Origin of the sequence: uncultured Algoriphagus sp. (assembly GCF_963974365.1) — a bacterium.
GTDB lineage: Bacteria > Bacteroidota > Bacteroidia > Cytophagales > Cyclobacteriaceae > Algoriphagus.
The window spans coordinates 115,343-346,028 of record NZ_CAXBBX010000004.1 but is presented as its reverse complement, the minus strand read 5'-3'; the positions used below and the strand labels follow the sequence as shown (position 1 = coordinate 346,028).

At 40.6% G+C, this 230,686-nt stretch carries 202 protein-coding genes, 2 tRNA genes, 2 pseudogenes and 1 riboswitch (2 of these 207 cut by a window edge); of the genes and pseudogenes, 93 read left to right on the top strand and 113 right to left on the bottom strand.

What is annotated here, in order from left to right; translation table 11 throughout:
- From AACZ87_RS07775 to AACZ87_RS07710, 14 genes are all read right to left on the bottom strand, one after another.
- Positions 1–602 carry the 5' portion of a dienelactone hydrolase family protein gene (locus AACZ87_RS07775; protein WP_339866170.1) on the bottom strand. The gene continues 7 nt to the left of window position 1, outside the view, so 602 of the gene's 609 nt are visible here — the first part of the coding sequence; the start codon lies at positions 600–602; the stop codon falls past the left edge of the window.
- Positions 595–1,545 (bottom strand): ring-cleaving dioxygenase, encoded by a 951-nt coding sequence (locus AACZ87_RS07770; RefSeq protein WP_339866168.1) that lies wholly within the window; start codon positions 1,543–1,545, stop codon positions 595–597. Before AACZ87_RS07770 ends, AACZ87_RS07775 begins: the two co-directional genes overlap by 8 nt.
- Before the next feature lie 53 nt (positions 1,546–1,598).
- Positions 1,599–2,150: a YceI family protein gene (locus AACZ87_RS07765; RefSeq protein WP_283414003.1), complete on the bottom strand. Its 552-nt coding sequence runs from the start codon at positions 2,148–2,150 to the stop codon at positions 1,599–1,601.
- Positions 2,151–2,222: 72 nt separating this feature from the next.
- Positions 2,223–2,675, bottom strand: coding sequence for a MarR family transcriptional regulator (locus AACZ87_RS07760; protein WP_339866164.1), 453 nt, complete (start codon positions 2,673–2,675; stop codon positions 2,223–2,225).
- A 158-nt stretch (positions 2,676–2,833) separates the two neighbouring features.
- Positions 2,834–3,634, bottom strand: a complete 801-nt coding sequence (locus tag AACZ87_RS07755) for an alpha/beta hydrolase (protein WP_339866162.1) — start codon at positions 3,632–3,634, stop codon at positions 2,834–2,836.
- A gap of 71 nt (positions 3,635–3,705) precedes the next feature.
- Entirely contained in the window at positions 3,706–5,295 is a 1,590-nt protein-coding gene (locus tag AACZ87_RS07750; RefSeq protein ID WP_339866161.1) for an amidohydrolase family protein, read from the bottom strand.
- A 131-nt stretch (positions 5,296–5,426) separates the two neighbouring features.
- The gene (locus AACZ87_RS07745; protein ID WP_339866159.1) at positions 5,427–6,242 is read right to left on the bottom strand and encodes an SDR family oxidoreductase; all 816 of its coding nucleotides are present in this window, start codon (positions 6,240–6,242) and stop codon (positions 5,427–5,429) included.
- A gap of 86 nt (positions 6,243–6,328) precedes the next feature.
- Entirely contained in the window at positions 6,329–7,981 is a 1,653-nt protein-coding gene (recN, locus tag AACZ87_RS07740) for a DNA repair protein RecN (protein WP_339866157.1), read from the bottom strand.
- Between the two features lie 39 nt (positions 7,982–8,020).
- Positions 8,021–8,923 carry a DUF4835 family protein gene (locus AACZ87_RS07735; RefSeq protein ID WP_339866156.1) on the bottom strand — a complete coding sequence of 301 codons (903 nt, stop codon included), beginning with the start codon at positions 8,921–8,923 and terminating at the stop codon, positions 8,021–8,023.
- Between the two features lie 28 nt (positions 8,924–8,951).
- Complete coding sequence (gene coaBC, locus AACZ87_RS07730) at positions 8,952–10,160, bottom strand: bifunctional phosphopantothenoylcysteine decarboxylase/phosphopantothenate--cysteine ligase CoaBC (protein ID WP_339866154.1); 1,209 nt, start codon at positions 10,158–10,160, stop codon at positions 8,952–8,954.
- 4 nt (positions 10,161–10,164) lie between these two features.
- On the bottom strand, positions 10,165–10,479 hold the full coding sequence (locus AACZ87_RS07725) for a DNA-directed RNA polymerase subunit omega (protein ID WP_339866152.1): 315 nt from the start codon (positions 10,477–10,479) through the stop codon (positions 10,165–10,167).
- Positions 10,480–10,499: 20 nt separating this feature from the next.
- Complete coding sequence (gene bamD / locus AACZ87_RS07720; RefSeq protein ID WP_339866151.1) at positions 10,500–11,408, bottom strand: outer membrane protein assembly factor BamD; 909 nt, start codon at positions 11,406–11,408, stop codon at positions 10,500–10,502.
- A 67-nt stretch (positions 11,409–11,475) separates the two neighbouring features.
- Positions 11,476–12,192 (bottom strand): T9SS type A sorting domain-containing protein, encoded by a 717-nt coding sequence (locus AACZ87_RS07715; protein WP_339866150.1) that lies wholly within the window; start codon positions 12,190–12,192, stop codon positions 11,476–11,478.
- Positions 12,193–12,361: 169 nt separating this feature from the next.
- Positions 12,362–14,002 (bottom strand): OstA-like protein, encoded by a 1,641-nt coding sequence (locus tag AACZ87_RS07710; protein WP_339866148.1) that lies wholly within the window; start codon positions 14,000–14,002, stop codon positions 12,362–12,364.
- 48 nt (positions 14,003–14,050) lie between these two features.
- Here AACZ87_RS07710 and tilS point away from each other — a divergent pair, with 48 nt between their 5' ends.
- From tilS to AACZ87_RS07685, 5 genes are all read left to right on the top strand, one after another.
- On the top strand, positions 14,051–15,370 hold the full coding sequence (tilS, locus tag AACZ87_RS07705) for a tRNA lysidine(34) synthetase TilS (RefSeq protein ID WP_339866147.1): 1,320 nt from the start codon (positions 14,051–14,053) through the stop codon (positions 15,368–15,370).
- Between the two features lie 3 nt (positions 15,371–15,373).
- Complete coding sequence (locus AACZ87_RS07700; RefSeq protein WP_339866146.1) at positions 15,374–15,889, top strand: cyclic nucleotide-binding domain-containing protein; 516 nt, start codon at positions 15,374–15,376, stop codon at positions 15,887–15,889.
- Between the two features lie 145 nt (positions 15,890–16,034).
- On the top strand, positions 16,035–16,970 hold the full coding sequence (gene mdh, locus AACZ87_RS07695; RefSeq protein WP_339866145.1) for a malate dehydrogenase: 936 nt from the start codon (positions 16,035–16,037) through the stop codon (positions 16,968–16,970).
- Positions 16,971–17,071: 101 nt separating this feature from the next.
- Positions 17,072–19,777, top strand: a complete 2,706-nt coding sequence (locus tag AACZ87_RS07690; protein WP_339866143.1) for a hypothetical protein — start codon at positions 17,072–17,074, stop codon at positions 19,775–19,777.
- A gap of 68 nt (positions 19,778–19,845) precedes the next feature.
- The gene (locus AACZ87_RS07685) at positions 19,846–21,501 is read left to right on the top strand and encodes a mechanosensitive ion channel family protein (RefSeq protein ID WP_339866142.1); all 1,656 of its coding nucleotides are present in this window, start codon (positions 19,846–19,848) and stop codon (positions 21,499–21,501) included.
- Between the two features lie 12 nt (positions 21,502–21,513).
- Here AACZ87_RS07685 and AACZ87_RS07680 read toward each other — a convergent pair whose 3' ends face one another.
- The 5 genes from AACZ87_RS07680 to AACZ87_RS07660 all read right to left on the bottom strand — a co-directional run bounded on the left by AACZ87_RS07680 (position 21,514) and on the right by AACZ87_RS07660 (position 29,030).
- Positions 21,514–23,121: a hypothetical protein gene (locus AACZ87_RS07680; RefSeq protein ID WP_339866141.1), complete on the bottom strand. Its 1,608-nt coding sequence runs from the start codon at positions 23,119–23,121 to the stop codon at positions 21,514–21,516.
- Between the two features lie 10 nt (positions 23,122–23,131).
- Positions 23,132–24,286 (bottom strand): DUF4249 domain-containing protein, encoded by a 1,155-nt coding sequence (locus tag AACZ87_RS07675; RefSeq protein WP_339866140.1) that lies wholly within the window; start codon positions 24,284–24,286, stop codon positions 23,132–23,134.
- A 135-nt stretch (positions 24,287–24,421) separates the two neighbouring features.
- The gene (locus AACZ87_RS07670) at positions 24,422–25,576 is read right to left on the bottom strand and encodes a DUF4249 domain-containing protein (RefSeq protein WP_339866138.1); all 1,155 of its coding nucleotides are present in this window, start codon (positions 25,574–25,576) and stop codon (positions 24,422–24,424) included.
- A complete protein-coding gene (locus AACZ87_RS07665) occupies positions 25,576–28,311 on the bottom strand; it encodes a carboxypeptidase-like regulatory domain-containing protein (protein WP_339866136.1) in 2,736 nt (911 codons plus the stop codon). The genes AACZ87_RS07670 and AACZ87_RS07665 overlap by 1 nt, the downstream gene beginning before the upstream one ends.
- Positions 28,308–29,030: a hypothetical protein gene (locus tag AACZ87_RS07660; RefSeq protein WP_339866134.1), complete on the bottom strand. Its 723-nt coding sequence runs from the start codon at positions 29,028–29,030 to the stop codon at positions 28,308–28,310. Before AACZ87_RS07660 ends, AACZ87_RS07665 begins: the two co-directional genes overlap by 4 nt.
- A gap of 111 nt (positions 29,031–29,141) precedes the next feature.
- Here AACZ87_RS07660 and AACZ87_RS07655 point away from each other — a divergent pair, with 111 nt between their 5' ends.
- Positions 29,142–30,047, top strand: coding sequence for a sugar phosphate isomerase/epimerase (locus tag AACZ87_RS07655; protein ID WP_339866132.1), 906 nt, complete (start codon positions 29,142–29,144; stop codon positions 30,045–30,047).
- A 61-nt stretch (positions 30,048–30,108) separates the two neighbouring features.
- Here AACZ87_RS07655 and AACZ87_RS07650 read toward each other — a convergent pair whose 3' ends face one another.
- The 7 genes from AACZ87_RS07650 to AACZ87_RS07620 form a co-directional block, all read right to left on the bottom strand.
- Positions 30,109–31,134, bottom strand: a complete 1,026-nt coding sequence (locus AACZ87_RS07650; RefSeq protein WP_339866131.1) for a proline iminopeptidase-family hydrolase — start codon at positions 31,132–31,134, stop codon at positions 30,109–30,111.
- Positions 31,135–31,390: 256 nt separating this feature from the next.
- Positions 31,391–31,711, bottom strand: a complete 321-nt coding sequence (locus tag AACZ87_RS07645; protein WP_339866130.1) for a hypothetical protein — start codon at positions 31,709–31,711, stop codon at positions 31,391–31,393.
- A 188-nt stretch (positions 31,712–31,899) separates the two neighbouring features.
- On the bottom strand, positions 31,900–32,535 hold the full coding sequence (locus AACZ87_RS07640) for a hypothetical protein (RefSeq protein ID WP_339866128.1): 636 nt from the start codon (positions 32,533–32,535) through the stop codon (positions 31,900–31,902).
- Between the two features lie 193 nt (positions 32,536–32,728).
- The gene (locus tag AACZ87_RS07635) at positions 32,729–33,895 is read right to left on the bottom strand and encodes a Gfo/Idh/MocA family oxidoreductase (protein ID WP_339866127.1); all 1,167 of its coding nucleotides are present in this window, start codon (positions 33,893–33,895) and stop codon (positions 32,729–32,731) included.
- Between the two features lie 121 nt (positions 33,896–34,016).
- A complete protein-coding gene (locus AACZ87_RS07630) occupies positions 34,017–35,045 on the bottom strand; it encodes a TIM barrel protein (RefSeq protein ID WP_339866125.1) in 1,029 nt (342 codons plus the stop codon).
- Between the two features lie 188 nt (positions 35,046–35,233).
- Entirely contained in the window at positions 35,234–36,445 is a 1,212-nt protein-coding gene (locus AACZ87_RS07625) for a hypothetical protein (RefSeq protein ID WP_339866124.1), read from the bottom strand.
- Positions 36,446–36,552: 107 nt separating this feature from the next.
- Entirely contained in the window at positions 36,553–37,611 is a 1,059-nt protein-coding gene (locus AACZ87_RS07620) for an aldose 1-epimerase family protein (protein ID WP_339866122.1), read from the bottom strand.
- Between the two features lie 298 nt (positions 37,612–37,909).
- Between AACZ87_RS07620 and AACZ87_RS07615 the strand changes: the two genes are divergently transcribed.
- A complete protein-coding gene (locus AACZ87_RS07615; protein ID WP_339866121.1) occupies positions 37,910–38,464 on the top strand; it encodes a transposase in 555 nt (184 codons plus the stop codon).
- 308 nt (positions 38,465–38,772) lie between these two features.
- On the opposite strand, the gene AACZ87_RS07610 is transcribed toward AACZ87_RS07615, so the two are convergent.
- From AACZ87_RS07610 to AACZ87_RS07590, 5 genes are all read right to left on the bottom strand, one after another.
- A complete protein-coding gene (locus tag AACZ87_RS07610; protein WP_339866119.1) occupies positions 38,773–39,450 on the bottom strand; it encodes a hypothetical protein in 678 nt (225 codons plus the stop codon).
- Between the two features lie 485 nt (positions 39,451–39,935).
- A complete protein-coding gene (locus AACZ87_RS07605; protein ID WP_339866118.1) occupies positions 39,936–40,739 on the bottom strand; it encodes a DUF1080 domain-containing protein in 804 nt (267 codons plus the stop codon).
- Positions 40,736–43,432 carry a c-type cytochrome gene (locus AACZ87_RS07600; protein WP_339866116.1) on the bottom strand — a complete coding sequence of 899 codons (2,697 nt, stop codon included), beginning with the start codon at positions 43,430–43,432 and terminating at the stop codon, positions 40,736–40,738. The genes AACZ87_RS07605 and AACZ87_RS07600 overlap by 4 nt, the downstream gene beginning before the upstream one ends.
- A gap of 192 nt (positions 43,433–43,624) precedes the next feature.
- Entirely contained in the window at positions 43,625–45,133 is a 1,509-nt protein-coding gene (locus AACZ87_RS07595; RefSeq protein ID WP_339866114.1) for a RagB/SusD family nutrient uptake outer membrane protein, read from the bottom strand.
- 46 nt (positions 45,134–45,179) lie between these two features.
- On the bottom strand, positions 45,180–48,281 hold the full coding sequence (locus AACZ87_RS07590) for a TonB-dependent receptor (RefSeq protein WP_339866113.1): 3,102 nt from the start codon (positions 48,279–48,281) through the stop codon (positions 45,180–45,182).
- A gap of 324 nt (positions 48,282–48,605) precedes the next feature.
- Here AACZ87_RS07590 and AACZ87_RS07585 point away from each other — a divergent pair, with 324 nt between their 5' ends.
- Together AACZ87_RS07585 and AACZ87_RS07580 are read left to right on the top strand one after the other, a co-directional pair.
- Positions 48,606–51,755: a PVC-type heme-binding CxxCH protein gene (locus tag AACZ87_RS07585; protein WP_339866111.1), complete on the top strand. Its 3,150-nt coding sequence runs from the start codon at positions 48,606–48,608 to the stop codon at positions 51,753–51,755.
- 84 nt (positions 51,756–51,839) lie between these two features.
- Positions 51,840–52,175, top strand: coding sequence for a HopJ type III effector protein (locus AACZ87_RS07580; RefSeq protein WP_339866110.1), 336 nt, complete (start codon positions 51,840–51,842; stop codon positions 52,173–52,175).
- Between the two features lie 72 nt (positions 52,176–52,247).
- Here the strand turns inward: AACZ87_RS07580 and AACZ87_RS07575 are convergent, their stop codons facing one another.
- Positions 52,248–53,642 carry a sulfatase gene (locus AACZ87_RS07575; RefSeq protein WP_339866108.1) on the bottom strand — a complete coding sequence of 465 codons (1,395 nt, stop codon included), beginning with the start codon at positions 53,640–53,642 and terminating at the stop codon, positions 52,248–52,250.
- Positions 53,643–53,796: 154 nt separating this feature from the next.
- On the opposite strand from AACZ87_RS07575, the gene AACZ87_RS07570 reads away from it, so the two are divergent.
- From AACZ87_RS07570 to AACZ87_RS07555, 4 genes are all read left to right on the top strand, one after another.
- Positions 53,797–54,492 carry an SGNH/GDSL hydrolase family protein gene (locus AACZ87_RS07570; RefSeq protein ID WP_339866107.1) on the top strand — a complete coding sequence of 232 codons (696 nt, stop codon included), beginning with the start codon at positions 53,797–53,799 and terminating at the stop codon, positions 54,490–54,492.
- 25 nt (positions 54,493–54,517) lie between these two features.
- Positions 54,518–55,348, top strand: a complete 831-nt coding sequence (locus AACZ87_RS07565; RefSeq protein WP_339866105.1) for a sialate O-acetylesterase — start codon at positions 54,518–54,520, stop codon at positions 55,346–55,348.
- A gap of 23 nt (positions 55,349–55,371) precedes the next feature.
- Complete coding sequence (locus tag AACZ87_RS07560) at positions 55,372–56,076, top strand: SGNH/GDSL hydrolase family protein (RefSeq protein ID WP_339866103.1); 705 nt, start codon at positions 55,372–55,374, stop codon at positions 56,074–56,076.
- Between the two features lie 90 nt (positions 56,077–56,166).
- Complete coding sequence (locus AACZ87_RS07555; protein ID WP_339866101.1) at positions 56,167–57,453, top strand: acetylxylan esterase; 1,287 nt, start codon at positions 56,167–56,169, stop codon at positions 57,451–57,453.
- Positions 57,454–57,478: 25 nt separating this feature from the next.
- Here AACZ87_RS07555 and AACZ87_RS07550 read toward each other — a convergent pair whose 3' ends face one another.
- The 8 genes from AACZ87_RS07550 to AACZ87_RS07515 all read right to left on the bottom strand — a co-directional run bounded on the left by AACZ87_RS07550 (position 57,479) and on the right by AACZ87_RS07515 (position 62,419).
- Complete coding sequence (locus tag AACZ87_RS07550; protein ID WP_339866099.1) at positions 57,479–58,063, bottom strand: YdeI family protein; 585 nt, start codon at positions 58,061–58,063, stop codon at positions 57,479–57,481.
- 25 nt (positions 58,064–58,088) lie between these two features.
- Positions 58,089–58,505 carry a DUF1801 domain-containing protein gene (locus tag AACZ87_RS07545; RefSeq protein WP_339866098.1) on the bottom strand — a complete coding sequence of 139 codons (417 nt, stop codon included), beginning with the start codon at positions 58,503–58,505 and terminating at the stop codon, positions 58,089–58,091.
- Between the two features lie 111 nt (positions 58,506–58,616).
- On the bottom strand, positions 58,617–59,015 hold the full coding sequence (locus AACZ87_RS07540; protein WP_339866097.1) for a heme-binding protein: 399 nt from the start codon (positions 59,013–59,015) through the stop codon (positions 58,617–58,619).
- A gap of 194 nt (positions 59,016–59,209) precedes the next feature.
- Positions 59,210–59,641, bottom strand: a complete 432-nt coding sequence (locus AACZ87_RS07535) for a DoxX family membrane protein (RefSeq protein WP_339866096.1) — start codon at positions 59,639–59,641, stop codon at positions 59,210–59,212.
- An 11-nt stretch (positions 59,642–59,652) separates the two neighbouring features.
- A complete protein-coding gene (locus AACZ87_RS07530) occupies positions 59,653–60,627 on the bottom strand; it encodes an MBL fold metallo-hydrolase (protein WP_339866095.1) in 975 nt (324 codons plus the stop codon).
- Positions 60,628–60,720: 93 nt separating this feature from the next.
- Positions 60,721–61,170, bottom strand: a complete 450-nt coding sequence (locus AACZ87_RS07525; protein ID WP_339866094.1) for a GNAT family N-acetyltransferase — start codon at positions 61,168–61,170, stop codon at positions 60,721–60,723.
- Positions 61,151–61,597, bottom strand: a complete 447-nt coding sequence (locus AACZ87_RS07520) for a GNAT family N-acetyltransferase (RefSeq protein ID WP_339866093.1) — start codon at positions 61,595–61,597, stop codon at positions 61,151–61,153. Before AACZ87_RS07520 ends, AACZ87_RS07525 begins: the two co-directional genes overlap by 20 nt.
- A gap of 36 nt (positions 61,598–61,633) precedes the next feature.
- On the bottom strand, positions 61,634–62,419 hold the full coding sequence (locus tag AACZ87_RS07515) for a DUF3050 domain-containing protein (RefSeq protein WP_339866091.1): 786 nt from the start codon (positions 62,417–62,419) through the stop codon (positions 61,634–61,636).
- A 242-nt stretch (positions 62,420–62,661) separates the two neighbouring features.
- Between AACZ87_RS07515 and AACZ87_RS07510 the strand changes: the two genes are divergently transcribed.
- Positions 62,662–63,579 (top strand): hypothetical protein, encoded by a 918-nt coding sequence (locus AACZ87_RS07510; RefSeq protein ID WP_339866090.1) that lies wholly within the window; start codon positions 62,662–62,664, stop codon positions 63,577–63,579.
- Between the two features lie 21 nt (positions 63,580–63,600).
- On the opposite strand, the gene AACZ87_RS07505 is transcribed toward AACZ87_RS07510, so the two are convergent.
- From AACZ87_RS07505 to AACZ87_RS07495, 3 genes are all read right to left on the bottom strand, one after another.
- Positions 63,601–64,446: a metallophosphoesterase gene (locus tag AACZ87_RS07505; protein WP_339866088.1), complete on the bottom strand. Its 846-nt coding sequence runs from the start codon at positions 64,444–64,446 to the stop codon at positions 63,601–63,603.
- A 34-nt stretch (positions 64,447–64,480) separates the two neighbouring features.
- Entirely contained in the window at positions 64,481–65,398 is a 918-nt protein-coding gene (locus AACZ87_RS07500) for a helix-turn-helix transcriptional regulator (RefSeq protein ID WP_339866087.1), read from the bottom strand.
- 91 nt (positions 65,399–65,489) lie between these two features.
- Positions 65,490–66,251 carry an SDR family oxidoreductase gene (locus AACZ87_RS07495; protein ID WP_339866086.1) on the bottom strand — a complete coding sequence of 254 codons (762 nt, stop codon included), beginning with the start codon at positions 66,249–66,251 and terminating at the stop codon, positions 65,490–65,492.
- Positions 66,252–66,618: 367 nt separating this feature from the next.
- Here AACZ87_RS07495 and AACZ87_RS07490 point away from each other — a divergent pair, with 367 nt between their 5' ends.
- The 4 genes from AACZ87_RS07490 to AACZ87_RS07475 all read left to right on the top strand — a co-directional run bounded on the left by AACZ87_RS07490 (position 66,619) and on the right by AACZ87_RS07475 (position 74,522).
- Positions 66,619–67,623 carry a hypothetical protein gene (locus tag AACZ87_RS07490; protein WP_339866084.1) on the top strand — a complete coding sequence of 335 codons (1,005 nt, stop codon included), beginning with the start codon at positions 66,619–66,621 and terminating at the stop codon, positions 67,621–67,623.
- Positions 67,580–69,352 carry a 6-bladed beta-propeller gene (locus AACZ87_RS07485; protein ID WP_339866082.1) on the top strand — a complete coding sequence of 591 codons (1,773 nt, stop codon included), beginning with the start codon at positions 67,580–67,582 and terminating at the stop codon, positions 69,350–69,352. Before AACZ87_RS07490 ends, AACZ87_RS07485 begins: the two co-directional genes overlap by 44 nt.
- A gap of 515 nt (positions 69,353–69,867) precedes the next feature.
- Positions 69,868–73,014, top strand: a complete 3,147-nt coding sequence (locus AACZ87_RS07480; RefSeq protein ID WP_339866081.1) for a SusC/RagA family TonB-linked outer membrane protein — start codon at positions 69,868–69,870, stop codon at positions 73,012–73,014.
- A gap of 32 nt (positions 73,015–73,046) precedes the next feature.
- The gene (locus AACZ87_RS07475) at positions 73,047–74,522 is read left to right on the top strand and encodes a SusD/RagB family nutrient-binding outer membrane lipoprotein (protein WP_339866080.1); all 1,476 of its coding nucleotides are present in this window, start codon (positions 73,047–73,049) and stop codon (positions 74,520–74,522) included.
- A gap of 277 nt (positions 74,523–74,799) precedes the next feature.
- Here the strand turns inward: AACZ87_RS07475 and AACZ87_RS07470 are convergent, their stop codons facing one another.
- Entirely contained in the window at positions 74,800–77,169 is a 2,370-nt protein-coding gene (locus AACZ87_RS07470; RefSeq protein ID WP_339866078.1) for a TonB-dependent receptor, read from the bottom strand.
- A gap of 183 nt (positions 77,170–77,352) precedes the next feature.
- Here AACZ87_RS07470 and AACZ87_RS07465 point away from each other — a divergent pair, with 183 nt between their 5' ends.
- The 3 genes from AACZ87_RS07465 (at position 77,353) to AACZ87_RS07455 (ending at position 79,483) form a co-directional block, all read left to right on the top strand.
- On the top strand, positions 77,353–78,378 hold the full coding sequence (locus AACZ87_RS07465) for a histidine kinase (RefSeq protein ID WP_339866077.1): 1,026 nt from the start codon (positions 77,353–77,355) through the stop codon (positions 78,376–78,378).
- Positions 78,375–79,052, top strand: a complete 678-nt coding sequence (locus AACZ87_RS07460) for a LytTR family DNA-binding domain-containing protein (RefSeq protein ID WP_339866076.1) — start codon at positions 78,375–78,377, stop codon at positions 79,050–79,052. Before AACZ87_RS07465 ends, AACZ87_RS07460 begins: the two co-directional genes overlap by 4 nt.
- 86 nt (positions 79,053–79,138) lie before the next feature.
- Positions 79,139–79,483 (top strand): hypothetical protein, encoded by a 345-nt coding sequence (locus AACZ87_RS07455; protein ID WP_339866074.1) that lies wholly within the window; start codon positions 79,139–79,141, stop codon positions 79,481–79,483.
- A gap of 285 nt (positions 79,484–79,768) precedes the next feature.
- On the opposite strand, the gene AACZ87_RS07450 is transcribed toward AACZ87_RS07455, so the two are convergent.
- From AACZ87_RS07450 to AACZ87_RS07430, 5 genes are all read right to left on the bottom strand, one after another.
- On the bottom strand, positions 79,769–80,929 hold the full coding sequence (locus AACZ87_RS07450) for an efflux RND transporter periplasmic adaptor subunit (protein ID WP_339866072.1): 1,161 nt from the start codon (positions 80,927–80,929) through the stop codon (positions 79,769–79,771).
- Positions 80,929–85,248 carry a CusA/CzcA family heavy metal efflux RND transporter gene (locus tag AACZ87_RS07445; RefSeq protein WP_339866070.1) on the bottom strand — a complete coding sequence of 1,440 codons (4,320 nt, stop codon included), beginning with the start codon at positions 85,246–85,248 and terminating at the stop codon, positions 80,929–80,931. The genes AACZ87_RS07450 and AACZ87_RS07445 overlap by 1 nt, the downstream gene beginning before the upstream one ends.
- A gap of 74 nt (positions 85,249–85,322) precedes the next feature.
- Positions 85,323–86,702 (bottom strand): HAMP domain-containing sensor histidine kinase, encoded by a 1,380-nt coding sequence (locus AACZ87_RS07440; RefSeq protein ID WP_339866069.1) that lies wholly within the window; start codon positions 86,700–86,702, stop codon positions 85,323–85,325.
- Positions 86,699–87,367 carry a response regulator transcription factor gene (locus AACZ87_RS07435; protein ID WP_339866068.1) on the bottom strand — a complete coding sequence of 223 codons (669 nt, stop codon included), beginning with the start codon at positions 87,365–87,367 and terminating at the stop codon, positions 86,699–86,701. The genes AACZ87_RS07440 and AACZ87_RS07435 overlap by 4 nt, the downstream gene beginning before the upstream one ends.
- A gap of 521 nt (positions 87,368–87,888) precedes the next feature.
- Complete coding sequence (locus AACZ87_RS07430) at positions 87,889–89,166, bottom strand: PepSY-associated TM helix domain-containing protein (protein WP_339866067.1); 1,278 nt, start codon at positions 89,164–89,166, stop codon at positions 87,889–87,891.
- Positions 89,167–89,567: 401 nt separating this feature from the next.
- On the opposite strand from AACZ87_RS07430, the gene AACZ87_RS07425 reads away from it, so the two are divergent.
- From AACZ87_RS07425 to AACZ87_RS07390, 8 genes are all read left to right on the top strand, one after another.
- Complete coding sequence (locus tag AACZ87_RS07425) at positions 89,568–90,188, top strand: RNA polymerase sigma-70 factor (protein WP_339866066.1); 621 nt, start codon at positions 89,568–89,570, stop codon at positions 90,186–90,188.
- A 197-nt stretch (positions 90,189–90,385) separates the two neighbouring features.
- Positions 90,386–91,312, top strand: a complete 927-nt coding sequence (locus tag AACZ87_RS07420; RefSeq protein ID WP_339866064.1) for a FecR domain-containing protein — start codon at positions 90,386–90,388, stop codon at positions 91,310–91,312.
- Positions 91,313–91,511: 199 nt separating this feature from the next.
- The gene (locus AACZ87_RS07415; RefSeq protein ID WP_339866063.1) at positions 91,512–94,985 is read left to right on the top strand and encodes a SusC/RagA family TonB-linked outer membrane protein; all 3,474 of its coding nucleotides are present in this window, start codon (positions 91,512–91,514) and stop codon (positions 94,983–94,985) included.
- Positions 94,986–95,105: 120 nt separating this feature from the next.
- Positions 95,106–96,566: a SusD/RagB family nutrient-binding outer membrane lipoprotein gene (locus AACZ87_RS07410; RefSeq protein WP_339866061.1), complete on the top strand. Its 1,461-nt coding sequence runs from the start codon at positions 95,106–95,108 to the stop codon at positions 96,564–96,566.
- Between the two features lie 36 nt (positions 96,567–96,602).
- Complete coding sequence (locus AACZ87_RS07405; protein ID WP_339866059.1) at positions 96,603–97,046, top strand: hypothetical protein; 444 nt, start codon at positions 96,603–96,605, stop codon at positions 97,044–97,046.
- A gap of 69 nt (positions 97,047–97,115) precedes the next feature.
- Positions 97,116–98,285 carry an aminotransferase class I/II-fold pyridoxal phosphate-dependent enzyme gene (locus tag AACZ87_RS07400; protein WP_339866058.1) on the top strand — a complete coding sequence of 390 codons (1,170 nt, stop codon included), beginning with the start codon at positions 97,116–97,118 and terminating at the stop codon, positions 98,283–98,285.
- Between the two features lie 14 nt (positions 98,286–98,299).
- The gene (locus tag AACZ87_RS07395) at positions 98,300–99,436 is read left to right on the top strand and encodes a permease (RefSeq protein ID WP_339866056.1); all 1,137 of its coding nucleotides are present in this window, start codon (positions 98,300–98,302) and stop codon (positions 99,434–99,436) included.
- A gap of 198 nt (positions 99,437–99,634) precedes the next feature.
- Positions 99,635–100,405, top strand: coding sequence for a DUF6503 family protein (locus AACZ87_RS07390; protein WP_339866055.1), 771 nt, complete (start codon positions 99,635–99,637; stop codon positions 100,403–100,405).
- A 15-nt stretch (positions 100,406–100,420) separates the two neighbouring features.
- Here AACZ87_RS07390 and AACZ87_RS07385 read toward each other — a convergent pair whose 3' ends face one another.
- Entirely contained in the window at positions 100,421–101,407 is a 987-nt protein-coding gene (locus AACZ87_RS07385; RefSeq protein ID WP_339866054.1) for an alpha-E domain-containing protein, read from the bottom strand.
- A 15-nt stretch (positions 101,408–101,422) separates the two neighbouring features.
- Entirely contained in the window at positions 101,423–102,847 is a 1,425-nt protein-coding gene (locus AACZ87_RS07380; protein ID WP_339866053.1) for a circularly permuted type 2 ATP-grasp protein, read from the bottom strand.
- A 262-nt stretch (positions 102,848–103,109) separates the two neighbouring features.
- Here AACZ87_RS07380 and AACZ87_RS07375 point away from each other — a divergent pair, with 262 nt between their 5' ends.
- Positions 103,110–104,015 (top strand): YitT family protein, encoded by a 906-nt coding sequence (locus AACZ87_RS07375; RefSeq protein ID WP_339866052.1) that lies wholly within the window; start codon positions 103,110–103,112, stop codon positions 104,013–104,015.
- A 145-nt stretch (positions 104,016–104,160) separates the two neighbouring features.
- On the opposite strand, the gene AACZ87_RS07370 is transcribed toward AACZ87_RS07375, so the two are convergent.
- The 5 genes and pseudogenes from AACZ87_RS07370 to AACZ87_RS07350 form a co-directional block, all read right to left on the bottom strand.
- A complete protein-coding gene (locus tag AACZ87_RS07370) occupies positions 104,161–104,466 on the bottom strand; it encodes a nucleotidyltransferase domain-containing protein (RefSeq protein WP_339866051.1) in 306 nt (101 codons plus the stop codon).
- A gap of 9 nt (positions 104,467–104,475) precedes the next feature.
- Positions 104,476–104,733: pseudogene (locus tag AACZ87_RS07365) on the bottom strand (HI0074 family nucleotidyltransferase substrate-binding subunit); the annotation flags it as partial.
- Positions 104,734–104,745: 12 nt separating this feature from the next.
- Complete coding sequence (locus AACZ87_RS07360) at positions 104,746–104,874, bottom strand: hypothetical protein (protein WP_339866049.1); 129 nt, start codon at positions 104,872–104,874, stop codon at positions 104,746–104,748.
- Positions 104,875–105,010: 136 nt separating this feature from the next.
- The gene (metG, locus tag AACZ87_RS07355) at positions 105,011–107,071 is read right to left on the bottom strand and encodes a methionine--tRNA ligase (protein ID WP_339866047.1); all 2,061 of its coding nucleotides are present in this window, start codon (positions 107,069–107,071) and stop codon (positions 105,011–105,013) included.
- Between the two features lie 97 nt (positions 107,072–107,168).
- Positions 107,169–107,801 carry a TetR/AcrR family transcriptional regulator gene (locus AACZ87_RS07350; protein WP_339866045.1) on the bottom strand — a complete coding sequence of 211 codons (633 nt, stop codon included), beginning with the start codon at positions 107,799–107,801 and terminating at the stop codon, positions 107,169–107,171.
- A 179-nt stretch (positions 107,802–107,980) separates the two neighbouring features.
- On the opposite strand from AACZ87_RS07350, the pseudogene AACZ87_RS07345 reads away from it, so the two are divergent.
- The 8 genes and pseudogenes from AACZ87_RS07345 (at position 107,981) to AACZ87_RS07310 (ending at position 116,505) form a co-directional block, all read left to right on the top strand.
- Positions 107,981–108,309: pseudogene (locus AACZ87_RS07345) on the top strand (type II toxin-antitoxin system RelE/ParE family toxin).
- Between the two features lie 4 nt (positions 108,310–108,313).
- Entirely contained in the window at positions 108,314–108,613 is a 300-nt protein-coding gene (locus AACZ87_RS07340) for a helix-turn-helix transcriptional regulator (protein ID WP_339866043.1), read from the top strand.
- A 288-nt stretch (positions 108,614–108,901) separates the two neighbouring features.
- The gene (gene ligA / locus AACZ87_RS07335; protein ID WP_339866042.1) at positions 108,902–111,352 is read left to right on the top strand and encodes an NAD-dependent DNA ligase LigA; all 2,451 of its coding nucleotides are present in this window, start codon (positions 108,902–108,904) and stop codon (positions 111,350–111,352) included.
- 148 nt (positions 111,353–111,500) lie between these two features.
- Entirely contained in the window at positions 111,501–112,364 is an 864-nt protein-coding gene (dapA, locus tag AACZ87_RS07330; RefSeq protein ID WP_339866041.1) for a 4-hydroxy-tetrahydrodipicolinate synthase, read from the top strand.
- Positions 112,365–112,366: 2 nt separating this feature from the next.
- Positions 112,367–113,677, top strand: a complete 1,311-nt coding sequence (xseA, locus tag AACZ87_RS07325) for an exodeoxyribonuclease VII large subunit (RefSeq protein WP_339866040.1) — start codon at positions 112,367–112,369, stop codon at positions 113,675–113,677.
- Complete coding sequence (gene xseB, locus AACZ87_RS07320; protein ID WP_339866039.1) at positions 113,674–113,862, top strand: exodeoxyribonuclease VII small subunit; 189 nt, start codon at positions 113,674–113,676, stop codon at positions 113,860–113,862. The genes xseA and xseB overlap by 4 nt, the downstream gene beginning before the upstream one ends.
- A 137-nt stretch (positions 113,863–113,999) precedes the next feature.
- Entirely contained in the window at positions 114,000–114,704 is a 705-nt protein-coding gene (locus AACZ87_RS07315) for a hypothetical protein (RefSeq protein ID WP_339866038.1), read from the top strand.
- 127 nt (positions 114,705–114,831) lie between these two features.
- Positions 114,832–116,505, top strand: coding sequence for a toll/interleukin-1 receptor domain-containing protein (locus AACZ87_RS07310; RefSeq protein WP_339866037.1), 1,674 nt, complete (start codon positions 114,832–114,834; stop codon positions 116,503–116,505).
- Here the strand turns inward: AACZ87_RS07310 and AACZ87_RS07305 are convergent.
- The 5 genes from AACZ87_RS07305 to AACZ87_RS07285 form a co-directional block, all read right to left on the bottom strand.
- Positions 116,502–117,005: a UpxY family transcription antiterminator gene (locus AACZ87_RS07305; protein WP_339866036.1), complete on the bottom strand. Its 504-nt coding sequence runs from the start codon at positions 117,003–117,005 to the stop codon at positions 116,502–116,504. The genes AACZ87_RS07310 and AACZ87_RS07305 overlap by 4 nt on opposite strands.
- A 139-nt stretch (positions 117,006–117,144) precedes the next feature.
- Positions 117,145–120,549: an efflux RND transporter permease subunit gene (locus AACZ87_RS07300; protein WP_339866035.1), complete on the bottom strand. Its 3,405-nt coding sequence runs from the start codon at positions 120,547–120,549 to the stop codon at positions 117,145–117,147.
- A 4-nt stretch (positions 120,550–120,553) separates the two neighbouring features.
- Positions 120,554–121,687, bottom strand: a complete 1,134-nt coding sequence (locus AACZ87_RS07295; RefSeq protein WP_339866034.1) for an efflux RND transporter periplasmic adaptor subunit — start codon at positions 121,685–121,687, stop codon at positions 120,554–120,556.
- A gap of 54 nt (positions 121,688–121,741) precedes the next feature.
- Positions 121,742–123,124, bottom strand: a complete 1,383-nt coding sequence (locus AACZ87_RS07290) for a TolC family protein (protein WP_339866033.1) — start codon at positions 123,122–123,124, stop codon at positions 121,742–121,744.
- Positions 123,125–123,194: 70 nt separating this feature from the next.
- Positions 123,195–123,794, bottom strand: coding sequence for a TetR/AcrR family transcriptional regulator (locus AACZ87_RS07285; protein WP_339866032.1), 600 nt, complete (start codon positions 123,792–123,794; stop codon positions 123,195–123,197).
- A gap of 584 nt (positions 123,795–124,378) precedes the next feature.
- On the opposite strand from AACZ87_RS07285, the gene purL reads away from it, so the two are divergent.
- From purL to AACZ87_RS07250, 7 genes are all read left to right on the top strand, one after another.
- Complete coding sequence (purL, locus tag AACZ87_RS07280) at positions 124,379–128,062, top strand: phosphoribosylformylglycinamidine synthase (RefSeq protein WP_339866031.1); 3,684 nt, start codon at positions 124,379–124,381, stop codon at positions 128,060–128,062.
- A 387-nt stretch (positions 128,063–128,449) separates the two neighbouring features.
- Positions 128,450–128,878, top strand: a complete 429-nt coding sequence (locus AACZ87_RS07275) for a hypothetical protein (RefSeq protein ID WP_339866030.1) — start codon at positions 128,450–128,452, stop codon at positions 128,876–128,878.
- Between the two features lie 533 nt (positions 128,879–129,411).
- Entirely contained in the window at positions 129,412–129,744 is a 333-nt protein-coding gene (locus tag AACZ87_RS07270) for a hypothetical protein (RefSeq protein ID WP_339866029.1), read from the top strand.
- 219 nt (positions 129,745–129,963) lie between these two features.
- On the top strand, positions 129,964–130,818 hold the full coding sequence (locus AACZ87_RS07265) for an HAEPLYID family protein (RefSeq protein ID WP_339866028.1): 855 nt from the start codon (positions 129,964–129,966) through the stop codon (positions 130,816–130,818).
- Between the two features lie 612 nt (positions 130,819–131,430).
- Positions 131,431–132,222 carry a sugar phosphate isomerase/epimerase gene (locus AACZ87_RS07260; RefSeq protein WP_339866226.1) on the top strand — a complete coding sequence of 264 codons (792 nt, stop codon included), beginning with the start codon at positions 131,431–131,433 and terminating at the stop codon, positions 132,220–132,222.
- A 289-nt stretch (positions 132,223–132,511) separates the two neighbouring features.
- Positions 132,512–132,838, top strand: coding sequence for a metalloregulator ArsR/SmtB family transcription factor (locus AACZ87_RS07255; protein WP_339866027.1), 327 nt, complete (start codon positions 132,512–132,514; stop codon positions 132,836–132,838).
- The gene (locus tag AACZ87_RS07250; RefSeq protein ID WP_339866026.1) at positions 132,835–133,803 is read left to right on the top strand and encodes an SRPBCC domain-containing protein; all 969 of its coding nucleotides are present in this window, start codon (positions 132,835–132,837) and stop codon (positions 133,801–133,803) included. The genes AACZ87_RS07255 and AACZ87_RS07250 overlap by 4 nt, the downstream gene beginning before the upstream one ends.
- An 80-nt stretch (positions 133,804–133,883) precedes the next feature.
- Here AACZ87_RS07250 and AACZ87_RS07245 read toward each other — a convergent pair whose 3' ends face one another.
- Together AACZ87_RS07245 and AACZ87_RS07240 are read right to left on the bottom strand one after the other, a co-directional pair.
- The gene (locus AACZ87_RS07245) at positions 133,884–134,621 is read right to left on the bottom strand and encodes a phytanoyl-CoA dioxygenase family protein (protein ID WP_339866025.1); all 738 of its coding nucleotides are present in this window, start codon (positions 134,619–134,621) and stop codon (positions 133,884–133,886) included.
- A 327-nt stretch (positions 134,622–134,948) separates the two neighbouring features.
- The gene (locus AACZ87_RS07240) at positions 134,949–135,407 is read right to left on the bottom strand and encodes a small multi-drug export protein (RefSeq protein WP_339866024.1); all 459 of its coding nucleotides are present in this window, start codon (positions 135,405–135,407) and stop codon (positions 134,949–134,951) included.
- A gap of 469 nt (positions 135,408–135,876) precedes the next feature.
- Between AACZ87_RS07240 and AACZ87_RS07235 the strand changes: the two genes are divergently transcribed.
- The 5 genes from AACZ87_RS07235 to AACZ87_RS07215 all read left to right on the top strand — a co-directional run bounded on the left by AACZ87_RS07235 (position 135,877) and on the right by AACZ87_RS07215 (position 141,507).
- Positions 135,877–136,116 carry a hypothetical protein gene (locus AACZ87_RS07235; protein WP_339866023.1) on the top strand — a complete coding sequence of 80 codons (240 nt, stop codon included), beginning with the start codon at positions 135,877–135,879 and terminating at the stop codon, positions 136,114–136,116.
- A 106-nt stretch (positions 136,117–136,222) separates the two neighbouring features.
- Positions 136,223–137,827 carry a SulP family inorganic anion transporter gene (locus AACZ87_RS07230; protein WP_339866022.1) on the top strand — a complete coding sequence of 535 codons (1,605 nt, stop codon included), beginning with the start codon at positions 136,223–136,225 and terminating at the stop codon, positions 137,825–137,827.
- 28 nt (positions 137,828–137,855) lie between these two features.
- Positions 137,856–138,506, top strand: a complete 651-nt coding sequence (locus AACZ87_RS07225) for a carbonic anhydrase family protein (protein ID WP_339866021.1) — start codon at positions 137,856–137,858, stop codon at positions 138,504–138,506.
- Positions 138,507–138,788: 282 nt separating this feature from the next.
- Entirely contained in the window at positions 138,789–140,060 is a 1,272-nt protein-coding gene (locus AACZ87_RS07220; protein WP_339866020.1) for a DUF445 domain-containing protein, read from the top strand.
- 208 nt (positions 140,061–140,268) lie between these two features.
- Positions 140,269–141,507 (top strand): hypothetical protein, encoded by a 1,239-nt coding sequence (locus AACZ87_RS07215; RefSeq protein WP_339866019.1) that lies wholly within the window; start codon positions 140,269–140,271, stop codon positions 141,505–141,507.
- A gap of 190 nt (positions 141,508–141,697) precedes the next feature.
- Here the strand turns inward: AACZ87_RS07215 and AACZ87_RS07210 are convergent, their stop codons facing one another.
- Positions 141,698–142,144 (bottom strand): KTSC domain-containing protein, encoded by a 447-nt coding sequence (locus AACZ87_RS07210; RefSeq protein ID WP_339866018.1) that lies wholly within the window; start codon positions 142,142–142,144, stop codon positions 141,698–141,700.
- A gap of 215 nt (positions 142,145–142,359) precedes the next feature.
- On the opposite strand from AACZ87_RS07210, the gene AACZ87_RS07205 reads away from it, so the two are divergent.
- From AACZ87_RS07205 to AACZ87_RS07195, 3 genes are all read left to right on the top strand, one after another.
- Positions 142,360–143,055, top strand: coding sequence for an SDR family oxidoreductase (locus tag AACZ87_RS07205; RefSeq protein WP_339866017.1), 696 nt, complete (start codon positions 142,360–142,362; stop codon positions 143,053–143,055).
- 13 nt (positions 143,056–143,068) lie between these two features.
- Complete coding sequence (locus tag AACZ87_RS07200) at positions 143,069–143,239, top strand: Lacal_2735 family protein (RefSeq protein ID WP_339866016.1); 171 nt, start codon at positions 143,069–143,071, stop codon at positions 143,237–143,239.
- A gap of 77 nt (positions 143,240–143,316) precedes the next feature.
- Positions 143,317–143,622 (top strand): hypothetical protein, encoded by a 306-nt coding sequence (locus tag AACZ87_RS07195; RefSeq protein ID WP_339866015.1) that lies wholly within the window; start codon positions 143,317–143,319, stop codon positions 143,620–143,622.
- 77 nt (positions 143,623–143,699) lie between these two features.
- On the opposite strand, the gene AACZ87_RS07190 is transcribed toward AACZ87_RS07195, so the two are convergent.
- Positions 143,700–143,930, bottom strand: a complete 231-nt coding sequence (locus AACZ87_RS07190; RefSeq protein ID WP_339866014.1) for a hypothetical protein — start codon at positions 143,928–143,930, stop codon at positions 143,700–143,702.
- A 68-nt stretch (positions 143,931–143,998) separates the two neighbouring features.
- Positions 143,999–144,346: a hypothetical protein gene (locus AACZ87_RS07185; RefSeq protein ID WP_339866013.1), complete on the bottom strand. Its 348-nt coding sequence runs from the start codon at positions 144,344–144,346 to the stop codon at positions 143,999–144,001.
- An 81-nt stretch (positions 144,347–144,427) separates the two neighbouring features.
- Between AACZ87_RS07185 and AACZ87_RS07180 the strand changes: the two genes are divergently transcribed.
- The gene (locus tag AACZ87_RS07180; RefSeq protein WP_339866012.1) at positions 144,428–144,622 is read left to right on the top strand and encodes a hypothetical protein; all 195 of its coding nucleotides are present in this window, start codon (positions 144,428–144,430) and stop codon (positions 144,620–144,622) included.
- Between the two features lie 161 nt (positions 144,623–144,783).
- On the opposite strand, the gene AACZ87_RS07175 is transcribed toward AACZ87_RS07180, so the two are convergent.
- The gene (locus AACZ87_RS07175; RefSeq protein WP_339866011.1) at positions 144,784–145,971 is read right to left on the bottom strand and encodes a dicarboxylate/amino acid:cation symporter; all 1,188 of its coding nucleotides are present in this window, start codon (positions 145,969–145,971) and stop codon (positions 144,784–144,786) included.
- A gap of 221 nt (positions 145,972–146,192) precedes the next feature.
- Positions 146,193–147,839, bottom strand: coding sequence for a glucose-6-phosphate isomerase (pgi, locus tag AACZ87_RS07170; protein ID WP_339866010.1), 1,647 nt, complete (start codon positions 147,837–147,839; stop codon positions 146,193–146,195).
- Positions 147,840–147,991: 152 nt separating this feature from the next.
- Between pgi and AACZ87_RS07165 the strand changes: the two genes are divergently transcribed.
- Entirely contained in the window at positions 147,992–148,759 is a 768-nt protein-coding gene (locus AACZ87_RS07165; RefSeq protein ID WP_339866009.1) for an energy transducer TonB, read from the top strand.
- Positions 148,760–149,052: 293 nt separating this feature from the next.
- On the opposite strand, the gene acnA is transcribed toward AACZ87_RS07165, so the two are convergent.
- Positions 149,053–151,830 carry an aconitate hydratase AcnA gene (gene acnA / locus AACZ87_RS07160; RefSeq protein WP_339866008.1) on the bottom strand — a complete coding sequence of 926 codons (2,778 nt, stop codon included), beginning with the start codon at positions 151,828–151,830 and terminating at the stop codon, positions 149,053–149,055.
- A gap of 150 nt (positions 151,831–151,980) precedes the next feature.
- Here acnA and AACZ87_RS07155 point away from each other — a divergent pair, with 150 nt between their 5' ends.
- Positions 151,981–153,045, top strand: coding sequence for an endonuclease/exonuclease/phosphatase family protein (locus AACZ87_RS07155; protein ID WP_339866007.1), 1,065 nt, complete (start codon positions 151,981–151,983; stop codon positions 153,043–153,045).
- 6 nt (positions 153,046–153,051) lie between these two features.
- Here AACZ87_RS07155 and AACZ87_RS07150 read toward each other — a convergent pair whose 3' ends face one another.
- The 5 genes from AACZ87_RS07150 to AACZ87_RS07130 form a co-directional block, all read right to left on the bottom strand.
- Positions 153,052–154,029 carry an MlaD family protein gene (locus tag AACZ87_RS07150; RefSeq protein ID WP_339866006.1) on the bottom strand — a complete coding sequence of 326 codons (978 nt, stop codon included), beginning with the start codon at positions 154,027–154,029 and terminating at the stop codon, positions 153,052–153,054.
- Positions 154,026–154,778 carry an ATP-binding cassette domain-containing protein gene (locus tag AACZ87_RS07145; RefSeq protein ID WP_339866005.1) on the bottom strand — a complete coding sequence of 251 codons (753 nt, stop codon included), beginning with the start codon at positions 154,776–154,778 and terminating at the stop codon, positions 154,026–154,028. Before AACZ87_RS07145 ends, AACZ87_RS07150 begins: the two co-directional genes overlap by 4 nt.
- A gap of 2 nt (positions 154,779–154,780) precedes the next feature.
- Positions 154,781–155,578: an ABC transporter permease gene (locus AACZ87_RS07140; protein WP_339866004.1), complete on the bottom strand. Its 798-nt coding sequence runs from the start codon at positions 155,576–155,578 to the stop codon at positions 154,781–154,783.
- Between the two features lie 60 nt (positions 155,579–155,638).
- A complete protein-coding gene (locus tag AACZ87_RS07135) occupies positions 155,639–156,010 on the bottom strand; it encodes a response regulator (protein ID WP_339866003.1) in 372 nt (123 codons plus the stop codon).
- 1,097 nt (positions 156,011–157,107) lie between these two features.
- The gene (locus AACZ87_RS07130; protein WP_339866002.1) at positions 157,108–157,815 is read right to left on the bottom strand and encodes a hypothetical protein; all 708 of its coding nucleotides are present in this window, start codon (positions 157,813–157,815) and stop codon (positions 157,108–157,110) included.
- 173 nt (positions 157,816–157,988) lie between these two features.
- Here AACZ87_RS07130 and AACZ87_RS07125 point away from each other — a divergent pair, with 173 nt between their 5' ends.
- The gene (locus AACZ87_RS07125) at positions 157,989–158,444 is read left to right on the top strand and encodes a YciI family protein (RefSeq protein ID WP_339866001.1); all 456 of its coding nucleotides are present in this window, start codon (positions 157,989–157,991) and stop codon (positions 158,442–158,444) included.
- Here the strand turns inward: AACZ87_RS07125 and AACZ87_RS07120 are convergent.
- Positions 158,441–159,355 carry a glutaminase gene (locus AACZ87_RS07120; RefSeq protein ID WP_339866000.1) on the bottom strand — a complete coding sequence of 305 codons (915 nt, stop codon included), beginning with the start codon at positions 159,353–159,355 and terminating at the stop codon, positions 158,441–158,443. The two genes, AACZ87_RS07125 and AACZ87_RS07120, sit on opposite strands and share 4 nt — an antisense overlap.
- Positions 159,356–159,604: 249 nt before the next feature.
- Here AACZ87_RS07120 and AACZ87_RS07115 point away from each other — a divergent pair, with 249 nt between their 5' ends.
- The 7 genes from AACZ87_RS07115 (at position 159,605) to typA (ending at position 165,257) form a co-directional block, all read left to right on the top strand.
- A complete protein-coding gene (locus AACZ87_RS07115) occupies positions 159,605–159,952 on the top strand; it encodes a helix-turn-helix transcriptional regulator (protein ID WP_091694647.1) in 348 nt (115 codons plus the stop codon).
- 19 nt (positions 159,953–159,971) lie between these two features.
- Positions 159,972–160,652, top strand: a complete 681-nt coding sequence (locus AACZ87_RS07110) for a hypothetical protein (protein ID WP_339865999.1) — start codon at positions 159,972–159,974, stop codon at positions 160,650–160,652.
- Positions 160,649–161,332 (top strand): hypothetical protein, encoded by a 684-nt coding sequence (locus tag AACZ87_RS07105; RefSeq protein WP_339865998.1) that lies wholly within the window; start codon positions 160,649–160,651, stop codon positions 161,330–161,332. Before AACZ87_RS07110 ends, AACZ87_RS07105 begins: the two co-directional genes overlap by 4 nt.
- Positions 161,329–161,991 (top strand): hypothetical protein, encoded by a 663-nt coding sequence (locus AACZ87_RS07100; RefSeq protein ID WP_339865997.1) that lies wholly within the window; start codon positions 161,329–161,331, stop codon positions 161,989–161,991. The genes AACZ87_RS07105 and AACZ87_RS07100 overlap by 4 nt, the downstream gene beginning before the upstream one ends.
- Positions 161,992–162,107: 116 nt before the next feature.
- Entirely contained in the window at positions 162,108–162,605 is a 498-nt protein-coding gene (locus AACZ87_RS07095) for a hypothetical protein (RefSeq protein WP_339865996.1), read from the top strand.
- On the top strand, positions 162,602–163,300 hold the full coding sequence (locus AACZ87_RS07090) for a hypothetical protein (protein WP_339865995.1): 699 nt from the start codon (positions 162,602–162,604) through the stop codon (positions 163,298–163,300). The genes AACZ87_RS07095 and AACZ87_RS07090 overlap by 4 nt, the downstream gene beginning before the upstream one ends.
- 151 nt (positions 163,301–163,451) lie before the next feature.
- Complete coding sequence (typA, locus tag AACZ87_RS07085; protein ID WP_339865994.1) at positions 163,452–165,257, top strand: translational GTPase TypA; 1,806 nt, start codon at positions 163,452–163,454, stop codon at positions 165,255–165,257.
- A gap of 173 nt (positions 165,258–165,430) precedes the next feature.
- Here the strand turns inward: typA and AACZ87_RS07080 are convergent, their stop codons facing one another.
- Both AACZ87_RS07080 and AACZ87_RS07075 read right to left on the bottom strand, forming a co-directional pair.
- Positions 165,431–166,138 carry an SIMPL domain-containing protein gene (locus AACZ87_RS07080; protein WP_339865993.1) on the bottom strand — a complete coding sequence of 236 codons (708 nt, stop codon included), beginning with the start codon at positions 166,136–166,138 and terminating at the stop codon, positions 165,431–165,433.
- Between the two features lie 20 nt (positions 166,139–166,158).
- Complete coding sequence (locus AACZ87_RS07075; RefSeq protein WP_339865992.1) at positions 166,159–167,145, bottom strand: aldo/keto reductase; 987 nt, start codon at positions 167,143–167,145, stop codon at positions 166,159–166,161.
- Between the two features lie 165 nt (positions 167,146–167,310).
- On the opposite strand from AACZ87_RS07075, the gene AACZ87_RS07070 reads away from it, so the two are divergent.
- On the top strand, positions 167,311–167,703 hold the full coding sequence (locus AACZ87_RS07070) for a Dabb family protein (protein WP_339865991.1): 393 nt from the start codon (positions 167,311–167,313) through the stop codon (positions 167,701–167,703).
- 60 nt (positions 167,704–167,763) lie between these two features.
- Positions 167,764–169,083 (top strand): S41 family peptidase, encoded by a 1,320-nt coding sequence (locus tag AACZ87_RS07065; RefSeq protein WP_339865990.1) that lies wholly within the window; start codon positions 167,764–167,766, stop codon positions 169,081–169,083.
- Here the strand turns inward: AACZ87_RS07065 and AACZ87_RS07060 are convergent.
- From AACZ87_RS07060 to AACZ87_RS07025, 8 genes are all read right to left on the bottom strand, one after another.
- Positions 169,080–169,946, bottom strand: a complete 867-nt coding sequence (locus AACZ87_RS07060) for a universal stress protein (RefSeq protein WP_339865989.1) — start codon at positions 169,944–169,946, stop codon at positions 169,080–169,082. The two genes, AACZ87_RS07065 and AACZ87_RS07060, sit on opposite strands and share 4 nt — an antisense overlap.
- Positions 169,947–170,113: 167 nt before the next feature.
- On the bottom strand, positions 170,114–171,715 hold the full coding sequence (locus AACZ87_RS07055; protein WP_339865988.1) for a BCCT family transporter: 1,602 nt from the start codon (positions 171,713–171,715) through the stop codon (positions 170,114–170,116).
- A 175-nt stretch (positions 171,716–171,890) separates the two neighbouring features.
- A complete protein-coding gene (gene hisIE / locus AACZ87_RS07050; RefSeq protein ID WP_339865987.1) occupies positions 171,891–172,490 on the bottom strand; it encodes a bifunctional phosphoribosyl-AMP cyclohydrolase/phosphoribosyl-ATP diphosphatase HisIE in 600 nt (199 codons plus the stop codon).
- 107 nt (positions 172,491–172,597) lie between these two features.
- Positions 172,598–173,353: an imidazole glycerol phosphate synthase subunit HisF gene (gene hisF / locus AACZ87_RS07045; protein ID WP_339865986.1), complete on the bottom strand. Its 756-nt coding sequence runs from the start codon at positions 173,351–173,353 to the stop codon at positions 172,598–172,600.
- A gap of 213 nt (positions 173,354–173,566) precedes the next feature.
- The gene (hisA, locus tag AACZ87_RS07040; RefSeq protein ID WP_339865985.1) at positions 173,567–174,283 is read right to left on the bottom strand and encodes a 1-(5-phosphoribosyl)-5-[(5-phosphoribosylamino)methylideneamino]imidazole-4-carboxamide isomerase; all 717 of its coding nucleotides are present in this window, start codon (positions 174,281–174,283) and stop codon (positions 173,567–173,569) included.
- Between the two features lie 117 nt (positions 174,284–174,400).
- On the bottom strand, positions 174,401–174,997 hold the full coding sequence (hisH, locus tag AACZ87_RS07035) for an imidazole glycerol phosphate synthase subunit HisH (RefSeq protein WP_339865984.1): 597 nt from the start codon (positions 174,995–174,997) through the stop codon (positions 174,401–174,403).
- Positions 174,998–175,069: 72 nt separating this feature from the next.
- Positions 175,070–175,855, bottom strand: coding sequence for a phenylalanine 4-monooxygenase (locus tag AACZ87_RS07030; RefSeq protein ID WP_339865983.1), 786 nt, complete (start codon positions 175,853–175,855; stop codon positions 175,070–175,072).
- Positions 175,856–175,883: 28 nt separating this feature from the next.
- Entirely contained in the window at positions 175,884–176,537 is a 654-nt protein-coding gene (locus AACZ87_RS07025; protein WP_339865982.1) for an alpha/beta hydrolase, read from the bottom strand.
- Between the two features lie 379 nt (positions 176,538–176,916).
- On the opposite strand from AACZ87_RS07025, the gene AACZ87_RS07020 reads away from it, so the two are divergent.
- Positions 176,917–177,645 (top strand): lysophospholipid acyltransferase family protein, encoded by a 729-nt coding sequence (locus tag AACZ87_RS07020; RefSeq protein ID WP_339865981.1) that lies wholly within the window; start codon positions 176,917–176,919, stop codon positions 177,643–177,645.
- Here AACZ87_RS07020 and AACZ87_RS07015 read toward each other — a convergent pair.
- Positions 177,632–178,288, bottom strand: a complete 657-nt coding sequence (locus AACZ87_RS07015) for a hypothetical protein (protein ID WP_339865980.1) — start codon at positions 178,286–178,288, stop codon at positions 177,632–177,634. The genes AACZ87_RS07020 and AACZ87_RS07015 overlap by 14 nt on opposite strands.
- 165 nt (positions 178,289–178,453) lie before the next feature.
- A complete protein-coding gene (locus AACZ87_RS07010) occupies positions 178,454–179,821 on the bottom strand; it encodes a pyridoxal-phosphate dependent enzyme (RefSeq protein ID WP_339865979.1) in 1,368 nt (455 codons plus the stop codon).
- A gap of 258 nt (positions 179,822–180,079) precedes the next feature.
- Between AACZ87_RS07010 and AACZ87_RS07005 the strand changes: the two genes are divergently transcribed.
- The 3 genes from AACZ87_RS07005 to AACZ87_RS06995 are packed head-to-tail and all read left to right on the top strand — an operon-like array spanning position 180,080 to position 182,051.
- On the top strand, positions 180,080–180,418 hold the full coding sequence (locus AACZ87_RS07005) for a hypothetical protein (RefSeq protein WP_339865978.1): 339 nt from the start codon (positions 180,080–180,082) through the stop codon (positions 180,416–180,418).
- A 56-nt stretch (positions 180,419–180,474) separates the two neighbouring features.
- Positions 180,475–181,506 (top strand): BF3164 family lipoprotein, encoded by a 1,032-nt coding sequence (locus AACZ87_RS07000; protein WP_339865977.1) that lies wholly within the window; start codon positions 180,475–180,477, stop codon positions 181,504–181,506.
- Complete coding sequence (locus AACZ87_RS06995) at positions 181,503–182,051, top strand: hypothetical protein (RefSeq protein ID WP_339865976.1); 549 nt, start codon at positions 181,503–181,505, stop codon at positions 182,049–182,051. The genes AACZ87_RS07000 and AACZ87_RS06995 overlap by 4 nt, the downstream gene beginning before the upstream one ends.
- A gap of 39 nt (positions 182,052–182,090) precedes the next feature.
- On the opposite strand, the gene AACZ87_RS06990 is transcribed toward AACZ87_RS06995, so the two are convergent.
- From AACZ87_RS06990 to AACZ87_RS06965, 6 genes are all read right to left on the bottom strand, one after another.
- The gene (locus tag AACZ87_RS06990) at positions 182,091–183,731 is read right to left on the bottom strand and encodes a putative ABC exporter domain-containing protein (RefSeq protein WP_339865975.1); all 1,641 of its coding nucleotides are present in this window, start codon (positions 183,729–183,731) and stop codon (positions 182,091–182,093) included.
- On the bottom strand, positions 183,724–184,440 hold the full coding sequence (locus AACZ87_RS06985) for an ABC transporter ATP-binding protein (RefSeq protein ID WP_339865974.1): 717 nt from the start codon (positions 184,438–184,440) through the stop codon (positions 183,724–183,726). Before AACZ87_RS06985 ends, AACZ87_RS06990 begins: the two co-directional genes overlap by 8 nt.
- 63 nt (positions 184,441–184,503) lie before the next feature.
- Complete coding sequence (locus tag AACZ87_RS06980) at positions 184,504–185,430, bottom strand: aspartate carbamoyltransferase catalytic subunit (RefSeq protein WP_323835143.1); 927 nt, start codon at positions 185,428–185,430, stop codon at positions 184,504–184,506.
- Positions 185,431–185,432: 2 nt separating this feature from the next.
- Positions 185,433–185,981, bottom strand: a complete 549-nt coding sequence (pyrR, locus tag AACZ87_RS06975) for a bifunctional pyr operon transcriptional regulator/uracil phosphoribosyltransferase PyrR (RefSeq protein ID WP_339865973.1) — start codon at positions 185,979–185,981, stop codon at positions 185,433–185,435.
- Positions 185,982–186,015: 34 nt separating this feature from the next.
- A complete protein-coding gene (locus tag AACZ87_RS06970) occupies positions 186,016–187,632 on the bottom strand; it encodes a transcriptional regulator (RefSeq protein ID WP_339865972.1) in 1,617 nt (538 codons plus the stop codon).
- A gap of 138 nt (positions 187,633–187,770) precedes the next feature.
- A complete protein-coding gene (locus AACZ87_RS06965; protein WP_339865971.1) occupies positions 187,771–188,169 on the bottom strand; it encodes an EVE domain-containing protein in 399 nt (132 codons plus the stop codon).
- 274 nt (positions 188,170–188,443) lie between these two features.
- On the opposite strand from AACZ87_RS06965, the gene AACZ87_RS06960 reads away from it, so the two are divergent.
- A complete protein-coding gene (locus AACZ87_RS06960; RefSeq protein WP_339865970.1) occupies positions 188,444–190,108 on the top strand; it encodes a helix-hairpin-helix domain-containing protein in 1,665 nt (554 codons plus the stop codon).
- A 59-nt stretch (positions 190,109–190,167) separates the two neighbouring features.
- Positions 190,168–190,455 carry a hypothetical protein gene (locus AACZ87_RS06955; RefSeq protein WP_339865969.1) on the top strand — a complete coding sequence of 96 codons (288 nt, stop codon included), beginning with the start codon at positions 190,168–190,170 and terminating at the stop codon, positions 190,453–190,455.
- A 47-nt stretch (positions 190,456–190,502) separates the two neighbouring features.
- Here the strand turns inward: AACZ87_RS06955 and AACZ87_RS06950 are convergent, their stop codons facing one another.
- The 6 genes from AACZ87_RS06950 to AACZ87_RS06925 all read right to left on the bottom strand — a co-directional run bounded on the left by AACZ87_RS06950 (position 190,503) and on the right by AACZ87_RS06925 (position 196,289).
- Positions 190,503–191,153 (bottom strand): hypothetical protein, encoded by a 651-nt coding sequence (locus AACZ87_RS06950; RefSeq protein ID WP_339865968.1) that lies wholly within the window; start codon positions 191,151–191,153, stop codon positions 190,503–190,505.
- A gap of 8 nt (positions 191,154–191,161) precedes the next feature.
- Positions 191,162–191,653: a sigma-70 family RNA polymerase sigma factor gene (locus AACZ87_RS06945; RefSeq protein ID WP_339865967.1), complete on the bottom strand. Its 492-nt coding sequence runs from the start codon at positions 191,651–191,653 to the stop codon at positions 191,162–191,164.
- A 171-nt stretch (positions 191,654–191,824) separates the two neighbouring features.
- Positions 191,825–194,350 carry an ATP-dependent Clp protease ATP-binding subunit gene (locus tag AACZ87_RS06940; RefSeq protein ID WP_339865966.1) on the bottom strand — a complete coding sequence of 842 codons (2,526 nt, stop codon included), beginning with the start codon at positions 194,348–194,350 and terminating at the stop codon, positions 191,825–191,827.
- Between the two features lie 81 nt (positions 194,351–194,431).
- Positions 194,432–195,058 (bottom strand): WbqC family protein, encoded by a 627-nt coding sequence (locus tag AACZ87_RS06935; protein ID WP_339865965.1) that lies wholly within the window; start codon positions 195,056–195,058, stop codon positions 194,432–194,434.
- Position 195,059: 1 nt separating this feature from the next.
- A complete protein-coding gene (locus tag AACZ87_RS06930; RefSeq protein ID WP_339865964.1) occupies positions 195,060–195,689 on the bottom strand; it encodes an L-threonylcarbamoyladenylate synthase in 630 nt (209 codons plus the stop codon).
- Between the two features lie 180 nt (positions 195,690–195,869).
- A complete protein-coding gene (locus AACZ87_RS06925) occupies positions 195,870–196,289 on the bottom strand; it encodes a (deoxy)nucleoside triphosphate pyrophosphohydrolase (RefSeq protein WP_339865963.1) in 420 nt (139 codons plus the stop codon).
- Positions 196,290–196,375: 86 nt separating this feature from the next.
- Between AACZ87_RS06925 and mltG the strand changes: the two genes are divergently transcribed.
- The 9 genes from mltG (at position 196,376) to lepB (ending at position 203,684) form a co-directional block, all read left to right on the top strand.
- Complete coding sequence (mltG, locus tag AACZ87_RS06920; protein WP_339866224.1) at positions 196,376–197,419, top strand: endolytic transglycosylase MltG; 1,044 nt, start codon at positions 196,376–196,378, stop codon at positions 197,417–197,419.
- A gap of 2 nt (positions 197,420–197,421) precedes the next feature.
- The gene (locus AACZ87_RS06915) at positions 197,422–197,838 is read left to right on the top strand and encodes a thioesterase family protein (protein WP_339865962.1); all 417 of its coding nucleotides are present in this window, start codon (positions 197,422–197,424) and stop codon (positions 197,836–197,838) included.
- A gap of 4 nt (positions 197,839–197,842) precedes the next feature.
- Positions 197,843–198,826: a YihY/virulence factor BrkB family protein gene (locus tag AACZ87_RS06910; protein WP_339866223.1), complete on the top strand. Its 984-nt coding sequence runs from the start codon at positions 197,843–197,845 to the stop codon at positions 198,824–198,826.
- Positions 198,827–198,999: 173 nt separating this feature from the next.
- A tRNA-Ser gene (locus AACZ87_RS06905) sits at positions 199,000–199,084 on the top strand.
- A 472-nt stretch (positions 199,085–199,556) separates the two neighbouring features.
- Positions 199,557–200,339: an AAA family ATPase gene (locus tag AACZ87_RS06900; protein WP_339865961.1), complete on the top strand. Its 783-nt coding sequence runs from the start codon at positions 199,557–199,559 to the stop codon at positions 200,337–200,339.
- 2 nt (positions 200,340–200,341) lie between these two features.
- Entirely contained in the window at positions 200,342–201,253 is a 912-nt protein-coding gene (locus AACZ87_RS06895; RefSeq protein WP_339865960.1) for a ParB/RepB/Spo0J family partition protein, read from the top strand.
- Positions 201,254–201,255: 2 nt separating this feature from the next.
- Positions 201,256–201,870, top strand: a complete 615-nt coding sequence (locus tag AACZ87_RS06890) for a DUF5683 domain-containing protein (RefSeq protein ID WP_339865959.1) — start codon at positions 201,256–201,258, stop codon at positions 201,868–201,870.
- Between the two features lie 2 nt (positions 201,871–201,872).
- Positions 201,873–202,595 (top strand): 4-hydroxy-tetrahydrodipicolinate reductase, encoded by a 723-nt coding sequence (dapB, locus tag AACZ87_RS06885; RefSeq protein WP_339865958.1) that lies wholly within the window; start codon positions 201,873–201,875, stop codon positions 202,593–202,595.
- Between the two features lie 15 nt (positions 202,596–202,610).
- Positions 202,611–203,684: a signal peptidase I gene (lepB, locus tag AACZ87_RS06880; protein ID WP_339865957.1), complete on the top strand. Its 1,074-nt coding sequence runs from the start codon at positions 202,611–202,613 to the stop codon at positions 203,682–203,684.
- A 37-nt stretch (positions 203,685–203,721) separates the two neighbouring features.
- On the opposite strand, the gene ung is transcribed toward lepB, so the two are convergent.
- Positions 203,722–204,384 carry a uracil-DNA glycosylase gene (gene ung, locus AACZ87_RS06875; protein ID WP_339865956.1) on the bottom strand — a complete coding sequence of 221 codons (663 nt, stop codon included), beginning with the start codon at positions 204,382–204,384 and terminating at the stop codon, positions 203,722–203,724.
- A 59-nt stretch (positions 204,385–204,443) separates the two neighbouring features.
- Here ung and apaG point away from each other — a divergent pair, with 59 nt between their 5' ends.
- Positions 204,444–204,830 carry a Co2+/Mg2+ efflux protein ApaG gene (apaG, locus tag AACZ87_RS06870; RefSeq protein WP_339865955.1) on the top strand — a complete coding sequence of 129 codons (387 nt, stop codon included), beginning with the start codon at positions 204,444–204,446 and terminating at the stop codon, positions 204,828–204,830.
- Between the two features lies 1 nt (position 204,831).
- Complete coding sequence (locus AACZ87_RS06865) at positions 204,832–205,611, top strand: class I SAM-dependent methyltransferase (RefSeq protein ID WP_339865954.1); 780 nt, start codon at positions 204,832–204,834, stop codon at positions 205,609–205,611.
- Here AACZ87_RS06865 and AACZ87_RS06860 read toward each other — a convergent pair.
- Positions 205,600–206,190, bottom strand: coding sequence for a methyltransferase domain-containing protein (locus tag AACZ87_RS06860; RefSeq protein ID WP_339865953.1), 591 nt, complete (start codon positions 206,188–206,190; stop codon positions 205,600–205,602). The genes AACZ87_RS06865 and AACZ87_RS06860 overlap by 12 nt on opposite strands.
- Before the next feature lie 18 nt (positions 206,191–206,208).
- Between AACZ87_RS06860 and AACZ87_RS06855 the strand changes: the two genes are divergently transcribed.
- The 4 genes from AACZ87_RS06855 to rplI all read left to right on the top strand — a co-directional run bounded on the left by AACZ87_RS06855 (position 206,209) and on the right by rplI (position 208,358).
- On the top strand, positions 206,209–207,138 hold the full coding sequence (locus AACZ87_RS06855; RefSeq protein WP_339865952.1) for a hypothetical protein: 930 nt from the start codon (positions 206,209–206,211) through the stop codon (positions 207,136–207,138).
- A 129-nt stretch (positions 207,139–207,267) separates the two neighbouring features.
- Entirely contained in the window at positions 207,268–207,639 is a 372-nt protein-coding gene (gene rpsF, locus AACZ87_RS06850) for a 30S ribosomal protein S6 (protein ID WP_091695017.1), read from the top strand.
- Positions 207,636–207,887 carry a 30S ribosomal protein S18 gene (gene rpsR, locus AACZ87_RS06845; protein ID WP_057937597.1) on the top strand — a complete coding sequence of 84 codons (252 nt, stop codon included), beginning with the start codon at positions 207,636–207,638 and terminating at the stop codon, positions 207,885–207,887. Before rpsF ends, rpsR begins: the two co-directional genes overlap by 4 nt.
- Positions 207,888–207,914: 27 nt before the next feature.
- Complete coding sequence (gene rplI / locus AACZ87_RS06840) at positions 207,915–208,358, top strand: 50S ribosomal protein L9 (RefSeq protein WP_091695020.1); 444 nt, start codon at positions 207,915–207,917, stop codon at positions 208,356–208,358.
- 56 nt (positions 208,359–208,414) lie between these two features.
- On the opposite strand, the gene AACZ87_RS06835 is transcribed toward rplI, so the two are convergent.
- Positions 208,415–208,657, bottom strand: coding sequence for a hypothetical protein (locus tag AACZ87_RS06835; RefSeq protein ID WP_339865951.1), 243 nt, complete (start codon positions 208,655–208,657; stop codon positions 208,415–208,417).
- A 318-nt stretch (positions 208,658–208,975) separates the two neighbouring features.
- On the opposite strand from AACZ87_RS06835, the gene AACZ87_RS06830 reads away from it, so the two are divergent.
- Positions 208,976–209,048 (top strand) — tRNA-Gln (locus AACZ87_RS06830).
- A gap of 56 nt (positions 209,049–209,104) precedes the next feature.
- On the opposite strand, the gene AACZ87_RS06825 is transcribed toward AACZ87_RS06830, so the two are convergent.
- The 4 genes from AACZ87_RS06825 to AACZ87_RS06810 all read right to left on the bottom strand — a co-directional run bounded on the left by AACZ87_RS06825 (position 209,105) and on the right by AACZ87_RS06810 (position 214,809).
- The gene (locus AACZ87_RS06825) at positions 209,105–210,259 is read right to left on the bottom strand and encodes an aminotransferase class V-fold PLP-dependent enzyme (RefSeq protein WP_339865950.1); all 1,155 of its coding nucleotides are present in this window, start codon (positions 210,257–210,259) and stop codon (positions 209,105–209,107) included.
- 167 nt (positions 210,260–210,426) lie between these two features.
- Positions 210,427–211,143, bottom strand: coding sequence for an EcsC family protein (locus tag AACZ87_RS06820; protein ID WP_339865949.1), 717 nt, complete (start codon positions 211,141–211,143; stop codon positions 210,427–210,429).
- Positions 211,144–211,215: 72 nt separating this feature from the next.
- Positions 211,216–211,962 (bottom strand): hypothetical protein, encoded by a 747-nt coding sequence (locus AACZ87_RS06815; protein WP_339865948.1) that lies wholly within the window; start codon positions 211,960–211,962, stop codon positions 211,216–211,218.
- A gap of 150 nt (positions 211,963–212,112) precedes the next feature.
- Positions 212,113–214,809 carry a M14 metallopeptidase family protein gene (locus AACZ87_RS06810; protein ID WP_339865947.1) on the bottom strand — a complete coding sequence of 899 codons (2,697 nt, stop codon included), beginning with the start codon at positions 214,807–214,809 and terminating at the stop codon, positions 212,113–212,115.
- 535 nt (positions 214,810–215,344) lie between these two features.
- Here AACZ87_RS06810 and AACZ87_RS06805 point away from each other — a divergent pair.
- The 4 genes from AACZ87_RS06805 to AACZ87_RS06790 all read left to right on the top strand — a co-directional run bounded on the left by AACZ87_RS06805 (position 215,345) and on the right by AACZ87_RS06790 (position 219,315).
- Positions 215,345–216,271, top strand: a complete 927-nt coding sequence (locus AACZ87_RS06805) for a ribose-phosphate pyrophosphokinase (RefSeq protein ID WP_339865946.1) — start codon at positions 215,345–215,347, stop codon at positions 216,269–216,271.
- A gap of 113 nt (positions 216,272–216,384) precedes the next feature.
- Positions 216,385–216,966, top strand: a complete 582-nt coding sequence (locus AACZ87_RS06800; protein WP_339865945.1) for a 50S ribosomal protein L25/general stress protein Ctc — start codon at positions 216,385–216,387, stop codon at positions 216,964–216,966.
- Between the two features lie 199 nt (positions 216,967–217,165).
- Positions 217,166–217,726 (top strand): aminoacyl-tRNA hydrolase, encoded by a 561-nt coding sequence (pth, locus tag AACZ87_RS06795; RefSeq protein WP_339865944.1) that lies wholly within the window; start codon positions 217,166–217,168, stop codon positions 217,724–217,726.
- A 212-nt stretch (positions 217,727–217,938) separates the two neighbouring features.
- Positions 217,939–218,040, top strand: a riboswitch (SAM riboswitch).
- 102 nt (positions 218,041–218,142) lie between these two features.
- Positions 218,143–219,315: a PLP-dependent transferase gene (locus AACZ87_RS06790; RefSeq protein WP_339865943.1), complete on the top strand. Its 1,173-nt coding sequence runs from the start codon at positions 218,143–218,145 to the stop codon at positions 219,313–219,315.
- Between the two features lie 169 nt (positions 219,316–219,484).
- On the opposite strand, the gene AACZ87_RS06785 is transcribed toward AACZ87_RS06790, so the two are convergent.
- From AACZ87_RS06785 to AACZ87_RS06770, 4 genes are all read right to left on the bottom strand, one after another.
- A complete protein-coding gene (locus AACZ87_RS06785) occupies positions 219,485–219,946 on the bottom strand; it encodes a CBS domain-containing protein (protein WP_339865942.1) in 462 nt (153 codons plus the stop codon).
- 119 nt (positions 219,947–220,065) lie between these two features.
- Positions 220,066–221,610, bottom strand: coding sequence for a VCBS repeat-containing protein (locus tag AACZ87_RS06780; RefSeq protein WP_339865941.1), 1,545 nt, complete (start codon positions 221,608–221,610; stop codon positions 220,066–220,068).
- Positions 221,607–222,350, bottom strand: coding sequence for a copper homeostasis protein CutC (locus AACZ87_RS06775; protein WP_339865940.1), 744 nt, complete (start codon positions 222,348–222,350; stop codon positions 221,607–221,609). The genes AACZ87_RS06780 and AACZ87_RS06775 overlap by 4 nt, the downstream gene beginning before the upstream one ends.
- On the bottom strand, positions 222,347–223,336 hold the full coding sequence (locus AACZ87_RS06770; RefSeq protein ID WP_339865939.1) for a N(4)-(beta-N-acetylglucosaminyl)-L-asparaginase: 990 nt from the start codon (positions 223,334–223,336) through the stop codon (positions 222,347–222,349). The genes AACZ87_RS06775 and AACZ87_RS06770 overlap by 4 nt, the downstream gene beginning before the upstream one ends.
- 246 nt (positions 223,337–223,582) lie before the next feature.
- Between AACZ87_RS06770 and AACZ87_RS06765 the strand changes: the two genes are divergently transcribed.
- A complete protein-coding gene (locus tag AACZ87_RS06765; RefSeq protein ID WP_339865938.1) occupies positions 223,583–224,344 on the top strand; it encodes a creatininase family protein in 762 nt (253 codons plus the stop codon).
- Positions 224,345–224,491: 147 nt separating this feature from the next.
- Here AACZ87_RS06765 and AACZ87_RS06760 read toward each other — a convergent pair whose 3' ends face one another.
- The 3 genes from AACZ87_RS06760 to AACZ87_RS06750 all read right to left on the bottom strand — a co-directional run.
- Positions 224,492–228,016: a VCBS repeat-containing protein gene (locus AACZ87_RS06760; protein WP_339865937.1), complete on the bottom strand. Its 3,525-nt coding sequence runs from the start codon at positions 228,014–228,016 to the stop codon at positions 224,492–224,494.
- A 144-nt stretch (positions 228,017–228,160) separates the two neighbouring features.
- Positions 228,161–229,891 (bottom strand): RagB/SusD family nutrient uptake outer membrane protein, encoded by a 1,731-nt coding sequence (locus AACZ87_RS06755; RefSeq protein WP_339865936.1) that lies wholly within the window; start codon positions 229,889–229,891, stop codon positions 228,161–228,163.
- Positions 229,892–229,943: 52 nt separating this feature from the next.
- Positions 229,944–230,686, bottom strand: partial view of a TonB-dependent receptor gene (locus tag AACZ87_RS06750; protein WP_339865935.1) — the final stretch only. Its footprint extends 2,545 nt past the window's final position; only the last 743 of its 3,288 coding nucleotides appear in the window; the start codon falls outside the window, past its right edge; the stop codon is at positions 229,944–229,946.

Here is a 230,686-nt window from a genome sequence, read left to right as displayed (position 1 = left end):
ATATTCTCGTTGACCCAATCAATTTCTTCCTGACGGATAGTATGATTGGAATCCTTGAAAATCGACAATTTCACTTTTGCCCCCATCCTGCTCAGTAGGGTTTCTGATTCTTTTATTCTAGAAAGTGGTACATGAAAATCTTGCTCGCTACTTCCAATAAAGATTTGGGTGCCTTCAAAATCACCAGAATATTTCTGCTCCTGAATAGTCTCACCAATCAACCCACCCGTGAAAGCAATTACTCCACCTAGTTTTTGAGCATTTTGCGTAGCAAACTCAAGGCTAAGACAAGCCCCCTGGGAAAAGCCAATAAATACGACGTTTTCCGAAGAAATACCAACAGCAGCAATTATATCCCACGCTTCTTTAATAGTAGCTAATGACTCTTTTAAAGCTTTCTCATTTGCCTCATCCGGAGCTATGAAACTGTAAGGATACCATGAACCTCCTTCAGCTTCTGGAGCCAAAAGCGCATAATCATCTAGCTTAAGGTACTTCGACAGACTCAAAATACTCTCTGCATTTGCTCCTCTACCATGAATTAGAATGGCAGCTTTTTTTGCTTGATCCAAGGGAATACCGGCTGTTTTTATCTCAGGCATAAGACTCAACATTTAATTTTACTGGAATCAAACTCTCCTCTAGTTTTTTGCGATTTGGCTCAGCCCATTCAGGCAGTTTGATCAACTCGCCCAAGTGCGCTTCATCCTCATCAATTGCAAATCCTGGTTCGTCTGTAGCCACTTCGAAAAGAATTCCACCTGGTTCACGGAAATAGATTGAAGTAAAGTAATTTCTATCTTTCACCTCCGTCACCTGATAGCCATTTCTCATCAGCTTATCCTGAACTTGAAGTTGCGAAGCTGCATTTTCTGTGCGGAAAGCAATGTGATGAATTGTGCCTGCACTTTGCATTCCACGGCTCCCAGATTTATCAATCACTATGTCCACAATATCTCCTGGTTTGCCAGCTGTACCATATCGAAATCTGCCATTTTCCTCTCCTATAAAGCGGTAATCCATGTGCTCAGTCAGCAACTTTTCAGTCAACTCCTTAGCTCTTAGATTTAAAGTAGCTCCATAGAAACCTTTAATCGAATGCTCAATTGGCACCTGTCCATAAGACCAGCCCGTTCTATCATCCTGATCATTTGCGATCAACTCAATTCCCATGCTGTCATGATCTTCAAAACGGATCAATTGATCACCAAATCTGGTCAGTTTATTTGAAACAGCAACTCCGAACTTTTTCAATCGCTCAATCCAATAATCCAAAGAACCAGCAGCTACTGAAAATGCAGTGTAAGTAACCTCCCCCGCTCCTTTGGAACCTTTGCGAGCGCCAGTAAAAGGGAAAGTGGTAAATACAGTACCAGGTCTTCCCAATTCATCTCCGAAATAGAAATGGTAGACTCCGGGCGCATCAAAATTGATTGTCTTTTTCACTAATCTCAATCCGAGAATTCCGGTATAGAAATCAATATTTGCTTGTGGGTTTCCAGCAATCGCAGTGATGTGATGGATACCTGTGATTAATGATTGCATAGATTTTCCTTTCTTTTTATTATAAAAAAAGCTGCCATTTGGCAGCTTTTAGATTATCCGTTTGCTTCGACAGATTCTTCAACTTGCTGCACTAATTGAACATTGAGGAGTAGACGAACTTGATCGCTCACGACTACACTTCCCGCCTCAGTCACTGCTGACCAAGTAAGACCGAATTCTTTTCTGTTGATTTTTCCTTCAATTTCAAAGCCAGCTTTAGTTTGTCCGTAAGGATCACCAGCTACTCCTCCGAAATCAACATCAAATTCTACGTTTTTAGTAGTTTCTCTCAAAGTCAAATCTCCTACTAACTTATATTCACCTCCGTTATTCTTGATTTTTCCTGAGAAAGTCAATTTAGGATGATTTTCGGCATCAAAGAAATCTGCTGATTTCAAGTGATTATCTCTGTCTTTTTGATTGGTATCAATGCTATTGATCTCTGCAGAGAATGAAACTGCTGCTCCATCGAAATCCTCAGACGAACTTTCTGCTGAACCTTCGAATGATCTGAAATAACCTGTTACTGTAGAGATAACCAGGTGTTTTACTTTGAAAGATACTTCAGAGTGTGTTGGGTCGATAATCCATTTTGTAGTGCTCATAATGTTTGTGTTTTAGTTAAATTTTTATTTGTATTGATATTAAATGTATAGACACGTATTAGGGTAAATTTTTTAGCCTCGTAATTTATCGAGTAGTGTATTCATCATAACTACTTCTTCCTCATTAAGATTGATCACCTCATTATTAAAACCTTCCATGTAAGCTTGTAATTCATTTAAAACCTGTAGCCCTTTATCAGTAATTACAATATCAACCTGTCGCCTATCAGAAGGACATTCCCTTCTTTCTATCAAGAGCTTAGCTTTTAATTTATCTACCAAACGACTTGCATTTGACATTTTGTTAAGCATTCTATCCTGTATAGAAGACACGGTAGTCGGAACTCCATTTTGCCCCCTCAATATTCTTAACACATTATATTGCTCTGGAGAAAGATCAAAAGGCTTTAAAACACCATTTTGAGCTGAAACCAAATAACTATGCGTATAAAGTAAATTGACCACTAATTTATTATACGGATCCTTGAACTCCTTCTGTTTGATTGCTTCTTCTAGGCTCCCCATATCTTTTGTTATTGTATTTAATGTATATACATGTAAATATAAGAAAAGGTTTCAAAAAGCAAGAAAATTTTTCACATAAACAAAAAAAAGCCTCGATTGAGGCCTTAGATGCATTAAAAACTATTTTTCTGAAAGTGATAATCTACTCAGCCGTAAAATCAACTTCTCTCAATCAGCCAGTCTCCTATTAATCGATTAACTTCCTTTGGTTTTTCTATAGAGCTACTGTGCCCAGCACCTATGATTCTATGCAACTTAGACTTAGGAATACTCATTTGGATAAACTTTGATTTTATTGGTTTGGTTGCTACATCTTCATCGCCGACAATCACCATAGTGGGACAAGTAACGCTTCCTAATTCGTGTTCTATTCCCTTTCTATAAATCACTCCTTCCACAGCTCCAGTGACATTTCTCTTATTTGCTTTCAACTCTGATTTCCAAAAATCAATTTTCTGGGCGTTAAGTGGGTTGTTAAGCCAGCTATCTGCAAACATGATCTTCATTACTTTGCTCGCTACCGGTGGCACGACACCAAGCCATTTCACGATTCCATTGAGTGTTTTGTATTTAGGTAAGTTTTCTACAGGTTCTGAATTAGCAGAAGTCCCTAGAAGAATAAGACTTTTGATCAATTCAGGAAACCTAGCAGCCAATCTCATACCGACAAATCCCCCCATCGATAGTCCTACAAAATGTACTGGACCATCGCATAATTTTCCGATCAACTCTGCTGCATCTGCAGCAACGGTATCCATATCAAATGGACCCGCAACTTGGCTCTGACCTTGACCTCGGTGATCGTATGCAATCACTCTAAACCGTGCCTGCAGAAACTCGATTTGATCGGCAAACATTTTATGACTCCATAGTAAGCCGTGCGAAAAGACGATTGTTTCATCTCCAAATCCTTGATCCGTGTAGAAAATATCAACTCCGTTTACAGTGATTTGGGGCATTTCTTGTTTTCGTTTTTAATTGGCCTGACGAAAATAGTCTACATCAGGACTAACTTGATTCAATGGTGTGGCTACCAGTCTAAGCCTGGCTGAGTGATAGTAAATCCTTCCTTCTCTTTTTGCTCATCGACTATAGCTCTCACATCTTCCAAGAGCTTTTTAGCGTCATATACTATCCCGTCCTTTACGGTGTACTTTACGCCTCCCACTCGGATTGGTTCATTATTTTCGCCAATTCTAATTGCTCCAGTTCCATAGAGCACTTTTAAATTCTGCAAAGGATTTTCTTCCAAAATGACAAAATCAGCCAATTTCCCAACTTCCACTGAGCCTATTTGTTTATCCATTCCAAGTAATTCAGCGCCATGAAGAGTCGCAGATCTCAGTACTTCCAACGGATGAAAACCAGCTTCTCGCAGTAATTCCAATTCGCGGATGTATGCAAAACCATAAAGTTGATAGATAAAACCAGAATCTGAACCTGCTGTAACCCTCCCCCCTTTATTCTTATATTCATTTACAAAAGTCATCCAAAGCTTATAATTTTCCTTCCATTGAATCTCTTCCTCGGTACTCCAATCAAACCAATAAGATCCGTGCGACTGTCGACTAGGAGCATAGAATCTCCAAAGCGAAGGAAGTGTATATACGTCATGCCATTCCGCAGTACGGGCACGCATCAAATCACGATTGGCTTCATAAATATTAAATGTAGGATCTAGTGTAAAATCCAATTCAAGCAATTCATTCATCACCTTATTCCAATGCTCAGATCCAGGTTGAGCGGCTTGCTTCCAAAGTTTTCCTGCCTCAGCAAACCTATGCTGCTCATTTTGGTAATTATAGTCTAATCTAAAGTCTTGAATCGTTCGATTTTCAAATAAGGCCTCTGGCAAACCATACCAATGCTCCATTGATGTCAAACCAGCTCTTGCAGAATTCAACACATTCCATCGAGCTACATCCAATTGTTGATGATGCATAGCAGAGCGAAGTCCAATTCTCTTGTTTTCAGAAATTGCAGCTTCCATCACCTCAGGATTTGCTCCAAAAAATTTAATCCCATCTGCCCCTTTTTTCGCATTCTCATTTACCCAAGCTTTGGCTTGTTCGGCTGTTGTGATTGGAGCTTTTGCTCCTTGACCGAAACTGGTATAGGCTAGGATTCGCGGAGCTGTAATTTCATTGGCAGCTGATCTTTTCTTTTGATCAAGCACCCAATCCAAGCCATTTCCTGCCGATGGATCCCGAATGGTAGTCACTCCATGTGCTAGCCACAATTTGAATACATATTCTGCAGGTGTTCCTTGCCCTCTTCCGCCTATATGAGCATGAGAATCTATAAAACCAGGAAGTAAATAATTCCCTTCCAACTCATACACTTTGTCTTCCGGTGCAGCTTTTGGTCTTCGGTTTTCATTAATCGGTAATCCAGGATAGCCTACAACTTGGATCTGAGCTATCCTATTTTTCTCAACAACGATATCTACAGGACCTACTGGCGGTGCACCTGTACCATCTATCAGGACCACTCCTCTTAATATCAACCGTCCATATTGTCCATCGCCCTCGGTTCTGTCTGGAGCGGCTTTTATTTGGGAAAAGGCTGGAAAGGAAAGATAAAAGCCAAAAATGGCCAGGAGTAAAAGTCTTTTTTTCATAGGTGATGGTCTTATTCAGCAAATAAGTTAAGTCAAAAAGTCACAACAAAAAACTGAAAAATGATGAAGTGAGAACACAAAAAAGCCCTAAGGAGAATTCCAAAGGGCCTTTTGAGAATTGTTGGTGAAATTTACAAATCCTTGAATTTCTCCATGATGTCTTCAGAGATTCCTGTGAAGGAATATCCACCGTCGTGGAAGAGATTTTGCATCGTAATCATTCGGGTATAATCCGAGAACATCGTCACAATGTATTCTGCACAGGCTTCTGCTGATGCATTGCCAAGTGGAGAAAGTGCCTCAGCAAAATTGTAGAAGGAATCGAATCCACCGATTCCAGAACCTGCAGTTGTTTTTGTAGGTGATTGTGATATAGTATTTACTCTAACTTTTTTCAATTTTCCAAATCTATAGCCATATCCGCGCGCAATGCTTTCAAGTAATGCTTTGGCGTCAGCCATATCCGTATAAAAAGGAAATACTCTCTGAGCTGCGATATAAGATAGACCTACAATCGATCCCCACTCATTCATCACATCTTGTTTCTCAGCTACCTGCATCATCTTATGGAAAGAGATAGCAGATACATCATAAGACTTCATAGCCCACTCGTAGTTCAGATCACCATAAGATCTCCCTTTTCTGATATTTGGTGACATGCCGATGGAATGTAGAAGAAAATCAAAGTTTCCTCCAAGATACTCTTTGGCCTCTGTGTAGAGTTTCTCAATATCTTCTGTGCTGGTAGCATCTGCAGGAATAACGATGGTATCACATTCCTTTGCAAGTTCATTGATCGCACCCATACGCATCGCAATCGGCGCATTAGTCAGTACAAATCGTGCACCTTGCTCTTTCGCTTTAAGTGCTGTTTTCCACGCAATTGAGTTTTCATCAAGAGCACCGGTGATGATTCCAAGTTTTCCTTTTAGCAAATTATCTGGCATATAGCTAGGGGGTTATTTTCAAAAATTAATGCCCAAAAATAGGAAAAAATAATCATTCAAGCCCCGAAATTGATGCAATGAGCCAATTAGCGTTTTAGTAATTCTTTTGCACTTTCTATAGCCGAGGCAGATGGCGTGGCTCCAGCAATCATTTTGGCAAGCTCCAATACGCGATCTTCCTGATCAAGCAACTTAATCTTACTGACGGTTTTCTCAGATGAATTATCCTTATACACAAAGTAATGTAGATCACCTTGCCCTGCTACCTGAGGCAAATGTGTGATGCAAATCACTTGATGTCTTTTGGAAATATCCTGCATCATACCCACCATTTTCAGAGCTACTTCACCAGAAATCCCGGTATCTATCTCATCAAAAATCAAGGTAGGTAAAGCCATTTTATCTGCCATCAAGTATTTAATCGCAAAAAGTAATCGGGAAAATTCACCTCCAGAGGCAACCCTTTTCAATGGCTGAGGTGATGACCCCTTGTTTGCTGAAAAGAGCAATTCAATCTCATCCATTCCATTTACGGACGGATCTATTGATTTATGCTCCATCACAATTTTGGCGTTTTCCATCCCAAGCCCAGCAAGTAAATTTTCTAAAGCAGCTTGAAAATCACCGAAACAACCTTGCCTTTTCTTCCTGAGAGATTTGCCAGAATCTTCCAGTTGCTCCTTAGTTTTCTCAAGTTCCAGCTTAGCTGTGGATAGGGTCTCATCCAAATTCTGAACTTGAAAAACCTTATCAGCGAGTTCACTTTCGAGCTTCATCAGTTCTTCCACAGAGCCAACTCCGTGTTTTTTCTGAAGTTGGTAAATCTTACTAAGTCTATCTCGAATCTCATCCAGTCGTTCAAAATCAATTTCGATCTTGCTTTCTTCGTCCCCTAAGGTCTGCTCGATATCCTTCAGCTCAAGGTTTACAGTTTGAAACCGCTCCTTCAATGTAGCAAATACATGAGCAAGCCTTTCTAGAGATTGCATCCCATGTTGGATTTGAGACATTCCTTGGCTAATCCCAAATTGCTCATCCTGAAATAAATTGAGCATCTCATTAATCTTCAACTTGATCTCTTCAGCATTCTCAAGAACTTCCTGAGTTGATTCCAATTCAGCTTGTTCACCCTCTTTTAACCCTAAAACACTCAATTCTTCCAGTTGAAATTGATTGAAATCAGCTTCCTTTTGCAATTCAATGGCTCTTCTACTAAGCTCATTGAAATTCTTCTGCGATTTTTGAAATGCCTTAAATTCGATTTTGTATTTTTTCAGTTCTTCATGTGTCTGGGCAAAAGCATCCACCAAACCCAGCTGATAGCTTCCCTCACCAAGCTGTAAGGTATCGTGCTGAGAATGTACATCCATCAGGAATCCTCCCAGAGTTTTCAAAACATCCAAAAGCACCGGCGTGTCATTTACGAAAGAACGGGATTTGCCTGCAGGACTGATTTCTCTTCGAATGATACAGGTAGGCTCGTAATCCAACTCAGCTAGATCAAAAAATTCTTTCAAGCCATAATTCTCAATAGTAAACACACCTTCTATCACGCACTTTTTATCGTCATGAAGTAATGCCTTGGTATCAGACCTATTTCCCAAGAGTAATCCCATAGCCCCCAGCATAATGGATTTCCCAGCACCTGTTTCGCCGGTAATCATACTAAGTCCTTGACTTGGCTGCATGTGCAGCTGATCAATCAGAGCATAATTGGAAATGCTGAGAGATTTGAGCATGGGTTAGTCGTTCGTTTGGGCAAAACTAAAAAATCGAGCTTAGCTTTTCAGCAGCTCATTGTACTTTCTCGCATTATTTGGATCTACTTCCAGTAATAATTCGACAAGTTCTGTCCGAATCTCTAAAGAAGCATTTTTCATCACAGCTGTAATCTCATCACTTTTGGCATCCATAAAGATAATAGTGAATATCCCATTTGGCTGAGTTTCATTAGCCTTAGCCAAAATTCGGATTGCCTCAAGAATATTAGTATGTGCCTCCTCAGGACGGATTAGCAAGATATCTAGCCCCTGTCGATGGTATAAATAATAGGCATCCCGAATTACCGAAAAAACCGAAGAGATGTAAATATCATTGTTCAGCGAATACCGGTTTCTTCGATCCGAGGTACTTTGAACCCAGCCTGGTCTCCCGGATTGCTGCGCATTATTGACTATATCATTTGCTGCCGCGAAAAACTCATCTCCTCCACGACTTTCGTAAGAATCATAATCCAACCCCAAGGCGATCTGGGCATAGAAGGCCAGCAAGGAGCTAATATTATTCAGGTAGGTAAAGCGGTTAAATTCGAGAGGTTGGGACTCTATGTAGTCAAAATTCCAGTTCCTGTCAGCAAAATTAAAAACCAGGCTTTCGTAATTAGTCCCGTAAACCGGCCGAACGGTCTGGATCTGAACCGTTGCATTGTAAGTCCCCACTTGTGGTACGTCGTTGATCGTAATGAGGAGATTTCCCTTGATACGTTCTTCTGGTCGAAACTCATCCGTGGTCCAAGATCTACCATTTAGGAATTGCTCAAAACTGGTCTTCATCTGAGCAAATACATTGGTGTTTTGTATCCTAGCACGATCGCTATTAATGATCACCGTAAAATTCAGCTCCTGAGAAAAGCCAATGAATGAGTAACAAAAGAGGAGTACTAGAAAAATTCCTTTCTTCATAGACTTAAAAATAAGGAAATATCTACGCTCAAACCCAAACTGGAATATTTTTGATTTGATCGATTATTAGAGATGCAATTTGATTTTTGGGAGCAACCTCTGATTCAATAGACAATCCGGATGCGTGAAAAACATGAACTTTATTGGTATCCAACTGAAATCCAGCCCCATATTCCTTTGTTGAATTCAGCACAATCATATCAAAATTCTTCTTTGAAAGTTTACTCTGTGCATTTTTGGCTTCATTTTCTGTTTCCAAAGCAAAACCAATATGAACTTGATTAGGCCTTTTCTTTTCTCCTAAACTTGCTGCTATATCAATATTCTTGGCTAAGCTGATAGAAAGAGTTGCATCACTTTTTTTGATTTTCTCAGGAGCGATTTCTGCCGGAGCATAATCTGCAACAGCTGCGGCAAATACACATATATCCATTTCAGCGTGAATCTTTGATGCAGCTTCAAACATTTCCTGAGCTGACTTTACATCCTGCCAATGAAACGCTTGCTTAGATACTTTCAAGGCAATCGGTCCTGAAACAACAAATACTTCTGCTCCTCTGGCGAGAAAGGCATTGGCCAGCGCAAGGCCCATTTTACCACTGGAATGATTGCTGATATATCTTACCGGGTCTAGCGCTTCCTGAGTTGGCCCCATAGTAATCAGCACTTTCTTTCCCTCGAAATCAGAGGTAGTTGAAAAAAACTGCTCAACTTTTGCAACAATATGCTCAGGCTCCATCATTCTACCTTGACCGGAAAGCCCGCTTGCTAATTCCCCTGATTCTGCATCAAGAATGCTATTACCAAAAGCTTCCAATTTCTGAATATTTGCTTGGACAGATGGATGCTGGTACATATCCAGATCCATCGCCGGTGCTACCATTACTGGGCATCTTGCCGACAGATACACTGCCGAAAGCAGGTTGTCGCAAATCCCATTGGCAAATTTTGCCAGGGTGTTAGCACTGATAGGTGCCACTAAAAATAAATCCGCCCAGAGCCCCAATTCCACGTGATTGTTCCAAACACCAGTTTCGTCCTTCTGAAATTGGCTGAGAACAGGTCTTTTGGAAAGGGTCGCTAACGTGAGCGGTGTGATAAAATCAAAAGCAGAAGTGCTCATAATGATTTGCACTTCTGCTCCTGCTTTAATTAATAAACGAGTAAGAACCGCGGACTTGTAAGCAGCAATGCTTCCTGTCACGCCTAAAATTATTTTCTTACCCTTTAGGCTCATAGAATTATTCTGCCGTTGGTTCTTCCGGGAATCTACTGTACACTTTACCTTCCATGAATTCTTCCATAGCTAGTGTGCTTGGCTTTGGCATTCTTTCGTAGAACTTGGAGATTTCGATTTGCTCCTTGTTTTCAAATACTTCTTCCAAATTATCAACCGTAGAAGCAAACTCAGAAAGTTTAATGTTCAACTCCTCTTTCAAGGTGTTGGAGATTTGCTTTGCTCTTTGCCCTACTACATGAAGAGATTCGTAGATATTGCCTGTTTTATCAGCGATTTTATCAAGATCTCTTGTAATGATGGATGGATTAATTGCCATATTATTATTTGATTATAGTTCTATTTAATTACGACTTTTTCGAGAGGCTTATTCTCCAAAGCTTTTGTTTGTTGATCTGCCAATCTATCATTGTATTGCTTTAGAAGGACAGAATGATCAGCCAACTCTTCTTTAGCATCCTCTTCAATTTCTTTCACTTTACCAGTGTAAGCACTGTTTGGATATTTACGATAAAATGAAGTCGCAAAACCCAACGCATCATTCAATCGCTCTTCCTTTTTAAAGAAAGTACTATTCTCAGCGTATCCTGTGCTCACTTCTACCAGCTTATAGGCAAGCTCTTCATTATGCTCACTTTCTGGATAATCTTTCATGAAATTCTGAAAGTTGATGATACAGGCACGATAGAAATCCCCTGGATACAGACCATCTTTCAACCTGTAATACATCGATGACTCCATGTATGCCTTCTGCTCAAATCTGCCTTGTAAATCAACTAGCATATCCATCGCCCGCTCATAGCTAGCAGAAGCAGGAAACTTGCTTACAAACTGCTGAATTGCAGCTACAGCTTCCTGAGAACTTTGTTGGTCGAGATTAGCATCAGGAGCATCAAGGTAGAGTGAATAAGCATTCATAAATAATGCTTCCTCAGCCAATGGACTCCTATTATAGGTTCTGAAGAAATTGCTGAAATACCCAGCAGCTTCGATATATCTCTTTGTTTTAAAATGACAATTGGCATAATTATAATCCGCCAACTCAGCCTTCTCACTACCTCTGATCACAGGTAACACCTTATCATACAGGATAATAGCCTTATTGTATTCGCCTTCCTGATAATATTTATTTGCTCCCTCGTACAGCTCCTCCCAATTGGTGCTTTTTTCAAGCTTATTGAAAGGGCCACAAGAACTGGCAGCAATGATAATAATCAGTAATAGAATGGATTGTACGCGCATTTTCATTTTCAAGACCGCAAATATACGGGATAATTATTCGGATTCAAATGGATGATTGCTGGACAGTCAAGTCTTACTTCTTGACAACGAGCTTCTTGGTCACAATATTTTTATTGTCCAAGAAAAGTGTGTAGAAATAAATTCCAGGATTGAAATCTGAAACGCTGATTAACAAGCTATTCCTTTCAGGATCAAGTTCATAATCCGCAACGGGATTACCTATGAAACTATTTATTGCTATTCTAGCCTTGACAGACTGATTTTTCAAATTATAATCAAATTGAGCAGTTCTCACACTTGGGTTTGGATAAACATCACTAAGTACAATATCCTTGTAGTCAAACTCATCGACTTTTACGGCAGGATCATCAACCTGATATCTCGCTTCCACCACAAATAAGTCTCTCAAATTACTCTCATTCACAAATGATAAATCGAAAGACCCCTTTGTCTCCACTATTCCCATCTCAAAGTCTAGGTATAGATCTGTCAACAACTCACCAGGCTCTAAGGTCAATTTTATTTTAGCCAAGTCTTTCTTAGGATCATAACACTGTTCTCCAATGCAAATTCTAACTTTTTGAGAAGAGCCTACATTTCCACGAAGGGTTTTTAGGAGATATGTTTTTGCTTGATTTGTTTCGTTCTGTAGGATGACCGTCTTACGCTGAGTAGTACCTAAATCTCCACGAAATTCTACTCCATCACTCAACACACGAACTTGTTGAGCCTCCACAATTAGAGGGACCAACAGCCACAGCCATGTAAAAAAAATGAGCAATCGTTTCATGTAAAGTTTTAATCTATACGCCTTCAGTAGTTGTAACCGTAATCAATATACGGACAAAATTAAGCCAATGACTAGCTATTCGAAGAAAAAAGCGGTTAAAATCTGTTAACCCTTATAAAATTTTTTACATACAACTACGTTACTGGATAGCTATACTGCCCCATACGGACTACAGAGTCTTTTTTTCTGGTTTCCAACCACGTTTTTGTAGTGATTTTTGGATTTCTTCCTCTGTTGGCAGAATCAATTCTACTTCAGGCTCATTAAACAAGTTTTCTGCGTCAGGATCTATTTCTTCAGGCTTTCTCCACGCATGTATGTCATCCATATCCGGTTTTTCTTCCAAACGCCAGGTAAATCCTTCAAGTCTGGAATTTTGCTCATTTATTAATTGAAAGGGTGTGAATTTCCCATCCGGTTTGATTCCATAGGTCACCCGCTGGATCGCTCCGTTTTTAAACCTTAACTTGATATTGGCACTGAGTGTTTTATTGACCCCTTGAGAAATTGTATCAGCTTGTAAAGCAAAATAGAGTGACTCTCCATTCCCATCGATATCAATCTTATCCATTTGCCCCTCTTCAAAATAGCCTACCATGGTTCTGCCTTTCATCTGGTTAAAATTCATGAGCGTATCCTGTGTGATCACAAATACTTTATCCTTCATAAACACTCGATCCAGCTCTTCATTTGCTATGTAAAAAACCATACTATCGGCAGTGATCTGGCTTTTTTGATTCCACATTACAGGATCTTTGAAAAGCTGAATAGAAGAATCAGAGTAATTATAAACCAATGAATCAGCGACTCCAGACAAATCGGTCTTCACTATTTTCACGGCTCTGAACGCAAGCAAATACTTCATTGAATCTGCCTCTCCATCCTGGGAAATCAATGAATCCGAGGCCATGTACAAGGTATCCTTTTCGAAATATCTTCTTACCAACGCATTGCCATAAACTTGGCTATACTTACGCTCTTCCCAATACTCGCCTACGTCTCCAAAGACCTCTATCTGTCTCTCTTTGTTAAGCACACTTACATCTTCTTTCCCCTCATAATAGGCCTCAAGTTCACTGTAATAGAGCTCTTTCGCTTTAATCCGGCTGGTCTCCGACTCTACAACTCCATCGAAAAAGCGAAACTTTTTACCTTCGGTATCATAAAAGCTTCCATTTTGTGCATCCAAAGTATTCCCGTCTTTAGACACTAGATTGGTCAATCCTTTTGTCTCTGCCGTCTTCGGTATTGTGAAATAAACCAGATCATTGGTTTTCATCGTGTAGTCGGGATTCACTAGCACTACATTGTTTTTGAATGTTATCTTTTCAATGCTCACTTCATAGGTCCCACGCTCACTTGTCAACACATTCACTGAATCAACCACTTTCCCGTCGTTGTAGTAATAGGCAATATTGCCTAGGCGATCATAATCCAAATACTCTGTATTCAACGTAGTTTTATCATTGGAGAAAACTACATTGTTTCGGAGCTTGGCAAGCTGCGTATTACCATCGTATTCTGCATATCTACTGGTAGTCTTCACGGGATCGACCTCATCCACTATTCTTACATTGCCGAAGAGTCGTGCTTTATTCTCTTCTCTAAAGAAATGCGCTGAGTCACAATAAATCAATGTGTTCTTATGCTTCATCTGTACGTCGCCCAACAACCGCTCGAAGCCTTTTGAACCTATAAGATCGCCAGCATTGTTAATAATCAATGTGGATTTTTCCTGTGCTTGAGACGAAAAGCATACTGCCCAAAAAGTCAGAAGGAAAAAGGTATTACGAAATAAGGATGAAGTCATAGCTGCACGAATGTGGGCAAAATTAGTAGAAAATGATATTTTTGGTCAATGGTTGACGCTTTTATCCGGCATATCCGGAACAAATCAATTTTAGATCCTTCAAAAACCTACCTTTTGGCAAGTAGTGGTGGTATGGACAGCATGTGCCTAGGCAATCTTCTTACCAAAGCAGATATCCCTTTTGAAATAGCCCATGTTAATTTTTTACTACGTGCTGAGGAAAGCGTTGGAGATGAAAACTTCCTGCGAAATTGGGCTCTTCACGAAGGCAAAACTTTCCATGTCCATCGTCCCGACACGTACAAGTTTGCTGCAGACAGAAACATTTCTACGCAAATGGCTGCCCGAGAGATTCGTTATGAATGGTTTGAGAAGTTAAGAGCTGAGCGTAAGCTGGACGGAATCATCCTAGCGCACCATGAGGATGATCAAATTGAGACTATTTTTCTGAATCTGCTTCGGGGTACTGGCATCGAAGGGATTTACGGTATGGCGGAACGAAGAGGCTGGTTGATTCGACCTTTGCTACCATTCGGTAGAGATGAAATCCGCGACTATGTGATAGAGAACCACATCGAATGGCGTGAGGACAGTACCAATGAAAAAACTGATTACAAGAGGAATAAACTTCGCCACATCAGTTTGCCGGCACTCTATGAGGTAGCTGAAGATTCTAAATCAAATTTGCTGAATAGTTTTGCAAGGCTAAAAGATACTGGAAAGGCATTTACAGCACTTTTTGAAAACTGGAAGCATGAAAAAATCAAAGAAACTGATGGTCTGTTTATTCTTGCTACAACTGATGTGTTGCGATCGACTGGAGCCGCTTCCCTACTCTATTTTTGGCTTCGACCATACGGCTTCAATTCTGACCAAGCCCAAGATATCTTGGAATCTTGCCAATCCAGTGATTCCGGAAAATTATTTGAAAGCACCACTCATTTATTGAATCTTGACCGAGACCAGCTAATCCTGGCACCTATTCCTGCTGATTTTGAGTCTATATCGATCGAGAAAAGTGACATCGAGTTCTTTTTACCCGAAGGAAAATATGAAATCCTGAAACTTGAAGGCAAGGAAGATTTAGATAAAACCCGTCAAAATGCCATGCTTGATTTGGAGAGACTTTCATTTCCCCTAGAAATCAGGACTTGGCAAGAGGGAGATAGATTTATCCCCTTAGGAATGAAAAATGCTAAAAAAATCTCCGACTTTTTGATAGATTTGAAAGTACCTGTAGTGAAAAAACATGGGGTGAAAGTATTACTTTCGGAAGGACAAATAGCCTGGGTTATAGGTTTTAGAATCGCTGATTGGGCGAAATCAACCGCTTCTACCCGAAAATTACTTTATCTAAAAAAACGATAAGCAATGCGGAATCCATTCTCTAAAACATACACCGAGGCTGAGGAGCAAATGTTCAATTTTCTTGGGCAGATCAAGTTTTTTGAGAACTTGAAAGAAAAGGAAATGGTGAGATTTATTCCCGCAATGCACCATCGAAAATATGTAAAAGATGAAGTGGTTTTCTTCAGCAAAGATCCGAGTCAGGCGCTTTATTTGGTGAAAAGTGGTGAAATCAGTCTTACAATTGATATCAAGGATAATTTCGAAACGATACTTGAAGTGAAAAGAGGTGAAGCATTCGGAGAGAACTCCCTACTTGAAAATGCCAAGAGAACTTACACAGCGCTGATTGTTTCGGACGAAGCAGAATTAATCGTTATTCCTCATTTTGCAATTCAGGAGATTTTTGATAGCAATCCCAAGATCAAAGCAAAGATGATGACTTCGCTTACAGAATATTACAACTTGAACAATCAGCGACTTTTCCGCTCTTATCGGGAATCCTTTGGCTTCTTCAGCCTCCGTCAGATGTTTGAATAACCTACTTCAAACATCCTATTTCTCTTTTGTCAAAAAATGGTAATTACTTCCAAAGTATTCTAGGCTCAGTTTCCAATCCTAGGCATTGTTTAATAACTTAGCGCCGCTTTTTAACGCAAAATTCTAAAAATAATCTATAAATCTAATGAGCAAAGTAACCGTAGTAGGAGCTGGTAACGTAGGCGCAACTTGTGCAGACGTATTAGCTTATCGCGAAATCGCTGAGGAAATTGTATTAATTGACATCAAAGAAGGCGTCGCTGAAGGTAAAGCACTAGACATTTTCCAGAAGGCACCAATCAATCAATACGATAGCCGTACCACAGGAAGCACAAATGATTACAGCAAAACTGCTAATTCTGATGTAGTAGTAATTACTTCCGGACTTCCTCGTAAGCCAGGTATGACTCGTGATGATTTGATCGAAACCAATGCTGGTATCGTGAAGTCTGTAACTGAGAATGTGATCAAACATTCACCTAATGCAATCATCATTGTGGTTTCTAACCCACTTGACGTAATGACTTACCAAGCGCATATCACTGCTGGTATTTCTAGAAATAAGGTAATCGGTATGGCTGGTATCTTGGATACAGCACGCTACAGAGCTTTCCTAGCTGAGGAGTTGAACGTATCTCCAAAGGAAATCCAAGCTATCCTAATGGGTGGTCATGGTGATACGATGGTACCACTTCCTCGCTACACCACTGTTGCTGGTATTCCGGTAACTGAATTGGTAGCTCAGGATAAACTTGATGCAATCATCGAAAGAACCAAATTCGGCGGTGGTGAGCTAGTGAAACTAATGGGCACATCTGCTTGGTATGCACCAGGAGCTGCAGCTGCGCAAATGGTAGAAGCAATCTTGAAAAATCAAAGAAGAGTATTCCCAGTTTGTATCAAACTAGAAGGGGAATACGGAATCGACGATTGCTACCTTGGTGTGCCAGTTATCCTTGGCAAAAACGGCGTTGAGAAAGTTTTGGAACTTGATCTTAATGCCGAAGAAAAAGCACTTCTTGAGACTTCTAGAGGTCACGTGAAAGAAGTGATGGAAGTTTTGAACAAACTAGGTAAGTAATCCTATCCAATTTAATATATCAGACCTGAGATTCTCTTGCATTTGTGAGGGTTTCTTAGGTCTGATTTTTGTAATATGCCGTCTGAATCATCCTTTTGCCTGTGAAGATCTGGAAAAGCCTACTTATACTTTTTATCACCATTCTCTTAGCCGGAGGAGGATTTTGGATCTACAAAACCTACTTTTCATCCCGTCAAATCAATAGCTTAGAAGTAATCAGCCAAAACGCTGTATTTGTCTTCGAAACCTATGAAGGTGCAAATCAATGGAATGCAGTCGTTAATGATCCTGTTTGGGAGATATTAAAAACCTTTCCTGCTTTTAACAGATTATCCGAACAACTCATCACTCTGGACAGCCTCAATGGAGGTTCGGGGGAAATCGCCAAATCTCTTAATGGCCAACAAGCCACAATCAGCCTTCATTCCACCGGCATTGAGACGTTCGAGTTACTTTTCACCATCAACCTAAGCCCATCAGCAGCGACAGATTTCATCGAAGAAATTAAATCCCGTATTCCTACTGGATCACGTTTCCAAGCCAGACAGTATTCTGAAATGGATGTACTTGAATATTATGATTCAGAAAATAATAGACTTTGGAGCATCTCCTTACTCGGTGATCTGGCCGTGATTTCCTCTTCTTCTTTTCTGGTCGAAGAGGCAATTAGATTTTATGTAAATGAAGACCAGTTAAGCTTTTTCTCTCTGGTAAAATCAATTCCTTATAATACTGAATCCGGAGGCAGACTACTTCTCGCCGGCAAGGGATTGGGAAGTCTGCTCAAAGGTGTGGGAAGTCAACGCGAAAATCCGGCAATCGCAGGACTGGAAATCATGCCAGGAGTGGCTGCGTTGGATCTGAGTTTGGAAGAAAACCGCATGGTCTTCAAGGGACCCGTGGAATATGGGGAGAATTTAAACTTCACTCCTTCCATTCAAGCCAACCTAGCTGCATTGGAGGAGGTGATCCCCAACAGCACCCTAGCTATCACTCAGCTGAATTTAGAGAGCATATACGAAACTCAGAAAATAGCCAATCGAGCATTTACTGCCAGAGCTACTTTTAGTGGAGAAATCCAGCGTAAACTTTTAGATAAAGGCTTCTTGGATAGCTTCACCGGTGAGCTATATCTCCTTGACTTAGAAATTTCTGGAGGAGTGGATCAAAATCTAGCACTTCTGGCTAGGACCAGAGATGCACAACTTGCGATTCAACAACTCAAAGAGTTTCAGGAAAGTGAAAGTGATGAGGGCTCAGACTTCTATGCTGGGCATGAAATACTTTACTTGTCAGAGGAGGATTTTCCTGCACATTTATTCGAAGGAAAATTCCCGGGCTTCGGACAAACCTTTATCACGTCAGAAAATGACGTACTGATTCTCACCAATTCCCAGCAGGCGATGAAGCTGGTTTTAGATGATATTCGCTCAGGGAGCACTTGGGGCAAATCTTCACGAGCACCTGAAGCTAAAAAAGATCTCAGTCCCACATCAGGGTTTAGTCGAATGTACCTGACGAATCAGATTTGGGAATCTTGGACAAAAAAAACAAATCCTTCCTGGAGTTCTTTTCTGCAGAAATATGCTGAGGCTTTTCAAGCTTTTCCATGGGTTTCATTCAAAGTAAACCAAATCCAAGAAAGGACTGAAGCTACGCTGAGTTTCCCTTACGACGGGGAATCAAAACCAACCATCGAAACGACTGATGCAATTTCACTTCAGCCGAGTAATCGAATTTCTTTCGATCAGCGACTGATTTATGGACCAAAATCCATCACAAATTATCAAGATAATACCGAAGATATATTGGTGCAAGACCAAAACAATACGCTCCATGTGATCAATTCTGCAGGTCAGGAGGTTTACTCAGAGCAGCTTTCTGGACCGATAGTATCAGATGCTTTCCAAATCGATTACTACAAAAATGGAAAGCTTCAGTTACTTGTAGCCACTTCAGAAAATGTATACGGTATCGATCGATTGGGCACGCCGTTACCAGGGTATCCTTTTGGCGTCAATGGAGAAAATATCACTCATCTCAATCTGGTTGATTACAGCAACTCAAAGGACTACCGCTTTTTCATCAGTACAGTTCAAGGGAATCTTTTTCTTGTGGATAAAACCGGTGAAAAACTGGAAGGATGGAATCCAAATAGGATTGGGGATAAAACTATTGGAGCACCTGCTCATCACAGAGTTCCTGGCAAAGGAGACTATATGGTCGCATTGACAGAAACCGGCAAGTTGCAACTATTCAATAGAAGAGGCGAAAGCCAATCTGGTTCCTCTGTCAAGCTTGGCGAATCCTTCAATTCAGGTTTGATTGCTTGGAGAGATCCAAGTTCACGGTCCACTCAGCTCGTAGGAATCACTAAAAATGGGGAGGTGATCCACTCCAATTTCAATGGTGAAATAGGATACAGAAATCAATTGGTCAAAAATGATCGAGACAGTGAATTCCTTCTAGTACCAGATCAGCAACAAAACGATTTTGTCTTTATTTCACGTCAATTTAACGAGGTAAGTGTGCTTGATAGAAGCGAAAAGCCACTTTTCAACACACGAGTTTCTGACGGAAATCTGATCTACCAGTATTTTGATTTTGGTTCTAAGAGACAATTATTTGCGATTACAGATCTTACTCAGGAGTTTTGCTATTTGTACGATTTGTCTGGAAACCTCCAAACCACAATGCCTTTGGAAAGCACTGGCACGATACAGATCACCTATCAATCCTCTTTGGGTCAATATTTAATCCGAACTGTAAGTGGTAATACGCTCACAGAATTCCAGCTAGCTGATTAGTCATACCCAGTTTCCCTTGGGCGACGTCTCCTGATTGGCTACCTTGCGAAAAATCACCAAAACAACCCATGCTGAAAAAGTACTCCCTGCTAATAATACTCTTAAGTTGGATTAGCACTCATTCTTTTGCACAGCTGATTACAGACAATCAGGACATTTATCAGATTGGCAATTCTGTCAATTTGAATTCTCCCTATCATACCACGCTTACCTTTTTTTATAATTTAGAAGAGGGCCATTACGAACCTGAAAATGCAGCTAAAACGCTGGATCTATCAGAAATAAAAGATCAAAATGGTCAACAACTTGCGGTAAAGCTGAAGCAAATTTTCGAAGGAAAAGGAATATTGATCCGAACCAACGAAATCCCAAATGAGCAAAACTATACCGATAGCTCATCCCATAATGATGAGAATATTTACTATTTAGATAAGCAAAAGCTCCCGGGAATCTTCCTACAGAAGAATGGTAATGCATGGAAATTCTCAGCTTTCAGCGTAAGCCAAATAGATGAGCTGCACTCGGAAACCTATCCCTATGGCACAGCGAAGCTCCTGAATATTCTTCCCAAAATCGGAAACCAAGAATACATCGGACTTCATCTTTGGCAATTGGTAGGCTTATTCATACTTCTACTATTAGTATTTCTTTCGCATTGGGTTTTCACGCTAGTCGTCGATAAACTCATTCTATACCTATTCAAAAGGTATGGATATGGCAAAGTTGGGGAAGACTATATCCTACCGGTGGCTAGAGTAATCAGCATATATCTGATCGTAGTTTTATTATCACTTTTCATACGGGTTCTTCAGCTTCCAATTGAGATTTGGTCCTGGATAGTGATCGTCATCCGTACACTAAAGCCATTCCTGATTACTATCATTTTCTACAAATTGGCAGATGTAGTCGCTGCGTACTTTACCAAACTAGCTACAAAAACGGAATCCACGCTGGATGATCAACTCGTGCCGTTGATGCGCAAAACACTCAAAGCTTTTGTAGTGTTAGTGGGTACGCTGTTTATCCTCCGTGATGGACTAAACCTTGATATTATTCCTTTCCTTACGGGACTTTCTATAGGTGGTGTGGCGATTGCTTTGGCGGCTCAAGACACGATCAAAAACTTCTTTGGCTCGGTCATGATTTTCATTGACAAGCCATTTCAGGTGGGGGACTGGATCACTTCAGGAGATATTGATGGGACTGTGGAAGAAGTTGGATTTAGGTCCACACGAATTCGTACTTTCCGAAATTCCCTGATGTATGTACCCAATGGAAAAATTGCCGATGCAGTTCTGGACAACCATGGTTTGCGTCAATACCGAAGATTCTACACCACGCTGACAGTGACTTATGACACCCCTCCGGCGCTAATAGATGAGTTTGTGAAAGGGTTACGAGAAATCGTTTTGGCACATCCTGACACCAGAAAGGATATGTTTCATATCTACTTCAACAACTTGTCTTCTTATAGTCAAGACATTATGTTCTATATCTTTTTTGAAGTTCCTACCTGGGGAGAAGAACTAAGATGCAGGCATGAGATTTTGGTGCAAACGGTAAATCTCGCAAATACGATTGGAGTTCGCTTTGCATTCCCTACGCAGACCTTGCATATGGAGTCTTTCCCTGAAAAGAAAACACTGGTACCAGAATACTCCGGCGGATATGAATCAAAAGTCGCAGACTTTGTAAATCGTGAGTTAAAGCGTAAAAACGACTAATTCAAATTCGGCTTACTTCACTTCAAAAGTTTTCATGTATTCTTTAGAAGCGCCTTGTGCTGTTTTTGTTACAACAGTGATCTGGTAGGTTCCTTTCAGGTCTGGGATTGTGATTTCAATTGAATTGTCCGAAGAAGTAGTCTCAGGGATTTCTGACCAATACAATACAGTTCTCCAGTCCATGATGTTTTTTTCTTGATCAGGAGAATCAAAAAGCGATTGTGCGGAGACGACTTTAGGCTGAATACCTTCATAATCAAGGTAAATCCCATTGGATGGAATAGGAAAACCTCCAAAGTCATTCTTGTAAGAACTAAAGCTCATTACCCCAGAGAACTTCTCCTCATTGAGGAAGAAGGTACGTTTCAAAATGTCTAGTTTTTTGAAATTAGCCGGATCAAACTCTGCTAGTAAATCCGAATCAAAAACTGGCAGCGCATCCACCAGCATAAGTGGATTACTATCAAAGCCAGCATCCATCACATCGTCCAATACGCGAAACTCTCTCTTCTTTTTAACAGTCTTGTTCCGTATCTCTGGCACATATTCTTTGATCACTGTAGCTACCGTTTCAAATCGCGTGTAATCGTCTAATAAATAAGTTTTATCTTCCAATAATCCTGTGACAACCGGAAATAACGTAGCATCAAATTCATTGACGAAATAGCCTTCTACTTGCCCTCCCTTGAGCAGCTCTTTGAGGTAATCTTGATCAGCAGGGCTAATTTCAAGCTCTGGAAAAATAAAATCACTTTTGAAATGTGTAACTGGCGCAGGAGAAACTATCCCGAAGTCCAGCAGGCTTCCATTTCCATCTGCCTGAGCAACCAAGTATTTCCAGTTTTTCATCCCGCCGGCATCAAAGAACATACTTCCGTCAGCATCAGGGCGATCAGTAAAAAGTGCAGACTTTTCACCATGTAAAGACAAGTAATAGAGCTTGGTCGTGTCTACAGCCGCTTCATCTACTCTGGCCTCTATCACGTGACCGAAAAGCTCTGGAACCAAGCTGTGCTTCTCCAATGACCCATATGCAACAGCGGAAGAGATCATCCCCTGAGTACTCAAAAATGGATTTGAAGCAGCTACACTCACTACATCCAATTCCGTACTAGGTGGTAACTCGATTGTCAATTTTGAGCCAGGTGCATTCACCTTATTTGAAAGAACTATCTCACTCGAATTTTGGACCTGAACACTTTTCTTTCGCTCAGAAACAACTGTTGGGGGAACAGTACGATTAAAGATTGTGATAAATTGCTGAACTAATCCTTCCTCCAAGTTCTGATATGGACTTACCCGAGTGAATACACGCAGGAGATAATTGTCCGACGGAAGATTTGTAGGAATCAGCAGAAAATTAAAACTTCTCCCCTCTTCCAATGGCATCTTTGCAACTGCCACAGATTCATTGTATCGATTGACCAATTCTGCATAGATAATTTTGGACTCTGAAGGAGAATCTCCCCTCATGGCCTCACTGGCTATCCACACGCGCTCACCTCCAAAGTAAACAGTTTTTGGAATGGAGAAGTCCACTCTTTCGCCCGTTGATTCCTGCGCAAAGCTCACTTTACATACACTCAGGAATAAAATCAGTAGTATAGAAAATTTATCCATTTTGGTCATATCAATCTTCCCAGAAATCAGGTTTAACATTTGTTCCTCTCAAGGTACAATCAGCACATCGCCTTACAGCTCCCCTAAAGCCGATAGGGTTTGGCAAATTTTCATCAGATATTGGCAAGACTGGAATAAAGTTGCCATTCCCAAATGAGGTGCCGTAATCAGCAATCAGCACTGTATCAGCTTCTACTATGCAATCGTAGTATGCTGGTTCTACCGATCTCCAAGGCGAGACTTCTCTCACATTAATAAATAGTCTCTTCTGCTTTACAGTCCCCAAACTGACATATCCCACTACTGGCGCATCAGGATTTTGATCATTTTTAATATTACCGCTAATATTTGAAGGCAACGGGCTGAATATTGAGCCTATGTCATTTGTGTTTTTTCGAAGGATTTCCCAAAACTCAGAAGCTTTTTTATCCAATGCCTTTTGAGAAATCAGGATACTGTAGCGATTAGATAGCTTTTCATCATTTTGCAAAATCTGTGTGATTGCCTGTCTAAAAACAAATTGATCTTCAAATTTAGAAGAGGTCTCCAAAATCAAATCCGAATTTACTTCACCTCTGTAACACAAGTCAATTCGATCGTCAGGTCTTCTGATAATAATATCTCGAGTGTCCGGATCATATTTATAAGGTGTAGTGATTTTCGGGCTGAAGGCATAGGTTTCTTCAAAAGTCCATAGAAAATCATCTGCATTTTCATCCCCCTTAGTAGTCAGAAAGATCTCTACTCCTAATTCATTTTTCACAAACCCCACATCAATAATATCCGGAGTTATAATCGGTTTTAAAATCTCTGACGTATAGCTTTTTCCGTCACTTGTAGCGATGTAAAGCCTATAATTTTGATCTTCAGGGATATCATATTCAAATTCAAACTCACCAAATCCCAATGAAGTCAACGGATAATCCTCCCCCGATTCTGATCTAATTGACACTATTGCATTTGGATAAGTCGATAAATATGAGTCATCCGTTTGGATATTTCTAGTGTAACTGAGTTTCAACTTACTGGATAAACCATCGGTATCTAAATACCCCTCCACTACCAAAACAGTAAGGTCAGCTGGTTCGATTTCAGGATCGTATGGCTCTCTACAAGCACTGAGTAGTAGAAGACTGATAAATATTATTAAAACTAATCTATTCATCAGAAGCGAAAATTGTAACGATTAAACGCAAATACTTCAAAAACACTCACTAACTGTCGGCTTAACTGAAGACCTTTTATAGCGGTGTGATAGCAAGGATTCTGAATTGCAGCATACATGTGTGTAATACGCATATTAATCCTCCCAGAAATCAGGTTTCACATTCGTTCCTCTAAGGGTACAATCAGAACAGCGCCTTGGAGTCCCTTGGTACCCTATCGGAGAAATAGCTCCATCTGGAAAAATAGGAACGACTGGCACAAAATTTTCACTTGCAAATGACTGTGCATAATCAGCTCTCATAATGGTGTCAGGCTCGACAAAACAGCTATAGTAAGCTGGTTCCACTGCTCTCCACGGGATTACTTCCCTTACATTAATAAATAAGCGCCTTTGTTTGATAGTACCCAAACTAACAAACCCTACCACGGGTGCATCTGGATCTTGGTCATTCTTTATATTACCTCCAATATTTGAAGGTAATGGGCTAAAGATAGAACCTAAGTCATTTGAATTTTTGCGCATGATTTCCCAAAACTCAGACGCCTTTTTATCCAGCGCCTTTTGTGAAATCAAAATACTGTAACGTACGGAGAGCTTCTCGTCGTCCTGCAAGATTTGAGTAATCGCCTGTCTAAAGACAAACTGATTTTCAAATTTTGAAGAAGTTTCCAATATCAAATCAGAACTAACTCCACCTCTATAGCACAGGTCAGTTCGCTCATCAGGATTCCTAATAACCACATCCATCGTCTCCGGATCGAACTTATAGGAAGATGGGATTTTTGGTCTAAAAGCATAGGTCTCCTCATACGTCCAAAGAAAATCATCCGCATTTTCGTCTCCCTTAGTGGTCAGGAAAACCTCTGCTCCAAGCTCATTTTTCACAAAACCCACATCAATGATATCAGGAGTAAGGATTGGTTTGATCAGCTCCGAAGTATAGCTTTTCCCATCAGTGGTGGAAATGTACAGCCTGTAATTTTCCTCCTCAGGGATATCATACGCAAATTCAAATTCCCCATCACCCAATGACGTCAATGGATAATCTACACCAGCTTCTGATCTAATCGAAACTATAGCGTCTGGATAACTAGGCGTAAAAGAATTCTCCGTTTGTATATTTCTGGTATAACTAAGCTTGAGCTTACTAGGTAATCCTTCGGTATCCAAATACCCCTCAACTACTAATACAGAGAGATCGGCCGGTTCAATTTCAGGATTATATGGCTCTCTACATCCGCTGATGAGTAGTATAATCATGGCCGCTAATGAGACTATTCTATTCATCAGAAACGGAAGTTGTATGTGATAAATGGAATTGGCTGAGCAAAGATCGATAATTGGTAGCCTCTCAATTGACCTTCTACTGGGGTGTAATACACTGAATATGGATTACTTCTTCCCAAAAGATTATATACTCCAAGAGACCAAGATGAATGCGCCAGCTTTTTAATCTTATGGCTTCCTTCGATGTTTACAGAGAAATCTACTCTGAAGTAGTCGGGAATTCTGTAAGCATTCCGCTCAGAGAAATAGACCCGTTCAGAACCTGCATAATCAAACTTTGAGATCGGAAGCGTAATAGGTCTTCCGGTACTGTAATTCACTCCCAAAGAAGTATTGACACGCTTGCTCAACTCGTAATTGGCAGTAAGAACCAAATGATGAGGCTGATCATAACTGCTGGAATAGAAATCCCCATTGTTGATTTTCTCAACGCTCGGATCATCCGATGTTTTCATCAGCGATCTAGAATAAGTATAGGCAAGAGATCCTTGCAGTACACCTGTGCTTTTCTTAAGTAGTACTTCCACACCATAGGCTTTTCCATCCGAGTTCAGGACGTCTTGCTCTATGTTTTCATTTAGAATAATATTAGCTCCAGACCGATAGTCCAGCAGATTTGCCATGTATCGATAGTAAACTTCCGTAGAGAACTCAAGTCTATTTTTAGCTAGATTTCGATAATAGCCCAACGACGCCTGTCCGCCGGTCTGAGGTCTGATATAGGTATCACTCAATTTCCAGGAGTCTGTCGGAGATATCGAGGAAGTATTAGACAATAAATGAATGTTCTGCCTCATGGTATTAAATCCACCTTTGATGGAAGATTTATTATCTAAAGTATACCTAGCAGAAACTCTAAATTCAGGTCCATGATAAGTTTTCACCGTACTTCCCTTATCAAAGTTTTCTACTCCGATTAGATTGCTTTCAGTGATCGGAGCTCCATCGACATACTGATTAACTGACATTGGACCGAGTAATTGATACAGCATGTATCTACCTCCATAGCTTACCGATAGATTTTCAGAGATAGTATACTCATCACCGAAGTAGATAGAAACCTCACGGGCACTTTCATTGTCCAGTTCCTTTTCGATTACAATAGATTCAGCCCCATAAGGCTGATTGAGTCCTGGATTGAGGGAATATTGAATCCCATGCAATCCAAAAGTCAAGATATGGTTTTCATTTTTTCGGTATTCAAAATCTGACCGTAGGAAGAGTTGGTGAACATCGAAGCTGAATTTGAAGGAATTAAGCGGGTTTTCTATCCCAATAATTCCAAATTCATAATTATCACTTCCTACTGTGAACTTGCCTTCCAGTTCATCATTGAAAAAGTGCTTCCATCCCAGTGCGACATTCATATTTTGATAGGAATAAGTAGTATCCGGATCAAATCTAAAATCATCTTGACTTAAATAAGCGGTAAGCTCCAAGGAATTCTTTTCATTGATAGTATGCTGAATGTTAGCATTGATGTCATAAAAAGTGATTTTACTATCATTCAAATCAGCCTCATCGTCCAGGAGATTCAACGCCCAATCGGAATACGTAGTCCTTCCCCCTACTATAAAGTTTGTCTTATCTCCAATGGGTCCATCCAAACTCAATCTACTCGTGAGGATCCCGATACCACCTGATCCACCTATTTTTTCTGACCTGCCAAACTTAGGATCGACTTGCAATACGGATGAAAGTCTACCTCCATAATTAACCGGAATTGAGCCTTTGTAAAGTTCCACACCACTTACTATATCAGCGTTGAATGCGGAGAAAAACCCAAATGCATGGGTAGGATTAAAAATCGTAGAATTGCCATATAAGATCAAATTCTGATCCGCTGCGCCACCTCTCACATTGAATCCAGCGGTAGCCTCACCTACTGTATTTACACCAGGCATGATCAGAATACCTTTCAATACATCCACTTCTCCCAATACTGCCGGCAGTCTTTTGACCTCAGCAATAGTGATGGACTGCACTCCCATATCAAGCTTATTGACATTAGATAATGCTCCAGAGCTCACCACTACTTCGTCAAGTGAAAGGATAGTTTCTTCAATACTCATATTAAAAACCCCATCACCTTTCAGGTCAATTTGACGTTGCTCCTGGAAGCCACCTATATTCTGAACCCAAATCGTATGTCGCCCTTTTGGTAGTGTTAACTGGTATTTACCGTTTTGGTCGGTCGCTATTTGGTTGTAATCCACCTTCTCCAAAACTATTGCTCCGTTCATTGGCTTACCAGATTCTATACTGGTCACGACTCCACTTAATACCGCTGTTTTGGATTGAGGGTTGTCGGAAGATTTGCCTATAGTAAAGCGCTTATTTTTATCAAAAGCACTTAAGGAATCCCCAGCGTTTGCCAGATTATCTTGTCTATCTTGAACTATAAAGTAGTCCTTCGGAAATTCTACCTGTATTTTATCCCCTTTACTGATCCAGATCCGATTGGATGAATCAATTGAATAGGTCAAACCCGTTGCTGCAAAAACCTGATTCAGGATCATTACAATATCCGAGTTGTTCGCCTGCAGGTTGACTTGAAGATTTTCCACATCCTCCTTTTTATAAAAAAAACTGTAATCAGATTCAGATTCAATTCTCTCGGCAAATCTTTCAAATGAAACCCCAAGGTACATTCCTGAGAATTTTTGGGTGGTAGTCTGAGCTTTCAGTTGGCCAAAAAAACAACTAACTAAAATTAAGAGTAGTGCTTTTTTCATTCTACAAAACCGTTAAAAGGTTCAGCTTTACTCTGCCTAAGTTTAGCTACTTCCAAAATATATTTTTGCTTATCCATTGAGAAATACAAAGACTTGCCTTTAAAATTTCTATTTACTTCCCGCTTATTCAACCCTAAGCTTTTGATTGCCTGCTTCTTTTTACGGATTAGGACAAATTCATCGTTGTGCCAATAGAAGTAGTCGATTTTCTCCACAAATCGATGGGTGAATTTCCCTGTTTCCTTGATAGGATCTTTCAGTTTGTAATACTTGATCAACACTTTAATCTCGCCATCTTCCAGAACCCGATAAAACCCATTTTTGTGATGGGAATAGGAATCATTTCCGTCAAATTTCCTAAAGAGACTACCATCCTTAAGTTGGAACTCTTCTATTTTATCCGAATTAATTAAAATCTTTTGACGGTGTATCGGATGAAAAGTAATGACTACATCCCCACTTTCATCGTAAATCAACGGTACCTCTGTGTACTTAATCTTATTGATCGAAAGTGCTCCATCTCCAAAAGTACGATCCAAGTAATAGGGATCTCCTTCATAATTCCTCGGAGGTTCCTCATATTGCCCGCCTGTGATGAGCTCTTGAAAATAGGGAAGTTGTTCCTTATAAAGGGACAAATAAGTCTGCGACTGTCCAAAGGAACTTACAGTTCCTGTAAAAATCAGAAGCAGAAATGTGAAAAAGGTTATTTTTGGCATATTAGTATTACTATACTAGAGCGTATTAATCGCTCTTTTATACGGAATAATTTGAACGGCAAATACAGTATATAAATGGGTTAAGCCCTTAAATTTTTAATTAAACCTAAAATGAAAAGAAGAAATTTACTTAAGTCTATTGCACTTGGGGCGGCGGTTCTTCCTCTCGCTCCAGCGCTTGCTTCCACTACGAAGAAAAAGGAAGCAACGATACAATTTTCATTAAACACCAGTACGTTACGTGGGCAAAAGCTTGATTTACCCCAAATCATTGAAGTAGCTGCCAAGGCAGGTTATGATGGCATTGAGTTATGGATTGCTGAAATGGAGGCATACCTCAAAACCGGAAAATCTTTGGCCTCCCTTAAGAAGCTGTTCGACGATGCCAAAATAATCCCAGTAAATGCAATTGGCTTTGCTCCATGGATGGCACAAGATTCAGAGAAAAGCAAGGCGGGGTTTGAGCAAATGGAAAGAGAAATGGGCATGCTGGCAGAAATCGGGTGTAATCGAATTGCGGCTCCTGCTATTGGAGCCACGGACCCGATAGATTTACTTGCTGCCGGTGAACAATATGCAAGCTTATTGAATCTTGGCAGGAAAACAGGTGTCATGCCACAACTGGAATTCTGGGGGTCTTTTGCTCCATTTCATCAGCTAGGTCAAGCATTGGCCACTGCCGCTGCTGCCAACGATCCAGATGCGAGGATACTTCCTGATGTTTACCATTTGTTCCGGGGTGGCTCTGGGTTTGAAGGATTGAAGCTCGTAAATGGAAATGCCATCGAAGTGTTTCACATGAATGACTTCACCAGCAAGCCACGATTGGAGCAAAAAGACAGTGATCGGGTATATCCAGGAGATGGAATAGGCCCTATGAAAGAAATAGCCGCTACGCTAAAAGCTATGGGAGGAAATAAATTCCTTTCTCTCGAGGTTTTCAACGAAACCTACTGGGCTCAAGACGCTCAGGAAGTAGCGAATACAGGATTGAAAAAAATGAAGCAATTTTTTTAAGTCTATCGAAATCGAATACAACCAAAAAACCCTTTCAAATTGAATCTGAAAGGGTTTTTTCTTAATCTTCCTTTTTATCTACCTCTTTCAAAAAAGATATCAGACCTGGAAAGAAGTGTTCTGGATCATCGTACTGACTTAGGTGACTCCCATTGGGACACAGTAAAAATTGACCATTCGGCAATTCCATTGACATCCACTCTAAATGCGCTGGATCCATGGTGTCATGAGTACCTGCAATGACTAACGTGGGAACAGTGATTTTCTGTAAATCTGCCTTTCTATCCCAGCCTGCTAACGAAGCTCCGGGAGTAATCCCAAATTCGCTATACCCCTGCATATAAACATAAACCTCAGGATTCACCTCTCCCATCATCTTGTTTATATCCGCAGGCCATTCATCTGATGGCTTGCGAAGTACATGATAAGGATAGTGATGCTCACCCAGCAATTCCATGTAGCGGGGATTTTCGAAGTCATTGTTCTTCTCTATTTCCATCAGCTCAGCAAATACTTCTTGAGGCATTTGAGGACCTAGAACTTCCTTAGCATATTTTTCATAGTCATCTAGGCTCGCCATCATATTGGAAATGATTAATCCTTTGAGATTTTCCTGATGCTGGAGCGCATATTCAATTCCTAGCATTCCTCCCCAAGATTGTCCGTAGAGGTAGAAATTTTCCTTATTTAATCCCAGTGCAACTCGCACTTGCTCCACCTCATCTACGAAACGGTCGATTGTCCAAAGCGTGGAATCACTGGGTTGATCTGAAAATGCCGATCCCAGCTGATCGTACCAAATAAACTCAATTCCTTCCTGCGGCAGAAAGTCTATGAAATTGGAATACTGCTGATGAGTCATCCCTGGTCCACCATGAAGTAGCAAGACTTTAATGTCAGGATTTTCACCTACTCTCTGAGTATACACATTGAATTCTCCCTTTGGAGTTTGTATTGGGATCATCTTGATGCTTTCCTCAAACTCTTCTAAAGTTGATTCTGATTCGATAGACTCAGTTTGATTTGATGCTTGACAGGACGAAAAGATAATTGCTACTGAAAGAACTAGAAACCAACCCGTTTTCATAAGTGAGCCATTTTGTGAATTGTTAATCTAGCAGAAAGAAATCATAGATTCAACTTGAAATGAGCTTGATTTTCTTCATAGGATACGGTAGCTTCTTAAAGCTACGACCATAAAAAAAACCAAGCCTCTCGACTTGGAATTTTTATTCTTCTGATTTTATACTTCAGCTTTTCAAACTTTCTCTATCCAGTCCACTCTTGTATCCTTCCAAGCTCTCGCATTAGCTGAAATCGTTTCAACTTCAATCAAAACCCTTTCAAATCCCTCGCTTACCTGTTACAATTAGTGGTTCTTGAAATTGAATACAGTCTACCTTTTCAAACGTAATCATGGGAACCATACTTTTTACCCCTTCAGAAAAATTATCCTCTAAATTTTCAGAACCAATCATTTTAAAAATTACGGGAAAAACTATCAAACAGCCTTTATAAGAAGTTAAATCAATATCATCCAAACTTTTTACAAAACCCAGTTCAAGCTCCTCCATGATTGGACGAATTTCACCATCTGCATTTTCATATTTTGAAATTTCAATCTCTTCGTTAGTAGAAACATAAATCAATAGAGTATACCCCATATACTTTCTATTAGATTCTGCTGGCTTAATTTTTAAACAAGATTCTTAATTACACTAGTATTGAAATCTTGACTGATAATAGTTTTTGAAATAATTTGAGAATTACAGACCCAAGCAAAATTTAAAATGAAGGCGAAAGTTAAAAAGCTACGCACGGTATTAAGGTAATTTTTGACTTGATTAAATTATCAAATGACGACAAGGTTATCGGCAAATAACACCTTGAAGAGTTCAGATTTATAAATATTTTTATCGTAAATCACCAAATCTTCAATAGCAACGGAGGCAAAGAGATTGTTAAACAGCACATAATCAGGGTAAAACACTTTACTAAGCTCCATTAATTGTTGGGCTTTTTCTATTTGAATTTCAGAATAAGGAAAATAACTAATAAAAGGATTAATTGATTCTTTGGAATATTCTCCAATCGAAGAAGTAAATTCTTTCAAAGGAATTAATCCACTTGTCTTTTGACTAGTAAAATATATGCCAATCAATTTTCCAATTTGACTCAAACAAAATCCAAGTCCCAAATTATTATCAAGAACAATTTCTACTTTAAATGAATATACAAATGCCGTAGGAGTACGATCAGTCACTCTTAGGAATCCATCAAATCCTCTAATTCTTGAAATAAAAGAACTCCAAGATTTTTCCAATTCAATTCGTCCATTTGCTAACTTTTCAAAGTTCCTCTGTGTCCTTTCGATATCGAATTGGTCTCTTTGATTGATTTCGATAAATTCCTCATCGGTTTTTGCATAAAGATCATCTCTATGCATTGGATAAGAAAAATTATTAAGTTCTTCTCGATAGAAATTCATTGTTTTCGGTTTGATTACGAGCGTTTTATCGAAGAATATTTCAAATTTAATTGACTAGTTGAAAACTGGACATATGCTTAAACAGCGTCAAATTATGGTTTAACACATAACTAAGAAAGTAAAAATGTAAAATTAGTAAAACAAAAAACCCAAGCCTTTTGACCTGGATTTTTCAGACTTCTGACTTTATATTTCAGACTTTTTCAATCCAATCCACCCCAGTATCCTTCCAAGCTCTCTCATTTGCAGAGTTGATTACAGCTTCGCAAACTTTCTGGGTCTCAAATGCATCTCTAAATGTAGGATGGCAAGCTTCTCCGGTTTCTAGGCTATGGAAGAAATCTGCCACTTGGTGAATAAACGAGTGCTCATACCCAATGGAAGTGCCAGGAATCCACCATCTATCCATGTATGGATGATCGCCATCAGTTACGTGAATAGATCTCCAGCCACGAACTTCTCCTTCGTCACTGTGATCAAAATACTCTAGACGAGTCAAATCATGTAAATCCCAGCGAATGGATGCATGCTCTCCGTTGATCTCAAAGGTATAAAGAGCCTTGTGTCCTCTCGCATAGCGAGTCGCTTCGAACAAACCCAAAGAACCATTATCGAAATGACAATGGAAAACACAGGCATCATCTATAGTTACCTTTTTCTTTTCTCCTGTTCCTTGATGAACCCGTTCCTTGATGAACGTTTCGGTCATAGCAGACACGTCTTTAATCCCACCATTCAGCCACATTGCAGTATCAATACAATGCGCCAGCAAATCACCAGTCACACCAGAACCTGCAGCATCTGCATCCAATCTCCAAAGTGCATCTCCTCCTTGAGGTAAATCTGGGCTAATAGTCCAATCCTGAAGAAAGTTCGCGCGATAATGGAAGATCTGACCTAACTTACCAGAGGCAACGATTTTCTTAGCAAGTGTCACTGCAGGAACTCTTCTGTAATTGTACCAAACGGTATTTTTAACTCCAGCTTTTTCAACTGCTTTCAGCATTCCTTCAGCTTCTGCAACAGTTCTAGCTAGCGGCTTTTCGCACAGAATCATTTTACCCGCTTCAGCTGCAGCAATAGCAATCTCAGCATGCGTATCGTTTGGTGTACAAATGTCCACCGCATCGATATCGTCTCTTTTTAGGAGCTCTCTCCAGTCAGTTTCTACAGATTTGTAGCCCCACTGATCTGCAAAGGCTTGAGCTTTTTCCTCTCTTCGTGAGCAGCAAGCCTGCAAAACTGGAACGTATTCGTACTCTGGAAAAAAGTCAGGCACTCTTTTGTAACCGTTGGTATGGATTCTGCCCATCAGTCCAGTTCCGATGAGTCCTATTCTTATATGTTTTTTTTCTTTCATGTTCTGAGTTATTTATTGTTCTTTTTCACTTCGATATTCATAATTCGACATTCATTATTCATCATTAAAAAAACCAATCTAATTTCGAATGATGAATGCTAAATGTTGAATCATGAAGTATTCAGCTTTTCCAACCATGTGCATTTCTCACTTTCACCAATGCCGCAAGAATATCATTCCAGGTTTGCTGGTCGTTCATCACTGCATTTGGGAACATGCATCCATCCCAGCAGATATGCTTGAAAGCTTTGGTTAATTCGCCTTTCTCATCGCGAAGCCAATAGCCCGCATCATGAGCAATATCCAAAACTCCATTTGGATCTGTGGCTTGGCAATGTCTTCCGGTCTTATCGTGGGAACCTGAACCGAATACTGAACCGTCATTTTGTGCCACATGGAAATCAATAGTCCATGGTCTAAGTGCATCTGTTACAGTTTTCAAAGCAGCTTTCACTGCCTCGCGATCCTTCAAATCCGCGTCTTTTGGAAGGATTCTATGCTCTGGAGCATTATAGCCCATAGTATAAAGAAAGGTATGCGACATGTCTGCCTGGAAGCCAATGTTAGGTCGATCTACCATCTCAAGCAGTTCTACCATATATTTCCAGCTGTGCATCGCGCCCCAGCAAATCTCTCCTTCAGTCGCAAGTTTCTCTCCGTAGCCAGCCGCTACATCACAGGCTTCACGAAATGTTTCTGCAATTATTTTAGTATTTCCAGCTGGATCTTTAGCCCAATCTTCTACGCCAGCAGCAGAATCAATTCTAACTACTCCGTAGCTTCGAACGCCAAGATCATTCAGTTCCTTACCGAATTCACATGCTTTGCGAACCATCTCTACAAAAGTCTTGCGCTGATCAGCAGTTCCCATCGCAGATCCAGCCCAAATCGGCGCGACCAAAGAGCCTGCAACAAGGTTATGCTTCTGAAGTTTTTCTGCCAAAATTTTGGTTTCATCTGGATCATTAAGGGTGAAATGAGGTTCAAGCAAACCTAAATCGACTCCGTCAAATTTCACCCCATCAACTTCAGCTGCTGCTGTCATCGCCAGAAGTGAATCAAACGGAATTACAGGTTCAGAATCTGCTCCTTTGCCCACTATTCCAGGCCAGGTAGCATTATGTAGTTTTGGAAAATTATTTTGACTCATGGTAATATGGGTTATTAGTTAGTTAAAAGATTGAAGTACAGGTGATCCAACTTCATTACTCAAAATTCATTATTCTACATTCTTTATTATTTTCTTTGATTGAAACCGCCAAGCACTCACATTTTATCTTGAAGATTAACACTAGAGTGAAGATCGTAAATCAAAAATCGTTAATCGTAAATCCCAATTTATTCCATCACTTTCAAGTCAGGATTATCAGGACCAAAATGCTTCAGCATGACAATAGGGTCAGTCTTGGAGTGATTGGTAATTTTCACACCTGCTTGAGCGGCTTTTTCAGAGACAAAATACTCGTCATGCGTCAACTGTCCAAAGCGAATCAAAGCTGGAGTTTCAATATCCCAGTTATTCATTTTGCCATAGCCTTGCATCATGATCATGCCATAAGCTGCGGAATCTTTGATCGTCACTGTTTGGCCAGGGAAAATTGTCAGCTCTTTAGCACTGTAATCATGTGAACGGTAGCAAATCCACTTATCATCATAGCCCTTGGCATTCATTTCTGCTCTGTCTTCAACCGGCATTGGCTCCATGTAATGGTTATCCATAATGTTTGGATTGACATTCAAATCCCAATCAATCATCTCGACCAATAAGTCATAGTCTCCCCAACGATCTTTTGGCGTTGCATTCCAAAGCAATTCATCTGGAATGATGGCTTCATTCACCAAAGACTGATACATGGCAAAAATATCAGAAGCTTTCTGTGGCTCGTACGTGCACAAACTTCCCGGAGCATGAAGCATTCCAGGAGGCACATTCCAACCCGTACCTGGCTGAAGTCTAAATGCCTGCGAATAGTTAGTGATTTTATTATCTCCTTTATTGAAATTCTTCAGGCACTCAAGAATAGTTTCTTTGGATGTTCCTGGAGCAATTCCAAAGAAAGTGTATGGGAAATCTCCCCCATGATTATTGACTTGAGGAGGAAAATAATATGCTTCTGGCTTCCCGTTTTGCCCAGTCAGCTTACCAAACTCATCACTCGGGTGAATGTGGTGTGGAAGTGGGCCCATGTTGTCAAAAAACTTGGAGTACATAGGCCAGGACTTGTATTTGTCCCAAAGTCTGCTACCTATAATTTCCCCTCCTAATTCGTCTATTGCATCTTTCAAGAGAAATAACTCCGACTTACCGCCTTCTTCGAAAGCAACATGACTCAAGCCTTCATTTTTGCTAGTCAGCGGGCCATTTTCAGCTGGAGTAGTTGAAGAAAACCAACGTTCGTCAATACCTCCACGCTCACCGCCTAAACTATAATAATCATCCGGATGAAGCTTGATTCTTCTGCCTGGCACACAAAATGACCGAGGCACCCAAGTTGGGGTTAATCTAAGGATTCCTTCTCCCTGCTCGAGAGCTTTTTTTGCTAAACTCATGGGTTTATTAATTTGAAATTTGAGATTCTTTATTTGAAATTGAATTGGAAGATTAAAACATTGAAAAATTTGAAAATTCTTCAGAGCATTTCATCTCTTCACATATTTTACATTTTAAATTCTTTGACTGAGGCCCCCTTTAGCACTTCCATCTTGATTTCGTAGATACTGCTTTCTCCGGGTTCAAGCAAAATCAAGGTGCCATTTTCACGAGCAGCGGCTTGACCGATTGGAGGATTTGTAGCTGGTTCTAGTGCAGTTACATATTCATTTTTCCCCCAATGCTGCCAGTTGATGAGCCATGGCATTTGCTTTTTGGAGAATGAAATACTTAAGCCAAGCTCTAATTCGTCATTCATATATCCACAAGTGACCTGATCATTTTGGTCAGCTTTTGGAACTATGAAAGCCACATCTTCACCAAAAGCCGAGTGCTCGTCTAATGGCGCTGCGCACTTGGTAAACTTGTTTTGCTTATTAAAATCCGACATAGAATCATCATTATCCCTAGGTTGGATGTCGCCTCTCCATACTATTCGTGTACCCTCATTGATCAAGGGCCAGCCGCAATTGATATGATATAACACCATGTGAGGAGCTGGAGAATTTCCCCGATTGAAGACCTCGTCTTTGATGTTGATTTCAGCACTACCTAAAGTTCCTGAGATGGTTCTTTTCAATTCCAGGCTTGGACCAAAAGTCGTTGTCTCACGAATGACGCCTACGATTTCAAAATCCAGATTTCCAGAATAAATATCCGGCTGCTTGATAGAGATCAGTTCGGCAGGTGTATTACTGTAATTGCCATGCAATCCGCGACTTCCAGTATCATCTTCATTAGGAGGACCCATAGAGGAAATCCCGCAGGTAGTCAGCAATCCACCACCGAAAGTCCTCAACCAATCTATTCCCTGATTAGAAAAAGGCTGAGCAGCCGCATGTCCCGCATTGCTGATCCAAGATAGGCTATGTTCATTGTGAAAGGCATCCAGAATATCCATTCCCCTGTCCAATACCACTTTATAACGAAGTCCCGTGCCCGTGTTAATCCAAGCGATACGGGTTCCGCCTCCTGCTCCATTATCGAGGATGGAGGTTTCTATTCCCCCAAGCTGTCGGGAATTGGATAATTTATGTTTCCAGTTGGATGGATCTGAGAGGTTCATTCGGGGTTTTGAGACTAGTCTGTAATCTATAAAAAAGGCCTTCTGACACTGTCCTGCCCTATATGGGTCAGGTTTGAATGACCGGGAATAAGTTATGCAACTTATGAGAGAGAAATTAGCCGTTAATAAAAAAATTGGCCCAAGTTTTTCAACGTGGGCCAATTTTTAATAGGTATGGTTCAAGTCTTCAGACTTGGACCTAAAATATTGCAGTCTTCAGACTGCCTAAAAACCGAATTTTATTGAAAGTATTTCTCACTATTAATTACCTTAATATCCGCGCATCATTATTTTTTAAATGAGTAGAAAATACAGAATCAGAAATCAAGAGAAGCTTTACTTTGTGACCTTCACAATTGTAGAATGGATCGATGTATTTACTCGAAAACACTATAAAGACATACTAATAGAGTCTTTAAAATACTGCCAAAATAATAAAGGTCTGGATTTATGTGCCTTTTGTATAATGTCAAGCCATATTCATTTGATTGTGGGTAGAAATGGTGAACCGACAATTGAGGCAATTATTAGAGATTTCAAAAAGTTTACTGCAATCGAAATACTCAAATCTATTCAAGGAAGTTCTAATGAAAGTAGAAAAGAGTTTTTACTTCATCACTTTAGGCAGGCCGGAGCTAAAAACCCAAATAATTCGACCTTCCAAATTTGGCAGCAACATAATCATCCAATTGAACTTAACTCAAATGACAAAATCACTCGCTGTCTTAACTATATCCATCAAAACCCAGTAGATGCAGGCATTGTATTTTCTGCTGAGGATTATGTTTATAGTAGCGCATCAAATTATGCTGGTTTACCAGAAAAGTTAATTGATGTGCTTTTCATTGAATAAGATTGGAGAAAATTATCAAGTGTACTTTGTTCAAGTCTCATGTCTTGGCCCTAAGGTAATTCAGACCTCAGATTACATATTTGTGGAAACTGATATAGTGAAAAATCCCTTCAAACTATCGCATTCGATAGCAATTTTGCAGTCGGAAGACTGCATTAAAATGAGTCCAAGTCTGAAGACTTGAACTAATGCAGGGTTAAAAAAAATTGGCCCAAGTTTTTCAACGTGGGCCAATTGTAATTCTTAAAATAAAGCCAAAAGTATAAGTTAGCCATCATTGATTAGACTTAAAAATAACTGTTTAGCATTTAACCCTCAGTCTCTTCCTCTTCAAATAACTGCACGTCTGCGTCAAATTCAGCCTCAAGAAATTCATCTCTAGCAATCCAGTATTCGGAGGTGATGAGTTGATATTGTTGTCCTTCTATTTTCCTCAAAACCCAAATGATCGAATCTGCTTCATCAAAACTAACTTTGCCTTCCAATTGATCTGAGAAAAGGCGTTTGATCAAATTGCTGTCATTCAGCGTATGCTGCAGAGCCTTCAACACAACCTCTTTGGTAATTTCTTCAGCGCCAGTATCCTCGCTTGTAATTTCAAATTCTGCTATTGTAGCTTTTGCACTAGGAAATTTGCCATTGTAAGCCTTATGCAATAGTTGATTGATATTGAAAAGCTGATGATGTAGGCCGATTTGTGGGTATTCTTCAGAGATTTTATCCAGCAGCATATCATGCGACATTTGATCAATCTGGCCTTCATTGAGGGTGTCAGAAAGTCGATAGTCAAGCAAAATCGCAGCAGCTTCTGCTGGTTCAAAATCAGAGATTGCCATATTTAGCAACTCTTTCAGCTCCGCTGGATTGGAATTGGATGCATCCGGAAAACCAAATCGATCAAGTAATTCTATTAAATCCTGATTGCTCCAACTTCCTGGTAATTCGTCGACAGTTGTTACTTTATTAATGATAATATGGTAATTCATAACTAGTGGTTTGGTAGTATATAAAATTGATTTTTGGATTTGCTAGTAAAGAGTCCTTTGGAAAAAGGTAAGGCTAGCTATTTTTATAACGGGCTTAGTACTGTAAGCGTTCGGATTAGGGAAAAGTGTAGAAATCCCGAGTCAGGGATAAGCAAAAAATACCCCATACTTTTCTGCAAGGGCATTTATACTGTTATTCTTATTATTGCGGAGTTGGTTCAAGTCTCATGACTTGGACCTAAAGTATTGCAGTCTTTAGACTGCTATTTTACTCAACTTGAAATATATCAGACAGCCATTAAATCCAACTAGATTATTGAGTAAAAATCGACTAGCCTTTTTTTTGCAGTCAAGAGACTGCATAATGATGAGTCCAAGTCGGAAGATTTGAACTAGAGGGGTGTAGAAATTCAGAGTGAGGGTAAAAAAAAAATGCCCCATACTTTTCAGCAGGGGCATTTATACTATTAATCTTAATATTCTACTTATTGCTTCAGCATTACATCTTTATACTGAACCATCATAGGTGGACCTACATGGACCTGCACACCGAGATATCCAGATTCCATTCTGTTTTTAGGGTCTTCATCATGTACCTCAGACATCAATTGACCGTTGACGTAGTGCTTTAGAACATTTCCTTTGGCCACAATATGAATACTATTCCATTCACCGGCTTTGATCAATGAACCAAGTTCTGCACGATCTCCTATTTCCTTTTCTACATTAAGGCCTTTCCATGCATTCCGCTCTACAAACTCACGAACTCCTACCCCATCAGGCTGAGAAGTGATTTTTGTTTCCTGACCTCTATAGGCCAAGGTAGCTCTCTTGCGTTCTTCATAGTTTTGACCGGTATAATTATTCTTCCCGTCAATATCTGCTTGGTAGCCTTTCAATGCAAATGGTACATCTTCGACTAGTTCACTTCGGTAGTTAATCCCAGAGTTTCCACCTTCAGAGATTTTAAACTCAGCCTTCAACTCAAAATCACCTGGCTGTCCACCTTGCCAAATTAGGAAGGTATTTGCCTTCAAAAGAGTCTCCGGCGTGATGGTTCCAGTGATTGCTCCATCTTTAACAGACCAATACACGGGATTTCCTTCCCAACCCTCTAAAGTTTTCCCATCGAAAATAGATTTAAAATCAGCCTCAACAGGAGCTACAGGTGAAATAGTGGAAGTAATGGTCTCAGTTGGCTGTTGGCAGTTCACCAATCCAACTACCATCATCGCTCCTAATCCGAGTAGTTCAACTCTAAGCCATTTAGATTTCAGTAAATTTTTCATTCTTCCGCTTGGGCTTTAGTTTGATAAACTTCGTGATTTGCCTTTCCACCAGAAATCAGGTAGGCCATCAAATCTTTTAATTCTTCTTCATTCAGCCTATTGATCATTCCTGGCATCATGACGGATACTTTAGAATCCTTCACCAATACCACATTGCTTTTCTCCACTTTGCGTAGCACATCTGGAGAGAAAGGGTTTTGTGATACTGAGTAACTATTATCGTCCTCGTTGATGATTCTACCCATCACAGAACTTCCATCTTTCAATTCAATCACGCTGGCCACATACTGCTCAGAGATTTCGTCACTAGGATTGATGGTCGCTTCCAAAATATCTTTTGCTGAAAACCGTGTACCCAACTGCGTCAAATCCGGACCAATAATTCCTCCTTCACCACCAAGTGTGTGGCAAGACTGGCATTGAGAAGCTGCAAACATTGCTTTGCCTTTGGCCAAATCTCTACCATGTAGATCCGCCATTAAAGGCTCTGCTTCTTCCACTGTCCATCTTCTACCGGGACCTTCAGGCTGTACATCAGAATTTACTAGGTCATTTCCATTTCCTGTGAGCAATGCTGCGCCTGATAGTTCATTGTATTTGTCAAAATCGCTCTTTGCTACATGAGTAAGTGCCATTTTTCTGGCTCTATCAATAAAGCCTACATAGCTTCGACCTCCTTTGTATTTGAATGCATTCTGAATCCATGTGAAATATTCCTCATGCAATTCCGGAGTCCAGCCTGTCTCAGCACCGCCAAGAACTGTTGCCAGGTAAGTCTGCTGCGCTGGCGGCACATTAGCCAACATATTTGCAATATCCAATCCATACTGAGGATTTCTCATGATCAAATCCGAGGAGGCCGAGAACGTTTTTTGGTAATTAGGATCATCCTTGGATGACTTCAAAAGTGCCAAAGACTTCTCTACTGCATTAGGTGCATCCAAATACACGAGAAGAACTGCCAAAGCACGATCTAGATTGTTATTATTTGCTGGGAAATTACCATCCAAATAAGCCACCAAATCAGACTTCACCGAACCTGTAGGCTCACCCTGTCTCGCTAGAATCAGCTCTACTGCTCTTAACAAATTCTGCTTACCTGTTTCGTCCAAGCTCTTATAGTCAACTCCCATCAAAGCTTGAAGCATCGGAGTTCCAGCTCCTTTTTCTGAATGTCTGGACAAAGCGATCATCGCCATGGTCAATTTAGCAGGATCAGTTTCTGCCAAAGCTTTGGCTTTCCAAGAACTCACTGGCTGATGCTCTACCGCAATTCTAGCAGCATACTGAACATATCGGTCTTTATGGCTCAAATTTTCCCAAGCCAACTCAAGACCTGAAGCTGGCGCCCCATCTACGTGCAGTGCTTCCAATTCTCTCCTCAACTTAGCCTCAGCTGGCAAATCTGCCATTTGAAGAGGCTTTTTATCAGACTCTTCTACTTCTCCATCATAATAGACACGGTAAACGTCAGACTCTAGTCTTCTACCTCCAGTCATAAAGTACATCGCACCATCTGGTCCGATAATACCGTCTGTCAATGGAAGAGGAGAGCCGGAGATAAACTCTTCTGCTGTCGCTTCATACGTGCCACCTTTTGGAGTAAGTGTCATGGAATAAATAATCCCAAAGCTCCAATCAAATGCAAAAAGTGAGGTTCTGTATTTTTCAGGGAAGTTTGCTTCAGTTCCAAACATGACGTTTGTTGGTGAGCCCTGTCCAATATTCAGAATAGCAGGTAGGTTATCCGGATAATTTGGTGACCATTTTTGGTTACCAGTTCTCCAGCCATACTCACTTCCTGAAGTCACATGACAGATTCTGGTAGGACGGTACCAAGGCATACCAAAATCCCATTCCATATCAGAGTCGTAAGTGAACAAATCACCAACTTCATTGAACGCGATATCAAACGGGTTTCTGTATCCAGCTGAGATCAATTCCCAGTGCTTACCTTCTGGGTCAATGTTCGCTACCCATCCGCCTGGCGCCATTCTGCTGTTTGCATGTCCTCTTGGATCTTTGATTTCTGGGAAAAGATTGTCTTCCTGCCATACTTTAGGTAGTCTATAAGCATCCATTTCAGGAACATCAGTATGATTACCAGCAACTATGTAGAGTGACTGACCATCTGGAGAAAGTTTGATACTGTGCGGCCCATGCTCACCCGGCTGACCTGTGAAGCCTTTGATTTTGGTCACCGACTCATACTGATCATCTCCGTCCAAATCCTGAATTCTATAAAGTCCTGTACTTTCTTCGAAGGTTTCATTTCCATTGTGATTTACCATCACATAAATACTATTGAACGCATACAGCAGACCTTGAGCATAACCCATCCCCACCTGTGGCTCAGCTACGTTTCCGATGATGAGTTTTTCCACTTTCGGCTCCAAGGATTCAGATCCTATTGGTGGTATTTCCAATCTGTACAGAAAACCATACTGATCAGCAGTGATCAATCTATTTTTATCATCAAAGGTCATTGCGACCCATGACCCTTCATCCTTTTCACCAGGACTAAGGAGATGCTCTGCTACAAATCCATCAGGGAGCTTGAGTTTGTCCAATTTTGGATTTCCGGTGAGTTTTCTTTGTGTAGTTTCTTCCTTTTGATCCGAAGCGCAGGATACTGAGAAAAGGACCACAACCGATAAGAGAAATAGATTCCTTATAGAGTATTTGAGTCGCATAGGGCAAATGTTAATTGATAACAATATTTAGAATTTTAAATTGGTGAATAATTTTTCAATACAGAAACCACTCATGAAATATACCAGCTATTTATCACCACAAATCTGTTTATAACCTTAATGAATAATTAAATAACCCAACGCCAGAGATAATGTTAGTATCTCAGCGCTGGGTGATCTTTATACTCTAATTTAGAAATAAGGAGTCAAAGCAGATTCATCAGCTGGATAAGCATAAAACTTATTGAGGTTAGTAAAGACGTTTGGTCTTGGGACTGCATCTTCCAATGGTGGGTAATAATAATCCAGTGGATTAGCTACAATACGCTGACCATAAGGAATAATAATCTCCTCAATTCTTCCAGTTCTCTGAATATCAAACCAGCGCTTGTTTTCGAAGGCAAGCTCTACTCTTCTTTCCTTGAAAATCATCTCTCCAAGAGCAGCTCCAGATCCACTAACCGCGCCCAAACCCGCTCTGTCACGAACTTGATTCAAGAAAGTTAACGCTTCCCCATCTTTGCCTTGCTCATTAAGCGCTTCTGCCATGAATAATAACACTTCTGAATATCTATAAATAGGCCAGTTTGTGCCGGTGTTATTATGCTGAGAATGCGTCTTTGCGTACTTTTTTATATACGGATAGGTCTTATCATCTCTGAAACTATTGGATAGAAACACATATCCTATGGATGCATCTTTCCGAGTATCCCCATCCTCATAAGCCGCAATAATATCTGGAGTAGGTATATTATTTCCCTCCCCGTCTATTGGTTGCGGATTGCTAGTTCCGGTGATTTCTACTAACTCCGATGCAAGCAATGGTCTTGGCAAAAATTGATAGATAAAATTACCATTCAAGCCAGCAGCTCCTTCTAGGAATTGAACTTCAAAAACAGACTCTGCATTATTTTTATTTGATGCATTATCCGAAAAGGCCATTTCATAATTTGGTATCAGACTATATTCTCCACTAGTCACTACAGGTCTCAAAATAGTTTCCGCATCTGACCAGCGCTCTAAATTGATATAAACATTTGCAAGTAAAGTTCTTGCTGCACCTGAAGTTGCTCTGCCTGCCTGTTGCGCAGATTTCGCTGGCAACAATGGAACTGCTGCTACCAAGTCCTGAATTATTTGCGCGTATACTTCTTCCTCAGTAGACAATGGAAGAGCGGCTTCTTCTCTGGTGGCTACTGGAGTCAAGTGAAGCGGCACACCACCAAAATACCTAACTAATTCAAAATATGCATAAGCTCGGAGGAAAAGTGCTTGTCCTTTTACATTGTCTTTTGGAGCCTGGGCAACATCCGCATCATCAATCAAATCTAGAATCTGGTTGGTTCTGGAAATAATCAAATAATCTGCTCTCCATTGCTCAAGTACATTTCCATTGGCAGTCACTCCATTTGCCTCTGGCACTGAGAAATCCGCTAAATCTTCCTGTGGATCCACTGCTCCGAAGAGCACATTTCTTCCGTAATAGGTATTGTCAGAGTGCATTTCTGATAATTTCCAAGCTCGGTCATTTACGATAGTTCTTAATGGAACATAGGCCGCATTGACTGCTTGAACAAAGTCAGCCTCCGTTTTGAAGAAAGTAGCCGAACTCAATTGAGTCTCAGGAACTACTGTTAGAAAATCATCACAGCTGCTTAGTCCCAAGCTTGCTGCTAGTAATACAATTATATATTTTTTCATTTTTAATACAGTTTGGTGAGATTAAATGTGTACTGATCTAGCAAAATCAAAAGTTGATATTTGCTCCAAAAGTAATCGTACGTGGTACTGGATACGATGAAAGATCCACACCCTGACTCAAGTTGCCTCCATCTCCATTTCCGTCATTCTGCATACTAACTTCAGGATTTGATCCTCCCCAATAATCTGTAAACACCCACATATTCTGTCCAGATGCATAAAGTCTAAGAGACTTGATCGTCTTTGGGAGTTTGGTAAAAGTATATCCAATGGTGATGTTTCTGATAGTCAAGTAAGAAGCATCCCACACGAAGTTGCTATTGTTCCAATCACGCTCAACTCCAGTGACATTCCCTCCACCAGTAGAGGTTCCGAAAATTCCATCTCCTGGATCTTCTGGAGATTTGAATCTATTCGATACTTTGGCTACCATATTAAACACGCCATCCAAATTGGCAGTGGAATATAAGTGTCTCATGTACAATTCATTTCCTTGAGAACCAGAAATAGCTACACTTGCATCGAAGCCCTTCCAAGCAAAATTATTAATCAAACCATAAGTGAAATCAGGGAAAGGATTACCGATGATAGCTCTATCATCATTGTCCCCACCGTAAGTAATGACCCCATCACCATTCACATCCTTCAATTTGATACTACCTACAGTAGATCTGCCCGGTATGATAGGTGAATTATCAAGATCTTGCTGACTCATGTAATTACCTTCCTTCACAAGACCATAGAACTGACCAAATGGCTGTCCCACTTGAGTAATGTGATAAGTACCGTATACTCTATCAATACCCTCTGCAAGTTCTAACACCTTGTTGCGATTGAAAGAAATATTCGCATTGGTAGTCCATCTAAACGCCCCAGTAGTATTCACCGTATTTACCGAAAACTCATGACCCCAGAAATGAATCTCTCCTATGTTGTCATTGTAGTTTGCAAAACCTGACTCTCTTGGTATCTGAACTGCATAAAGCAGGTTGGTGGTGTTTTTGGAATAAAAATCATAGTTGAATAAAACTCGATCATCCCAAAGACCTAAATCTAACCCCAAATCAAATTGTGCTGTTGTCTCCCAGCCAAGATTATTATTGCTCAAGGAATTAACAGCTGCCCCAGCTACTACGGTCTCACCAAATACTGCATTGATCGTATTATTGACCAAAGCATAGGAGGTATAATTACCTATATTATTATTTCCAGTCACACCATAGCTAGCACGTAGTTTGGTGAAAGAAATAGTGGAACTTGTATTCAAGAATCCCTCATCTGAAAGAACCCATCCTACCGAAGCAGAAGGGAAAACGCCCCAGCGATTGTCAGAACCGAATCTAGAGGATCCATCACCTCTTACGGAAGCAGTAAAGAGATATTTACCAAGATAATTATAGGTTAGCCTAGAAAACAAGGAAGTCAAAGACCACTCGCCCACTCCGGAGTTGGTACCACCTCTATTGATGTTAATCGCTCCCTGAACTGTAGGAATGCGATCATCCGCATAGGTATCTGCCTGAATACGTGTACTTTCACTTCTGAATTTTTGAGTTGAAAAACCTCCCAAAAGCTGGAAATTATGATCTCCAAAACTTTTGGTATAGGTAGCGATATTCTCGTTTAGCCATGATAAGCGCTCGTCGATATCACGGATAGAAACTGCCACTGTAGGGATTGTAACGTTAATATTGGCTGTCGCCGTAGATGGATTGAACCACATATACTTTGAACTACCGATCTCAGCATTGAAAGTTGATTTCAGAGAAAGGCCTTTTATAGGCTTCCATTCTACATATGTATTTGCAAGCACATTCAACTCTTTCGTTTCATTAGTGATCTCCTGCGCGGATCTCACCCAGTTAGGGTAAGCATAGATATTACCTGTACTTGCAGGCAGTTGATTAAAAGAAGTCAGTTCCCCATCTTCGCCATAGATTGGCATGATAGGCCAGGTATGAAGTGCATTGAAAAGAATACCCGTTCCTCTTGTACCATCTGTTCTTGGTGTGTTATCCACCACATAATTTGGAGCCACATTCACCCCGATGTTCACCTTATCAGAAACCTGGTAATCGGTATTCATTCTCAAAGAGTATCTGGTGTAGTCAGAATTAACCACAACTCCATCTTGATCGAATACACCCAAAATTATCGCTGTATTCACCTTCTCCTTGTTAGAGGTTACCGTAAGATTATAGGAACTAATAGGAGCAGTCTGCAGCATTGCATCATACCAATCATTTGATTGCCCTCTGTATTGAGAAGGATTCTGGAAAACATCCGGAACCGGTTGTCCTGCTGCAGTGTAATACTCCTGCTTAAAAATCGCAAATTCTTCGGCATCCATCATTTCCAAACGTCCTCTCTCTGGCACCTTCTGGAAACCCGTATATACATTTAAGTTCACATTTGTCTGACCTACTTTCCCCTTCTTAGTAGTAATCAGAACAACGCCATTGGCTGCTCTAGATCCATAAAGTGAGGTAGAGGCGGCATCTTTCAGCACGGTAATTTCCTGAATTTCGTCAGGGTTGATAGAGTTAATATCTCCAGTAATCGGAAAACCATCTACCACATATAAAGGAGAGCTCCCACCAGAGACAGACAGCTGTCCTCTAATACGGACGCTCATACCTTGCCCTGGCTTACCGGTAGTTTGATTGATCTGCACGCCAGCCAGTCTACCCTGAAGTTTTTGTGCCATGGAGGATACTGGCATATCCTTCAATTCAGCTTCGCTCACTGACTGTACAGCACCAGTCACTTCACGCTTGACCTGGCTACCATAGCCCACTACGACTACTTCGGACAAATCGGAAGTTGAATAAGCCAATGTCACTTGGATGTCTGTGCTATTACTAGTCACCACCACTTCATTTGTGGTAAATCCAATAAAGCTAACCACTAAGGTTTCCCCTACTGAAGCTTGGATCTGAAAAGTACCATCAATTTCAGTCACTGTACCAGACTGAGTACCTTTTATTGACACTAAGGCACCAGGAATAGGCTCATTGTCGCCCTCGGAAATCACTGTACCTCTTACAGTTAACGTCTGTGCAAAAGTGGAAGACACAGAGACGATAAACAAAGCTAATAAAAACCCTATAAACCGAGTTTTTATACATGTTTGATAATAGTTTAGCATAGGAATGGGTTTAATTATTAATTATATATTCTCCCAATTAACCACTCTACAAACCCGTTCCTATCCTGCACTATGCTGATTTTTTTATTTCCTAAACATATTATTTAAAATATTTATAAAACAGGATACGGCAGGATAGTTAAATAAAATATATAAGTTATAACACTATAGTATTAATATATATTAACCTCTCAAATAGATATTTGAACAGCACATATATAAAATGAACCACCCAACCCATTTGAAAGCTCTTCACAAACTTCTACAATTGATTATCCCACCCTTTATCATTAATATTAGCTATCAATAGTTGATTAAATAAAAATGCTGAAGAAATCATCCCAAAACCTCTTTTTCCTAGTCCTTATAGGAATTCTTACTTTTCAATGCACCCAAAAAGAAACCCTCGAACTTAAGCCAAACGCTAGAATTGCCCTGATTGGAAACAATCTGGGTTCTAGAATGATGGATTACGGGAGTTTTGAAACAGAGATGCAACTCAGAAATCCAGACAAAAACCTCTTCATCCGAAACCTTTCCGATCCAGGAGACACACCTGGCTTTAGACCTAGATCAGGCACTAACGATCCTTGGGCTTTCCCAGGTGCTGAGGCCTTTCAAGTGGAATACGCTACTCCTTCTGGTAGTATAGGTCACCTGGAGAAGCCTGATGAATGGCTGGCCAGACTACAAACAGACATTGTTATTGCTTTTTTTGGATACAATGAATCGTTCCAAGGTGTAGATGGAGTAGAAAACTACAAGGCAGAATTGGATGCATTTATCAAGCATACACTTCGTCAGAAATATCACGACACACTTTCTCCAAAACTCGTTATTGTCTCACCTATCGCTTTTGAAGACTTGTCTGAAAAAATTGATGTTCCTGACGGAAAAACCGAAAACGAGAACATAAATCTCTACACGGTAGCTATGCGCGAGATAGCAGAAAACAACAAAGTGCTTTTTGTAGATGCATTTACCCCAAGCAAGCAATGGTATTTGGAATCTGAGGAAGACCTGACCATTGATGGTTCTCAGCTTAATGAAGCTGGCTATAAAAAATTAGCCGTATTACTGGCAGACGAAATTTTCGGTAAAACAGAAGTAAAAAATGAATCAAATCGCGACTTGGTTCATGAAGCTGTGCAGGAGAAAAACTGGTTTTGGAGAAACGATTATAAAATCCCTAATGGCGTCCATGTATTCGGAAGAAGATACGACCCATTCGGTCCTGACAATTATCCTTTTGAACTAGAGAAAATCCGCCAAATGACCGCGATTCGTGATACAGCGATCTGGATGGCAAACAAAGGAGAACGAAAAGATCTAGCTGCGGCTGATGCCAAAACAAAAAAGCTTCCGGAAGTGGAAACTAATTATAACCCTGAAGCAAATGGAAGCCTTGAATACCTATATGGAGAGGAGGCTTTATCTAAATTAAAAGTAGCTCCAGGATACAAAATCGAACTTTTTGCATCTGAGGAAGAATGGCCAAACCTTGCCAACCCAGTTCAGCTTTCCTTTGACAACAAAGGCAGACTCTGGGTAGCTACTATGCCAAGCTATCCGCATTACAAGCCTGGAGATTCCCGTCCTGCGGATAAGTTGTTGATCTATGAAGACACAGACAATGATGGCAAAGCAGACAAGGAAACTGTTTTCGCGGATGATCTTCATATTCCTGTAGGGTTTGAGTTAGCAGCAGAAGGAGTTTATGTTTCCCAGGGAAACAACCTCGTAATTCTGTATGATGATAATAATGACGACAAGGCAGATCGTAAGGAAGTTTTGCTCAGCGGTTTTGACGATCACGATACGCATCATGCTATTTCAGCATTTACCACAGATGAGTCTGGAGCAATTTATATGGCGGAGGGAGTTTTTCTTCACACGAATGTGGAGACTCCCTATGGCCCGGTTCGCGCTACAAATGGAGGTTTTTACAGATATACTCCTAGTAGACATAAGCTAGAGCGAGTGGCTCAGGTAAGTATCCCAAACCCTTGGGGAATTGCCTTTGACGAATGGGGACAAAACTTCTATGCTGAGACTTCAGGTCCAAATGTGAACTACATGATGCCTGCCTCGCTCCTCCCTCGCTACGGAAATGCAAATAATAAAGGAAGAAATCTAATTCAGAGAGATCAGCTCGTACGTCCTACATCAGGGTTGGAATTTATCTCAAGTCGTCATTTCCCTGAAGATGTTCAAGGTGATATGATCATCAATAACACGATCGGTTTCCTAGGAACAAAACAGCATCAGATGATCGATGAGGAAATCGGTTTCTCTACCAAATGGAGACAGGATTTACTTTCATCTACAGATAGAAATTTCCGTCCTGTTGACATGGAGATTGCTCCCGATGGTTCGTTATACGTAGTTGATTGGCACAACATCCTTATTGGCCACATGCAACACAATGCCCGTGATCCATTGAGAGATCATCAGCATGGTAGGATTTACAGAATCACCTACCCTTCCAGACCTTTAGTCACTCCAGCCAAAATCGACGGCGCAAGTATACCTGAGTTGTTGGAAAATCTAAAATTACCAGAATACAGAACCAGATACAGAACTCGCCGGGAACTGCGTGGAAGAGATCAGCAGGAAGTGTATGATGCTGTGGCTGATTGGGCTGAGAAATTGGATAAAAACGACCCAAGATATGAGCACAATGTGCTTGAAGCACTTTGGGTAAGCTGGGGAATCAATAAAGTAAATAAAGATTTATTGGAGCAAATGCTGAAAGCCAAAGACTTCAGAGCTAGAGCTGCAGCCGTGAGAGTACTTCGATATACAGGGCATCAGGTTTCCAACCAAAAAGAGCTTATGACTGAGGCTATCAAAGATGAAAATGGTAGAGTCAGACTTGAATCAATCGTAGCTGCATCTTGGATGCCAAGAGAAGCAGGGCTTGAGGTACTTTCTGCAGGTGAAGACATGGAAATGGAAGAGTGGATCACTCCTGCTTATGAAGCGGCTGTAGCACATATTTCCGGGTTGTCTGTTAAAGAGAAAAAAGAAGAAGACATCAAATCATCCTTAACTGGCTCAGATAGAGAATTATTTGTGCTAGGAAAAGAGATCTATGCCAGAGAAGGCTTCTGTAGCACCTGTCACCAGCCGGATGGACAAGGACTTGCCGCCTCAGGTTTCCCGCCGCTTACTGGCACCCCATGGGTAACAGGTAATGAAGAGCGCCTGATCAAAATTGTATTGAAAGGCTTGATGGGACCGATAACAGTGAAAGGAAAAGATTATCCTGGACAAGTACCAATGACTCCTTTCGAAGGTATGCTGGATGACTCGCAAGTAGCAGCAGTGCTTACCTTCGTGAGAAATTCCTTTGGGAATCAAGCTACTGCCATTTCACCTGACTTGGTGAAAAAAGTACGAGAAGAGGTCAAAGATCACACAGGGTTCTTCCAGCCTGCTGATTTGCTGAAAGCACATCCTATGGAAAAATAGTTGGCAGTTGGCAATTGGCAGTTGGCAGTTGGCAACTGCGACTGAACACCGCGACTGATCACTTATTTAATTATCATTGTACCCATGAAACTTCTAGAACAAATCAAAAACTCCCCTGGCACCATCGCTTTCCCTGATGTCATCACATATATCGACACAAATTACAACTTTACCCCTACCCACTTTACCAATGGAAACACGGTAAACGAAGCAGGACAAAACAATGGAAGCTGCAAGATTTTCTCCTTTGCAAAGCTCCATAACCTTACCCAAGATCAAACGCTGGCACTTTTTGGTGATTATTATAGAAAAGATGTTTTAGGAAATCCAGAAGGAACAGATCATCAAAACATCCGCAACTTTATGCAATCCGGCTGGGATGGGATCAAGTTTGAGGGAGAGGCATTGTCGGAGAAGTAAGGCTCAGTGATCTGTGGTCAGATTTCAGTATTCAGTCTCAGTGTTCTGCACACTGCGACTGTTCACTGTTAACTAATTAATCTTCTCCGCTTCCAACCTTTTCACATGATTATTAAAAATTTCCCGCATTTCAATAAGCGTATTTTCATAGCTTTTCTTTCCAGATAAATTCTTTTTCTCTAAAGGATCTTTGTTCAGATTATACAACTCTTCGTGAGCCAAGTCATCCTGATATCGGAAGTATTTCCAATCCTTGGTTCTAATCCCTTCACTGGCCGCTATGATTTTGACTTTCCAAAGATGCTCTGCAATAAATTCACTCCTTTCAATGGCAGGATTTTCCCCAATCACGTAATCAGCCAAGCTAATACCCTGATATTCCTGTGGCAAAATGCCATTTGCAAACTCAAGCACAGTGGGCGCGATATCAATGTTTAGCGCAAAATCAGAAATCACTCTATGTCCAGGATTTCTTGGGTCATAGATGATCATAGGCACTCGTAGTGAATTATCGTACATCAACCACTTCCCGGCAAGTTGGCGCTCGCCCTGGAAGTAACCATTATCACCCATAAAGATGATCACCGTATTTTTATCCATGCCTTTTTCGGCAAGCGTCTTGCGGATTTTCCCAATTTCCAGATCCACTTCAGAGATCATTCGGTAATAGCCCTTCATACTCTTCTGGTATTTCTCAGGAGTATCATATCTCCAATACCAGCGCGTGCGATTCTCCCCGGTTTTTACATATTCCGGCTGCTCGTCAAAGTATTTTTCCTTTGCCAAAAGCGGCTTGGGAAACTTGACATCAGTATATAAATCATCCACATCCTGAGACCAGAAATATTGGTCTTCTGCGGGATCATGAGCATGCGGAGCAGAGAAACTCAGCGAAAGCATAAATGGCTTATCTGCCGATTGATTCTTGATAAATTCCTGCGCCTGATAAGAGGTGTATTTGGTCAAATGCACCGAATCTCCATTGATAGTCTTATAGAAATAGCCTCTGCGATCAGGATATTTCACATCCCTATCATAAGAATCTCCCACATCAAATAGTGAGGCGAATCCAGGATAGTTCACGCCAAATTTCCCAAAGAAACCTGTTTCATAGCCCAGTTTTTTCAATTGAGCTGGATAGGAATTCTGGGCGTACCCCTCATTAAGTTCCTGACCAAAAGTATAGCCATGCGTTCTTTCATATAGCCCAGTTAAAACACTCGCTCTACTGGCTGCGCAAATTGGAGTCGTGACAAATGCATTTTTAAAGTAAATCCCTTCTGCCGCCAACCTGTCCATTTCAGGAGTTTGGATAATCTCATTTCCAGAAAAACCTAAAGCATCCCAACGTTGATCATCCGTAAGAATAAAGATGATATTTGGTTTTTCCTGCTGCGCAAAGGCTGTGGTTTTAACTAGGATAAAGAGGCAAAAAATGAATTTTCGAAGGGTCAGGTTATTTTCCATAGATTCTAAAATAGAAAGAAAAGGTCTACTTAGGTATCCTGTTGCATCCTAATTTTATTTGGTATAACAGTATTTCCATCAATCAAAAAAGACAGCGCTTCCAAAAGAACATTACTAAATTACTTTCTCAAAAATCAATACAACCCAAATCCTAATGAAGCTTTTTTACATATTCCTACTTTCAATCCTACTCTTACCCTTTCAAGACAGTGAGGATAAATCTGAATATTTGAGTGAGTTGAAAATCGAACTTCAAAAAAAATGGCCCGGCAACAGAACGGTTAATTTGGTTTTTCATGGACACTCTGTGCCATCAGGTTATTTCAAAACTCCAGTTGTGAATACACTTCAATCGTATCCATTTTTAGCCTATAAGGAGATCACTTCTCTGTATCCATTTGCTGTAATTAACTTGATAAATACTGCCATTGGGGGTGAAGATTCCAAATCTGGTACTCTCCGCTTTGAGTCAGATGTGCTAACTCACAAACCTGACGTACTCTTTATCGACTATGCGCTAAACGACAGAAGGATTGGGCTCGATAGTGCAAAAATAGCCTGGGAATCAATGATCCAAAAAGCGTTGGAAATGGACATTAAAATTATCCTATTAACCCCTTCTCCTGATCAAAAACTAGATCTAAAAGAAGATGACACCATTTTGGATCAGCATTCAAATCAGATTCGTCAACTTTCTAAGAAATACAATATCGGCCTAGTCGATAGCTATGAACTTTTCAAAAAGGAAGTGGCGTCTGGAGACAGTTTACCTAACTTAATGTCCCAAGGTAATCACCCAAATGAAAATGGACATGCCCTAATCGCTAAGGGGATTTTGGAGTATTTTTAGGGACATAGACTTGAACTCTGGAAACATGAACCTATATCGCCTAACCTTAGCTTTATTCAGTGTAGTTTTAGTCAGTTGCACTGGCCAAAAAAACATCCCCACCAATACCTTAGACAAAAGCTCTTCCGAGGAGAATTTTCACCTTTATCTCCTGATGGGCCAATCCAACATGGCTGGCAGAGGGAAAATGGAAGCTATTGACACGCTCAGCCATCCACGCGTATTGATGCTGGATAAGGCAGAAAACTGGGTATTGGCAAAAGATCCTATGCACTTTGACAAGCCTGCTGCAGGCACTGGTCTTGGGCTGACTTTTGGGAAAATAATGGCTAACGAAAACACAACTATCAAAATTGGGCTCATTCCTACCGCAGTAGGCGGAAGTTCAATAAACGCTTGGTTTGCAGATTCTATCCACAGACAAACCAACACCTATCCTTACGACGACATGATTCGTCGGGCAAAAAAAGCAATGGAATCTGGCACTTTGAAAGGTATCATCTGGCATCAGGGAGAATCAGACTCCAATACGGAAGCAGGTGTTACCGAATACACACAAAAATTTGAGGCTATGTTGAATGCTCTTAAATCAGATTTGGGAATAGCAGACATTCCTATAGTCATTGGTGAACTAGGCTACTTCTTCTATCCCAAAGCACCTTTTGCTGAAGACATGAACGGAGTAATTCGTGAAATTGCTGCTTCAAATGATTGTATAGGCTTAGTCACCGCCGAAGGGCTGAATCACAAGGGAGACGACACCCATTTTGACTCGGATTCTTACCATGCTCTTGGGATTCGCTACGCTGCAGAAATGCTAAAAGTGCAAACAAACTGTACTACCATTTACAAATAAAAACACCCTATAATTCAACACAAATGAATTACCTAAAACACTATTTAAGCTTCGCTTTCCTATTAGTATCTACAAGTATTTTTGCGCAGCAAGATCTTAAAGCATCATACAATTATGGGAAGTCTGTGGCGGTTTTTGGAGGCTCGGTCTCTGTCATACCAAAAAGTGATGTTGCCAAAAATATGTGGAAAGAAAAGCTGGGAATGACAGTTACAAATTTTGGTGTTGGAGGAGCTGGCTTCTCTTCCCTTCAAGGCAAATCATTACAGCAGCAAGTGGATGAGGCTGGAGTTTTCGACATTTATATTCTTTGGGCCTCCACCAATGATTACTCCAATAAAAGAGAAGTTGGCAACTATACTGATTACTCGGAATTCGATGGTTTTGATGAAGAAAAGCTGGTAACTCAAGCTGGAGGGATTAATTACTGCATCAAGAAAATCTATGAAATCAACCCTAACGCTCAGATTTACTTCTTCACCTCGAGCAAAGCATTCAACGATCGAGGGGCTTATGATCCATTTACCGAAAATGGAATGGTCGAGCATGTGAATATGCAAAAGAAAATCTGCCAACTTCATGGCATACCTTACTTGGATCAGTTTACTTTGGGAGGTTATAATATGTATAACAAGGACCTCTACTATACCGATCCTATCCACATGAATGAAGCTGGATATAAGAAATTAGGAGAAATTCAAGTTGGTTTTTTGGCCTTTCCGCATTGAAAAATTAGGTACTGGATGTTGCCACCTAAGGAATAAACCTACTCAACGACGCTGATTTGTAGTACATTATCCCAAACGACTCTTCGAACGATGAAAACTAGACTACTTACAATCGTATTTTTGGTTATCAATCTATCAGCTGTTGCTCAGACAGAAGACCTGCCCAAAACATCAGCTGGTTTTCCAATAAATTATGATGTCTCGGCAATTCCACCTTACACCCTTCCAGAATTGCTCAGGCTTTATTCTGGAGAGAAAGTAACCAATGCAAAAGCTTGGACTGAAAAGCGGAGACCAGAACTGCTGAAGGCCGTCGAAGCAATTCAGTATGGCAAAATGCCTCCACCTCCAGCGGAACTCTCCTTCCGCATTTTTGATAAGGAAACTCTGGTCTTTGATGGAAAAGCTATTCGCAGGCAGGTAACGGTATATTTCACCAAAGACACATCTGATCATAAAATAGATTTGCTGATCTACCTACCAGCAAATGCTTCCAAGCCTGTCCCTCTTTTCTTTAACATTTCCTTTGCAGCAAATTCCCAAGTAGTCGATGATCCTGGAGTGAAAATTGGAGAAATCTGGAACCGTGAAGGTCAAAAAGTAAAAGCAGATCAAGCAAGCAGATTTGGCAAAATGGATGTCAATCAATTCATTTCTGAAGGTTTTGGATTTGCTACAGTTTACTATGGAGATATAGAGCCTGATTTCAAAGATGGTTTGAAGTATGGTATTCGCAGTGAATTTCTGAAACCTGAAGAAACTACTTTAAAAAATGATGAATGGGGAGCCATTTCAGCCTGGGCTTGGGGATTAAGCCGCGCCATGGACTACTTCGAAAAAGACGCTGAAATTGATGCGAGTCGGGTAGCAATTCACGGAATCTCCCGCTTGGGAAAAACGGCTTTATGGACTGGAGTGCATGACGAACGATTCAAATTGGTAATCGCCAGCGTTTCGGGTGAAGGAGGAGCAGCTATTACCAGACGTGACTATGGAGAAAACATCAAGCATATTACTGACACCTCACGCTATTACTACCAGTTTGCGCCAGCTTATCATGAGTATTCGACCAAAGTAAATGAGTTGCCATTTGATGCACACTCGTTGGTAGCTTTGATGGCGCCACGTCCGCTTTTACTCCAAACTGGAAATACTGATTACTGGTCGGATCCTGAAGGCGAGTTTATTGCAGCCAAGGAAGCACAGGTGGTTTATGAGCTTTTTGGTGAAAAAGGTCCTGGAGACGCCACCATGCCAGAGGCTGGAGACACCTCACTTGCCTTTAATAAACTTGGCTATTACATGCACGATGGAGGCCATGGGACAATTCCTTCGGATTGGCCTATTTTCATCAGCTATCTGAAGAAATTCCTGTAAAAATCACAGACTTCAGAACGAACAATTAATCGGTCAATCCTTTCCCTTCGAAAATCTGAGGGATGACTTTTTCTATTCTGGCTTCTCGGGTTTTGGCTTGTTTCGCCGTAGAAAAATGTAAAAGGTATCCTCGCTGCCTACCTGGAGTCAAGGCCTCAAAAGCAGTTTTCAACTCTGGATTTGCATCTAATTTGGACTGAAATTCTTCTGGAATCTCATATTCTTTGGTCTTTTTCAATTCCACCTTCAATCCAGCTTTTTCCACTTCCACTGCTTCAAAAATGTAACGTTTCAAAACCGACTTCATTTTTATAATCTCCTGAAGATTTATAAATCGAATCTGCCGAGCGGACTGTACATTTTCTGTCTGTTGGATCAAAATCCCCTCTGAGTCACTAAGCAATGCTCCTTTGTGAAACAAAAGTGCGCAGTACTCCTTAAAACCATGAATCAGCACCACATTGGCACCTTTTTCTGTGTAGCAAGGAACGCCCCATTTCAATTCTTCCGTGAGTCCGCAATCCAGAACTAGGTTCCTCAACTGATCATATTCGGATTGCCACTTGGATTCTTTACTGAAAAAAAACTCAACTTTTGGATTCTTTTGCATGGTGTTGATTTTAGTAATTATTCGTCTAGAGACCCAAAAATGGCAAATTTTTAACCTGATGATAGGTCAACGCAGCTTTGATGCAATTCTTCAGCTCTGATTCGGGCACTCTCTCATCCAATTTAAAAACTATAGCTCGCGTGCCTTCATAAGAGAAAAGATCATTGTACGCGAATTGAAAGCTGGATACAAGCTTGCTGGTGCATTTGAAATACATGGCATACTGTTCTGGCGCCTTTTCCTTCCAGTCCATCCTAATTGTACTTCCCTTTTTTGCGAGATAGCTCGGCTCGCCCCATTTGAGTGTTTCTTCCAAACTTGACAAGTCAATTTCCGCAGCAACTTCCAAAACCAGCCTTCGCAGATTCAGCATCTTATCCCGAACAGTATCTGGGTAGTTCGAAAAAACTATTTCGACTTCAGGGTTCGTTTTTAATTCCATCTTTCAAAAGTTTACAAGTTCTAATTCCTGCTAAATTGAAGAAGCCAAGAAGGAGCATCACGGCTTTTCCTTCTTGGCTTTTCAAGCGGTCAGCTAGACCAATCTTAAAATCTAAACAGCTTGAGCGCCGGCATTGGCTACCTTATGATCATTATCGACCGAGCTACCGCTTACCCCTATGGCACCAATTATTACTCCCGAGGAATTCTTGATAGGTATACCACCTGGGAAGGTGATCAAGCCTCCATTGGAATGCTCAATATTATAAAGCGGTCCACCGGGCTGTGACAAATCCCCAACCATTCCGGTGTTCATGTCGAAAAACCGTGCAGTCTTTGCCTTTTTAATGGAAATATCCAGTGAACCCAACCAAGCTCCATCCATTCTTGCAAATGCAACAAGGTTTGCTCCAGCATCCACGATGGCAATATTCATTTTTGTATCTATTTCTCCTGCTTTCTCCTTTGCAGCAGATATTGCTACTTCAGCTTCATCTAATGTAATATTCATGTCTTAGTTATTTGTGGTTTGAAATAGCTTGAATATAACCCAAAATAGTTAATCCCTTGTTATCTGAATGTTGTCAAAACTTGCTGACGGAAAGATTTTTGATAAGCGGAATTAACGATTGTTGAGCACAATAAACTTACTCCAGTTTTCTTGCAAGATTGAACGAAGTAGAGTTGGGGTTTAAGTGTTATACCTCATCGACTTCTTTTACCCAGCACGCTATCCACTTCCAGATACTTTTCCTTGAGCAAACTCAAACCAAAAGCTGCTGCCGACGCAGAAAAAACCGAATAATCAAACCCGCTTTTTATCCCAATGGAGAAAGTCATTGATAGTGCAAAGATCAGCATCAACACACCACTCAACTTGGCAATAAGCTCAGTTTTGAAACCAATAAGCAAGAAAAGTCCAAATACGATCTCAGCAAAAGTAGCTATAGCTGCAAGTGCAGGAATAATAGAAACCGGCATCCATGGATTGATCACAGCGGTATAATCCACGAAGCTTTGCCAATTCCCCCACACGGAAACTTCAGCTGGCCAAATTCCAAAACGATCTGCCACGGCGGACAAAAATGACAGCGCTATCGCCAGTCTTAAATACAGTTTAATGAATTTACTTTTCATGCTTTACTAATTTATAACTCAAAAACATCTCTAATCTTGGCTATTCGAAACCCCTTTTCCAATACCAGTTTTGTCTCTTCACTATTCGGATCTATCACCGGATTGGTATGATTGAAATGGATGAATACAACCTTGGCTTTTTCTTCAGTAGCTAAGCCAGCAAACTTCTCCATACTTTCCATAATAAATGGATGAGGAATCTCTGAAATATCTCGATTATCAAGCTCCTTCCCACTGAAAAATGTCGCATCTACAAAAGCATAATCCACCTTCCTGATTTCATCTACAATATCCTTCTCCCACTTTTCCCATTTATCAATATCAGGGATAAACAATGCACTTTTATTAGGACCAACAATCCTATAACCGACAGTTTCGGAGAATTCATCCCGGTGTGGAACTTGCAGCGGTATCACTCGTAATTGCTCGGATAGTATAACTGGTTTTTCATTTTCAATAGGTACCAAGGAAATATTTTCATTGTTCACCAACTGGCTCCATGGCCCATCATTCTGAAGAAATTCCGTCATTCTCGGCATGGCAAATACGGGTACTCTTCTGGCATCCCTAGCTTCTTTTCCCAAAAACATCAAACCCGCGTAATGACCAATATGTGCATGAGTCAAGAAAATTCCATCTGGCATTTCGCCTTCACTTTCTGAACCAAAACTCTTCAAAGTTTTTGCCTGACTAGTGATGTCCGGTGTGGCTTCGAAAAGGTATTTTTTATCAGTTACAGCATCAAACAAACCCAAAGAAACCACCTGTCTGTCTTTATCTGGGTTTTCGAAAAGATCCTTGCAGCATTCCTTATTGCAACCGATGTGTGGAGAACCTCCGTCTTGAATTGTGCCGAGAACAACTATGGAAGTTGCCTTTGAAGCGATTTTAGGAATATCTATGGCACTACTTCCTGTTGGAGTCTTGGTTTCGCAAGCGAAAAAGAAAAATGAGAGAAATAAAAAAGCAGAGATACTCTTAAACATGAGTAGTTTGGTCTTTGAGATTTTTTTCAGAAAGCTGATGCTCAAGATAAGCATCAAAATCGATATCAACAGACCAGAAAACACTTTACCAGATTAAAGCTTTTTCGATATCTCCAGATGCAAAATCGGATAAGGCTTGCCAGTCCCATCCAATTCAGATCGCCCAATGATCTCAAATCCATTTTTCAGATAAAATGCTGTCGCTTTTGGATTTTGCTCATTGACGTCCACTTTCAATACGCCAAGCTTCTCTAGGGCATACGTTAATAGAGCTTTACCTATGCCTTTTCCTGCAAAGACAGGATGGACAAAGAGCATTTCCAGATTGCCTTCTGCCACACCGGAAAAACCTAAAATTTTGCCAGAATCATCCCTAACACAATTCAAATCCACAGCTTTCAAATACTCATTCAAAATCAGTGGCTTGAAAAACAGAATATCATCTTCTGATAAAAACTCATGCGTTTCACGGACGGAAGCCTCCCAAAGCTCTACTACTTCGGAATATTCCTCTGGATGAATTTTACTGATCAGGTAGATCATAAACTTTGGGATTGTGCCGCTCCATGTAGAAGTCTGGATTGGCAAGTTTGGTGAAACCATATTTTTCATAAAGCCAGGGCGCCGTATTGGTCAGCAGAATCCATCGTCTCAAATTTTGAAGTTCCTCATGCGAAAGAATACTCTCCATCAGCCACTTGCTCAGTCCAATTCCCCGAAACTTATCCAGAATAAAAACATCTCCTAAATAAGCGATAGTAGCAAAATCTGAAATCACTTTGGCGTACCCAATTTGTTTGTCTTGATAGTAAACACCAAAATTCAGACAATTCTCAATAGCCTTATTGACAGTTTCAAATTTGATCCCATTTGCCCAGCCAGATTCTGTGCTTAAGAATCGGTGGATTAGAGTCCTGTCCAGCTTTTCTTTATTCGTGGAAATCAAAAACTCCTTTCGCCTTCTTTCCATAATTTGACTAAATGATTTTCATACTTCAAACCTGTTTCACACCAGTTCCTCTTCATTGAGTTGCTTAGCAATCCCATCCCAAAGCGAGATTCTTTGCTGAAGTGCTTGCTTGGCAACTTCCAGAGTCTCCTCCCATTTCTGCTCATCATTACCACAGAGTTCGGAGATCATTTTTAAGGACAAAGGCCCATGCTCATCGCCATCCAACTCTATATGTCGTTCCAGATAATATCTCAGTTTATTGTAGTGAACATTCTCTACATCCGCCTGTTTCAAGATCGAAATAAACATATCCGGTATCACATCTTCCCTTCCAAAAGTAAATGCGGAAGCAATTAGATGAGGTTTTTGGGTTGCTATCACTGCAAAAGAAAACTTCACAAATTCTTCTACACTCTCATGTACCTCGACTTCTTCAAATCCTTCGGCAATTCTCATTCCTTCCTGAATATGTTGAACAAATCTTTGGATCTGATTTGTACTTGCTCCTAGCTGAACCATGGCATCTAAGTACATTTCATAATGACTTTTAGGCTCGCCCAATTCATTAATGTCACTTTCCTCTCCGTGAACGATCTCATTGATAAATCTGGCCAGAGTCGGATTTTGGCTAGGAGTCCAAGGAATCTGCACATAGGTCAATTTCATTTGAAGCGCCTTCAGCAATGACATGAAATCCCAAACTGCAAAGGCATGGTTTTCCATGAAAAGTCTGATATCATCAAGATTCTGAAGGTTACTATAAAGCGGATGATGCTGCAATTGGCTTCTCAAGCCAGAGATTTCTTGCTCTATATGAGCAATTCTATTCGTGTTAATCATGTTTTCCTTTTCGGTGAGAATTTCGATTTGGCATCAAACCATACGAAGCAACTCATCTATTTGGATGCAAAACTGATAAAAATCGGGAAGAGTTTAGCACTTGCAGAAGAAACTATTGAGCTGTACTTTAAATAAACAAGGCTCAAAAGAAGTACATTCGATTGTAAAAAAAAGGTCACTACCCCCTATTAATCAATTATTTAAACTAACAACTAGTAAATTAAAGCAGTCCTACACTAGGCATGAAACTCCGACTATTCTCTCTGATATTTCTCCTTTCTCAATACAGTTTCTCCCAATCTGTCCTAAAGTTTGTTAATGCCAGCTCCGGAGAACCCATGTGTGGGTTTTACTCAAACGTCTATAAAAATGGTAACAGCTTTGCTACCTGTGGAGGAACAAATGATGAAGGATTCTTGAAAATCAACGTTTATGATTTGGACTCCACAGCTACCTATCAACTAAGTGTAAACAACATCAAATATGAACCTATTTGGAAAGAAATCGACCTTACAAAAAATGACACTTTACTGATTCCTATCCATGAAAATGACTATTACATCGGTGGATCAAAGAATTTTATTGCTCAGGGTTGCAGTAGCTATTCTTTCGCGAACTATGAACCCAAAGAAGTACGTAGTCTCACCGAATTACCGGAAAACATCAATAAAAAAGTAGCTGAATATTTATTGAAAAGAGTAGGCACACAAAACTTTTCTGACTTTACCCTAATCGGCGGACAGCTAATTGAACTTGATGAATTTAAAAAGAGATATCCACGAGAGAACCCAAAAACAGCGTACTACCTATGCTTTAGTTATAGAAACTTAGCTGCAGGAATATCCATGTATCCCTCTAAAATTGAACTTGGTGAAACTGGTGAGGTAATTAAAGATATAGGCTTCCCTAAAACAGATGAAAAAGTAGAATTAATCAGTCTGTCAGAAATCAGAAATATCGCCCTCAAGGATGGGTATTTCAAGCCAGATACCACTCAAATAGCAATGACCTATTTTTCAAAAAGCAATCGTTTAGTCTGGAAATTTGTCAATAATATTTTCTATGAAGACTATACCTCTTTGACTGAAAACATATTCTACGATGCCCATAATGGAGGTTTTATTCGAAAAGATTCAAATAGAAGTCAATGGATTTATTAAAAAACACCTTTCCATATTACGTTAAGTGATTTGCTCCAGCTCAAACAACGTTATCTCTGGCCTCACATTGAGCCGTACTTGCCAGAGGTGACCAATCGCGCGGTTGATATACAGGGTTCGACCATCTTTCAGGTCTATTTCCCCAGATGAATAGGATGGGTTTTTCACAGGCAAGATCGGCGGGTCTAGAAATGGCGGTCTCACTTGGCCTCCATGGGTATGACCAGACAAAATCCAACTCTGGTAATCATTCCAAAAGTCCAAATCACAGACATCTGGGTTATGACATAAGACCAAAGAAGGTTCAGAAAAATCAACTTGATTCAGTATTTGTTTCGGATTGAAGTTCAACCCCCAATAATCATCCAGACCAATTATCGTCAATCCCTTCACCTCAGCCTTCTCATTGGAAAGCACTTGAATCCCCTCCTGCTCTAGCTGAGAAGTGATCTGATCTGCCACTTCCTGCTCAGACCAGTTTTTCCCATAATCATGATTCCCAAGAATCCCGGCAGTGCCGAGCTTTCCTTTGACGGCATGAGGCAAGACTTCTGCCAATTGGCTAAACTGTCGCTCATCCTCATAGCTGACAAAATCTCCTGTGTAAACCACTAAATCAGGTTCAAACTGCTTCGCCTTCTTGAATGAATCTATGATGTACTGGTAGTCAAACCTATTTCCAATATGAATATCGCTGATCTGCATTAGCGTCTTTCCCTTCAATTCATCGGGTAGATTTTTGATAGGCATTTTTTTCTTTACAAACTCAAGCCAAAAAGGCTCAACCTGCCAAGCGTAAAGTCCAGTCCCTACTCCTATCCCTGCTGCTCCGATGAGTGTGTTTCTGATGAATTTTCTTCTGCTCATAAATGGAAGGGCGTTGAAATGCTAAAAATTAAACCTAATTAAAAGACTCCCGAAAAGCCAGTGGAGAAAGATTGGTTTTGCTCTTGAACAGTTTACTAAAAGACTGCGGGTGCTCAAAACCCAACTCATATGCGATTTCACTAATTGATAACTCCGTAGTGGAAAGTCTTTCCTTGGCTTTAGCAATCAGCTTTTCATGAATGTGGTTTTGAGTGCTCTGCCCAGTAAGTGACTTGAGGGAATTGCTCAGGTAATTGGGAGAGACATTAAGCGAATCTGCCACAAACTGAACAGAAGGAAGACCTTCCTTGTTTTCTCCTTCAAAAAACTCATCCAAGACCGCTTCCAGACGGGTCAGCAACGAATGGTTTTCTTTTTTGCGGGTGATAAACTGCCGCTCATAAAAACGTTCCGCATAATTGAGAAGGAGCTCAATCTGGGAAATAATGATGTTCTGACTAAACTGATCAATATTCGCCTGATATTCCTGCTGTATATTCTGCATGATCTCGGCAATGGTTTTTTCTTCCTTTTCAGAAAGAAAAAGCGCCTCTGTCAAGGAGTAATCAAAAAATGAATACTGCTTAATCCGCATTGCCAAAGCTGTATTCCAAAGAAAATCAGGATGGATCAGCAAAATCCATCCTGAAGGTTTTTTATCCGGCTCACTCTCCACATACTTGACATTCAACAGTTGGTTCGGAGCAAAAAAAGACATCAATCCCTCGTCAAAGTCATAGTCTAATTGGCCATAGCGGAATTTTCCTGGAACATCTTTTTTAATGGCAATAGAATAATAAGATTGTAGCCAAGCAATTTGATCATGCTCAGGAAAATGCTGCACGGTGCTGTAATCCACCAAACTCACCAATGGATGCAGCGGTGGACGCAGCCCCCTAAGCTTATGAAACTCAGAAATTGAGTTGATCTTAATTATTCTTTTGCTTTCCATTTTTGTTGGTTTTTATCGTGGAATAACCTTTCTGTCTGTGTGTCGCAGACAAAAAGGTTATCAAATGTCCTGAGTCACATAGACCATAATTCTAGAGAAAAATCCCTCCTGAAACTTCAATACGCTGGCCATTGATCCAGCGGGAATCTTCTGAGCAAAGGAAAGCGACCACTCCACCGATATCTTCAGGCTCACCTACCCTACCAAGTGCTGTAGCTCCTGCTACGGCAGCTCTTTTTTGTTCATTAGTTTTGTTTTCACCTCCTCCAAACTCAGTGGCAATCGCTCCAGGAGCAACCACGTTTGCAGTGATTTTACGTGAGGCTAGTTCCTTTGCCAAATATCTGGTAAACACATCTACCCCACCTTTCATTGCGCCATAAGCTGATGAATTAGGAAAACTGAATCTGGACAATCCAGAGGAAATATTGATAATTCTACCTCCATCAGCAAGCAAAGGCACTGCTTTTTGGGACAAAAAGTAAACACCCTTCAGATGGATATTCGCCATTTCGTCATACTGCTCTTCGGTAGTCTCCAAGAATGGGACATATAAACCCGTTCCAGCATTATTGATTAAGTAGTCAAAGTTCTCTCTCCCCTTTTCTGCTTTTAGGTATTCAGACAACTGATTAAAGAATTCATCAAACCCTTTCACCGCAGAGGTATCCAACTGAAAGACTTTCCCAGTTCTTCCCAACTTCTCTATTTCAGCTACCACCTCATCCGCGGCTGTTTTATTTGTATGATAGGTGATCACCACATCATTCCCCTTTTTGGCGAGGTTGATTGCCATATCTCTTCCGAGGCCACGACTTCCACCTGTCACCAATGCAATTTTACTGTTCGTCATAATCTTTGGTTTTTGTTTCTACAAATCTCCCTCAAAATCAGTTCAGCCACTTAGCCATATCTATGGATCACGTAGCCAAAATTCAGGAGTAACACATTAGGAGAATACCTAGTAGACACAATAGATACTGGTAAGTAAAGTAAAAGACACCTTAAGCGGCTAATCAATTAACTTTCTGGGATTTCAACTAGGGAAAACTTATATTTAGTAGTGAATTCTCTAGAAGCAAAGAAGTTATAGACCAAAGTGTACTTTTCAAACTGCTACAAACCTTATTGCAATACCTTGCAGCGCTATTTGGGATCACTTTTTCTAAGCTGAATTTTTCAATTATAGTGTCCAAATATCCACATTTGACCAAAAACCTATGATATCCTTAATTCTTCCATTTCTACTAGCCCTACTCAATTTTTCCAACCCTAAAGACATTGTAGTAGAACACGTATATCTAGATCGTATCAATGCTTCGACTATAGCTGACCAGGTCCAAACCTTTGAACTGAACAAGGACTATATCAATATTAGGCATATGGTGATTAGCAAGGATTATTACTTAATATCTCCTGGGGAAGAAAAGTCAAAAGGATTTGCTACTTCAATAGCTAAATTGGATAAATCAGACAAGTTTATAAAGGAGATTTACCGCTCCAAAGAAGGAGGTATCATCCAAGATCTTGCCTATGATCCTTCGAAAAACACACTATTCATAGCGCATAAAAATAGGATTGTAACCATTAACCTTACCGATAATTCCTTAGAAAAGGAATTTAAATTTGATAGAAGTATTCTCGGCGCAAAGATATTTAACAATAAACTTTACGTTGCGAGTTTAGAAGTCTTGGAAAAATCAAAAAGCTACTTTTTAGAATCTTACGACCCTTCAAGCTTAAAGCTTATAAAGCTTGAAAAAGAAATGAAATACAAAGCCGAAAACAACAATTCTTTTTACACTTCCAGACACCCTTCTTTATCAACCCATGATAACAACTTATTAATCTCCATGGGAGAAGTTAATGAGATTTACTCTTCCTTTGATGGTTTCAAAGAACCGATAATAAACTTCAAAAACATCTACAAAAACAGACCAGCTGATGGTAATATCATATTTTCATTGAGACAGGGCATGGTTGGGAAATTTGCTACTACTGGGTTCAGGTACAGAAATAATTGGTATGTATATTTTTATGATTTGAAAGACAACAAACAATACCTAAGCAAAACTGGCGAAAGCTCCGGGTTTTATGATGACATAAATAATTCTGGCTACCTCACTCCTCTTTTTACTAATTCAAATGAATACCTGTTTTCCTATAAAAGAACCAGCTCAAATGATCCGAAAATCTCAGTTATTTTATTTAAGATCAAGTCTTAAGCTCGTACTTCTTTTTATTCTAGGTTGCTCTTCGCCAGAAGATAAAGGAATTAAAGCTTTTGCTGTTACCAAAGAAACTGAATCAGAATTTAAGCTTTCTGAGATTGCAAAGTCAGTTGAATACATCTCTCTGGAAACAAATGATTCTTCCTATTTGAGTTTAATTCAAGAGGTAAAATTCTACAAGGATAGACTCTATGTGGTAGACTTCCCTGGACGAATCCTTGTATTTGATAAGTCCGGAAAATTTATTCAACAAATAGGGTCTGAAGGAGAAGGACCAGGCGAATTCTATAACCTCTCTTCTTTTGTGATTGATAAAGATTCAGAAACACTGTACTTGGCTAGCGGCAGAAGGCTGATTACCTATACCTTGGACAATGAATACATAGCTGAGAAAAGCTTTCCTTTTTTTATTGATTACATAGAGATAATTGACAAAAATCTGAATCTAATAGCTGCGAATGATGGAGTAAAAGCTGGAGACAAATTTGTAAATCAGCGTTCCATATATAAGGTCAATTCCGAATTGGCTATTGTGGATTCAATCCCCCTATTGCGTGTTGAGATGAATGAAGCTATAGGAGCAATCTATCCGTATAAGAATTACATTTCGAACATTGAAGGAGAAAATTATATTTATACTCCAGTTCTTTACAATGAAAGCGTCATTAGAGACACACTATTTAGGATAGAGGAAAGAGTACTGAATCTTGGTTTTGACATCAATATTGCAGGAAGTTCTATAGGTCAGCCAGGCAGTTATTTGGGTACAGAAGCCTTTGGACATACAGGTGGAAATAAATCAAGGGCAGTTCCCGGTTTGGAAAAGTACCATGGTCAGGACATTTTTCTAACTGAGGCATTGACGCTAGAAGCAAATGCAGCTATCACACAAGCGAAGGAAGAAGGAAAACCTTTCTTTCTTAACATGGCGCATTATGCAGTGCATGCTCCATTTTATTCTGATCCCCGCTTTGCGGAAAAGTATAAAGACTCCGACAAGCCGGAAAAAGCTCAAGCCTACGCCACGCTGATAGAAGGAATTGACAAATCTCTGGGCGACATCATGCAGCATGTGAAGGAGCTAGGATTAGGAGAAAACACACTGATACTATTTTTGGGAGATAACGGATCGGATGCACCCCTGCCAATAGAAAATGACTACAGCAGTTCCACTCCGCTAAAAGGCAAAAAAGGAAATCACTGGGAAGGTGGAATGCGGGTTCCTTTCATCGCTGCTTGGGTCAGTCCAGAAAACAATTCCCCAAGGCAGCAAAAACTACCTATCGCCCAAAATGCAATTCAGGAACAAGTTGGAACCATCATAGATCTGTTTCCTACCATTTTAACATTGGCAGACATTCCAAATCCCGAAGGACATCTCTTGGATGGTTTCCCGCTTCAACCTCAGTTCAATGCTGAGCAAAACACGAGTAGAGACGAGGTATTTTTGAATCATTTCCCACATGGAAATCACCGCTCCAATTACTTTACCAGTCTGGTAAAATCCGAATGGAAAGTAGTCTATCATTATCCCGTTGAGGGCGAAGCTGCTTATGAGCTTTTCAACCTGAAAGCTGATCCTTTTGAAATGGAAAATCTAGCTGAAAGCAATCCAGATCAGCTAAAGCTTATGATGGAAACTTTAGTAAATGAAATGAACGAAAAACAGGCACTTTATCCCAAAAAAAATGGGCAGGTTTTGGACCAGGTGATACCAAAATAAAAGATAAAACAAGGTTCTACTTCCATCCAATTGGTCTTTGCTGGATAAACTATAGCATAATAGGACAAGCTTACTCTTAAAAACATGACAACGAAATAACCCCATCTTCTAAGTAAAGAGCTTTTTTTAAGTGTTCAACTACGGTTCTCAGATAAAGCATTATCTATTTATTAAGAAAAAATAATCATACCGTGTAGCCTCAGCTCAAAACTTAATACGCATTTCTAACTAGTGTTTGCTACTTATTCGATTCTTTCACTTTTCAAAACGAAAAAGTTGCCTGAAATCGAGTTTTATGGGCCTTCTATGAATTGAAACATAGGCATAACAAGGCATCATATTATCAATTTTTTAATTCTCGGATTTTTATAATAACAAATTGAAAACCTTCTTTTTAGACTATCCTTTCACTACTTAAATACTTTTGTGCTCGATATCAATAGCGAACCAAAACAGTTGTTTACTTATTGACTATCAATTATTTAATGTATTCATCAATCATTTAACCACAGAAAATGAAGAAGACTTTTACAGTTTTTGCTTTCTTGACTTTGCTCCTACCAACTGTCCTGTTGGCACAGGTACAAATTACAGGTAAAGTATCAGACGAGACAGGACTAGGACTCCCAGGAGTAACGGTATTAGTAAAAGGTACTAATAGAGGAACTGTTGCCGATTTTGAGGGCAACTATACTATCATGGCTGATGAAAGTGCCACGCTCGTATATAGCTTCATCGGGTTCGAAGCTCAGGAAGAAACGATCAACGGAAGAAGCATCATCAATATCACGCTGGCAGAAGACAGCAAATCACTGGATGAAGTAGTAGTAACTGCAATCGGTATCAAGCAACAAAAGAAAAAGCTTGGATACGCTACTCAGGAAGTACCAATGGACGTAATAGCCGAAGCTTCTACACTTAATCTTGGCAACGCACTTTCCGGCCAAATAGCTGGTCTAACCGTAACAAATCCTACGGGAATGTTTCAGTCTCCTTCCTTCAGCTTACGTGGCAAAAATCCACTTATTGTCTTGGATGGAGTTCCTGTTGAAACTGACTTTTTTGATATTTCACCGGAAAACATTGAAAGCATCAACGTATTGAAAGGTGGATCTGCATCAGCACTGTATGGCGCCAGAGGAAAAAATGGAGCAATCCTAATTACCAGAAAAAATGCAAGCAAGGACGGTTTAACTGTAACCGCAACCACTAATAATATGGTGACGGCAGGTTTTACGGTCTATCCGGAAACTCAAACCGAATACGGAAACGGCTCCAATGGGAAGTATGAATTCTGGGATGGTGCTGATGGAGGTATCTCAGATGGAGATATGATCTGGGGCCCAAAGTTTGAACCTGGCGTACTCGTTCCTCAGTGGAATAGCCCAATTCGAAATAAAAACACAGGAGAAACGGTCGACTGGTATGGTAGCGTAACCGGAACTGTCTATGATGACAAATCTCTTTATGAGCGTGTGCCTACCGAATGGAAGCGTCATGACAATTTGAATGATTTCATGAGAACCGGAGTAGTCACTAAAAATGATATTTCCATAGCTTACCAAGGTGAAAAAGCACAGCTGATGTTCTCGGCAAACTATGCCTACCAGCAAGGACAAGTTCCTAACACCTCAGTAAATACCGGCGGATTTAACTTCAATTCCTCTTTCAAAATAAGTGAGAAGATCCAGTTGGACGCTACTTTGGGCTACAACAAAGTTTACTCTCCAAACTATCCGCGTTATGGATACGGCCCTAAAAATCACATGTACACCATTCTTATCTGGATGGGAGATGATGTGAATGGTGCTGACTTAAGAGATCACATGTATGTGCCCGGATTAGAAGGATATCGTCAAGCTAACTACAATTATGCCTGGTACAACAATGTTTATTTCGCAGCAAATGAGCTAAACCAAGTTCACAATAGAAATGTAATGGATGGCAAGCTAAAACTGAAGTATCAGATTTTGCCTAACCTCTATATCCAAGGAAGGATTTCAGCTCGTCAGAAAACACTTTTTGAAGACATGCAAAGTCCTAAATCCTACATGAACTACGGGGATTCTCGTAATGGAGACTACAAATTCTGGAATGATGATCAGTTGAATCTTGATACAGATTTCCTGGCGGCCTACAACAAAGATTTCAATGAAAATATCGGTTTGACAGTCAATGCGGGAGCTTCCAGCTTCTACAGAAGTTATAAGCAAGCTTACTCCTCTTCTGATGGATTGATTGTTCCTTATGTGTATAGCTTAAATAATACCCAAGGGCCTGTTCAGGCATCTAATTATTTGGAAGAAAAAGAAATCCGAAGTGTGTACGGAACCGTTGGTCTTGATCTTTGGCAATCATTCTTCCTGAATGTAAGCGCGAGAAATGACTGGTCATCCACCTTGCCGGAAGTCAACAATTCGTATTTCTATCCTTCAGCTTCCGTAAGTGCGATAGTTTCAGAATTTATGAACCTACCAAAAGCCATAGATTACATCAAAATATATGGTTCCTGGTCGGAAGTTTCAAGTGATTTGAGTCCTTACAGTATCTATTCAGCATATAATAAAGGCGTGACTTATGGATCGACACCTTCGGTGACCTATTCTTCCAGCCTTGTAAATCCTGAAATCATGCCTCAAAAATCAACCACTTTTGAAGCGGGTTTGTCAACTTCTTTTGCTCAGAAAAGAATCACTCTAGAAGGTACTTATTACAGAATTCTGGATGAAAATCAGATCATTGATTTAAGCATTTCTGAAGCTTCTGGATTTACTTCCAGAAAAGTCAATGGCAACGAATACACTACCAATGGTTTTGAATTGATGTTGAGCTATGCAGCTATTCAGAGAGAGAAATTCTCTTGGAACATCGGAGCCAACTGGACCAAATTTGAACGAAAAATCACTGGCATATATGGTGATGATGAGAAGTTTGGGAATTTAAAAGTAGGCGACAGAGCTGATAGCTATTACGCTACCGTATGGCAGAAAAGCGCCGATGGACAAGTAATCTTGGATGCCAATTCAGGAATGCCAACAAGAGACCCGTTTCCTACTAAGATCGGCCATTTGGATCCATCTTGGAGATTTGGTATCCAAAACCAGTTTAACATCAACAAATTCAGAATTGCAATGGACGTAGATGGCGCTTGGGGCGGTTTGATCAGATCACTTACCATCGAGAAAATGTGGTGGGGTGGCAAGCACCCAAATTCTACAGAATACAGAGATGCAGAATATGCTGCTGGCCAACCAGTGTTTGTACCTGAAGGCGTAGTGGTAACTGGTGGAGAATTAGTGAGAGACGTAAATGGAAATGTACTTTCTGACTCCAGAGAATACACTCAGAACACTACTGCTGTAAGCTGGCAAACTTGGTCTCAGACCTATCCATACAGAGCACAAGTCACTGTAGATGAGAATGAGAAATTTGCAAATGTGTACGACCGCTCTTACCTCAAACTGAGAAGATTATCTGTGACTTATGACTTGATGAATATCATGCAGTCTAAGAAAATCAAAAACCTAGATTTGACACTTTACGGTTACAATCTGCTCGTACTGAAAAAGTTGCCTTACCTAGATCCTGATTTTGGGAATGACGACAACCTTCAAGACCCTTCCTCTCGCTATGTTGGGATGACTTTGAAAGCTGTATTTTAATTGAAAACCAGTCAGATAAACACTAGAATAAAATGAAAAATATATTAGTTATACTGTTATTATCGATTGTGTTTTTTTCCTGCTCGAATTTGGAGGAAATGAACATCAACCCAAACCTTCCGACTGAAACTCACCCTCAACTTCTTTTGACCAATGTAGAGTGGGATGCTTTCAGAGCGAACGGAGGCACTTCTCCCCTCTATGCTCAGAAAATGCTTGTGCAGACTGATGGAGAAAACTCCAATCAGTATTATAAGTGGGATAGAGGAAGCTTTGGACCATACTCAGTATTGAGAAATGTGACCAAAATGATCCAAGAAGCTGAACGTATCAACGAGCCTTCTTATGTCGCACTTGGCAAGTTCTTCCGAAGCTATTATTTCTATAACTTAACCATGAGCTTCGGAAATGTACCATACACCGCCGCACTGAAAGGTGAATCAGAGAAAGGCTATTCGCCAGTATATGACGAGCAGGAACTAGTCTTCAAAGGCATCTTGGCAGAATTGGCTGAAGCTGAAACTATCCTTGCAAATGAGAATACAATCATCGCAGGTGACATCATTTACAGTGGAAATATTCTTTCCTGGAGAAAACTGATCAATGCTTTTCGTCTGAAGGTTCTATTGACCCTTTCGCAAAAGTCCGGATCTAGTTCCATCGACTTTAGCGAATTCAACTCCATTTATACGAATAGTCCGTTGATGGAAAATGAAACCGAAAGTGGGCAATTGGTATTCTTGGATCAGCAAAACAACCGCTATCCGGACTTCAACAGTAGCGGATTCAGTTCTGGAATGTACATGGACTCTACTTTTATCCAAAGACTTCAGGTGCGTAAAGATCCAAGGCTTTTCATCTACTCTACTCAAACTAAATCTGCCAAGGAAGCTGGAAAGGCGATTAATGATTTCTCTGCTTATGAAGGTGGAGATCCTGCTGCTCCATACGGAGAGGTAAATGAAAAAGCGACTCGAGGTGATGTATCCAAAGTAAATGACAGATACCATAGAGATCCGGTAAATGAGCCTTACAAACTATTGGGCTATTCCGAACAACAGCTGATTTTAGCTGAGGCTGCTGTTCGTGGATGGATCAATGCAGATGCTGAGATGCTATACGAAGAAGGCGTAAAAGCTTCTTTCATGTTCTACGAAATGTATTCAGAAGAGTATAGCGGCTATGTAGATGCTGAAGCAGCTATGGTGTACTTAAGTGAGCCAATGAACGATTTCTCAAAAGCAACGACTGAGAATGAAAAAGTTGAGCTAATCATTATGCAGAAATACCTACAGTCATTCTTCCAGTTGCAGTGGACATCTTTCTTCGATCATCACAGAACGGGCTTCCCAACTTTCAGAAGACCAGAGGGTGTGACCGTTCCATACAGATGGATCTATCCACAGTCTGAGTATAATTACAATGCTGATAATGTCAGCTCTGCTATAGAGAAACAATTCGGGTCTGGCAATGACAACATTCACGAAATGACCTGGTGGATTAAATAAATCAAATTCATTTTTTATAAAAGAGGACTTTCGCTTCCTTGAGCGAAAGTCCTCTTTTTTTTATTCTCAAAACATAGATAAGAATCAAGCTCATCCTCATCAATATCCAAAGCCTAAGTAAACTCTATGCTACGCTAAGTCAACTTCAAAAAGCTCTATGAAACTCAAGACAACTAAAAAACCCAAGCCCACACGAGCTTGGGCTTTTACTTGTAACCCAATCTATGAATTTTTGCTTTTCACTCCTGTGGCCTACATCACAGTAAGTAAGTTCTAGTTAGAATCTTTTTCCTCCGCTAAACTCCATGGCTTCTCCCTTGCCAAATCCATAGCTCACCCCCAAAGTCACAAAGCGCCCTCTCTGGCGGTAACTGTACTGGTAGAAATCAGGATTAAGTGTTTCACTTTCGGATATCCTCGAAGCAAATACATCTCGCACACTTAGATTTACGATGACTTTACCCTTGATTATTTTCTTACGTAGGCCTATATCCGCCATGGCATAGCCACTGATATTTCGCTGAAATGTCTGATAAGAAGATCGGTAATCACCGACCAGCTCCAAGGAGAAATCCGCCGGCAAATCAAACTTATTAGTCAGGCGCCCAGTCCACTGGTTCGATTGAAAACCGAAAGGCGTGGACTCATAAGTCCCCGATCTGTCGAAATAATTATAATTGAAATCGGCACTCAAAGACCACCAATCTGCAGGAGTCATTTTACCATTGACCTCCAAGCCAGTGACATTATTAGTTCCGATATTCATAGGCTTAGTAATGTTGATTCCATCTTCAAGAACCGTCACATCCTCCACCGTCTGCGTGATGTAGCGATGATACACTGAGGCGCTCAGCGAAAATAATGAATGATCATAAATACCCGTCACCTCATAGCTATCCGTGTATTCAGGCAACAAATCCGGATTACCTGTAGATACACTGTAAGTGTTTCGGATATTATAAAATGGATTCAGGTCAAAGAATCTTGGTCGGGAAATTCTTCTGGAATAGCCTCCTTGTACAGAAAAGGTTTTGGCTACTTTATAGGAAGCATGAACAGTAGGAAACAGGTTGGTGAAGTTCCGATCATTCTCCTCATCCGTTTCCTCCAGCTGAGTATGAATATCCGTGTTTTCCATTCTCAAACCCAACTTCAATCCGAATTTATCTGCTTCATAAGCTCCCGTCGCATAGATTCCCAGCACTTTTTGCTTATAAAGGAAATTATTGGAGAGCTCCGGAATGACTACCCAAACGCCAGATTCTAAGGCAGAAATAGCATAATCATTTTTCACTTCTTGGATAAAATACTGTCCACCTGTTTCCAAAGTGAATTTCTCAGCAAATGGTTTGGTGTAATCTGCTTGGAAGGTGTATTCTGCCTGACTGAAATCATTATCGCTCAATTGCTCCCCCGACTGGGCATCCTCTCCAAAAGAAGGGCTGTTGATGAAAGTGGAAGATTGGTCTTTTGCAAAGGAGCTTCCTATCGCGCTTAGTAGGAGAAAATGATCCTCTTCTTCGGAGAAGTCACTTTTGTACTGCATTTCGTACTGCCATTTTGGATTGGTCGCTTCGGTTTTTTCATTCCTTTGCCAACCTGCCAAGCTCATTCCCTGTCCATCAAATGTGCTGAAATCACCAATTGAACTTTCAGATTCCCCCTCGAATGCATAATTACCCGATACTGTAATGACGTTTCTATCATTGAAGTAGTAATCAGTTCCTAGAATCAAGTTGAAAAAGTTCTCATTCTTCTCCACCTCACCTACACTTTGCACTTCTGCTCCTGTTTCTGAATTTCTATTGAGCGTTTCAAAATCCTCAGGCATGGTTCTCTTGCCCACTCCTATTTGGCTAAACAAGTTAAATTTCTCCGTACGCTTATTCAGACTAAAGCCCAAACTGTGATTGTTGGGTACTCCGGTATTCAGAGTGACAGAACCGTTCACTCCCTTTTTCTCCTCCTTTTTCAGGACAATATTGATAATTCCCGAAGTTCCTTCTGCATTGTATTTGGCTGAAGGGTTGGTCATGACTTCCACCCGCTCGATCATATCAGCCGTCACCGTACCCAGTGCATTTCCTCCGTCGCTAGTCAGAACAGAAGGTTTGCCGTTGATCAAAACCTGCACTCCTCCAGTACCTCGAAGGAGAATTTGCCCCTCTATATTCACAGTCACAGAAGGTACATTATTCAAGACATCCAGCGCACTGGCACCCGTACTGCTCAGATCCTGTCCCACGTTAAAGACGCGCTTGTCCAATTGAAATTCAGTGGTGGATCTTTCAGCCTGCACGATCACCTCGTTCATCTGCTTCGTGTCTTCTTCCAGAGAGATTGTCCCCAGATTGACTTTATTATTCACGACTTTAATATCCTTGATCTGCTGGCTGATAAAACCTATAAAACTAACCTCCACAGAAAAACTCTTGCTCTCCGTGGATAACAGAAGAGTGCCATCGATAAGCGTAGTAGTGCCGGCTATCATCTGTCCGGAAGCTTCATCCAGGAGTTTAATAGTAGCGAATTCGATAGGACTTTGGCTCTTGGCATCTACTACTTTTCCGGTAACTTCTATACCTTGTGAGTAGGCGGAAGTTGTTCCCAGTCCAAAAAATAAGATCCAAATAAGTGCGCGTTTCATAGTATAACAAGATTATTTAGCTCAAAATTGGGGAGTAAAAGTTGCCTAAAAAAATATAACCGATGAACGACCAGACTTTCCCGACAAACTACAAATAGCCAAATTCCTTGTTGTTTGTCGGTAAAATATGACTGTTTATCGACTTGATTCTTTATTAATGTTTTTGAGGAGTTAATTTGATTTATGGATAAAATCGCAACCCAACGTAAGTCTGTAAAAATGGAATGGATCTTCCAGATCATCATCCACCTACTTGTGTTCCATTTTGTGATTATGGATCATGAAAAGGGGCAGTTGAGATACGAGCTTCATTGGTACCAATTGTTTTTTTTCATCAACTACGTCTGGGCAAATCTGCTGATCAGTTACGTGTTTTTACCTAAGTTTTTTTACAGAAAAAAGTACCTACAATTCGGATTATACACCTTCATTGTCCTTGTAGGAGTTTTGTTCATTGAAGAATTTTTGCTCGACCCATATGTTTTCCCAGGTACAAGAATGGCGGATTTCAAGGGAGTGCTATTAAGTAGCGGAAAAATTCTATCAGTATTGGTTGCTCTGGCAGGGATGAAAATCGCCTGGGATGCTACCCAAAGACAACGGGAACTGGATGAGCTGAAAGTGATGGTGAAGGAAAGCGAGCTATCCTATCTGAATTCTCAGATCAACCCTCATTTCCTATTCAACAATCTTAACAACCTCTATTCGTATGCAGTAGAGCAATCTACTAAAACTCCTGAAATCATCCTAGGACTGAGCGGCGTGCTTCGCTACATGCTCTATGAATGCAGGGAACCTACTGTCCTACTCAGCAAGGAAATAGAACATCTTCGCAATTTTATACAACTCTATGAATTGCAAATAGAGGGAAGAGGAACAGTGGAGTTTGATACAGAAAACATAGCCGAAGAATACCAGATTTCACCCTTGATACTGAGTGTTTTTGTGGAAAATGCATTCAAACATAGTCAGTCAGGGCAGTCTGATCAAATCAAAATAGCTTTATCCATCACAGTGAATGAGAACGGGGAGTTGACTTTCATTTGCCACAACAATTACTTCCCAATGGATTCTCCTATGAAAGGAATTGGTCTTGAAAACGTGAGGAAAAGACTCAATTTGCTTTATCCTGAGCAATATGAATTGAAGATAAATCAAGCTGAAGAGGAGTTTTTCGTCACACTAAAAATTAAACTTAGCAAGGCATGAGGTGTATCATCGTAGAAGATCAGCAACCTGCCCAGCGAATACTTAAGAAATACATAGCCGATATTGGTTCAATGACACTGGTGGGCACTTTTGGTGATACTTTTCAAGCTATGGATTTTCTTCAGAACGAATCGGTGGATCTGATGTTTTTGGACATTAACCTACCCAAACTATCCGGTATTTCTTTTCTGAAATGCCTCTCAGATAGGCCGCAAGTGATTATGACCACCGCCTATTCGGAGTATGCACTCGATGGATATGAGTTAGATGTGGTGGACTATCTGTTAAAACCTTTCTCTTTTGAGCGATTTGTGAAGGCCGTAGGAAAAGTGAGAAGAAACAGTGAGATCTCAGGTGAATCTAAAAAAGAACATTTCATCAAGATAGGCTATGAACATATCCGTATTGCTTTTGATGACATCATTTACCTTGCCGCCGATGGTGACTATTGTGAGGTATGTCTTGCAGACAAAAAGCACCTTTCCTCTGAACCAATGAAAAAGTGGTTAGAAATATTGGATGCAGGAGAGTTCTACAGGATTCATAAATCCTACGTAGTGAACAGCCAAAAAATAATCAAACTCAGTGGCAATCAAGTTCATCTTCTCGATGAAATCGTTCTTCCTATCGGCAGAACTTATAGGGAAGAGTTTATGGAGAGATTTCTGAAATAGAAGATCATCTCAACTTTTTGACCTAATTTTTAGTACTATTCATATATGAAATCCAACCTGAGGCAGTCAATTCAAAATCGTATCAGATGAAAACATGTATTTCAATTTTGCTATTATTCCTCCTTTTATCCTCATGTGATAAAGAGGATATGCCTCACAAAGAATTTAGAGTTATTGTCGAAAGCACATCTGACATTTCCTGCAGTCTTCCGATAATCAGATTTCTAGATAAAGAAGCCGAAGTAAAAGCTCAGACCGGCTTGGAGACATTAACTTATAATGCCTATCACCTTGACAATTCGCTCAATGTAGTTGGGAATTCTTTATTAGTCGAATTTACTGAAGTCCGAGATGAGGATCTCCTTGCTTGCTTAGCCATTGGAATTAGCTATCCTGGTATTGCTATTACGAATGCTAGACTAGCGAATTGATTACCTTCTGCCTCGGTCTGTGTCGCACAGACCGAAACTTTGGACTCAGCATTGAATCAGTAATTTCCATAAGGTCAAAAATTATCATCAACTGATTTTGGCGAAACCTTCATTCAGGATTGAGGTCAATTCTGCCAAATCAAAAGAACATCAAAAATTCAAAACACCTCAGGTTTAAACCCGAGGTGTTAAATTTATCGGCCTAACAGAACTCTTTAAACTAATCCTACTAGAAAAGCTGACTTCTCTGTTAGTCCACCGCGAACTCTATGGTGATTTAAAACATCAAGGCAACAAATTAAATCCACCCTTCGTCAAGATTACCGTATTCTCATCCAGCTCTTCATTCGGCAAGAGCTCGATCATTCCGTCATTTTCGAGACCAGTTTCTACTACTATTTTCTCAATTTTGAATCCGGAATCCGCCTTTTCACGCTGAACAAGCACATAGCTAGCACCTTCAGAAACTACCACAGCGGTCGTAGGAACTACCCAGGCTTCTTTAGGATCTTTGATCAGCTTTGCTTCCAAAAACATCCCCGGAACCAAAAAAGCTTCCTCTTCTTCCTCAGGCAAATGCGCATGAATATTAATCTGCCTCTCATTATTGATAGATTGTCCAACAACAAAAACTTCAGCTTGCAATGTTTTTCCTGGCATATCCGGAATAGTCACCAATACCTTCTGGCCCTTATGGATACTTCCCGCATCCTTCTCAAAAACAACCAGCTCTATATGCAAATGCTCCTTACTGATAACCGTCATCGCTTTACCACCCACAGCCAAAAAGGCACCTTGCACCAAATGTATCCCATCTACAAAACCTGAAATTGGGGAAAGCACCGGCACTTTGGAACGGATATTCTCTGGCTTCAATTGATCTGCATTGATATTGATCAGCGCCAACTGACGCTTCAAACTCTCCGCCTTCGCTTTGGTCGCCTGATAATCGGCCTCTGCTTTTAGGTAGTTTTTCTGCGAAGAAATTTTCTCTCCGAATAGTGTCTTCTGACGCTCATATTCTTCCTTAAGATAATTCAACTGGCTATTTGCCTCTAGAAACTCCTGTTGCAAGCGGATGAAATCTGTGTTTTCCAAATAAAAAAGTACTTCTCCCTTTCTCACGGGTTCTCCTTCCCGTTTATTCAAGCCACTCACATAGCCACCGAAATACGCGGAAATCTCCTGAATTCCCTCCACCGGAACTTTGACCATCCCCTGCACCGAGAGTCCCTCAGAGAATTCCTGCAACTGGGGGCTCCCCCATGACATTCTCATCGTTTCAAATTGCTTCTGTGAAACGGAAATAAAAGGCCCAGTGGATGTTCCTGCTTCTAACTCCACACCTTCGGCTTCAGATTCTCCAGAACCTGCACATTGAAAGAAGAGAAGACTGGAGGCCAAAAGCGTAGCATTTAGCAATAATTTTATAGGGAAATTCTTCATCAGTTCAAAAGATAGTTGATGTCCAAAATAGTTTGTTGATACGCAAATTTGCTTTGCAGGTATTGAAGGGTGATCGTCCTGGAATTCTCCATCAGCTGCACATACTGAAGAAAATCTATTTCTCCTTCTTGGTATGATCGCTGCGCTTGCTGGAGAATTTGGAGAGAAAGTGTTTTGCCCTCTGCCTCATAATAGCTGATGACCCGGATGTTCTGATCAAGTTGCCGGTGCAATTGCTGGGCTCGACTTTCCAGCTGATTTCTGTATTGCTCAGCTTCAAGCTGGATTTTCTCCTGTTGAAACTCCGTGCTTCTCACTAGTGATTTTTGTGCTCCAAAAAACAACGGCAGTGAAATTCCAGCCTGAAATCCTGGATAAACTTTCGCATTTGCACCAGGATTTGTCCCTCGAAAAACCTCTAAATTGATATCAGGCAGTAGTTTTCGCTTCTCGGCTTGTACCTGATAAACTGATTGACTTAGGGCGCTTTCATAATATTCCACACCTGGATGGGCAGACCAATCTTCCATCAGAGAAATGTCCAAGTCAATTGACTCATCAGAGAGCACCAAATCTCCCTCCCAATTCATCAGGAGCTTCAATTTATCCATTGCCATGAGGTAATTTTCATTTGCCTCACTTCCCTTGAGACCGATTTCCTGTCGCTTTCCTTCGGCTGTCAATTTCTCCAGGTAGTTACTTTCACCAGTTTCAAATTTCCGCGTGGCAGCTCTGGCAAATTCGGCATAAAGTGAATCTAGGTAATCGTAATTCTCCATCAATTCCTGCCAATATTTCACCTCAAGAAATCCTTTACTAATCTCTCCTTCCAGCTTTCTTTTTTGCAATTCAAATTGATTGAGTTGCATTTCAGCACCCGCTTCCAAGACATTTTTCTGAGCTCCATAGAGCGTCGGAAAGGCCATGCTTTGACTCAATCCCCACTTCCGGTTATAGATTCCATTTTCGGCGATGTCATTTTTATCTTCAGCATAATAGACACTCGTCTTATCCAGATTCCAGCCCTGCCCGATCTTCTCATTAGCCATCTCCAGTGATTTATCCGCTGCCTGAAGATGAAGATTCCGCTCCATTCCTATTGCCACTGCCTGTTCCAAAGTCATTGGCGTTTCCTGTGCCAGCGAAGCAAAAGAAATCATAAAGAGTAGCACTACGGATGAGAGCACTTTTTTGGAAGGCGAAGGGGCTGATTTACTCCTAAAGAGCACATACAAAACAGGAAGAACGATCAAAGTCAGAATAGTGGCTGAAATCAAACCTCCCACAACTACTGTAGCTAGCGGTCTTTGCACCTCTGCTCCTGCAGAATTGGAAATCGCCATTGGCAAAAAACCAAGTGCTGCAGCAGAAGCCGTAAGTAAAACTGGCCTCAAACGCTCCTTCGCTCCCTTGATCACAAGGTCTTTGATGGAAATGTAGTGTGACTCCATGGATTTGAAATGTTCGATAAGTACGATTCCGTTGAGTACGGCGATGCCGAAAAGAGCTATAAAACCTACTCCAGCCGAAATACTGAATGGCAAATCTCTCGCCCACAACAGCAGCACGCCACCAATTGCAGACAGTGGGATAGCTGAGTAGATCATCAATGCATCCCGAGTCGATGAAAAGGCAAAATAAAGAAGTACAAAAATCAAGAATAAGGCAATCGGAACGGCGATCATCAGCCTGTTTCTAGCTTGTTGTAGATTTTCAAATTGACCGCCATAATCTACTCGGTAGCCTTCCGGAAGTTCTATTTCATTAGCAACGATGGCCTGAATATCATCCACTACAGATTGCAAATCGCGGTTTCTCACATTCACACCGATTACCACACGGCGATTGGTATTGTCTCTGGAGATTTTAGCCGGTCCTTTGGTATAACTGATCGTCGCCAGCTCAGACAGAGGCACCGAACCACCATTCGGGAGCTGGATCGAGGCCTGCTCCAAGTGCTTAATATCCTTGCGGAATGGCTCAGCAAATCTCACTACCAAGTCGAATTGCTTTTCTCCTTCAAAAACTTTCCCAGCACTCATTCCGGCAAAACTCATTGTCACCACCTCATTCAGATCAGAGATATTTAATCCAAACTTTGCGATTTTACCTCTATTGTATTCGATCTTCATCTGTGGAAGACCGTCTACTTTTTCCAAAATAATATCTGCAGCTCCTTCTACTCCTTGAATAGCAGCTTCGATTTCTTCGGCAGTTTCCAAAAGAACATCCAAATCCTCCCCAAAAACTTTGATCGCCAAATCTGCACGAACCCCCGTAATCAGCTCGTTGAAACGCATTTCTATCGGCTGGGTAAATTCGTATTCCATGCCAGGAATCACCTCCAGCGCTTCTTTGAATTTATCCGCCAGCTCATCTTTAGTCTCTACCGTAGTCCATTCTGACCGAGGCTTCAGCGTCACGATCACGTCACTTTCCTCCATGGACATAGGATCGGTTGGGATTTCAGCTGCCCCAATTCTTGTTACCACCTGGTTTACTTCCGGAAATTCCTTCAGAATTTTCTCTATCTCCGTGATGGTTTCCACCGTATTTGTCAAGGATGTTCCTGTTTTCAAAAATGGTTGAATCACAAAATCCCCCTCGTCAAGTGTAGGCACAAACTCAGAACCCATGGTGGAAAAAATCAGGATGGTTCCCACGAGCATACCAAATGCTGAGATCAAGACAATTTTCGCATGATCTAGCGCCCAGGTGATCGCCGGTTCATACACCTTATTTAAGCCATTGATTATTCGTGTAGATATATTCTTAGGACCAGGAGGTGTAGTTTTCAGGAAAAGCGCAGATACTACCGGCACATAGGTCAAGCCTAGAATCATCGCCCCAATTAATGCAAAGGAAAAAACCTCAGCCATAGGACGGAACATTTTGCCCTCCACACCTGTCAGTGACAGTATCGGAATAAATACGATGATGATAATAATCTGTCCAAAAACCGCAGAATGCATCATTTTGGATGCTCCGGTGAAAGAGATCTCATCTTTCTTTCTCTGACGCTCCGCCTTCGAAAGACTCGCTAGTTGATGATCAGCTCTAGTAAATTGGAAGGCAATAAACTCCACTATAATCACTGCTCCATCGATGATAATCCCAAAGTCAATTGCACCCAAGCTCATTAAATTGGCATCAACTCCAAAGATGTACATCATGGAGAGCGCAAAAAGCAAACTCAGTGGAATCACAGAAGCCACTACCAAGCCTGAACGGAAATTCCCAAGCAATAACACCACGACAAAAACCACAATTAGGCAGCCCAAAATCAGGTTCTCAGAAATTGTAAACGTTGTCTTTCCGATCAATTCTGAGCGGTCCAAAAATCCATTGATCACAATTCCTTCAGGAAGGGAAGAATTCATCTCTTCCAATCGCTCTTTAACCCGATCTATCGTTCCCTTGGAATCAGCACCCTTTAGCATCATTACCTGACCAAGTACTTTTTCGCCTTCGCCATTGGCGGTGATTGCACCAAACCTATTCGCATGACCAAAACCCACTTCTGCGATATCACGGATATAAACTGGAGCGCCATTTCTTACTTCTACTACTATATTCCCAATATCCTCCAGGCTCGACACAAGTCCTTCTCCCCGGATAAAAAAGCTCTCATTCGTCTTTTCTATATACCCACCTCCGGCAATAGAATTATTTTTTTCCAGTGCATGATACACCTCAGCGATGTCAATCTGCATTCCCTTCAATCGCTCAGGATTGATAGCAACTTCATATTGCTTCATAAAGCCGCCCCAGGTATTCACTTCTACCACACCTTCTATCCCGGACAGTTGTCTGCGCACTACCCAGTCTTGGATCGTACGTAGCTCCGTGATGCTGTATTCGTTTTCGTAGCCAGGCTCCACATCTACTACGTACTGAAAAATCTCGCCTAGTCCTGTAGAAATCGGCCCCATGATAGGAGTTCCAAAACCAGCTGGAATACTTTCCTCTGCTATCTTTATTCGCTCAGCTATGAGTTGACGCGGGAGATAACTCCCCATGTCATCTTCAAAAACTATCGTCACCACCGAAAGTCCAAACTTAGAAATAGAGCGGATTTCCACCACCCCCGGAAGATTCGCCATCTCCAACTCCACAGGATAAGTCAGGTATTTTTCCACATCCTCTGTCGCCAGATTTCTGGAAGTAGTGATCACCTGCACCTGATTGGTCGTGATATCCGGTACTGCACCTATGGGAAGATTGCTCAATGAATAGAGTCCAAATCCTATCCATGCGGCTATAAAAATGAATATGATGAGCTTGTGCCCAATACTCCACTGAATAATTCGATCTAACATGGGGAGAGTTAAAATTGAATTACAAAAATGGCTCTAAGGCTTTGCATAGCCTGAAAAACTCCCTTAAGATTGGCTTAAATCTCAGTGCTGAAAACCAAGCGAAACGTACTTCCTTTCCCCGCTTCACTATCCACTTCTACCTGAATATCTGACTCGAGCGCAAGTTTTTTGACGATTGTAAGCCCAAGCCCAGTACCCTGAACCAGGAATGTAGCATCACTTGATTCTCTGTAAAAAGGATCAAAAATCTTATCCAATGACTCCTGCGCTATCCCTCTCCCCTCATCTATGATCTCCAAAAAAGGTGCGCCTTCATGAACCCCGACTTGCAGACAGATCTTACCACTGGGCGCGGAATACTTGATAGCATTCTGGATAAGATTACTCAGGATCATCTGAAGCGATTTCTCATTGACAAGTGTGTAAAATGGTTTTGAGAAATTGGTATGAAAAGTGACTTCTCTTCCAGATTCTTTCTCTACCTGCTGCCCAAAATTCTGGGCAAAAGAAACCAAATCCACTTCCTCCCTACTCATTTTACCTTTACCAACTCTAGCAAGCATCAGCAATTGATCGATCATCTCAGACATGCGGTCTATGCTGGCCAATGCCATTTTCACCTTTTCAATATATTCCTCAGCAGTCCTAGGCTTACGAATCAACACTTCCAAAGTGCCTCGCATTACAGCCAAAGGAGTTCTCAATTCGTGAGAAGCGTCAGAAGTGAATTGTTTCTCACGGATCAAAGACTGCTCCAACCTGGCCAACAAGTCGTTGATCGAGCGAGTGAGTTGGGCAATTTCATCATTTGGCTCAGCGACGGGAATACGCTCATTGAGGTTGCTTTGGGAGATGAGATTGGTCTTCTGGATGATTTGCTGAATAGGCAGAATACTCTTACCCGCCAAAAACCGCATGGCTAAAAACAAGGATAGCAAAATCCCTGGGTAAAGAATCAGTAGAATATTCCTGAGGTTGTTGAGCAATTGTCTCGCATCTTCAAAAGATTTCGCCACGAGCATATATCCTTCTTGCTTTCCTCCATGATTAAGCGGAATCTGCATCTGACGCACTTCTCTATTACCGGTTTTCAGCGTCCAAGCTTCATCACCTTTTGCTCTATCCGGGTAAAAACTCAAGTGGTTTTCACTAAGATTTGGTGACCTATCCATAGAAACACCTTGCATATCCACAATTTCTATAAAAATAGGATTGAGCTGGATCTGGCTATGCTCCTGTTCCAGCCATTCGTCTTTGTGCACAAATCGAATCTCTCCATTCACCAGAAATATCTGCCCCACATGCTTATCCGTTTCTAATTTCAGCTCTCTGTCTATGCTTTGGATGACAGTAAAGTCCACCACCAAATATATGATCGCAAAAACTACAAGCACGATCAATGCCGTGACTAAGGTCAACCTGCGCGCTATCCGTTCTTTGTAAGAAATACTCATAGATCCTTAGCGATATAGCCTATTCCCCTCACCGTTTGAATGTAATCTTCGTTGGTATTGAAACGAAGTTTTTTCCTGAGGGAGTTCATGAATACATCGATTACTCCCGTGTTATATTCAAAATGAATGTCCCAAACATCCTCAATGATTTGTGTACGTCGGCAAACTTGATTCTTATTTTTCATCAGGTATTCCAGCAAGGCAAACTCCTTTTGGGTTAACTGGATCTCTTCTTCCTCTTTGAAAACCTGATGTCGATCTGTGAAGAGCACAATGGGTCCGAGCGAATATTTCTGCTCCGAACTGCCTTTTGCTCTCAGTTGCACTCTTATTCTAACTAATAGCTCTTCGAAATGAAAGGGCTTTTTGATGTAATCATTCGCCCCAGACTGCAACCCCATGATCGTTTCATCTACTGTATCCTTTGCCGTGAGGAAAATAATAGGAGTATCAGCGAATTGCTTTCTGAATTCCAGGCAAACCTCAACACCGCTTTTCAGCGGTAACATCCAGTCTAAGAGCAAAAGATCATATTCGCCGCTCAGTGCCATTTGTAGACCCTGTTCGCCATTCACAGCGATATCCACAGAATAGGACTCCTCCTCTAAGCCTTGTTTTAAAAAGCTGGAAATCCCGGGTTCATCTTCTACAACTAGAATTCGCATGACTATTTTTTTACCAAAGAGTTCACAAAGGTCGCGCAGAGCACAACTTGTATTAATTAGCCTTCCGTGGAACTGATCATTAATTGTAATCTCATCCCCCTTTGTCAAGCCAGATTTTGTTTAATTACTATGCAAAAGTTAGCAATTCAATCTAAGGTCGGTAATTCTGAGGCTTAATATTCTCTTAAAGTTTTGGAGGCAATTCAAAAGCAATTAGGGATAATGCGGAAAATGATTAGCAATAAAAGGGCTGTACCAAAAGGCACAGCTAAAGAACTTATTTAATTAAAGCTACCTATAGTCAGTCCCTAAAGGGACAAGTTTAACACCATGGTTTGGATTTTCACAAACCACGAAGCATTCATTCCCGAAAGGACATAACTGTAATATGGAATTAAAGCAATACCAAATCCTGTTTCTGGGGAAGCAGGATAACTAAAGTTGCGCCCTCTGCGAAATCTCAGTGGCCTCCGCGGTAAAAAATAAAAAAGACCTTCCGAAATCAGAAGGTCTACACTATTTTATGCCATTTCTGCCACTTTAGTTTGCATTGGCTTTTTCTTAGCTGGTTTTTTCTTCCGCTTATTCCACCAGATCAGTGTACCCGTGATCGGCAAAGAGGTAGCGATCAAACACGCGACAAACCAAAGGAACTTTGAAAATTGACCAAAGATATCTCCAACATGAAGTGACTTCACCGATCTTCCTACCTGCTGTCGCCATGGCAAGTCTGAAAACAAGTTTGCCTCGGTCACTGACAGATCCGCCGAGGACAATGTCAGTTGATCTGACCCAGATCTAGCAAAAAAGCCAGTTCTATATTTACTTACACTCACCGGATCTGAAGCTTTAGAAGGTAGCGACACACGAATATTACCTTCGTAAGGCAGTTCAGCATTAGTCGCAGTGAATACATCTTCCAATGAAAGTACTGCGGGAGCAGTAGCTGCAACTTCAGCTTCCGCATTTTTGCCATTACCGCGACCTTCTCCACCTTTTCCTTCTCCTCCGCGTCCACCCGGAGCTTCACTTTTAGCAACTGGCTCTTGGTAGATATCCCAGGTCTTTTGCCATCCTTCTCTATACCAAGAGTAAGACCAAAATGGGCCAGTAGCTCCCATGATGAATAAAAAGATCAAAGAGTAAAATGCTAAAGTATTGTGCAAATCATGATTTATGCGCTTCCAATTTGCAGACCACTTAACTTTCAAACCTTGCTTCCAGCTTTTAACTTTATTGGGCACCCAGATGACAATTCCAGTAATCACTCCTAATAAAAACAGCAAGGTGGCAACACCATTGATAAATCTACCCAAATCACGGTTACCCATGCTTTCCAAGATCGGAGTTTCTATTCTATCCAACAGCAACCATCTATGAAGACTAAACATATAGCCCATAAATTCTGCAGTTTGAGTTTTATCTGACGTATTGCCAAGAATAGCTCCAGAATATGGATTCACATAATACGTAGTACCTCTGCCTTCCTCACCTTCTTGCTTCAGTGTGAATTGGACACTACGATCAGCTTCCTCATTCCACATTACTCCCACCACATTGGATGCTTCACTTTGCTCCAAAAAATCCTTCAATTCATCTGCGGACTTACGCGCACCAGTCTCCTCCACAAAGTAAAGTTCGGAATCCATGAATTCTCGAATCTCAGTGTTATAGACATAAATCGTCCCGCTGAAACAAACAGCAATAACCACCAATCCAGAGATCAAGCCGGCATAGAGGTGAATTTGATCAAAAATATTTCGGATACTTTTCCAAGCAGTAGATTTTCTTGTTGACATAAAATATTCAGTTGGAGGAATTAATAATTAGCCCAAAAGTAAGAAAGATTTTAATTATTTAGAATTAGTCTAATGTAGAATTGATATAAAAATAAAAATTGCCTGTAAAACCCATTCTCAACTATGAAGGTTCTTTCTGTTTGCTTTTAATAGGCACTGCCCTTAATGACGACCTATATAGTTGATTTTCAGTGCGATAAATCCCTTTGTGATAAAGAACCGGAAATCAACCCCACAAAACACCCTCTTTCCTAAAAATTGGAATAAATTTTAGAAGAATCTGTTTTATTTAAACCCACTATTTGATAGTTTAACAGAAATTATTCGATTTGAAGAAATTCTAGAAACCATATTTTACGAATTTTACAAAAAATCATCTCCAATATTTAGTATAAGACCCCATGCCAGAAAAAGTAGTAAACGAAAAGGAGATAATTGGAAGAATAAAAAGTGATGATGAGTCAGCTTTTATTGAAGTTTATGATCTTTTCTGGAAAAGACTGTTCAACTACGGGTATAAAAAGCTCGGAAAGAAAGAGAGCGTAGAAGGAATTGTTCAGGATGTTTTCATCGATTTCTGGACAAAGAGATCCAAACTGGAAATTCACACTTCACTTTCTTCCTATTTGTTTACGGCCGTGAATTACCGAATCATCAACCAATACAAGTCTCAAACTATTCGCGATAAATATTCGGAACAGAAAAAAACAAGTGGAGAACACATAAGTACATCCACAGACGATACTATTCTTTTCAATGACCTGAAATCAAACATAAAGAAAGTGGTTCAGGCATTTCCAGAGCAGCGCAAAAAAGTCTACCAACTGCGCTTCAACAAAGGCCTGAGCTATAGTGAAATAGCTCAAAACCTAGAAATCTCTGTGAGTACGGTGGAAAAACATCTCATGCGAGCCCTGAAAGATATTCGAATCAGCCTAAGAGAGCTCACTCTTACGGCTTGCGCCTTAGTTTTCTCAGAGTCTTTCTATGAACTACTGGGATTAGCTGCGCTCTCCTGGTAGACTTTACCACACTCCCCATCACCACGCTTTGCTTGCATTTTTTCAAATACTAGTTTTTGTAAAAAATCACATCAAAGGGTATAAAAACTGATTTTTTTACACCAAAACATGTCAATTGAAAAATAACTGGTTTATTTTTTATTTCACATGGAGGTATTTTATGTCTGAGTTGACATATATAATATAACATCAAAGTGATGACAGAAAACTATACCAACTTATATCGAGAAGACAACAAAGAGCCAAATTCCAGCTTGGATGAAGAGTACGAACAAGATTTCGTCGACAATTTGAAGCTAGAAGATCAGGTGGAGCTCAAGAAAAAAATATTCCGAGAAATAAAATCCGGAATAAAAGAACACAAAGAAAAAGTTGAGAGAAAAAGAAGAATTCTCCATTCCACCAGAATCGCTGCTTCCATCCTCTTATTCTTATTAGTGAATCTGGGACTATGGCATGTTTTAAAACTTAGAGAACACAGTTATCAAACTAGCGCAAATGAAACTTTAAAAATTGAATTACCAGATGGCTCAACCGCTTTACTCAACTCCAATTCTCAACTGACCTTTTCATACACTTGGGCTTTTGGTTTTGATAGAAAAGTAGAATTAAATGGAGAAGCCTATTTTGATATAGCTAAGGACAGCGACGCAAAGCGATTTATAATTAACGAAGGAGAAGCCATGGAAGTAGAAGTTTTTGGAACAGAATTCAATTTCAAAAACCAACATCCGGTACATAAACTAACGCTAATTGAAGGAAGTGTAAAGCTTGGCTATCAGAGCGAACAAGGCGAAGCAAATCGGATGGTAATACCAGGAGAAACCGTCAAATTAAACGTAGAAAACCATCAAATAGAGGCCAAAACCTCTCCTAACCCACAAAGATTACTTGCTTGGCAAGACCGTAAACTAAGGCTACAAAATGAAAGCCTAGAAGAGATACTTAACATAATAACGGAACTTTATGACTTGGAATTAATTGAGCAAAAAACACCACCAACCTCTCAACTGATCTCAGGAAGCTTACCACTAACCGATAATCCAAATGAAGTAATTGAAAACATTGAAGTGCTATTTAACACGAAAATCAAACTAGAGAATAATTCATTACGAGTACAATAGATTACCGCTTGCCTTTCGGCCGGATCGCAAGCATGAATACAATAGTAAAACAAGTTCGAGCAATGGGTTCTGCTAACTACAGAAACCAAAATTACACTAGTGAGGTCAGGACATTTAAACCATATCCTGATCTATGAATGATTAGCAATTGACCCAAAATAAACGCGAGTAATCATTCAAACCACTAATCTGCTAATCTATGCTCATCAAATTTACCCGTTATCTATTGGTTGTCGGGGTGACAGGAGTGCTAGCACTCCCACTATCCGCCAAAGGCCAAAACCTTACACAGTTTGCCAAAGGACCAGCTTCAGATCAGAAGTTGGATAAGAAAAATCTTGAATCAACCCTGAAAGAGTTGGAAGATTTATACGCAATATCCATTGCATACCCTTCTTCCTTGGTAGATTCTGAGTCAAAAATACCAGCTGCCATCAATTCTAAATTAACAGCTGAGGAGAACCTGCAACGAATTCTCAATGGAAGTCAGATCAATTATAGAAAAGGCGCTGGCAGTTTCTATATGCTTGAGAAATCCGAGAATACCACTTCTACTATTCCCGCCAGTTCAAACTTTTCCTATCAGTCCCCCTCTCAATCTGCTCAGCACATAGAACGCACCATCCAAGGTGTAGTCCTAGATGAAGATCAAGTTCCTATTCCAGGTGCAAGTATTTTAATCAAAGGCACTATGAATGGTGTCGTAACTGATATAGACGGGAAATTTTCGCTCACACTAGATGACGAAAGTTCCGATGCAATCTTGATGGTTTCTTTTATAGGATTTACCACTCAGGAAATCACTGTAGGTACCACCTCCATGTTTACCATCGAGTTAGCTTCTTCCGATCTCGCATTGAATGAAGTGGTAGTCACAGCATTTGGTTTGGAACGAGACAAAAAAGCCCTAGGCTATTCCACCCAAAGCGTCGATGGAAGTGCCTTGACCGAATCCAGACCTACAAACGTGGCGAATAGCCTTTCCGGTCGAATTGCGGGCGTTCAGGTGACTGGAAACTCCATGCCGGGAAGTGGTGCACATATCGTAATCAGAGGCTCCTCTTCTGTGGCGGGCAACAACGAACCACTTGTGGTAGTAGATGGGGTTCCGCTAGAGCAAACTTCAAGCAGGCAATATGGGAATGGACTTTCCGAAATCAGCCCTGACAACATCAAAGAAATGACTATCCTAAAGGGAGCTACTGCGGCAGCACTTTATGGCTCGCGTGCAGCTAATGGCGTCATCATGGTCACTACCAAGAATGGTGCTGGCACGAAAGGGATTGGGATAGAGTTCAACAGCAACATGACTTTTGACAATCCACTCATTAAGCCAGAATTTCAAAACATCTATGGCGGTGGCTCTGGATACAGAACCTGGTATGTGGACGGAAGAAATGGCTTTGATGCAGACGGTATTCGAGGAACTGCCGGCGTCGATGAGAGCTGGGGCGCTCCTATGGATGGCAGCATGGTTCCGCTGTGGTATTCAGCTCCCGAGAAAGTGGCCTTACTACCTCAACCAAACAACTGGGAAGAATTCTGGGAAACCGGCCAAAGTTTCTCCAACACAATCGCTCTTTCTGGCGGAAATGAGCAAGGCAGTTTCCGTGTAGCAATCGGGCGATTAGATCAGACCAGCATCATGGCTGACAACGACTACTATAGAAACAATTTTAAGATAAACTCTTCTTACAAATTTGTTCCAAAGCTTCAGATGAGCGTAAATGCTGAATATGTTAAGTCAGGTTCAGATAACAGAGGATTTACCGGTAGTCAGGATTTCATCTGGGCACATAGACATACCGATTACGAGAAGCTTAAAAATTGGGAGGATTATTATGAAATTCAACGCCAAACATTTAGACCAGGCGATGATTACCCTTACGCAAACTGGCAGCATGAATACTTTTCAAATCCTTTCTTCAATCAAACGAATCTACCCAACTCAAATGAGAAAGATCGCCTAGTCGGAAGCATTGCACTTAACTACGATATCACGGATAAATTCAGCATCATGGTCAGATCAGGAACTGATTATTGGAGCGACACCCGAATAAATATCAACAGTGCTGAAAGCTTCAAAAACAACGTCAAAAGATTTGGCTCCTATTCTGAATCAGTTTTAAATAGTCAGGAGACAAATAGTGATGTGATCCTTACTTATGACACGGACATTACACAAAGACTTACGCTAAAAGTACAAGCTGGGGCAAACAACCGAGTGAATAACTACAAAAGCACTGCAGTGAGCGTAGGTCAACTCACCATAGACGGCCTTTACAATTTAGGAAACTACGCTAGCCCTGTCACACCTTCTAGCACGATTAGAAAACAGGTGGTAAATAGCGTGTTTGGCTCTGCTCAATTTGGATTTAACAACTACCTATTCTTGGATGTGACCGGAAGAAATGACTGGTCAAGTACTCTTCCAACCAACAACAATTCTTTCTTCTATCCATCCGCTGCGTTGAGTGCGGTAATTACTGACATTTTCGACATTCAGTCAGGATTTCTATCATTTGCCAAAATCCGTGGTAGTATCGCTCAAGTAGGTAATGATGCCGATCCATACCTCCTAAATCAAGTGTATTCCTCTGAAGGTCTATGGGCAGGTACGACCCCTACTTATGCGGAGTCGAATGAGATTGCTAACAGAACGCTCAAGCCAGAGATCACTACAGGTAAAGAAATAGGGTTAGATATGAGGTTTTTTGAAGGCCGGGTAGGGCTTGACTTCACCTACTACCATCAGTCTACTGTTAATCAAATCTTAGCTGTGTCTATTTCAACAGCCTCAGGATATAGCAGCCAGATTCTGAATGCAGGCGAGATTACTAACCAAGGAATTGAGCTTTCAATAAATGCTACACCTGTAAATACAGCATCAGGATTCAGCTGGTACACAGGAGTGAATTTCGCTAGAAACAGAAACAAAGTGGTTGAACTAGCCGAAGGTCTTGAAAACTACATTTTGGGAACTCAGAATTCACTTACTTCTGAAGCACGTGTAGGCCAACCTTATGGTTCTCTGTACGGCCGAAGATATTTGAGAAGCCCAGAAGGAGAACTTGTATACAACAACGGACTTCCTGTTCTAGAAGAAGGTACTTATACCCTAGGCAATATACAGCCTGACTGGATTGGCGGATGGACTAACTCTTTTGCATACAAAGGCCTTGAGCTAAATACACTGATCGATGTGAAAATGGGCGGAGACATATTCGATGTGGGAACTGGTCTAGCCAGGAAAACAGGTCAATATGCTGAAACGGCTATAGGTCGGGAAGAAGGAGTAATCGGCGCAGGAGTAATGAACATAGGCACATCAGAAGAGCCTATCTACGTGCCAAACGACGTAATCGCTAGCGCAGGAACTTTCTGGAATGCTCAAAACCCTAGAACCTATCACGAGACAGGGATTTTTGACGGTACCTATGTGAAGCTTCGCGAAGTGTCTTTGGGCTACGTGTTCCCAAAAAACTTCCTAGGGAACAAGTTCATACAATCGATGAAACTCTCTTTCGTGGGGCGTAACGTGGCTATTCTTTACAAAAACCACCCTCACATGGATCCAGAAGTGGATGGCAAGGGCGGAAATGGACAAGGATTCGCCTATGGTGAAATGCCTTCCACCCGGAATTTGGGCTTCAACCTTAATGTGACATTCTGATCTAATTTCCTATCTATTAAGAACCTATCATGAAATCAAACATGTCTCAGGCGTCATCAACTGACATTATTATTTACCATGTGAGATTCCATGTGGCCAAAAAAATCAAATAATAAACACATGAAAAGACTATACATATCCACACTAGCAATACTCCTGCTGACTTTTGGCACAATGACTTCTTGTACCAAAGATTTTGAAGAAACAAATACGGATCCAAACAACCCAGTTTCCATTTCCCCATCCCTGCTTTTGCCAAACGCAATTCAAGTAATGGTAGATAGATACTGGGGACATAGCACCAGATATCAGCGTCTGAATATAGATGCTGCCATGTGCTGGATTCAGCATCTTTCTAGAAACATCTACATCAATGCTGAAGGTGACAGCTACGAAATACCACTGACTATTTCCTCCGGAACATGGAATAGCGTATACAATGAGTCTCTGATCAACTTTGAAAGAGTTAAAACCCTAACTACTGCTGGCGCTGAATACGAGAACTCCAACTACCTAGGAATAGCAATGACTATGCAGGCTTTTGGATTCGCTTATTTGACAGATGTATTTGGCCCAATTCCATATTCTGAAGCATTGAAAGGAACGGCACAAGAACCTATCAATTCCCCTGCATACGATTCCATGGAGGAAGTTTACGCAGGAATTCTTGCCGATCTCATGGAAGCCAACACTCTTCTTTCCACCGATGGACCGGTAGTAGTGGGTGATATTCTCTTCAATGGAGACATCATGAAATGGAAGAGATTCACAAACTCACTTGCACTTAGACTAGCGAATAGACAAGCTTCCAAGAAACCCGCAGAATCGAAGGCGCTCATCAGTCAAATCTTATCTGATCCTGTGAAGTATCCAATTATCGAAAGTAATGCCCAAGCAGCACAGCTAATCCATTTCGATGTGATTGGCAGCCGAAACAAAATGTTTGATGTATTCTCCACACGATCAGATTGGAACATAAGCAGTACGCTAATTGAGAAATTACTTGAGCTTGATGATGAGAGAATCACAGTATATGCTCAACCGCTAGACGATGGTTCCTATGCAGGCTTACCAAATGGACTTACGGATGCAGCCGCAGGTACTTACAATGCCTCACGAATTGGACTTAAATATTTAGACCCGACGGCTCCAAGTGTTTTGATGACTTATGCAGAAGTAGAATTCATCAAAGCAGAAGCGGCTTTGGACGGAGACATTTCAGGTGACGCTGCAGCATATCTTGAAAGTGCTATCGCTGCTTCATTCAAGCAACAAGGGCTTACCATGCCAGAGGATTACATGTCTCGTATCGGAGGGGTCACCAAGGAAAGCCTGATGACTCAAAAATGGATTGCATTATTCGGTCAAGGAGTGGAAGCTTGGAATGAGTACCGCAGAACTGGCTTTCCTGTAATGCCAGCTCCTAATCCTAGCGCAGTCTTTTCAAACGACGGAATCCTCCCTACCAGAATCGAATATCCTACATCTGAATATTCTCTGAACAAGGCAAATCTGGACGAAGGAGTAAGCAAGCTCGGCGGCTCAGACAACATGAGAACTCCACTTTGGTGGGTAGAATAATCAAAATTGATCTCCAATCATTCAACCGAAAATCTTATGAAAAAGTCATTCAACCTATACTTAGTTCTGGTAGCCTTCCTCACCTTCGCATTCACACAATCCTGTGTGGAATCAGACGACCTGGTAACGCCTAATGTGGGATCACCTGTTTTGGTCTTGCTGGAAGGATCTTCTTTCCCCGCTACTTCATCTGTGACTGTAGGCTCCAAGTTCTTGGAACTCGACAAAACAAACATCGTTGACTACACCAAAGGAATAGACTCCATCCCTGTCCCAAATCTTAGCATCGCTGTCTTTATCAACAATACCAATGAAGTTGCCAAGCTAGTGACGGATTCAGATGGAAGTGCACCACTAGTAGTCTCATGGGCTGATTTGGGCTTGCCCGACGCAAAAAGCGGTAGCTCAGTTCGATTAGAATTTGCAGGGACCTACAAAAATGTAGCCTTCCGAAAATACCACACAGTAAGAGTCAATTAATACAAATCACAACTATCAATTCACAAAAAAACATTTCTCAAAACTTTCTACAACCTTATCAAAATACTTATGAACCACTCTATCAACAGACGTACTTGGATCAAATCCAGCCTAATGGCCATGGGAACTATGGCAGTAGCACCTGCATTCGCCCTCCCAAAAAACAAAGCTCTAGCTGCCTATCAGCCAGATTCCATTCTTAATGAGCATATCCCAACTTTCCGATACGATGAGGCTCGAATAATTGCAAAGTTAAACGCAAATGAAAACCCGTATGGTCCTTCTCCGAAAGTGGTCAAGGCTATTACTGAATCTATTTCCCTAGGCAACAGATATGGCCACGGGGAAGCTAAAGTGCTAATCGATATGATTGCCGAGAAAGAAGGCGTGAGCGCAGATCACATCATGCTTTCTCCTGGATCATCTGATATTCTGGAAAAAGTAGCTTTTGTACAGTTCATGAACGGCGGCAATGTAGTTTCTGCAGATCCTTCTTACATGTCCTTGATGAATACCGCGCAGAAACTAGGAGCAACCTGGAAGCCGTCCTTATTAACAGGTGACTTTCAGCACGACCTGGACGCCATGGCCAAATCCGTTGACTCAGAGACCAACCTTGTCTACATCTGTAACCCTAACAATCCTACAGGCTCTATCACCGACGCAACGAAACTGAAGGCATTTTGCTCCACCGTATCTGAAAAGACACCGGTGTTCGTAGATGAAGCGTACCTGGAATTCCTTCAAAAGCCTGAAGAATCATCCATGGTAGGACTCGTGGCTGAAGGCAAAGATGTAATCATTGCCAGAACTTTCTCTAAGGTCCATGGAATGGCAGGCTTGAGAATCGGCTACATGGTAGCACTACCTGAGCGTATCGAAAGCATCACATCGAAAGTAAGAAGCACAATGGGACTTTGTGTCACCTCTTTAAATGGTGCTATTGCAAGCTTAAAAGATCCTGGGTTTATCACGAGCTGTAGAGAAATGAACACCGAATGCAGAGAGTACACTAAAGGTGAAATCGCTTCTCTTGGCTATGACATTATTCCCTCAGAGACCAGCTTTATGATCTTCCCACTTCGCATGGAAGGCCAACCATTCATGAAAGGCATGTATGAAAGTGGGGTTGGTATTCGAGTATTTAATATCGATGACAAGCCTTGGTGCCGAGTAAGTATGGGCACAAAAGACGAGATGGAAATTTTCGTCGACGCTTTCAAAAAAGTCACAGCCTAAGACTTTAACCAACTATGAGTATTGCACTTCAGAAGACCCTATCGCTGCTCCTTTTGATAGTAATCGGAATATTACTCCAGAAAAAACTACAAAATGAGGATCAGAAAAAGGGGTTAAAAACCATAATTCTAAACATCGCCTTGCCGGCAATGATCTTTGTCGCATTGTTGAAAATTGAAATCAATCCAGATCTACTGATTCTTCCGGTTTTGGCTTTGATCTTCAATATTGTGATGATTTTCGTCACCAAGTATACACTGCCATTCTTTGGAATCAAGAACGATACATCGGCTATGCGAACACTGATGCTGCTATTACCCTCTTTGGCTCCTGGATTGACTTGCTTCCCATTTATAGTGGAGTATCTGGGAGACGATGCTTTGGCTTTGGCCGCACTGGCAGATATCGGCAATAAAGTATTCGTACTCATCTTGTCTTATCTACTCGCGATGTCTTGGTATTATAAAAACCAAAGCATCAAAGCAAAGTCCAACGGCAAAAAAATAAAAGAGCTATTACTAGCCATGGTCAGTGAACCTATAAATCTAGTAATGCTAGTTGCAATCGTGCTCCTCAGCTTTGGTTTTAATATGGAGAGTTTACCAGGGTTCCTAAGTGAATCTGTCCTGATGATGAAAGACATGATGACACCGTTGGTTTTGCTTTTCATAGGAATAGCGGTGATTTTCAAATGGGATCAGCTTCGCAAAATCACTTCAATTCTTACCTTCAGAGCAGGCTTCACATTTCTTCTCAGTGGATTGTTCATCTGGCTAGTGCCAATGCCTTCCGAGGCAGCAGTTCTTCTTGCGGTTGTATTTCCACAGAGTGCCGTGAGTTTCTGGCCGTTTGCTCATATGTCAGCGATTAGGAAGTTAGAATATGAAAATGAAGCACAGAAGGACAATCCAACCTTTGACCTTGAACTGGGAATTAACGTCTTAGCCGTCTCCATGCCGTTTAGCACCCTATTGATTTTGGGAGTATTTACATCAGGCAGTTACTTTACATCCCCGCTACACATCATTACTACGGGAGGAATTTTAGTTGGAGCAGCCCTAGTACCGAAAGCCTTCCAGTTGATCAAAAGCGCTGATTTCAGCTTTGAAAATTTAAGAGAAAAAGAATTAAAAGACAGTTCAGCAGATTAATACAATGATAGGTTTATAGAATAACCGATAGGTCTGATCGTTTTGAAATGCCCAAGTTTTGCTTGGGCTTTTTTATGCATTTGTATGGACTATGCATAAACATAGTTTATAAAACCTGTGCTCAAAAACTGAATTAAAACTATCCAATTGACTACAACTCATTTTCCTGCTAAATTGAAACCCCAAACTCTAATTTACATGCAGAAATTCAGCTTAGCTCTAACCATTTTAGCCCTCTTCCTTGCAACCCTTTCTTGCGAAAGCATAAAAGAAAAAGCGCTTCCAGAGCTTTCTCCTGAGTTCACCGAAGTATTGAATGCACATGGAGAATGGCAGAAATGGTACAATGCAAAAGCAGAAAGCTATGCGATGATCCATGAAGGAGTGATGACCGAGGAAGATGCTTTTGTCAATCTGGAGAGCCGAAAAATCAGACTATCAACTTCTGAATTTGAAATAGGTTTTGATGGGAAGGAGACTTGGATCAGTCCAAATCGGGAAGCTTATAAAGGGAATTCAGTAAAGTTCTACCACAACTTATATTTCTACTTTTTCAATATCCCGTACATATTTACAGACCCTGGAGTGACAGTGGAAAAAGTGAGTGACAAATCCGTTAACGGTATGATCTACCCTACTTTTCAGGCAAAATTTGAGGCGGATAAAGGTTCCAGCCCGGATGATCAATACTTCATGCTGATCAATCCAGAGACCAACAGACTGGAATACCTGCTTTATACTGTCACTTATTTTGGTAATGAAAACCCACCATTCAATGCCTTAAAATATGAAGACTACCGAAATTCTGACGGTGTATTTTTCCCTAGAATTCTAACAGGATATGCATTTGAAAATGACTCAACCAAAAGCATAAAATATCAAGTCAGCTTTGCAGATGCCTTGCTTTTGGATGAAGAATTCGACGCTGGAATATTTGAAAAACCAGAAAATGGTGTATTCGCTGACTAAAGCAGCTTTTCAATCTTATCCTTGGCTTTGGCTTTGCGTCTGATGCACATGATTATCCCTGATCGTAAAGAAGTTTGAATCAACTTCCAAAGAGATTTTGTTAATCTTCAACTGAAGACTGTCCAAATACTCATGCAGTCCAAACTCAATAATCTCCCCAACTTCGGCAAATTCAAGTCGTGAACGCAATTCTCCCATCGCTTTTTCGGCAGAATTCATATAGCCTCCTCCAAGATTACCCGAGATATTATGCAGACACTTTTCAGCTTCTTTCAGGCAAAAATAAATTGATCTTGGAAAGTATTTATTCAAAGTCAAGAACTCTACAACATTGGCAGATTCAATATTTCCATACAACCTCCGATAGGTATTGAATGCGGTAACCGATTTCAACAATGCCATCCAATGTAAGAAATCAAGAGGGGTCCCTACCTGCTGATCAGCAGGCAAAAGAATGTGATACTTCACGTCCAAAATCCTAGAAGTCTTGTCAGCCCGCTCGAGATATTGCCCAAGTTGCCTGAAATACCAGCCTTCAATCCTCGCCACACTACTATCAGCAATCCCGTAGATCAATAAGATTTGGTTTTTTACCTTTTCAAAAAACGGTCTTGGATCTTCTTTCTTCCACACCTTTTTTTCCAAGCCTTCCTGCATCATATAATAAAGTTCATTGGCTTTCTCCCAAGTCTCCTTGTTCAGGTTTTCACGGATTATCCGTGCATTCTCCCGGGCATTTTTAATGGTTGAGAGCATGGAGTTTGGATTCTCGGCATCAAATCCTAAGAAGAATAAAACTTGATTTCTTTCGTATCCCGTACACTTTTTCTCATAAAGAGCCAAATCTCCAGTTGCAGCGATCAGTGGATGCCACTGCTCCTTGAGATCTACAGGAAGATCCTGCATCAGATTGAAATTCACATCGATAAATCGCGCATAATTCTCCGCACGCTCCAGGTATCTACCCAGCCAATAAATACTATTCGCTACTCTACTTAGCATATTCGTTCTGTTATTTTAATATAAAACCCAAGTATCCTTACTTCCTCCACCTTGCGAACTGTTTACCACCAGCGAACCTTTCTTCAAAGCTACTCGGGTGAGAGCTCCAGGAATTACTTCTATTTCCTCTCCATATAAAATGTAAGGCCGCAAATCCACATGCCTGCCACTAATTCCTTCATCAGTCAAAGTGGGGACGGTGGAAAGTGACAAGGTGGGCTGTGCGATGTAATTGGTTGGATTGTTTTTGATGAGTTCACGGAATTTCGCATGCTCTTCCGTATCCGCCTTAGGACCGATCAGCATTCCGTATCCGCCCGCAGCGTTCGTTTCTTTCACTACCAATTCTTCAATATTATCCAATACGTATTGCCTATCCTTCTCTTCTCGGCACAAATAGGTTGGCACATTATTCAGGATTGGTTCTTCGTCTAGGTAATATTTTATGATTTTGGGAACATAAGCATAGACAGCTTTATCATCTGCTACACCAGTCCCGGGAGCATTTGCCAATGCGATATTTCCTGCTTTGTAAGCTTCAAAAAGACCAGGGACTCCTAGCAAAGAATCAGGATTGAAGGTTTCCGGATCCAAAAATGTATCATCTATCCGTCGGTAAAGCACATCTATCTGCTGCAACCCTTTCGTGGTCTGCATATACACTCGCTTATTTTCAACGATAAGATCCACACCATTCACGAGCTCAACTCCCATTTGCAAAGCGAGGTAAGAATGCTCGTAATAAGCAGAATTATAAATTCCTGGAGTCAACACTCCCACGACAGGTTTTGGCTTATCGGAGAGATTCTGAAGCATACGAAGAAGTTTCGTTGGGTAATTCGAAACTGGCATAACCCCTTTCTGATTGAAAATATCAGGGTAAACTCGCTTGATGATTTCACGACTCTCCAGCATATAAGAGACGCCTGATGGACACCGAAGATTGTCTTCCAAAATGTAATATTCGCCATCTTTGGCCTTCACCAGATCAGTTCCAGTGATATGACACCAAATACCTTTGGGAGGAGTGAGTCCAATGCAGGGCTCGAGGTAATCCTTACTTTTCAGGATAAGCTCTGAAGGCACTATTCCGTCCTTCAGGATTTTCCGCTCATTATAAATATCCTGAAGGAAAAGATTCAGCGCAAGAGTTCTTTGCTTTAGTCCAGCTTCCAATTTCTGCCATTCTGAATTCGGGATTATCCTGGGGATAATATCCAAGTGAAGGATTTTTTCCATCCCCTGATTGTCATGATAGACATTGAAAGTCATCCCCATCGAGCGCTGCGTCTGATTGGCAGAATGTTGCAAATGGTTCATCTTTCTAGAACTAGTCTTCTTCAGATGATTGTAAAACTCCGCATAATGCTCTCTGATCTCCCCTTCTCCGGAAATCATTTCATCGTAATGTTCTCCTGCGTTATATCCGTCTGTCTTCATAAGTTTATTTAAAATCAAACTAGGTTCAAAAAGATAGATGAAAAAGCGTAATTGTCAAAAATTTTAAGAAAATAGGCTAAAATTTTTATTAAAATAAATAATAACACCACATTTTGCTAAAAACAGGATTCATTTCTTACAAATACTTCAATGATGACAATCTAGTAGTTTCTCTTTTCCTCCATCATAAGTTATGAATTTATTCTTGCCTTAGATGGCATTGATGGCAGAACTGTTGATTAAAAAATTCTATTTTCGAACCATGGTGAAGAGACTTTTAAATATTCAAGACAATGAACTGGTGAAGAGAATTACGATTTGGAGACAAATCAAAGACGGGCTTTTCATAGCCATCGGAGTTGTGATGGCTAGTATCGGCTTAAAAGGCTTTTTGCTACCTAACGGTTTTTTCGACGGTGGCGCAATGGGAATGTCTTTGCTCTTGGAAATGCTTACCCCAGTTAATCTCTCGGTCCTAATTATCTTAGTCAATTTGCCATTCATATTACTTGGGGCAAAGCAAGTTTCAATTCCTTTTGCCATTAAAAGCACAGTAGCAATTTTCGGATTGGCACTGCTCGTGCATTTCATAGAAGTTCCTGCTATTACTGCTGATAAATTACTGATTGCCGTATTTGGAGGTTTCTTCTTAGGATCTGGTATTGGCTTTGCGATTCGAGGTGGTGCGGTAATCGACGGAACAGAAGTTTTGGCAATTTCAGTCAGTAGAAAATCCAGCCTAACGGTAGGCGATTTTATCACCGTTTTCAATGTGTGCCTATTCATAGTCGCAGCGATTTTCGTGGATCTTGAAACGGCCATGTATTCAATGTTGACTTACTTTTCTGCTTCCAAAACAGTGGACTTCATCATTAATGGCGTGGAGGAATACCTTGGTGTGATGATCATGTCTTCGCAGAATGAGGAAATCAAACAAATGATCTCTTTTGATCTTGGGCGAGGGGTAACAGTTTTAAAATCTGATGGAGGCTATGGGGACAAAGCCAATCAACTCCCGGACAGAAAAGTGTTATTCTGTGTTATCACAAGATTGGAAGTCACCAAAATGCTCGTTGAGATTGAAAAAATTGACTCCAAAGCCTTTGTGATCCAGTATCCTATTAAAGATACTAAGGGAGGGATGATTAAGAAGAGACCGTTGCATTAGACTTTAGAAGCTAGACAATAGATTTTAGAATCAAGAGAAAAGAGCCAAGAAATTCGAATTAAATTCGACTTCTTGGCTCTTGAATCTAGAATCTTGGTTCTCAACTATTAATTCTACCTGAATAATTGCTCTTCTTTACAGAAAGTCATTCCTTTTTATAAAAGGTTTTTCCAACGCGACGAATATGATCAATCAGTTTTTCATTCTGAATTCGATCTAGACTTTGTAAATCAATTGTATGAGGGAAATCGCTTTCATTTAATTCTGAGATTAGTTCACCTAAGGTAAATCGATCAATCTCATGATCATCAATAACCAAATCCAAATCGCTTCTGCTAGTATAATTAGCTTTGGCACGTGAGCCATAAACAAGTACATGGGCGATTTGTGGATACTTTTTGAAAATATCAATTAGAATATCCTTCGTTGAATTTGACAAGCCAAATTTCATCACTAAATCTTAAGATAATGTATCAAAAAGAGCAGAAAGTGCTGGAGAATACTTTTTCTGAATATCTGGAATCACCTCCTCCATTACAGCGAAATCATAGGTATGGCTGAGCAAATTTCGATCATTGATCATGTTTAGCCAGATTTCAATTTGATAAATGTATTTAGCTTTGAATGCCTCTTTCACAACCATTTTAGGAGAAATCTGTGTAAGAACTAGCCCATCTGACTCCATTCTATCCTTAAGCGTTTTCCAACCTAGCTCAAGTGTAAATTCAAATCACTGAATAATTCCTTCTTTCTCCAACTGGGAAGTTTTAGCAAGATCAAGAGATTGGATCTCCTCCAAAAGTTTCACTGCTTTTGCAAAATTCTCAAACCTCTGTTTCCAACGAATATCATTTTCCATACAGAAATCAATTTAAGGAATTATTTGATGTATGTTATAAATTGAGAAAGGGCGAATAATTGTTCGCCCTTTCCAAAATCTTGACTATTGGTTCTAAATTCTCAAGTCTAGGTACTTGATACTTATCTCTTACTACTTAAGAAATCGTCGATCCGCTCGCAGTTCCTTCATGTGGCACCATCAGCTTCAGTTTGCCGTCTTTGTCTTCGGCCATTAAGATCATACCTTCAGAGTCGATTCCCATCATTTTTCTAGGCGCAAGATTGATCAGCATTGTGACTTGTTTCCCTACCAAAAACTCTGGCTCGAAATGCTCAGCTACACCACTAAGAACAGTTCTTTCTCCTAATCCAATATCTACTTTTAGTTTAAGTAACTTCTTGGATTTTGGCATTTTCTCTGCTTCCAAAATAGTCACTACTCTCATATCCAGCTTCGCAAAATCATCGTAGGTGATTATCTCTTTCATTGGAGTCACAGGTGCATTTTCAGCTTCATTCATCTTCTTGGCATCTAATAGTTTTTGTACTTGTTTTTCTACGGTTGCATCTTCGATTTTTTCGAATAGCAAGCCCACTTCTCCCAGTGAAATTCCTGCTTTGAGAAGCTCACCTTGACCAGCCTCGGACCAGTCTATTTTTTCCATCCCAAAAAGATCAACCAGTTTCCCGGCAGTGAAAGGCAAGAATGGCTCTGATACAATTGCAAGATTCGCAGCGATGTTCAATGCAATATTCAAGATAGTTCCAGTACGGGCTTCGTCGGTTTTGATAACTTTCCAAGGTTCTGTGTCCGCCAGGTATTTATTGCCCAATCGAGCTAATTCCATCACGATGCTCAATGCCTCACGGAATCTATAGCGCTCGATGGATGCGGCGATTTTCTCAGGAAACTCTGCTAAAGCATCCAATATCTCCTGATCGTAACCAGTCAATTCTCCTCGCTGGGGAATTGTTCCCTGATAGTATTTGTGTGTCAAAACCACGGCACGATTCACGAAATTCCCGTAAATGGCCACTAGTTCTGAGTTATTTCTAGTCTGGAAATCCTTCCAGGTAAAGTCATTATCTTTGGTCTCAGGAGCATTAGCAGTCAGCACATAGCGAAGCACATCCTGCTTGCCAGGGAATTCCTCCAAAAACTCATGCAGCCAAACTGCCCAGTTTCTGGAAGTAGAAATTTTATCTCCCTCTAGGTTCAAAAACTCATTTGCAGGAACATTATCTGGAAGAATGTAATCTCCGTGGGTTTTAAGAATCGCAGGGAAAATAATGCAATGGAAAACAATGTTATCTTTTCCGATAAAGTGCACAAGTTTGGTGTCTTTATCTTTCCAATACGGTTCCCAATCGATTCCTTTTTCCGCAGCCCACTCTTTAGTAGAAGAGATATATCCTATCGGTGCGTCAAACCAAACGTAAAGAACTTTGCCCTCTGCGTCTTGCAAAGGCACTTTGATTCCCCAATCCAAATCACGGGTCATAGATCTAGCCTGCAAACCATCACCAGCTTCCAACCATGATCTACATTGTCCCAGTACGTTATTTTTCCAATCGTCAGCGTGATCCTCTAGCACCCATTTTTTCAGAAAACTCTGATACTTTGCCAAGTCCAAAAACCAATGCTTGGTTTCTTTCAATACTGGAGTTCTTCCGCTTAGTTTTGACTTTGGGTTGATAAGATCTGTCGGGCTCAATGAGCTGCCGCATTTCTCACACTGATCACCATACGCATTCGGATTGCCACATTTTGGGCAGGTACCTTCTATGTATCGATCTGCCAAAAACTGATTGGCTTCCTCGTCATAGTACTGCTCCGTACTTTGCTCGAGAAACTCGCCTTTTTCGTACAAGTCCTTAAAAAATCCCTGTGCAGTTTCATGATGAATTGGCGCAGAGGTGCGGGAGTAGTGATCAAAACTGATCCCAAATTCCTGAAAACTCCCCTTCATGATCTGATGGTAGTGATCCACCACTTCCTGAGGGGTTTTTCCTTCTTTTTTAGCTTTGATTGTAATCGCAACTCCATGCTCATCCGAACCGCAGATATAGGCAACATCTTTGCCCAAGCTCCGCAAATAGCGCACATAAATATCTGAAGGAATGTAACATCCAGCCAAGTGACCAATGTGAAGTGGGCCGTTGGCGTAAGGAAGCGCAGAAGTAATGGTATATCTTTTGAAATTGGTATTGCTCATAATCGTTCTAAGATTCGAAATAGTAAACCCCGCTTTGAAATATAAAATTCATTGCAGAATAAGGGTGCAAAGATAGGGAAATCAGGCTTAGGCTGCCTTAGGCATTTGCAAATTCATTACGGGCTTCATCTGTTAGAATACCCTTGTAAATAATAGTGATTGCCTGATCGTAGATGTCTGCAGGAGGAATCTTCATTCCTTGTTGAATTGGCTCAGGAAACTGTGTGATGAATTTTGGGTCCATAAGAGACTGTATCGCGGTAGCGTAAAGCATCACGACCAAATTGACATTAACAGCAGGATTAACCAAACCCTCACTAATCCCTTGATCCAACAATTGTTTGAATCGTATATAAGCAGATTCCTTAATGTACTGCTCCAAGCCCTCCCAAATTTCCGGCGCATGTTCCCGCAGGTCTTCGAATAACTCAGGATTAATTGGGCCTAGCAGGGAAGCCATCACCGTCAAAGTAGATTTAAGCTTCAAGGGAAAAGAAATGTATCGATTATCTACAATTGCCTCTACTTTAGCTGTAAGCTTGGTTTTGGTCACCTCAAAGGAAGCGGCCAGCAATTCAAATTTCCCTGGATAATACTTATAAAGTGTCTTCTTACTCATCCCCAGCATTTGGGCGATATCATCCATAGTGGTATGGCGATAGCCTTTTTCCAGAAAAAGCTTGTACGCTGCGTCCAGAATTTTGCTTTCAATATTGGCTTTATTGGGCATGAGGAAATGGGGATAACTATAAAAAAACAAAGATTCTAAATAATGGGAGGATTTGCAATTGAAATAGTTCTCGCAGCGACGCGGCGACGTAATGTAATGGTATTAAAAATTCTCCCGCGAAGGCGTAATCTTTTTGGAAATAAAATTGAATTTGTTATCCGTTGAGATAACTTTGATTAATGAATAGAAAGATAATCTTTTACGAAAACCACTTCATTGAATTTTACCGAGAGCAAGACTTAAAAGTAAAATTCAATACGTTTTCGAATTGATTAAGCAAGTTGAACGTGTTCCCGAGAAATTCCTGAAACATTTAACTGGAACTAACGGACTTTATGAAATCCGAATTGAGGTTCAATCTAATATCTACCGCATATTTTGCTGCTTTGACGAGGGGCAATTGGTAATCTTATTCAATGGATTTCAAAAGAAATCGCAAAAGACCCCTCATAAAGAGATTGAAAAAGCAGAGCGGATTATGAAAGAATATTTTGATGGTAAAAACTAAAACTATGAATGACTATAAAAATATAAAAACATTTGATGACTTAATAGAGCTCGAACATGGCAAGATCGGCACAGAAAGTCGCAACCAGTACGAGGAAGGTGCTCAAATGTTCATCGTGAGTGAAATGCTCAAGTCAGCACGCAAAGAAGCCAACCTTACTCAGGAGCAATTGGCTGAAAAAGCTGGGACAAAAAAGAGCTACATCTCTAAGCTTGAAAACGGAAAAGGAAACGTCCAGCTTTCTACATTAATCAGAATTTTTGAGCAAGGATTGAATAAAAGAATAGGACTGACATTTTTGTAAAAAAGAAAACCCTCAATCGTTCACTTTATTCAACTAGTCACGATAATTCTTACTTTAAAACATGGAAAAAGGAAGAAATCGTGCTAGTGAAAATTATAAGATCAAGAAGGCTCTTTAGAAAAGGTTTTGAGCTGTAATATATAGAATTGACAATTCTAAAATCAGCAAAATTTTTCTTAGCGTCACTTTGTGGCTAAAAAATTCAACCAAACGTCAAAGCCGAAAATTCAATTGCTCCTTCCCTATCGAAATCCTATTTTTACAAGCCCTAATTTTTCTAAAAAGCCCATGAATCCACAGGAAGCCGAACAGCGAATTGCCCAACTGAGCCAAGAAATCAACCATCACAACAACCTCTATTACCAGGACAGCAATCCTGAGATCTCGGATTTTGAGTTCGATAAGCTCCTAGAGGAACTGATTGCCTTGGAAACCAACTTCCCTGATTTACTTGATCCAGACAGTCCAAGTCAGCGGGTCGGCGGGACGATCACCAAGGATTTTCAAACGGTGGAACATAGCACCAAAATGCTTTCGCTGGGAAACACGTATTCTGTAGAAGAACTTGTAGCCTTTGATGAGCGAGTAGTAAAAGGACTGGGACATTCTGATTTCGAGTATTTCTGTGAGATGAAATTCGATGGGGTTGCTATCAGTATTGTGTATGAAAATGGTCGTATGGTAAGGGCCGTCACCCGCGGTGATGGATACCGAGGTGATGATGTCACAGCCAATGTGCGAACGATCCGAAATATCCCTTTGGAAGTAAAGGGTGACTATATTCCGGCAAGATTCGAGGTGCGTGGAGAGATTTTTTTACCCTTGAAAGAATTTCAGAAAATCAATGCAGAACGTGATGAAGCAGGCGATGCCCTTCTGGCAAATCCTCGAAATGCAGCTTCTGGCACCCTGAAAATGCAGGATTCCTCCATTGTCGCCAAGCGTAGGCTGAATTGCTATTTCTACCAGTTGCTCGGAGATGAACTCTCTGTAAATACACATTCGGAAGCGATTTCCCTCATTGAAAAATGGGGGTTCAACGTCTCTCAAACCTATAGAAAAGTAGCGGACATCCAGGCAGTCATCAATTACATAGAAGACTGGAAAGACAAGCGCTTTTCACTTCCAGTGGATACCGACGGAGTAGTTTTGAAAGTCAATAATTACGATCAACGGGAGGAATTGGGTTTTACAGCCAAGAATCCCCGATGGGCGATTGCTTACAAATACAAGGCAGAAAGTGCGGAGACGGAACTGCTATCTGTGACGTATCAGGTCGGACGAACAGGCGCGATTACGCCAGTAGCGAATCTTTCACCTGTGAGTTTGGCAGGAACTACGGTGAAGCGGGCTTCCCTCCACAATGCCAATGAAATTGAGCGCCTGGATCTACATGAGGGTGATTTTGTCTTTGTGGAAAAAGGCGGAGAAATCATCCCGAAAATCACTGCGGTAAATCCTGACAGAAGAAGTTCAGAAGCAAAACCTATTTCCTACATCACGCACTGCCCGGAATGTGGAACCGAACTGGAGCGCAAGGAAAGTGAAGCCAAGCATTACTGCCCAAATGCGGAATCCTGCCCACCACAAGTACTGGGAAGAATTGAACACTTTGTGTCTAAACGCGCCATGGATATAGATTCCATGGGAACGGAGCGTATCAGAGCCTTGATAGACCAAGGATTCATCATTGACCCATCTGACATTTATGCTTTGGAAGCTAAAAAAGAAGAATTGCTCGGACTGGAAATGTCTCAAGATCAGTATGAAACCGAAGGTGATGGCATTCTTTATATCACCTTAGAAAAGGCGCTCTATGCTTTAACTGAAGGAATTACTTCTAAGCAGGTTCATGATTTCTTGGACGAACACACCGAGTTGCCGTTGGCAGAAGTGCTGAAGGCTTTTCAGGATCAAATCAGAAAATGGAAGAAGAAAGTACCTTCCAACACTGCAATGATCGATTACCTAATTTCGAATCTCAAAGATCACAACCTTCCCAAGCTTGAAGATTACGTTCCAGTTTCTGTAGTCCTGGACCTATTCCTGAGCAGAAAAGTAGATTTCAACCAAGTCCTTGACGTCAGCAAAAAAGAAGGAACGGTTCACGGAATTCTTCTTAAACTCAACCTTGACCTCAATCAGGAATTAACAGATCGGATCAAAAAACTCAAAGCAAACACCTTTCAGGACGGAGTCATCAAAAACATGATGGAAGGAATTGCCGCCTCTAAAAATCAGCCTTTCGAGAAAGTTCTTTTCGCATTGGGGATTAGAAATATTGGAGAGAACACAGCTCAGTTGCTTGCCAGACATTTTGGTACAATTGAGAAATTGGAAGCTGCTACTTCTGAGCAGTTATTAGATATTAATGGTGTGGGAGAAACGCTGGTTCATAGTATTCACGACTTTTTCGCACAGGCAAAAAACCAAGAGATCATCGCTCGACTGAAAAGTTTCGGATTGAATTTCGAAGTCGGTGAAAGCGAATCTGTCAAACTTGGGAATTCCCTTGAAGGCAAGAGAATTTTAGCCAGCGGAAAATTAGTGCATTTCAAACGCGATGAAATCAAAGACACCGTCATAGCACATGGTGGACAATATATTTCCTCCGTTTCCAAAAATCTTGACTTCATCATTGAAGGGGAAGATATGGGCCCAAGCAAAAAAGAAAAAGCCCAGAAACTGGGGGTTCCTATGATTAGCGAAGAGGAATTTTTGGAGATGATAGGTATGTAGAGATTACAGTCATCAGTCGCAGTCTCAGTTAGTGATCCCCCAACTGCGACTGGAAACTGTGACTGAATACTAGAAAACCCTTTTTTTCCAAAAACAGAATGCCAATTCCTCTCATCCCATTATCTTTAGCATCCCAAACCTTATAACCATGCAGCAACTCAAAGGAACCGGCGTAGCCCTTGTCACCCCATTTCACGATGATTACTCTATTGATTTCGATGGACTAAAACGTCTAATCGATCATGTAATTGACGGAGGAGTGGATTATTTGGTGGTTTTGGGTACAACTGGGGAAACTGTAACGCTTTCAGCTTCAGAGAAAAAACAAGTGCTAGCTGCCTGTTTGGAATACAATGCTGGACGCGTACCTGTAGTTTACGGGATGGGTGGAAACAATACCATGTCTGTATTGAGTGATATTGCAAACACAGATTTCACCGGAATCACCGCTATTCTTTCCGTAAGTCCATATTATAATAAGCCTACCCAAGCAGGGATTATTGCTCATTACAAAGCGATTGCAGATGCATGTCCAGTGCCCGTGTTTTTGTATAATATCCCAGGCAGAACCATGTCCAACATCACAGCGGAAACTACCCTTAGTCTTGCGGAGCATTCCAACATCATCGGCATGAAAGAGGCTAGTGGAAACTTGGAGCAATGCATGCAAATCGCAGCAAAAATGCCAAAAGATTTCTTACTGGTATCAGGTGATGACCTGATGACCAAAGCTTTGTACAGCATTGGCGGATCGGGAATTATCTCCGTGATGGCCAATGCACTTCCTGCGACATTCAAAGCCTTGTGCCATGGATCAGAGGAAGAAAGTCTTCAGGCTGCATTTTCGCTCTTGCCGCTGAATAGCCTTATGTATGAAGAAAGCAATCCTGTAGGAATAAAAAACCTGCTTTGTCACATGGGAATCTGTGATGACCAAGTGCGACTTCCAATGCTTCGCGCAAGCCTAACTCTCAACCAAAAGATCAAAGCTGAATTCCAAAAACTGAAGTAAGCATGCAAAATGCCAGGTCAATATCCGAACTCAACCGGCTCATCCAACAGGCCTTGGAGACGGAGTTAGATCCTGTAATTTGGGTGATTGGTGAAATCGCAGATTTCCGCCAGGCACCGCAAGGTCATGCTTATTTTGAATTAGTAGAAAAGCAGGGAAATACTGTACAAGCGAAGATCAAAGCAAACCTTTGGTCATTTGCCTATAGAGCTGTAGCGGCGAGATTTGAATCCATCACTGGATCCAGTATTAAAAACGGCATGAAAGTACTCGCCCAAGTGGCGGTAAACTTTCACCCGGTCTATGGATTAAGCATTAATGTAAAGGATATCGACCCTTCCTTTTCCTTGGGAGAAAGAGCTAGAATTCGCCAGGAAACCATCGATAGACTTACTACAGAGGGCATCCTTAGGCTAAATGCTAGCCACCTCCTTCCTGCTGTCATCCAAAAAATAGCGATTATCAGCAGTCCAACTGCGGCTGGCTACGGTGACTTTGTCAATCAATTGGAAAATAACGCGTACGGTTACCAAGTTTATCACAAGTTATTTCCTTCAGCGATGCAAGGAAATGAAGCAGTGGCCTCTTTGACCAGAAGTTTGGAACAAATAGAGGCTATAAAAGAGGAATTGGGAATAGAAGCCGTGGTAATAATACGCGGTGGCGGAGCCCAATTAGACTTGGATTGTTTTGATGATTACAGGCTTGCAGCCAAAATCGCAAACTTCTCATTGCCTGTTCTCACTGGCATCGGACATGAGCGGGATGAAAGCATAGCAGATTTGGTTGCACACACCAAATTGAAGACACCTACTGCAGTGGCGGAATTTTTACTTTCTGGATTTCGGGAATTTGAAGAGAACCTTGGATTAGCTATGCTTCGGCTGGACAGGGCTACCCGTCAAAAACTCAACGAGGAGCAAACAAGAATACATCAACTAGCGCATCAAGTCAAAGCACTTTCAGAAAGTCGACTCAAGCTTGAATCTGAAAAATTGAATTCCTCGATCAGCAGAATTCGAATTTCAGGCAAAAATATCCTGCAGATACAGGAAAATAGCTTGGATTCTTTTGAACAAAACATGAAGCGAGGTCTGGATAGCTTTTTGCAAAAACAAAAGCAAAATCTGGATTCCAAAGAATTATTACTCCGCCAATTGAATCCAGCCGCCATTTTAGCCAGAGGATATACGCGTACAGAAATCGACGGAAAGCCAATTAATACTGCAAAAATCCAACTTGGAGATGAATTGCAGACGCATACTTCCAAACAAAAAATCAGTAGCACAATTACACAAATTGAGGAAAAATGAGTGAGCTAAAATACAATGAATCCATGGGCCGACTGGAGACAATCTTGTCCGAACTAGAAGAAGGAAAGAAGAGCGTGGACGAACTTTCTGAATTGGTAAAGGAGGCTGCTGAACTGGTGAAAAGCTGTAGAACCAAATTAAAAACCACCGAAGAGGACATTAAAAAAGCATTCGAGGGAGCCTGAAATATTACTCACACTATACTTTTTTTGGCATTTCTGTGTTTTAAATATAATTCCATGCACGGTATTGGCATATTTGTTGCCAAATTTGCAAACAAGTCCTACCCAAAGGTCAATTTCCCTAATTAGGATTCTCAGTTATGTCTAAAATATTCAATCTTTCCCTATTCGTTTTCTTTCTTTTTGGTAGCATAAATTTATCTGCCCAAAGTTTTTACAAAGAGAGACGATCCAGAGACAACATTGTCAGTATTGGAGTAGGGCCATCTTTCGCCTATATGGATAATGGTGGGCAGTATAGGGCCTTTAATTTTGAAATTAAGCCTTCAGTTTCGGCTTCCTTGACCAAACGATTAACAGATAGATTTGAGCTTAGAGCTACAGGTGGAGTGCAATGGATCTCAAGCGGTGGCGAACCAACTAAAAATGTCACTGATATTTGGACTGCAAATAATTCCTCATTTACCGCAATTGGGTCAGCTTATTATTTTGATGTGATGCCTAGCTTTTACATCATTCCTTTTGGAAATCATATGAACAGAAGCATGTTCAATTTCTACGGTGGTTTAGGTCTGGGCGTTATGTTTTCAAACACAAAGCAAACAAAGTCTTTCAGTAAGGATGAGGTTCCAACCCGTGAAAAAATAACCACCGGATATGTTCCCATCAGAGCAGGAATAAGTTATACATTAGGGCCATTTTCAGACATCGCTTTGGAAGGTACTATGCTTGCCACATTCACTGATAATCTTGACGGAAACGTGGGTTTCAACCGATTTGGAGATCATTTAGTACAAGGTCAAATAGTATTCAGAAGGTATTTTTTCAGCAAATTTGATTACTAATACCTACAACCCCATTTTAGTAAATCTCTCCTCTAAGTATCTAAGGCATATATTCTTGTAAACCATCTGTTTGATGTTTTCCTTAAATAGGTTTAACTTCAAAACGACGGTATTACACAGATTTTTTATGCCAAACGATCCACAACGTGTTTTTATCTCCTATGCCTGGGGTGGGGAAAGTGAGATTGTAGCTAATGAAATCGATCAGGCTATCACTTCAATTGGTATCAATCTGATCAGAGACAAACGCGATCTTGGCTTCAAAGGATTGATCAAGGAGTTTATGGAGGAAATCGGCCAAGGAAATGCCGTGATACTCGTGATCAGCGACAAATACCTCAAATCCCCCAATTGCATGTTTGAGCTACTTGAAGTTCAAAAAAGCGGGGATTTCTATAATCGTGTTTTCCCTTTAGTCTTGCCTGATGCTACTATATACAAGTCTACCGGAATTATATCTTATCTCAAGTACTGGGAAGATCAAATCGAGGAACTTAATGAAGCGATCAAAGGCCTAGACAGCTTTGCTGATACCCAAGGAATCCGAGATGACATTGACCTCTTTACTGATATAAGGGGCGCGATAGCAAGCATTGCAACTACTTTTAGGAATATGAATACCCTGACGGTCGCTGAGATGAGAGCAAAAGCTTTTAGACCTCTAGTAGAGCTTCTGGGTAAACGAGTAAGTGCAGATACAAACACCGAGGAAAAGCCTAAATCTAAACACGGCAAAGTTCTATATCATATTCCAGAATTAATGCAGGTCCAACAATGGACCCGATGCACGGTACGATTGGCTTGGGACGAAATCCTACTCAAGGAAAATCTCAAACTTCCAGACGAAAGTCAGGTCGTTGATGACATCCGCCTTGGAGAAGTGATGCAGGTATGTATCGAGGAAGGCAGAGAGAGTGAGTCTTTTGAGATCAAGAGTTTGAGTTCGACTGAGCAAATTATCCTTGTAGATGACTACACAGAGTGGCTTTTTGATGTCAAACCTGAACGAGAAGGCTCTTTTACACTAGTGCTACGTGTCACCTTATTACAAATCATAGAAGGATTTGGAGAGCGAAAGAAAGACATCGTGTTAGAACGCAAAGTCACCACAAAAGCTCTTGCTCCTGAATCACTTCCTGTATTCGAAGTAGCCTCTACTCCTTTGGTAAAACAGGCGACAAGTGAGTTCACAAATCGTCAACCTAAGACAGCAGCAGCTGAAAAGGCCCCCTTTGAAAGCCAATCTTCTGAGCCTACAATTTTTGCAGCTCCTATTCCGCAATCCGCTCCTTCTTCAAAAAGGCCCAAATCAGTACTTAGAAAACTAATGCCCTATGCAGCATCTCTCAGTATCTTGATCACTGTAGGTGTTTTTTTACTTTATAACTCTAACTCAGAACTGGATTCGAATGGGATAGTAGCGTCTACTGAATCGCCAAGTATGGCCTACCCGGATGAGATACAATATCAGGGTAATTCAGGAAATGGTGCCCCACCAGCTTTTGATAAACAAAAGCTTTTGCTTGTAGTATATGACCCATCCCAGAGTAACTTACCCGAATCAGAGCAAACACCTCTGCTCTTTTTGGCTAATATGGATGCAATTGATTCGTTGAGGCTTGATTCCATGTATGTAGATGTGCGGGCAGCTCAGGACACTAGCCTTTTACCTGGCATTCATTTATCAACTTATAGCGCTTCTAGAATTGAAGATTCAGTGCGGAGGTATCGCCGAAGTTCAAAAAATGCTCGTCCCAACCTTCAGCTGACCCAACCGGCAATCAGATCGAATGCCAATTAAGAAGGTTTAACTTCAAGAAATTTCCTAGGCACAGAAATCAATAGGTTTTGGTATATCCCTGGAATTCTAATCAGGAAGTAATCCTTATTTCCTTTCTTAATGACTTCTCCAGTCATATTCTGAAGAGGCCCACCGATGACTAGTACTTTTTCTCCTGGTTCAATAGTCGATCCGTCAGATTCAACGCCTACACCAGTTTCTATAACCCGCTTAATAATATCCAGATCTTCTTCCCGTACTGTGGCATGGTTCCCCGAGAAATGAACAAATTTAACCGCACCAGGTACTTGAAGACATTCCCAAAGTTGATTACGCTTGGTCTTCACAAAAACATATCCATTGAACATGGCCCGCTGCACTTTCTTCTTACGGTCTGACCATTGCCGGAGCTCCTCAATCATAGGGAGGTAAACTTCAAAGCCTCTCTCCTTCAATCTATCAGCCACTTTCTTCTCGGATCGTGAAGTTGTGTACATCACATACCACTTTAATTCTTCCATCTCTTCATTCAACTAATTGGGATGGCGAACTTACAAATTCCATGCTGGAAAGGGAAAAAATACATCTATCAAAATGCAAAAAACCTCCGAGACATCGCCTCGGAGGTTTTAACAAAAAAAACCACCAACCTTAATCCAATCAAGATTTAAGTTTGCTGATTCTCATGTTGAGTTTATCTGCTAACAAATACATGACTGGTACGATGACTAACGTAAGGAAGGTCGCAAAGGTTAGCCCAAATATTACAGTCCAAGCCATCGGCCCCCAGAAAGCTGCATTATCTCCTCCCACATAAAACTGCGGATCAAAAGAGCTTAGCAAAGTCCCAAAATTAATGTTCATACCAATCGCCAAAGGAATCAATCCTAGTACTGTGGTGATCGCAGTCAGCAACACTGGACGTAGTCTGGTTTTACCAGATTCTACAATACTTGCTATCATCAGGTCAAATGGCAAATGATCCTTTGGCCCCATACCAAGCTCGTCTCTTTTTCGCTCACGTACCAAGTTGGTGTAGTCAATCAACACGATCGCATTGTTTACTACAACACCGGCCAAGGAAATAATCCCGATACCTGTCATGATCACTACGAAGTCCATATTGAAAATTACCAATCCTAAGAACACCCCAATGGTACTCAAAACCACTGAGGCCATAATAATGAATGGTGTCGTGACAGAATTAAACTGTGCTACTATAATTAGGAAAATCAAGGAAACTGCAATTCCCAAAGCACCTACTAAGAAATCCATGGACTTTTGCTGCTCCTCTTGCTCTCCGGTGTATTTTACGGAGATTCCATCAGGAACTTCATAATTCTGAAGAACTGCCTGAATCTGCGAATTCACCTCAGTGGCATTGTAGCCATCGAGCACATTGGAATAAATCGTTATGGCTTTCTCTAGATCTTTTCTTTTTACCGATCCATAAGTGGAACCATATTTCACTTCAGCTACAGCTGAAATAGGCACTTCTCGTTTCTCACCAAACTTATCTCTAAATCCAATTTTCTTATTGACCAAGGTATTGATATCGTATCTAAAACCTTCTTTTAACCTCAACTGAATAGGATAATCATCCTCTCCTTCTTTGTATTTGGAAACTTCCAAACCAAAAAGAGCAGTACGTAGATCTGTGGCAATCTCAGAAGTGGACAGTCCAAACCTCCTTGCTTTATCGCGATCAATATTCAGGATCACCTCTGGATTACCCAAAGACAAATCAGACTTCAATTCCTCTACCCCTTCAATATTTTGATCATTCAAATACTCTCTTGTTTGATTGACAAAAGCAATCAACTGATCGTAGTCTTCACCAGCAAATTCCAAATTGATAGCCTTACCCACTGGAGGACCATTTCTTTGCTTATCTACCGTCACCAAGACACCTGGATATTTCTCCGCCAAATCCCGGATTACTTCCATTGCACCATTGGTATTCACTCCTTGTCTATCGATATAGTCCACGAAGCCAATAGTGATTTTAGCCTTATGAGGAGTCGGTTGATTACTTGGACCTTCCATAGGATCGCCTGTACCCTCACCTACTTGTGAAATCACAGACTCCAAAATACCAGTATAATCCTCCAACGCCACCATCAACTCATCTTCCATTCCATCCACAAAATCGTTTGTCGCTTCTATATCAGTTCCTATCGGAAACTCAATAAATACATTAATTAATTGAGGTTGATTGTCTGGAAAAAACAATACCTGAGGCGCTCTTACTACCAGCAGTACAAGAGATAACACCAGCAAAAGCACGGTACCACCGAGAAAGCCATAAGGCTTTCTGCCGTTCAGTGCGTACTTCAAGATCGACTCGTACATATTCTCCAATTTGACCAAGAATACGGTCTGGAACCAGCGGATAGCTTTTCTAAGTACAAAGACATTGAATACTGTCAACACGCAGGCTATAAGCATTAATGAACCAAAAGCCGTCCATCCGATCAGGTAAAATAAAGCTGATAAAATAAGCAGTACCCCAGCCACAATGATGGATTTCTGCTTCGGCTTGTCTTGCGTTACATCCTCCACTTTCATGTAAAGCGCTGTCAACACTGGATTGATTACCAAAGCCACAAAAAGCGAAGAGGAAAGCACGATAATCAATGTGATTGGGAGAAATTTCATGAATTCCCCAACTGTATCCTGCCAAAAGGCCAAAGGTAAAAATGCTGCTAACGTAGTCGCAGTGGAAGTAATAATCGGCCAAGCTACTTCGCCAACGCCTTCTTTTGCAGCCTGCACCGCACTTTTGCCTTCAGACATCAAGCGATAGATATTCTCTACCACTACGATACCATTATCTACCAGCATACCAAGTGCAAGGATCAGGGAAAATAACACCATTAGGTTTAGCGTGATTCCAAAGGCATTTAGCACCAAAAAGGATATAAACATGGAAAGTGGAATCGCGATTCCCACAAATAGTGCATTCCTAAATCCAAGGAAAAACATTAAAACCAACACCACTAGAATGACCCCAAAGATGATAGAGTTTTCCAAGTCACTTACCTGAAGTCTTGTCGCTTTGGATTGATCATTCGTAATACTGATCTCCAAATCGGGAGGAAAACGATTGGCCTTGGTCTTATCAATGATCTCCTTGATTTTATCTGCTGCATAAAGCAAGTTTTCACCACTACGCTTCACCACATTGATTGTCACTACAGGCAGATTTTTGCTTCTGGCGTAACTGGTTCTCTCTTCATAAGTATCTTTTACTTCGGCTACATCACGCAGGTAAACGATTTTCTGGTTATCAGTTTTGACGATGATATTTAAAATATCCATGGGATCCGAAAACTCACCATCTACCCTAAGCGTCCGCTGAAAGTCTCCAGATCGAATGTTACCTCCTGAAATAGTCACGTTTTCAGTCTGAACCGCCTGTGCGATATCATTAAAACTTACACCTACAGATTCCATTTTATAAGGATCCGCATTGATCTGGATTTCCCGTTCTACAGTTCCTGCCAAGTCAGCTTTGGATATTTCGGCTAGTTTCTCGATTTCATCCTCCAGATACTCTCCAAATTTCTTCAGCTCCGCCTCAGAGTAATTTCCCGAAATATTCACGTTCATGATCGGAAAATCGGATGTATTGACCTCCACCACATTTGGATCCTGATCCAAATCCGTAGGCAACTCACTCTTTGATTTATCCACCGCATCCTTCACATCCTGAATCGCTTTGGATATCTCTACACCTGGATTAAACTCAATCACAATTGAGGAGAAATCCTGTACTGAAGTAGATGTAATGTTCTTTATATCATTCAGGGACTTGAGTTCCTTCTCAATAGGCCTAGTGATCAAGTTCTCCATATCCACTGGTGAGTTACCCGGATAAGGCGTTCCCACATATACCGTTGGAATGACGATCTCCGGAAAACTTTCCTTTGGCATGTTGCGATACGCACTCAAGCCAAGGAAGGTAATGATCAGCGTAAGAATCACCACTGAGGTGGAATTATCCACACTCATGCTGGATAATCCGAACTCTCGCGTTTTTATTGCTTTTTGATTTTCCGCCATCTTATTACTGCTGAGCTATGTTCACGTTGAAATTATCTCCCACTTCACGGAAACCTTTATCTACTAGCACTTCATTCCCTTCCAGACCTTTCAGGATTTCAGTTTCCTTGTCAAAACTCTTTCCTCTTTCCACATACTTTTTCTTAGCTATACCACCCTCTACCACAAATAAGTAATCTCCTCTATTATCGCTGAGTATCAAATAGCCTGGAACTGTGACCGCCTCATTGTTATCATAATCCTGAATCTTCAGCACAGAAATCATATTTGGCTTCACCATCGGTAAGTTTGGAAGATATACCTCCACTTTGAATGTTCTGTTATTTGGATTGATGATCGCGCCTACAGCTGACACCTTGGTCTCGATATCTTTATTGATCGAAGGAAAACTCACGTCTACCGAATCACCCTTTGCCAAGACACCTACGTAGGACTCAGAAATATCGGCTTCGATAAACAAATCGCTTTCTCCTACAAATTGAAACATCGGAGCACCAGGCTGAACCAACTCTCCCAATCTCACTTGTACAGTTTCAATAGTACCCGAGAAAGGCGCACGAACGACTGCTTTCGCCAATTCAGTTTTCAATGAAGCTAGATTTCTTTCAAGTCCCTCTTTTCTGTTTTTAGCTTCCAAATACTGAACTTCAGTACCGATCTGCTGCTTCCAAAGTCGATCTTGCTTTTCGAAGAGTGTATTGGCCAGCTCCAAGTTATTTTCCAGCTCATCGATTGATCTCTGAATAGATTCAGAATCGATTCTTGCCAATACTTCGCCTTTTGCCACTCTCATCCCCTCCATCGCCGGAACTTCCAGAATTCTCCCAGAAGTCTCTGCACTAATGCTTACATTCTTCTTAGATAGCACCGATCCAGTCACTTCTACGTAGTGCTCAAATCTTCCTTTCTTCGCTTGAGCTGTAGTGATCAGAATTGATTTATGATTTGCTTTCGCAAACTCAGGATCAAGCTGAATCAACTCAGCTTCCAACTCCTTAATCTGATTGGTGATCTCGTTTGACTCTGTCTTGAGTTTTTCCAATTCAGCTTTTTTAGCCTCCACTCCGTCTTCAGTAGCACAAGAAATGGCAACCAAGGCAAGTGCGATCAAGGGTAAAAATTTATATGTTGCGTTCATGATATGTTGATAATGTCGTTATTGAATTATTCTCCACAGAAAGAGAAAGTTGGATTAGTCAATGATTCCTTCTTTTAATATCCCTAGGGCCTTTTCCAAATCTACTTTAGAAATAAGTCCATCGTAGAGTGCCCCTAGGTAATTAATCTCTGATTCTATCAAAGCTGCATCAGCATCCACCACTTCCAGGTTGGACCCTACCCCCTCATTATATTTGATTTTAGAAATATCATATACTTCCTGCGCCAAAGTCATGCTCTCTCGCTGTACTGCCAATACTTCCAGGTCATTAGTTAGATTCTGTCTTGCTTGATAAATCTCTAATTGAATATTCTGGCCCAAATAGAATTTCTGGTTTTCTAGCTGCTGCAATTGAATTCTATTACGCTGAATCCTGGCACTTTTAGAAAGTCCGTCGAAAATCGGAATATTCATCGTCACCCCTATGGCTGATGAACTAAACCAGTTGATCGATTTAAACAACGTGCTAAATGAATCTCCTGCTCCAGATCTATTGAAATTTGCGGTCAGGTCAATTGTTGGAATGTATTGAGAAGTCGTATACTTCAGGTCAAGTTGGGTCAGCTCTAGATTGGTGTTTAACTGATCCATTTCTACTCGATGGGTACCTTCCATAGCCAATAATTCCCTCAATCCTTCTTCAGGATTCAGTTCGGCCAGTGTTTCGGTGATTTCGATTTCGTAATTTTTTGGAAGCCCCAACTGAATTTTCAAAAGCTGCTTCGAAATATCATAGGCCGTCAAACTTCTTTTGTACTGGGAAAAAGTATTGTTTCGTTGTACCTGAATTCTGGATACTTCAATCTTCTCTGTAAATCCTGCCTCATTCAAGGCTCTGGTCTCCTCCAATAGCGAATCAATTCTTGTCAGGTTAGCCTGCGAAAGCTTGATTCGCTCAGCATTTACCAAGACTCCGAAATACGCTTTCTTCACATTTTCTACCACGTCATTTTCCACCTTCACCTTATCAAATTCGGTAAGTGCCTTATAGGTTTTAGCTGCTCTCAAACCCACGAAAAAAGATCCATCAAAAATCATTTGGGTCATATTCGCTCCTACATTGCTGGAGTAATTCACACCAAACCTGGCAGGAATTACATCGGATGGATTGCTAGGATCACCGAATGGTGGCTCATTAGGCAAGAACACCACCTGCACCAAAGGGTTATAGTTTATTCCCACCGTACCATTAATTTGTGGCAAACCGGCTGCAGTCTCCTCCTTAATAGTAGTTTGGGAGATCATTACTTCCAACTTGGCATTCTTTGCATCGGCATTATTCTCCAAAGCATATTCTAAAGTCTCCTTAAGATTAAGCTGAAGAGTCTCCAAAGGCGGAGTTTCTTGCGCATTAGCTTCCAGGCCTATTAGGCTGAGGCAAAGCATAACTGCTAAATAAATCTTCGATTTAAACATGATATAGTTCTAAAAAGGATCTGTTCTAGGTTAAATATTAATGTGTTTGGAAGTCCAAAACTTGAGTTAATTAAATTCGATCTTGTTTTTCAAAATAAGCTTGCCTCCCCTTTTCGGTGAAAATCCCATGTAAGAAATGATCCATCATGGCCATATGTAAAGTGACGATGTTGTCGACATCTTTGTCAAAATTAGCTGGATTCATAGCTGTAGTGATTTGATTTACTCGCATAATAGCCAGGATCTTGGCATTTATTTCAGGGCGAAAATAGCCAAGTCTTTTCCCTTTCTCAATGACATTGACGATATCTGTCACAATTACTTTCTCTTTAAATTCATTGAACATCTCCCAGACATCAGGGAAATACTTTTGGATTTCAAGCAACACCATAGGATTCAGCGTAGCTAGACGCGCCCGCACCATTCTGGAGGTAAAAATTAAATGTTCTATCACCCCATCTTCTTGTTCCAAAATCTTGTTTAATGATTCTTGATCTTCCTTTAGTGCCAAAGAAAAAGTCTCCATCACTAGCTCCTTTTTATCTTTGAATTCTTGGTAGATCGTTTTCTTTGATATTCCAGCCAAGCGCGCAATATCCTCCATGGTAATGGCTCTTACACCATACTGGCTAAATTGCTCACTTGCTATTTCTAAAATCTTCTCTCTCATTAACTCCAACGGTATTGAATTTCGGAACGCAAAACTACGGAAACTTTCACCAATACAAAAGTTTCCCACGTATCAAAAACGAACAATATTCGGTATTAACAGAATAATAATATAGAAAAGTGTGCGAAAGTGGACATCGTATTTAGATTTTGGAATTTTCAGTGGAGAGGAATTGGTAGCAAGATACCAGTATCAAGTAGCAAGACATTAGACATAAGATTTGAGAAACAGGTTGGTTCAAGTCTTCAGACCTGTCCGATCTCAGACGGGCTTAGATCTTCTGTTATGAAGTCTTCTGACTTCGTATTTCAATTTCAAAACTTCGCAGCCTGAAGACTGCATGGTAATAGGCACGAGACTAACTATTTAAGATTAGCTCAACTCCTCGGAAATCCCGTAAATCGTAATTCATATTTCGTAAATCAAAACAGATTGCTTTCGCACTAACAAATCCTCTCTCCTCTCGAACTGAAAACTGAGACTGACCACTGAAAACTGATCAGTATATTTTTCAATCTTTCAATTTTCAAATTTTTCAATCTACCTCTCAATTCCGTACCTTTGCATCTTACCAGCCAAAGGACATGATTTTCTTCTTTGAATCCCCTCTAAAAACCGTTTACGCTGTACATTCTCCACAACCTTTCGCACCCGAAGACTTAGAAAAGCTGACTTGGCTTTTCGGCGGAGCTACAGCAATCAACACACCAGCACTTTCCGGAAAATACTCAGGACCTCGCAAGGAAATGATTACTCCATGGTCAACCAACGCTGTGGAAATCTCTGCAAACATGGGAATCCCTGGAATCATCCGCGTCGAGGAGTTTTTCCCGATGAATGAAGGCGACAGCATAGATCCCATGCTTCAGCATGCATTTGATGGGCTGGATCAGGAGATTTTTGACATTCACCTGCAGCCGGAAGCGATCGTAGAAATCAACGATATCGAGGCTTATAATAAGGAGAACGGATTGGCGCTAAGTCAGGAAGAAGTGGATTATCTGGACAACGTATCCAAGCAATTGGAGCGTCCACTGACGGATTCTGAGGTTTTCGGATTTTCCCAAGTGAACTCCGAACACTGTCGCCACAAGATTTTCAACGGTACTTTTATCATAGATGGAGTAGAAAAGCCACAGACGCTTTTCCAACTCATCAAAGAAACTTCCAAAGCGCATCCTAACCGTATCGCTTCTGCCTACAAAGACAACGTAGCCTTTGTAGCAGGACCAAAAGCACAGCAATTCGCTCCGAAAACAGCGCATCAGGCGGACTTCTTCGAAACCCGTGAGATCGACACGGTTATTTCCCTGAAAGCTGAAACACACAACTTCCCAACTACCGTGGAGCCTTTCAACGGCGCGGCAACCGGAGCTGGTGGAGAAATCAGAGACCGTATGGCTGGCGGAACTGCCTCTATTCCTTTGGCAGGAACGGCTGTTTATATGACTTCCTATCCTCGTTCTGAGAAAGGAAGATCTTGGGAAAGCAAGTTGGAAGAACGTCCTTGGCTATACCAAACGCCTATGGATATCCTGATCAAAGCTTCCAACGGAGCTTCTGATTTCGGAAACAAATTCGGTCAACCGCTGATCTCTGGATCACTTTTGACTTTCGAGCATGAGGAAGACGGAAAACACCACGGTTTTGATAAGGTAATTATGTTGGCTGGTGGCGTGGGCTTCACCAATGCCAAGTACACTAAAAAGGATGCGCCAAAAGCCGGTGATCAGATTGTGATCATGGGCGGCGACAATTATAGAATCGGAATGGGCGGTTCGGCGGTTTCTTCCCTGAATACCGGAGAACTTTCCAACGCAATCGAGCTAAATGCAATTCAGCGATCCAACCCTGAGATGCAAAAGCGTGTCTCCAATGTGATCCGCGCCATGGCTGAGAGCGAAAACAATCCAATCATATCTATCCACGATCACGGAGCTGGCGGGCATTTGAACTGCCTTTCTGAATTGGTGGAAGATGCCGGAGGAACAATCCACATCGACCAATTACCGGTGGGAGATCCTACGCTTTCCGCTAAGGAAATCATCGGAAACGAATCCCAGGAACGTATGGGATTGGTGATTGGCAAAAAGGACGTAGATACCTTACATCAAATCTCTGACCGTGAGCGCGCTCCATTCTATGTGGTGGGCGAGACGACCGGAGATATGCATTTCAAATTCGAAAATGGCAAAACTGGCGAGAAGCCAGTGGACTGGAACCTGAGCTACATGTTCGGTTCTTCCCCTAAAACCATTTTGGAAGACGATACGACCAACTCAACTTTTGCGGAAGCAAGCTATGAAGCTGACCTGATCCAAGCCTATGTACGCGAAGTACTCCAGCTGGAAGCGGTAGCATGTAAGGATTGGTTGACAAATAAAGCTGATAGATCCGTGACAGGTCGTGTGGCTACACAGCAGACCGTCGGTGAGATCCAACTTCCGCTGAATGATGTGGCTGTAATGGCGCTTGACTTCACCGGAAACAAAGGCATCGCAACTTCCATTGGTCATGCGCCAGTGGCTGCTTTGGCAGATCCTGAAGCAGGTAGCAGATTGGCGATCGCTGAGGCGATGACCAACTTGATTTTTGCGCATATTCAGGACGGCTTGCAGGGGATTTCCCTTTCTGCCAACTGGATGTGGCCAGCCAAAAACAAAGGCGAAAACGATAGATTGTATAGAGCGGTTGAAGCCGTATCCAAGTTTGCCATTGATCTGGGCGTGAACATTCCTACAGGAAAGGATTCCCTTTCCATGACTCAGAAATATCCTGACGGAAAAACGGTTTACTCCCCGGGAACAGTGATTATCTCCTCCGTGGGTGAATGCTCTGATGTACAGAAAACCGTGAAAACTGCCTTGAAACCTATCAAAGGAAGCAGAATCCTATACATAGATTTCTCCAAGGACGAGTTCAAACTGGCTGGTTCCAGCTTCTACCAAGCCTTGAACAAGGTTGGAACTGAAACTCCGGACGTCAAAAACCCTAGATATTTCGCGAAGGCATTTACCGCAGTTCAGGATTTGATCGATCAAACTTGGATCCTGGCAGGACACGACATTTCTTCAGGTGGATTGGTAACAGCCCTGTTGGAAATGTGCTTCCCAGTGCAAAATATTGGGTTGAAAGTAAAACTGAATCGCCTTCATGAGGCTGACATGGTGAAAGCGTTATTTGCCGAGAATCCGGGAATCCTGATTCAGGTGGCCGATGACCATGCAGTGGAAACCTTGTTGGTGGAAGCTGACATTGATTATGTGGAGCTGGCAAAGGTGACTGATTCTGGAAACATTGAGTTTGCAGGAAAAGACCTGACACTGGACATCGCTGAGCTTCGTGATGTATGGTTCAGATCTTCTTACTTATTAGACAGAAAGCAAAGTGGAGAGCAACTAGCGAAAGACCGCTTTGACAATTATAAAAATCAGCCGCTTGCATTTGAGTTTGCAGAAGGATGGAAAGGTAGTTTCGCAACTGCTGGACTAGATCCTTTCCGCACTACCAAAGGCAAGGCGAAAGCAGCGATTATACGTGAAAAAGGTGTGAATGGCGATCGTGAGATGGCTTACTCACTTTGGTTGTCAGGATTCGAGGTGAAAGACATTCACATGACTGATCTGATTGCAGGTCGTGAAAACCTGGAAGACGTACAGATGATCGTCTTCGTGGGTGGATTCTCCAACTCCGATGTACTAGGTTCGGCCAAAGGATGGGCAGGTGCATTCCTTTACAATCCTAAGGCTAAGCAGGCGCTGGACAACTTCTACGCAAGACCTGACACCTTGAGTTTGGGCGTATGTAACGGTTGCCAACTGATGGTAGAACTAGGCTTGGTCACTCCTGATCATGCCGACAAACCAAAGATGCTGCACAATGCATCACATAAGTTTGAATCTACTTTCGTGAATGTGACCATCCCTCAAAATGAGTCTGTGATGCTAGGATCACTTAGCGGACAGAGACTGGGTGTATGGGTAGCACATGGAGAAGGTAAGTTCTCACTTCCGCAAGAAGAAAGCGACTACAACTTCGCAATGAAGTATAGCTACGAGGCTTATCCGGGCAATCCAAACGGTTCCGATCATGCCACTGCAGGTATCGCATCCGCCGACGGTCGTCACCTGGCTATCATGCCACACATCGAACGAAGCCTGAAGCCTTGGAATTGGGCACATTATCCTGCTGATAGAAATGATGACTTTACGCCATGGATGGAGGCATTTGTGAATGCAAGGGTTTGGGTTGAAGAACATACTTCTTAAACTTCGAAATTAAGAAATCGATGTTCAGCATTCGATATTTACGAATTACGATATTGGATTTACGAGATTGACTTGAACTTCAGCCGTAAATTAGGATTCGAACACTTTTGAATTTGACTTATAAATCCCTTAGAGCAATCTGAGGGATTTTTTTTTGTTCAAGGTAGTGCTCCTCGGAGAACCTAATATGTCTCTATATTTTCAGAACTTATTTTTTAATTTATAATCATTAAGTTGAATATTCATAAATAATAACAAAATATAGAATTAATTATAGATTTTAGTGATATAAATTAAATATTACTCTATATTTAAATACTTTAATTTAAAAAATATCGTATTATTGAATTTTAGCAATTTAAATCCTAGTATATCTAAAAAAATAAAATGGAAAATACAAATGAGCTAAAGGAGATTACTCGCAGATTTATTATTGCCGTGGATTATTTAAAAGAAACTGGTCTTTTAAAGAGTTACAAAGAATTAATAAAAGCTAATATTAGAGCTCAACGAATTTCCGATTTCAAAAAGTACGTTAAGGAAAATACTAAAAACAGTTACGTATCTCCTGTTGAGTTAAAGCAACTTCATGATTATTATGGCGTAAGTTACAATTACATCATGGACGGAATTATGCCTATATGTTCTGAAAAATCGATGTCATTTGAACCTAGTGTAGATCATCAGCTTCTAAATTCTGACCATGGTTTATTAACAAAGCTTAATGATTTACCTCATGAAATTTTAGTCCTCGCAAAGCGTGTTGAGACTTTGGAGTTGGAAATTCGACACTTAAAAAATAAGCATAAAAGCTAGTTTTTACAGTATCCCCTCTAGGTGTAGTCAGATAGTTATAGCAACCCTTTTTCTTTTCGACAGTAAGTAAGGTTTTCCAAAATAAAGTCACGGTAAACATTTCTGGAAAACACATCCGACCAACCTACAACTTGAAAAGTCAAGAAATATGGCATTTCCTTCCCGATAAGAATCGGGATGGTATGCTTCGCCCATACAATTAAAATAATTCGAATCGCTCGAAATGCAAATTCATTGTGATAGAAAGGTGTAGTTACACTACCTACACCTAGTACGATGCATTATAACAAAAAAAGAAGCTACTAGGACGTTTAACTATCTCGCAAAGTAGGCAGAATACGAATCATAAATAAAACCAATCCCCTCCACAAAATGACTAATTAAACTTAAAAAACCAAAGACTGATCATGTGTTTGAAACGTTCTGGTGAAGGTCTTTTTTATTAATTCTACTCACTATTGGAAAATCACTAATATTGTAACGTGATTCTTAGCTTAAGAAATAGCGCAGTTGCAAAACTTTTATGGGTACTGATGGGCCTTTATATTCTAAACCTCAGTGCTGACACCGAGGACCCAGAGTCTCAGCATATTGCAGAAGATCTCACAATAAATGACCAGGAAAGCATGGTCGAAGTATTGGTAGAAACTATTCTGGGTTTTGAGGAAGCTTTTGAGGAATTCGATGATCCTGACGCTGAAGAGCAGAATAACAACAACCTCCAAAAGTTAGTCTTGTCTCTCCATAATCCTGCTGAGGAGCATCTTTTTAACTTATCTATTCCAGCAAACACCAATTTTTCAGATCCTAGAGCAGTTTTATGCCTTGGATTTTATCAACTCGACTCCCCTCCCCCAACTAGTTGATTGATAGTTAAAAAACTCACATTCAACTACCAGTTAGGGCAAGTCTGATTTTGCAATAATCAAGTGCTTCTTGAGAAAGAAATGACTAAAAAGTTTAGGTAGACCTTTCTAGCAAGGCTTATCCCCGAAGCAATCCTCCGTTCTATGGATCGACATGTTTGCTATCCTGTAGGTAGTTGAAAGATAAATTCCATATCAATCAATAAAATCGATCATACCGTGAACACTAAATATATTCTTACCGTGGTAACCCTATGGGTTACCATCAGCATTTCCTTTGCGCAAAATACTAATACAGAAAAAGACAGTCTCTATATACTCCAGATAGAGGAATTAAAAGAACCTGACAAAGTACTCCACGCCGAGCCACTTTACATAGACTTGATCCGCGACCTTGGCGCACGTAAAGGTGAAAAAGAATGGAATGTTGGATTAGGGCTGACTGACAATCTGAGTTTTGACTCGTATGAAGCTCTTATAGAATATGAATGGGCACCCGTCAACAGACTTGGTCTGGAAGTGGAATTGCCTTTTACTTTCTATGCACCTATGAAAGGCACTGAGAGAGATTCAGTGCCTTCCAATCAATTAAACAGCCTAAAACTTGCTGCACAATGGACTTTCTTTGTGAATGCAGCTCATGCTACTTCGATGGCAGTGGGATATATCAATGAGTTTGAACTTGCTGATTTCAGAAGCCTTAGCAGTTCAATAATCACAGGCAATGTGTATAATCCTTTTTTGGTAGTCGCTAAACGTTGGGGAAGTAACTATCATTCTCTAATCTACACGGGGCCAATGTTTCATCAGGACTTTAATAACAAGAAAATATATGTAACCTACGATATCAATACGAGTTTGCACTACATGATTCCCGGTACCAGAAACTTCCTTGGGGTTGAGTTTAATCAGACTATAAACTCAAATAATCTCAAAACAGTGATACGCCCTCAAATGAGACTTGGTATAAGCGAAAGTCTTATGATTGGTATAGTGGCTGGCATACCTGTTCAGAAAGGCAATGAACGCCTAAGCTCTTTCTTGAGATTAATCTGGGAGCCAAAACATAACTAGAAAACATGATGCAGGATCTGGGTGTAGTCAGATAGTTATAGGACTGGGTGAGTTAGTCTAACCTATTGCCAGGCCAAAGGCTAAAACAACCCGCCGTGGCGGGTTGTTTTTTTAACGCCTTGTCCTACCCAAATATCCTAACAGGTTTTCAATAGTAAATTACTGCAATCTAGCGTCCAGCCATGAAATCGTATAGCATATTCGTTGGGATAGGAAGTCAGATTTTCCAAAAAAAAATCACGATAGATTTTTCTATAAAAAACATCCGCCCAACCTACAACTTGAAAAGTTAAGAAGTATAGCATTTCCTTCCCGATAAGAATCGGGATGGTATGCTTCGCACATACAATTAAAATAATTCGAATCGCCCGAATTGCAAATTCATTGTGATAGAAAGGGGGAGTTACAACCTATACCTAGTCTCAGATCACACCCAGTCTCGGTCGGTGAAGCCACCATCCCAAACCCATCTCTCCAAAACAAACGATTCCGTAGTATTGGCAAAGCTCAAGACCTCTCTTTGGTTTGCATTTACTAAATTGGCTGATAATAACTCCTAAAATAATCTACATGAAATCAACTCTATTAACCCTTTTGTTTGCATTCTCCCTGATGGTTTGCAAAGCACAGGATAGCAGGCCTGGACCACAGTTACCGCCTGAAACAGGCGAAACATTCAAAGTAGGAATTGCAGGCTACACTTTTGTGAAGTTTGATCTGGACAAGACACTGGAAACATTGAAAGCCTTGGATGTTCATTATCTCTGCATCAAGGATTTTCATTTGCCAATGACAAGTACTGATGATGAAATAGCTGCTTTTCATGAAAAACTGAAAGCCAATGATATCACCGGATATGCTGTTGGTCCGATCTACATGAAATCTGAGGCCGAAATCGATAAGGCATTTGATTATGCAAAAAGAGTTGGGGTAAAACTGATCGTGGGCGTTCCCAATGTGGAGCTGCTTCCGTACGTTGATAAAAAGGTGAAGGAGTATGATTTCAAATTCGCCATTCATTTGCACGGGCCGGATATTAAAATCTATCAGGATGCCGACGATGTTTGGAACCACACCAAAGATCTAGATCCAAGAATTGGGATGTGTCTGGACATTGGCCACGATACAAGAAATGGAAAGGACCCAGTAGCAGATATGGAAAAATACCACACCCGCGTATTCGATATGCACATCAAAGACGTGACAGCCCCTGCCAAAGAGGGATATTCACTCGAAGTAGGACGTGGGGTGATCGATTTTGCTGCAATGGTCAAAATGATCAGAAAAGTTGGTTACACAGGCGTATGCAGTCTGGAGCATGAGAGAAATCAGGATAATCCGTTTATGGGGATTGCCGAATCCATAGGATATTTTCGGGGAGTAATTGAAACGACCAAAAAATAGGTTTCAACTTAATCTAAATAGCAAAAAGGCTGAATTCTAAGGAGTTCAGCCTTTTTTATTTGAGATTTCTAATCTTGCCAACGGCAAGACCTATATAAGCCCAGAATGCAATTCTGGGTAAAAGAAAAAGATATAAAGAACCCAGAGTGCCAACGGCACGATCTGTAGTAAACTTCTGATAAAGAATTAACCCTTCCCTAAATAAAAGATTCAAAAATCTTCAAGTACTTTTTGAGCAACCAATTAATTGCATATATTTGAGCAATCATTCAGTTGCAAATAAGAAAAGATGAAAACCAGAAGAGACGTATTTCAGGCCATTGCCGACCCTACCCGGCGCGCAATCATTTTGCTATTGGCAGTAGGCGCGATGACTCCCAATGCCCTTGCCGAACATTTCAACTCGAGTAGGCAGGCTGTTTCCAAACACCTGCAAATTCTCACGGAATGTGAACTGGTACAGCAAGAGCAACAAGGCAGGGAAATAAATTATCACTTGAATGCTGATAAGATGAAGGACATAGAAAAATGGCTGGAGCAGTTTAAGCAACTACTTGCTCAGCGATTCGACCAACTTGATACTGTTTTAGAACAATTAAAATCCAGAAGAAAATGAAAAGCAATCTAAAATTTGACTTTACAGTCAACAAGGAAAACAACACCGTAAACGTAAACCGTGAATTTGCGGCAAATCTGGAATTGGTTTGGGAAGCCTGGACCAACCCTGAAATTCTTGACCAGTGGTGGGCACCCAAACCCTACCGCACCGAAACAAAATCAATGGATTTTAGAGAAGGCGGAATGTGGCTTTATGCCATGATCAGTCCTGAAAACGTAAAGCACTGGTGTAGAAATGACTACCATAAAATTGTTCATCAATCCATGTTTTCTGGTTTGGATGCTTTTTGCGATGAGAAAGGAGAGGTAAATAAAGCAATGCCAAGGACATTGTGGACGAACAATTTCAACGCTCAAGGAGAAACCACAATAGTAAGCATTGTCGCCAAATACGACAGCCTTGCTGATTTGGAAAAAGTAATTCAGATGGGCTTTAAGGAAGGTTTCACCATGGCGCTGGAAAACCTTGACCAATATATTGCCGCTCAATTTAAACTTCGCCAGCGAAACAAAACCAGCAATAAGTCTAGAGTCTCAAGCTACTTGAATTTTGACGGAAAAACCGAAGAAGCATTTCTGTTCTATAAGCATGTGTTTGGGACAGAATTCTTAGGAAAAGGCATTGAACGGTTTGGTGAAATCCCTGAAGAACCTGGAAATCCACCAATCGCGGAAGGAATTAAGAAAATGGTCCTTCATGTAGAACTGCCCATCCTCGGTGGACATATTTTAATGGGAACAGATGCGCCGAAGGAAATGGGCTTCACACTCTCAAAAGGGAACAATATGCACCTTTGTCTTGAACCTGAAACCAGAGCTGAAGCGGACCGACTTTTCACCGAACTCTCAGCAGGAGGAAACGTCACCATGCCAATGGCAGACATGTTTTTTGGGGCATACTTCGGGGAGTTTTCGGATAAGTATGGAATCAATTGGATGATAAACTTTCAAAATCCAGGCTGAGCGAAGTGTGGTAGCATTGCCCTAAGTACTAGAAAGAAACTACGTATTGCTGGCTAATCCAATTTGCTCATATTATGAACCTACACATCCAAAATCCCTCGCCCCTTTTCCCCAATTCTCTCTAAAGTCTCTTTAGTAATGTACTTCAGTTGGTCGATCTGCTGAGGCAGTTCTCTACGGCAGAAATAGCTGTGAATGCTTCTGCGCACTCGGTCGGTTTGATTGGTAGTACCTCCATGCCAGACGTGGGAATTGAATATAAACACCGATCCTGCAGGAGCAATAATCCGGATTTCGTCCGGATGCTTCTGGAGCGGATCAGGCATCACTTCATCGGGCAAGGAGTCTAATTTATGGGATTTGGGTACAATTCGGGTGGAACCGTTAGACTCAGTGAAATCATCCAACAACCAAATGCTGTTGCAGACTTGATACTGCCCATTCGGTACAGTATTTTTCCAATCCACATGTAGCTTTTGAAGTCCCTGACTGGGTTTTGCCGCTCTATAGTTGAGAGAGGACAATTTATACGCCTGACCCAACACAGCTTCAATTCCAGCAAGCACACGAGGATGCGTATAGAAAACATCGAAAACTGGCCCCTTGTTGACCAGGTTGGCCAAGCGATCTGCTCCCTCCTCTTTGGGGTGACGGATATATTTTGATTCTGCTAATTCCGCACCTGCATTTTCCCCTTCAGCCTGCATCAATTCTTCGATTCTATCATTGACCTGTTTGACTTCATCTAAGGTCAAAAGTTGACCTAAATTGAGATAACCGTAGGTGTCTAAAAATTCAATTTCTTCTTGGGTAAGCATGGGAGCGTATTTTATGATAGACTGAAATTATACCAGCACCTTTAATTCACTTGTTCAACGTGACTGGAACACTAATGACCATAGAACTAAGTGACTACAATTAGCGAGTTTACCAAATATTTCGCTTTTCTCTTCTTTTTATTTGGTAAAAAATTAAACAATAGCACCGCATTTATTCGCTAAAAATCAAAGATAAAAAAAGTAAGATGCGATTGATAAAACGCTATTGAGGCTTGGTTGCGTTGGACTAAATCACCATTTCAACTGTTGTTGAATTCCTGTAAACGGTAGACTTGAGCAAATTCTCTAGGGAAAGCCCTTATCCCATTATTTAAACCCTCCAATAGCTAGCACAGTGGTCACCCAGACAATAACACAGGATATAAAAATCCCTATAAAGTTTGCCAAAAAAGCTTTTTTCTTTTCCATGCCAAACAGATAGCCAGCAATGGTACCTGCATACACCCCAGTACCTGGGATCGGAAGAAGTACGAAGAACATAAGACCCCAGAAACCATACTTTTGCACGTTTTTACCTGCCCCCGCTTTGGCTCTACGGCCAACAAAAATCGCGGCTTTTTTATAATGATACCATTTCAGAAGATAGCGGTTGACTACATCAAGAAAAAAGGTCATCACAGGAAATACCATCACATTCGCAAAAAAGCAAAGCGCAAAAGCCAAGTATATATTTATGTCATTCAGAATGGCGTAAGGGATGCCGAGTTTCGCTTCTCCAAACGGTGAAATGCTCCAAAGCATGGCGATAAGTATGTCGAGAAACATTAGGTGGTGATTAGATGCTGCAAAAGTAATGAATTCTTCAAATGCCACTGCTCAGCAGCACTTCAAATTCTTATTCTAAAACGTATTCCAAACCAAAAGGATTACATTTCTTTTTATGAAATGGATAATTCTGTCCCGATACTCACCTTTGATTATCGAGTATTATTTTATGCCAGATAAAATTAAACTACATCTACTCTACTACAGCTAAAATACATAAGACATTGAAATTCAATTATATCTATAATCAAAACCTAACATCATTTCATTAATATATCGCGTTTCTATTATCCAAAAAATCACTTACTCTTGAAAAAATTGACCAATTGATATCAATTTCATGTAGGGATTTACGTTATTCGCCAAACCTAGTCGTTCCAAAGAACATTTGAATTTCAGCAAATACATATATAGCTTAATCGCGTTTGGGTTTTTAGTTATACTAATTTCCCTCTTGGTCGTGCCTACTGTGATTGTAGCAACCATTGATGAGGAAGCAGATATTTCTATGGTATATTCCTTTGCGGAAGAAGAGACCAAAGAACACGAAGTCAAAATCTCTCCGAATCTGGATGATTATATTTTTACTAGTCGCTTTTTTGATGAAAAAGCATTCACCGAATTACTTACAACTAAGTTTAAGGATGTCAATTTATTGACTTTCATACATCACCCCGGAATTATAGTACCGCCCCCTGAGTTTTCCTGATTTTTTCTTTGTCCCTGTCAATTTCATTGGCATCAGTCAAATCACTAATTGCATAGGTAAAATATTTTTTTACTAAAGCAGGAATTTTAACTCATAATTAAATTAAATGAAAAGTAATAATCTATTTGCGCATCTGAAATCAGATGTTGCATCAGGTTTAGTCGTATTTCTGGTAGCACTCCCTTTATGCTTGGGTATAGCTTTAGCCTCTGGGGCGCCTTTATTTTCAGGAATAATTGCAGGAATAATTGGCGGTATCGTGGTGGGGTTTTTAAGCCAATCCCACATAAGTGTCTCAGGACCAGCCGCTGGATTGACAGCAATCGTATTTGTAGCCATCGCTGATCTTGGCTATGAAGCCTTTTTGGTTGCTGTTATCTTATCAGGCGCGATGCAATTACTCCTCGGCTTCCTGAAAGCCGGAACAATATCGAACTACTTCCCATCCACGGTAATCGAAGGAATGCTAGCTGGGATAGGAGTAATAATACTGATTCAGCAAGTCCCCCTCGCATTGGGTTCAGACGTGGAAGTGAGTACTGGTTTCGGTGTATTTTCGGACTTATTTGCCGCCTTTCAGGACATTCAACCTGGCATCCTGATTATCACAGTAGCATCTTTAGCAGTACTTATAATCTGGGACAAAGTGCCTGCATTGAAGAAGCTGAAGCTTATTCCGGGCGCCTTAGTAGCCGTTGCTACTGGAATATTGATCAATGGCATATTTATAATGACCGACAGCCCTTTGGTCGTCACTTCGGAATACTTAGTGAGTCTGCCTGTGCCTACAAGTTTTGAAGAATTCAAAGGCATTTTTGCATCCCCATCTTACAATTCCATACTTAATCCAGGAGTATGGCTAGTAGCCGTGACTATCACCATAGTAGCTTCCATCGAAACACTTTTATGTATAGAAGCAACAGAGAGGCTGGATACTTTGAAGCGTTTTGTCAACACAAACATGGAATTAAAAGCGCAAGGGATCGGCAACATGATCAGCGGTGTTCTAGGTGGACTACCGATGACTTCAGTGGTGGTGAGATCTTCTGCGAATGCGAATGCAGGAGCTAAAACGAAAATGTCGGCTATTATCCACGGTTTACTTTTGCTTATAAGCGTAGTAAGTATACCAACTATTCTCAATATGATCCCAATGGCTACTCTGGCGGCCATTCTCCTGATCATAGGTTACAAATTGGCAAACCCTGCTACGGTGAAGCACTTCTGGCTGCGCGGAAAATATCAGTTTATCCCTTTCATAATGACGCTGCTAGCGGTAGTTTTCCTTGGGTTGCTTAATGGGGTTGCTTTAGGAATGATTGTGAGTATATTTTTCATACTAAAGGGCAACATTAAAAGAGCATACTTTTTCAGAAAAGAAGAATATAAAAGCGGTGATGTCATCCATGTCGATCTGGCACAGGAAGTCTCTTTTCTCAACAAGGCCGCTATCAAACTTACCCTTAACAAACTTCCAAATCACTCCAAGGTAATTATCGATGCTTCAGACACGGTCTATATTGCTCAGGATGTCTTGGATTTGATCATGGAATTCAAGATGGTAAATGCAGAAGAAAAAGACATCAATGTGGTGCTAGTAGGCTTCAAAGAAGCTTACCAGCTCGAAAATGACATAGTCACGAGCAATAAAGTCTATATGGAAAAGAGTGTATTATCAGAAGAAAAATTCAGCGAATTGTTGAACCACTAATTTATTCCCCTCACTTAACACTAGAAAAATGAGAGCACATACAGCAGAAACACAAGCGACTATTACTCCAGCTAAGGCCTTGGAGATATTAAAAGAAGGCAACCAAAGATTTGTCAACAACTTGAAAATCAACAGAAATCTACTTGAGCAGGTAAATGAGACCAAAGATGGGCAATTTCCATTTGCCGTGGTTTTGAGCTGTATAGACAGTAGAACCTCCGCCGAATTGATTTTTGATCAAGGCTTAGGTGATATTTTCAGTATTAGAATTGCTGGAAATATTATAAACGAAGACATCTTAGGGAGCATGGAATTTGCGTGCAAACTAGCTGGATCAAAATTGATCGTTGTACTTGGTCACAGCAAATGCGGAGCAATTAAAGGTGCTTGCGCAGGAGTACAAATAGGTAATCTGACAGGCTTGCTGGAAAAAGTAAAACCAGCTATTGATGACGTCAAAAATGAGATGCCAGACACAGATCAGATGTCCCCGGCATTTATTGATGCTGTGGAAAAGCAAAATGTAATTTGCATTATGGACATGATCATTAAACAAAGTCCTGTCCTAAAAGAACTTTATGAAAGTGGCGAAATAGGCATGATCGGCAGTTATTATGACGTGGAAACAGGCGAAGTAAGCTTTATGAAAGCCAGCATCGAAGAGCGACTAGCTCAATAATTCTTTGAAAATGCAGTTTTCATGTAAGTCTAAGAGTAACCTCTCAATGCTGCTGAAACTGCATTTTTATTTCCTCATCCTCACAGGTTAGACGTTGGGTTAGTTCTACTAACACTAAGTTTAACCTGTTTTTTTATACTATAATACAGCCACACCTAGTGAATTTGCCAGAGAGCAATCCCCTATTTTCAATTGTACAAAAATTCCAGCTTAGATTATAGAAGCAAGAATTAAATTATAGTTGATTCCTATATTGCATTGCCACCTGTATCAAACTGCACTATGAAAAACAGAATAGGAACTATCTCTTTAGCCATCGCCCTGATCGGCTTGGTGTTTTTCGAAGTGATGTTTCGTGTTGGTTTTTTGCAGCATCAGGCCTGGAATGTTGTATTAGCAGGATTTGAGGCTGCAGCTATCGGTGGATTTGCAGATTGGTTTGCCGTAAGTGCGTTGTTCCGCGAGATCCCAATCCCCTATTTTCGAAAGCACACAAACATTATTGCGAAGAGTAGAGGAAAGCTGACCGAAGGCATAGTTGATTTGGTCACCAATCAATGGCTTTCCCCAACTGTCATTTCAGAGAAAATGAGCGAAATGAATCCAGCCCAGGCTTTTATTTCTTTTCTGAAAAAGCCTGACAACCAGCAAAAAACTATTGGAGTGGCTAAGAAAATCGTGCTGAAGCTGGCTGAAGAAGTAGATAATCCGAAAATGGCCTCTACACTTAAAGTAATGCTCAACGAACAAATCAATGAGCTGGATCTAGCCACTACTCTCGCGGAATGGCTGGAGAAATCAATAGAAAATGGAGATCATCACCAGCTTTGGGAGCTGATGATTGACGCCAGTTCCACAGCAATTTATAGTCCTGACACCCGCAAACTTTTACTGGAAAAATTGGAATTGGCTGCTTCTGAGTATGCACACAAAAGCCTAGTGAAAGGCCTCACTATTTCATTGGCAAAATCCATCGGAGGAATCGACCTGAATGTACTTGCTGAGGATTTACTCCGAAATGCAGAGGAATTCTTAACCGAAGCCAAGTCAAATCCTAACCACCCAATTCGGGTTCGATTTGACAAATGGCTATTGGGTTTTGCGCAGCATGTAGCCTCAGGAGATACCGACAGCCGAAAAATGATCGATCAGTTCGTACAAGGATTCACCCAGCATTCGGATGCAGAAAAGGTCATCCTAAACTTATTGACTGGCTTCAAGAACAGCATTCGCCAGCAACTTGAAACTGACCAAACTCCAGTGATGCTGTTTCTGATTTCTAAATTAAACAAGATGATTGATGAGCTGGAAACTGACCCTGAAGTTCAAGGAAAAATCAATCGTTGGATCAAGGAAACGATCTCACAGCTAATCACCCAGTTTCATGGAGAAATTGGTAATATGGTTAGAAATAGCCTCAGTAAGCTGGACAACGAGGAGTTAGTCGCTCAGATTGAGGAGAAAGTTGGAAGCGATCTACAGTACATTCGTCTCAATGGCGCGGTGGTCGGAGGTATTGTAGGGATTATTTTCGCCTTGTTGAAATTGATTTAATTCAAACTCAACCCCATCGAATTAGTGATGTGTTTTTTACAGAGATACACAAGTAATTAAGGAGGTGATTTATTTTTAATTGCATGGAAGTCCCTTCCACTATACCTCCCATAAATAACTAAAATTCATTTTGAAAAAGAATTCCCATCGTGGGGTTATTCCTCTGATCTCCAGCTTCTAAATTGGCTTAGATTTAGCTAAGAGAAATTTGCAAAAAACTATCAACAGCCTTTTCTTCTCCACTCCTGAGAAAAACATGAAAACACCTCTATTTCTCTTCCTATTCCTGATATTAGCTGCTTTTGCGCAAGCTCAAACTGAAATAACCGAACAAATCAAAACAGACCGCGATAATCAACTCAAGGAACTGAATGAAAAGCTGAAAAACAACGAGGAAATAGTCAATAGACTTACTGAAAAGCTAGCAGCAACTGATAACAAAACAGCTTCGGATAAGGAAAAGATTGAGGATATGGAAAAACTACAAATTGCCCTTGATACGCGATTGAAAATCTTGGAAGAAGCTCCAAAAACCAAGATAAATCTTAACGGACAGCTTGCTTTCACAGAATTACTCAGCATTCAACGAGACATTCAGCCTCTGGAATTATTCCTCAGTTCTCAATCATTTTTCGATCAATTGGGCAGCATAGGCAAAATCCAGCAATACAAATCGTTTACAACTTGGAAAACTGACTTTGACAAATGGTATGAGAAAGATGGTAAGTCAGACCCAATGTCTGGATTACTTCAAAATTCTCTTTCATTGATTTCCACTGCATCTTCTACTGTGCCTTTATATGGCACCATGGTAAACACCGCTATTTCTGGGGTTACTAGCCTCATAGGAACACTTGGGAAAAAGGAAAAAGATCTATATGATAAGACGCCCGATATGCTTAGAATATTGAGTATCTCAAGTCAGTTTGAGCAACAAAAATCAATCATAGATCACGAATGGAACCTAATTAATCAAGAGCTGGAGCAACTGCAAAAGGAAAACTCACTTTTGCTCACTGAGCAAATGACCTACTTCGCTATTGATCATCAGCGTTTTGAAAGTAGATATCTAAGAGCCACACTTGATTCCGAAAGGGAGCAGTTCAAGAATGAATGCCGAAAATCTATTGCTGATAAGATCTCCTACTTAGACAAATCGCCCGACACCAAAGGGAAATGGCTTGGTCAGGTCGAAACGTACATGTACAAGGTGCAATCTTTACGCCTCAGATTTGGCCAACTCACCACACGGATGTTGGCAAATATTGATCAATACGACACTCTTTTGAAAAACTATTCTGACCCTGGTAAATTCCCAGTCGAATTTACCTCCAAGATAATCGCAATGAACAGCCCGCTAAATAACCTAAGAAATAAATTTTACTCAAGCTTCAATCCTGCAAAATACGTAGAAGACTCGGCTGTAATGTATATAGAACGACGATAGGTAGAAGCAAGCATATTAAATTCTTTAAATAGCATCCCACTAACTTACATTGATGGGACATCCTTGGTTAGTAGTATTCTTACAAAAGCACTGCGTGATTACAAAAGCTAGCTATCGCACTCAGAGTTTGCACTAAAACAAGAAGAAATCATCACCTGGCGTAGAAAAAGCAGTTAACCTGAGGGGTAGGTTAATCCTGCTCTACGCTTCGCTTGGTCTTTCTATACACGTAATTCGGGTAAATCGCCCGCTTTGCAAAGCGGTTAATCTTATCACTGTTAATCATTTTTTGATAGATCGGAGGCGTCACACCAAAGTATTCGTACGTCGACCCATCTACAAAAGTGATCTCAAGCACTAATCCCTTGTGATGATAATCTGCAATACCTTCATTGATCGTCTCAGTATAAGCTGCAAGATTCGCTTCTCTGGTTTCTGGCGCTATGCTTACTAAAAAATGGTAGCCATCAATTACGCGACGGCTTTGCACCTCTGCCTCCTCTTTCATGGCATCTCCATCTTGATATTTGTCAGGATGCCACTGCTTCACCAAATCGCGGTAACTCTTTTTCAAAATGGCTAGGTCAATTTCCTTTTCTACTCCAAAGAGTTTTTTGTATTCGTTTATTCGCTTCATGAGACGTTTTATTTGCGGGTGCAAAAGTACATGTTTATCCGCTATATATATCGATTAGCTCAACTATTCTAAAAACGTCTCATCAGTTCAATTTTGAAAAATGCAGTTAGAAAAATCCTACAGACCAGTTTCACAATAGATACTCCAAACAAACGGCTAGTTACCAAGTTTAACTCTCTGACAGAACATACCATCAATCTTAAAAGTAACACCTCTTGAAAAATTATTTAATCGTAGGCGGATCTTCAGGAATCGGGAAGTCTTTAGCTAATAAACTAGTAGAAGAGGGTCACAAGGTATTTGCAACTTATTATGAGTATGCAGTGGAAGAAGCACGTAAAAATATTACGTACAATCATCTAAACGTGATGGATGAAGTGCTAGATTTGAGCTTTCTTCCAGATCAATTGGATGGAATTGCCTATTGTCCGGGAAGCATTAATCTAAAACCATTTGCCCGAATCAAACCCGAGGATTTTCAAGCAGATTTTTCACTTCAGGTGGTCGGAGCTATCAAAGTCTTACAAGCAATTGCTCCTCGATTAAAAACTTCTGAAAATGCGTCAGTAGTATTTTTCTCGACGGTCGCGGTGAAGGTGGGATTCAACTTCCATAGCCAAGTAGCAGCATCCAAGGGCGCGATAGAGGGATTGACCCGTTCGCTAGCCGCAGAATGGGCTCCACAAATTCGGGTAAATTGCATCGCGCCATCCATTACAGACACGCCCTTGGCAAGTAAGCTTCTAGGTACTGATGAGAAAAAAGAAGCAAATGCACAGCGTCATCCACTCAAAAAGATAGGTACTCCTGAGGATATTGCGGCAATGGCTGCATTCCTTCTATCCGATCAATCTTCATGGATGACAGGTCAAATTCTTAATCTTGATGGTGGATTGTCAAGTATCAAATAAAAATAGCTAACTCATGTTCGGAATATTCAAAAAGAAATCAAAAATCGAATTGCTCTACGAAAAGTATCAAAAACTTCAAACTGAAGCCTACAAACTCTCGACGGTCAATAGAACTGAAAGTGACCGAAAGCAAGCCGAGGCAGAAGAGGTTCTCAAGGAAATCAAAGGATTAGAGCAAGGCTAAAAGGCTAACTTGACTTCGGAATGAAGTCTTTCTAGCTAAAACCCTCCCTTTACGATTTGAAATCGTATTTTCACCAAGTGAAAAAATTCATCATCCCAGGTATTTCTGCACTAACTTTTATACTAGGGCTAGTTTGCCTTATGGTCCCATTTATTCCAGTGGGATGGCTACTAATTGCCCTAGCTTCCTTGCTGCTTGCTCCATATATCAAATTCATGAGGAAGTTTATCGCATGGCTGTCCAAAATAGATAAAACAGGATTTGTGGAAAAAGCAGGAGAAAAAGCATCCGATTTATATGAATGGGCGGGAGATAAAAAAAGGGCAGAGAAGCTGGAAGCTATCCTAAAAGATAGCAGTCCATCAAATCAAGAGCCTGACTAAAACACAGTACTAACGGCCTGTTAATGAGGTAGTTTGGCTTATTCGTTTTCGTTAAAATGTTCAGAATTGGCTAAATCTCATTTCTTATTTTTATCCCTTTCCTCATTATCCACAGTTTCTTCCTGCACATCTTTCTCACGGTCATTTTGACGCTCTATTTCATTGAAATCTTCCTTTTTTGGAGGTCTGGCGCCTCCAGATTGTCCAGGAGTTTTTCTGGTAGTGCCCTTATCTACATCATCTTCTTTCTTTTTACCTAAAAAGAAAAGAGTATTTAAGGTGCCTTGGGCAATAGTTAATGGTGACATGGTAGTTTGATTTTTGGTTTTCAGTTGAAACGTACATTCTCTTTACTCTTGGTATGATGTTGACCTTCTTAGAATGAAAAAGAGTCAATATCATCTATTTCCTCAACAGGCACTCGCTTGATAAACTCGTCATAATACTGATTGTCTTCATCAGAATAAGTCCCATAAGCATTTAGGATAAAACCCTTTTCTCCAGATTCACTATGAAGAAGATAGATCACGGCCATATCGGCAGGGTCAGACTCTCCTTCGAAGCGATAGGTTTTGACAATTTTGAGTTGCTCAGGCTGAAAGAGTTTCTCAGACTCATCAAAACTAGCTCCCGCCCGCTGTATATTAAGTTCTTTACCGTAACCTCTTTCTGGAAGTATATTCAGTACTTGAGAATAAGTTGTCATTGATTTAGACGTGCTCATGATTTCTATTTTTTGGTGAAAAATGTAAAGGGTTCTACTACACTAGCTAGTAAATCAAGTAAAAGACCAATCTTCAAAATCATGAATTGTAACGAGCAAAATCCTTCTTTAAGAGGCTATAAAGGTCATTTCAAACGAATCGACATTTTCATAAGTACAAGTGTACCTCTTAAAGAAAGTGGACATTTCACCTCTATATGGGGTGATTTTAGAATTGTAATCTTAGAAACAAATGATGTCGCTTTCACAGGACACTTGCTTTCTACGCTATTCTGATGAAGCAATTTTGAAAACTAACTAAAAAAGAACTTCGCCTTGGGAAATATTAAGTGATGCGGGTGAATGGAAACATCAATAAGGCTTTGGTGCGCACCTTACTCGATGGATACACAAAAACTGTCACCAGATAAACGCTTAGCTTTCGATAATTACCCCAATTACTGTGACGAATAAATTCCCTTATCCTCCTTCGTGATTTTATCCACCACCAAGGCAATTGCTCCATCACCTGTTACATTACAGGCAGTCCCAAAGCTGTCCATCGCAATGTAAAGAGCGATCATCAAACCGATCATTTCTTCACTGAATCCAAGCATAGACTGAAGTATCGCAATTGCTGCCATAATCGCTCCTCCGGGAACTCCTGGAGCTGCGACCATCGCTATTCCCAGCATAAAAATAAATCCAGCGAACATTCCAAAATCAAATGGAACTCCTTCCAATATCATCAATGCCATCGCACAGGCAGTGATTTTCATGATACTTCCAGAAAGGTGAATTGTCGCACAAAGTGGAATAACAAACCCTGCGATCTTAGGTGACACGCCATTTTTCTCGGCTTGCTCCAATGTCACAGGAATCGTAGCTGCAGAGGATTGGGTTCCCAAAGCCGTAAAATAAGCAGGCATCATATTTCCCAACAACTTCAATGGGTTCTTTTTCACGATCGCTCCTGTAATCACATATTGAAGGATCAGCAGGAAAATATGCATCGCGAAAATCACTCCGATGATATTCAGGAATACAGATAAGATGGAATAGACCTGTCCGCTGAAAGCCATATTTGCGAAAATTCCCAAGATGAAAATGGGTAATAGCGGTATTATCACGTTCTCGATCACCTGCATAATGATGGTTTCGAAGTCCTTCACCACCTTTTTCAATGTGGAATTCTCTTGATAAGAAAGGCCCAAACCAATCACAAACGCCAAAACCAAAGCAGACATCACATCGATCATTGCGGGAATTGTAATACTGAAATACGGCTCCAGGTCTTTGCCTCCTTCAGCAATTTCTGCAGCGTCATTTACGTGAGAGGCCAGCAAGGAAGGGAAAATCGTAGAGGAAGTAAAGTAACTCATGAACCCAGAAAAGAGCGTAGATCCATAGGCGATTGCAGCAGTAATCAGTAAAAGTCTTCCTGCTCCTTTACCCAAGTCAGAGATCGCCGGCATGATCAAACCCAGAATAATCAATGGGATGGCAAAATTTAGGAATTGCCCAAAAAAAGCATTGAAGGTCGCGAAAATTCTGTTGATTGACTCGGGTAAATAGAGACCAAAGAGAATGCCCAATACGATAGCGATAAAAACTTTGAAAAGGAGATTGGAGAATAATTGCTTCATTTTCTAGCTGGGATTTCTTGGATATTGGTTTTTTTTCTCTGTAGAGCTTTTACGATTGCTAAGATATAAGAATACCTAGCAAAAAATCCCGACTCCTCTCAGAATCGGGATTTTGATTTCATTCATCTGCATCTGTCTGTGCATGCCTTGAAGATAGGCAGGTTTAACAGACCGACATTTGAAATATCTAGTGGTCTGCCAGGACACATACCATGATTTTTTTACTTTCTCATTTTTTTATAAGCATTGATCAAGCCATTGGTGGAGCCATCGTGTGCGGTCACTTCTTCATCTCCTTTTAGCTCAGGAAGAATTCCAGATGCTAGCACTTTGCCTAGCTCAACTCCCCACTGGTCAAAGCTGAAAATATCCCAAACGACACCTTGAACGAAGATTTTATGCTCATACATCGCGATCAAGGTACCGAGGGTGTAAGGAGTAATTTCCTTTACCAAAATAGAATTCGTAGGTCTGTTTCCTTCAAACACTCTGTGCGGCGCGATTTCACTTATCTGCTCATCTGACTTGCCTGCTGCTTTCATTTCAGTTTTCACATCTTCCAAAGACTTTCCGTTCATCAAGGCTTCTGTCTGAGCAAAGAAATTGGATAGTAACTTCTGATGATGATCTCCGATAGGATTATGAGAAATCGCCGGAGCGATGAAATCACAAGGAATCAAGTGCGTACCCTGATGGATCAACTGATAAAAAGCATGCTGACCGTTAGTCCCCGGTTCTCCCCAGATAATTGGACCAGTAGTATAATTCACTTTTTGACCAGAGCGACTTACGTATTTACCATTACTCTCCATATTTCCTTGCTGGAAATAGGCAGCAAAACGATGCATGTATTGATCGTAAGGCAAAATAGCTTCAGAGCTCGCACCAAGGAAATTCGTATTCCAGATGCCTATCAACGCCAGGACAACCGGGATATTTCTATCAAACTGAGAATGACGGAAATGCTTATCCATAGCATGCGCACCCGCAAGTAATTTCTCAAAATTATCGAAACCGATGGTACATGCAATCGGCAGACCGATAGCAGACCAAAGTGAATATCTTCCTCCTACCCAGTCCCAGAATTCGAACATGTTCGCAGTATCAATTCCAAATGCCTCCACGGACTTGGCATTGGTGGAAAGTGCTACGAAATGCTTAGCTACAGCAGATTCATCCTTCGCATGTTCCAAAAACCAATCACGTGCAGAATGCGCATTGGTCATGGTTTCCTGTGTGGTGAAGGTCTTGGAAGCGATAAAGAATAGCGTAGTCTCTGGATCTACATTCTTAAGCGTTTCTGCGATATGTGTTCCATCTACATTGGATACAAAGTGACATTCGATATCTAGATTTTGATAGGGCTTCAATGCCTCAGTGACCATCACTGGACCAAGGTCAGAACCACCAATGCCGATATTCACCAGCGACTTGATCGGCTTGCCAGTATAGCCTAACCATTGTTTGTTCTGGATTTTGTCAGCTAAAGTCTTCATCTTTTTCAAGACAGCTGAGATATCTTCCATGATATTATGTCCATCCAGAAACACATTCTCATTTGCAGGGTTTCTTAGAGCGGTATGCAAAACAGCTCTTCCTTCCGTTACATTGATTGGATTTCCGGTAAACATATCTTCAATCGCCACATGCAGCTTGCACTCACGTGCCAAATCATAAAGTGCATCGAGAATATCCTGATTCAACCTGTTTTTAGAAAAATCAACCAGAATATCTTCCAGCGAAATACTCAATCTATCAAAGCGCTCCGGCTCATCGAATTGAGATAGAATGGTCATGTCTTTATGTTCTTCAGCAAGTTGTTTTAATCTTGCCCAAGCTGGCGTGGTGGTTGGATTAATTGCGTTCATTGGTTTGTTTGATAGGAATGAGTCACAAAAATAAGGTTTATCTTGAGGGATGAAAGGGATTTGAATTAAAGTGAGGCATAGGCTTTAGTTCAAATGGTTTTCAATTTCAGATTTGTTTGACTATAATTAAACTTTACTATTAGTCATGACAAATGAAAAGTAAGTTATTCATCAAGGTTTCGGTATTTCTGATTGTTGCTTTGGCATTCAGCTTCAATCAATCCCAGGCTCAGGAAAAACAAATCGTACGATTAAATGAGCATTTCTACCCAATTGCTGATGACGATAGCATCAATTATTTCTACAAAGGAATCATCGTCAATCTAACCGACAGTACATCTATAGAGCGGATTTTCACTCTGAAAAATCAGCTAGTTAGAGTCGTCCGAAATGGTCACAATCAAGAAGGTAATTTTCCTGAGGAAAGCACCGAAAATTATGATTCGAATGGGAAATTGACTTCCAAGAAAATCAAGAATCGAAACAATGGTTTTTACCATGCTGCTTATTTTGAAGAGGGCAACCAGATAGGAGAAGTACTTTTTCAAGGTGAGAAAAAATACGAAATCAGAAAGCCAGGAAGTGAAAAAATGGAACTTGCAGATGAAAATGTGTTTGAGCCAATGCCTATACTAAATCAAGATCTTTGGAGTGATATTCTGATGCAAAACTTAAAATATCCTGCATCTTCCCGGAGGATAAGAGCAGAAGGAACCGCCATACTTGCTATGTATGTAAATGAATTTGGTGAGCATGGTGAATTCGAATTAGCCAATCCAGAAAATGTAAGCGAACCTTTGGCTCGAGAAGCACTTCAAGCAGCCAGTAAATATGAGGGGGAAGTAATTCCTGCATCAAATCTTCATGGAAATACTATTGATGCCTGGCTATATATTCCGATACGGTTTAAGCTGGATTAGTCTTTCAGTAAGATTAAATGAAGAAAAACGAAAAATTAAATCAATACGAACTGAGAAGATGAGTAGTTAAACAACGGGAGCAATCAAGGAAACTTGAGTCAATTGCGTTAACAATTCTTACCGTCGCCTCGCTGATTCTGGTAATTCTATGGGGAATCTTACGTACTCAATAATAGAGTTATATAACCAACAAAACCCGCCAATTCTGACGGGTTTTGTCATTTCAAAAGAGCCAAAACTAATTAAAGCACAGGTCAAAATTAGCAGATGCGTGCATCGGTCATCCGCCAACCCTATTCCTTCAAGAAATCCCTCAATACATAATTCAGAATTCCTCCGTGCTTGTAGTAAGCAATCTCTACTTCAGAATCCAATCTTGACTGTACTTGAATTTTCTTCTCCTGAGATTCTGATTTGACAATGACTTCGAATTTCTGAGAAGGGGTCAATCCTGACTCAATTCCAAGGATACTGAACTCTTCCTTACCAGTTAAGCCTAAGCTCTCAGCATTTTCTCCCGGCAAGAACTGCAATGGCAATACCCCCATTCCTACCAAATTACTTCGGTGAATACGTTCGTAGCTTTCAGCAATTACGGCTTTTATGCCAAGTAAGTTGGTTCCCTTTGCAGCCCAGTCTCGTGAAGATCCTGATCCGTATTCTTTTCCAGCCAAGACTACCAGAGGCACGCAAGCTGCCTGATATTTCTCGGAAGCTTCGAATACACTCATTTCTTCCCCGGAAGGAACATAAGTAGTAAACCCGCCTTCTTGAGTACTCAATTGATTTTTGATTCGCACATTGGCGAAAGTTCCTCGAACCATCACCTCATCATTTCCTCTCCGCGAACCATAGGAATTGAAGTCCGGTCGCTCCACTCCTCTTCCGTTCAGGTATTTACCCGCAGGGGTATCAGGTCTGAAAGATCCTGCTGGAGAAATATGATCAGTCGTAATCGAATCACCCAATTTCAAGAGCACCCGTGCATTTACTATATCTTTTGCCTCTGGCACATCTACAGAAATCCCCTTAAAGAATGGCGCTTCCTTGATGTAAGTACTGCTATCATCCCAAGGATAGATTTCTCCTTCGCCAGCCTGTAACTCTTTCCAGATATCATTTCCCTCGAAGATTTCTCCGTAACTTTTCTCATAATCATCTGGGGTAAGAACTTTTCTAGCAACTTCAGCTATTTCCTCATTAGTTGGCCAGATATCCTTCATAAATACAGGTTCCAAATTCGGATCGTAGCCAATCGGCTCATTATATAAATCCACGTCCACACGACCTGCAATGGCATAAACTACCACCAGCATTGGCGACATGAGGTAATTCATTTTCACCTGAGGGTGCACCCTGGCTTCAAAATTTCTATTTCCAGAAAGCACAGAAGCCACGACTAGATCATTATCCTCCACTGCCTTCGCAATGTGCCTCGGAAGCGGTCCTGAGTTACCAATACAAGAAGTACAGCCATAACCCACGGTATGGAATTTTAGCGCCTCTAAGTCTTCGAGCAACTCAGATTTCTCCAAGTAATCGGTCACCACCTTCGATCCTGGAGCCAAGGAAGTTTTGACCCAAGGCTTCACATCCAATCCCAATTCCCGCGCTTTTCTGGCCACCAATCCAGCTCCAAGCATTACGGAAGGATTGGAAGTATTGGTACAGGAAGTAATGGCGGCGATGACGATAGAGCCATCATACAATTCGAATTTCTCGTTATGTAGATTAACTGAAACAGTCTTAAGACCATTTTTAATCTTGGTTTTGATCTCAGTCTCTGCAGGTGCCTCTACTCCCGATTGATCTTCTGTTTGTCCTCCTCCTTCTTCAAGGAAGCGGGATACTTCTTCCCGCTTATCGATAGGAATGTATTGACGACCATGAACTGACTCCAATAGCTCACCGAATTTCGGTTTGAAATCTCTCACCAAAATCTTATCCTGTGGACGTTTTGGGCCGGAAACAGTAGCTTCAACGGTTCCCAAATCCAATTCCACCACAGAACTGTAATTGATCAGATCCTCGTCTTTTCTCCAAAGCATGTTGGCCTTGCAATAATCCTCCACCAATTTGATCTGATCAGCTGAGCGATTGGTTTTTCCCATATAATCCAACGTACGATCATCAATCGGGAAGTAAGTCACAGTACAGCCAAACTCAGGAGACATATTGGATATCGTTGCGCGATCAGGGACGGAAAGATTATCCAAACCTGGCCCAAATACCTCAACAAACTTACCCACTACGCTGTTTCTTCTAAGTAACTCGGTAATGGTCAAAACCATATCCGTAGCCGTGGTACCTGCCGGTAAATTACCTGTCAACTTCAGGCCGACTACTTCAGGCATAATAAAGTAAATGGGCTGACCTAGAATAGCCGCTTCCGCTTCAATCCCTCCTACTCCCCAGCCTACTACTCCGATTCCATTCACCATAGGTGTGTGGGAATCAGTCCCGACCAGCGTATCTGGAAAAACCATTCCATCTCGCTCAATTACTCCCTGAGCTAAATATTCCAAGTTTACTTGGTGGCAAATCCCCATTCCCGGAGGAACCACTGAAAAGTTGTTAAAGGTCTTTTGTGCCCATTTAAGAAATTTGTAGCGCTCAGAATTCCTTTCGTATTCCTTTTCTACATTCTTTTGATAACTGTAATTAGTCCCAAAATAATCCACCTGCACCGAGTGATCTATGACAAGATCAACAGGAATCAATGGATTAATTTTACTTGCATCTTTACCTTTTCGATGTGCTTCCGAACGTAAGGATGCTATATCCACTACCGCCGGAACTCCTGTAAAATCCTGCATCAGAACTCGAGCAGGTTTAAATGGGACATCTTTATCGGAGGGTTGCGGCGACCAATTCATCAAAGTTTCAAGATGCTCCTTAGTAATCGCAAAATCATCAAAATTCCTCAGCGCATTTTCCAATAAAATCCGGATTGAAAAAGGTAAATGCTTTACCGGATGACCGCTTGCTTCTAATTTTTCTAAACTCCAAAATGTATGATCTCCTTTTGAAGTTTTCAATGTAGTTTTAATCTGGAATGGGTCTTGACTCATGTTTGCTATGGGCTAAGGTTAAAAATAGATTCACTTAACTAACTCAAAATTCCTGCTTAGGATTCCATACTTTACATTTGAAATAAAGTTTTCCCATTTTGCAGGCCGATTATTCATCTTTAATTTAACTTAAGAAAATCAAATTTTTACATGGGTTACCTCATCCTTCAAGTATTCAGTGCCTTTTTTATATTCGCTACATTTTTTCCCTTAGTTAAGTTGGATTACTGGTGGGTACGGATTTTCGACTATCCGAGACTGCAGAAATTGGTCATTATCATTGGATTGACGGTATGTTGGATCAGTTTACTTGGATGGTCAGTTTCACTTGAGGCTTTTATCTGGATTGCCGCTTTGGGGATTTCAGCTATCTACCTGAGTACCAAAGTCTGGCCTTTCAGTCCTTTTGGAAAAAAAATGATCGAAACGGTATCCTATAATGAACAGGCAGGCATCAGCCTTTTGGTGGGAAATGTCTATCAATACAACAAACACTACGAGAAAGCTGTCGCACTAGTCAATTCAGTAAACCCAGATTTGATATTCTTTGTAGAGACAGATAAAGCTTGGGAAAATGGTCTTTCGGAAATAGAAAACGATTATCCGACTCAGATTAAAATTCCACTGGACAATACCTACGGATTGCTACTTTACACACGAATGGAAATCGTAAAGCAGGAAATAAATTACCTCATTGACGAGGAAATCCCATCTTTGGAAATAGACTTAAAGCTCCGGAATGGGAAAATAATTACCATTTATGCGATTCATCCTACCCCTCCAGTCCCTGGGGAAAATGATAAAAGCACGGAGCGGGATGCCGAAATATTGATGGTAGGAAAAAAATCCAAGGAGAATCCAAAGCCTTCATTGGTCATTGGTGACCTGAATGATGTGGCTTGGAGTTATACCACTGAGTTGTTTTTGAAAAACTCAGAGATGGCTGACCCACGTCGTGGAAGAGGCTTATTCAACACCTTTCATGCAAAAGTCCCTCTCTTCAGATGGCCGTTGGATCATATTTTCTTAAGTAAGCACTTTGGTTTGGCAAGTCTAAAAGTTCAAAAAGGAATAGGTTCAGATCACTTCCCTATCTCATTGAAGGCAGTATTGACACCGACAAACGACACAGAAATGATCAAAGCAAATGGGGAGGAAAAAGAAGAAGCCCGCGAAAAGATTTCCCGCGGGCTCGATGAAAATGATAAAGACTAATTTCTGTTAGTTATCTGCCTTTTCTTCAGCTTTTGCCTTTCTCTTAAACCCTTTGTTGAATGGCCAGGTATATTCCAAGGCCTCCATGCCACGGTTCAAGTTATAAGTTGCTGAATCGGTATTTTCCAAGGTGCTTTTCAAGGTTTCTGCGAATTCAGGATCATTTAAAAGCATTCCCATTGAATTATTAGGGTCGTTTAACTTATCAGTAATTGCGCTCAGTTTCTGAGTCATTTCCTCTGAATTAGCCGCAGTTTGCTTGAAGCTTTCCATAGTTTGCTTCAGCTCATTGGCCATTGTAGTATCAGTCACTAGATCATTAAAGAGATTTCCTTCCTGATTCAATTTCGAAGTAAATTTATTCAACTCAGCAATCATGCGATTACTGTTGATGGATGCTTGATCCAAATTTCTAACTATCGCTCTGAAGCTTTCTGCCATTAAGGAGTCGGTCAATGCTGCTCCTACCATTCCATCGCCAGCAGCGAGTTTGCTTGTCAGGTTTTTGAGATTCCCGGTGATTTCCACCAGATTTTCATTGTTGACTTGTAGCGTTTCCATCATTTGGTCAGTGTCTAGCGGCATCACTGACTCCAGTCTATCACCATCCTCTACTGGCGGAGCCAAAGTGGTTCCTCCGTAGATCACGATGATCTTGTTACCAATCAATCCATCAGAGCTGATAGTAGCTTTCGAATCCTTTCGGATAAATTCCACCACTTCTTCTTCTACGTTCATTTCAATTTCTACCTGAGAATCTCCATAGAAATTGATTTTACGAACAGTACCGATTTTCACACCGGAAAACCAGATGTTATTCCCTGTCTGAAGACCTCCGATATCATCGAAAACTGCCTTAAGCTGTATGGATTTTACAAATTTCTTCTGCTGACCTCCCAGTGTCAGAACTCCAGCCACTAGAATTGCTATGCCTAAAAAGACAAATATGCCAACTATGACTGATCTCTTATTTTCGCCTCTCATGAGTTGATAAAATTATAATCGTAAAATGATTTTATACGTGGGTCATCTGCTTTAGGAAAAACCTCATCAAATGTACCTACCGCGTCAAACTGTCCATCCAATAATACTGCCATGCGGTCACCTGTATCCTTTGCACAAGTTAGATCATGGGTAATGGTGATGGATGAGGTATTATATTCTTCCCGTACCTGTACGATGAGCTTGTTGATTTCTCCACAAGTGATCGGATCCAAACCGGCCGTAGGCTCATCATAGAGCATAATCTCAGGCTCTAGGATCAGTGTGCGCGCCACCCCAATTCTCTTCTTTTGACCTCCTGATAGTTCAGACGGCATCTGATTAATAGCTTGTGGCAATCCTACACTATCCAGCAAAGATTCAATTTTCATAGTGATCTCCTTCTTGGTGAGATTCTTTACATTTCTCACCAAAGGAAACTCCATGTTTTCGCGAACAGTCATGCTATCGTAAAGCGCAGAGTTTTGAAAAGAAAATCCTATTCTCAACCTAAGGTCGTTAAGCTCTTTTGTCTTGAGCGTCGAAACCTCTTTTCCCAAAACATTCATCGTGCCTTCATCTTGCTTGAGAAGACCAACCATGATTTTTATCAAAACAGACTTACCAGAACCTGATTTACCTAGCACAACCAAATTCTCGCCCTTGAACAGGTCCAGATCTACCCCCTTCAGGACGTCCAAGTCACCAAATGACTTTTCCAAACCACGAATTTCTACAACCTTTTCTTCCATGATTAAAATGCTCGAATGGCGTTTACGATTTGAAGTACCAAAAGCTCTTCAATAAAAATGAGGAACATGGCCATTACCACAGCGGCATTTGCAGCTCGCCCTACACCTTCTGTACCTTTAGTAGAATTATAGCCCTTGTAGCAGCCTACTATTCCTATGGTAAAGCCAAAAAGAATGGACTTAAGAACTGAGGAAATGATATCTAGAAATGAAATGGATTCAAATACTTGAACAAAAAAAGTAAGCATACTCACCTTTTCATTAGCACTTACACTGAGAAAAGAACCCATCAATGCAACAAAATCGGTGTACATCACCAAAAGGGGAATCATCAGCGTAGTTGCTATCACTCGGGTCACCACTAAGAAGTTGAATGGATTAGTGGCCGAAACCTCCATCGCATCAATTTGTTCAGTTACTTTCATAGAACCAATTTCAGCGCCTATGCTTGAACCAACCTTTCCTGCTGCTATCAACGCAGTCACCAGTGGACCCATCGCACGCACTACTGCTATTGAAATCAGAGAGGGCAACCAAGACGTTGCTCCAAATTCTGATAAGGAAGGTCGGGATTGATTAGTGAATACAATACCCACAATAAAGCCAGTAAGGGAAATCAACGGTAAAGACTCTACTCCAATGCGATAGCATTGGTGAACAACCTCTTTAAATTCATAAGGAGGGACAAAAGCAACTTTGAAAAATCGCAATACGAAATTCCAAGCGTCTGCCAGGCCTGTAAAAAACTTGTCTATTTTCTTTGAAAGCAGGGGCTTTCGATCTGCTGCTTTTTCAGTCATACATTCTTTCTGATGGCTCGAAATTAATTAAATTATTCAAAAGGATGGGTGTAATATACCTCAAAGTCCAAGGATTGCTCTTAAGTCTGAATCACTTAGGGGCTTTTCGAATATTTCACTGATTCTTGGATCCGAACTTGCCCTCTCAAATTCCAATTTGTCAACTGAACCAGATTGCAAAACTACCTTCGAATCTGGGCAATAATTAGATGCTTCCTGAACAAACTCCCATCCGCTCATCTCAGGTAAATTCAAATCTGATATAAGTAAATCTACCGATTCAGATTTCAGAAATTCCAATGCCTTACTTGGCGTGTCGAAGTATACAATTTTGATTCCCGGATCAATTTTGAGCAGTCTTTTCTCAAATAAGATTTTCTGAATCCTATCGTCATCCAATAAGAGAATTCTATTGATTGGTTGTGATTGCATTTTGGAATTAAATAACAGGAGAGATGAAATACAAATGCGAAGGTTACAAAAATCTCACTCAAAACTTAGTATCTCCCCCAATACTGCTTAAGGTTTCGAATTAAAAGTTACAACCAAAGCTGGGTCTGCCACTCACCGTTTCTCAAGGGATTTGAATTCCCAACAACCTCCCATCGCTTAAGCGCCAAATTGCCGACCGTTCAATATTTAGCTTAGACTAAACTTTTTAGCCAAGACAAATTACGTCTTCACTAAACCCATCTTAAAAAACTTTAAATCAACAAGTTAGTATTAAAACAAAAAAGTAAAGCTTACTATACATAGCAGCATTTTTGAAGGAAATAGATAATTTTCAAAATTGAACCGATTTCCTCCAACAATAGATTATTCCGCAAATGAATCACCGCTTTTCATCTTAAAATTGGTACAAATCCATGTGTTTACTTCCCTGATAACCGTTGTAAATCCTGCCTAAAAAATAAAAAACCAATGAAGAAATTAACTCCTCACCTTCTCCCACAGGTATTGAAAATCGGATCATAAATGAAAAGAAAAAATAGCTAGCACCGGTGCAAGTCGAAGAAAGAAACGCTGAAATCAGCAAGCTTAACTCCAGTGCCTTTGGTCCTTGAAATGTTCTTCACCACTGACAAATTTCACATCAATCCCTAACTCCCTAACCTTACAGCCTTGCTCATTTCGCCCCGCTCATGTCCCAACATGGGGAGTGACATGAAGGCAAAAATCATGAGACTTCAAGGACTTAATCTATTATAGCGAAACTAGAAATCTGTAGTTTCACCAGCAATATTAGGCTCCTTTTTTCACTTGATTTGACAGTCTATAATCAAGGTTAATTGCACAAAGAAAATCGTGAATTTGAGATGCACTGATTTTGGTTGGCAAACATCAAAATGCTCTTCCCCTACAGCTCCAAAAAAAAGCTGAAATGGATAGTGAAGGTGAAAATACTTTTGTCTTTTCACCTTCACTATTTAGCTGTAGATCTCAAACTGAATTCGTACGATCCCCGCAAGACCAGATCGAAAGACTCGATAACCTTGGATGAAATCCCTAGCTGTTCTCATCTCGTGATTTTACTTCTTGTTAGCTTTTTTCCAATTACCAGTATTCAAACCAAAGCCCATAAATACACCTAAGAAACTGCCCTTCGTTTCTTGAGTAACTTCCCCGATCTGAACGGTATTAGAAATCAAAGGATTTGTATAGTTATTCAAACCGGTAATCCCCTGCTGATATCTCAATCCAACTAGGAAGTAGTTGTCATTCTTCGTCATAAACTTTTTCCCCACATCTACTTTAATGGCCGTACCAATCTTGTTGATTTGCTCAAGTCTAGACTCTCCTGAGCCCTCAAAACCATTCATAGCCCCCAAAGATGTGCTGGTAGATAGCGTCAAGCCAGGCTGCAAGTAGAACTCGCTCTTTTTAATGTTGAAAGTATATCTGCCACCAAAAGAGAAGGAAGGTGTATAGGCAGGAGGAACCATTGAGCGGAAAAGATAAAAATCATTTGTTGGATTTTTAATCTCATTTCTCATCCCATTCCTATAAAAACCAAATTCGGAATATAAATCCCATTTTTCTGAAATTGGAAATAAAAGACTTAAACCTGCATTCGCACCAATGTTCGATTCCATTGGCACTTGGCTGCCATCTATAGAATTCGTAGCGGTGGAAAAAGAACTAATCGCGCCTGCGGTGATTTCTATGGAAACATTGCGTTGTGAAAAAGCAGAAAATGACACTAAAAAAAGAACAGTAATTAGTAGTGGATTTTTCATAACATATTGATTAAGAACGATAATTAAAAGAACAATTGATCAAAAATACACTATGACTAAAACTAAACTTAAAATGAATTCTAAATTTTTCTTAATCAGTTAGTTAAAATATCTTACAGACAATTTCACTACTTTTAAAAGCTGATAAAATCCCCACAAAACCATATTTCACCATGAAAAAGCTATTCCTTTCCCTCCTTCTGCTGATTTGTTCTATTCAATTTAGCCTTGCTCAAAACGACGCCTATGATGAAGAACTGGCCACGGAAGTTGATGCAGATGAGTATGGAATGCGAAAATATGTGATAGCCTTCCTATATCGAGGTGACCGCCTTGAGGAATATACCGAGCAGCAGCGAACAGATATTCAGACTGGTCATATGGCAAATATCAACCGCTTGGCAAAAGAAGGAAAAATGGTGATGGCTGGTCCTTTCTTTGGAAATGAGGAATTGAGGGGCCTATTCTTCTTCGCTGTGGAGAGCCTGGAAGAAGCTGAAGAACTCACAGCAACTGATCCTGCCATAAAGGCTGGCGTACTGAAAATGAACTTGAAAGAATGGTATGGATCAGCTGCACTGATGCTAATGAGCGAGCTACATAGTAAGGTAGCGAAGGTAGAGATCTAAAACAGCGAGAAGGCCAATTTATCCGTCAATAGCTCCAAAGCCCGGATCGATTTGACCGAATTGCCCTTTTCATTCAATTCCGGACTCCATACGGCAATGCTAAACTTGTGTGGCATCACAGCCGCCACGCCTCCTCCTACCCCAGATTTGCCGGGCAATCCCACCTTAAAAGCAAATTCGCCAGCTTCATCGTAAAAACCGCAGGTAAGCATCAGCGCATTAACTCTTCGGGATTGGCTCTCAGTTAAAATTTGTCGATCCGCAAAGATAGAGTAGCCGTCGTTCGCAAGAAAAGAAAAAGACTTGGCAAGGTCTACGCAAGTCATCTCCATAGCACAGTGCGAAAAATATACATCCAACACCTGATCTATGGGATTGTTGAAATTCTTGAAAGATTTGAGAAAATAAGCCAAAGCCGTATTCCGCTCTCCATGATTTAGTTCTGAATTCTTAACATCAGGATTTACTTTCACACAAGTTTCACCAGCCAATTCATTGATAAAGTCAGTGATCTGGTCTATGGGATTCTCAAATTTACTAGACAAGGCATCGGTAATCACCAAAGCTCCAGCATTGATAAAGGGATTTCTAGGGATGCCCTTTTCATACTCAAGCTGTGCAATGGAATTAAACGGATCGCCACTTGGCTCCACATTCACGCGGGTCCAAAGCTTAGAATTGAAAAAATTAAAAACCATTGTCAGCGTAAACACTTTGCTGATACTCTGGATAGAGAATGGTACTTGATGATCTCCCACGCCGTAAACATTGCCTTTGAGGTCTACCAAAGCTATCCCGAATTTATTGGGATCCACATTGCCTATCTCCGGGATGTAATCAGCGACTTTGCCTTTTAGATTCTCTGATTGCACCTCGTTATATACCTCCTCAATAAGTTCCTGGTAGTCCATTCTGGAAAAGTCTGGAAAATTGGGAGAGAAAGAAAGAGATTTGTGAGAAAAGCTGGAAGACCGAAGACCGAAGACAGAAGCCCGCTTCGGTTTTCTGTCTTCGGTCTTCGGTCTTCAGTCTCTTTTTCAACTAGTAAAATCACACTCTTCTAATTTCTACCAAAGTTTAATAAAAAAAACAAATACCTCAGAATCTTATGTATATAATTTTTTTATATATTTGAGCAAGCTAGGTAATACAGCAAACTCATGTCGAACAATAATCTTATCAAAGGCTCACTCCAAACAATCATTCTCAAGCTACTCGAGGAGAACGAAAAGATGTATGGCTATGAAATCACCCAGCGGGTCAAGGAACTGACTGCCGGGGAAATCAAAATCACCGAAGGAGCACTCTACCCTGCCCTTCACAAATTGGAGGCTGAGGGATTGCTTAGCACCGAGATCCAGCAAGTGGATAACCGCGTGAGAAAATATTATAGCTTGACCAAAGACGGCCAAAAGCAAGTCACCAGCAAAATGTCCGAGTTGCAAGGCTTCGTGGAAAACCTCCAGCGAATCCTGACTCCAGACCTTAAACCAGGTTTTAACATTTGATTTTTTAAATCGATTTGATATGAGAACACTGACTGAAAAAGAACTAGATCAGATAAAAAAGGCGATTGCGTATAAGGAAATAACTTCAGCTGAGATTTTGATGGAGATCTTTGATCACTATTTAAGTCACCTACAGAGTTATGAAGTACAGGATTTCGAAGAGCAATTGTATGAGTTGGAGCAACAATTTACCTACTCGTATTGCCATGCACTCCAGGCAAAGTTCTTAAAAGCTTCAAAAAAAGAGATCTTCCATCTTCAGTGGAATCTTTTTAAGACTTATTTCACTTGGCCAAGAATGCTGGGAACAATTTTATTTTTATGCGCATATATTTTCTTCTGGGGCACTATCGAAGCAAAAACCAAAGGATCAATCTTAGTCATTCCATTAGTGATTGTGTTGTGCCTAAGTGGATGGATCTGGATTAAATCCTATAAAAAAGTAAGGGAGATTAAAAGAATTGTCGATGCTCAAAAAAGAATTGAATCGTCTTATTTAAGCACCATCATGGTTCAATTTTCATTAATGACATCATCATTTAACTTGCTGATTTTGGTTCCAAAAATTCTAGATGTTCCTAATTTCCTTGACAGTGTTTTTTTCTTAGTCGCTAGCTTCAGTCTTTTCATTTTATATACAGGCTATACCTTGACTCTTTTTGAAGCTTGGAGGTTAAAAACCAAATCCGCACTGATATGAGAAAGCTATCAGAACAGGAACTAGACCAAGTAAAAAGGACTATCGCAACAAAAGAACTGACTTCAGCTGAGATTTTAATAGAAATTTATGACCACTATGTGAGTCATCTGGAGAGTTTTGAAGAGGCGGAGTTTGAAGAGCAATTATTTGAATTAGAGCAGAAGTTCACGCCTAAGTACTGCAAAAACCTGCAACTTGACTTTTATGAAAATGCCGGAAAAGAGGTTAATCGTCTTCAATGGTCAATTTTGAAAAGCTATTTCACTTGGCCAAGAGCGATGTGGACAGTTTTACTTTTTAGTATTTTCATCTTTTTCTGGTTAAATGGAGGGAATATTTCCAAGATCTTAGTACTAGGCATTCCCTTTATGGCGGGGCTTTCACTAAATGGGTGGCTTTGGTACAAATCTTATAAAAAGGTATGTGATATAAGGAAACTTCTAAAAAGTCACACTACACTTCAATCATCTTATTTGCCAAATTCTGTCAATCAATTTGTCATGATGTTTTTGACAATGAACATGGTAATTTTTACTATTCCGACATTTGTAGGACTCCTTGATTCCATGGGAAGCTTCTTATTCCTTATCGCTGCTTTCTTGGTCTTTGCCGCTTTTATAGCTCATATGCTCACCTATTATGAAGCTTGCAAAATCAAATCTAAAACCGCGCTGATATGAGAAATTTAACATCTCAAGAACTCGAATGGATTCACACAAGATTGAAAAGTCTTCACATCCGCTATACAGAAGTTTATGCCGAAATTTTTGATCATTACTGCACAACACTGGAGAATACTCCTGAATTGGAATCTCCTCGCGCAATCGCTAAACTCAACCACACCTTTTCTTGGTCGGTGGTAAAGAATATGGATAAGGAGTTGGAGAAAAATGTTTCGAAGCAGATAGGAGTAGCCCAAATGGATTTCCTAAAGTTTTGGAAGCATGGATTAAAAGGCTTCTTGATAGGTTTTGTTGGATTAGTTGTATTGACAATAGCTAGTTTGATCATACCTGCTTCTGAAATAATACTGATATTCCTAGTGCTTATAATTTGTACTACCGGAGGAGTATTTTTTATGAAAAGAGATGCGCTTTCTTTTAGCCTAAGTCACAAAATGGTCTCTATCTCTTCTGCTACCATAATCAAAAGAGTTGGGATATTAAACACAATATTTATGTGGATTTATGCTATGCCAAGTGTATTAACACGGGGTGACATTTATTCAAATACCCTATTTATTTGGCTAACAGCCACTGTAGCCATAATAAGTATCATTTACGCGATTAGCTTATTGGCCATTGCCTCTAATTTATCTCCTCAAAGAACTACTTTATGAAACTATCCCTTTCCCAAATCGCACAAATTCAGTCTTCTCTTTCCAGCGGTAATATCTATTATGATGATATCAGAGCAGAACTGGTAGATCATATAGCGTCAAAGGTAGAAGACGCAATGGAAACAGGAATCCTTTTTAAAGAAGCTTTAGAAAGTACACAAAAAGAGATTAATCCCTTTAATTTTCAAATGAGGCTTTTGGTAGCTTCTCACTTGGGCTTCGCACAAACTATCGCTTCAAACATGCTAAAAGGATCAATGCTATTAAGAAGCATTTTACTGTTTGCAGTTTGGGTAATCATCATTAATTTTTTTGAATATAGCCCAGAAGTAGCCGAAATGCATTTAAAAACCATCTTCATTAGCACTACAGCAGGCTTAGCATTGATGGGGCTTTGGGGAGGATTCTTGAAAACTTCAAAAGTTGTAGCTGCAGGAAATACACTTTGGCTAACCATCTGCATTTCTCAGTTTGTTTTAAAACTTGATTTATTTTTATGGCTTGGATTATCTCCTATTGTCGCCATTTACTTAATCACATTTTTGTTTTCACTTCTATTTATCGCTGGACTTTCAGAAGTTGTGTCGCAAACCAAAAAACTTAGGACAACTTGAAACTCTCCCCTTCCCAAATCGATACACTCAAAAAACTGATTTCCTATAAAGGCTATCCTGAGATCGATTTGCAATATGAGATCTTGGATCATGTGGCTTGTAAGGTAGAAGTGCTTTTGGAGGAAAACCCAACACTGTCACTAGACGATGCCTTCCGCAAAGTCCACAGCGAATTTGGGATCTTTGGGTTTTCTGATCTGGCTGAGTCTTATACCAAAAGCATAGAAAGACGCTATCGAAGATTTTTTTGGGAAGAGTTTAAGTCGATTTTCACCAGTCCTAGACTGATATACCCTATAGCTGTGGCATTTATCCTGTATTGGCTAAGTATTAACAGCCTCTTTTTTGGTGAGAAAGTAGGTATGCCAGTTTGGAGTGGAGCTTTTACGATACTAGCCGTATTCTTCATCATCGCTAGGTATTGGAAGGCTAACAAATCAATGAAGAACTATGTATCCTACAGAAGTTCAATTCATTCATTTACATTCTTCAACCTTATGTTACAAATCAGCATATTTGGAATGCGCAGATTAGAAAACCCATACTACAATTTTGATTTTAGCCCCCAAAGTATTTTGACTTGGCTATCAATTCTGGCTATTTCCGCATGCTTTATATGTATCTTTTTAATCCCACGTGTTCTCAATAGATCCATCGCTGAAACCAGAAAACTTCAGGCGATCTATGAATCCTAATTGATTTCTGCACTAGTACCACCACAAGTCCAACATTTTCAAAATCACTATTCAATTCACGGTATTTCAGACTTTTAACCTTAGATTTTATAATTCCATAACCTTACTCCAAAATATTATTTGTACTTTTGCGCCTTCAATCAGGCAAACCATGCAGAATATTCGGAATATCGCGATCATCGCACACGTTGACCACGGCAAAACTACACTCGTGGATAAAATCATCCACGCATCTAAGATCTTTAGAGAGAATCAACAGTTTGACGACTTGATTCTTGACAACAACGACCTAGAGCGTGAAAGAGGAATTACCATCCTTTCCAAAAACGTATCGGTTCGATACAGAGACACTAAAATCAACATTATCGATACACCTGGTCACGCCGATTTCGGTGGTGAAGTAGAACGTGTATTGAAAATGGCTGATGGCGTAATTCTTTTAGTGGATGCGTTTGAAGGTCCTATGCCGCAAACTCGATTTGTATTGGGTAAAGCGCTAGACCTAGGATTGACTCCTATTGTAGTCGTAAATAAGGTAGATAAAGAAAACTGTCGCCCTGACGAAGTTCAGGAGTCAGTATTTGAATTGATGTTCAACTTGGACGCTACGGAAGAGCAATTGGAATTCCAGACGCTTTACGGTTCTGCAAAGCAAAACTGGATGGGTCCTGATTGGAAAAACCCAACTGATTCTATTATTCCTTTGTTGGATGCGATCGTAGATCATATTCCTGCTCCGAAAATCGATGAAGGTACACTTCAGATGCAGATCACTTCTCTGGATTACTCCAGCTTTGTGGGTCGTATCGCAATCGGAAGAATCAAAAGAGGAACGATCAAAGTAAATCAGCAAATCGCCTTGATGAAAGCTGATGGATCTGTGAAGAAAATGAAGGTAAAAGAACTTCACACGTTTGAAGGTCTTGGTAAAGCCAGTGTGGAAGAAGCATTTGCAGGAGATATCTGTGCCGTAACGGGTATCGATGATTTCGAGATCGGTGATACTATCTCTGATGTGGACAACCAAGAGGCTCTTCCAAGAATCTCTATCGATGAGCCTACGATGAACATGCTCTTCACGATCAACAACTCTCCTTTCTTCGGTAAAGAAGGAAAATTCGTGACTTCCCGTCACTTGAGAGATCGTTTGATGAAAGAAACTGAGAAAAACTTGGCACTTCGTGTGGAGCCAACTGACTCTGAGGATAAATTTTTGGTTTACGGACGTGGTATTCTTCACTTGTCTGTTTTGATCGAAACGATGAGAAGAGAAGGTTACGAACTTCAGGTAGGACAGCCTCAGGTGATTTTCAAAGAAATCGATGGAGTAAAATGTGAGCCTATCGAAACTTTGGTAGTAGATGTACCTCAGGAGACTGCTGGTAAAGTGATTGAATTGGCAACTCAGCGTAAAGGTGAATTGTTAATCATGGAACCAAAAGGAGATCTTCAGCACTTGGAATTCAACATTCCTTCAAGAGGTTTGATTGGTTTGAGAAACAACATGCTTACTGCTACTCAGGGTGAAGCTATCATGAACCACAGATTCACTGCTTACGAACCTTTCAAAGGCACTATGCCAGGCAGAACTAACGGATCATTGATCTCTATGGACGGTGGACAGTGTACTGCATATGCTATCGACAAACTTCAGGATAGAGGAACATTCTTCGTAGATCCAGGAGATGATCTTTACACAGGCCAGGTGATCGGTGAAAACTCCCGTGACAACGATATCGTGGTGAACGTGCAGAAAGGTAAGAAATTGACCAACATGCGTGCTTCAGGTTCTGATGACAACGTGAGAATCGTACCAGCTAAGAAGTTCTCTCTGGAAGAGTCTATGGAATACATCCAAAAAGATGAGTACCTAGAAATCACTCCTAAGTCTATCCGAATGAGAAAAATCTATTTGGACGAAGGTGAAAGAACAAGAATGGCTAAGAAAGACGCTTAATTCGATTTTAGAAATAAGATTCTAGAGTCAAGATATATAAATCCCTCAGACGAAAGTTTGGGGGATTTTTTTTGGTTTTGTCAACCACAAATACCGGTTGGAATTATATAGCGGATACCTAATTAAAACCACCTTTCATGTTGATCCAAAAAGAGTCATGTCTACTTGGATATTTATTTAACCCTCCACTTGATCAGAATGGTATCTGTCAGATCAATTGATTTTATTTCAAAGCCTGCTGATTGACCTTGGCTCGAACCGTACCCTACAGAGGTTCCTCTTAGCATTACCCCAGGTAAACGGTCAGCCTTTGAGTAGGTGATTTCTTCTATTTCTCCGAGAGTTTTCCCTGTGTTTTGGGCAATTAGCTCAGCTTTAGATGTAGCATCCTGAATAGCCTCTTTGATCAGCTCTTTTTTAATTTCCTTCAATTTCTCATCCGAGATATCAAACCTAAAATCAAACTGCGCACTTGTTCCTCCATCAGCAAAGCGATTAATTATGGTTCCTAATTGTTCTTTGGAAAAAGGAAATTCAGCTTCAATCCGTTGAACCCCAATAAATCCATCGTTGGAACGCGTATCGTTTGAAAACACAAAATTTTCCCGAACATTGAAGTCTGAGGTTTTGATTTTTTCTTTTTCAAACCCCAACTCAGAAAGTATAGCATACAAACTGTCGGTCTTCGTATTGAGCTGGGTGATGGCACCTCCAAACTTTGGATCTTTCGTCTCAACAGTAATATTCAAAAATCCTACATCCGGCTTTTCACTAATTTCACCAGTACCTTCTACCGAAATTGTAGTGTTTTGGGCATTGACAACAGAAGTACTGATGAATAACAATATCAAAACAAGTGAGATTGTTTTTATCCCAGTCATATTTAATAGTTTGTTTTGCTTTACCATTGTGCATGAACCTCCTCACGGATGTATTTATCATAAATAGTCTTGACAGCCACCATCTGTTCATTAGTCAAGGGTGGCAGCTGGCCAGCAGCTACATTTGCTTCCAACTGAGAGGACTTTGATGCTCCTGGGATTACCACACTCACTTCTTTATACATCAATATCCAACGAAGTGCCAAAGCAGCCAAGGCTCCATCTCCCTTAAAAAGTTCTCTTAGCTCTTCTACGGCAGGAAAAGCCTTTTCCAAAGGAACTCCTGAGAAAGTCTCCCCTTTATCAAAAGCTTTACCTTCCCTATTAAAATACCTGTGATCATCCTTTGAAAATGTGGTTTCCTCAGAGATTTTCCCTGAAAGTAATCCACTTGCCAAAGGAACACGAACAATTAATCCTATATTTTTAGATGCTGCAAGCCCCAAAAGCTCTTCTGCAGGCTTCTGTCGAAACATATTGAAAATCACCTGGACAGTGGAAACTATATCATATTCCATAGCCAATTTAGCTTCCTCCACTTTTTCCACACTTACACCCATGGCAGCAATCTTACCTTCCGCTTTTAATTTCCCAAAAAGACTGAAAACCTCATCCCGTTTATACACAGAGGTGGGCGGACAATGCAATTGAACAAGGTCTAATCGGTTTAGGCCTGTATTCCGAAGGCTATCTTCTACATGCCTACGAAGTCTATCTATGGTGTACGTTTCATCTATATGTGGTTGAATTCTTCTGCCACATTTGGTCGCCACATAGATTTTCTCAGACCTTTGTCTTACCGCTTCTCCTACTGCAGCTTCACTTAATCCTGCATCGTATACATCTGCCGTATCCACAAAATTCACCCCTTGGTCAAACGCTGCATGAAGAATCTCCTCAGCCACTTTCTGATCAAAGGCAGAACCCCAGCCTCCTCCTACTTGCCAGGTACCAAGACCTATCTCAGAAATCTTCCAATTGGTTTTACCTAAAGTTCTGTAATTCATGCTGCGATCATTAATATTAAAAAGAGGTTTATTATAGAAGCGGAAGGGTAAATACTCACCTATTATTTAAAAGTAATTTAAATATTTATCTTTAGAATCACGGTTCAAACTGATATTTGTCCGTAAGAATAAACCTTCTGAGCCTTAAGCCTAAAACCAAATCAAATGAAGACAAGACGACAATTTATTAAAACAATCGGCGTGGCAAGTGCCACCGCTGTCTTACCTATAACCTCAATCGCTAAAGAAATGGCAAAACAAAAAATGATTCATCAAGTATATTTTTGGCTACATGACACAGCCAATACACAAGAGTTTCTTACCGAAGCAGTACCTATGCTGGGTAGATGTAAAACTGTCGGCAAATTCGTCGCAGGTACGCCAGCCGCCACAGAAGATAGAGATGTAGTAGATCATAGCTTCCAAGTTGCCTGCACTGCTTATTTTGACAGTTTAGAAGATCAGCTGGTCTACCAAACAGATCCTACACACTTGGAGTTTATTGAAAAATACTCACACATGTGGAAGAAAGTCCAGGTGTATGACATTGCGATCTAATTAAGATCCAAAAGCACCTCTCACTCGTAGTTACTAAAGTTAACAGCTAAGCATGGCCATATGAAAAACTCAAAGTGGATTTTCGGACTAATAATTTTTCTCTTTTGGTCATGCCGGGATAAGGATGAGATCGTACCAGATCCTCAATCCGACAAAGTGAGAGGTGCTATTTTCGAATCTATGCAGGAATGGTACTACTGGAATCAGGAACTTCCAGCCACTGTCAATTTCTCTGACTATAGCACAAATCAAGAACTCCTTGATGCTATTATTTTTAAGCCACTCGATCGATTCTCCTATCTCACTACCCAAGAAGCGTTCAATGATGCATTTGTAGGAAAAAATGCAGGCCATGGATTTGGATTTGCCTTCGACGCGACCGAGCGACTATACTTGACCTTTGTGTTTGCAGAATCTCCTGCAGGCAAAGATGGTTGGCAACGTGGATGGGAGATCATAGAAATAAATGGGAAAACAATCGCCCAGTACAAAACCTCTTCCGGTGGATATGATTTTCAGTTAGGTACTTCAGATCCTGGAATCACCAATTCCTTTACTTTCAAATTACCCGACGGCACCACAACCACCAGAAGCAATATGAAGGCTGAATACCAATCAAACTCTGTTTTGCATCAGGAGGTAATTGATGTTGCTGGCAAAAAAGTTGGCTATTGGGTCTATAATAGTTTCAAAGCCACTGCTGGCCAATCGCCAACAAAGAGCTTGGAAGTAGATGAATCTATGGCGTTTTTCGAAGCGTCTGGAATTGATGAATTGATTATTGACCTAAGATATAATGGCGGAGGTTCAGTGGCAGTAGCGGAGCAGATCAATAATTATTTGATTCAATCCACCAACACCAACAAGCTGATGTACACGAATAAGCTGAATTCCCTAAAAACAGACCTTCAGAAATCGGTGGATTTTAAGAAAATCGGAAATCTAAATCTGGACAAGTTGGTTTTCATAACCTCCAGGGGCACAGCTTCAGCATCTGAATTAATCATTAACTCGCTCGACCCATATTTCGATATTATTTTAGTTGGCGACAATACGTACGGCAAACCTGTGGGTTCATTCCCTCTTTCAAGCTATAACTCAACATTGAAAGACAACAATGTCGAGCTAGTTCCTATCACCTTTGCAACGGCAAATTCTGAAGGAAAAGCGGAATACTTTGATGGATTTCCAGCAGACTTCGCAGTCGGAGACACACCACAGTTCAACTGGGGAAACCAAAACGATCTTCGATTAGCAGCTGCACTTAGTGTGATTGAAAATGGAAATGTGGGTGGAAGACTTGTCAACACTTTTTACAGACCTAAATGGGAAATGATCGATCAGTTTAAGGGACTAAAACAAGAGTTTCCTGCCTACTAATCAGGCTTTACAATTAATATTGGCACATTTCGCTCTGCTGAAATTAATCTTTCGGCTACGCTACCTATAAGCAAGTCATCCTCATCTGCATTTCCTTTATTTCCTATGATGATCAAATTGGCTTCATATTTAGCGGAATATTCATGTATAGATCTGCTGATGTGATTCCCACTATCCTCTATGCAAATCAATTCCTCGACAAGACCAGTTTTCTTTTGAATTTTCTTGTAAGCACTCTCAGCTTTACCCCGTAAGGACTTCTGGTATTTCTCCTGATTCTTGAAATAAGGGAAATATTGAAATCCAGCCTTCAAAATATGAATAGGAAGCAATTTTGAAGAAAGTTTTCTGGATAGATTGAGGCCTCGCTTGATGACTTTCTCTGTATAATCTGAAAAATCAACTGCCAAAACAATACTATCAAACTCTGTCTTTGCCCCTTCCGGCACAAACAAACAATCAGAATCTGTCAGTCGAATCACCTTGCTACTAAATACTCCTGTCCCTTCTTCTCTGCTTTTTTTACCTAGTACCAGCAGGTTGAACTGCTGAGAATCGAGCCATTTTACCAGCGCATCCAGCTTTCCTCCCAATTCAATTTTTACATGAATACTTGATTTTTTTGTGCCAAAAACCTTGTCTACCAATTCCAACACCTCATCTTCCAGGACTTCTTCCAGTGGCTTGGGAAGCTGCTGAGTCAATGCTGCCAAATCCTCAGAGTCACTTTCCAACGCAACGAAATGAACCAAAGTCAGCGAATCAAAATCAAAGACATCGTCCAGCTTTTTGAAATACCTAAGCAAAAACTCATCTGTTTCACTCAAATCGAGGAAAATCCCAATATTCTTTAATGGCTTCATGGTTAGATATTTTGATTTATTTGAATATCCGCTGTTCTGCCGGATAGGAGGCTAAAGCAAGTTAGGATATGTAAAACTTATAAATTGAGGCAGCTCCGGTCTTCCGACCAGATAAACAGTGAATCTAAGGTGACTGTCATTATTTAGAGGATCACTGCATGTCGATTTCATGGCTTCTTATCTTTATCGATTTGCTTCATTATCACTTTAGTCAGCCGATTGGCATACGATTTCTGATCTACCTCCTCCGTCAATTGTTTATCACGGGCATATTCCTTTTTCACACCCTTCAGAAGTGAATAACACATAAATGTAAGAATCACCAAAAACGGCAAACCGGTAGAAATAGTCGCCGTCTGCAAAGCCGTAAGTCCTCCGCCTATCAGTAGTACTGCCGCCACGGCACCTTCAGTAGTTGCCCAAAACACACGCTGAGGCGTAGGAGTGTTCAGTTTACCACCAGAAGTAATGCTGTCTATCACTAGCGATCCCGAGTCGGCAGAAGTCACGAAAAAACTAGCTACCAGTAAAATGCCCAATACCGAACCAACCATTTTCAAAGGGAATTTCTCCAAAAAGACAAACAAGGCGGTGGACTCATCCGCCACGATTGCCTTGGCAAATTCATGATTACCTCCTACCAAGGCCTCCTGCATATCCATGAAAATAGCTGATCCTCCCAACGTAGTCATCCAGAAAAAAGTCAAAATACTCGGTGCCAATAGTACTCCAAAAATAAATTCCCGAATCGTTCTTCCCTTAGAAATCCGAGCGATAAACATCCCAACGAAAGGCGACCAGGAAATCCACCATGCCCAATAAAACACTGTCCAATCACCCTGCCAACCCTTATTTACAAAAGCTTCTGTCCAAGTAGATACTTCAATCAGTTCGTTCATGTACACGCCCATGTTCTGAATAAAGGATTTAAACACAAATAGCGTAGGCCCAAAAATCAAAACAAATAGCAAGAGCAAACCAGCTATTCGCACATTCCATTCGCTGAGTATTTTCACACCTTTGTCCACTCCAGACACTACTGAAACAGTCGCTATTGCTGTGATACCAGCAATTAGTGCTACTTGAATCCAGACGTTATTAGGCGTGCCAAAGACATGGGAAAGCCCTCCACTTACTTGCCGAACTCCTACACCAAGTGAAGTAGCCAATCCAAATATCGTGGCCAAGACAGAAAAGATATCGATCACATCACCCATCCAACCGTGAATCCTATCACCCAACAAGGGGTAAAAAACAGATCGGATAGTAAGTGGCATATTTCTATTGAAGGCAAAGAAGGCCAGTGACAAAGCAACGACTGCGTAGATAGCCCATGCATGTATTCCCCAATGTAGGAAGGTGAAATTCATCGCCTGCTGAGCTGATTCTACTGTAAATGGATCTGCAACTGGAGGTTTGGCATAATGAGAGACTGGCTCCGCTACTCCATAGAAAAGCAGGCCAATTCCCATTCCAGCACTGAAAAGCATGGCAAACCAAGCTGAAGTGGAAAAGTCAGGAGTCGCATCTTTGCCTCCCAATCTTACAGACCCATACTTACTAAAACCAAGGTATAGACAGAAAATAATAAAGACGTTTACCACCAAAATGAAAAGCCAGCCTGTCTTTTCTGTCACGAAATTTTTGAAGGAGTCGAATAAGACCAGCATTGGTTCTCCCACAATCATCGTAACAGTCATAAATAAAACCAGCAAGATAACCGCTGGAAAAAACACGGGGTTGTGGATGTCTACGTATTTATTTTTCATAAGCTAAAAATCAAACAAGTTGAATAATACTTCATCAATCAAAAAGGCGGAATCCACTCAGAGCAGACCCCACTTATAAGCTTGAAATAAAAGTTAAGGAATTCTGCTTGGACAAATAAAAAAGGGTTGAATTTTCTTCAACCCTTCAATAACTCTAATTGGATAATAAATGCAATTATTTCTTCCTATGCCGATCAATTAGCACGTCGATTACCTCATCTAATTCATACCCCTTCGCTTCCAGCAAAACTAAGTAGTGATAAAGCAAATCCGCCGCCTCTCCCATAAATAGCTCCTTATTGTCATCCTTAGCTTCGATAACGATCTCCACAGCTTCCTCTCCTACTTTTTGCGCTACTTTATTGATGCCTTTGGCAAAAAGTGAAGCGGTATATGAAGTATCAGTTGGATTGTTTTTGCGGTCTTTGATAATCGCTCTCAATTGATCTATAAATCCAGTTTTGGATGAATTCACCTCATCAAAACAAGTATCCGCTCCTGTATGACAGACCGGGCCTCTTGGGTTAGCTTTCACGAGAATGGAGTCACCATCACAATCCACTGCTATGGAAACCAACTCCATAAAATTACCGGAAGTTTCTCCTTTAGTCCAAAGACGGTTTTTGCTACGGCTAAAAAATGTTACCTGATTGGTTTCCTTGGTTTTTGCTAAAGCCTCTTCATTCATGTAGCCCTGCATTAGCACTTTGCCAGATATCGCATCTTGTACTATCGCCGGCACCAAGCCATCCATTTTTTTAAAATCTATATTCATATCGTTTAACCTTTGGGGTTTCCAAAACCCCGAAGGATTTGACTACTTGTAATTCTTTCCTTTTTATTTCGCAAACCTTCGAGGTCTTATAGACCTCAAAGGTTACCTCATTTCCTAATACTCACTTTTTCATCCACTAAATATCTCTTCAACTCAGGAATCCCAATTTCCTTGAAGTGAAAAATACTTGCTGCCAAAGCTGCATCTGCTTTGCCAAAGGTAAACACATCTTTGAAATGTCCCATTGTGCCGGCACCGCCTGAAGCAATCACAGGAATGGACAGCGCAGAGGAAATTTCCGCCAAAAGCTCATTGGAAAATCCTGACTTCGTCCCGTCATGATCCATGGAAGTCAGCAGAATCTCTCCAGCTCCACGATCACACACTTCCTGAGCCCACTCCTGAGTTTTCAGCAAAGTTGCCTTTCTTCCACCATGAGTATGCACAAAGTCGATTCCATCCACATTTCTAGTATCGATGGCAACGACTATGCATTGGGAACCAAATTCAGCTGCCATTTCATTGATGATTTGTGGGTTTTTCACTGCCGAAGAATTAATAGAAATCTTATCTGCTCCAGCATTAAGCAATACTTTTACATCTTCCACAGTAGAAATTCCACCGCCTACTGTAAAAGGAATATTGATTGCTTTGGCCACTTTTGTCACCAATTCCGCTAAGGTTTTACGCTTATCCACCGTAGCGGTAATGTCCAAAAACACTAATTCGTCAGCTCCTTCGTCAGAGTAAATCTTTGCCAACTCCACCGGATCACCCGCATCCCGAAGCTCTACAAAGTTCACTCCTTTAACCGTTCGGCCTTCCTTTATGTCTAGGCAAGGGATTATTCTCTTCGTTAACATTTTATAGTATTCAAAACTTCAATATTCATTATTCGGCATTATTCATTCGAACTTAAAATTTTTGATTTACGAAGTACGATTTACGAGATCAATTTTAGTGTTAAGCAATATCCCAATATTTAACCCTTCAGGATGGTCAAAATTGGAAATGTCGATTGGGGTTCAATTCAATCTCGTAAATCCAAAATCGTAATTCGTAAATACACTAGTAAATCATACAAACGCTGCCAATTCCTCCAACGTCACTCTTCCCTCATAATACGCCTTTCCAACTATCGTCCCATAGACACCGATTTTTTCCAGTTTTTCCAGATCTTTAACTGAAGAAACACCGCCACTTGCGATCAACTTTACGCCAGGAATTTCTTCCAAAATCTCTTTGTATAAATCCGTAGATGGACCTTGAAGCAAACCATCCTTTGCCACATCAGTACAGATCACATAGCTAATACCCTTTCCTACATAGTCTTTTATAAAAGGAATCAAATCTACCGAAGTAGTTTCTTCCCAACCTCCTACAGCGATTTTTCTATTTTTTGCATCAGCACCCAGAATGATTTTTTCAGAACCATAGTTTGTGATCCAGCCTCCAAAGAGCGCTGCATTCTTTACAGCAATGCTTCCTCCGGTCACCTGCTTGGCTCCTAGGCTAAATGCTTTTTCTATTTCTTCATCCGCTTGAATCCCTCCTCCAAAATCAACTTGTAGGCTTGTTCCTAAGCTGATTCTCTGCAAAACATCCGCATTCACAATCTTTTTAGCTTTGGCACCATCCAAATCCACCAGATGTAATCGCTGAATACCAGCGCCTTCAAAGCGCTTGGCCATCTCCAACGGATCGTCGTGGTATTCTTTTTTGCTACTGTAATCGCCCTGACTAAGTCGGACGCACTTGCCTCCGATGAGGTCGATTGCTGGAATTATTTGCATTTGAATTGAAAGATTGGAAAATTCTAAAATTGAAAGATTAAAATATTAGAAGGGCTTCGACTTCGCTCAGCCTGACTCATGCAATTGTCACACTGAGCGAAGTCGAAGTGTTTATTTTTAAATAGAAAGGAAATTGCTTAACAATTTCTCTCCTACTAAACCGCTTTTCTCAGGATGCGCTTGAATAGCATAATAATTATCCCGATGGAGCATTGCGGAAAAATCATGTATATAATGCGTCTGAGCTATCGTTAAATCGCTCAACTCAGCATAAAAGCTGTGCACATAATATACAAATGGCTCAGCAGGCAGGTCTTTCAAGAGTTGAATATCCGCAAGATTCTCCAATTCATTCCAGCCCACATGTGGCACTTTGAATTCCTGAGAATTCTCTGGTACAAAGCGCTTCACTTTCACTGGAAAAACTCCCAAACACTCGGTGTCATTTTCTTCAGAATGCTCGCAAAGCAATTGCAAGCCCAGACAAACACCTAAAAAAGGCTGTTTCAGGTCTTTGATTAAGGTGTCAAGTTTTCGCTCCTTCAAGTACCGCATTGCTGTACTGGCCTCGCCTTGACCAGGGAAGATCACTTTATCCGCGGCTCGGATTACTTCTGGATCATCCGTCAATTCAGCGTTTGCACCTAGCCTCTCCAAAGCATAGAGCACCGACTGCACATTGCCGGAATTATATTTAATGACTGCTATTTTCATTTTTAAGTATCAAGACGCTAGACACAAGATTCAAGACTAGTAGCCTCACATCTTATGTCTAGCGTCTAATGTCTATTTCCTTTTTTCTAAAAGCATCTCCTCAAGAACCTCTTCTATCTCCGGAAGCGACTCATACAGTTGCTCGTAATTCTCGATCACAAAGTATTTATCCTGAAAGCGATCTTTCCAGTATTCCTGATTCAAAATCCTCCTCACATCATATTCCAGATGGGCTGGTTCATTTGAAAGGCTGAATTTAGTCTCTCCTGCCGAACTTAGGATCCCCGCACCGTATATTTTTAACTCACCATCCTCACGAATCAACCCAAATTCTATGGTAAACCAATAAATCCTACTCAGTAATTGGATCGCCCATGGATTATCAATATGCTTCAAAGCAATCCCTGAAAGCTTCTCAAGGAAGTCCACATATGGTTGATTAGTCAGCAAGGGCATATGAGCAAAAGCATCGTGAAACATGTCTGGTTCTTCCAAATAATCAAGCTGCTCCATGGTGCGAAGCCAAGTTGAGGAAGGAAATCTCTTGTTATTCAGCAAGCCAAAGAACAGATCATCATCGATCAGTCCGGGAACCACCTGAACTTCCCATCCTGTACTTTTAGCCAAAACCTGGTTCAACTCCGCAAAATTTGCGATTCTATCAGCAGAAAACTTCACCATCTCCACCCCTTCCAGATAAGCGTTGGAAGCAGCCTTTGGTAGATTCGGCATCTGTCGCTCGAAGAGGATTTTCCAAACTTTAAAATCTTCTGGTGTGTACACATCGTATTCCTGCCTTAGTTTTTGAAGTCGGGGATCACTGAAGACCCAGTTTTTTTGTTTTGTGTTTGCGTTCATGGTATTTGGGTATATTCTGTTTCAATTATTATAAATTCTTTGCTCGAGCTATTTGGTCTAACTCAGAATTAATTATCTGACTTATTTCCTCCGCCTTATCAACTATCATAAAATGTTCTCCAGCTTGCACTAATGTTGAATTTTCTTTTGCTGTAGGTGGAATTAACTTATCACTTGCTCCTTCAATTTTTAATACGCTTTCAATTTTTTGTTCATTCTTCCAATTCAACAACTCATTAATAGCCCACTTGGTAAAACTCAAATTAGTATCATTCAATATCTCGCCAAGCAAAGTCTTGTTTTCCGCACCGAAAAGATAGGATGCCAGCCCTCTTGGAGGATCAAAGACCCAAATCGGAAGAAGCCTTACAAGACCAGTTGTACCTATAATTTTAAATATTGGTCTTAAATCTTTCTTTGTCTCGGCTGATGAAATAAGAATAGTTAGAGCCGGTTTCAACTTCTTACTTATTTCAACTGCTATGAGCCCGCCAAAACTTACTCCTAAAACACCAAACTCATCCGTTTCATCAATTTCAGCGGAAAGTCTCAAGGCATATGATTCAATAGGCTCATCCTTAAAAGGATCAATCCAGTCAATCGGTATAAATTCAGCGTGGAGAGATAAATATTTAAAAACCCTTTTATCAGCTCCCAATCCACTTATTCCATAAATCTTCACGTAGTTCTAATTTGAATTAGCAACGAATAAGTATCATAATTTTCATGAAATCCTTTAAAGCAAAAGGCCCATTCCGTGGGGAATAGGCCTCTATCTATTTTTTACCAAAAATTCATAGTCATCCTATTCCTTCATTGAAGATGGTAGTAAGAATGGTGTACGAAAGTTCTTGGTGTCGGATTCACTTGAATTTTTTAATTTGAAATACTTCTTTGCATTTCGTCCTGCTAAGATAGGCAATGTATCATCAAAAGCAATTTCCTTAAAATCTATCTATATTTTGCGAAGCTTCAAAAAAACAGAGCCCCCGAACGCTCGGAGGCTCCTGCAAGCAAAGAGTGAAGATTAAATTTATACCCAAAATTACCAATTCTGACGAATGATGAAAGTCATCCAAGTAATATTTACCATTTACTCCATTATACTATTCTTTACGCTACTTCTGATCTTGGGCCTTTTTATCGTAGTCCCAGTAAGCATAAGTCCAGCTGGAGGCAAAATCTCTTTTTTCTTTATCCGAATTTGGGGCCGGGTTTGGTCGTTTGGTTCAGGAATTCGCTTCAAATTCCACCACAGAGAACTTATTGATCGTGGTCAGCCCTACATCTATATTTTCAACCATACTTCCTTTCTAGATGCTGCCATCATTCCGCTTGCTATTCCCCAACAAGTAAGAGCACTTGGAAAAAAAGAATTATCCAAAATTCCATTTTTTGGCTGGGTGGTAGGCAAAGTCGCTATCTGGGTAGATAGGACTGATGCCGAATCAAGAAGGAAAAGTATAGATGAGTTGGTGGTTTTTCTAAATCAGGGGATCTCGGCTGTGGTAGCTCCTGAAGGAACAAGAAATGCCAGTGATGCATTACTACTACCTTTCAAATCAGGTGCTTTTCGACTATCGGTAGAAACAGGCATTCCTATTCTACCTATTGCAGTTATCGGAGCAAATAAGGTGATGAAAAAGGGATCGCTGTTGATACGACCAGGTAAAGTCAAGATTTACTTTTCTAAACCTATTCAGCCCAGTTCGGCCTCTGAAAATGCTGTAAATGAACTATCGGAAAAATGCCGCTCCAGACTAGAATCGATGCTTCTTACACATAAATAACCGGATCCTTCGGCTCTTCGTCAATGGCATCAATAGTCAACTCTTCAAAGAGAATATAAACGGCTAGATAAGTCATGGGGACTGTGACAAAAAGCCCTATTATCATACAAAGGAACCCAGCAATATTAAGCGCTAACAAAGCAAGTCCAAACAAGAAAAACTTCAACCAATTCGTGTGCACCAGTTTACGGCTGAGCTCCATGGAAGTCCAGAAATCGAATCCTCCAAAAATCACAAACAGCAGACAAAACATATAACCGACGAGCAAATAAACCCCAGGGAGCACAAAGCAAATTATCCCAAGCACAATGACGATCGCACTAAATAAATTTGTGGTGACCAGATTTAACCAGTACTTGAATCCATCGAAGTAGTTCTGAAAGTCTATGTATACCTTCTGGCTTTGGCGGTTAGCCACCAAGTAAAACCCCGAAAATAAAGCTGGAGCCAAAAAGATGGAATAAAGGGATGAGTAATCTAGCAGATAGAGGGTGAAACTCGCCTGAATAGCTCCTATCAACACCATAAATCCAATATGAAACAAAGCCCGGGATTTAAACATCTCCCAGGCCTTGCCTAGTATATCTCCTATATTAAAATCTACTCCCGATTCTATGATCCGCTGAATTTTAGCTTGGTTCATTTTTAAGTATATAATTATCCGCAAGTGTGCCAATCACCTGCACTTCTTTGAGTTAGCGAATGAAAGACTGGAGACCGAAGACCATACAGGGTTTTGCTTTAAAGTGGGGCTACTGCTGTCTTTTAACTTGATGAGCAATGAAATTAATTGTACTGCCAAGATCACTTACTTCGTGAAAGCCTCTAAAATATCATGCTTAGTGATGATGTGAATCTGATTTTGCACATCACGCACGAGCACTGCTTTTTCCTTTTCCACCATTGAAGAAAGTACATCCAACGTGCTGTCCAGCGCAACAAAATGCATGGAATCTTCCATTACATCAGCAACATTAGCATCCTTCAATGCTGGATTATCTATGATTCTAGCAAGTAATTTATTGTCCGTCAAGCTTCCTACTACTTCGTCATTTTCCATCACTGGAATCTGCGAAACACTGGTTTTATTCATCAGTCCAATCGCACTTTTTACTGTATCAGTTTTCAAGGTCGAAACCAATGAATAAGCTCCATTTCGTTGGGAAATAATATCTCGAGCCGTTGAAAACGTCTTGTCTTCCAAAAAGCCATGATTTCTCATCCATTCGTCATTGTAAACTTTACCAAGATATCGCGTGCCATGATCTGGAAGAATAATCACCATTTGATCGCCTTCCTTCAGGTTATCCTTTGCCCACTCTAAAGCTCCATGAACAGCCGATCCGCATGACCAACCTACAAATAAGCCTTCTTCTCTAGCCAATCTGCGAGTCATCACTGCAGAATCCTTATCCGTCACTTTGATGAAGTGATCAATCATATCAAAGTTCACATTCTTTGGAAGTATGTCTTCTCCAATTCCTTCTGTGAGGTATGGATAAACTTCTTTCTCGTCAAAAATTCCAGTCTCTTTATATTTTTTGAAAACCGAACCGTACGTATCAATTCCCACGGTCACCACATTTGGATTTTGCTCTTTCAGATACTTAGCTGTTCCACACATAGAACCGCCAGTTCCTACTCCTGCAGCATAATGAGTGATTTTACCATCCGTATCATTCCAGATTTCAGGACCGGTCGTCTCATAGTGAGCAGCGGTGTTGGATAAGTTATCGTATTGATTTGGGTAAAAGGAATTCGGGATATCCTGATTCAATTTCCTCGCAATGGAGTAATAGGAACGAGGATCTTCCGGAGAAACATTCGTAGGACAAACGATCACTTCAGCTCCCACGGCTTTAAGAATATCTATCTTCTCCTTAGACTGCTTATCTGCCATAGTGAAGATACACTTGTAGCCTTTAGCTACTGCAGCTAAAGCCAAACCCATTCCCGTATTTCCAGAAGTCCCTTCTATGATCGTCCCTCCTGGCTTCAGCAAACCTGCTTTTTCTGCATCTTCCACCATTTTGATTGCCATACGATCTTTCATGGAATTTCCTGGATTGAAGTACTCTACTTTCACCAGCACCTCGCCTTTGATGTGCTTCGCAAGCTTATTCAGACGGATCATCGGGGTATTTCCGATGGTTTCTATTATTGAGTTGTAGATCATAGTCGGTCACATTTGGTCATATTTGGTAATCAAAAATAAAGGAAATTTCCGGGGGAAGCGATTATAGGAAAGTTAAAACAAAATAAAGTTCGGTATTTGGTCTAGAGATTATGCTAACCGAGATTGCCTTTCAGTTGAAAAAATGACTCATAATTTATCTCTGAATTTTTTTCAAAATCTTTAAACTAATTTATTTGATTAGTTAGTTTTTTTTTTAGAATTGACAACTAAACTAATTTTAACTAAAACATCACAATCATGAAAAAACAAAGTTTATTTAATCGTATGGTGTATATCACAGCTGTAAGCCTGCTTACTTTAGGGCTATTTTTCAACGTAGGAATTGATTTAGAAAAAGGAAATTCTGGAATTCCAACTTTTAAGTCAATCTCTTTTGGGAATAGTGCTTTTGCGCAAGAGGAAGAAGATGCGCCGGAAGATGATACAGTTAGAACTGCATATGACTGTAAATATACAGGATACCACAGAGATCATTGTTCTTATGGAACTTATTTGATTTCGAATTGCAGAAAAAAAGTAACGATAATGGAAGCTTCTGACTGCGGATACAATCCATCATATAAATTAAATAAATAAACATCAAATCAATTGGAATCCATTACAAAATGGATTCCACCTATAAAGCCAGTAAAATGAAATATTTAGGAATAATTTTTATACTATTATTTGTTGGTTGTACTAACTCCGAAGAGAGCATCTTAAGCTTAAAGGAGGACATAACATTTATTAAGAAATTTCCAGAAGAAATGTCCTTAGATTTTAAGAAGTTAATAGATTACCCTAATGGAACTATATTAAAGCTATCCGAAAGTGACACTGGCTTCTATATGCTTGACATTAAAGCAAAAAACAATCATATTATTCATTTTTATTCAAAGAAAGAAAATGACTTCAAAAAAGAACTAATTAGAAAAGGAAATGGCCCATTTGAATCATTCGCCCCATATAGTATTGATTTCAGAATGAAGAAAATTTTACTTTCCGATTTTGAAATGAGAAAAATCATTGAAATTGATTTAGAGAATTTTGAAGCTAATAGTTCAGAGATCAAATTAGAAAATTACTACAACGAGGTTAAGTTTTATAACGATAGCACATACATCGCTACAAGCAGCTCCTCTTCAAAAGAAAAGTTCTATTTTATAAATAAAAAAAATGGCAGAATCGAATATACCAAGGGTGAGTTTCAAAATATACCTCGAGGTATAGACATTAGCCAAATTCCGGATCTTTTTCAATCTATACTAGGAGTCAATTTAAAGAGAAATAAAGCATTAAATGCTTATCGATGGATGGACATTATAGAAATTTTTGATCTAAACACAAATAAAAGCAAGTTCATAAAAAGCCCAAAGAACATCGAGAACAAATTAATCACTGGTATAAATGGCGAACTTGCGCTAGAAAGGGGAGGAGCAGCTAGAGAGTGTTTTGTAGATGTTACATATTCTGATAATTATATTTACGCTTTGTTTTCCGGAAACGAAGATAAAACTCAAGGAGCATACCTATCTGATATAATCTACATGTTTGATTGGAATGGAATCCCTATCAAGCAGATAAACATAGATCGTAAGATAATGTCTATCTCAGTTAACACTGATGACAAGAGAATTTATTCTTTCGATATCGATACTGGAGAAGTAATTTATATTACTTTATGAAAAATAGATTGAAAATCATCACTAATATTATATTAATATTTTCTTTATCTTTTTGTACTACCAAGACGAAAATTGAAAATACTCAAGCAGAGCGTAAGGACACCCAAAATAAACTACTAACTCTCCCAAACTGTTTAACCTTGTATAACCTAGATACAAACCAAAGCTCGCACGAAGGTAAAACTATTGAAATTGATCAATCTGCAATAATCGTATTTATAAATGTCTCCTGTGTGACATGCATTGGCGATCTAGATTTTTGGTTGGAAAATTCAAGGAAACTTCAAGAGAAAAATATTCCTTTGGTGTATATTTTACGCGCAAGTGACGATTTTTATTTTTTCAAATTCCTCGTAGAAAATGAAAATAAAGAATTAGCTCCAGGTTCTTATTTCTTTGACATCAATGACGAGTTTAGAAAGCTGAATGAAGAGCTGTTACTAAATGAAACGAACACCTTCTTGATTAATCAAAACTTGGAAATAATTACTTCGGGCAATCCAGCTAAAAACAAATCCGTCGCTCATAAACTTTTTATAGAGTAATTCAAGAGCCTTTTTTAAAAAAAACAAAATACTAGGATATCAAACCTCCTTAAACTCCAATCGCTTTAGCACATCCAACGTCACATGCATCAAAATAGCGGCTACGAAAAACATTCCGAATGTGCCGCCAAACAGTGCCCAGACAAATTGCTTTGATACAATGAATGCCACGACGCTAAATGCCAAAGCAGGAACTAAACCAAAAAAGACAATTCCCCCAATCATAAACGGCTTGATCAATTTCCTGTCCCAGCCTTCATCCAACGCGATTTGAGGAATGATATTTATCCCAAAACCCACTAAGTATATCTCTATCGTTGCCATTAAGAATAGCGGAATAATGAACCAGTTTAATCCAGCTATAAATACTGCTGGAATAATCAGTGCTAAACAAAACAAAGTGATTTGGAGAATATCCAGCTTGATCATATTCCAAAACTTAGCTGCCCAGGTTGCCGGAATCAGGATGAAAAATGGCTTTTTCAGATCTCCCACATTTGCTCTGCCTATTCCAGCAAAGAAGTATAAAAACAGCATAATCAAGAGATATCCATAGACAAAGTAATGGGAAAACCACTCAAAAAGTGAAAGGACAGCCAGCACTATCCCTATTCCAACCATAATTAGAGAATATAGCCCAAATAGTGGGTGAAAATCCTGTCTTGAACTGTGCACGTAATTTCTCCAATAGAAGGCCTTGGCTCCAGTACCGAAGTCGGGAAGTGCCAATTTCTTTTTGGTATTTAGACTGTAAGAACTCTCCCCAACCTGTTTTTTCCCTTTTACTTTCTCAAGCTTTTCTTCATTCGACTTGGTAGCCTCGAGGACATCTTCATAATAATAACCGGAGAATCTTATCACCAATTTCAAAATCACAAAATAGGATATACCGTAAAGCAAAATGAAGCCAATAGACAGGATGGCGTTTCCATGTGATAAGTAGCTACCAATCCCTCTACTCCACCCTACAATCGGAAAGAAATCAAACCAAGGGGAACTGATCCAGGCAAACATTCCCTGCCAGAATTTTTCTGCCATCAAGCCTGGAATAATGATCATTCCTGAAAGCAACACTGCCAATACAATCACCCCTATTCGGATGTATTCCATCACATTATACTTGGTATTAAGGGTATAAACCAGGAATTTGATCGGAGAAACAATAAAAAAGAACAGGGCAAAGGCAAGAATTAGGAATATGAAATTCGCAACAGTCATCTCAAACGTGTCTATAGCTTGACTGGCTCCGTATATCACAAATATGATTGCACCTCCTAAAGAAGGCAATATTGATCTTGCCATGTAGTAAATCAGGATATTCTCAGGCTTTACAGGGGCCGTAAAAAGCATGTTGACATCCGCCATTTTGAAAAAACTGACGTTATTTTTGGTAGCGGCGTAGAGCTGATAAATCAAAAAAGCCAACGCTAGAATTGTCACCGCCCCAATCATATTTTGCATCGCGAAATTCACCTCTGGTAGACCATTCAGATCTAACTCAGGCATTTCAGGAGCGGTAGAATCATCACCCCTATTCTTGAGACGCAGGTAATACATAAAGAATATATAGCCGGCAATTCCCGCATAAGGTAATAGCCGAAGTGGGTTCCTCAGTATGAGTTTGATGTTATTGATCAGGATGAAAATATCCTTCCTGAAGAGCAGTCGGATTTCATTCATCTTTGGTCATTTCTAGGAATAGGTCTTCCAATGTGGTTCCTTCCTCCTGTACAAACTGCTGCTTCAAATTTGAAATGCTGTCATTACCCACGATGTTGCCATTCTTCAGGATCATCACCCGATCAGCAATAGACTCCACACTGTCGATCAAGTGCGTACTCACTAGAATCGTCTTTCCAGCTTCCTTCAATTGTTTGAAGATTTTCTTGGTGTTTTTGATAGCCTTTGGATCCAAGCCGATCATGGGCTCATCAAAGAAAAGCACTTGAGGGTCTGGAAGGAGCGCACAGCAAATGGAAACTTTTTGGCGCATGCCTTTGGATAAGTCACGACCGAGTTTGTCTTTTTTATCTGCCAGTTCAAACAGCTCCAAGTATTCATCAGCTTTTTCCTTCCACTCTTTCACGCCGTATGCTTGCGCTACAAACTGCATGTGTTCTTGGACGGTGAGCAAATCATAGACATAAGGTGTCTCGGGAATGTAGCTGAAAAGTCGCTTTGCCTCCACACTCAAATGATCATGACCACCCAAAGTGATTTCTCCGGAAGTTTTGCGAAGCAAGCCCACGATACATTTCATAGTTGTACTTTTCCCGGCTCCGTTAGGACCTAAAAGCCCAACCACCTCTCCACCTTGTAGTTCAAAGGAAATATCATTGACAGCATTTTGCTTGCCGTAGGTCTTCACCAGATTGGTAACGCTTAGCATAAAAGTGATTTTGAGATTTATCGTGAAGCAATTTGAAATCTCAAATTTGAAATTTCAAATTAATCAGCCTTTTGTTCCTGCCAGTAAATATAGCACAGCCATTCGGACTGCAACTCCATTCTGAACTTGCTCTAAAATAATCGAATGCTCCGAATCAGCTACATCTGAGCTTAATTCCACTCCTCGATTGATTGGACCAGGATGCATGATTACGATTTCCTTATCCAATTGACTCAAAAGCTTCTTGTTGATTCCGTAATAAAGTGAATATTCTCTCAAGCTTGGAAAATATTTAATCTGCTGCCTCTCTAGTTGAATTCTAAGTACGTTAGCAACGTCACACCACTGAAGGGCTTTCTTCACATCAAGCTCCACTTTCACTCCAAGGCTAGCGATATACTTTGGAAGCAAGGTGATCGGTCCGCAAACCATCACTTCAGCACCAAGCTTTTGCAGACAAAAAATATTGGAAAGAGCAACGCGAGAATGTAGAATATCGCCAATAATGGCAACCTTTTTCCCAGCTACATCTCCTAATTTTTCTTTGATAGAAAAGGAATCCAATAAGGCTTGAGTGGGATGCTCATGAGTCCCATCTCCAGCGTTGATGATATTTGCATTTACATTCCGAGAAAGAAAGTGTGGGGCACCAGGACTTGAATGCCTCATGACCACCATGTCCACTTTCATGGAAAGGATATTATTGACGGTGTCTACCAGTGTTTCTCCTTTTTTCACCGAACTATTTGAAGAAGAAAAATTCACCACATCTGCAGAAAGTCTTTTTTCAGCAAGCTCAAAAGAAAGCCTAGTTCGGGTAGAATTCTCAAAAAACACATTCGCAATGGTGATATCCCGCAGAGAAGGCACTTTTTTGATCGGTCGATTGATAACCTCTTTGAAGTTTGCTGCCGTGTCAAGAATAAGCTGGAGATCATCCTCAGTGAGGTTTTTGATTCCAAGTAGGTGTTTAGTACTGAGTTGCGACATGGTTAAGGGTTAACTTTCTCTGTGATCCAAATTGCGTCTTTTTCACTACCTTTTTCAGCCCATTCCACGAGGACATACTGGCTTTCCAAAGTATGCACTCGGGTGCCATAGTAATCTGGCATAATAGGATAATCCCGGGTTAGTTTGCGGTCTACTAGCACCATGAGTTCAACTTTCTGAGGTCTCCCGAAGGCTATCATCGCATCCATAGCAGCACGAACTGACCTGCCTTTGTACAGGACATCATCGACAAGGATTACTTTTTTACCTTCTACAAGAAAGTTGATTTTGGTTTCGTTTGCTTTGAGCGGAAAATCTCTTCTACGGAAATCATCTCTGTGAAAAGTAGCATCAAGATATCCTGAAGGAACTTTCACACCGGAGATTTCTTCCAGGAGTTTTACGATTTTGTCCAACAATATTGGTCCTCTTGGCTGTAAACCCAAAAGTACGGTATTGTCAAAATCGTCGTGATTTTCGATCAGTTGATGACAGAAACGTCTGAGGATGATATCAATCTGTCCTTCGTCTAAGACAAGCCTTTTTTGCATGGGGTAGATTTGCGGGTAAATATAAAAAGAAAATCTAGTCTGGGAGTTGTTCTGGTTGATACAAATCCCCATCCACCACTATTTTGGTTATAAAGTAGACTTCCCTGATCTGGTCATCGCCATCTCCATTTAGGAACCGAATGCGCTGAGTACCCGAAAGCAAATAATACCTGTCGTACCAATGAATCAATCTCAAGCTTGCCAGATTAGTATCTCGAATACGCTCCTCCTCATTGACCAAGCCCAATTCGAATTCTTGGTTTTCAAAGATTTTTTCACCGTTTTTGAAAAAACTCAACTTAATAATCTCGTCCTCCACATACATATGATAAAAATCATCCCCAACTACTGCAATTTCTCCAAATGCTTCGGGATAGGTAGTGATTAATTCATCGTACGAAGTAGCGTTGTCCCAAATCACGTTTCCTACTTTGGCTACTTTGACAAAATGAGCGGATACATACCTATATTCAGGAATAGTTTGATAGCTGGAGGACATAGGAAATCGATTCGCCAGGTATGGGTCATTCACTACTGTAGTGCCCATCCTGCTCCATCTGTCATACCTATAGGCACCAGAACCAGTGGTGTTTTGATAGCCTGAGCGGCTATTGGTTACCGTATACTGGTCAAAATAGACATAATAGGAATTTTCTGTTTGTCGAACGTCACGTATCGCATACATACTATTTATCCCTGGAGTTCGGTTTTTCTCTAGCTCTTTTTGAATATCCGCATCTCGCTTTTCCTTCGTTTTATCGTTGAGGTAATTATAGAAGTTAGGAAAATCCTCCAGTGTATAGAGTTTGAAATCAAATTCGCCGAATTCATTGATATCCATGATGTACATGCCTTGGTAGAAGTTTCTACGATCCTTCCCAAAAGCACCGATCATTGCTTCCTGATATTTCCCCGTCGATAGTAAAACCCCATCCATGATCTCCTGGCCAGGCTCTCCAAACTGGTCTACTCGCAAATCCTGAATCACATTTCCTATCATATCATAGGTATTGATATGCAAGTCACGATTTCTGTAAGCCCCCTTCCTGCTGAAAACTACCTCTAGTGATTGCGTATCGGGCATTTTTCGGATTTGCAGGATTTGAGTATCGTTCCCGTAGATTCCTTGCAGCGTATGGACACTTTTGGTCAGCAGGTCATGAATCTGTAACACTGGCCTGCTATCAGATGTCCCCATAAAAATGGCCTTTCGATCCTGAACCAAAAACTCCACCAGCTCCATGTCAAGCACATTGTCCACGTTATACTCTAATCCTCTTTTTGATTCCAAGTCCACCTGAAGAATATACTTATCAGAATTCATTGCAAAACCTTTGGTAAATAGGATAAACAAATAGTTTTTGTCTGTATCAAATCCCAGCATATCAAACCCTTCTTTAATCGGGAACTCTATCAGCCCTTGAACTGAATGCAGGGAGGAGTCTGAAATAAAATACTGGAATTTCCTTCGCAAATTCAGCCCTTTCTCGGGGATTGTCCGGAAAGACACCAGGCCAGATTCTGAATTTATCATTTCAAAAAGAGGATCATCCATCTCAGAGTCTACTTCAAAACGCTCAATAAACTTGAGCTGAGCAAAGACTTGCTGCCCGAGCAAAAAAAGGAAAAGGAGTAATGCTTGCTTTTTCATGTAGTTATATTTTCTTTTTTATGGCCGCTAAGCCTTTCCTTATCCAACAAATCTTCAAGCAGTTAGCCCGTGGAAACTCTATTCATCTTACTAGTGGACCTGCTACTTTATACCTGCCTTCATCAGGAAGTCTCCATTTTATGAGCCCATTTTAAGAAGTAAATCAAATTCTTCTTTACCCACCGGCAGCACAGATAGCCTAGACTGCTTTAACATGGGTAAATCAGACAACCTGTCCTCTGCTTTAATAGACTGAAGGGGAATTACATTTTTTAACGGATTTTTCACTTTAAGTTTTATGGCAGTCCACGCTTCATCAGTAGGATCTGAAAATTGCTCCTGACTTACTTCCGCTATTCCAACGATGGCTTTTTCCTTCCCGCTATGATAAAAAAACACTAAGTCTCCTAGCTGCATTTCGCGAAGAAAGTTACGGGCTTGATAATTCCTCACTCCATCCCATACTTCTTCATTTTTCGCAACAAAATCATCCCAGGAATAAGATTCTGGCTCAGACTTGACCATCCAGTATTTCATAGTATTACTCTTTCAGGGTTTAATAGATCTTTGATTCATTTAAGATAACTACATTCCCCAGATTCAAAAGCTAAAGGATGAAGAATGAATCTTGCTCCAGCCCAGTGATTTCCAAAACTTGCCTCGAGGAAAATCAAATTTCAATTTTAAGTTAACCCATAGCCCCTTAAATTGAAACATTATTTCAAGACATTTGTCTGAATTCGCTCACCTAATCCCAGAAATTTTGGACCACAAGACACTTCTGAAAAAAATAAAACTCAGTATACAGCTGATGGAACTTCACGAAGAAAATCCATTCAAAATCCGCAGCTACCAAAGCGCACTGATTTCCTTGGAACGTGGAGATCAGGATATTATGGAGCTAAGTGGGGCCGAACTTGCCAAGATCCAGGGTGTAGGGAAGAGTATGGTGGATGCTATCCAGCTACTCAAGGAAACTGAAACTTTTCCATTTCTCGAAGAACTGCTGGCTAAAACTCCGGAGGGAATTTTGGAAGTGCTTCAAATCAAAGGCTTGGGACCAAAGAAAGTGAAGACCCTTTGGGAAGAACTTGGAATCACCTCCACACATGAACTGATGGAAGCCTGTCGGTCAGGAAAAGTTGCCAAAATCAAAGGTTTTGGAGAAAAGACTCAAAATACAATCATAGAGAATCTTGAGTTCAAAGCATCAAACTCTGGAAAATGGCTTTATGCAGATATAGCAGGAACTATTGAGAAACTTAAAAATTTCTTGACTGAAATAGCGCCGGATGCCGATTTGGCAATAGTGGGAGATTTTGCCAGGCAACTAGAAATCATCACCGAAGCTGAGTTCCTAGTTGCTTCAGATGAATTAGCTGCTGTAAAATCTAAGATCAAAGGAATGGAGTCCATTGAGTGGGTCTTACTCGAATCAGGACCAAGAACCTTAAGAGGTAAAATGAAGGAAATCGAGTTGAAGGTTGTCGTTCACTTCTGTGCCAAGGAAGATTTTCTTTGGAAAAAACTCTCGCTGATGGCCGCTCCCCTACATTTGGAATCATTGGTTGATGAAAAAGAAACTGTGGCTCAAAAGCTTCAGAAAAAGAATTATTCCAGTGAAGATGAGTTTTTCAGTATCAATAACCTTCAATTTATTCCAGCAGAAATGCGGGAAGGTCTTGGGGAAGTTGAACTTGCTAAGGAAAATAAAATTCCAGAATTACTTGAAGAAAAAGACCTGAAGGGAATACTTCACAATCACTCTACCTATAGTGACGGAAAGCACAGTCTGAGACAAATGGCTGAGTATTGCAGGGAGCTAGGATATGAGTATCTAGGAATCTCAGATCATAGCAAAACTGCTTTTTATGCAGGCGGACTGACAGAAGATCAAATCGTCAAACAACATCAGGAAATCGATGCGCTGAACAAGGAAATGGCCCCTTTCCGGATTTTCAAAGGGATAGAAAGTGATATTCTTTCGGACGGAAAACTGGATTATGCCGACGATGTGCTCGCAAATTTTGACTTTATCGTGGCATCGGTGCACTCCATTCTGAATATGGATATCAAGCGTGCTACTTCTCGTCTGATAACTGCGATTGAGAACCCTTACACTACCATTCTTGGGCATCCAACGGGAAGGTTGCTTTTGCGCCGTCAGGGTTACCCTATCGATCATAAAGCCATAATAGATGCCTGTGCAGCAAATCATGTAGTAATAGAAATCAATGCAAATCCATGGAGATTAGACCTTGACTGGCGTTGGGTGCGCTATGCGATGGATCAGGGTGTAATGCTTTCTATCAATCCGGATGCGCACGCGATGGAAGGTTATGCAGACATGAAATATGGTGTGCTAGTTGGTAGAAAAGGGGGACTGACTAAAGAAATGACGATGAATGCATTGACTGGAGAAGAAATAGCTTACTATTTTGATTCTAGGCTGAAAAAGCTAAAAGTCAAAAAGTAAAAGCATGACTGAAGGCTGGAACTCTTGTATCTTGCAGCCTAATTCTAGAAACAGTACAAATGAAATGGACTAATCACCCACCCAAAACCTTACTCCAACGCTCTTTCTTATTTGGGATCACTGGAATAGTACTCTGCGTTCTTGCATTGCTAAATACGCAGTTTCAAGTACTTCAAGCTCCTATGGGACCTCTCAATGGAGTGGGAATGGCATTACAGTTAGTCGGTTTGAGCTTGGCAGTTTTAGTGATTCGCCAACGAAAATTAGCCCCCGAAATCAAGGAGAGAGCCCAGAAGATGATTGTTGTTTTAGCTGTCGGCTTGTTGTTTTTTATACTGACGCTATAATAATTACGTAATTATTTTTTCTGCTAATAAGATAAAGGGAAATTCATTTACCCTAAATCTTCATATTCTTTGATCTGTACTAGCATTTCCTGGGCTTTCATAATCGGAGTCCATTCGTAGTTTCCAAAGAGAAACTTGAACCAACGCTTATCTTTGCTTTCTAAACGAATATTGGTAAAAAGCCAGACTGCAGTCGTCGCAAAACCCAGGGTGATCACCCCTTGAATAATCCAGAAAATCAGATTTCCCGATCCTATCCAAACCGAACTTAGAAAGAATGTAGTCCAAAAAGGGAGTTGTAACATCAGAATTCTCGTCACCCACATGGTTGAGTTAACCAATTGAGCTATTTTCTTCTGCGTATTCAAGACGGGAGCATTGATATTCACTGAAGAAATCAGTATTAACTGATAGAAATAAATCCCCACCGCAATTTTATTAACCAAAGAAATAAACCCTGCTGAAATCAAAAAGAATGGACTGCCTACTGAAAACAGATTAATAACCAAAACATCCAAAAATAGCACCCACAGAATCCCCATTAACACAGTAAAGATTTTAATTAGACGCATACTCCTCAACTCAGTTTTCACCTTTATTTTAGTAATATCTGAGGCATTTTTACGATTAAAAACCAGTTGTTCTTGAAGCTTTTGATCGTAAGATTTCCAAATTTGCTGTAGTTCTATATCTTCCATGATTACTGTTATTGAGAGGTGAGTTTCTTTTTTAAAAGCTGTTTGATGCGAGAGAGCTTTGTAGCCACATTACTTTCTGAGAGGCCTAGTAGCTCTCCAATTTCGGGATATAAATAACCATCGAGGAAAAGCAGTATCAATGCTCGATCTACTTCTTTTAGCTCTTTGATTAACGTTTGGAGAAGTTGACGATCGTCATTCATCTCGTTTTTATCCTCCACCAAATAAATCGCCGCCTCAGATAACGGGAGTAGAATTTGCTTGCGCTTTGTGGCTTTTCGATAAGCTGAAATAGCCACATTCAGTGCAATTCTATACATCCACGTACTGAGTTTGTATTCTGGATTAAAATTTGGAAAGGATTTCCAAAGCTGGAGAATGATTTCCTGGATTAAGTCCTCCCGATCATCCTTATCCCTACAATAGGAATTTGCCACTTTGTAGATGATCCCTTTATTGGATTCTATGCTGGAAAGAAAAAATTCTTTTTCGTTGGACAAGGACTTGATGGCTAGCTGTAAAACTCTTTCAAACTATTATTCGCAGATCTTTCAAAAAAATCACAGCGATGAAAATAAAATTTAAAAGTGAAACACCCTGAACTAATAGGATGAAACCAAAAAAAGCCCCGAACTCATCATTCGGGGCTTTCAACTATTTAAAGCAACTGATTAATCAGCTTTCTCTTTTTTCTTTACAACAATAGTCAATTCTGTACCTTCTCCAGAATAATCAGCAGTAATAATATCGCCTTCGGAAAGATCTCCTTTCAGGATCTCCTCAGCAATAGCATCTTCAAGGTATTTCTGAATTGCTCTATTTAGCGGTCTCGCTCCATATTGCTGATCATAACCTTTCTCCGCCAAGAATTCTTTGGCTTTCTCGGTCAATTCAATCTTATATCCAAGATCGGTGATTCTAGAGAACAATTTGCCTAAGCTGATATCGATAATTTTAAAGATATGCTCCTTGCTTAGCGAATTGAAGACAACGACATCATCCAATCTATTCAAGAATTCTGGGCTAAACGCCTTTTTCAATGCAGATTGAATTGTAGACTTCATTACCTCATCCATATTGTCAGACTTGGCTTGACTGGCGAAACCAATACCTGCACCGAAATCTTTCAAGTCACGAACTCCAATATTCGAAGTCATGATGATGATCGTATTTCTGAAATCCACTTTTCTACCCAATCCATCAGTCAAGATACCATCATCCAACACTTGAAGAAGGATGTTGAATACATCTGGATGAGCCTTTTCGATTTCATCAAGTAAGACTACAGAATAAGGCTTTCTTCTGACTTTCTCTGTCAACTGTCCACCTTCTTCGTAACCTACATAGCCTGGAGGCGCTCCTACCAATCTCGATACGGAGAATTTCTCCATATACTCAGACATATCTATTCTGATCAAAGAATCATCTTTATCGAAGAGATACGTTGCAAGCATCTTGGCCAGTTCAGTCTTACCCACACCCGTAGGTCCAAGGAAGATAAATGAACCAATCGGCTTTTTAGGATCTTTCAGACCAACTCTAGTTCTCTGAATCGCCTTAGTCAATTTCTTAATCGCTTCATCCTGACCAATCACCTTGCTCGATAGATCACCATTCATACTCAAAAGCTTAGCGCCTTCTTTCTGAGCGATTCTCTTAGCAGGGATTCCAGTCATCATTGCAATCACCTCAGCTACATTGTCTTCCTCAACAGTAAATCTTCTCGACTTACTTTCTTCTTCCCATCTATTCTTTGCAGCTTCTAATTGCTCTAGCAATTTCTTCTCCTTATCACGCAGCTGAGCAGCTTCTTCATATTTCTGAGATTTCACCACACGGTTTTTCTCAGTTTTAATGTCTTCTACTTCAGCTTCAAGTTTCAGAATATCTTCCGGAACATGGATATTATTAATATGGACTCTAGCCCCAGCTTCATCCAAAATATCGATTGCCTTGTCCGGTAAGAATCTATCAGAAATATATCTGTCTGAAAGTTTCACGCAAGCAACTATCGCCTCATCGGTGTAATTGACATTGTGGTGATCTTCGTATTTATCCTTGATATTATTCAGAATTTGCACCGTTTCCTCTGGTGTAGTAGCATCTACCATCACCATTTGGAATCTACGTGCCAAAGCACCATCCTTCTCGATGTACTGACGATATTCATCTAGCGTAGTAGCTCCGATACATTGGATCTCTCCACGTGCCAAAGCTGGCTTGAACATATTGGATGCATCCAAAGATCCTGAAGCACCACCTGCGCCTACAATTGTATGAAGTTCATCAATGAAAAGAATGACATTTGGAGATTTCTCAAGCTCGTTCATCACGGCTTTCATTCTCTCCTCAAACTGTCCTCTATATTTGGTACCAGCTACTAAAGAAGCTAGATCCAAAGTCACTACGCGCTTATTGAATAGCACACGGGAAACTTTCTTTTGAATGATTCTCAATGCTAAACCTTCTGCAATGGCCGTTTTACCTACTCCTGGCTCACCAATTAGTATAGGATTGTTTTTCTTCCTACGGGAAAGAATCTGAGCTACTCGCTCGATTTCTTTCTCACGACCGATGATTGGATCAAGTTTGTCATCTTCAGCCATTTTAGTAAGATCGCGTCCGAAATTATCCAAAACTGGAGTTCTAGACTTCTCAGCTCCAGGCTTAGAAGCCCCAGCTCCACTTCCGGTAGAACCGAAAAGCTTGGAGCCATCGTCATCTCCATCCTCTGCCTCAGCTTTGGAGCGAGGAGGCGTATCGGATGACATTTCCAGCATCTCTTTTACCGAATCGTAATTGATCTCAAATTTATTAAGTATCTGAGTAGCGATATTGTCTTCATCTCTCAAAATCGACAAGAGCAAATGCTCTGTACCAATCAATTGACTTTTGAAGATTTTAGCCTCCAAATACGTAATCTTCAATACCTTCTCTGACTGTCTTGTCAAAGGGATATTCGCCATATTCTTTACGTTGTGATTTGCAGTTCCTTTTACAGCGCGTTCTATAGCGTTCCGCAACTCATCCATTGGCACTCCCAATTTCTTAAGAATGGAAACAGCAACACCTTCTCCTTCGCGAATCATCCCCAACAAGAGGTGCTCTGTGCCAATGTAATCATGTCCAAGGCGAAGAGCTTCTTCGCGGCTAAGAGAGATCACCTCTTTGACTCTGTTCGAAAATTTTGCTTCCATTTAATTCCTATCTGATTGTTTAATAATCCTGTACGTATGTTACCGAATTTGTTTTAAAAACACAATCCTTTTACAGATTGTTCAATGTTTTTTTACAGACTTTAAGACAATGCCTTTTGATGCAGGGCCTTCGCAAAACAACAAATCCAGAATGCTCAGGTTGGGATCAAAGTCTAAGCCAAAAAGTTGGAAATAGGACTCAGGCTGATAGTAACCTCTCTCTGAAAAGGGCTCTGAGGGCACCAATTGTCCCCTTATGTCCTGCACCAAAGAAAGATCCTCATCTTTATCTTGCACCCGCATCTTGACAGGCATTCCAAGAAGTTTGAGACAGATTGTCAGCAAATCCCAGTTTAGATCCCACAAACTCTCCGGATTTTGCTGGAAAACCTTTTCGAAATAAGGGAAATAATATTCAAAGAAAGGCGCTTTCCCATATGCGCTTTGAATTCCGCGCAGGTGGATTTTCGCCCAATTCTGTGTGTAATCGATCTTAATCTTTTTGAGAGAGATCCGAGGTCTTCTGCCTTGAATCGGGACGCTCAGCGTACCGGTTTTATTCGCTAGACGAATTTGAGTTCGGTTGAAATAGGACTGTCTTTGATATCGTTCCTCTGGAAAAAAGAGCAACTCCTCCGCATCAGCAATAGCCGCAAAAAACTCAAGGTTTGGGAAATAATGCAGATCAACAGCAATTCTTTTTAACATCCTAATCTAAATCTTCCAGTTTGCCAAGTCCTTCACGAACCACATCCACTTCGCCGCCGGTGCAATCCAGAACGGTAGATCCAATGTTTTGTCCATACCCCCCATCAATCACTAAATCCACTAGGTGCTCATATTTCTCAAAAATCAATTCGGGATCTGTGCTGTATTCTATCACTTCATCCTCATCGTTGATGGAGGTAGTGAGGATGGGATGCCCCAATTCCTCAACAAGCATTCGAGGCACATTATGATCAGGAACCCTGATTCCTATTGTCTTTTTTTTGCTGTGAAGAATCTTCGGCACTTGATTACTAGCCTCCAAAATAAATGTAAATGGGCCTGGGAGGCCTTTTTTCATCATTTTAAAAACTGATTTATCAATCATCTTTGTGAACTGAGAAATATTGCTCAGATCTGCGCAAATGATTGAAAAGTTATGTTTTTTGGGATTAATACCCTTAATCTTACAAATTCGCTCTACTGCTCTCAAATTCATAATATCACAGCCCATACCGTAAACGGTGTCCGTAGGGTAAATCACCACTCCCCCATCACGAAGGGTTTCGGCGATTTTTCTGATCTTATCAGGGTCCGGATTTTCTTCATATAATCGAATCAATTCAGCAGGCATATTTTTTTTTATCTATTTGGCCTAAATGATGCTAATCGCCTTTCTTCCTAGTTTATCTATCGGGAAGACCGAAGACGGTTGACTGAAGCAGCATCAATTCAAGTGTTCACCATCCAATAAGTCGAGTTATATCTTTTTCGGGTGCAATTGAGGTTATATATTTCCCTGTCATTTTCTCGTTTAATTAACTAACTGTCTTTGGATATTGTTCCAATTTGCAACTAAGTCCTCTACTATGGGGATATCAGCGGCAGCCCAGTCCAGCGACTTTAATTCATGCTTAGTTAGCCATTTGACTTCTTCATGCTCGAGCAAAACAACTTCGCCACTTTCCCAACTACACACAAATGGCATCAATCGTACCATTTGAGTCGGAGAGTAAGAATGTTGATTTGATTTTAAGGAGAAAAAAACTTTTACCCTTATCCCCAACTCCTCCTTGATTTCCCTTTGTAAGCAAACTTCTGGACTTTCACCTTCTTCAATTTTTCCTCCCGGAAATTCCCACAATCCAGGTAATGACATAAACACAGAACGCTTTGCACAAAGTACTTTATCATCTAAAATAATCAGAGCACAGGTAACGGAAATCACTCCCATGGAAAATGGATTTATGTAGAAAGGTATAATTCCATTGCCTCATGCACAAACTCCTACTTAGATTTTTCCTTATTTTTGCCACCAGTATGCAAAGCGAAAAAAGAAAAAACGTCTACCTCGTCCTAGTCATTGGTTTTTCAGTGATGGCTATCTCTCTGAGTTTCTATTTCTACCAGATTTTTTTCAGCCCAAATGTGCTGATAGAATCTGATCAGAATTATATGCTGAAAATCGGAAGTAACGATACTTTCAAAACAGTTTCAAACAAGCTATATGATGACCATGTTGTAAATGATTTGGTGAGTTTTGGGTTTCTATCAAAAGCACTGGGTTATCAGGATGCAGTGAAACCAGGTCTTTATACCATTACACCAAAAATGACCAACCTCGAATTGGTACGGCTACTAAGATCTGGAAAGCAAACTCCGATTCGGGTCACATTTAACAACGTAAGGACCAAGGAAGACTTAGCTGAGAAAATCACAGCTAATATGGAGCTGTCTGAAGCGCAGTTTTTAGCGCTAGTTCAGGATTCGGTGTATATCCGAAAGTTTGATTTCGATGAAGAAACTATCATGAGCATGTTCATTCCAAACACCTACGAACTTTGGTGGAACACCAGTGCAGAGGCCCTTTTCGATAGAATGTATCGAGAATACACCAGCTTTTGGACTGAAGAAAGAAAGCAAAAAGCAAGTTTACTCGGCCTAAACCCCAAAGAAGTAAGCACGCTCGCTAGCATCGTACAGGCAGAAAGTCAAAAATCAGACGAAAGACCCAGAATAGCAGGCGTGTATTTGAATAGACTTAAACTAGGAATGCCATTACAGGCAGACCCGACCTTAGTGTTCGCCTTAGGAGATTTTGAATTGAAACGCGTTCTGAATGTCCACAAAGAAACCGACAGTCCTTATAATACTTACCTGTATGCCGGGCTTCCTCCAGGACCAATTAATCTACCAGACATCAACTCTTTGGATGCTGTCTTGAATGCTGAATCTCATGACTATTTATATTTTTGCGCAAAAGAGGACTTCTCTGGCTATCATGCATTTGCCACCAATTTAGCTCAGCATAATGCAAATGCGAGAAGGTATCAAGCTGCTCTAAATTCAGCAAAAATCTACTAGCGATGTACTCTGCAGAAACCCAAATCCGAGTGAGATACGCAGAGACTGACCAGATGAGTTATGTCTATTATGGCAACTATGCGATGTATTTCGAAGTGGCCAGGGTAGAAGCCATGCGCAGTATTGGGTTTTCCTATAAAGAAATGGAAGATGAAGGGGTAATGATGCCTGTGTTAGAAAGTCATTTCCGATATGTCAAACCAGGTAAGTACGATGAGCTTCTCACGATTAAAACCACGATCCCTACACTTCCAGGAGTAAGGATTCGATTTGAATATCAAGTATTTAATGAGCAGCAAGATCTAATTACGGAAGGATGGACAGTCCTCACTTTCCTTAAAAAAGACAGTCATCGCCCAACAAGACCTCCACAGAATTTGTTAGCTTTATTGAAATCGCATTTTCAAGAAGTAGGATAAAGTGATCAAAACAAAAATCCTTAGGTTAGAAGTCAGGATTCTTTGGCAAGCTCGCAAGCTGAAGAAAATCCATTTCGGTGACCCCGATAAAAACCTCTACGATGTTGGGCGTATATTTTTGATTCAACTTCAAAAAGATGACATCATCGAGAGGGCAGGATCCATGGCATTTAGCTATACGATCGCTTTATTTCCGATGATCCTTTTTCTGCTGAACCTAATACCCTATTTGCAGGATATTTTCCCTTACATCACTACTCAAAATATCCTTACGTTCACACAGGAAATTCTACCTGAGGAAATTTACGTGCAGTCCGAAGGCACTATCATGGATATTGTATCCAAGCCAAGGCAAAGCTTACTTTCGCTTGGGTTTTTCTTTGCCTTATTTGCTTCTATGCAAGGCGCCGTTTCTATGATGAATTCCTTTAATTCAGTCTATCAGACGAAAGAAAATAGGGGCTTTTTCCAAAGTAGAGGAATAGCAGTAAGCATAGTAATTATACTTGCCCTCACTGTAATCACAGCAAGTTTGGTAATGATCCTAGGTGGTATGATCATCAGCAGACTCGATGAAATGCAAGTTTTCAACTCTGGATTTATGATTTTCTTGTTTTCCAGTCTGAAGTTTATGATTCTTCTTTTCATGTTTTACATCGCTACAGCCTTCATTTTTAGATTTGCCCCAGCTGTCCACGATAAATGGAAGTTTTTTTCCATTGGAGCAAAACTTGCAGGACTTCTAACCACACTAGGCTTTTACGGTTTCACTTTTTACCTAAATAATTTCGCCAGTTATAACCGTCTGTATGGCTCTATCGGCACATTGATAGCCCTGATGCTATGGCTGCTGATCACCTCGATCATTATCATAGTTTGCTTTGAAGTAAATGTGAGCATGGACTTGGTGGAGGAAAATAAAAAAAGAAAAGGAAGTTCGGATACTGAGGAGCTGATCAATCAGGAGAAAAAAATCTTAGCTGAATAAAACGCCCTATGAAAATGCTAAAAACACGATCGATCGAGACAAAATTTATAAAATTTCAAAATTAATCTCAATACAATCAGATGGTTATGATAAAAAGGTTAAATGTGTTTTGCAAAAGTTTACTTTTATCCTACTTTTGCATTCCTATTCGGGCACAAACCTGAAGACGACCTAGAGGAATGGCAGAGCGGTCGAATGCGGCGGTCTTGAAAACCGTTGTACCGTGAGGTACCGGGGGTTCGAATCCCTCTTCCTCTGCACTATAAAACCCTAACTATCTGAAATATTGAGAGTTAGGGTTTTTATTTTTGAAATGACAGCTCTTTTAATAGCGAATTTCTCCTTATCAAATCCCTGCCATTATCCCTTGGATGGCTTGAAATACAGCAGTCAGAATCTTAACTCACCGCATATAAAAACCAGCTTTGCTTGAGTATAAGACGGATCCTTGACCGAATAAGTAATTTATCCAGGAATCAAGCGTTTGGGTTAACCAGCAGTATCAATTGAATTCGAGTACTATAATTTAGTGTGGGGTTGATCAAGCCAATAAGAATAGTCAACATACTTCCAACTGATTTTCAATATTTTAGTCCGACATCACCCCCCAATAGCTGCTCCTTATTACATCAACGGGTGGTTTTGGGAAAGGGAAAAAAAGCAGGAAGATCAGCCAGAAAAGAATTCATTTTGCTTAATATTGAGATTAAATTACTCTTTAATTTACACCATGGGAAAAATCATTGCCATAGCCAATCAAAAAGGCGGAGTAGGCAAAACTACCACAGCGATGAACCTGGCGGCTAGTTTGGCAGTCCTGGAATATAAAACCCTGGTGATTGACGCAGATCCTCAGGCTAATACAACCTCCGGATTGGGTCATGATCCCAAGACCATCAACACCAGTATCTATGAATGCATGGTGGATGGAATTGACGTAAAAGAGATCATCCACAAAACTGAACTTGAATTCTTGGATTTGGTGCCGTCGCACATCGATTTAGTCGGTGCTGAGGTAGAGATGATCAACTTAGACAATAGGGAAGAAAAGATGAAAGAGGTCATCCAAGAGCTCAAGCCCCTCTATGACTTCATTATTATTGATTGTTCCCCTTCCTTAGGATTGATTACTATCAATGCACTTACTGCCGCTAATTCAGTAATTATCCCCGTACAATGTGAGTATTTTGCATTAGAAGGTTTGGGAAAATTATTAAACACGATAAAAATCATCCAAACTAGGCTAAATCCTGATTTGGAGATTGAAGGCATCCTACTCACCATGTATGATGTGAGACTTCGTCTGTCAAACCAAGTGGTAGAGGAAGTGAGATTACATTTCAAAAACATGGTTTTTGAAACCATCATCCCTCGAAACGTGAGATTGAGCGAAGCTCCTAGTTTTGGTTTACCAGCTATCTCCTTCGATGCAGATGGAAAGGGCGCAGTGGCCTATCTTAATCTAGCGGGAGAAATAGTGCAAAAAAATGATGTACATAAAGTGACCAAATAACTATGTCAGATAATAAACCTAACCGAAAAAAAAGTGTCTTGGGAAGAGGTCTTGGAGCTTTACTTGAAGATAGTCCTGCCAAGCACAAATCTGAGGAAATTTTACCTGAGGTAGTTAAAACTGGGATTTTCGAAATCCCTCTTGAACAAATACAAGTCAATCCTTTTCAGCCTCGTGTTCACTTCGATAAGGATGCCTTGGCAGAACTCGCAGAATCGATCAAGGTGCAAGGGATTATTCAGCCTATAACTGTTAGAAAACTTGACGTTAACGAATATCAGCTAATCTCTGGTGAAAGAAGGTTTCAAGCTTCAAAAATTGCAGGATTAACTCAAATCCCGGCTTATGTCCGTACTGCCAATGACCAGCAAATGCTGGAAATGGCACTTATAGAAAATATTCAGCGAGAGAATTTAAATGCGCTCGAGATCGCACAATCCTACCAGCGTTTGCTAGCAGAATGTGACTTAAAGCAAGAAGAACTCGGTGACCGAGTTGGGAAAAACAGAACGACTGTAAATAATTACCTACGACTGCTCAAGCTTCCCCCGACAATCCAAGGCGCAATCCGAGACCAGCAATTGTCTATGGGCCACGCACGGGCATTGATCAATGTAGAGGATGTAGGTATACAGTTGGCAATTTTCAAAAAAGCTGTAGAAGAGCAACTGAGTGTTCGTCAAGTAGAAGCATTGGTGAAAGCATTGAGCGAAGGAAAGCCAGAGAAACCGGCTGCACCAGAGCTCGATCCAGTAAGAAAATATGAGATCAATAAGCTTCAACAGCGACTTGCATCCCATTTCGGAACTAAAGTGGCTCTAAAAACCAATACAAAAAACAAGGGCGAAATTAAAATCCCTTTCAACTCTGCATCTGATCTAAATAGAATTCTGGAAATACTGGAAATCATCTAACCTTGAAGATTACCTTTTCTCATAGCTCATTTTATTCTAAAGCCCCGCTTATTTTAGTGGGATTTTTGCTTTTTTGTTTAAGCTTTGGCCAAGCTTCTTTAGCGCAAGAATCAACTCCGCCACCTCCTGTAGTAGAAAGAAAAAAAACACCTGAGGCGAAACCGGATTACTCCTTGCTTCCTAAGAATCCAAAGAAAGCAACTATACTTTCTGCAATTTTGCCTGGAGCAGGCCAAGTCTATAACGGAAAATCCTGGAAGGTGCCGCTGATCTACGGAGGCATTATCACCGACGTTTATTTCATCAATTTCAACAACCGCCGCTATCAAGTTTTCAAACAAGCTCTTTCTGATTTTGACGATGAGCTCCCAACTGATTTCCCTAGTTTAAATAGAGACGGGCTCGTGAGAAATGTAAACTATTGGAGAAAAAGTCGAGATCTTTGCTATCTCGTTTTGGTTGGTATCTACGCACTAAATTTAATCGATGCAAATGTAGATGCCCATTTGTCTGGTTTTGATGTCTCAGATGATATTGCACTGAAATTTGAACCTCACTATGAAAGCTTCTCTTCAAACAATAAATCAATAGGACTTTCAGTAAAACTCAACTTCTAAACATGAACATATTACTTTTAGGCTATGGGAAAATGGGACAACTGATTGGTCAGTTGTCAGAATCCCGTGGCCATAGCATTGCTAGAAAAATCAATATAGACAATCTTGACGAGCTCAATTCATTGGATTCCAGCACTATCGATGTCGCGATAGAATTCAGTCAGCCTGAAGCAGCCGTTGATAACATCAAGTGGGCTATCGAGCGAGGCATTCCTATTGTATCAGGTACCACTGGATGGCTAGATCAAAAGCCAGCACTTGAGCAGCTAACTCTAGCTAATAATGGAGCATTCTTTTACGCTTCAAACTACAGTATCGGAGTCAATATCTTTTTCAAAGTCAATGAATTCCTCGCAAAGCTTATGAATGAGACCACAGGCTATAAAAGCTCCATAGAAGAGATTCACCATACAGCAAAAAAAGATGCCCCTTCTGGCACAGCAATTACTTTAGCCGAAGGCATAATCAAAAACATGAACGATCTGAACAGCTGGAATCTGTCCGAGGGTATGAGCGAAACTGAACACTCTCTTCCTATTACGTCAAAACGGATAGACCCAGCTCCAGGAACACATATCATCCGCTATTCGTCTGAAATCGACGATATTGAAATCACACACACAGCACATAGCCGTCAGGGGTTTGCCCTTGGCGCAATTTTGGTGGCGGAGTGGATTCAAGGAAAGAAAGGCGTGCTTTCTATGGATGATTTTCTATCTTTCTGAACTTAAAAACCAATTATGAGTAAGTCAACAAAAAAGAAGTCAGCTGCCCGGGAATGGGGTGATGCGTTGATTTTTGCAGTAGTAGCAGCCAGTTTGATTCGTTGGCTACTTTTAGAACCTTTCACTATCCCTACAGCTTCAATGGAGAAATCACTTTTAGTAGGTGATTTTCTATTTGTTAGCAAAATGCACTATGGAACACGATTCCCCATGACTCCATTGCAAGTTCCACTCACTCATCAGAAAGTTTGGGGAACAGAAATCCCTTCCTATTCAGATGCTATTCAACTTCCATATTACAGACTTCCTGGTTTTTCTGATGTAGAAAGAAATGATGTTGTTGTTTTCAATTATCCGGTTGAATTTCAATACCCGACAGATTTAAAAACAAATTACATCAAACGTGCAATTGGGATTTCGGGAGATATTATAGAAGTGAGAGGTGGCGATGCTTATGTAAATAATGAGCTTGCTCCAAAACCGGTTGAGATGCAGTACTCCTACGATGTGATCACCAATCGCCCTCTTACAGAAGATTTCTTCTACGATTATGGAGTTAACCCTGAAAGTCATTACAATTTTAGCGATGGTTCAGGATACTTGGTGTTTGCTACGGAAGAAATGATCAAAAGATTGGAATCATCCCCAGTAATAACTTCAGTGACAAAACATATCGAGAAAAATGGGGGAGACTCAACTATCTTCCCTGATGGATTGGCGCTAGGTTGGAATCGTGATAACTACGGTCCACTAAAGATCCCAGCACAAGGCTGGACAATAGATATGACCGCTGAAAATGTAATGAAATACAGCTTCACCATTGAAAAATATGAAGGTAATGAGAATGTAGAAGTGAAGGAAGGACAACTATTCATCGATGGTCAAAAAGTAGATAGCTATACCTTCAAGCAAAATTATTACTTCATGATGGGAGACAATAGACATGACTCATTGGATTCTCGCTTCTGGGGTTTTGTCCCGGAAGATCACATTGTAGGAAAAGCTTGGTTCCTTTGGCTTTCACTAGACAAATATGAATCCATGTTTAGTAAAATTCGCTGGAGTCGAATATTCAACGGAATAGATTAATCTTGAAAAGCCCTGGAAAACTTCAGGGCTTTTTCTTTTACCATTTTATTGGTTCAATTCCATGATTTGCTAAATACTCATTCGCTTTTGAAAAATGCTTACTTCCAAAAAAACCTCGATAGGATGAGAGTGGGCTAGGATGTGGAGCTTTTAAGATCAAGTGCTTATTGGAATCAATCAAAGCAGATTTCTTCTGAGCATATGCCCCCCAAAGCAAAAAAACAATGTTTTCACGCTTCTTGCTTAAGGTTTGTATTACCTCATCAGTGAATTCTTCCCAACCCTTTTTTTGATGCGAACCAGCTTCATGAGCACGCACAGTTAAAGTTGCATTTAGCAAAAACACACCCTGATCAGCCCATCTGGTTAAGTCTCCATTTGCAGGGATAGGTATACCAAGGTCAGCTTGTATTTCTTTGAAAATGTTCAAAAGGCTTGGAGGAAATGGAATTCCAGGCTTCACTGAAAAGGACAAGCCATGTGCCTGACCAGGGCCGTGATATGGGTCCTGCCCGAGAATCACTACTTTGACAGAATCAAGTGGGCAATGGTCGAACGCACTAAATATATCTTTACTAGCGGGAAAAACATTTGAAGTACTATACTCGTACTTCACATCAGCAACTAGGTCTTTAAAGAACTTTTTTTCAAATAAGTGCTTTAATGCTTCTTTCCAGCTTGGTTCTAAGTTGATTTCCATCAGGATTAATTGATTGTAAACTTAAAATAGTATCTTTAAAAACTTCTAAATTGTTTAATATGGTAATTGCAGTTACGTCTGGTATCCAAGTAAGTGTTGAAGTTACTTATCAATCAGAATTCTCTAGTCCACATCAGCATCATTTCGTATTTACTTACAAGGTAACTATTGAAAACAAAAGCAACCAAACCGTTCAGCTTTTGCGAAGAAGATGGGAAATCTCTGATGCTGCGGAAATCAAGAAAATAGTTGAAGGCGACGGAGTTGTCGGTCAGCAGCCCATTTTAGAACCTGGCGAATCTCATAGCTACGTATCTGGGTGCAATCTAAAATCAGGCTTAGGTAAGATGACTGGAGTTTATTACATGGAAAAACTATTTGATGGCCACAAATTCGAAGTAGCAATTCCTGAATTCCAAATGATTGCTAGTTACTTCCAAAACTGATTTGCAAAAATTCGTTTACCCGCTTCTATCCTATCTGGTCTATTGGCTAAAAAGGGAGGATAAGTATTCCTTACAATCCCCACTTCTATTTCATACTTATCAAAACCTTTTCAGCTTTATTGAGAATAGAAAAAGCGAAGATCTAGATATTGAAGCCTACAGAAACCAGCTTCTTTCATCGAATCAATTAATTGAAGTGGAAGATTTAGGAGCGGGATCCAAACGAGTCAATACTGCCAAAAGAAAGGTTGCTGACATCACAAAATTCAGCACGAGTAATCGAAGATTTGCCCAACTCTATCAGTTTTTCTGCTCCCAAACGGCAGCGGAAACGGTTCTAGAGTTGGGAACCTGCATGGGGATCAGTAGCAGGTATCTATCCAGAGTTACCCAGGGAAAACTTTACACATTCGAAGGCTCCAAGGGAATTGCCGAAATAGCCAATCCCAGGCAAGGATTTGAAAATGTGAATTTGATCATCGGCGAGCTCTCCAAAACGCTTCCACACACCTTAAATTCGGTAGAAAAAGTAGATTTCGCATTGATCGATGCAACGCATACTTACGAAGGAACGATGATGTACTTTGAGCAAATTATCGCAAAATCACATTTGAAAACAATCATTGCAATCGGAGACATACATTGGTCTAATGAAATGGAGAAGGCGTGGAATGCTATCAAAACCAAACCAGAGGTTCGGCTTAGTCTGGATTTCTACGAATGTGGAATTGTGTATCTAGACTCCCCAGGTGAAAAAACTGATTACATCCTAAATTTTTGAGTTCTCTAAGATCATAAAGACCTCAGACCCCAACCGTTCAGGAATAGAATTATAGCAAGGAGAGATCATTTTCACTTCAAAGTACTTCTCAAAAAGCTGTTTATACTCACCAATTTTTCCGCCAAAAGGAGGACCATCAAAGTCAAACTCCCTAGCAAACCAAACTCCTGCCAATTTCCCTCCAGGCTTGAGCAGAGATTGCATTTTCAATGCATAGGTGGTTCGGAGACTGAGATCAAGCGCGCAGAAGAAAGTCTGTTCCAAAATCAAATCATAAGAACCTTCATGGTCAAAGAAATTTTGCTGATGAATCTGAGTGAGCGGAAAGTTCGGGTTTGATGCTTTGAATCTCAGAAGTGGGACATTAGAGAAATCCAGCAGATGTATATTTTTGAAACCAGCATCCCAGGCATAAGCAGCTTCAAAGCCTGACCCGGCACCCGGAACGAGCACTTCTATAGTTTTATTTTGAATTTGGTCTAAATATTGCACAAGTGGAGGTGAAGCATAACCTATATCCCAACCTGTTTTGCCTGTAGCATACCTTTTAGTCCAATAATCTTTGTCTAAAAAAGCCATTTTAACGCCTAATTTGAAATGAATACTGAATTTGAGAATAACAAACCTGAAAAGAAAGACCAGGGCAAAAACATCATCATAATCGTATTGGTGCTCTTAGTAATAATAAGTGGCATCAAACTGTACACAGATTATGTAGATCGTACCAAAAAATCAGAAGAAATCTTGCTCCTCTCTACGGAAAACAATGATTTGAACAAGCGTCTTGATTCTGTCACGTATCAACTCGATCTAAGAATTCAGGAAATCGAAAAGCTTGGAGGTGATGTACAAGCACTTGAGGAAGTACGCGATCAGCTTATTGCTGAGAGAAATACCTCAAGACAAAGAAGCTCTTCTGAGATAACAGCTTTAAATGAAAAAATCAAAAGCTACAATAGTATGATTGTAGAGAAGGATCAGGAGATTTTGGAGTTGCGAGCAGTTAATCAGCAGCTTTTTACAGAAAATCAAGATCTAAAAACCACACAGGCAGAAATAGAAGAAGAAGTCGCTCAACTCAATCTTCAAAAGGAAGATCTGCAAGCCAAGGTCAATGTTGCGTCCATGCTGAAAGCAGAAAACATTGAAATTGCTGCAGTGAATTCGAAGGGCAAAGAGCGTGTGGAGACTACGAAGGACTTTAAGAATCGTCAAATAGAAAGAATAAAAGTCAGCTTTAACCTAGCGGATAATAAAGTAGCTGAAAAAGGCCCAAGAAACATCTATGTGCAGGTTTTAGCCCCAAATGAACAACCAATATTCGATGTAGCTAAAGGTTCTGGTACGTTTATGATGCAGGGAGCAGAGCAGTTTTATACTGTAAAGCAAGATGTGATTTTTGATAACACAGAGCAGGAGTTAACATTTTTCTATGAAAAAGGTACCGATTACGTATCTGGAACACATCAGGTCAAAATATTTGTAGATAATTACGAAGTCGGCTCAAAGACTTTCACAGTGAAATAATTCAAGCCTCCTTCGGGAGGCTTTTTTTTGACCTTCTAGCAATTTTGGTTTCGCTAGTTGTTTGGAATACAGCGATTTTTCCCCTACTTTTGCATCCTGTTTATTAAATTCCTTAAACACATTAAAAAAATGTTCCAAAGAAATTACGAGACGGTATTCATTTTAACTCCCGTTTTATCTGATGTTCAGATGAAGGATACTGTCGACAAGTTTGTGAACTTGTTAAAAGAACTGGGGGCAGACGTTATTAATGTGGAAAATTGGGGTCTTAAGAAAATGGCTTATACCATTGAGAAAAAGACTACTGGTTTCTACGTTATGGTTGAATTCAAGGCCGATCCTACGCTCATTCGCAAATTCGAAGTAGAATTTAGAAGAGATGAGAAAGTGATGAGATTCTTGACTACTGTTTTGGATAAGCATTCAATTGTTTATGCCGAAAGAAGAAGAAAAGGAGAGTTTAACAAAAAAGTTGAAGCTAAGGAGGAAGCCACCAAATGACATTAGTTAACGAGCCAATCAATAGAGGCGAAATCAGAAAAAAGTATTGCCGATTCAAGAAGCACGGCATCAAGTACATTGACTACAAGGATCCTAATTTCTTGTTGAAGTTTGTCAATGAGCAAGGTAAAATTCTTCCAAGAAGACTTACTGGTAACTCTGCGAAATTCCAGAGAAAAGTAGCTCAGGCTATCAAAAAAGCAAGACATTTGGCGTTGTTGCCATTCGTAACCGATGGGTTGAAATAATCGTCCAATCACAAAAGATCATTACAAATGGAAATCATACTAAAAACAGACATCAAAGGTCTTGGCTATAAGAATGACTTGGTAGCTGTAAAGCCAGGGTACGGAAGAAATTACTTGATCCCTCAAGGTTTCGCTGTACTTGCCACTGGATCTAACAAGAAAATTCTTGCTGAGAATATCAAGCAAGCTGCTCACAAAGCAGAAAAGATTAAAACTGAAGCTCAGAATATCGCAGAAAAACTTGAAGCTCTTACCTTAGAGATCAAAGCGAAAATCGGTGAATCAGGTAAAATCTTCGGTAAGGTAACTACGTTGCAGATTGCTGATGCATTAGCAGCTCAAGGTATCGACATCGACAGAAAGAAAATCTCTATCAATACACCAGTTGATGGTGCTGGAGAATTTGCTGCAGAAGTTGATCTTCACAGAGAAGTGAAAACTAACGTTAAATTCAACGTATCAGGAGAATAATCACTCCTCACATTGATAAAAATAAAAACCCCGATTAATCGGGGTTTTTTTTATGCTTAATTCAGTGCTTTTTCAAAGCTCTCAACAAGTTTCTTTGAAACCGCCTTGCTATTTTTCTCTCTAGCTTCTTTGAACAAAGCAAGAGCAGCCTGCCCTTTCTCGATCACACCTACTGGATTGTGATCATTCTGAAAACTCACCCAACACCAAGACAGCTCAGCTGCCAATGTTTCTGATTTCAACTTTGTTAACTTCTGCACCACTTCAGGTACTGTTTTTTCTAATTTCTCAACTTGCATAGTGAATAAAGGTTTAGTCGTTTCTTTCAATATTTCGACAAAAATGTATATTAATTCCGGATTACACAACATAAACACCTCAGCGTTAACAATTTCGCAATTCAAGACCTATTTAATTCTTATTAATGAAACAGCAATCTCATAATAAATTAAAGGCTTGTGCTTGTATAAACAGGATTACAGGCCACTATTTCCAGCTGATTCAAAGGTAATTAGCCGAAAAATATAAAAATGTTTCTGTGTGGGTTTGGAATAAATGGAATGACATTCTACCTTTGTGAAACTTTAAGGGAAACCCACAAGGAATCTCAAATAGACTGGCTTATGGTGTAACTGGCAACACGTCTGATTTTGGTTCAGAAGAGTCCAGGTTCGAGCCCTGGTAAGCCAACTAGAAAGTAAAAAGCCGCTGAAAATTCAGCGGCTTTTTTTATTTTTTCGTAACATCTAAGACAACCTACTCATCTCCAAAACTTGAATTAGCTTCTTTAAATCTTCAGGGGTATTAAAGACATTCACTGAGATTCTCAAATTCCCACCTCTAGTAGAAACAGAGATTCTATTTTCCTGCAGATTATTTTTCAATAGCTCAGGATCAATATCCTCAGGAAGCTTTAAGCCAAAAAGATGATGAGATGTGTATTGTTCATCTTCAAGTACTACATTTCTGCTTTTCAAGTAATCGTAAAGCGGTGCAGTGAGCTCATTGCAATATTTCTCTATTTCCGCCACAGTCCATTCGTTGATCTGCTTCAGCGAGGCATTTAGCATAGGCAAAAGAATAAAATTACTCATTTCCCCTACATTATATCTACCCGAATCCTCCGTGTACTCATGATCGTATTTGGTAAGATTCCCAAAATCCTGCGAATTGGTTCGATTGAGCCAAGATTCCTCTAATGGCTTGCCACCGTCAAAAGCATGCCCGAAGTAGGAAATCCCCATTCCATATGGTCCAAAAAGCCATTTGTAACTAGCGCAGATCAATGCATCGATCTTAAATCGCTTGACATCCATCTCTGCTGCTCCAGTTGATTGAGTTCCATCCACAATAAAGATCGCCCCCACAGTTTTACACTTCTGCCCTATGCTTTCAAGATCAAACTTCAACCCGTTCATCCAATGCACAGAAGACATCAGTACCACCGCAGTCTCAGGAGTGATACTGTCCAGTAAATTCTTATTCCAGCTTTCACCTGGAGTTGGAGCATCAGCATCTGGACCGACTACTTTAAGTAAAGCCTGATTTCTGTAGCACCAAGTTTTAAGGGAAAAATAACCACTGGGAAACTCATCTTCCAGCACGATCGCATGCTGCCCCGGTTCACATGAAATATTCCCAAGTGCAGTAGCAAACCCATAAGAACTTGATGGAATCAATGCTACTTGAAAAGGATCGCAATTGACTAGCTCCGCAAAGCTTGACTTAACTTCTCTTGCCTCTGTGAAAAAATCCTGCGGGCTTATGTTGGTCGGGTTTCGTTCCCGAATAAGCGCCTGAACAGCGGCTTTCTCAGCAGACTTCATGAGAGGTCCTTTGTATCCGCAATTGAGGTAATGAATATCAGGATCAAGACTAAATAGGTGTTTCTGAGAATCCATAGTATTTAATTTAATTCCATTTAATGCAGCATTAAATCTTGCTGAAGTGATGTTGCAATCAGTCAAAACTAAAATGAGATTATTCTAATCCTAACTAAGAGCCAGCATCGGTCACCTGACGTCTGACATCCAGGCATTCACTACATTTTATTATAATCAATAGTTGATTACTCTAACACACGTAATCTATAAGCGTTCATTGCATATCTTCCTAAATGCTCCGTCAGACGATAATTTGCGATAGCTCCCACTCCTGCTCCCACGACAGGAATCAACTGAGCCAGTTTCGCAAGATCAATGTAATCTCTATAATCCAATTGGAAAGTCTTCCAGTCGAACTCCTTGAAGTCTTTTGGCAGCGTCTCTCGATACTCTTCCCAGTTTTCTATCAGGCCAATCAAATCATTTCTTCTTTGCTGGCTAGAAAAACTAAGCTGAAAAACATACAGAAGAAAAAGTCTCTCCTGAAAATCTTTTGTATCAAAACCGTAAAGAGCTGCTATATCAAAAAGCATCTTCATTTTGATCGTCAGAAACGCCGGAAAATCTGCAAAACCCATCAATATGCCTCCAGCTCCGGTCACAGCTCCTTCCACAGAAGCAGTGTTTCTATACCACTTGATTCTACTTCTTACTTTGAATTCCCGCTGCTTTAAAGTCAAACTCTCATCTGGTTTTGGAACAATCCAGCTCGAGCCAGTAAGCACTACTTTAACCATATTCTCAATGGCTGCTGTCACTACTTTGTGGACTTTCTCAGGAATCCAGCTATTGATTTTATTCTGTACCCCATGCGTGAGCCTGCCGCCCAAACCTGGTTTTTTCTTGAGTTGATGCTGCCAAAGCGCGAGCTCTGCATGGGTATAATGTAAGTAGGAGTCCATTGAGTCAAATTATGTATTTGTCTATCAAACGAAATTCTATAGGATAGTTACTAAGACCAACTACTTTCTGAATCATTCATCAAATCCAGGACGAATAAACAGATTATAGTTCGGAGCCAATGTTAAAAGTTGATTTCTAGCTCTCTCCAAAAGGACTAATAGTTCTAAAATTGAATCTTGCTCGTCTTCCATTATTTCTAGGATTTTACGCCATGCCTGCATACTTCTTTCAATTGCGATCATGGCAACCTTGGCTGAACCATTATAGCTTTTTTCAGAGTCGGGATAATCTTCCCAGAACTTTCCGGAAAAATCGTTCAGAACTCTCTTGGATTTAACATGAATGAAAAAGAGATACCATTGTATTACTTCAAGTGCATTTTCTAGATGAACACGTTGCATTTTCGCGATAAAAGGAGTGATAACTCCAAGCTGTTCTTGGTGAGCCAATTCCTGCAAATACCCCTTGGTTTTGGAAGAATCAAGCCAATCTTTGCCTGCAAGCAAATACTTATCTGTAACCACACAGAGAGGATGTTCATCCAGCTTATTTTCTTCTAGTTCTACGGAAGTATCATTCTTACTTTCTTCGACTATTTTTTCAATGTCGATACCTTGCTCTTCTGCCATTGCCCGTAGCATGACCAGTGTTTCCTTAAAATTTTCTGATATGAAATTCCAAAAATCCTCGGGAGACTTCAAATCTGCTTTTTGTTCACGTTCAAAGACACTGCATCTAGCAGTAAAAGCACATTTCTCGCACCATCGGTCACACCAATTATAAATTCCTGAAATAAGAGTTGAATCGCCAATACTCATGTTTTATCGAAAAAAATGAATTGGTTTAAGATATAAAACATTTATGAAATAAACTGACCTAAACATTACTAAACCCAAGAGACTAATTTCCAAATGCTCACAAAAAAACCGCCTCTATCAAGGCGGTTTTCAATAATTAGAATTTGCATGTTATTTATACAAACCATTAAACAACATCTTAAATGTACCATGCGATTGTGCTCTGAAGGTAATCTCAGGACCAAAGGCGTAGAACTTACCTTTTCCGATCTCAGCTTCGAAAGCTGTAACTCCATTTTTCAGGTAGGATTGTCCCCAAGCCCATCCACTTCGGAGTGGCTCCTCTTCACCAAACCAAGCAATCGCCTTTACTTTCATATTTCCTGCATTTGGAGCAAGGTTGAAAACTGGACTTCTATTGAACATGATATAGGCACTCTCGCCCATACCATAGTTAATAGGCACAGTGTTGTCTACATGCATTTCCAGTACTGAACCTGGCACATAGTATTTCTCTCCGCTTAGCGATCTAGCCTCTCCATCAGCTCCAACCTCAACCAACGCATCTTCCACAGGCAGGCCAAGATGAAAAGCCAAATCAGTTGCAGAACCGACAGAAATAACCTCTCCACCATCCTCGATGAATTTCTTAATCTGAGGAACCGATTCCTCTGCAGTAAAGCTGCCTAACATATGTCGATACTTCTCATCGATTTCCTCCGGCTTAGGTTGTGATCTCGAATACCCTCTAGAACCTGCACTTGGAATTCCAGAACTAATGAACAACATCACATCGTATTTGTCTTTCAAATCGCCCGCATTGATTTCCTCCGGAAAAACCAACTGGTACTCGAAGTGGAATTTCTCCATCATCCAACGAACCCAGCCTGAAGGCATAGATCCACCATAATAATCATACAAGCCAATTCGTGCTGGCTGAATCTGGGTAGCGTTTTTTGGCATAGAAGCAGGCACAGGATACACACCATATTCTTTCGCTGCCATTTCCAGCTCCTTTTTACCACCACTTACGTAGAAAGAGCCCGTAGGCAATCCATCTATCATTGAAGTAGTTCTGTACACTTTCACTTTTGCTTTAAGCAAATCATTCACGGCCATGAAGCTATTGTTGTTTCTGGCATCCAGCAAATAGCCGGATCCATTCGCTAGAGATTTTGCTGGTGGAGACTGAATCTCTCCATAGGGAATTCGCTCAAATGGGCCATCAAAACCTTCATACATCTTATCCACTTCCACACCCATCTGCATTGCTAAAGTCCAACCAGCTGCATCATAAGGACGGATTGGAGGCCCGCCTGGGTAAAGAAAATCATTTGGATGATCTTGTGGTTCGAACATATCAATCACGTGGGGACGGAATGCCTGAGCAGTTTTTACTATAAATGAATTGGCTGGATAGGTTTTACCATTTACAGTAAACTCCTCTGTAGCTTTTTCCACCAAAATACCTGACTTGATCAATGCATTCATAAACTTCACGGCCGTTGGAAAATCCGGCTGATCTGCAGAGAGAATATAACCTCTAGGATCCCGATTAGCAGGATCTTTATAGACAGAGTCGTAGAATTGTGTCGGAAATCTTGATCTATTGCTATTCTCATCTCCCTTGCTTTTCTGAGCTTCTTTGAATGCATCTTCAACAGCTTGTGCATATTTAGGATACATAGTCCAATTATCCTGACTCCCCTTATCAATAGACTTTCTACCCATCAGGTAGATATTCATTAATAACTCATCTCCGTGACGAACGGCATGATTAAAAATCGCGTAGTTCAAAGAAACTGAGTAATCAATCGACTGTCTAAAATGCCATTCCTGCGGAGTTACTGGGTACGGCGTTCCGTTATTCGGAATCAAACGCTCTGGAACCAAAGGTATCTCCATAGGAGTTGGGTTGCCTATAATCTCGGTCAGAATTCCGATAATGTTATGATAGTAAGGCGTAGTACGCAAGCCACCATTCCACCAAGTGGAAAAAACTGATCCATCTAGTCTGGTATAGCCTGGCCGATCTTCTTGGTGCATTCTATTGATCATCGCTGCACCAACGGCGTCAAGGCTAGTGATGATCAAGGGATCAAAGACATGATTGAAAGGATCCCGGTAAGGAGGTCCTGCCACTACGGTTCCTGCTGGTCCAGTCTGATGGTGATTGTAAATTACCTGAGGAATCCACTCTACATACTGCTGAAGTGACATATTAGCCGCTTCACTCATATTATTCATGTAGAAATCACGATTGTTATCATGTCCTACATATTTCTGATAAAGAATTGGAATATTTTGGTCACGCTCCTTTGGATCATCTTTTCTCATGTACCAGTCAGACATGATTTCCATGCCATCAGGATTTGCGTGCACTAGTAAAATGATTACCTCGTCCAGGATTTTCAGGGTCTCCGCATCATCCCGTGAGGCTAATTGGTACAGGGTTTCAATCAACTGATGAGGGCCTACGACTTCATTTGCATGTAATCCTCCATCAATCCAGATCACTGGTTTTCCTTCTACAGAAAGTTTTTCAGCCTCTTCTCTCGAAATTTCTGCATGGGCGAGAGTCTGCGAAATCTCTTTGTATCTATCAAGCTTTTCAAAGTTCGCTGGAGCAGTCACGATCATCATAGGCTGAGATCTTCCATATTCGGTCTTGCCAATTTCAAGCATTTTCACCCGATCACTTGCATCGGCTACTTTCTTGAAGTAAGCCTCAGTCTGGGTAAAATTGGCAAGCTGATAATCATCTCCTATATCAAAGCCAAAATGGGACTTGGGAGTTGGTACATTCTGTGCAAATACCCCAAAGGAAAAGAGTAGTAGAAGAACAGTTAGAGTAGTTTTTAATCTCATAAAGATATGGGTTGGTCTATTAGCTGTCTAAAATAGCATGAAAAAAAGAGGCTAACGCCGTAGGAAAGTCTCTTTTCACTATATTTTACAGGACTGGAGGATAAAAGCCATAAGCTAATCGATAGTGGAAAACAAAGCCCTACATCTAACATATAAAATCTCAGGTTGCTCGCTTTTTGAAGCAATTCTTGGTTTGTCAACAATTTCTATTGCCTTAAACCCTATACTGTTTCCACTTTTTTGGCAATAAAGTGCTAAAAGCATCTTACGACTTAGTGAGGTTAAGAATTATGACCGCTTCGGTCTTTCGTCCGAGTAAGCAAAGAAATTTTGGTGCTGACAAGATTATGGATAACCAGATTCATTATTTATCAAATCCATTTTCACCTACCTCAGGTATTTATCTTTGACTTAATAGTAATGAAATTCAAAATATTCTATTGAATCATCCTTAGTCACCATAGCCATCCATTCAAAAATCACTACTTTTGATCTTAAATCCATTCCAAACCTTTCCCGAAAAAAACAACTAACCATGTCCGAGGTTAAAATCTTTTCAGGCACTAATAGCCAATCACTTGCAGAAAAAGTAGCTAAAAACTATGGTAAAAAGCTAGGCGACCTTACACTTTCTAAATTCAGCGACGGCGAACTATCGCCAAGTTTCAATGAATCTATTAGAGGGTGTACAGTATTTTTGGTACAAAGTACCACCCCACCAAGCGACAACCTTTTGGAGCTTTGCCTGATGATAGACGCAGCCAAAAGGGCCAGTGCATATAAAGTATGTGCTGTTATTCCCTATTTCGGATATGCTCGGCAAGACAGGAAGGACAGACCAAGAGTATCAATTGCAGCTAAAGCGATCGCAAACATGATCACTTCAGCAGGAGCAGATCGAATCATGACCTGCGACCTACACGCGGGACAAATTCAAGGTTTTTTTGATATACCTTTGGATCATTTGAATGGATCAGCTATTTTTGTGCCCTATTTGAATTCGCTAAGGCTCCCAGATATGATTTTCGCATCTCCAGATGTGGGAGGAGTAGCAAGAGCAAGGGCTTATGCTAAGCATTTTGAAGTAGAAATGGTGGTCTGTGATAAGCACAGAAAAAGAGCCAACGAGATTGCTTCAATGCAAGTAATCGGTGATGTAGAGGGAAAAGATGTGATTCTCGTCGATGATTTGGTAGATACTGCAGGCACGCTCTGCAAAGCAGCCGAAATGGTCATGGAGAAGGGAGCTAATTCAGTAAGAGCCATTGCAACACATGGAGTACTTTCAGGAAAAGCATACGAAAACATCGAAAACTCAATGTTGGAAGAGCTGGTAATCACTGATACCATCAGCCCGAAGCAACAATCATCAAAAATCAAAGTATTGACAGTCGCTGACCTATTCGCAAAGGCAATTCATGCCGTGACAGGAAATACTTCTATCAGTTCTTTGTTTATCTAAGAACCAATATTATTAAAAATACAATATGAAATCGAGCTTGGAAAAGCATCTCAAGGAGGGATGTAATCCATAATGCGAGATTCCATATGACAATTAAAAATCAATAATTACATATGAAAAATCTAGAGATTATAGGGTTTAAAAGAGCAAATCTCGACAGCGCCAGTCTTTCTGAATTGAGAGAATCAGGTAATGTTCCCTGCGTGGTTTACGGACCTGGTATCAAAGAGCAGATTCACTTCTACTCTCCAATCATCCTTTTCAGAGAATTGATTTATACTCCTGAAGTTCACATGGTTGCTTTGAATATCGAAGGAACTATCATCAAGGCTGTATTGAAAGATGCGCAGTTTCACCCAGTAAGTGAGGCACTTCTTCACGCTGACTTCGTAGCTTATGCTGAAGACAAGCCGATTAAGTTTGAGATCCCTGTGAAAGTATCAGGAAGCTCTCCAGGACTTGCTAAAGGTGGTAAATTAGAATTAAAAACTAGAGTATTGAAGGTGAAAGGTCTTGCAAAAGATTTCCCTGACGTTATCCCTGTTGATATTTCTAAACTTGATTTGGGTAAATCGTTCAAAGTTGAAGACCTAAGTGTAGAAGGCTTTGAAATTCTTACAAATCCTAACGTCTCTATCGTGACTATTGGTATTCCAAGAGCACTTAGAGGCAAAAAAGGCGGAGACGAAGAATAGAACTTCCCTCTTATTCATTCAAAATCCTGCCCATAACTGGGCAGGATTTTTTATTTTCAAGCCAGATAGCTATAAAAGATGAAATTGAACAAGACTCAAGCATCACACAGAGAGATGATTAGTAAGACCTGTGAGATTCCCCGTCCAACAGGTGTCAGCCAAGCTGGCATATGACCTATAAAAATCAATTATAAAGCATATGAAATACTTAATCATAGGCCTTGGGAACATAGGTCCAGAATACGAACTCACTAGGCACAACATTGGATTTTTGACTGTGGATAGACTTGCCGATGCGAATCAATGCTCCTGGAAAAGTGATCGCTTTGCTTTCAAAACAGAATTCAAATACAAAGGCAGAACAATTCACCTGATCAAGCCAACCACTTACATGAATCTAAGCGGAAAGGCTATGAACTATTGGATGAAAGAGCTACAAATTTCCAAAGAAAACACCCTTGTATTGGTAGATGATGTAGCCATTCCCTTCGGAAAACTTCGCATGAAACCAAAAGGAAGTGCTGCAGGTCACAATGGTCTAAAAAACATCGAAGAACTTACAGGAGGTCAAAACTACCCAAGGTTGAGAATGGGAATAGGAGACGACTTTCCTAAAGGAAGACAAGTCGATTTTGTGTTAGGCAAATTCACTTCTGACGAATTCTCTGAATTGCCTTCAATCATGGATAAAGCAATAGAAATGACGCTCAGCTTTTGCTCTATCGGAGTGGATCGCACCATGAATCAATTTAATGACTGATTAATATGTATATCCGCTTTTCTACCAGTAAGGTGGCAAAAGCAATGTAGGATATGTTAAATTTAAGACCCGACATCGGACATCGGTCATCGGTCTCCCAACTTGATAAGCAAAGATTCTCAGTTGACTGGCATCATTGCATAGTCATATTGATTAAATAAGATTTGGATTTCCCCAAATCTAGGTCTTTCTTTGCATCACTTCAGGCAACTGATTTATAAAGAAGAGGCGAGAGATTAGGCTCTATGACCCTCTGGCAACCATCCCGAAACGGAGAACGGTGCCAAATCCTACCCTTTGCGGAACTATAGATTGGCTTACTTCACAAATAATCCCTTTTAGTTCGTTGACCGCCTCAGGGTTTGATTTTCTCAAATCTGCTTGATTAGTATCGTATTAATTTAAACTGATCAACAATGAGTAAGCATTTCGAAACGAATTCTATTCGGATTTCTCCATCAAAGTCCAGCCAACGAGAGCATTCTGCTCCTATTTACCTTACATCCAGTTTTACTTTTGATTCAGCAGAGGAAGCAAGAGCCACTTTTGCAGATGAAATAGACGGAAATATTTATTCCCGATATGCCAATCCAAATTCCAGTGATTTGATCGAAAAGGTCTGCGCTGCCGAGGGAACTGAAGATGGGTTTGCGACTGCTTCAGGTATGGCCGCAATGTTTGGAAGTATTGCCGCACTACTTCAGCAAGGAGATCATGTACTAGCTGCTCGATCCCTTTTTGGATCGACTCATCAGTTGTTGACAAGAGTATTTCCGAAGTGGGGAATCACCTCGACTTATGGAGATATTTCTGATTATTTAAATTGGGACAAACTTATTCAGCCCAATACCAAAATGCTTTTCATCGAAACTCCATCCAATCCAGGTTTGGAGATAATCGATTTGGAATGGGCTGGAAAATTCGCAGCAGCTCATAATCTGATCTTAGTAGTGGACAATTGCTTTGCTTCTCCCTACCTACAGCAACCTACTAAATGGGGTGCTCATATTGTTACCCATAGCGCAACCAAATACATTGATGGGCAAGGAAGAGTGCTTGGAGGTTTGATTCTGGGCAAAGCTGATTTGATGAAAGAAGTCCAGTTTTTCGCCAGACATACTGGCCCGGCTATTTCTCCATTCAACGCCTGGATCCTTGCTAAAAGCATGGAAACCCTTGGACTAAGAATGGATAGACACTGCAGCAATGCACTTAAAACAGCGGAGTACTTCGAAGGAAATCCGGAATTGCTTGCCGTCAAATACCCTTTCCTAAAATCTCATCCACAGTACGAAATAGCCAAAAAACAAATGAGTCAGGGTGGCGGAGTGATTACGTTGGATCTAAAAGGTGGAGTCCAGCGGGCTCAGCGATTTATTGATAAGCTGCAGATGATTTCCATCACTGCTAATCTTGGTGACAGCCGCAGCATAGTCACACATCCAGCATCAACTACGCACAGCAAACTTTCACCTGAAGAAAGAGCTCAAGTTGGGATATCAGACGGATTGGTAAGGTTATCTGTAGGTTTGGAGCACTACGAAGACATCATACAAGATGTGGAGAGAGCGATTGATTTATCAAAGTAAGAAATCATAGAATTAACAAGGTCACATCTTGCTTCTGGAGAAGCAGGAGAACCTTCTATTGCGTTCTCTGCAAACCTCTGGGGACACAGTAGTTAATAAGCCAAAAAAATGCCCCCATTGAGATTCTAATCAATGAGGGCATTCCCACTTTCAACCAATCTTATTTTTTCTACCAAGTGGTGTGTTTCAGTGTGGGAAATGCTCGAATTACATCACTCAAACTGATCTGCCCTAATAATCTTCCATCCTTCATCACAGGAAATCTCCGGATTTTGTGCTCTAAAAATTGGGATGCCGCATCAAAAATTGATAAATCAGGGGACAGAGTCAGTACATCCACCGACATGTGCTCGCTTACTTTTGCCGGAAATTTCGGAGTGTTAGTGTACTTACCTTTAATAATCTCCTTGAGGCAATCAACTTCCGAAATAATACCTACTAGAGCTCCTGATGCATCGATCACAGGTGCTCCTGATATTTTCTTTTTGGTAAGTACTTCCATCACTTGATCAATCGTATCATCAGGCCTGAAAGTAATCAAGCTGGTACTCATGTATTCTTTAACAAGAATTTGTGGAATTGGGGCCTTTTTGGGTTCCGCCATTCTGACCCCTTGATAACTTTTTACCATAAAATAAAAATTAAGGATGAAAGAATAATTTACCGATAATAGATTACAAGTAAAAATTATAATCTAAATAAGTTAATAAATCGATACTATATTTTCAAAACCACGCGCTGTTCGAAACATTATCGAAGCTTATTTTCTAGATATAAGAAAGGGTTCCAGTTATTCTTGGGGCCTTTATAGAGGTCATCAAATTCAAATGCACCGACAACAAGATCAATATCACCATCCAAATCGGTATCGCCTGAAGTCATCGTTAGCCAATTTCCCTGATAGCTTTCGCTCATCACATATGGCTTAAAATCGCCAATCTTTTCCTGTCTAAAGTAAATCAAACTCTGCTGTGGTGCTTTTAATTCTGCTGGAAAAAAAGAGAGCACAAAGAAATCCTGATCTCCGTCTCCATCAAAATCGCCAATCTCAATTCCACTAGCTCCATACATGGGATAAAACCAAGACTCTTCAAATTCATTATCGCCATTGTTTAAAAAAACATGAACACCATGAAAATTTTTAAGTATCTGGGACAAATCAGCATTATCTCCATTCACTATAACGATGTCTTTGTGGCCATCTTGATTTACATCTTCAAATCTAAAATCGCTGGATCCAAAAGCTGGCTGGAAACGAAGTAAAGACTTCTCCCTGAATTGTCCTTCTCCCTCATTTAACCAAACATAAACACCTTCTTGAGCCTGCGCTATCAGCCCCAACACATCCAAATCCCCATCCTGATCAAAATCTACAGCAAGTGTACGTCTTGCCCCAGGAACAGCTTTGAGAATCGTTTCCTTAGCACCAGAAGATCCAGAAAGGTAAATACTCAGCTTTCCAAGATGATCACCAAATTGAGAGACCACCCTATCCCGCTCACCATCTCCATTCCAATCCGCCACAGCTAAATTCACAGGACGGATTAGTTTCGTCAGCAGCTCTGCACTTTCCCAGGCACTTCCAACATTCAAAAAGCGCTGCACTTTCCCCAAGGTATCAGTAGACGGATCCATCCTACCCATAGTCAAAAGCTCAAAAGAATCGTCCTGGCTCCAAATAATGTCCACTGGTGCCACTTCTGTGGAAATAGAGTCTTTGACGGCAAAGCTATTTTGAGAATCTATGATATAAAGGGCTTGCAAGCGATCTCCAAGCCATAAATCTCCAGTTCTAGGGTGCACCCTTAGCATAGTTGATAAGTTTCCTTTTATTCGGGAAAACTCTGGTCTAGTAACTTCAAATCCTGGAATTCCAGTTTTTGGCATTTCCTTATCAGCCTGCGGAAGAGGGTTTTCTGGCGCATTTTCTAAGTAATAGGCATAAATTTTCTCCCAGTCTTTACTCCGGATCAATTGAGTCTGGGAATAAACTTCGGGCGGCACCCCAAGATCCTCTGGCAATGGCTGCCCGAAATCTTCCGGTAAAGTCAACCCCATACGCTTGCGCATGTCTGGAAGCACCTTATTCTCCCAAGTTTTCTTGTCCAAAATTTCAGGCTCTGGCTTTATGTGGCAAGCAGCGCAGTAGGCATTGGCAAGTTGCTCTCCGTCTAGATTCAAATCCATACTAGCCAACCTTTCCAATGAAGGAGGTGGTTGCTTTCTCTCCGAAATCGGACCGCAGGAAAAACCCAGCACAAGAAAACTCAACACAAGGAGGTTTCTCAACTTCATTCCTTAATTACCTCCAAAAATTGATTTACAACTTTTTGATCTATCCTTAGATGATGAGTGAAGGATTTAGGATCATCTGAAAACGACAGTTCATGATTAACAAATTCGTTTGATGAAGGTACCCAAGTCTTACACGAAGCATGGATTTCCCTTAAGTACCCTAATTTGTTCAGCTCCAAAACATGTTCTGGCTTAGTCCCTCCACCAGGCATGATACTAATTCTTTCTTGTGCTTTTGCAAGTAACTGATTGAGCGTATCCAACCCCTCTGTTACAGAGTTTTTCCCGCCCGAAGTCAAAATACGATCAAAGCCACAAGCAATAATTTTCTCCAAGGAATCAAAGTAATCAGCCGAGGCATCAAAAGCACGATGAAAAGTACAAGGTTTTCCAGAGGCTGCCCGCAATAAAGATTTGCAAGAGTCCATATCCACAAACCCTTGATTGTCCAACACTCCAAATACGAAGCCATCTGCACCTTGTTCGCCCAGCAACTCGATGTCCCGCTTCATCACCATCAATTCCTTCTGAGAATAAGCAAAGTCACCACCTCTAGGGCGAATCATCACGAATACAGGGATGTCAATCTCCGTTTTCAAAAACTTGAGCATGCCTGCACTTGGCGTCTCCCCTCCCTCAGGAAAATTGGCACATAGCTCCAGTCGATCAACTCCAAATTGAGCGGCATCCATGGCTGCCTCCACATTGAAAACTGGAGATTCTAGAATTATTTTACTCATCCTTTGTTGAAATGGGAGCCTGAGTCAATCATTACATTGCTTTGAAGCGTCGCTTGCGCAAAATTGAAACCTGGGTGCACGGCATAAGCGCCTACTTCACCTTCTTTATTCATAGCTAAGAAACCGGCTTGAATATCTTTAATGTCCTTGCTGTTTTTGGCAATCAAGCGCTTTACAGCTTCTTCACAAGCTTCCTGAGGAGTTCTACCCTGTCTCATCAATTCCACAATCAGGAAACTTCCACAAATCCGAATGATCGATTCTCCAAGGCCAGTTGCTGTAGCTGCTCCCACTTCATTATCCACAAACAATCCTGCTCCGATGATCGGGCTATCCCCCACTCTTCCGTGCATTTTGTAGGAAAGTCCACTTGTAGTGCAACTTCCCGCCATATTGCCTTTTGCATCCATTCCAATCATCCCAATTGTATCGTGATTTTCAATATTGATCACAGGTTTGTATTGGCTCGTTTCTTTCCATTTCAAATAAGCTTTTTCCGCCGCAGGGCTCAACTCCTCCTTTTCTATAGGGAAGCCTTCTGCAATAGCCAACTGTCGCGCACCTTCACCTACGATCATCACGTGAGGTGTTTTTTCCATGACTACTCTAGCCAAGGAAATGGGATGCTTCACTTGTCTGACGAAAGCTACTGCTCCGCAAGCGCCATCACCTGACATGATAGAAGCATCAAGCGTAGTAATTCCTTCTCTATCGGGCAGACCTTGCAATCCAACTGATAAGTTACTGAGATCCAATTCGGTGTCTTTAACGCCAGTTTCGACAGCATCAATTATACTTCCTCCAGATTTGAGTTTTTCTACAGCGGCAGCATTTGCCGGCAAGCCGTGATTCCATGTGGAGAGAATAAGAGGTTTTTCTCCTTTAAAAAGAGAAGACGATTTTGCTTCAGCGATACTAGATACTCCAGGTATAAATAAGGCAGACCCCATTAAGGATTGCTTGATAAACTTTCTTCTTTGTGACATTAGACTTAATTTAGAATCAGGCCTCAAATTATTAAAATTGAAGCTAAATAAGCTTACCATCCTTCATTTCATTTAAAATCAAGTCATAAATATGATTAACCAATATGATTTCATCAACTTAATTTTCTTTGATTAGACGGACGGAAGACCGGAGACCGAAACAGCGTCAATACTTAATTTCAACATATTCTTTGATGCTTTTGCACCTTTTTTGGCACAATAGCAGACACATAAAAACATAAACAAATGAAACCCTACCTACTCGCAGAATCCAACTGGAAAACTCTTGAAAATCATCGTTTTGAATTGGCAGTTTTACCTTGGGGAGCCACTGAAGCCCATAATTACCACATGCCTTATGGCACCGATGTGTATGAGGCAGATGCTGTGGCAAGTGAGTCTGGGAGAAAAGCCTGGGAAAAGGGAGCCAATGTTACCATCATGCCCACGATTCCTTTTGGGGTCAACACTGGGCAATCAGATATTTATTTGGATATCAATCTAAACCCTAGCACACAGCTGATGATTCTCAGAGACATTATTACAGTTTTAGATAGACAGGGAACGAAGAAACTTTTGATCGTAAACAGTCACGGGGGAAATGACTTCAAAACGATGCTGCGCGAGCTTGGGCTGCAGTTTCCCGATATGATGCTTTTCACCTGCAACTGGTTTCAGGCATTAGACAAGAAAAGGTACTTTGAGGAAATGGGAGATCATGCGGATGAAATGGAAACTTCCATCATCATGCATTTGCATCCTGAATTGGTGTTGCCGCTGGAGCAAGCCGGAGACGGGGCGGAAAAGAAATCATCAATTAAAGGTATTCAGGAAAAATGGGCTTGGGCTGAGCGCAAATGGTCTGAGGTAACAGCTGATACCGGAATAGGTAATCCAAAAAAATCCTCCCCAGAAAAAGGGAGGAAATATTTTGAAGATGTTACCGATAAAGTTGCGGAGCTGATGGTGGATATCTGCGAGGCAAAGGCTGGGGAAATGTATAAGTGAATAAAGCCCAGTTTACTTCCCGCAGATATTCGTAGATAGAACTCTTAGATCGACGCAGATGTGTTTTTCTATCAACTTAGTAAAACATAATTTATGAAAATCTGCGCTTTTGATCAGCGGAAATCTACGGGGAAATATATTGTGAAATCAATCCAAAGAATTCATATCCACAGCTTTCATATTCCCCTTGTAGTCTTGCAACTGAATCCCCTTGACCCCATTTGGAAGTATGATTTGTCTTCCTGATTGGGATAAGAATCCAGATCCAAGACTAGTTTCGATTCGCTGTATTTGACCATTTTCCAATTCCAAGATCACAGCCATCACATCCTGTCCTGGAGTGATAGATCTATTTACTTGGTTATTTTTATGCTCGAACATCAAAAGTTTTCCGCGATTCTGGGATGCTATCAACAATTGTTCTCCTTGAGCAGATGCTAGTTTCACCAAGGCTTTCCCATCACCAGGAACCACAAACCCACTTTCCTGAGAGCTCATTGGTGTAAACTCACCTTTTCCATCTCCCAATAACACCAAACCTAGGTGCGCGTCAAGTCGACCTACAAAAATCTCATTACCGTAGTCGTTACCAATCATTACTACATCTAAATAGCCATCTCCATTTACATCTTCAGAAGTGAGTCCATTTACCGGGGCGATCTGAGCTAAAGTTGGCAGCCTTTTTACTTCAAATTTCCCATTGCCGAGATTCTCTATGTATGCGGTTTTATCATAATTCCCCGTCAGTATTAAGGCCTCCTCTTTTTCTTTATCAGTAAATAAAGAACTCTCAGTACTTAATGCATACAGTTTATACCGCTCAAATTTCCTTCTGAACATAGGGCTTTGTCCATATAAATCTCCCCAAAAATGACTTGGGAATGAGTTATAATTACCCTCACGGTCTTTGTAGTAGGCAAAAGTAATCGGGTCAACACTCCCGTTATTATCAAAGTCCTTAGCGTAGATTTTAACAGGTCTTTCAGCTGTTGGATGGTGCGAGTTGTTTTCTCCAAGATTTCCTACCACAAAGTCGGTATCTCCATCCTGATCAAAATCACCTGAAGTGATGGAATTCCACCAGCCTAGATAATTCTCTAGTCCTGTATTCCCAAGTTTGGTCAGTTTTTCTCCAGAGTTCTTGAAGACCGAAATTTCCATCAATTCTCCAACTACCACGAGATCAACCAGGCCATCAGCATCTACATCTGACCAGATAGCATCAGTCACCATTCCCACTTTGCGAAGCCCTGGAGCAATTTCATCCGTGACGTCCTGAAGTTGTCCATTAATATTTCTAAGTAGAAAACTATTATCAGGAAGTGGATATTGAGCAACTGGTGTCCTGCCTCCGACAAACAAATCCATAAATCCATCCCCATCGAAATCGGCTCCTCGTACAGTTGATCCACTTGCTTTAACGGATGAAAAATCCTTATCTAAAGAGAAGTTTCCTTTCCCATCATTCAAAAACAAGCGATCAGAATATTCTGTAGCATCTCCCAAAAACTCATTACTTCCACCTACCAAATACAAGTCTAAATCTGAATCATTGTCGATATCAAATAAGAGTATGCCCATTTCTTCAAAGAAATTACCCTCAGCGGAAATCAAATCCTGAGCAGAAAACCCTCCATTCAAATCCTGTATAAAAACCTGCGGAGCATAGCCTGAAGCCGATCCAACTACCAGATCCTCCAACCCATCACCATTGACATCACCAGCTGCCAAACTGGGGCCGTACTGACTCAATTTATGAGGTATTACCCGCTGAATATTGAAATCCACTCGATCCTCTTCTTCATGAATGAAATCCAGACCTTTTTGGGAAGAAACTTCTGCGAAAAGCACCTCAGGGCTTTTGCTGGTGATGATAGCCAACATATTAACTCCTTGCTTTGCTTCAGAATAGCTGATTTCTAAGAGTTGATTTGATTTTACATCAGTCAACATGCTCTCCTTACCATCCTGCCAAATCACCTGAACTGATGCGATATTAGACATTTCTCCTACCCCAAAATGCATCACTTCATCAATTGAGGACATATAGCCTCGCACTACTTGCTGCTCCTGGTATAATTGGCTTCCATCAGAAAAGGAAAGTTGGACTTTGGCCCCCAGCCCTTGAGGATTAAGCGTAGATCCCTTCAATCGAAGTCTGAGGTAATTATTCTTTTGGTCTTTGTTATTAAGCGTATTTTCAAAGACAAATGCGGGATCATTGATATTATTGACAACATAATCTAAGTCGCCGTCGCCATCCAGATCAACAAATGCTGCACCATTGGAAAAAGAAGGCTTGTTAAGTCCCCAAGTACTTCCTTCGTCAGAAAAAGTCAAATCTCCATTATTCTTGTATGCGTAATTAGGGATTTTAACGATGGGAATAGAGTCTAACAATTGTCTTTTGGTAGCAATATTTCCAACATCTGCTCTGTAATTGGCAAAATCCTTATCTGTAATATCTCTAGGAAATCCATTTGTCACCAACAAATCACGATAACCATCATTATCCACATCTGCAAATAATGGCGCCCAACTCCAATCAGTTTGGTATACCCCAGCCATCATTCCTATTTCACTAAATGGCACTCCTTCACCATTATTCAGGTGTAACATATTTCGGACATATTGGTATTCATAGTCCCATTGCTCATTACTGATATAAACCTGATAAGAATTATTGCCTATAGTAGTCTTCTTCCGGTAATTATCCTCGCCGAGCATATCAAGTGTGATGATATCAGGCTTTGCATCATTGTTAAAATCAGAGATATCAGCTCCCATAGAAAACTGACTTTGATGTCTTAGTATATTTTTGGATTGGTTGGAAAAAGTACCATCCTGGTTATTTATATATAGAATATCATTTGTCACATAATCGTTGCTTACATGAATATCTGGCCAACCATCATTGTTCAAATCAGAAACCAAAACACCCAATCCATATCCCTCTATTGTTATTCCTGCTTCTATAGTAACATCGGTAAATGTACCATCCCCATTATTTCTATAAAATTTATCATTATTTACCGCCGAACCATCAGTTATTTTAAGCCTATAGTTACTAGGTACACTTCGGCTTTGTTCATTATTTAGTACATATAAATCCAGATCTCCATCCAGATCGTAATCCACAAAAGCTGCCCACATCGCGTTACCAGAATCCGCGATTCCGTAATCTGAAGCCATTTCCTTAAATGAAATATTCCCGTCAGCGTCTTTTCCTTGATTGACAAAAAGTAAATTATTCCGTTCACCCGGTCCAAGCTTCATTGCAGAAGCTACGTATACATCCATCCAGCCATCTCCATTAATATCAACGACCACTGCTCCTGTGCACCATTGATCAGGTGCCCCTATTCCTGCAGTTTCGGTTACATCGTTGAAGTTGAATTTTCCTGAATTCAAATACAGCTTATTGGGCACTTGGTTTCCTGTGAAAAATAAATCGGGAAGACCATTATTATCAAAATCCGCAACAGCTAATCCACCGCCATTGAAGATGTATTCATCCGTAAGAATATTGAATGAATCAGTTTCTAAAATGGTGTTAGTAAAATCAATACCTGTTTCATTTGGAGAAAGCAATTCAAATAAAGTAGTTTCTTTTTTGCAAGAGGAAAAAGCCAAAAGGCACAAAACCAAAAGGCTTGAGTAAGTGAACTTCATAGTAAATAGGTTGGGTACTTGGGTTGCTCTGAAATTACTATTTTTAGAGCATAAGGGAAACATATAGCCACATTAATACAAAAAATCCCACAAAAAAAGGGGTGGCAAAAACGCCACCCCTTTATATGTTATTAACAAGAATGATTAGAACCCAGGATTCTGAATTAAAATATCCGGACCAACTAAATCAATTTGATTTTGAGGAATAGGCAGAATTGAGTGCTTATCTGTGTAAGTAGCTCCACCAAGTGCATTCAACAGAAGAGGGCCATCAAAGGCAAAATACTTATTCAACTCTTCAGAAGCAGTTCCCCATCTCACTAGGTCATAGAATCTATGCCCTTCCATTCCCAATTCAAGTTTTCTTTCGAAACGAACTGCAGCTCTAGCTGCCGCAGGGTCTGACCAAGCCGCTGTATAAAGCCCTACTTGATAATTAGCTGCTGGACCTGAACCGTCCAATTTCATCACTTTAGAATTCATAGCTCTGGTTCTTATCATGTTCACATATTCTCTTGCTTTTTCCAATCCACCAGTCTCAATTTCAGCCTCTGCTGCCATAAGCAATACATCAGCAAAGCGAATGATATTAACATTGATACCTGTATAACCTGGAGTCCACGTACTGTTGTCCTGATAAGTTCCAACTTCAGATCTAGAATAAACAAATTTCTTAACTGAATAAGGACCTGAGAAAGATTGCTGACGGATCCAAGACTGCCCTGGATGAACTTGCCAATCGATGTAAGGAATTCCTCTTCGCCCAGTAGTATGATCTACTCTTGGGTCGATTGGACCTTGATCAATGGTGAAGGCTGCATCAGTAGCAATCCCCATATCGTTCTTTACCAAATTTGCAGGAGAATTGTAAGACCCATCTAGTAATGGTAACCCGTTAGCATTGGTACGGAAAGAGTTTACGAATGTAAAACTTGGTGCAAAGAATCCACAACAAACTCCTGGAGCTGCAGAATTATATGGGTTATTCAAGTCAAATTCAGGGTTTGCATTATTTACAGAACCTGTATTCGCAGCAGCTTGATAAGCCCAAACTGATTCTTTCCCATTATCATATTCACCTCTGAATAAGTTACCATAATCAGCAATTAAGCCATACTTTTCGCCACCACTAGTCACACCGTTTGCGATCACATCATCAAACAACGTTTTAGCCTGAGCAAATTTACCTTCGTATAGGTAAACTTTTCCTAAATAAGCTTTAGCAGCCCAAGAATTAACTCTACCTACTTGACCTTGAGTAGGCGCTAGATTATCCACAGCAAACTGAAAATCAGCTTCTATCATTGGCCAGATATCAACATTGTTTACTACATCTTCTAAGCCGCTACCATAATCAACAGTTTCGTCTACGTAAGGAACGTTATCAAAATTCCTCTTCAATTGAAAATAATAGTGCCCTCTCAAGAATCTCGCCTGAGCAGATAAACGCTTAACATCAGCGTCAGTTACGTCATCCCCTTTAGTTAAAAGGAGTCTCAAGACGTTATTAGCTCTAGCAATTCCTTCGTATAAACCACGCCAGTTTTCTAGTGCATTGACATTATTTGCATCTGTTTCAAACCTCTGAATTGGGTTGATTGTATTGAAATCACCAGGGTCAGTACCTTTGTTGGCGTCTCCTCCTCTGATACTTCCCCACACCCAATTGGAAGGAGATGCCATTCTAAAGTTTCTGCCATTCACTTGAGAATAGGCAGCAATCAAGGAGGCATCCAATCCAGCCAGGGAGGTCAATTGTGATTCTGCCAAAAGACCTGTTGGCGCAATTTCCAGAAAACTATCGCTACAACTTACTGCAACCATCAGAACTGTGGATGCTAGTAGTGCGCCGACTTTTATTTTTATATTTTTCATGTTTTTAATCAATTATAGTTTCTATAACTCGATTCTAGTTAAAGGATTAAGCTTAGAAGCTTAGGTTAAGACCGAACGTATAACCACGTGTAACAGGGTAGTTACCAACATCGATACCAAAGGTCAAATCAGCGTCACCACCTACCGCAGGATCTAGTCCTTCATATCCTGTGATTGTAAACAGGTTGTTTGCGGAAGCAAATACTCTCAATCGCTCCAATCTCCATCTCTCCAAAAGTGAAGGAGGTAATGTATAGCCAAGCGTCACATTTTGCAATCTTAAGTAAGAACCATCTTCTACATAGAATGAATTACCGACACTGGAAGTAGCGGAGTTAGCCGCTTTTTCCACAATTGGAATAGTAGCATTCAAGTTCTGAGGAGTCCATGCATCTTTCAATCGCTCAGAAGTAGCAGCCCCTTCAAATGTAGAATAGAAATCAGTAAACCACTTAGACTGATTCCAGATCTCATTTCCGATAGAAGTATATAAGTAAGCTGAAAGATCAAATCCTTTGTAGCCCAAGGTGAAGTTCATACCACCTGTGAATTTTGGGATTGGTGATCCAAGGATTTTTCTATCATCTGCATCAATCTTGCCATCTGGCAGACCTGTCAAGTTGCCATCCGCATCTCTACCATTGATATCTCTGTATTTGAATCTACCTGGAGAAGCAAACTCCTGAGTAGCATGATTTGCTACATCTTCTGCAGAACTGAAAAGACCTTCTACTTCATATCCAAAGAATGAGGAAAGTGACTCACCAACCATGTTTCTGATCGGCTCAATTCCTC

Coding starts and splice junctions, on each gene's coding strand:
- AACZ87_RS07770 (WP_339866168.1), bottom strand. CDS start 1,545: ATGCAATCATTAATCACAGGTATCCATCACATCACTGCGATTGCTGGA.
- AACZ87_RS07765 (WP_283414003.1), bottom strand. CDS start 2,150: ATGAGCACTACAAAATGGATTATCGACCCAACACACTCTGAAGTATCT.
- AACZ87_RS07760 (WP_339866164.1), bottom strand. CDS start 2,675: ATGGGGAGCCTAGAAGAAGCAATCAAACAGAAGGAGTTCAAGGATCCG.
- AACZ87_RS07755 (WP_339866162.1), bottom strand. CDS start 3,634: ATGCCCCAAATCACTGTAAACGGAGTTGATATTTTCTACACGGATCAA.
- AACZ87_RS07750 (WP_339866161.1), bottom strand. CDS start 5,295: ATGAAAAAAAGACTTTTACTCCTGGCCATTTTTGGCTTTTATCTTTCC.
- AACZ87_RS07745 (WP_339866159.1), bottom strand. CDS start 6,242: ATGCCAGATAATTTGCTAAAAGGAAAACTTGGAATCATCACCGGTGCT.
- recN (WP_339866157.1), bottom strand. CDS start 7,981: ATGCTCAAATCTCTCAGCATTTCCAATTATGCTCTGATTGATCAGCTG.
- AACZ87_RS07735 (WP_339866156.1), bottom strand. CDS start 8,923: ATGAAGAAAGGAATTTTTCTAGTACTCCTCTTTTGTTACTCATTCATT.
- coaBC (WP_339866154.1), bottom strand. CDS start 10,160: ATGAGCCTAAAGGGTAAGAAAATAATTTTAGGCGTGACAGGAAGCATT.
- AACZ87_RS07725 (WP_339866152.1), bottom strand. CDS start 10,479: ATGGCAATTAATCCATCCATCATTACAAGAGATCTTGATAAAATCGCT.
- bamD (WP_339866151.1), bottom strand. CDS start 11,408: ATGAAAATGCGCGTACAATCCATTCTATTACTGATTATTATCATTGCT.
- AACZ87_RS07715 (WP_339866150.1), bottom strand. CDS start 12,192: ATGAAACGATTGCTCATTTTTTTTACATGGCTGTGGCTGTTGGTCCCT.
- AACZ87_RS07710 (WP_339866148.1), bottom strand. CDS start 14,002: ATGACTTCATCCTTATTTCGTAATACCTTTTTCCTTCTGACTTTTTGG.
- tilS (WP_339866147.1), top strand. CDS start 14,051: ATGGTTGACGCTTTTATCCGGCATATCCGGAACAAATCAATTTTAGAT.
- AACZ87_RS07700 (WP_339866146.1), top strand. CDS start 15,374: ATGCGGAATCCATTCTCTAAAACATACACCGAGGCTGAGGAGCAAATG.
- mdh (WP_339866145.1), top strand. CDS start 16,035: ATGAGCAAAGTAACCGTAGTAGGAGCTGGTAACGTAGGCGCAACTTGT.
- AACZ87_RS07685 (WP_339866142.1), top strand. CDS start 19,846: ATGCTGAAAAAGTACTCCCTGCTAATAATACTCTTAAGTTGGATTAGC.
- AACZ87_RS07680 (WP_339866141.1), bottom strand. CDS start 23,121: ATGGATAAATTTTCTATACTACTGATTTTATTCCTGAGTGTATGTAAA.
- AACZ87_RS07675 (WP_339866140.1), bottom strand. CDS start 24,286: ATGAATAGATTAGTTTTAATAATATTTATCAGTCTTCTACTACTCAGT.
- AACZ87_RS07670 (WP_339866138.1), bottom strand. CDS start 25,576: ATGAATAGAATAGTCTCATTAGCGGCCATGATTATACTACTCATCAGC.
- AACZ87_RS07665 (WP_339866136.1), bottom strand. CDS start 28,311: ATGAAAAAAGCACTACTCTTAATTTTAGTTAGTTGTTTTTTTGGCCAA.
- AACZ87_RS07660 (WP_339866134.1), bottom strand. CDS start 29,030: ATGCCAAAAATAACCTTTTTCACATTTCTGCTTCTGATTTTTACAGGA.
- AACZ87_RS07655 (WP_339866132.1), top strand. CDS start 29,142: ATGAAAAGAAGAAATTTACTTAAGTCTATTGCACTTGGGGCGGCGGTT.
- AACZ87_RS07650 (WP_339866131.1), bottom strand. CDS start 31,134: ATGAAAACGGGTTGGTTTCTAGTTCTTTCAGTAGCAATTATCTTTTCG.
- AACZ87_RS07645 (WP_339866130.1), bottom strand. CDS start 31,711: ATGGGGTATACTCTATTGATTTATGTTTCTACTAACGAAGAGATTGAA.
- AACZ87_RS07640 (WP_339866128.1), bottom strand. CDS start 32,535: ATGAATTTCTATCGAGAAGAACTTAATAATTTTTCTTATCCAATGCAT.
- AACZ87_RS07635 (WP_339866127.1), bottom strand. CDS start 33,895: ATGAAAGAAAAAAAACATATAAGAATAGGACTCATCGGAACTGGACTG.
- AACZ87_RS07630 (WP_339866125.1), bottom strand. CDS start 35,045: ATGAGTCAAAATAATTTTCCAAAACTACATAATGCTACCTGGCCTGGA.
- AACZ87_RS07625 (WP_339866124.1), bottom strand. CDS start 36,445: ATGAGTTTAGCAAAAAAAGCTCTCGAGCAGGGAGAAGGAATCCTTAGA.
- AACZ87_RS07620 (WP_339866122.1), bottom strand. CDS start 37,611: ATGAACCTCTCAGATCCATCCAACTGGAAACATAAATTATCCAATTCC.
- AACZ87_RS07615 (WP_339866121.1), top strand. CDS start 37,910: ATGAGTAGAAAATACAGAATCAGAAATCAAGAGAAGCTTTACTTTGTG.
- AACZ87_RS07610 (WP_339866119.1), bottom strand. CDS start 39,450: ATGAATTACCATATTATCATTAATAAAGTAACAACTGTCGACGAATTA.
- AACZ87_RS07605 (WP_339866118.1), bottom strand. CDS start 40,739: ATGAAAAATTTACTGAAATCTAAATGGCTTAGAGTTGAACTACTCGGA.
- AACZ87_RS07600 (WP_339866116.1), bottom strand. CDS start 43,432: ATGCGACTCAAATACTCTATAAGGAATCTATTTCTCTTATCGGTTGTG.
- AACZ87_RS07595 (WP_339866114.1), bottom strand. CDS start 45,133: ATGAAAAAATATATAATTGTATTACTAGCAGCAAGCTTGGGACTAAGC.
- AACZ87_RS07590 (WP_339866113.1), bottom strand. CDS start 48,281: ATGCTAAACTATTATCAAACATGTATAAAAACTCGGTTTATAGGGTTT.
- AACZ87_RS07585 (WP_339866111.1), top strand. CDS start 48,606: ATGCTGAAGAAATCATCCCAAAACCTCTTTTTCCTAGTCCTTATAGGA.
- AACZ87_RS07580 (WP_339866110.1), top strand. CDS start 51,840: ATGAAACTTCTAGAACAAATCAAAAACTCCCCTGGCACCATCGCTTTC.
- AACZ87_RS07575 (WP_339866108.1), bottom strand. CDS start 53,642: ATGGAAAATAACCTGACCCTTCGAAAATTCATTTTTTGCCTCTTTATC.
- AACZ87_RS07570 (WP_339866107.1), top strand. CDS start 53,797: ATGAAGCTTTTTTACATATTCCTACTTTCAATCCTACTCTTACCCTTT.
- AACZ87_RS07565 (WP_339866105.1), top strand. CDS start 54,518: ATGAACCTATATCGCCTAACCTTAGCTTTATTCAGTGTAGTTTTAGTC.
- AACZ87_RS07560 (WP_339866103.1), top strand. CDS start 55,372: ATGAATTACCTAAAACACTATTTAAGCTTCGCTTTCCTATTAGTATCT.
- AACZ87_RS07555 (WP_339866101.1), top strand. CDS start 56,167: ATGAAAACTAGACTACTTACAATCGTATTTTTGGTTATCAATCTATCA.
- AACZ87_RS07550 (WP_339866099.1), bottom strand. CDS start 58,063: ATGCAAAAGAATCCAAAAGTTGAGTTTTTTTTCAGTAAAGAATCCAAG.
- AACZ87_RS07545 (WP_339866098.1), bottom strand. CDS start 58,505: ATGGAATTAAAAACGAACCCTGAAGTCGAAATAGTTTTTTCGAACTAC.
- AACZ87_RS07540 (WP_339866097.1), bottom strand. CDS start 59,015: ATGAATATTACATTAGATGAAGCTGAAGTAGCAATATCTGCTGCAAAG.
- AACZ87_RS07535 (WP_339866096.1), bottom strand. CDS start 59,641: ATGAAAAGTAAATTCATTAAACTGTATTTAAGACTGGCGATAGCGCTG.
- AACZ87_RS07530 (WP_339866095.1), bottom strand. CDS start 60,627: ATGTTTAAGAGTATCTCTGCTTTTTTATTTCTCTCATTTTTCTTTTTC.
- AACZ87_RS07525 (WP_339866094.1), bottom strand. CDS start 61,170: ATGATCTACCTGATCAGTAAAATTCATCCAGAGGAATATTCCGAAGTA.
- AACZ87_RS07520 (WP_339866093.1), bottom strand. CDS start 61,597: ATGGAAAGAAGGCGAAAGGAGTTTTTGATTTCCACGAATAAAGAAAAG.
- AACZ87_RS07515 (WP_339866091.1), bottom strand. CDS start 62,419: ATGATTAACACGAATAGAATTGCTCATATAGAGCAAGAAATCTCTGGC.
- AACZ87_RS07510 (WP_339866090.1), top strand. CDS start 62,662: ATGAAACTCCGACTATTCTCTCTGATATTTCTCCTTTCTCAATACAGT.
- AACZ87_RS07505 (WP_339866088.1), bottom strand. CDS start 64,446: ATGAGCAGAAGAAAATTCATCAGAAACACACTCATCGGAGCAGCAGGG.
- AACZ87_RS07500 (WP_339866087.1), bottom strand. CDS start 65,398: ATGGAAAGCAAAAGAATAATTAAGATCAACTCAATTTCTGAGTTTCAT.
- AACZ87_RS07495 (WP_339866086.1), bottom strand. CDS start 66,251: ATGACGAACAGTAAAATTGCATTGGTGACAGGTGGAAGTCGTGGCCTC.
- AACZ87_RS07490 (WP_339866084.1), top strand. CDS start 66,619: ATGATATCCTTAATTCTTCCATTTCTACTAGCCCTACTCAATTTTTCC.
- AACZ87_RS07485 (WP_339866082.1), top strand. CDS start 67,580: ATGATCCGAAAATCTCAGTTATTTTATTTAAGATCAAGTCTTAAGCTC.
- AACZ87_RS07480 (WP_339866081.1), top strand. CDS start 69,868: ATGAAGAAGACTTTTACAGTTTTTGCTTTCTTGACTTTGCTCCTACCA.
- AACZ87_RS07475 (WP_339866080.1), top strand. CDS start 73,047: ATGAAAAATATATTAGTTATACTGTTATTATCGATTGTGTTTTTTTCC.
- AACZ87_RS07470 (WP_339866078.1), bottom strand. CDS start 77,169: ATGAAACGCGCACTTATTTGGATCTTATTTTTTGGACTGGGAACAACT.
- AACZ87_RS07465 (WP_339866077.1), top strand. CDS start 77,353: ATGGATAAAATCGCAACCCAACGTAAGTCTGTAAAAATGGAATGGATC.
- AACZ87_RS07460 (WP_339866076.1), top strand. CDS start 78,375: ATGAGGTGTATCATCGTAGAAGATCAGCAACCTGCCCAGCGAATACTT.
- AACZ87_RS07455 (WP_339866074.1), top strand. CDS start 79,139: ATGAAAACATGTATTTCAATTTTGCTATTATTCCTCCTTTTATCCTCA.
- AACZ87_RS07450 (WP_339866072.1), bottom strand. CDS start 80,929: ATGAAGAATTTCCCTATAAAATTATTGCTAAATGCTACGCTTTTGGCC.
- AACZ87_RS07445 (WP_339866070.1), bottom strand. CDS start 85,248: ATGTTAGATCGAATTATTCAGTGGAGTATTGGGCACAAGCTCATCATA.
- AACZ87_RS07440 (WP_339866069.1), bottom strand. CDS start 86,702: ATGAGTATTTCTTACAAAGAACGGATAGCGCGCAGGTTGACCTTAGTC.
- AACZ87_RS07435 (WP_339866068.1), bottom strand. CDS start 87,367: ATGCGAATTCTAGTTGTAGAAGATGAACCCGGGATTTCCAGCTTTTTA.
- AACZ87_RS07430 (WP_339866067.1), bottom strand. CDS start 89,166: ATGTCAACAAGAAAATCTACTGCTTGGAAAAGTATCCGAAATATTTTT.
- AACZ87_RS07425 (WP_339866066.1), top strand. CDS start 89,568: ATGCCAGAAAAAGTAGTAAACGAAAAGGAGATAATTGGAAGAATAAAA.
- AACZ87_RS07420 (WP_339866064.1), top strand. CDS start 90,386: ATGACAGAAAACTATACCAACTTATATCGAGAAGACAACAAAGAGCCA.
- AACZ87_RS07415 (WP_339866063.1), top strand. CDS start 91,512: ATGCTCATCAAATTTACCCGTTATCTATTGGTTGTCGGGGTGACAGGA.
- AACZ87_RS07410 (WP_339866061.1), top strand. CDS start 95,106: ATGAAAAGACTATACATATCCACACTAGCAATACTCCTGCTGACTTTT.
- AACZ87_RS07405 (WP_339866059.1), top strand. CDS start 96,603: ATGAAAAAGTCATTCAACCTATACTTAGTTCTGGTAGCCTTCCTCACC.
- AACZ87_RS07400 (WP_339866058.1), top strand. CDS start 97,116: ATGAACCACTCTATCAACAGACGTACTTGGATCAAATCCAGCCTAATG.
- AACZ87_RS07395 (WP_339866056.1), top strand. CDS start 98,300: ATGAGTATTGCACTTCAGAAGACCCTATCGCTGCTCCTTTTGATAGTA.
- AACZ87_RS07390 (WP_339866055.1), top strand. CDS start 99,635: ATGCAGAAATTCAGCTTAGCTCTAACCATTTTAGCCCTCTTCCTTGCA.
- AACZ87_RS07385 (WP_339866054.1), bottom strand. CDS start 101,407: ATGCTAAGTAGAGTAGCGAATAGTATTTATTGGCTGGGTAGATACCTG.
- AACZ87_RS07380 (WP_339866053.1), bottom strand. CDS start 102,847: ATGAAGACAGACGGATATAACGCAGGAGAACATTACGATGAAATGATT.
- AACZ87_RS07375 (WP_339866052.1), top strand. CDS start 103,110: ATGGTGAAGAGACTTTTAAATATTCAAGACAATGAACTGGTGAAGAGA.
- AACZ87_RS07370 (WP_339866051.1), bottom strand. CDS start 104,466: ATGAAATTTGGCTTGTCAAATTCAACGAAGGATATTCTAATTGATATT.
- AACZ87_RS07360 (WP_339866049.1), bottom strand. CDS start 104,874: ATGGAAAATGATATTCGTTGGAAACAGAGGTTTGAGAATTTTGCAAAA.
- metG (WP_339866047.1), bottom strand. CDS start 107,071: ATGAGCAATACCAATTTCAAAAGATATACCATTACTTCTGCGCTTCCT.
- AACZ87_RS07350 (WP_339866045.1), bottom strand. CDS start 107,801: ATGCCCAATAAAGCCAATATTGAAAGCAAAATTCTGGACGCAGCGTAC.
- AACZ87_RS07340 (WP_339866043.1), top strand. CDS start 108,314: ATGAATGACTATAAAAATATAAAAACATTTGATGACTTAATAGAGCTC.
- ligA (WP_339866042.1), top strand. CDS start 108,902: ATGAATCCACAGGAAGCCGAACAGCGAATTGCCCAACTGAGCCAAGAA.
- dapA (WP_339866041.1), top strand. CDS start 111,501: ATGCAGCAACTCAAAGGAACCGGCGTAGCCCTTGTCACCCCATTTCAC.
- xseA (WP_339866040.1), top strand. CDS start 112,367: ATGCAAAATGCCAGGTCAATATCCGAACTCAACCGGCTCATCCAACAG.
- xseB (WP_339866039.1), top strand. CDS start 113,674: ATGAGTGAGCTAAAATACAATGAATCCATGGGCCGACTGGAGACAATC.
- AACZ87_RS07315 (WP_339866038.1), top strand. CDS start 114,000: ATGTCTAAAATATTCAATCTTTCCCTATTCGTTTTCTTTCTTTTTGGT.
- AACZ87_RS07310 (WP_339866037.1), top strand. CDS start 114,832: ATGCCAAACGATCCACAACGTGTTTTTATCTCCTATGCCTGGGGTGGG.
- AACZ87_RS07305 (WP_339866036.1), bottom strand. CDS start 117,005: ATGGAAGAATTAAAGTGGTATGTGATGTACACAACTTCACGATCCGAG.
- AACZ87_RS07300 (WP_339866035.1), bottom strand. CDS start 120,549: ATGGCGGAAAATCAAAAAGCAATAAAAACGCGAGAGTTCGGATTATCC.
- AACZ87_RS07295 (WP_339866034.1), bottom strand. CDS start 121,687: ATGAACGCAACATATAAATTTTTACCCTTGATCGCACTTGCCTTGGTT.
- AACZ87_RS07290 (WP_339866033.1), bottom strand. CDS start 123,124: ATGTTTAAATCGAAGATTTATTTAGCAGTTATGCTTTGCCTCAGCCTA.
- AACZ87_RS07285 (WP_339866032.1), bottom strand. CDS start 123,794: ATGAGAGAGAAGATTTTAGAAATAGCAAGTGAGCAATTTAGCCAGTAT.
- purL (WP_339866031.1), top strand. CDS start 124,379: ATGATTTTCTTCTTTGAATCCCCTCTAAAAACCGTTTACGCTGTACAT.
- AACZ87_RS07275 (WP_339866030.1), top strand. CDS start 128,450: ATGGAAAATACAAATGAGCTAAAGGAGATTACTCGCAGATTTATTATT.
- AACZ87_RS07270 (WP_339866029.1), top strand. CDS start 129,412: ATGGGCCTTTATATTCTAAACCTCAGTGCTGACACCGAGGACCCAGAG.
- AACZ87_RS07260 (WP_339866226.1), top strand. CDS start 131,431: ATGGTTTGCAAAGCACAGGATAGCAGGCCTGGACCACAGTTACCGCCT.
- AACZ87_RS07255 (WP_339866027.1), top strand. CDS start 132,512: ATGAAAACCAGAAGAGACGTATTTCAGGCCATTGCCGACCCTACCCGG.
- AACZ87_RS07250 (WP_339866026.1), top strand. CDS start 132,835: ATGAAAAGCAATCTAAAATTTGACTTTACAGTCAACAAGGAAAACAAC.
- AACZ87_RS07245 (WP_339866025.1), bottom strand. CDS start 134,621: ATGCTTACCCAAGAAGAAATTGAATTTTTAGACACCTACGGTTATCTC.
- AACZ87_RS07240 (WP_339866024.1), bottom strand. CDS start 135,407: ATGTTTCTCGACATACTTATCGCCATGCTTTGGAGCATTTCACCGTTT.
- AACZ87_RS07230 (WP_339866022.1), top strand. CDS start 136,223: ATGAAAAGTAATAATCTATTTGCGCATCTGAAATCAGATGTTGCATCA.
- AACZ87_RS07225 (WP_339866021.1), top strand. CDS start 137,856: ATGAGAGCACATACAGCAGAAACACAAGCGACTATTACTCCAGCTAAG.
- AACZ87_RS07220 (WP_339866020.1), top strand. CDS start 138,789: ATGAAAAACAGAATAGGAACTATCTCTTTAGCCATCGCCCTGATCGGC.
- AACZ87_RS07210 (WP_339866018.1), bottom strand. CDS start 142,144: ATGAAGCGAATAAACGAATACAAAAAACTCTTTGGAGTAGAAAAGGAA.
- AACZ87_RS07200 (WP_339866016.1), top strand. CDS start 143,069: ATGTTCGGAATATTCAAAAAGAAATCAAAAATCGAATTGCTCTACGAA.
- AACZ87_RS07190 (WP_339866014.1), bottom strand. CDS start 143,930: ATGTCACCATTAACTATTGCCCAAGGCACCTTAAATACTCTTTTCTTT.
- AACZ87_RS07185 (WP_339866013.1), bottom strand. CDS start 144,346: ATGAGCACGTCTAAATCAATGACAACTTATTCTCAAGTACTGAATATA.
- AACZ87_RS07180 (WP_339866012.1), top strand. CDS start 144,428: ATGAATTGTAACGAGCAAAATCCTTCTTTAAGAGGCTATAAAGGTCAT.
- AACZ87_RS07175 (WP_339866011.1), bottom strand. CDS start 145,971: ATGAAGCAATTATTCTCCAATCTCCTTTTCAAAGTTTTTATCGCTATC.
- pgi (WP_339866010.1), bottom strand. CDS start 147,839: ATGAACGCAATTAATCCAACCACCACGCCAGCTTGGGCAAGATTAAAA.
- AACZ87_RS07165 (WP_339866009.1), top strand. CDS start 147,992: ATGAAAAGTAAGTTATTCATCAAGGTTTCGGTATTTCTGATTGTTGCT.
- acnA (WP_339866008.1), bottom strand. CDS start 151,830: ATGAGTCAAGACCCATTCCAGATTAAAACTACATTGAAAACTTCAAAA.
- AACZ87_RS07155 (WP_339866007.1), top strand. CDS start 151,981: ATGGGTTACCTCATCCTTCAAGTATTCAGTGCCTTTTTTATATTCGCT.
- AACZ87_RS07150 (WP_339866006.1), bottom strand. CDS start 154,029: ATGAGAGGCGAAAATAAGAGATCAGTCATAGTTGGCATATTTGTCTTT.
- AACZ87_RS07145 (WP_339866005.1), bottom strand. CDS start 154,778: ATGGAAGAAAAGGTTGTAGAAATTCGTGGTTTGGAAAAGTCATTTGGT.
- AACZ87_RS07140 (WP_339866004.1), bottom strand. CDS start 155,578: ATGACTGAAAAAGCAGCAGATCGAAAGCCCCTGCTTTCAAAGAAAATA.
- AACZ87_RS07135 (WP_339866003.1), bottom strand. CDS start 156,010: ATGCAATCACAACCAATCAATAGAATTCTCTTATTGGATGACGATAGG.
- AACZ87_RS07130 (WP_339866002.1), bottom strand. CDS start 157,815: ATGAAAAATCCACTACTAATTACTGTTCTTTTTTTAGTGTCATTTTCT.
- AACZ87_RS07125 (WP_339866001.1), top strand. CDS start 157,989: ATGAAAAAGCTATTCCTTTCCCTCCTTCTGCTGATTTGTTCTATTCAA.
- AACZ87_RS07120 (WP_339866000.1), bottom strand. CDS start 159,355: ATGGACTACCAGGAACTTATTGAGGAGGTATATAACGAGGTGCAATCA.
- AACZ87_RS07115 (WP_091694647.1), top strand. CDS start 159,605: ATGTCGAACAATAATCTTATCAAAGGCTCACTCCAAACAATCATTCTC.
- AACZ87_RS07110 (WP_339865999.1), top strand. CDS start 159,972: ATGAGAACACTGACTGAAAAAGAACTAGATCAGATAAAAAAGGCGATT.
- AACZ87_RS07105 (WP_339865998.1), top strand. CDS start 160,649: ATGAGAAAGCTATCAGAACAGGAACTAGACCAAGTAAAAAGGACTATC.
- AACZ87_RS07100 (WP_339865997.1), top strand. CDS start 161,329: ATGAGAAATTTAACATCTCAAGAACTCGAATGGATTCACACAAGATTG.
- AACZ87_RS07095 (WP_339865996.1), top strand. CDS start 162,108: ATGGAAACAGGAATCCTTTTTAAAGAAGCTTTAGAAAGTACACAAAAA.
- typA (WP_339865994.1), top strand. CDS start 163,452: ATGCAGAATATTCGGAATATCGCGATCATCGCACACGTTGACCACGGC.
- AACZ87_RS07080 (WP_339865993.1), bottom strand. CDS start 166,138: ATGACTGGGATAAAAACAATCTCACTTGTTTTGATATTGTTATTCATC.
- AACZ87_RS07075 (WP_339865992.1), bottom strand. CDS start 167,145: ATGAATTACAGAACTTTAGGTAAAACCAATTGGAAGATTTCTGAGATA.
- AACZ87_RS07070 (WP_339865991.1), top strand. CDS start 167,311: ATGAAGACAAGACGACAATTTATTAAAACAATCGGCGTGGCAAGTGCC.
- AACZ87_RS07065 (WP_339865990.1), top strand. CDS start 167,764: ATGAAAAACTCAAAGTGGATTTTCGGACTAATAATTTTTCTCTTTTGG.
- AACZ87_RS07060 (WP_339865989.1), bottom strand. CDS start 169,946: ATGAAGCCATTAAAGAATATTGGGATTTTCCTCGATTTGAGTGAAACA.
- AACZ87_RS07055 (WP_339865988.1), bottom strand. CDS start 171,715: ATGAAAAATAAATACGTAGACATCCACAACCCCGTGTTTTTTCCAGCG.
- hisIE (WP_339865987.1), bottom strand. CDS start 172,490: ATGAATATAGATTTTAAAAAAATGGATGGCTTGGTGCCGGCGATAGTA.
- hisF (WP_339865986.1), bottom strand. CDS start 173,353: ATGTTAACGAAGAGAATAATCCCTTGCCTAGACATAAAGGAAGGCCGA.
- hisA (WP_339865985.1), bottom strand. CDS start 174,283: ATGCAAATAATTCCAGCAATCGACCTCATCGGAGGCAAGTGCGTCCGA.
- hisH (WP_339865984.1), bottom strand. CDS start 174,997: ATGAAAATAGCAGTCATTAAATATAATTCCGGCAATGTGCAGTCGGTG.
- AACZ87_RS07030 (WP_339865983.1), bottom strand. CDS start 175,855: ATGAACGCAAACACAAAACAAAAAAACTGGGTCTTCAGTGATCCCCGA.
- AACZ87_RS07020 (WP_339865981.1), top strand. CDS start 176,917: ATGATGAAAGTCATCCAAGTAATATTTACCATTTACTCCATTATACTA.
- AACZ87_RS07015 (WP_339865980.1), bottom strand. CDS start 178,288: ATGAACCAAGCTAAAATTCAGCGGATCATAGAATCGGGAGTAGATTTT.
- AACZ87_RS07010 (WP_339865979.1), bottom strand. CDS start 179,821: ATGATCTACAACTCAATAATAGAAACCATCGGAAATACCCCGATGATC.
- AACZ87_RS07005 (WP_339865978.1), top strand. CDS start 180,080: ATGAAAAAACAAAGTTTATTTAATCGTATGGTGTATATCACAGCTGTA.
- AACZ87_RS07000 (WP_339865977.1), top strand. CDS start 180,475: ATGAAATATTTAGGAATAATTTTTATACTATTATTTGTTGGTTGTACT.
- AACZ87_RS06995 (WP_339865976.1), top strand. CDS start 181,503: ATGAAAAATAGATTGAAAATCATCACTAATATTATATTAATATTTTCT.
- AACZ87_RS06990 (WP_339865975.1), bottom strand. CDS start 183,731: ATGAATGAAATCCGACTGCTCTTCAGGAAGGATATTTTCATCCTGATC.
- AACZ87_RS06985 (WP_339865974.1), bottom strand. CDS start 184,440: ATGCTAAGCGTTACCAATCTGGTGAAGACCTACGGCAAGCAAAATGCT.
- AACZ87_RS06980 (WP_323835143.1), bottom strand. CDS start 185,430: ATGTCGCAACTCAGTACTAAACACCTACTTGGAATCAAAAACCTCACT.
- pyrR (WP_339865973.1), bottom strand. CDS start 185,981: ATGCAAAAAAGGCTTGTCTTAGACGAAGGACAGATTGATATCATCCTC.
- AACZ87_RS06970 (WP_339865972.1), bottom strand. CDS start 187,632: ATGAAAAAGCAAGCATTACTCCTTTTCCTTTTTTTGCTCGGGCAGCAA.
- AACZ87_RS06965 (WP_339865971.1), bottom strand. CDS start 188,169: ATGAAATACTGGATGGTCAAGTCTGAGCCAGAATCTTATTCCTGGGAT.
- AACZ87_RS06960 (WP_339865970.1), top strand. CDS start 188,444: ATGGAACTTCACGAAGAAAATCCATTCAAAATCCGCAGCTACCAAAGC.
- AACZ87_RS06955 (WP_339865969.1), top strand. CDS start 190,168: ATGAAATGGACTAATCACCCACCCAAAACCTTACTCCAACGCTCTTTC.
- AACZ87_RS06950 (WP_339865968.1), bottom strand. CDS start 191,153: ATGGAAGATATAGAACTACAGCAAATTTGGAAATCTTACGATCAAAAG.
- AACZ87_RS06940 (WP_339865966.1), bottom strand. CDS start 194,350: ATGGAAGCAAAATTTTCGAACAGAGTCAAAGAGGTGATCTCTCTTAGC.
- AACZ87_RS06935 (WP_339865965.1), bottom strand. CDS start 195,058: ATGTTAAAAAGAATTGCTGTTGATCTGCATTATTTCCCAAACCTTGAG.
- AACZ87_RS06930 (WP_339865964.1), bottom strand. CDS start 195,689: ATGCCTGCTGAATTGATTCGATTATATGAAGAAAATCCGGACCCTGAT.
- AACZ87_RS06925 (WP_339865963.1), bottom strand. CDS start 196,289: ATGGGAGTGATTTCCGTTACCTGTGCTCTGATTATTTTAGATGATAAA.
- mltG (WP_339866224.1), top strand. CDS start 196,376: ATGCAAAGCGAAAAAAGAAAAAACGTCTACCTCGTCCTAGTCATTGGT.
- AACZ87_RS06915 (WP_339865962.1), top strand. CDS start 197,422: ATGTACTCTGCAGAAACCCAAATCCGAGTGAGATACGCAGAGACTGAC.
- AACZ87_RS06900 (WP_339865961.1), top strand. CDS start 199,557: ATGGGAAAAATCATTGCCATAGCCAATCAAAAAGGCGGAGTAGGCAAA.
- AACZ87_RS06895 (WP_339865960.1), top strand. CDS start 200,342: ATGTCAGATAATAAACCTAACCGAAAAAAAAGTGTCTTGGGAAGAGGT.
- dapB (WP_339865958.1), top strand. CDS start 201,873: ATGAACATATTACTTTTAGGCTATGGGAAAATGGGACAACTGATTGGT.
- lepB (WP_339865957.1), top strand. CDS start 202,611: ATGAGTAAGTCAACAAAAAAGAAGTCAGCTGCCCGGGAATGGGGTGAT.
- ung (WP_339865956.1), bottom strand. CDS start 204,384: ATGGAAATCAACTTAGAACCAAGCTGGAAAGAAGCATTAAAGCACTTA.
- apaG (WP_339865955.1), top strand. CDS start 204,444: ATGGTAATTGCAGTTACGTCTGGTATCCAAGTAAGTGTTGAAGTTACT.
- AACZ87_RS06860 (WP_339865953.1), bottom strand. CDS start 206,190: ATGGCTTTTTTAGACAAAGATTATTGGACTAAAAGGTATGCTACAGGC.
- AACZ87_RS06855 (WP_339865952.1), top strand. CDS start 206,209: ATGAATACTGAATTTGAGAATAACAAACCTGAAAAGAAAGACCAGGGC.
- rpsF (WP_091695017.1), top strand. CDS start 207,268: ATGTTCCAAAGAAATTACGAGACGGTATTCATTTTAACTCCCGTTTTA.
- rpsR (WP_057937597.1), top strand. CDS start 207,636: ATGACATTAGTTAACGAGCCAATCAATAGAGGCGAAATCAGAAAAAAG.
- rplI (WP_091695020.1), top strand. CDS start 207,915: ATGGAAATCATACTAAAAACAGACATCAAAGGTCTTGGCTATAAGAAT.
- AACZ87_RS06835 (WP_339865951.1), bottom strand. CDS start 208,657: ATGCAAGTTGAGAAATTAGAAAAAACAGTACCTGAAGTGGTGCAGAAG.
- AACZ87_RS06825 (WP_339865950.1), bottom strand. CDS start 210,259: ATGGATTCTCAGAAACACCTATTTAGTCTTGATCCTGATATTCATTAC.
- AACZ87_RS06820 (WP_339865949.1), bottom strand. CDS start 211,143: ATGGACTCCTACTTACATTATACCCATGCAGAGCTCGCGCTTTGGCAG.
- AACZ87_RS06815 (WP_339865948.1), bottom strand. CDS start 211,962: ATGAGTATTGGCGATTCAACTCTTATTTCAGGAATTTATAATTGGTGT.
- AACZ87_RS06810 (WP_339865947.1), bottom strand. CDS start 214,809: ATGAGATTAAAAACTACTCTAACTGTTCTTCTACTACTCTTTTCCTTT.
- AACZ87_RS06805 (WP_339865946.1), top strand. CDS start 215,345: ATGTCCGAGGTTAAAATCTTTTCAGGCACTAATAGCCAATCACTTGCA.
- AACZ87_RS06800 (WP_339865945.1), top strand. CDS start 216,385: ATGAAAAATCTAGAGATTATAGGGTTTAAAAGAGCAAATCTCGACAGC.
- pth (WP_339865944.1), top strand. CDS start 217,166: ATGAAATACTTAATCATAGGCCTTGGGAACATAGGTCCAGAATACGAA.
- AACZ87_RS06790 (WP_339865943.1), top strand. CDS start 218,143: ATGAGTAAGCATTTCGAAACGAATTCTATTCGGATTTCTCCATCAAAG.
- AACZ87_RS06785 (WP_339865942.1), bottom strand. CDS start 219,946: ATGGTAAAAAGTTATCAAGGGGTCAGAATGGCGGAACCCAAAAAGGCC.
- AACZ87_RS06780 (WP_339865941.1), bottom strand. CDS start 221,610: ATGAAGTTGAGAAACCTCCTTGTGTTGAGTTTTCTTGTGCTGGGTTTT.
- AACZ87_RS06775 (WP_339865940.1), bottom strand. CDS start 222,350: ATGAGTAAAATAATTCTAGAATCTCCAGTTTTCAATGTGGAGGCAGCC.
- AACZ87_RS06770 (WP_339865939.1), bottom strand. CDS start 223,336: ATGTCACAAAGAAGAAAGTTTATCAAGCAATCCTTAATGGGGTCTGCC.
- AACZ87_RS06765 (WP_339865938.1), top strand. CDS start 223,583: ATGAAACCCTACCTACTCGCAGAATCCAACTGGAAAACTCTTGAAAAT.
- AACZ87_RS06760 (WP_339865937.1), bottom strand. CDS start 228,016: ATGAAGTTCACTTACTCAAGCCTTTTGGTTTTGTGCCTTTTGGCTTTT.
- AACZ87_RS06755 (WP_339865936.1), bottom strand. CDS start 229,891: ATGAAAAATATAAAAATAAAAGTCGGCGCACTACTAGCATCCACAGTT.